Source organism: Xanthomonas sp. NCPPB 1132 (assembly GCF_056629235.1).
Genome location: NZ_CM152819.1, coordinates 696173 through 926858, shown reverse-complemented (window position 1 = coordinate 926858; position 230686 = coordinate 696173). Strand labels below are relative to the sequence as shown.

The following is a 230686-nucleotide window of genomic DNA, read 5'->3' as shown; positions in this document are numbered from 1 at the left end:
GCTCCTGCTTTTTGCCAATCCCCAATCCCGAATCCCGACTCCCGGCTTCTTCGAGCACGATGTCCGCAATCCGCTCGGCCGCATCCGGCTTGGCCAGCTGGCGCGCGGCCTCGGCCATCGCCAGGCGCTGCGCCGGCTGTGCCAGCAGGTCGCGCAGCACGCGCTGCAGGTGGCCGGCCAGGGCGTCATCCTGCTTCAGCAGCACGGCGGCGCCGCGCTCGACCAGGTACTCGGCATTGCGGGTCTGGTGGTCGTCGACGGCGGCGGCGAACGGCACCAGCACGCTGCCGATGCCGACCGCGCACAGTTCGGCCAGGGTCGAGGCGCCGGCGCGGCACACCACCAGGTCGGCCCAGGCGTAGGCGGCGGCCATGTCGCCGATGAAGGCTTCGACGCTGGCGGCGACGCCAGCGTCGGCGTAGGCGCGCGCGGCTTCCTCGCGCAGCGCTTCGCCGCACTGGTGGCGCACCTCCACGGCCACGCCGAGCGCGGCCAGCGCCTGCGGCAACGCCTGGTTGAGCGCGCGCGCGCCCTGGCTGCCGCCCAGTACCAGCAGCCGCGGCGCGCCGTGGCGCGCGGCCAGGCGCTGCGCCGGCGGCGCCAGTGCGGCGATCTCGGCGCGCACCGGATTGCCCACCGCTTCCTCGCGCGTGGCGAAGCTGCCCGGGAAGCCGGTCAGCACGCGCCGCGCGACCCGCGCCAGCACCTTGTTGGTCAGGCCCGGCGCGCGGTTCTGCTCGTGCACCAGCAGCGGCAACTTGAGCAGCCGCGCAGCCAGGCCGCCGGGGCCGGCCGCGAAGCCACCGAAACTGATCACCGCCCGCGGCGCCCGCCGGCGCAGCACGAAGCCGGCGGCGCGCACCGCGCGCATCACCCGCACCGGCGCGCCGAACAGGGCCAGCGCGCCCTTGCCGCGCAGCCCGCCGATCTCGATCGTGTCCAGCTCGATGCCGTGCTCCGGCACCAGCCGCGTTTCCATGCGCCCGGCCGCGCCCAGCCACACCACCGGCACGCCGCGCGCGCGCAGCACCTTGGCCACGGCCAGCGCGGGGAAGATGTGCCCGCCGGTGCCACCGGCGAGGATCATCACCGGACGATCGCCCTGCACCGCGCTCATCCGAGCCTCCCGAAGGTGGGTTCGACCCGCGGCTGCATGCGGCTGGTGCCACGCCCCGGGGTGCCCTGGATCGCCGCGGCGACCGCGCTGGCGCTGGCCTCGCGCGCGGCGTGCAGGTCCTCGGCGTTGTCCACGGTCTGCTTGACCGGCATTGCCGCGTCGCTGCGCACCAGCGCCACCTGGCGCTCGGCGCGATTGAGTTCGTAGGACACGCGCAGCAGCAGGCCCATCGCCGCGCAGGTCATCAGCACGCTGGAGCCGCCGGCGGAGATCAGCGGCAGGGTCAGGCCCTTGGTCGGCAGGATGCCGAGGTTCACGCCGACCGAGACGAAGCTCTGCAGGCTGATCCACAGGCCGATGCCGAAGGCGATGTAGCCGGAGAAGTGGCGCTTCATCTCCACGCAGCGCATGCCCAGCCAGAACGCGCGGCCGACCAGCAGCGCGTACAGCGAGATGATCAGGCACACGCCGACGAAGCCCAGTTCCTCGGCGATGACCGAGAAGATGAAGTCGGTGTGCGCTTCCGGCAGGTAGTTGAGCTTCTGCACCGAGCCACCGAGGCCGACCCCGAACAGTTCGCCGCGGCCCACCGCCATCAGCGCATTGGACAACTGGTAGCCGGAGCCGAGCTGGTCGGCCCACGGATCCAGGAACGAGGTGATGCGGCGCAGGCGGTACGGCTCGAGGATCGCGATGAAGGCGAACACCGGCAGGCCGATCACGATCGGCATCGACATGCGCGGCAGGTTCACCCCGCCCAGCACCAACATGCCGGCGGTGATCGCCAGCAGCAGCGTGGAGGAGCCGAAGTCCGGCTGCAGCAGCAGCAGGCCGACCAATGCCACCGCCACGCCCAGCGGCTTGAGCATCGCCGGCCACGTCGCGTTGACCTCGTCGCGGAAGCGCACCAGGTAGCTGGACAGCCACACGATGTACAGCACCTTCACCGCTTCCACGGTCTGGAAGCGCGAGATGCCCAGGTTGATCCAGCGCCGCGCGCCGTTGACCGTGCTGCCCAGGCCGGGCACGAACACCACCAGCAGCAGGCCGAAGCAGGCCAGCAGCAGCAACTGGTTGTACTGCTCGATGTTCTTCAGCTCGGTGCGCATCGCCCAGAACGCCAGGCCGATGCCGCCGGCCAGGAACAGCAGGTGGCGGCTCAGGTAGTAGAACGGGCTGGTGGTCAGCTCGATCGAGCTGGAGCCGACCATCACCACGCCCAGCGACGCCAGCGCCACTGCGGCGCCGAGCAGCCACGGGTCGTAGCGGCCACCGATGGCCTCCAGGCGGGTCGCTTGGCGGGCAGCGTCGTTCATCAGCGCACCTTCAACGTGGCCAGGCCGACCAGCACCAGCACCACCGAAATGATCCAGAAGCGCACGATCACCCGCGGCTCCGGCCAGCCCTTCAGCTCGAAGTGGTGGTGGATCGGCGCCATGCGGAACACGCGCTTGCCGGTGAGCTTGAACGAGGCGACCTGGATCATCACCGACAGGGTCTCGATGACGAACACGCCACCCATGATCACCAGCACCAGTTCCTGGCGCACGATCACCGCGATGGTGCCCAGCACCGCGCCCAGCGCCAACGCGCCGATGTCGCCCATGAACACCATCGCCGGATAGGTGTTGAACCACAGGAAGCCCAGGCCCGCGCCGGCGATCGCCGCACAGATGATGATCAGTTCGCCGGCGCCGGGGATGGTCGGGATCTTCAGGTAGGCGGAGAACACCGCGTTGCCCGACGCATAGGCGAACACGCCCAGCGCGCAGGCCACCAGCACGGTCGGCATGATCGCCAGGCCGTCCAGGCCGTCGGTCAGGTTGACGGCGTTGGAGAAGCCGACGATCCAGAAATAGGCGATGGCGACGAAGCTGATCCCGGCCAGCGGCAGCGCGATCGACTTGAACATCGGGATGTAGAAGGTGATCGCCGCCGGCACGTCGGCGGTGTAGTACAGGAACAGGCCGGCGGCCAGGCCGAAGATCGACTGCAGCAGGTACTTCCAGCGCGACTTCAGCCCGTTCGGGTCGCGGCGCACGATCTTGATCCAGTCGTCGTACCAGCCGATCACACCGAACGCCAGCATCACCGCCAGCACCAGCCACACGTAGCGGTTGCGCAGGTCGCCCCACAGCAGCACCGACAGCAGCACGGTGAGCAGGATCAGCGAACCGCCCATGGTCGGGGTGCCGGCCTTGGAGAAGTGGGTCTGCGGGCCGTCCTGGCGGATCGGCTGGCCGCCCTTGAACTGCGCCAGCTTGCGGATCACCGCCGGGCCCAGCCACAGCGACAGGAACAGCGAGGTCAGCGCCGCGAGAATGCCGCGGAAGGTCAGATAGCCGAACAGCCCGAACATGCTTTCGAGCTGCTGCAGCCAGCGGGCGAGTTCAAGCAACATGCGGCGCCTCCTGTGCCTGGTTCAGCAGCGCGCGGACCACGGTGTCCATGGCGCTGCCGCGCGAACCCTTGACGAGGAGCGTGGCCGGGGCCGGCTGGAGCGCGCCATGCGACGGCGCACCGGTGTTCTCATGCATGTGCTTGAATTCCTGCTCTTGATCCTGCTCTTGCCGATTCCCGGTTCCCGATTCCCGATTCCCGGCCACCGCCGCCAGGTCGCGCTGCAGCGCCTCGATCAGCGCCGCATGGCTGTCGAACACCCGGCCGTTCTCGCCGAAGGCCTGCGCGGCGTGGGCGCTGAGCGGGCCGAGCGCGTACAGCCGGGTCAGCCCGGCGTCGCGCGCGCGGCGCCCGCCGCTGGCGTGCAGGGCTGCGGCGTCGGCGCCGAGTTCGCGCATGTCGCCGAGCACCAGCCAGCGCTCGCCGCCGGCCGCGGCCAGCGCATCGATCGCCGCGGCCAGGGAACCGGGATTGGCGTTGTAGCTGTCGTCGATCAGCACCGCGCCGTCGGGCAGCGTGTGGGTGATCTGCCGGCCGGGGACCGGCTGCACCTGCGCCAGGCCGGCGGCGATGCGCGCCGGGGCCACGCCCAGCGCCAGCGCCAGCGCGGCGGCGGCCAGGGCGTTCTGCAAGTTGTGCCGGCCCGGCAGCGGCAGCGTCGCCTCGACGTCGCCGCGCGGCGTGTTCAGCACGAACCGGGTGAGGTCGGCGGTCATGCGCACCTGCGCCGCGCCGACGTCGGCGCCGTGCTGCAGGCCGAAGCGCAGCAGTTGCGGCCGCACGTCGGCCGTCGCCAGGCGCTGCTCGAACCACAGCCCGAAGGCGTCGTCGATATTGATGACCGCGGTGCCGTCGGCCGGCAGCGCGGTGTAGATCGCCCCCTTGGTCTGGGCGATGCCGAGCAGGCTGCCCAGGCGCTCCAGGTGCGCCGGGGCGATGTTGTTGACCAGCGACACCTGCGGCGGGGCGATGTCGGTGAGATAGGCGATGTCGCCCGGCTTGCCGGCGCCCATTTCGTAGATCGCGTAGTCGGCGTCGTCCGGCGCCTCGATCACCGCCAGCGGCAGGCCGATCTCGTTGTTGCGGTTGCCCGGGTTGGCGTAGACGCTGCCGCAGTCGATGCGGCAGGCATGCTGCAGGATCGCCAGCAGCAGCGCCTTGACGCTGGTCTTGCCGTTGCTGCCGGTGATTGCGGCCACGCGGGTGGCGCGGCCGCGCTGCATGCCGGCGGCGATCCGCGCCAGCGCCAGTTGGGTGTCGGCGACGACGATCTGCGGCAGTTCGATCTGCGGCTGCACACGCTCCACCAGCAGCGCGCTGGCGCCGCGCGCAGCGGCGTCGGCGACGAAGGCGTGACCGTCGAAACGCTCGCCGCGCAGCGCCACGTACAGGCTGCCGGCAGCCAGGCTGCGGGTGTCGTGGCTGATCGCGTCGATCGCCACATCGTCACCATGCAGTTCGGCGCCGACCCAGTGCGCGATCATCGACAACGGCAGGCGCTTCATCGGGCCGCCTCCGTCGCATGCGCGCGCAGGGCCTGCGCGGCGACCTCGGTATCGTCGAACGCATGGCGCACGCCGGCGACCTCCTGGTAGGGCTCGTGGCCCTTGCCGGCGATCAGCACGATGTCCTCGGCGCCGGCATCGGCGACCGCCATGGCGATGGCCTGCGCGCGGTCGCGCTGCACCTGCACCGCCTGCATGCCGTCGAAGCCGGCCAGGATGTCGGCGACGATGGCATCGCCGTCCTCGCCACGCGGATTGTCGTCGGTGACCACCACGCGCTCGGCCAGACGCTGCGCGATCGCCGCCATCTGCGGGCGCTTGCCGGTGTCGCGCTCGCCGCCGCAGCCGAACACGCAGGTGATGCGGCCCTGCGCGTGCGCGCGCAGGCTCTGCAGCGCCTGCTCCAGCGCGTCGGGCGTATGCGCGTAGTCGACCACCACCAGCGGCTGCGCACCATCGCCGCCGAGGCGGTTCATGCGCCCACGGATCGGCTGCAGTTGCGCCAGGGTGGCGGCGATGCGCACCGGCGCCACGTCCAGCGCATGCAGCGCGCCGGCCACGGCCAGCAGGTTGTCGACGTTGAAACGGCCCAGCAACGGCGACTGCAGCGGATGCCGCTCCTCGCCGATCGCCAGGGTGAAGCCGATGCCGCGCGCGTCCAGGCGCAGCGCCTCGGCGCGCACCTCGGCGCCGTCCTGGCCGCGCGAGCTGACCGCGATGCGGCGCAGCGCCGGATCCAGCGTGCCCAGCAGCTCGCGGCCGAACGCATCGTCCAGGTTGACCACCGCCGATTTCAGCCCCGGCGTGGCGAACAGGCGCGCCTTGGCGGCGCCGTAACTGGCCATGTCGCCGTGGTAGTCGAGATGGTCGCGGGTGAGATTGGTGAACACCGCCACGTCGAAATGCACCGCATCCACGCGGCCCTGGTCGAGCGCGTGCGAGCTGACTTCCATCGCCACCGCCTGCGCGCCAGCGTCGCGCAACTGCGCCAGCAGCGCGTGCAGCGGCAGCACCAGCGGCGTGGTGAAGCCGGTCGGCTGCACCTGCCCGTACAGGCCGGCGCCGAGCGTGCCGATGCTGCCGCTACGCGTGCCCAGCAGGTGCCAGGCCTGCGTCAGCAGTTGCACGGTGGAGGTCTTGCCGTTGGTGCCGGTGACCCCGGCCATGGTCATGGTCTGCGACGGATGGCCGTGGAACTGGTCGGCCATCGCGCCCATGCGCGCGCGCAGGCCAGGGACCGCGATCGCGTCGGCCGGCGCCGGCAGTTCGGCCGGAGCCGGCGGGTCGTACAGCACCGCGACCGCGCCGTTGGCACGCGCCTGCTCGACGAAGCCCAGGCCATGCGCGCCGAACCCGGCGATCGCCACGAAGGCATCGCCCGGGCGCACCGCGCGGCTGTCCATGACCAGCCCGGACACCTGCACGTCGTGCGCCAGCGCCACGCCCGGCAGCAGTTGCGACAGCGACATCGCGCGGGTCACTGGCGGGTCTCCTGCAGCGGCGCCGGCAACGCGGCCGGCGCCGGCGGCGCCACCGCGCGCGCGCTGGGCAGCGCGGCATCGACCTCGGCGGCGGCGTCGGGCACGGTGGCCGGATCCGGTTCCACCGGCGCCGCCGGCGGCGCATGGCCGCTCTTGCCGGCGGCCTGCGCGGCCAGCCACGACTGGATGTCGTCCGGCGGCACGTCCATCAGGCGCAGCGCGCCTTCCATCACGTTGTGGAACACTGGCGCCGAGACCAGGCCGCCGTAGTACTTGGCGCCCTGCGGGTCGTTGATGACGATGACCGTGGCGAAGCGCGGATTGCTCGCCGGCACCAGGCCCGCGAACAGCGCGTTGTAGTGGCCGCGCTCGTAGCCGCCGGGGCCGGCCTTGCGCGCGGTGCCGGTCTTGCCGGCCACGTGGTAGCCCAGGATCGCCGCGCCCTTGGCGCCGCCCTGGGTGACCACCGTCTCCATCATCGCCACCACTTCCTTGGAGATCGCCGGGTCCAGCACCTGCTTGCTGTCCTCGTGCTGGCCCTTGACGAAGGTCGGGGTCACCAGGCGCCCGCCGTTGCCCAGCGCACAGTAGGCGCGGGCGATCTGCAGCGGCGTCACCGACAGGCCGTAGCCGTAGGACATGGTGGTCTTGGACGAACCGCTCCAGCGCGCCGGCGACGGGAACACGCCGGCCGATTCGCCGGGGAAACCACTGTGCGGGGAACTGCCGTAGCCGTAGCTGTGGACCTGGTCGTAGAAGGTCTGGTCCGGCAGCTTGGCCGCGATCTTGGCCGCGCCGATGTTGGAGCTGCGGGTGATCACCCCGGTCACGGTCAGCACGCCGTTGTTGCGCGGCACGTCCTTGATGGTGAAGCGGCCCACGGACATGTAGCCGGGGTTGGTGTCGATCAGCGTGTCCTTGGTCACCACCCCGGCCTTGAGCGCGGTGGAGATGGTCAGCGGCTTCATCGTCGAGCCCGGCTCGACCAGATCGGTGACGGCGCGGTTGCGGCGCACGTCCGGGTTGACCCCGTTGACCGCGTTGGGGTTGTAGGTCGGCAGGTTGACCATGGCCAGGATCTCGCCGGTGGCCACGTCCATGATCACGATCGAGCCGCCGGCGGCCTTGTTCTCGACCAGCGCGTTGCGCAGTTCCTTGTAGGCCAGGAACTGGATGCGGCGGTCGATGCTCAGGGTCAGGTCCTTGCCCGGCTGCGCCGGCTTGACCAGGTCGATGCTCTCGACGATCGCGCCCTTGCGGTCGCGGATCACGCGCTTGGCGCCCGGCTTGCCGCGCAGCCAGGAATCGAACGCCAGCTCCAGCCCTTCCTGGCCGCGGTCGTCGATGTTGGTGAAGCCCAGCACGTGCGCCATCGCTTCGCCCTGCGGGTAGAAGCGGCGGAATTCGCGCTGCGAGAACACGCCGGGGATGCCCAGCGCGACCACCGCATGCGCCTTGTCCGGATTGATCCGGCGCTTGAGGTACATGAACTCCTTGTCCGCCTTCTGCGAGAGCTTGGCGGTCAATTCGTCGACCGGCAGCTCCAGCGCCTGCGCCAGCTGCGGGATGCGGTCGGGGCTGCGCAGCAGTTCCTGCGGATTGACCCAGATCGACTCCACCGGCGTGGACACCGCCAGCGGCTCGCCGTTGCGGTCGGTGATCATGCCGCGCGAGGTGGCGATCGGCAGTTCGCGCAGGTAGCGCGCCTCGCCCTGGCGCTGGTAGAAGTCGCTGTTGATCAACTGCACGTAGGCCGCGCGGCCGATCAGCGTCACCGAGCACAGGCCCAGCGCCGCGCCGACCAGCGCCAGGCGGCCGCGCAGGTTGAAGTTGCTGCGGGGACGGTTGCGGCCGCTCTTGTTCACGGGCGCACCACCACGATGTCGCCAGTCTCGGGGAACTTCATCCCCAGCCGCTCGCGCGCGACCTGGTCGACGCGATTGCTCTCGGCCCAGGTCGCCTGCTCCAGCTGCAGCCGGCCGAACTCGATGTTCAGCTCGTCGCGGTTGTGCTCCAGCCGCGACAGCTCCACGAACAACTGGCGATGGCGGTGGCGCATGTACACCACCCCGATCGCCGAGGCGATGGTGCAGGCGAGCAGCACGAGCAGCAGCAGCCGGCTCATGGCGCGCTCCTGTGGAGCGCGCCATGCGCCGGCGGGAATGGGGAAACGGGAATGGGGAATGGGGAAGAGCCGGCCGACTGCGCACGAAAACCTTCCGTGCCGGGAAGCGCGCTCTTGCTTTCGCCTTTACCGATTCCCGATTCTCGACTCCCGATTCCCAGCTTCTCAGCCACCCGCAACACCGCACTGCGCGCGCGCGGGTTGACCGCCAGTTCGTCGGCGTCGGCCTTGATCGCGCCGCCGTGCAGGCGCAGGGTTGGCACGAACGTCGTGGCCTCCGGCAGGCGGCGGTTGCTCGGCGGGGCCTTGGCGTGGCGCTGCATGAACTGCTTGACGATGCGGTCTTCCAGCGAGTGGAAGCTGATCACCGCCAGGCGGCCGCCGGGCTTGAGCCGGGCCAGCGCCGCGTCCAGGCCGGTTTCCAGATCGGCCAGCTCGCGGTTGATGTGGATGCGGATCGCCTGGAAGCTGCGCGTGGCCGGGTGGGTCTTGCTGTCGCCGCGCGGCATCACGCTGCCGATCAGGTCGGCCAGTTCGGCGGTGCGGGTCAGCGGCTGCTTCTCGCGGCGGGCGACGATGGCGCGGGCGATGCGCCGGCTCTGCCGCTCTTCGCCGTAGGTCCACAGCACATCGGCGATCTCGCGCTCCTCGGCGCGCGCCAGCCACTGCGCCGCGCTCTCGCCGGTGTCCGGGTCCATGCGCATGTCCAGCGGGCCGTCCTTGCCGAAGGAGAAGCCGCGCGCGGCCACGTCCAGCTGCGGCGAGGACACGCCCAGGTCGAACAGCACCCCGTCCAGCGCGGTGGCGGCGTCCCACTGGCCCAGCGCGGCGAAGCTGCCGCGATAGATGGACACGCGCGCGTCGGCGCCGAACGCATGTTCGGCTTCGGCGATCGCCTCGGGGTCCTTGTCCATCACCAGCAGCCGGCCTCCTGGGCCGAGTTTGTGCAGCACCCCGCGCGCGTGTCCGCCACGCCCGAACGTGCCATCCAGATAGATTCCGTTTTCGATCACCTGCAGCCCGTCCAGGACCTGCGCGAACAACACCGGCACATGCGCCGCCGATGGTTGCGACACCGGGAGGTGACCGGCCTGCGCCTGTCCGCGCATCCGGACACCCCGACTCACAACTTCAGATCGAGCAATCCATCGCCCAGATCCTCGTCAGACAACGTCTGCTGGATCAGTGCGCGATGAGCCTGCTCGCTCCACAGTTCGAACTTGTCGCCCATGCCCAACAGCACGGCGCGCTTTTCAATGCCCACCGCGGCGCGATGGCTCGGCGGAATGGTGATGCGGGCGTTGGCGTCCAGCTCCAGCGCGGCCGACGAACCCACCAGCTTCTGCTGCAGGACCCGCACCACGCGCTGGGTGTTGGGCTTGGCCATGACGTCGTCACGGACCCGCTCCCACTCCTTCTCCGCATACAGCCACAGGCAGCCAGCCTCGAACGGGTTGTAGGTCAGCACCAGCCGATTGCCGCTCACGCGCGCGACGAGGTCGCGGTACGCGGTGGGAACCGCCATACGCCCCTTGTCGTCCACAGTGATTGCGGTCTCGCCCTGAAACACGACGCCTGCACCTTTCCGAATCCGCCTGGGCGGTCATTGAACCACGAAAAACCACAAAAAACCCGGTTTCCCCTCAAGTGCCCACCTTAGCAGCGCGCAACGGGTTGTCAACAACTTTGCGAGCGGTAAATCGCTAGCGGGATCAATGGTTTGCAACGATCTTTAGAGACTTGTTCAAGGCTTATCCACAAGTTACTGTTTCGTCTCAAATTTTGAGATTGAACGGAAATTCAGGCCTGTGTAGGGGGCGTTAAGGCGGTCGTCACCGGCCGTCGACATGGCGCCTGGGCTCGCCTCGCGTTGCGCAAGCGCGCACACTGCCGGGCATGTGTCTGGTCGTTCTCGCGCACGCTGCGCACCCGCGATGGCGCTTGCTGCTGGTCGGCAACCGCGACGAATTCCACGCCCGCCCGACCGCGCCGCTGCAGCGCTGGCCGGCCCCGGCGCCGCGCCTGCTGGCCGGCCGCGACCTACGCTCCGGCGGCACCTGGGTGGGGCTGGACGCCGCCGGCCGCTGCGCCGTGGTCACCAACGTGCGCGACCCGCTGGCGTCGATGTCCGGCGCTTCGCGCGGCGCCCTGATCGCCGACTACCTGACCGGCGAACAGCCGGCCGCCGCCTTCGCCGACGCGCTGGCGGCGCGCGCCGACGCCTATCCGCCGTTCAACCTGCTGCTGGCCGATGCCACCGGCGCCGCCTACGTCGGCAATCACCCGCCCGGCCGCAGCGCCCTAGCGCCCGGCGTGCACGGCATGTCCAACGGCGCGCTGGACGCGCCCTGGCCGAAGACCCTGCGCCTGCGCGAGTCGGTAAGCGCCTGGATCGCCGCTGGCGACGACGACCTGGCGCCGCTGTGGCGGGCACTGGCCGACGAGACCCTGGCCGACCCGGCCGACCTGCCCGACACCGGCGTCGGCGCGGACCTGGAGCGGCGGCTGTCGCCGGCCTTCATCCGTGGCAGCGAGTACGGCACCCGCGCCAGTACCATCGTCGCGGTGGACGCCGCCGGGGACGGCTGGATCCACGAGCGCCGCTTCGGCCCGGACGGAATGTTTCTGGGGGAGACGCGACTGGAGAACCGGGACGTGGGAACGGACACCGGGAAGCAGTGACGCCTGCGCTCAGGCATCTATACCGGCGGCGGTGGCGTGGCGGAACAGCGCTGGCCCGTCGGGTGGCTGCAATCGGGACTGAAGCCCCTCCCACAACAGCCGGGCCGCCGCGGCGGCAACAGGCCCCCGATAACGCTGGCCTGAGAAAAAGTGGCGGAGCCGGCCGATAAGCCGGGTTCTGTCGTGGACAGTCATTCTTCTAGGCGCACCGTCACCGGTACGCTCAAGCAACCTACCCGGACCCGACGCGGGCCGCGCCATGAGGTCCCTATTTGGTCTTGCTCCAGGTGGGGTTTGCCGTGCCGGTCCGTTGCCGGACTCGCGGTGCGCTCTTACCGCACCATTTCACCCTTACCGGCCTGCTCGCGCAGACGTAGGCGGTATCTTTCTGTTGCACTAGTCCGTCGGCTCGCGCCGCCCAGGCGTTACCTGGCACCTTGCCCTATGGAGCCCGGACTTTCCTCGGCATCCCGCCGCACCGAAATGCGATGGGATGACGCGACTGTCTGGCCGGCTCCGCCATGCGCATTGTCGCATGCCTGTAGGAATAAATTCCCAATTGCGCGCAAATGCCCGGCGAAGCCGGACAACAAACGCACGCCTCAACCGCCATACAACGCCTTGCGCGACGCACCGGTCAGTTCGGCGGCAAGCTTGGCGGCGGTGGACGGCGGCAGGTGCTCGCTGAGCTTGGCGTAGACGCGGCGGCCTTCGGCCAGCTGCGCGTCGGCGTCGTCGCCGGCGCCCTGCACCATCAGCACGAACTCGCCCTTGCGCTGGTTGTCGTCGGCCTCGACCCGGGCGTGCAGGTCGGCCAGGGTGCCGTCGAGCACGGTCTCGAACAGTTTGGTCAGTTCACGCGCCAGCACCGCCGGGCGGGCGTCGCCGAAGGCGGCGCGGCAATCGGCCAGGGACTCGGCGATGCGGTGCGAGGCTTCGTAGAACACCAGGGTGCGTGGTTCGCTGGCCAACCGGACCAGGCGCTCGCGCCGCGCCGAGGCCTTGGCCGGCAGGAAGCCCTCGAAAGCGAAGCGGTCGCTGGGCAGGCCGGCCACGCTGAGCGCGGCGATCGCCGCACAGGCGCCCGGTACCGGGCTGACCCGCACCCCGGCCGCGCGCGCGGCGCGCACCAGGCGGTAGCCGGGGTCGCTGACCAGCGGGGTGCCGGCGTCGCTGACCAGGGCCAGCGACTGGCCCTCCAGCAGGCGCGCGACGATGCGCTGCGACAGCGCCTCCTCGTTGTGTTCGTGCAGCGCCAGCAGCGGCCGCTCGATGCCGAAGTGGGCCAGCAGCTGGCCGCTGCGGCGGGTGTCCTCGGCGCAGATCGCCGCCACCGAGCGCAGCGTCTCCTGGGCGCGCGGCGTCAGGTCGGCGAGGTTGCCGATCGGCGTGGCGACGACGTGCAGGGTTCCGGGTTGGGCGCTCATCTACGGGCTTTCCATGGTCAAGGGTAGAATCGTAGCGGTTTTCCCCGGCGCGCCCGGCGTGCCCAGCCGAATGGACCAGAAATGAACAAGCGATTCGCAAGGATTTCCGCCCTGTCGCTGCTGGCGCTGCTCATCGCCGGCTGCGCCACCACCAGCGTGACGCCGAGCGCCTCGCCGGCCCAATCGGCCGCGCTGGCGCTGCTGGACCAGGGCAAGCCGAAGGACGCGGCGCAGCAGCTCGAGGCGCAGGCCGCCGGTGCCACTGGCAGCGAACGCAACCAGTTGCTGGGCGACGCCGCCTTCGCCTGGTACGAGGCCGGCGACGCCGCCCGCGCGCGCAGCCTGCTGGCGCAGGTGCAGCCGCGGCAGTTGCCGCCACTGAGCAAGGTGCGGGTGGCATTGGTGGAGGCCGAACTGGCCCTGGCCGACCGCCAGCCGGCCAAGGCGCTGCAGGCGCTGGGCAGCGATCCGCGGGACGTGCCGCAGAACCTGCGTGCGCGCTGGCACCTGGCCCGTGCACAGGCCCTGGAAGGGACCGGCGACGCCACCGCGGCGCTGGACGAGCGCGCCCGCGCCGACAACGGCCTCAGCGGCCAGGCGCGCAGCGACAACCAGCGCGCCATCGTGCGCCAGTTGGCCACGCTCAACGACGCCACCCTGCAGGCGCGCGCCGCCGCGCTCCCGGCCGGCGATCCGCTGTACAACTTCGTCGGCCGCGCACTGCTGAGCCGCGGCCTGGCCCTGCCGCGCCCGTTCGACCGCGGCGAGCAGTGGGGCTTCGACACCAGCAAGCGGCCGCCGGCCGAGCGCGACGGCTACCGCCCGCCGGCCAAGCTGGCGGTGCTGCTGCCGTTGAGCGGCAGCCTGGCCACCGCGGCCGCGCCGGTCCGCGACGGCCTGCTCGCCGGCTATTACGGCGAGACCCGGCGGCGTCCTGCGATCGACTTCATCGACACCACCGGCACTCCGGCGGGGGCGCTGGCCGCCTACCAGAAGGCAGTCGACGGCGGCGCCGACTTCGTGGTCGGCCCGCTCGGCCGCGACGAGGTCACCGCGCTGTTCGCGCGCGACGCGCTGCCGGTGCCGGTGCTGGCGCTGAACCGCGGCACGCACGCCCCGCCCGGCGGCAGCACCGGCTTCTCGCTGGCTCCGGAAGACGACGGCATCGCCGCCGCCGAATACCTGCTGGCGCACGAGCGCGGCAACACGCTGGTGATCGGCAGCAACGACGACACCGGCCGCCGTGCGGTGGCCGCGTTCCGCGACCGCTTCAGCGAGCGCGGCGGCAAGGTCGCCGGCAGCATCAGCGTGGCCGAGACGCCCAGCGACATCGCCGCGCAACTGCGCAATGCCGGTGCCGCCGACTCGGTGCTGCTGGCGGTCAAGGGCAACACCGCCCGCGCGCTGGCGCCGCAGCTGGCGCTGGCCGGTTTCGCCGGCAAGACCCGGGTGGCGACCTCGCAGCTGGTGCTGGGCACCGGCAAGCCGGAAGACGACCTGGTGCTGGACGGCATCGTCTACCCGAGCGAACTCTGGAACGTGCGCGGCGTCGGCGGCCTGCCGGCGGCGACCAGCGTGGCCGACATGCTGCCGACCGCGCGTGGCCCGGCCGGGCGCCTGTTCGCGTTCGGCTACGACGCCTGGCAGATCACCGCGTACCTGGAAAAGCTGGCGACCGGCAAGGACAGCGGCCTGCGCGGCGCCACCGGCGTGCTGCACCTGGACGGCTTCGGCAACATCGTGCGCACCCCGGCATGGTCCACCTTCAGCGGCGGGCGCCCGACCCCGCTGCCCGATGGAAACTGAGCGGCGCCGACGCGGCAACGCGGTGGAAGCGGCGGCGCGCGCCGAACTGGAGCGCGCCGGCCTGCGGTTGATCGCCGCCAACGTCGCCTTCCGCGGCGGCGAGCTGGACCTGGTGATGCAGCAGGCGCAGAGCCTGGTGTTCGTCGAAGTGCGCTACCGGCGCAGCACCGCGTTCGGCGGCGGTGCGGCTTCGGTCGACCTGCGCAAGCGCCGCCGCCTGCTGCTGGCGGCGCAACTGTTCCTGGCCGCGCATCCGCAGTATGCCAATTGGCCGTGCCGCTTCGACGTGGTCGAGGCCGACGGCGATCCGCCGCGGCTGACCTGGCTGCGCGATGCGTTCCGCGCCGAGGATTGCTGAGGTGCCCAGCATCTTCACCCACGCCGCGGTGCCGCTGGCGCTGTGGGCCGCCGCCGATCGCGTGCGCATTTCCACGCGCCTGCTCGGCGCCGGCATCGTCGCGGGGATGCTGCCCGACGCCGACGTGCTCGGCTTCGCCCTGCACATCCCCTACGCCGACGCCTTCGGCCATCGCGGCGCCAGCCACTCGCTGCTGTTCGCCGCGGTGCTGGGCGCGCTCGGTGCGCTGCTGCACCGACCGTTGCGCGCCGGTGCGCTGCAGGCGGCCACGTGGCTGTTCGTCTGCACCGCCTCGCATCCGCTGCTCGATGCGATGACCTCCGGCGGCCTCGGCGTGGCCCTGGCCTGGCCTTGGAGCGAGCAACGCTGGTTCGCGCCATGGCGGCCGATCCGGGTCTCGCCGTTCGCCAACGGCTTCTTCAGCGCGCGCGGCATGGTCACGCTGTGGTCCGAACTACGCTGGGTGTGGCTGCCGCTGGTGCTGGCCGTGCTCACCTGGAAACTGCTGCAGCCGCCCTCGTCCTCCGCGTCTTCCTCTTCGCCGCCTTCGCCATGACCACACAGCTGCCCGCCGCGCTCACCGACACCCTCGCCACCCTGCTCGGCCCAGAGGGCTGGCGCACCGACGCCGACAGCCGACGCAGCTACGGCGAGGACGATTCGCGGCGCTGGGCACTGGCCGACGCGGTGGCGCTGCCGCAGACCCGCGAACAGGTGCAGGCGATCGTGCGCGCCTGCCGCGCGCACGGCGTGCCGCTGGTGGCGCGCGGCGCCGGCACCGGCACCGCCGGCGCCGCGGTGCCGTTCAGCGGCGGCGTGGTGCTGTCGTTCGCGCGCATGAACCGCATCGTGCAGCTGCGCCCGGCCGACCGTTGCGCGGTGGTCGAACCCGGCGTGCTCAACGGCGACCTGCAGCAGGCCTTGGCGCCGCACGGGCTGTTCTGGCCGCCGGATCCGTCCAGCGCGGAGATCTGCAGCGTCGGCGGCAACCTGTCGACCAATGCCGGCGGACCGCGCGCGGTGAAGTACGGCGCCACCCGCGACAACGTGCTCGGCCTGGTCGCGGTGACCGGCACGGGCGAACTGATCCGCTGCGGCGGCGCCTACACCAAGGACGCCACCGGCTACGACCTGACCCACCTGCTGGTCGGCAGCGAAGGCACCCTGGCGCTAATCGTGGAAGCGACGCTGAAGCTGTCGCCGCGGCCGCTGGCGCAGGCCGGACTGCGCGCGCTGTACCGCGACGCCGCCGGTGCCGCCGCCGCGGTGTCGCGGCTGATGGCGCAGCCGAGCACACCGACCATGCTCGAGTTCATGGACCGCAGCGCGATCGCGCTGCTGCGCCGCAACGGCAGCGATGTGCCCGAGGCCGGCGCGATGCTGCTGATCGAGGCCGACGGCGACCACGATACCCTGCCCTACGCGCTGCAGGCGCTGGGCGCCGCCGCCGAGGGCGACGGCCTGCTGGCGCTGGACATGGCCGCCGACGGCAGCGCGCGCGACCGCCTGTGGGCCGCACGCCGCGCGCTGTCGCCGGCGCTGCGCACGATCCGCCCGGGCAAGATCAACGAAGACGTAGTGGTGCCGGTGTCGCGCATCCCCGACCTGGTGGCAGGCGTGGAAGCGCTGGCCGCCGAGTTCGACCTGCCGATCGTGGCCTTCGGCCATGCCGGCAACGGCAACTTGCACGTCAACATCATGTACGCGCCCGACGACGCCGCCGAAACCGCGCGCGCGCAGGCGGCGCTGCCACGCCTGTTCGCACTAGTGCTGTCGCTGGAAGGCACGCTCTCGGGCGAACACGGCATTGGCGTGGCCAAGCGCGACTACATGGACCAGGCCTTCGACGCGGCCACGCTGGACGCGATGCGCGCGATCAAGCGCGCGCTGGATCCGGATGGGATCCTCAATCCGGGGAAGGTGTTGCCGGATCCTTGATCGGATCGGGATTCGGGATGACCAGCCTGGCGGCTGTTGAAAGCCGGGATTCGGGATTCGGGATTCGGGATTCGGGATTCGGGATTCGGGATTCGCAACAGCGTCTTTCGCGTGCTGACCCATTGCAACATCGCCATGCCGGCTTGCTGCCATACCGTCGTAGGAGCGGCTTCAGCCGCGACCGGCGTCACCGGCAAGGTCACGGTCGCGGCTGAAGCCGCTCCTACGACGCACCAGGCGATCGCGGCCCACGCGATGGCATCGCGCACAAAATGCGCGATCGCTGCCGACGACCGATGCGCCGCGTGGCGCGGTGGCGATGGGCGCTGTGCCGGACACCACTGCCATGCTTTCTGCCTTCAAGGCGCACATTCGGCAGGCGTGACGACGCGGACGTGATCGGCGCCTTCGGCGATTGTCGGCGCTTCGAACAGGTTGTCCACCGAGCAGATCGCCGCCTCCGGAACCTGTTCGTCCGCGGCACGCTGCAGGTTCCGCGCGAGCGCAACGTGCAACGCGACCCTGATCCAGACGATCTCGATCCTGGCACCGGCCGCTTTCGCGATGGCGACGATCGACGCCCGGTGTCGAGCACCCGGCAAGGCCGCGTCGAAATAGACGGTACAGGGCCGCACCGGTTGCCGCGCAATCCATGTGGTCTTTCCCGCGCCCTGCAGGCCGCAGACGATGATGACCGTCCAGGATCCGGCGGGTTCACACGGACCATCGAGGATCGTCGTCAGGGCATCGTGGCTTTGCCGCCACGCGGCCTGGTTGCGTTCCGGTGTCCACACGCGGCCACGCTCCGTTTGCAGGAAGCAATCCGGGTTGATCACGATGGGAGGGGAGCATACGGTCATCTGTTCTTCCGTTTATCGCGTTCCACCCGCTCCCAGGGCACGCGTTGCTGCCGTAGGAGCGGCTTCAGCCGCGACCGGGCGTTACCGGGAAGCCCAAGGTCGCGGCTGAAGCCGCTCCTACGGACGGACAGCGGGGAAGGCCGCTACGTCCCATCACGCCGACGGGCACTGCACGCCGATGAAGCGCAGCCCCACGCCCGGCTCGGTGGCGATGTAGCGCGGGGCCACCGCGCTGTCGCCGAGCTTCTGCCGCAGCTTGCCGACCAGGATGCGCAGGTAGTGGGTGTCGTCCTGGTGGGTGGGGCCCCACAGTTCGCGCAGCAGTTGCGGCTGCGTCACCACACGACCGCTGTGCCGGAGCAGCAGGGCGAGCAGCGCGTACTCCTTGCGACTGAGCGGCAGCGCTTCGCCGTCCAGGCGTACTTCGCGCAGACCCAGGTGGATGTGCAGGTGGCCGTCGTCGAACACCGGCTCGGCCTCGCCGGCCACCGGCTGCATGCGCAGCAGCACGCGGATGCGCGCCATCAGTTCCTGCACGCCGAACGGCTTGGTCACGTAGTCGTTGGCGCCGGCATCCAGCGCCTGCACCTTCTCGTCCTCGCCGGCACGCACGGTCAGCATGATCACCGGCACCGACGACCATTGCCGCAGTTCGCGCAGCACGCTGTGCCCGTCCTGGTCGGGCAGGCCGATGTCCAGCACCACCAGTTCGGCGCCGTGCGCGGCCAGTTGCGCCAGGCCGCCGGCGCCGGTGTCGGCCTGCAGCACGCGGTAGCCCTGCGCGCGCAGGCTGATGTCGAGGAACCGGCGGATCTGCGGCTCGTCGTCGATGACCAGCACGCGCGGCGGCGGAATCGGATCGGCGTGGGACTCAGTCGGCATCGGGGCGGGACGGCGGCGCGGCGGGTTCGATGAGCGGCAGGGTAATGCGGATCGTGGTGCCGCGGCCATCGGGACCCGGCAGCGCCTCGACGCTGCCGCCGTGCGCGCCGATCATGCCCTGGCAGATGGTCAGGCCCAGGCCGGTGCCGTGGCGGCCGCGGTCGCCGCGCTCGACGCTGTAGAACATGTCGAAGATGCGCGCGCGCTCGTCCTCGGGAATGCCCGGGCCGCGGTCGCTGATGTCGATGCGCAGGCGGCCCTCGACCATGCCGGCGGCCACGCGGATCGCCGCGTCCGCCGGGGAGAACTTGGCCGCGTTCTCCAGCACGTTGAAGATCGCCTGCTCGACCAGCGCCGGGTGCACCCACAGCGTCGGCAGCTCCGCAGCCAGGGCGATGTCCAGGCGCACCTGCGGCTGGTAGCGCTGCAGGCGCCGCGCGGCCGAGCCGATCAGTTCGTCCACGCCGATCCAGTCGCGGTTCAAGGTCAGCCCGGTGTGGCCGAGCCGGGTCATGTCCAGCAGGTTCTGGATGTAGCGGTCCAGGCGCTCGCCTTCCATCTGGATGGTGTCGAGCAGGCTGCGGCGGTCTTCCGCGTCCATCGCCTGGCCATAGCTGGACAGGCTGCTGGCCGCGCCGATCATCGCCGCCAGCGGCGAGCGCAGGTCGTGCGAGACCGAGGACAGCAGCGCCGAGCGCAGCCGCTCGGTCTCGCCGCTGACCCGTGCGCTTTCCAGGTCGGCGACCAGGCGCGTGCGCAGCGCGGCCTGGCCGATGTCCTCGACCATCGCCTCGGCCAGGCGCTGCTGCTCCAGGCCCGGGCGCTGCACGCCGGCGCCGAAGCGCAGGCCGACCACGCCGATGGTGCCGCGTTCGTGGCGCACCGGCAGGAACCACCAGCTCGCGCCGGCCAGGGTGTCGGTGAAGCGCCCGGTGGCCTGACCGTGGCGTTGCGCCCAATCGGCGGCGCTGCGGTCCACCGCGGCCATCGACGGCGCGTAGTCGTCGGCCTCGGCGTGCGCGCGCTCCAGTGGCTGCAGGCGCAGCCAGGCCTCGGCGTCGAGGGTGCCGGCGAGCGCGCGGCGGCCGGCCTCCAGCACCTGCCCCAGATCCGCAGCACTGGTGAGTTCGCGGCCCAGCCGCTGCAGTGCGGTGGTCTGCGCGTTGACCGCGCGCAGCGCCAGCACCTGCATGCGCAGGCGCGAGGCCAGGCGCCCGGCGACCAGGGCAGCGACCAGGAACAGCAGCACCGTGACCACGCCCTGGCGCGCGCCGATCTGGAAGGTGAAGCGCGGTTCGATGAAGAAGAAGTTGTAGCTGAAGAAACTCAGCAGCGCCGCCAGCACTGCCGCGGTCATCCGCGTCTTCGACGCGACCATCACCACCGCGACGATGAACACCATCGACAGGTCGTCGATGCCGACCCAACTTTCGGCGATCCAGGCGACCAACACCGCCAGCGCCGAGGCCACCGTGGCGAACAGCAGGTCGTCGCGCGACAGCCAGTGCGCCGGGCTGCGCCAGCGCCGCCGGGCCCGCGCGCGCGCCTCCGGCGAACTGATGATCACCAGTTCGTAGTGCGCGCCGCGTTGCAGCAGTTGCTGGGTCAGGGTGCGGTTGATCATGCGCGCCAGCGGGCGCTCGCGGGTGCGGCCCAGCACCAGGGTGGACACGCCGCTGCGCGCGGCATGGTCGAGCAAGGCGTCGGCGACGTTGGCGCCGTGCAGCAGTGCAGCCTCGCCGCCGAGCCGGCGCGCCAGCGCGAAGGCGCGGTCGATCTCCAGTTGCCAGTCGGCATCCGGCTGCGCCTGTGTCTGCACGGTGACCACGGTCCACGGCGCGCCGCGGCGCTCGGCCAGGCGCCGCGCCACCCGCACCAGGTAGTCGGACTGGCCGCGCCCGTCGATCGCCACCATCACCGTGCGCCGCAGGGCGACGCTGGTGCGGCCCTGCGCGGCCTGCACGTCGCGCAGATCGTTGTCGACGCGGTCGGCCGCGGTCTGCATCGCCAGCTCGCGCAGCGCGGCCAGGTTCGACGGCGAGAAGAACGCCTGCAGCGCCTGCCCGGCCTGCTCGGGCAGGTAGACCTTGCCCTGCTGCAGGCGCTCGATCAATTCGCGCGGCGGCAGGTCGACCAGCACGATGTCGCGCAGGCGGTCGAAGATCGCATCGGGCACGGTCTCGCTGACGCGCACGCCTGTGATGCGGTGGACCACGTCGTTGAGGCTTTCCAGGTGCTGGATATTGACCGTGCTGTAGACGTCGATGCCGGCGTCGAGCAGCTCCTGCACGTCCTGCCAGCGCCGCTCGTGGCGGCTGCCGGGCGCGTTGCGATGCGCCAGTTCGTCCACCAGCACCAGCGGCGGGCGCAGCGCCAGCAACGCATCCAGGTCCATCTCGTCCAGGGTCCGGCCGCGGTACTCCAGCCGCCGCCGCGGCTGCACGGTGAGGCCTTCCAGCAACGCCGCGGTCTCGGCGCGGCCGTGGGTCTCGACCACGCCGACCACCAGCTTGCTGCCCTGCTGCTGCAACTGCCGCGCGCGCGACAGCATCGCGTAGGTCTTGCCCACCCCCGGCGCCGCGCCGAGGAACACGGTCAGGCGCCCGCCGCGCTCGCGCTGCAGTTCGCCGATCAGGGCGTCGGCCTGTTGGGTGCGGGGGTCGGGCATTTGGTGCTGGGAATGGGGAATTGGGAATGGGGAATCGCAGAGCGCAAAGCCTACATGGCTGCGCGATTTACCGCTGTTGCTCCTGCTTTTGCCCATTCCCGATTCCCGTTTCCCCATTCCCGGCCGCGTCCAAGGCCAAATTCAGCGCCAGCACGTTCACCCGCGGCTCCCCCAGCATGCCGAACTGGCGCGGCTGGGTCTGCGCGGCGACCAGGGCGGCGACGGTCTGCGGCGGCAGGCCGCGCGCGGCGGCCACGCGCGCCACTTGGATGTGCGCCGCGTCCACGCTGATGTCCGGGTCCATGCCGCTGCCGGACTGGGTGACCAGATCGTCCGGCACCTGCGCCGGGTCGATGCCCTCGCGCGCGGCCACCGCCTGGCGGGTGTCATCCAGGCGCTTGCGCAGGTCGGGGTTGCTGCGCGCCTGGTTGCTGCCGGCGGCCGACATCGGGTCGTACTTGGCGCCGGACGGCCGCGGCTGGAAGTAGCCGGCAGCGGCGAACGGCTGCGCCACCAGCGCCGAGCCGACCACCCGGCCATCGTGGCTGCGCAGGCTGCCGTTGGCCTGCTCGGGGAACAGCGCGCCGGCCAGCACGGTGGCCAGCAACGAGTACAGCGCCGCGGACGCGAGCACCAGCAGCGGCAGCACCAGCACCGCGCGCCAGCGCATCGGTTCGCGGGGGGAAACGGAGGACACGGTCATGGAGGCAATTCCGAAAGAGCGTAAAGATCGGCGCCGGGGTCAGCCCAGCGCCACCAGCAGCAGGTCGATGGCCTTGATCCCGACGAACGGCAGCAGCACGCCGCCCACGCCGTAGATCAGCATGTTCCGGCGCAGCAGCGAAGTCGCCGAGGACGGGGTGAAGCGCACGCCGCGCAGCGCCAGCGGGATCAGCGCCGGGATCACCAGCGCGTTGAAGATCAACGCCGCCAGTACCGCGTTGCTCGGGCTGGACAGGCGCATCACGTTCAGCGCGGCCATCTGCGGGATCGAGGCGGCGAACAGCGCCGGCAGGATCGCGAAGTACTTGGACACGTCGTTGGCCAGCGAGAAGGTGGTCAGCGCGCCGCGGGTGATCAGCTGCTGCTTGCCCACTTCCACCACCGCCAGCAGCTTGGCCGGATCCGAATCCAGATCGACCATGTTGCCGGCCTCCTTGGCCGCCTGGGTGCCGGAGTTCATCGCCAGGCCGACGTCGGCCTGGGCCAGCGCCGGCGCGTCGTTGGTGCCGTCGCCGACCATCGCCACCAGGCGTCCGCCGGCCTGCTCCTGGCGGATGCGCGCCAGCTTGTCCTCGGGCGTGGCCTCGGCGATGTAGTCGTCGACGCCGGCCTCGGCGGCGATGGCCGCGGCGGTCAGCGGGTTGTCGCCAGTGATCATCACCGTCTTGACGCCCATCGCGCGCAGCCGCGCGAACTTCTCGCGCACGCCGTGCTTGACCACGTCCGACAGCTCGACCACGCCCAGCACGTGCCGGCCCTCGGCCACCACCAGCGGCGTGGCGCCGCTGCGCGCGACCTGCTCGACCCGGCTCTTCAGTTCCGCCGGCACCTGTCCGCCCAGCGCGGTGACGTGGCGAATCAACGCATCGGCGGCACCCTTGCGGATCGACCGCGGCGGCTGCATGCCGTTGGCCGGCAGATCGACGCCGGACATGCGGGTCTGCGCGGTGAAGGCGATGAACTCGGCGCCGGCCGGATCGGCCGGCGGCAGGCCCTGCTCGCGCGCCAGGCGCACGATCGACTTGCCTTCCGGGGTCGGGTCGGCCAGCGACGACAGCATCGCCGCCTCGCGCAGCTGCGCCACATCCACGCCGCTGACCGCGTGGAACGCGGTGGCCTGGCGATCGCCGTGGGTGATGGTGCCGGTCTTGTCCAGCAGCAGCACATCCACGTCGCCGGCCACTTCCACCGCCTTGCCGGACTTGGCCAGCACGTTGGCCGACAGCGCGCGGTTCATGCCGGCGATGCCGATCGCCGGCAGCAGGCCGCCGATGGTGGTCGGGATCAGGCACACCAGCAGCGCGATCAGCAGCAGCGGGTCCACCTTGACGCCGACGAAGGCGGCGATCGCCGGCAGCGAGGCGACCACGATCAGGAAGGTCAGCGTCATCGCCGCCAACAGCATGGTCAGTGCGATCTCGTTCGGCGTCTTCTGCCGGTTGGCGCCTTCCACCAGCGCGATCATGCGATCCAGGAAGCTGTGGCCCGGCTCGGCGGTGACCTTCACCAGGATCTCGTCGGACAGCACCTTGGTGCCGCCGATGACGCCGGAGCGGTCGGTGCCGGCCTCGCGCAGCACCGGTGCCGATTCGCCGGTGACCGCGGCCTCGTTGATGGTGGCCAGACCGTGCACGATCTCGCCGTCGGCCGGGATCAGTTCGCCGGCCGAGACCACCACCAGGTCGCCCGGGCGCAGTTCGGCGGCGGGCACGCTGGTCTCGCCGTCCAGGCGTACGCTGGCGACCCGGCGCGCCACCAGGTCCTTGCGTGCGCGCCGCAACGAGGCGGCCTGACCGCGGCCGCGCGCCTCGGCCACCGCCTCGGCGAAATTGCCGAACAGCACGGTGACCAGCAGGATCGCGGTCACCGCCCAGCCGAAGCCGGCCGGGCCCTGGCCGGCCACGGTGATCAGTGCCGACAGCAGCGTGCCGGCGAAGACCACGGCCATCACCGGGCTGCCCAGCAGGTGCCTTGGCGACAGCTTCAACACGCTGTCGCGCAGCGCCGCACGCAACGCGGCGGCGTCGAACAGCCCGGGCCGGCGTGCCGGTGCGGAGGCCACGGAAGAAGATTGGTGCGGGGTGCTCATCGTCGTCGTCTCAGTGCGCGGCCAGGGTCAGGTGATCGGCGATCGGTCCCAACACCAGGGCCGGCGTGAATTGCAGAACGGTCAGGATCACGATGACCGCGATCAGGGTCAGCGCGAAGGTCGGGGTTTCCACCTGCAGGCTGCCGCCGGTTTCCGGCGCCACCCGCTTGCGCGCCAGTTGCGCGGCCACGATCAGCGGCACGATCAGCGCCGGATAGCGGCCCAGCAGCAGCACCGCGGCACAGCTCAGGTTCCACCACGGAATACCGTCGCCCAGCCCCTCGAAACCGGAGCCGTTGTTGGCGAACGCCGAGGTGTACTCGTAGAACACCTGGCTGATGCCGTGGAAGCCGGGATTGGAGGTCGCCGACATCGAGGCCGGCAGCGCCAGGGTCACCGCGGTGAAGCCGAGCAGCACCAGCGGCTGCAACAGGATCAGCAGCGCCAGCAGGCGCACTTCCGGCGCCTCGATCTTGCGCCCGAACAACTCCGGGGTGCGCCCGGTCATCAGGCCGGCCAGGAACACGCTCAGCAGCAGATACACCAGGAACTGCTGCAGGCCGCAGCCGATGCCGCCCCAGATCGCGTTGATCAGCATGTTGACCATGGCTACGCCGCCGGTCAGCGGCGCCAGCGAATCGTGCATGGCGTTGACCGAGCCGTTGGAGGTCTGCGTGGTCAGCGACGACCACGCCGCCGAGCTGTCCACGCCCAGGCGCACTTCCTTGCCTTCCATCAGTGCGGCGCTGGCGGTGCTGGCGGTATTGCCTTCGGCCCACATCGACAGCGCGGTGGACGCCAGCGACATCACCAGCATGCTGCCGAACACCAGCGCGGTGAACTTGCGGCGCCCGGTGAACGGACCGACCATGAACGCCACCGCCACCGGGATCAGCACGATGCCCAGCATCTCCAGCAGGTTGGAGAACGGCGTTGGATTCTCCAGCGCCATCGCGCTGTTGGGGCCGTACCAGCCGCCGCCGTTGGTGCCGAGCTGCTTGATCGCCACCATCGCCGCGACCGGGCCGAGCGGGATCTTCTGTGTCTGCTGCCCGGCACTGGCGTCCAGCGGCGTGGCGACCGGACCGGCCGCCAGGGTCGAGGGCACGCCCTGCTGGGTCAGCAGCAGCGTCCACAGCAGGCACAGCGGCAGCAGGAAGCGCAGGGTCGGACGGATCACGTCGGCCCAGTAGTTGCCGAGATCGACGTCGTCCTCGCGCATCGCCTGATGCTGCAATCCCACGCTCGCCGCAGCAGGCAGCCGTCCCTGGCGCGACGCCATCGGCTCCGGATCGTCCGGCCCGGCCATCCGTGGCCGGGCGCTCACGGTCGCGGCCGATGCCGATAGGGCATCGGCCGAGCGTGCGACCGTTCGCCCACCGAACAGGCCGCGTAGCGTCGCCGCCACCAGCGCCAGGCCCATCATCGGAGTGATGAACTGCAGGCCGACCACGCCCACCGCCTGCGACAGGTACGACAGCTGCGCCTGTCCGGAGTAGTGCTGCTGATCGGTGTTGGTCAGGAACGAGATCATGGTGTGCAATGCCACGTCCCAGCGCATGTTCGGCACCGCATCGGGATTGAACGGCAGCCAGGCCTGGGTCACGAACAGCGCGAACACCAGCACGCCCAGCACCAGGTTGCTGGCCAGGAACGCACCGGCGTAGGCGCGCCAGTGCATGCCGCGCGCCGGGTCGGTGCCGAGCAGGCGGTACAGCGGGCGTTCGATCCAGCCGAACAGCGCGTCGCCGCGCATCGGCGCCCCGCGCATCACCTTGGCCAGGTACAGGCCCAGCGGCCATCCCAACAGCAGCGCGAGCGCATAGACAAGCAATGTATCGATCATGGAAGTGGCACTCGGCTCAGAAATCTTCGGGGCGCAGGATCACGTACAGCAGGTAACCGGCCGCGACGATCACCGCCACGCCGCAAACGAACGAAAGCCAACCGCTCATGGTCTCAACTCCGAAACAAGGGGACGGCCCGCCGCATGGCAGGCCGCAATCGCATGGGAAGGCCGACGCGCGCGATGCGCACGACGGCAGAAGGGAAGCGCAACACAGCGACGGACACCGGGTCGGACAGGCCTTCTGGCCCAGGCCGGCATTATCGAAGTCGCCGCCATAAACTCTCCGTGGCGAAGCCGCGCGGCCCGCATAAATTCTGCGTAAAACCGTGCGGCGCCGGCGATCGCGCCGCGTGCTGCGGGCGCCTCGACACGGCCGCGGCCGCGCGCCGTCCTCAGTAATGCAGGATCGCGTCGATCAACGCCGTTGCCTGGTGGTTGCGATGCCCACCGTCGTAGGCGGGGAAGTCGTACGCGTGCTCGTAGCGCAACTCGGAGCGGATCTCCAGATCCTGCGACACCCAGTGGGTCAGGCCGATGGTGTGGCTGGAGTAGCGCGTGGCGAAACCGGTGCGCTGGCCGTCGTGGTCGTTCACGAACTCGTTGCGGATCGCCAGCATGTCCGAGGCGCCGAGCTGGATGTTGACGTAGTTGACGATGGCATCGGCGCTGCTGCGTCCCAGCGGGAAGTCCGGCGCCTCGCCCAGCGCGTAACCGGGGCGCCCGGTCGGCGCATGCGACTGCGACGGATCGGTGGCCAGCGCCTGGTCGCGCACGTAGATGTGGTAGGCCTCGGTCAGCATGTGCACCTTCGGCGAGAAGCGGTGGCCCCAGGTCAGCACGAACTCCTGCAGGTTGTTGTAGGTCTGCGCGGCGTTGTTGTACGACTCCACGCACGGATACAGCATGTCGTCGTTGCTCTTGGATACCCAGCGCAGGCAGGCCTGCGCGCTCAGGCGGCTGGTCGCGTCCCAGATCGCCGAATCGTCGCCGCCGTGCACGCCGAGCTGCAGCGTCCACTGGTCGTTGAGCTTGGTGGTGGTGAGGATGCCCATGTTGGTATAGGCATCGACCGTGTACAGGATCGAATGGGTCAGCAGGTAGTTGTTCGGCGAGAACTGGGCCTCGATGTCCGGCAGCGACAGGTAGCGGCCGACCGTGACCAGCATGCCCTGCGCCACCGACGGCAGGTACACGTCCACGTGCGCGATCATCGGATCGTTGCCGTAGATCTTGCCGTTGAGCGCGCTGTTGGGCTGCGGGTGGTGCAGCAGCTGGTCGCTGGTGACGCCCTTCATCGTGGTGTAGTGGTAGTCGTAGCCGTACAGGTCGTCGAGGTGGAAGCCCCAGTCGACATGATCGGTCTGCACCGTGTCCGGCACGCGCTGCAGGCGGATCAGCGCCTGGTTGAATTCGCCGCGATTGGGCCGCGTGGAGTAGGACAGCGGATAGTTGCTGCGCGAGGACGTGCTGGCGTTGAGCGAGGGATTGATCCAGCCGTACAGCTCGATGCGGTTGCGCTGCATCCACTGCCCCACGCGCGTGCAGGCCAGCGCCTTCTCCACCGGATACTGCGCATTCTCGTTGGGCACCCCGACCGGGTAGTCGACCGCGCCAAGCTGCCATTCGGCCGACGGGAACGGCGGCGAGGAGAACGGCGCCGGCAGCCCGCGGCGCGCCGGCGTCGGCGCATCGGGATCGGCCGGCTGCGCATCCTCGCGATAGGCCGAGGCCAGGCGCGAGAAGAAACCATTGGCACAATCGGCACTGCGCGCCAGCGCTGGCGTAGCGACGTCCTGCGCCGCTGCCGGCAGCGCATCGGACACCGGCGCCGCCAGACCAGCGGCAGCGGCGGGGCCAGCGCACAGCGCAGCCAGGGACAGGAACAGGGGGTGGAGCTTCATGGACATCGGGTTCTCGGCTCACGAGGAGCCGTCCTTCTTCGGGTGGAGGGAAGCAACGACAGCGCGACGCGTCACGCGCAAGCGCTATCGCAGGCGATGCGCCTGGTGGCGTATCGCGGGAAAAGAGTTGGAATGCGGCGCCGCGGCGGCGGCGTCAGCGGATCAATGCGCGTGCAGCGAATGCGCGCGGCTGTGTGGAGGCGGATGCTGCAACGCGCTGCGGCAACCATGGTGGCGTCGCGCTGCACGCGGCGTGTCGCGTCGCCTGGTCCGGAGGCGCGAGTGTTGCGCCGTCGCCGGATGTGATACACCGCGTCCGTACACAACCGTTGCGGGCAGCGACACGCTCAAGATTGCAGCCATCGATTCCACGCAAACACCCCTGTCGTCAGCGCGGAAAGTATAGGAATCGCCGAATATCTTCGTTGCAAAGCGCGCGCCGGTTCGAATAAAAGCTGCGTAAATTCGTGTACTTGGCGTGGTGTGCGCGCTGTGTGGCGATACGTGGTATCGCACCCTCATCCGCCCCTGCGGGGCACCTTCTCCCGGCGGGAGAAGGGAGAAGCGAAGCCCCTCTCCCACCGGGAGAGGGGTTGGGGTGAGGGTCCGGCGCGCGAAGCGCCGCGCCGATCTGGCTATGCGAGGCTACGCCCGTACCCTCATCCGCCCCTGCGGGGCACTCCCCCCAAAAGGGGGCCATGGTCCCGGGGGGGAGAAGGGAGAGGCCGAAGCCCCTCTCCCGCCGGGAGAGGGGTTGGGGTGAGGGTAAGGTGCGCGAAGCGCCATGCGGACCCACCTATACTAGGCTTCGCCCGTACCCTCATCCGCCCCTGCGGGGCACCTTCTCCCAGTGGGAGAAGGAAGCCACCACCTCAGTGCAACGGCACACTCAAGAACGACGGCGTCGCCGCCGGCGAACTGAAGCTCACGGTGCCGCCGAAGCGGCTGGCCGAGGTGTAGCGCGGATCGGTGGTGTCCACCACCAGCACCAGGCGACGCCCAGCCGGGATCTCGGCCGCGGCCGCCTGCAGCGCCAGGTCGAGGGTCACCGGCGTACCCGGCGTCGCATTGCGCAGGGTGTACGGCACATGGCTCAGCAACTGCGCCAACCCCGCGCTGTCCATGCTGTAGAGATAGGCGAACAGCGACACGTTGGACTGGCTCGGGGTCACCGTCAGCCGCAACGACGGTGCGCCGGCCAGGCGCTTGTCGCTGGACAACACCGGACCGCTCCACACCGCGGCGCCCACCCGGCTGACCAGCGGAATCGAGGTGGTCACCGGCTGGCCGAGGCCCTGCAGCAGACCACTGACCATCACCACGCCGGAATCGGCCAGCGTCGGCACGTCGGTGGCGATGCGGTAGTTCCAGCCGCTGCTGTTGCCGCTGGTCAGCGACCCGGTCGGCAGCAACAGGCCGCTGGGGCCGGTCAGGCCGTAGCGAGTGGCGCCGGCCTGCACGCTGTTCCAGTCGGCATAGCTGAGCCAGGTGCCGCCGACGGTCGACAGCTGCACCGGCGCTTCGCGGTCAACGCCGTTGTCGCGGCCCTTCAGATAGCGGTCGAACCAGCGCGTGGCCTCGGTATACACCTGGTTCGGCAGGCCCAGCGCGCCCGGCAGTTCGGCGGTGGCGTGGTCGCCCTGGCTGAACATCAGGTGCTTGGGCACGCTCAACCGGTTGTACAGGTCGATGTACTGGTTCGGCGGGAACAGACCGTCGTTGAACGCATTGGCCATCAGCACCGCCGGGCCGTTGCGGTTGAGCGCCTGTACCTCGTTGATCACCCCGCGTTCGGCCGCCTTGGGCAGGAAGCCCTGCACCGCGCCGTCGTAGTCGCCCACCGCCACGTGTGCGGTGATCCGCGCCAGGTCCGGACCGGGCCGACCGGTGGCGACCCCGGCGGCGACCAGCAGACCCACGCCCTGCTGGCTGACCGTGCTGTTGGCGTACAGCGAGGCCTGCAGGTCGGCCCAGCCGCTGAGCGCGGCCACCGCCTTGATCCGCGGGTCGCGCGCGGCGGCGAGCAGGCTGGTGCCGGCGCCGTAGGAGATGCCCGACACGCCGATCGCCTTGGCATCGGCCGGGGTGTTGGCCAGCGCCCAGTCGATCACCGCGCTGACGTCCTCCACCGTCGGTGCGCCGGCGATGTCGATCAGCCCCTGCGAATCCCAGAAGCCGCGCGAGGTGTAGCTCACCACCACGTAGCCGTCGTTGGCCAGTTCGCTGGCGCGGCCCACGTACTCCAGGTTGGGCAGCGACCAGCTGGCCGGCATCACCACCAGCGGGAACGGCCCTGGCCCCTGCCCTTGCGGCACCAGGACGAGCGCGCCGAGCTTGGTGCCATCGAAACTGGAAATGCTCTGGTACTGCTTGGTGAAGCCGGCCGCAGCCGCGGCGGCGGAGAACACCAGCAACATCGCGCCAAGGGCGATGCGACGTGACACGGACATGCGCATGGACTGCCTCCCAAGCGGCGCCGGACCGGGATGGCCGGCTGCCGGAACGGTAATGCCAGAACGGTGACAAGCGCTCGACGTGGGGCCGGGCAGGCGGACCGTACCACCGGGTACGGGCGATATTCACGCCGCAGTGCGGCACGGTATGGAAGGACCTTGGCGGGCGGCCCAAACGGGCTGGCGCCGCGGCCCGTGGCCGGCGCGCGCCCAGGCCACGCGGCTCAGCTCAGAAAGTGCTGGTAGCCGCTGCGCGGCGGTTGCCATGGTTGGCCGTCGGCACCGCGCACCACGATGCCACGGCCGGCGACGATGCGCCCGATCGGCGTCGCCGTCACCCCGACCGCCTGCAGCGCCTGCGCGATCGCCGCGCGCTGCGCCGGGTCGGCGGTGAAGCACAGTTCGTAGTCGTCGCCGCCGCCCAGTTGCCAGGCGTGCACCTGCGCAGGGTCCGCGTCGGCCGGGGCGGCGACCGCCGGCAGCGCGGCCAGGTCCAGTTCGGCGCCGACGCCGCTGCGCGCACAAATGTGCTCCAGGTCGGCCAGCAGGCCGTCGGAGACGTCCACGCAGGCCCGCGCCAGGCCGCGCAGGCGCAAGCCGGCCTGCACCCGCGGCGTCGGCCGCAGCAGGCGCTGGCGCAGGCGTTCGTGCAGGGGATCGGCGGCCGGCGCGGTCACGTCCAGGCGGCCGGCCTGCCACAGCGCCAGCGCCGCGGCAGCCTCGCCCGGCTGGCCGGTCACCCAGACCTCGTCGCCCGGTTGTGCGGCATCGCGGCGCAGCGCCGCCGTCGCCGGCACGCTGCCGATCGCGGTGACCGACAAGGCCAGCGGCCCGCGCGTGGTGTCGCCGCCGGCCAGGCCGATGCCGTGCGCGTCGGCCAGGGCGAAGAAGCCCTCGGCGAACGCATCGACCCAGGCCATGTCGACCTGCGGCAACGACAGCGACAGCGTGCACCAGCGCGGCTGCGCGCCCATCGCCGCCAGGTCGGACAGATTCACCGCCAAGGTCTTCCAGCCGATGTCGGCGGCCGCGGTCTCGGCCGGAAAATGCACCCCGGCATTGAGCGTATCGGTGGTGATCGCCAGCAACTCCCCCACCGGCGGCAGCAGCAAGGCCGCATCGTCGCCGATGCCCAGCGGCAGGTCGTCACGCGCCCGGCTGCGCGCACGCAGGCGCTCGATCAGATCGAATTCGGGCATTGGGGGCCGGGATTTGGGATTGGGGATTGGGGATTGGCAACAGCGCGTTCGCGGACGGGAATGCCGCTCTTGCGAATCCCCAATCCCGAATGCCCAATCCCGCGCCGTCAGGCGCCTCCGCCCGACTCCACCGCGCGCCACTGCAGCGCGGCGCGGTCGAGGACGCCGTTGACGTAGGTGTGGCCGTGCTCGGAGCCGAAGCGTTTGGCGGTCTCGATCGCTTCGTTGATCACCACGCGGTACGGCACGTCCATGCGGTACAGCAGTTCGTAGGCGGCCAGGCGCAGCACCGCGCGTTCGATCGCGTCCACTTCCTCGACCGTGCGGTCCAGGTAGCCGACCAGTGCTTCGTCCAGTTCGGCGCGGTGCTTGAGCACGCCTTCGACCAGGTTCTCGAAGTACACCAGGTCGGCGATCTCGTGCGCCTGCTCGTGCGCGAACTGGGCGATCACGTGCTGGGCGTTGCCGCCGGAGATCTGCCAGGCGTAGATCGCCTGCAGCGCACGCCGGCGCGCGCGCGAACGCAGGACCGGATCGACGCCATCGCGGCGGGGGTGGTGCTTGTGGCCAGCGGGTTTGTTCACGGCAGCAGCTCCAGCAGGTTGACCATCTCCAGCGCGCCCAGCGCCGCTTCCTCGCCCTTGTTGCCGTGGCTGCCGCCGGCACGCGCCTCGGCATCCTCGACCTGCTCCACCGCGAGCACGCCGTTGAGCACCGGGATGCGGAAGTCCAGCGAGACCCGCAGCAGGCCCTCGGCGCAGCCGTCGGCGACGTGTTCGTAGTGGCGGGTATCGCCACGGATCACGCAGCCCAGCGCGATGATCGCGGCATGCTTGCCGGCCGCGGCCAGGCGCGCGGCGACCAGCGGCAGCTCCCAAGCGCCCGGCACGCGGATCACGTCCACCGCGTCCTCGGCGATGCCGTTGCCGGCCAGGCTCTGCCGCGCGCCGGCGACCAGCACGTCGGTGATGCGGGCGTTCCAGCGGCTGGCGATGATCGCGAAACGCGCCGACTCGGGAGTGCGGAGGTCGCCTTCGTAGTGGGACATGGCGGTGGCAGCTTGAGGGGGTGGGAGAGTTTAGCAGGCAGGGAGGCCGCGGCCCGGGCGAGGGAGAACAGTCGCTCGCCCAGCGCCGATCCGGCACCCGAATCAGGCTTTACCCAATCCCGAATCCCGATTCCCCAATCCCTGCCCCACCTCCACATGCTCCACCACCTCCAACCCGAACCCCGCCAGGCCGACCTGCCGGCGCGGGGTGCCGAGCACGCGCAGCTTGCCCAGGCCCAGGTCGGCCAGGATCTGGCTGCCGGCGCCGTTGCGCCGCCACTGGCCCACGTCCTTGCCGTGCGCCGCCTCGGGCTGTGCGCGCAGCCGCGCCAGCAGCGCCTCGCTGTCGCGCGGCGCCGACAGCACCACCATCACCCCGCGCTCGGCGGCGGCGATCGCGCGCAAGGCGTCGCTGGCGGCCACGCCGAAGTCGTCGCGGCGCCAGTGCAGCAGGTCGGCCAGCGGATTCTCCACCTGCACCCGCACCAGGGTCGGGGTGTCGGCGTCCGGGGTGCCGCGGACCAGGGCGAAATGCAGGTCGTGGGCGATGCGGTCGCGGTAGGTGACCAGGGTGAAGCCGCCGAACTCGGTGTCGATCGGCCGCTCGTCGATGCGCTCGACGGTGTGTTCGGTGGCCAGGCGGTAGGCGATCAGGTCGGCGATCGAGCCCATCTTCAGGCCGTGGGTGCGGGCGAACTCCTCCAGTTGCGGACGCCGGGCCATGCTGCCGTCGGGATTGAGCACCTCCACCAGCACGCCGGCCGGCTCCAGCCCCGCCAGCATCGGCAGATCGCTGGCGGCCTCGGTGTGGCCGGCGCGGGTCAGCACGCCGCCGGGCTGGGCGATCAGCGGGAAGATGTGGCCGGGCTGGCTGAGGTCGTGCGGCTTGGCATCGGGCTTGACCGCGGTGCGCACGGTGTGGGCGCGGTCGTAGGCGGAGATGCCGGTAGTCACGCCCTCGGCGGCCTCGATGCTGACGGTGAAGTTGGTATGGAACTGCGCAGTGTTGCGCTGGACCATCGGCGCCAGGCCCAGCTGCGCGCAGCGCTCGCGGGTCAGCGACAGGCACACCAGGCCGCGCGCGTGGGTGACCATGAAGTTGATGTCCGAGGGCTTGACCAGCTCGGCGGCCATGATCAGGTCGCCCTCGTTCTCGCGGTCCTCGTCGTCGACGATGACCACCATGCGGCCGGCGCGGAGTTCTTCCAGCAGTTCGGGGACGGAGGCGAAATTCAGGCTCGGGGTAACGGAAGGCGACATGCGGGAACTCGAGGAAAGACGGAGGATGCCGCGCGCGCCGCAGGCGGCGGCGCAGCGTGGCGAATAGGCGGAAGGCTGGACGCGGGCAGAATCAGTCCTGGCGGCCCTGCAGCAGGCGTTCGACGTAGCGCGCGACCAGGTCGATCTCAAGGTTCACCGCCGCACCGACCGCGGTCTGCGCGAACGCGGTGTGCGCCACGGTGTGCGGGATCAGCGCGACCTCGAAGCCTTCGGCGTCGACTTCATTGACGGTGAGGCTGACCCCGTCCACACAGATCGAGCCCTTCTTGGCGATGTAGCGCAGCAGCGCCGCCGGCGCGGCGAAACGCCAGCGCTGCGCGCGCGCATCGTCGTGGATCGACAGCACCTCACCGAGGCCGTCGACATGGCCGCTGACTAGGTGCCCGCCGAGGCGGTCGCTGGGGCGCATCGCCCGCTCCAGGTTCAGCGCCGCGCCCTCGGCCAGGCGGCCGAGCGTGGTCAGCGCCAGGGTTTCGGTGGAGGCGTCGGCCTGGAACGAGGCCGCGTCGAAGGCGATCACGGTCAGGCACACGCCGTTGACCGCGATGCTCTCGCCCAGGCGCACGTCGGCGAACGGCAGGCTGCCGGTGGCGAAGGTGAAGCGGATGTCGCCGCCCTGCGGCTGGCGTGCGGCGAGGTGGCCGACGCCTTCGATGATTCCGGTGAACATAGCTACGTTTCTCGCAATGGGGTGAGCGAAAAACGCCACAAGGCAAACAGGCACGCGCACAGCCGCAAGGCTGCGCGAAAGCCGTCTTCTTTCATCCGGACTATACCGTCGGCCCCGGCATCGCACCGGATCTGCTGACCTTCCCCGAGCCGGCGCGGCGCGCCTGCGCCGGGAAGCGCTCGCGGGCTCGTGCGCGAACGCACCTACCGCCGGTGGGGAATCGCACCCCGCCCTGAAGACGTTTGTGGTCGCCGGCGAACCGGCCTGGGCATTCTAGCAGGCGTGGTCAGGCGGGCCCGACCCGCACTGTCGATCGGGACAGGACACTGCATCGCGCGGCATGCCCGCCCCCAAGACAGCAATGTGAAATAATTGTTAAAATGTGCAAGGCGACAGCGACGTCGCCCGTGTCTGCCCTGCAACGGGGCACCGACACTGCCATTCATTCGGAGAGCACCACCCATGCGCAATACCCTGATCCTGGCTGCCCTGTTGGCCGCCGCACCCTTTGCTGTGTCGGCCGAGGCCCTGAGCTACACCTATGTCGAAACCGGCTACTCGCGCCTTGACCCGAAATCGGACGCCCTCGATGGCGCCTATGTGCGCGGCTCCGTCGCCATTGCGCCCCAGGTTTTCGTGTTCGGCGGCTACACCCGCGTTACCGACACCCGGTACTACTCGATCTTCGACGACGGTAGCCACGACTTGACCGAAAAGTACATCGCCAGCGATTCGGAGATCGGCATCGGCTACCACATGGAATTCACCGAAAAGCTGGACTTCGTCGCCGATGCGGCGTTCCAGCGCAGCCAGCTCGAACTCAAATCGAATTTCCTCGGCGACCGCTATACGACCAAGGACCATGCCAACATCGGACAGGTCACTGCCGGCGTTCGCGGCAAGCCGTCGGCACGCACCGAAGCCTGGATCAAGGGCGGCTACTTCGACGGCAACGCGATGAAAGAGGGCAAGTTCGTCGGTGTGCTTGGCGGCCAGGTCAACGTCACCCGGACTTGGGGTCTGGTGACCGAGTTCCGGTTCGTCGAGCAGAGCAACCAGGGCTGGCTGGGCGTTCGCGCAAGCTTCTGATCGCAAAACAGCTCCATCAAGAAAGGTCCCGAGCGGGACCTTTCTTTTTTGCGTTCGACTATTGGCAATGCAGCGCCGTCGATCGTATGGAACGGTAGGCCGCCGTGGCCGCCACCGTCCTTGTCAGGCATCCACGGCCGCAGGCCGCAGCAGCAGGCGCAGGTCCTCGCCGAGCTGGCGCACGTCCTGCAGGTGCAGCGGCACCCGCTGCGCCATGGTCTCGATGCCGAGCCCGGCTACCAGCGGGCGGGCAGTATCGCCCAGCAGCAGCGGCGCCATGTACACCAGCAACTCATCGACCAGGCCGGTGCGCAGCAACGCGCCGCTCAGCGTCGCCCCCGCTTCGACCTGGACCTCGTTGATGCCGCGTTCGCCAAGCAGGCGCAGCGCCGCATGCAGATCGCAGCGCCCGTCGTGCAGCGGCACGGCGGCGAATGTCGCGTGATCCAGCGTCGGCGGCACGCAGTCCGGTGCATGCAGGTACAGGGTCGGTGCGCTGCCGTCGCGGACCTTGGCCTGGGCCAGGCTGCGCAGTTGCGCGTCCAGCACCACGCGCAGCGGCGGCATCGCCTCGGTCGCCGCATCCAGGCGCACGGTCAGCGCCGGGTCGTCGGCCAGCACGGTGCCGGCGCCGGTGAGGATGGCGCCGGCGCGGGCGCGCCAATGCTGCACGTCCTGGCGCGCCGCCGCGCCGGTGATCCATTTCGATTCGCCGCTGGCCAGGGCGGTGCGTCCGTCCAGGCTGGCACCGAGCTTGATCCGCAACCACGGTCGGCCACGCTCCACCCGTGACAGGAAGCCACGGTTGAGCGCGCGCGCCTGCGCTTGCATCAACCCGGATTGCACCGCGATGCCGGCTTCGCGCAGCAGTGCGAAGCCGCCGCCGTTGACCTGCGGGAACGGGTCGGCCATCGCCGCCACCACCCGCGCCACCCCGGCTTCGATCAGCGCCAGCGCGCATGGCGGCGTGCGGCCGTAATGCGCGCATGGCTCCAGGGTCACGTAGGCGGTGGCGCCGCGGGCGCGTTCGCCGGCGGCGCGCAGCGCGAACACCTCCGCGTGCGGCCCGCCGGCGCGCTGGTGGAAGCCCTCGCCCACCACCGCGCCGTCGCGCACGATCACGCAACCGACCATCGGATTGGGCCGCGTGGTGTAGGCGCCGCGCTCGGCCAGGCGCAGGGCCTGCGCCATCCAGCGATGGTCGTCGGCGGAAAAGCCGGGCGCCTGCGGATCGCTCATGCGGCAGTGCCGCCAGCGTCGATGCGCATCACCACGATCTGCAGCGGCCCCAGCGGCAGGTCGGCGTGGCGCTGCCAGCCCAGGCGCTCGTAAAACGGCACCAGCACCGGCTCGCAATACAGGTACAGCCACTGCACGCCGAAGCCCGTCGCGGCCTGCACGCAGTGCGCCACCAGGGCGGCGCCGACGCCGGCGCCGCGCGCCTGCGGCCGCACGTACAGCGTGGCCAGCCACGGCGAGAACTGGCGGATGCGCGCATCGTCGTTCTGCAGCAGGCTCACCGAGCCCAGCCAGTCGTCACCCGCGAGCGCGATCCAGCTGGTGGGAATGCGTTTGTCGTCGCGGTGGCTGCGCAGGTCGGCCTCGGCCTCCACCACGTTCCATTCCGGCAACAGGGGACCGAAGGCCTGCAGATGTTCCTGCGCCAGCGCCGGAATGTACTGCGCGGCCTCGGCCAGACAGACGATGCGCATGCGCTCAGCGCTTGCCGGTCTTGTCGCCCGGCTTGGCCGCGCGCACCAGGTCCAGCAGCGGCAACTGCTCGCTGCCCACCGGCAATTCGCGCTCGAGCTTCTCGATCTCCTCGCGGAAATCGGCCACGTCCTGGAAGCTACGGTACACCGAGGCGAAGCGCACGTAGCCGACGTGGTCGAGCTTGCGCAGCTCGGCCATCACGTACTCGCCGACCCGGATCGAGGGCAGTTCGCGCTCGCCGGACATGCGCAACTGGTGCACCACCGCACGCACCGCCGCCTCGATCTGCTCCTCGGCCACCGGCCGCTTCTGCAGCGCGCGGTCGAAGCTGGTGCGCAGCTTGCGCGCATCGAACGCCTCGCGGCCGCCGTCGCTCTTGATTACCGTCGGCAGCTTGAGTTCGATGGTCTCCAGCGTGCTGAAGCGCTCGCCGCAGGCCTCGCACTCGCGACGCCGGCGGATCGTCGCGCCGTCCTCGGACACGCGCGAATCGATCACCCGGGTATCGGTGTGCTGGCAGAAGGGGCAGTGCATTCAGGGCGCCGGAAATGGGGAAACGGGAATGGGGAATGGGAACGTCAACAGCGCAAGCGTAGCGCGTCTGACCATTCCCGATTCTCCACTCTCCATTCCCGCCTCAGCCATATAGGTGCCGGGAGTGGGGAAACGGGAATGGGGAATGGGAACGCCAAAGGCGCCAGCTCGCGCTTTCAACCATTCCCGATTCTCCATTCCCCATTCCCGTTTTTCAGCCATACACCGGATACTTGCGGCACTGCGCGGTCACCGCGTCGCGCACGCGCGCCAGCACGGTGTCGTCGGCCGGGGCATCCAGCACGTCGGCGATCCAGTTGGCCAGGTCGACGCAGTCCTGCTCCAGGTAGCCGCGGGTGGTGATCGCCGGGGTGCCCAGGCGCAGACCCGAGGTCACGAACGGCGAGCGCGGGTCGTTGGGCACCGAGTTCTTGTTGACGGTGATGTGGGCCTTGCCCAGCGCCGCTTCCGCGTCCTTGCCGGAGACGTCGCGGCCGATCATGTCGACCAGCATCAGATGGTTCTCGGTGCCGCCGGAGACGATCTTGTAGCCGCGCGCGATCAGGGTCTTGGCCATGGCCTGCGCGTTCTTCACCACCTGCTGCTGGTAGGCGGTGAACTCCGGCTCCAGCGCTTCCTTGAACGCTACCGCCTTGGCCGCGATCACGTGCATCAGCGGGCCGCCCTGGATGCCGGGGAACACGATCGACTGCAGCTTCTTGGACAGGTCCTCGAGCTTGTCGCCGGCGCCGGCGGCACTGGCGACGATGATGCCGCCTCGCGGGCCGCGCAGGGTCTTGTGGGTGGTGGAGGTGACCACGTGCGCGTGCGGCAGCGGGGTCGGATAGACGCCCGCGGCGACCAGGCCGGCCACGTGCGCCATGTCCACGAAGAAGTACGCGCCGACCTTGTCGGCGATGGCGCGGAAGCGCGCCCAGTCGATGACCTGCGAGTACGCGGAGAAGCCCGCCACCACCATCTTCGGCTTGTGTTCCAGGGCCAGGCGCTCGACCTCGTCGTAGTCGATCAGGCCCTGGTCGTTGACGCCGTACTGCACGGCGTTGAACAGCTTGCCGGAGGCGTTGACCTTGGCGCCGTGGGTCAGGTGGCCGCCGTGCGCCAGCGACATGCCGAGGATGGTGTCGCCCGGCTGCAGCAGCGCGAAGTACACCGCCTGGTTGGCCTGCGAGCCGCTGTGCGGCTGCACGTTGGCATAGTCGGCGCCGAACAGTTGCTTGACCCGATCGATGGCCAGTTGCTCGGCGACGTCGACGAATTCGCAGCCGCCGTAGTAGCGCTTGCCCGGGTAGCCTTCGGCGTACTTGTTGGTCAGCTGGCTGCCCTGCGCTTCCATGACGCGCGGGCTGCAGTAGTTCTCGCTGGCGATCAGCTCGACATGGTCTTCCTGGCGGCCGGCTTCGGCGGCGATGGCGCGGGCCAGTTCGGGATCGTAGGTTTCGATGCGGGCGTCGCGCGGGAACATCGGGTCTCCGGGGGCATGGACAGAAGGCAGACCGCTAGTTTAAGCCCCGCGCAGCGCCCAGGGCGAACCAAAACGCAGACGGCCTCCCGAAGGAGGCCGTCCGGCGGTGCTGCAGCAGGGATTCAGCGGCCGCTGAGCACCAGGTCGGCGATGATGCCGCTGGCGATGGCGACCAGCAGCAGGTTGCCGGTGTCGTCGCGCACCCAGCGGTAGCCGTGGGGCGGGCGCCGGACCTGATAGCGGTCGTAGTCGTAGACCACGTAGTTGGGACCATAGTAGCGCTGGCCGCGCGCCCAACGCGGCGGGCCCGGACGGTAGTAGACGACGTCGGGACCGTTGCGATAACCGTCGCGGTAGCCGCGGTCGTAGGCGCGACGGGCATCGCGGCGGTCGCGCTCGCGGTCGCGCCAGTCGCGATCGCGGTCGGCGTCGCGGTAACCGCGGTCGTACCAGCCATGGTCGCGCGGACCCGGTCCCGGGGGCGGGGGCGGCGGTCCCGGAGGACCCGGCGGACCCCAGCCCGGTCCGGGGCCGCCCGGCCCCCAGGCGAACGCGGATGGCGCCATGAAACCCAGCGCCAGCGCGGACGAGAGGGCAATTGTGGCAAGGCCTTTCATGTTCATGGCAGCTCCGTCACGTGGTGTGGCGATTGCATTTAGACCCTTGCCGTCTGAACCGCCTCCTGCTGGAATCGGTTACGTATTCAGCTTTGCCGATCGGGCTAAGAAAGCGTTCATCCATCGGCACTTGCGGCCTGCGCGTGCAGGCGCAACAGCGCGGCCTGCGCTGTGTCATCGGCTGGCAAATAGACCACCAGGCGGTTGCCGTTGCGCGGCGCCGACCACCAGTTGACCTGCTGCAGGCGCAGCTCGCCTTCCTGCGGATGGCGGAAGCGCTTGAGCTGGTTCTCCACGCCGCGCACCTCGCGCCGCTGCCGCCACAGCGCATCGAACTCCGCCGAGGCGGCGCGGTAGCGCGCCAGCAAGGCCTCCCATTCCGGCTCGCCCAGGTGCTCGGCCATCGCCGCGCGCAACATCGCCACCATGTGCTGCAGCACGTCCTGGCGATCGAGCAGCGCGTCGCGCCAGCGCGGATTGGTGAAGGCCTGATAGACGCAGTTGCGATCGGCATCCGCCAGGTCGGCCAGGGTCACGCCCATCAGCCGCTCGAAGGCCGGGTTGGCGCCGAGGATGTCGAAGCGCGGGGTCTGCAGCATCGCCGGCCACGGCCCGAGCTGATCGAGCAGCATGCGCGCGGTGCCGGTCAGGCGCTGGCACGGCGGCGGCGCCAGGGCCGTGGTCTCGCCCACTCCCGCCAGCGCCAGCACGTGCGCGGTTTCCACCTCCGAGCACTGCAGGGCGCGGGCGATGGCGGTCAGCACGCGCGCCGAGGCGCGGACCGGGCGCCCCTGTTCCAGCCAGGTGTACCAGGTGACGCCGACATCGGCGAGCAAGGCCACCTCCTCGCGGCGCAGGCCCGGGGTGCGCCGCCTGCCGCCGCGCGGCAGCGCCAGCCGCGCCGGGTCCAGGCTCTCGCGGCGGGCACGCAGGAAGGCGCCCAGCGCGCGGGCGCGCTCGCTGGCCAGGGCCGGGCCGGACGCGGCCGCTGCGGCGGCCCGCTGCGGCGTGGGGGTGGAATGCGCGAGGTCCAGTTGCATCGTCTTCTCCGCGTCGTTGTCTGCCGGTACCGAACGATCCGGCGTCAGGTCGCGGCGCAGGCCGCGCCGCCGTGTCCCGCCCCGCCTGAGACGGCGCTCGGGACGGCCAGGGAGGCACTGTCAGTACCAGGATAAATGAGTCCTTGTACCAGTTTATCGACTGCCCATACTGCGCGCCATGACCACGCCCACCTCCCCCGCTTCCGCCATGTCCGCCACCGCCCCCACCCTGAGCCACCGCGGCCTGGGCATCCTGCTGATCGGGCAGATGCTGCCGCTGATCGACTTCTCCATCCTCAACGTGGCGCTCGGCTCGATCGCGCACACGCTGCATGCGTCTGCGACACAACTGGAACTGATCGTGGCCGTCTACGGCGTCGCCTTCGCGGTGGGCCTGGCGGCGGGCGGCCGGCTCGGCGACAACCTCGGCCGGCGCCGCGTGTTCGGCGCGGGCGTGCTGCTGTTCGGCCTGGCCTCGTTGCTGTGCGGCGTCGCCGGTTCGGTGGGAGCGCTGCTGGCCGGCCGCATCCTGCAGGGCCTGGGGGCGGCGCTGGCGGTGCCGCAGATCCTCGCCACCATCCACGTCAGCCTGCACGGCAAGGCGCACGCCCGGGCGCTGGCGCTGTACGGCTCGCTGGGCGGCATCGCCTTCGTCATCGGCCAGGTGCTGGGCGGATCGCTGGTCAGCGCCAACATCGGCGGCTCCGGCTGGCGCAGCGTGTTCCTGATCAACCTGCCGTTCTGCCTGCTGGCGCTGGCCTGCCTGCGCGCGGTGCCGGAGACCCGCGCGGCACGGCGGATGCTGCCCGACCTGGCCGGCGCCGGGCTGCTGGGGCTGTTCCTGGCCTGCCTGCTGCTGCCGTTGGCGCTGGGCCCTTCCCTGCACTGGCCGCCGGCGTGCCTGGCGGTGCTGGCCGCGTGCCTGCCGCTGCTGGCGGCGCTGGCCCGGGTCGAACTGTGGCAGGAACGCCGCGGACGCACGCCGCTGCTGCCGCCGGCCTTGTTGCGGCTGCCTAGCGTGCGCTTCGCGCTGCTGGTGGGCGGGGTGTTCTTCACCTGCTGGAGCGGCTTCATGTTCGTGCTGGCGCTGACCCTGCAGACCGGCGCCGGGCTGTCGCCGCTGCAGTCGGGCAATGCCTTCATCGTGCTGGGGGCGGCCTACTTCGCCTCGGCACTGGTCAGCGCCCGCGTGGCGACGCGCTGCGGCCCGCTGCCGACGCTATTGCTGGGCTGCGTGGTGCAGATGCTGGGCCTGCTGGCGCTGGGCTGGACGCTGCACGCGGTGTGGCCGCATCCGGGCGCGGGCAACCTGGCGCCGGCGACGGCGCTGATCGGCGCCGGCCAGGCATGGATCGTGGCCAGCTTCTACCGCATCGGCCTGTCGCAGGTGCCCACCGAGCATGCCGGCGCCGGCAGCGCCATGCTCTCCACCATCCTGCAGGCGGCCATGGGCCTGGGGCCGGCGGCACTGGGCGCGATCTACGCGCACGCCTACGGTGGCGGCAGCCTGGCCGCGATGCAGGCGGCGCTGCACAGCGAGTGGCTGGCGATGCTGCTGCTGGTGCTCTGCGCGCTGTTCTACCTGCGCCGGCAGCGCCGCGCCGGCGCATCGTCGACGGCATCGACCGCGGCACTGCCGCCGCTCGCCGACTAGCCTGCGCAGCACCGCCAGCGCGTGTACTGGCGCAACCACGGCAACGATTGCCGGCGGCCGTCCGGCTATAATCCGTCATCCCTTTCGACGCCCTCCGGCTGCCGGCCGGCGGGCGCCCTGCGCCTTTGGAGCTGCCATGTCGCAATACATCTACACCATGAACCGGGTCAGTAAGACCGTGCCGCCCAAGCGCCAGATCATCAAGGACATCTCGCTGTCCTTCTTCCCCGGCGCCAAGATCGGCCTGCTCGGCCTCAACGGCGCCGGCAAGTCCACCGTGCTGAAGATCATGGCCGGCGTGGACACCGATTTCGAAGGCGAGGCGCGTCCGCAGCCCGGCACCAAGGTCGGCTACCTGGCGCAGGAGCCGGAACTGGATCCGAACAAGACCGTGCGCGAGTCGGTCGAGGAAGGCGTGGGCGAAGTGCTGCAGGCGCAGGCCGCGCTGGAAGCGGTGTACGCCGCCTATGCCGAGGAAGGCGCCGATTTCGACGCGTTGGCCAAGGAACAGGAGCGCCTGGAGGCGATCCTGGCCGCCGGCGACGCGCACACCCTGGAAAACCAGCTCGACGTGGCCGCCGACGCGCTGCGGCTGCCGCCGTGGGACGCCAAGATCGCCAACCTGTCCGGCGGCGAGAAGCGCCGCGTGGCGCTGTGCCGGCTGCTGCTGCAGAAGCCGGACATGCTGCTGCTCGACGAACCGACCAACCACCTCGACGCCGAGTCGGTGGAGTGGCTGGAGCAGTTCCTGGCGCGCTACACCGGCACCGTGGTCGCGGTCACCCACGATCGCTACTTCCTCGACAACGCCGCCGAGTGGATCCTGGAACTGGACCGCGGCCGCGGCATTCCGTGGAAGGGCAACTACACCGAATGGCTGATGCAGAAGGACGAGCGCCTGAAGCAGGAAGAGAACCAGGAAAAGGCACGGCAGAAGGCCATCCAGAAGGAACTGGAGTGGGCCCGGCAGAACGCCAAGGGCGGCCGCTCCAAGGGCAAGGCACGTCTGGCGCGCCTGGACGAACTGCAGTCGGTCGACTACCAGAAGCGCAACGAGACCAACGAAATCTTCATTCCGCCGGGCGAGCGCCTGGGCAACTCGGTGATGGAGTTCAAGAACGTCTCCAAGAAGTTCGGCGACCGCCTGCTGATCGACAACCTGTCGATGATCATCCCGCCGGGCGCCATCGTCGGCATCATCGGCCCCAACGGTGCCGGCAAGTCGACCCTGTTCAAGATGATCACCGGGCAGGAGAAGCCGGATTCGGGCGAGATCGTGGTCGGCCCGACCGTGCAGCTGTCGTACGTGGACCAGAGCCGCGACAAGCTGGAAGGCAACCACAACGTGTTCCAGGAGATTTCCGGCGGCCTGGACATCCTCAACATCAACGGCGTGGATATCCAGTCGCGCGCCTACATCGGCCGCTTCAACTTCAAGGGCCAGGACCAGCAGAAGATGGTCGGCTCGCTGTCCGGCGGCGAGCGCGGCCGCCTGCACATGGCCAAGACACTGCTGCAGGGCGGCAACGTGCTGCTGCTCGACGAACCGTCCAACGACCTGGACATCGAGACCCTGCGCGCGCTGGAAGACGCGCTGCTGGAGTTCCCGGGCAACACCTTCGTGATCTCGCACGATCGCTGGTTCCTGGACCGCATCGCCACCCACATCATCGCCTTCGAGGGCGATTCGCACGTGGAGTTCTTCCAGGGCAACTACCGCGAGTACGAGGAAGACAAGAAGCGCCGCATGGGCGACGACGCCGGCCCCAAGCGCCTGCGCTTCAAGGCGCTGAAGTAAGCCGCAGCGCGTTTCTCGCAGCACCCGCCACGGCCCGCTTCGCGCGGGCCGTGTGCGTTTTGGGCATCGCCTGTGATCGGCGCTGTCGTAGGAGCGGCTTCAGCCGCGACCGGGTCGTGACCGGGAACGCCCGGTCGCGGCTGAAGCCGCTTGTGTCAAATAAGGGTCTATCGTTGCAGGTGAGAGCGGAGTGCGGCAGGCCGTTTAGCCGTAGTGCCAGCAAGCACGAGTAGGAGTCAGCGCCGCCGCACCCCGTGTCTCCTGCTTCATCAGCCCGAACAGTTGCCCGAGTCGCGAGCTCGAACTCCACAAGCATGGGCGTCGGCAGGAGTGCTCTCGTGCCTGAGTCTACTGCGGAGAACGTCTATGCGACGCTATATCGGGATCGATGTATCCAAGGCCGAACTGGTCATTCATGTCCTGCCGGACGAGCAGGCCTGGACCCAACCCAATACGCCACAGGGGCAACGCGCGCTGGCCCAACGCCTGGCGGAGCTGGGCTGCGAGCGGATCGTGCTGGAAGCCAGTGGCGGCTACGAACATGCCGTGCTGCAGGTGCTCCGAGAGGCAAACCTGCCGGCAGTGCGGATGGCCGCCGATCGTCCGCGCAAGCTCGCCCAGGCCTTGGGCCTGCATGCCAAGACCGATGCCCTGGACGCGCGCCTGCTGGCCATCGCCGCCCAGCACATCCCGACCATGCCCACGCCCGTGGCGCCCGAGCATCAGCAGTCTCTTCGCGAACTGCTGGACCTGCGTGCCACCCTGGTGAGCCAGCGTGATGCCCATCGGCGGCGCCTGGAGCACATCACCAGCGCCAAGGTGCAACACCGCTGCCGAGAGGTGATCGCCCTGCTGAACCAGCAGATCCAGACATTGACGCAGGAGATCGAGCAGCAGGGCAAGACCTGCTCGAGCCTACCCAAGGTGCCTGGGCTCGGCACGATCCTGCGCGCGGTTCTGGCCGCGCGGCTGCCAGAACTGGGCACGCTGCCGCCACGCAAGCTCGCTGCCATGGTCGGGCTGGCCCCGTTCAATCACGACAGCGGTTGCTGGAAAGGCCAGCGCCGCATCAAAGGCGGACGTGCCGACGTGCGGCGCGTGCTGTACATGGCCACCTGGGCCAGCATCCGCGCCAAATCCCCCTTGGCCAACACTTACGCGCGCCTGCGCGCAGGCGGCAAACCGGCCAAGGTCGCCATCGTCGCCTGCATGCACAAGTTCCTGCGCTGGCTCAATGCCATCGCGCGCGATCAGGCCCCGTACGCTCCTCCTGTCATCGCAGGTGCATGACAGTTGACTCCTACGAAAATCAACATCACAACGCCGATGCCGGCACTACAAGTCGTACGACAGCACGTCCTCGAAGCCGAACTTGTCGAAGTCGCGGATGCGCGAGGGATACAGCCGGCCGATCAGGTGGTCGTGTTCGTGCTGCACCACGCGCGCGTGGAAACCCTCGGCGTCGCGTTGCAGCGGGGTGCCGTCGGGCAGCACGCCGCGGTAGCGGATGTGCCGGTAGCGCGGAATCACCGCGCGCAGCCCGGGAATGGACAGGCAGCCTTCCCAGCCGTCCTCCAGGTCGTCGGACAGCGGCTCGATCTCCACGTTGGCCAGCGCGGTGCGCGGCACCGGCGGCGCATCCGGATAGCGCGCGCTGCGCTCGAAGCCGAATACCATCAACTGCAGGTCCACCGCGATCTGCGGCGCGGCCAGGCCGACGCCGCGCGCGGCATCCATGGTCTCGAACATGTCGGCCACCAGCGCGTGCAGTTGCGCGCTGTCGAAGTCGGTGACCGGCGGCGCCTGGCGCAGCAGACGCGGGTCGCCCATGCGGATGATGTCGCGAATCATGGCGGGCTCCTGTGCGGGGATGGCCGCGATTATCCGCCGTGGCGGCGGCGCGTGCAGCGGGGCGGCGATGTACCGTGCCCCGCAGCGGTGCGATATCTGCACTCCAGCAAAGCGCCGACGCAACGTCGCAGGAGCGGCTTCAGCCGCGACAAGCGTTATCGGAACGCCCGTCGCGGCTGAAGCCGCTCCTACGTACGCCGGGAGCAGCGTGCCTGGCGCGTCCTACTCCGGCACGTACGGCGAAGCCAGCACCTGCGGGCGGCGGCCGAGGCCGGCGCCGAGCCGATCGAGCACGAAGCGCACGTAGAGGTTGGTGCTGAACTGGGTGTAGTCGCGGGCGTTGTTCAGCAGCAGGCGGCCGCCCAGGAACAGTTGCGGGGCGATCTGCCACTCCGCCGCGCCGGCGATGTTGTAGGACATGCCGGTCTTGCTCTGCCCGGCGTAGACCGGCGCGACGTAGCGGTCGGTCAGGCCCAGCAGCGCGGCCAGCGAGGCGGCGTCGTAGGCGGCCTGCTGCATCTGCGCGCTGGTCGGGAAGTACGGGCTGTCGTCGCTGCGGAAGTGCTGCACGCCGACGCTGGCGTCCACGCTCCAGTTGACCGTGCGCCCGGCGGTGCGCCCGCTCCAGTGCACCGGGAAGCCCAGGTCCACGTAGTCCTGCGGGCTGAAGTAGCCGCCCTGGCCGTAGGTGTAGCCGCCCAGGTTCTTGTCGTACTGCATCGCGGTCAGGTTGAGCCCGGCGGTCAGCGACTGGTTTTCGGTGTCCAGCGCGTGCACGTACACGCCCAGGTCGACCTGGCGGTGGTCGTTGCTGGCGACGTTGCGGCCGACCAGGCGGTCGGCGCTGGCGCTGGCGTAGCCGCCGAGCAGGCCGTTGTCGAGGGTGGCCGACAGGCGCAGGCCGTTGCTGGTCACGCCACCCCAGCCGAGCCCGGTGCGGCCGTCGTCGACGCCGCCGAAGGATAGCAGGCTGTCGCTGACCGCGCGGCGGAACACCTCGCCCGAATAGGTGAGGTTGTCGCCGGCCTGGCCGCGATAGCCGACGCCGCCGACGATGCGGCGCTCGGGGAAGCCGACCGGGGTGCTGCCGAGATCGGCGCTGAAGCCGCCGTTCTTGTAGGTCACCGCCATGCCGACGCCGCGCGCGTCCTGGTCCATGCGTCGCGCGCCGTTGCCGTTGGCGGCCATGGTGTACAGCGCCTGGCTGAAGCCGGCCGGCGTCAGCGCCGCGGCAGTGGGGTTGGCGGCGAGGTTGCGGAAGCGGGCGATGTCGGCGGCGCTGAGGTCGGCGCTGCGCGAGGCATCGCCGAGGATGGCGCTGGCCAGCGTACCGATCGCGGTGTCGGCAGCGGTGTTGCCGAGCAGGAACGCCGACAGCGGTTCGGCGTAGAGCGCCTGCAGCGCCGCCGCCTCGCGCTGCGCGTTGGTCAGCGCCGGGTCGGTGTCGTTGAACAGCTTGTTGTACAGCCCGCTGTTGACCGCGTAGGTGCGCAGCGCGTTGCGGGTGGCGTTGCTGTTGCCCTCGGTGAGCAGCAGTTGATACAGGTCACTGCCGACCAGGCTGTCGATCGGCGTGCGGTCGGCGGCCAGGGCATCGCCCATCGCCGCGGCGGGACCGGCGCCGAAGCGGCTGGCGGTGGCGTAGTCGGTGCCGAGCGTGCCGGCGTCGAGCAGGGTCGGGGTGACGTCGACCTGCAGCTTGCCCTCGCCCACCGCGAATTCGCCATGCAGCGGCACTTCCAGATCGCGCAGCCGGCCCAGGCCGGCCTCGCCGTCGCGGGCGCGGTAGCTGGCGCCGGTGGCGAGGCTGTCGCTGTTCTCGGCCTGCACCTCGCGCAGTTCGTCGAGCACGCTGGAGCCGCCGGCGGCGGTGGCCGGTGCGGCCGGCTGGCGCAGCGACGCGCGCGGCGCGGCGGCCAGCAACCCGTCCTCGTCGGGCAGCGCGCGCGGCGCGGTGCGGGTGGTGGTGGCGCGCTGGCCCGGCACCGGCAACGCGGCCAGGGCCACGCCCGCGGCGCTGGCGCTGGCCGGCGGCGGCAGGTCGTCGCCGACGCTCATCGCCGGCGCGGACGTCGGCAGTGCGGACGCCGCGTAGGCCGGGGCCGGCACGCCGCCGCCGAGGCTGTCGGACACCACCGCGGCGCTGCGCGGCATGTGTCCGTTCATGCCGGCGAACGGATTGAGCGGGCGCCCGGCCGCGGCGTAGGACGCCGGGCCGTTGGCGGCCGGCAGGCCGTTGTCGTACTGGCCGGATTGGCGCGCCTGCGCCGCCAGCGCGGCACGGAAATAGCTCTCGGCCTTGCGGTTCTTGCCGGCGCTGCGGTACACGCGCCCGGCAGCGGCAAGCACCTGCGGCGAATCCGGCGCCTGCGCCAGCGCGCGCTGCAGGTAGTCCTCGGCGCTGTGCAGGTCGCGCAGCGCGGCGGCGGTGTTGGCCGCGGCGATCAGCGTGTCCAGGTCGTTGGGCGATTGCTGCAGTTGCTGCTGGTACAGCACCAGCGCCTGGCGCTGGTCGCCGGCGGCGGCGTACAGCCGCGCCAGCGCGGCCACCGCCTGCGGATCCTGGTTCTGCTGCGCCAGCAGCGGCGCCAGCGCGTCGTAGGCGGCTTCGAGGTTGCCGAGTTCGCGCAGCGCATCGACCTGGCGCAGCACGTAGCCACTGCGCAGCGCCTGGTAGCGGCGCTGCTGTTCGGCGCTCATCTCGCTGTCGCGCAACTGGCGCAGGGTGGCGGCCAGTTCGGCGTCCTGGTGCGCGCGCAGCAGCACGCCGGCGTACTGCAGGCGCGCCTCGGTGGAGGGGTTCTGCGCGACCAGGCGCTGCGCCAGGGTCAGCGCGCGCTGGTTGCTGCCGATGTCGGCGTAGGCGCCAGCCATCGCCGCCAGCAGCGCCGGCTGCTCCAGCGCCTCGCCCAGCGCGGCCTCGGTACGGCCGAGCAGCAACTGCGCTTCGCCGCCGCGGCCCTGCTTTTGCAGCAGGCGTGCCTGGGCCGCCTGCTGTTCCACCCAGGCGGTGTTGCGCAGCGCGCTCATCTCGGCGGTGCGCGCACTGGCCGGGATGCGCTCCAGGCTGGCGTAGGCGCTGGCCCAGTCGCCGCGTTCCTGCGCCAGCAGCGCATTGGCGTACAGCGCCTCGGGCATGTCGCCATGCACCGCGAGCAGGCCGTCCATGACGCTGCGCGCCTGGTCGGGACGCCCGGCCTGCTGGTACAGCCGCGCCAGGTCCAGCCGCACCCACGGGTCGCCCGGGTTGTCGACCATCGCCTTCTCCAGCTCGCTCTGCGCGGTGACGGTGTCGCCGGCCTCCAGCGCCTGCTGCGCGCGGGCGCGCTGCAGGTTGGCTTTCAATGCGGACTCGCCGCCGGCCTGCTGGCGCTGCGCCGGGCTGAGCCTGGCGAACAAGGCACTGGCCTCGTTGGCGCGGCCCTGGCGGCTGTACAGGGCGATCAGGCCCTGCAGCGCGCCGGCATCATCGGCGTGCAGGCGCAGCGCCTCGCGGTAGCTCTTTTCGGCGGCGGCGGCATCGCTGGCCGACTGCAGGTCGCCTAGCAGCGCGTAGCCGGCAGCTTCCTCGGGCTTGAGCTTGAGCGCCTGCTGGACCAGGCGCAGCGCGGCGTCGGTGTCGCCGCGGGTGCGCGCGGCCTGCGCCTGCTGCAATTGCAGCCAGTAGCGCGCGCTGTCCAGCGCGCTGCGCCACTTGCCGTTGGCGGCCGCGGCCGGGCGCAGCAGTTCCTGCGCTTCGCCGAAACGCTGCTGGCGCAGCCGCACCGAGCCCAGCCCGCCGAGCGCCTCGGCATCGCGCGGACGCGCGCGTAGTACCTGCGCGAAGCGCTGTTCGGCCAGGGCCAGGTTGCCGGCGTTGAGCGCCTTGAAGCCCTCGCCCAGTTGCTCGCCGGCCGGGTCGCCGCCGCCTTGCGCGCGGCGTTCCTGCAGTTCCGCGGCCTTCTTGGCGACCTCGGCATCGTTCGGATTGGCGGCCAGGAACGCCTGGTACAGCGGCGCATCGGCGAGGCCAGCGTTGAGCCACAGCAGGGCCTGGCGCCACGCGGCGCGGGCCGGGCCGGCGACATCGGCGCGCTTGCTCAGCGCGGCGAGCTGGGCGATGCCCTCGCGCCGCGACGGTTCGCGGTAGGTCTGCACCTGCGCCAGCGCCAGCGCCGCGGCGGTGTTGTCCGGCTGCGCGGCGGCCAGGCGGCGCAGGCCGTCGCGGGCGCCGTCCCAGCCTTGTGGGGTGCCGGCCAGCGCCTGGTAGTACTCCAGCGCCAGCGAGTCCGGCGGTCCCTTGCCGTCGAACAGCGCCTGGTAGGCGCGCACTGCGTCCACGTAACGGCCGGCGGCGGCGGCGCGGCGCGCGTTGCGCAGGTCGGCGTTGTCGCCGGTGCCGCCGATCGACATCGCCAGGCGCTGGGTCTGCGGCGCCTGCGGATGCGCCTTCTGCAGCTGCGCCAGGCGCTTGCGCGCATCGGTCTGGCGGCCCTGCGCCAGGTCGATCTGGGCCAGGCCCAGCAGCGCGTCGGGCTGGTTCGGATCGACCTGCAGCAACTTGCGCCAGGCGTCGGCGGCGAGATCGTCGCGGCCCTGGTCGTGCCAGTAGTTGCCCTGGCTGACCAGTTGCTGGGTGGCGCCGGCGTTCTGCGCCTGCGCGCTGCCGGCGAGCAGGCACAGGTCGATCATGCCGGCAAGGTACAGGGGCTTGAGGTTCATGCGGAGCATTGGGTTCTCCAGGCGGGCTGCAGCGCGCCGTCTGCGGAAAAGCGGTAGCGGTTGTCGAGCCAGGCGCGTCCGAACAGGATCAGCACCCGGTCGTAGTAGGGAAGCCGGGCCGCGGCGGTGTCGCCGGGCGCGGGAATGCGTTGCGCCTGGGCCTTGAGCAGCGCCGGTTCGCGCAGCGCGCTCAGATACGGCAACAGCGCCGCAGCGAAGCCGGGCGGCGCCTGGCCGTTGCCGACGCCCTGGCGGGTGTCGATCTTCTCGTCAAGGCGGCCCTGTGCGCGCAGTTGCTGCAGCGGGCCGGACAGGTCGTCGAGCAGCGCCTTGCGCAGCGGATCGGCGGCATCGAGCATGCCGGCCCACAGGTACACGCGGATCGCGTCGTAGCTGCCGATCGCGCCCTTGTCCGGATCGACGCCGAACGTGCGACCGTCCCAGGCGATCCAGTCCGGTGCGAACCCGACCGGCGCACTGTCGCGCAGCATCCGCGCGCTGCGCGTGGCCAGGCCGGCCCACGGCCCTTTCGGATCGACCGCGGCGAAGCGCCGCAGCAACTGCAGCGGCAGGTAGCTGGGGTTGAGCGTCCAGCGCTGCGGCTGGACGAAGCCCTTGGCCGCCGGCAACAGCATGCTGCCGAACCCGGGCAGCTCGGCCAGCTCGGTGCGCCGCACCAGCGCCAGCATCTGCAGACCGGCCTGGGTGTAGCCGGGCCGCTGCCACAGGCGCCCGGCCTCGAGCAGCACGTAGGCGATCCACAGGTCGGCGTCGCTGGCGCTGTTGCTGTCGAGCACGCGCCAGCTGCCGTCGCTGGCGCGGCCCCACAGCCAGGCCGGCAGCACCTGCTGCGGGCGGCCGCCGCACAGGTTGTGCCGGGTCCAGCCGAGCACGCGCTCGAACAGCACCTGGTCGTTGGCCACCAGCGCGAAGAACAGCGCGTAGGACTGGCCCTCGGAAGTGCTGCGCTGGTCGGCGTGCTGGAAATCGATCACCCTCCCGCTGGCATCGAGATGCTTGGCGACGAATGCGGTCCACTCGCGCCACGGCGCGCAGGCCGGCGCCACCGCCAGCGCGGCCCGCGCCGGCGGCAACAGCGTCGCCGCACCGGCGGCGAGAAGGCCGCCGAGCAGGCGCCGGCGTTGGCCGGTGTGTGCGTTCACTGCCCTTCCTGCAGCCGCGCCGCCGAATGTCTGCGCAGCACCACGCGCGCAGCCAGCGCCAGCAGCACGCTCAGCACCACCACCGCCAGGCCGAGCAGCAGCGGATGCTGCGAGAAGTACCAGCGCGCCCAGGTCGGCAGCGGCAGGTGGCCGACGTAGTAGGTCTGGTCGCCGGCCAGGCTGCGCACCTTGCCCTTCTGCAGCAGCACCACGCTGCCCTGGAAGTCCTTCAGCGTGGCCGGCTCCAGCCAGGCGTCGAAGAAGTCCTCGACGCTGGCCGGATCCTCGGCCAGCAGTGCGACCACGCTGCGCCCGGCCTTCAGCGGCGACTGGAAGCCCATCAGCACCACGTCGCCGGGCGCCGGCTTCACCGCGACCTCGGCGGTGGTCGGCAGATCGGTGCGACGCGCGTCGAACGAGAGGAACCCGGGCAGCTTGTCCAGCACCCAGTCGCTCATCGAGAAGCGCCGGCCGCTGGCGCCGTCGCCGATCGGCAGGGCCGCGCTCCAGCGCTGGAACAGAGGCTGCGAGCGCAGGCTGCCGAACACCAGCAGGTCGCTGTCGGCGTGCTGGTCGACCTCGGCGGCATGGATCAGGGTCACCCGCAGCGCCGGGTAGCCGGTGGACGCGCCGAGCCGGCCGAGCAGGGTCAGCAGGTTGGCCATGTCCTGGTCGCCGATCTCGTCCGGCACCACCACGGTGGACTCGGACAGGTCGGCCAGGCGCGTGAACGGGAATCCGGCATTGCCGAACGCGGCCAGGTTCGGCATCGCCATGTAGTGATGGAACGAGCGCAGGTCCACGCTGGAGTCGGCATCGATCGCGCCGGACACGTCGGGGAAGGTGTTCTTGCACGCCTGCGCCTGCGGGCGGTCGAAGAAGAAATGGAAACGCAGCTGACTGTTGGCCGAGAACGGCCCGGTCGGCAGCAGCAGTTGCTGCTCCACCGGCATCGCGCCCTTGGGCGAGAGTTCGTGCCACCAGCGCAGCGGCAGCGACTCGGCATAGGCGTGGCCGGTCAGCGGCAGCGTGGTGACGAAGGCGTCGTTGATGCTGACGTTGAGCGCGGACTTGTTCTGCGTCTCCGGCACCGTGTAGCGGTAGCGCAGGTTGACCGGGATGCCGTCGCGCTGCCACACAAACAGGTCCGGCGGCAGCTGCAGGCCGACCCGGATCAGGTCGGGGTGGTAGCCGCTGACGTTCAGTTGCGAGGTCTGCGCCACCAGGTCGCCGAAGCGCACCGGCCGATCGCTGGAGATCCAGTTCGGCGCGTCGTAGGGCTTGCGCGGCTGCGCCTGCTTGAGTTCGCCGATGCGCGCCACCGGACCATTGAACGGTGTGCCCAGGCTCAGCGCGGTGGCGGCCTGCTGCAGGTCGTTGTCGTCGCGGCCCAGCACCAGCAGCAGCTTGCCGGTGGCATCGCGCGGGTTGGCGATCATCGCCAGGGTCGGGCCGGCGATCTCGCTCAGGCCGGCCTGGGTCGCCGCCAGTTCCGCCGGCAGGGTCGCGGCGGTGGCGAACAGCACCGCGTTGCCGGTGGCCGGCACGTCGCCGATGGCCACGCCGAACGCGGCGCCGCGGTAGCCGGCCTGCGCGCCGAACCAGGAGGCGACGATGCCGGCGCTGCGCAGCGTGGCCAGGTCCGGGCGCTGCGGGAACACGAACGGCAGTTCCAGCCGGCGCGTGTCGCGCTTGTCGTAGAACGGCACCGGCAACAGCGCCAGGTCGTTGCGCAGCACCAGCGGCGTGGCGGTCAGCGACAGCCGCGTGGCCGGATCGATGTTGGCCCACAGGCTGGTGTGGTCCGGATCCTCGCAGTCGCGGGTGTAGTGGCCGATCAACTGCAGGTTGAGCCGGTTGTAGTCGCTGATCAGGCGCGGATCGATCCGCACGTCGCTCTGCTGCAGCCTGCCGGCGTTCTCGCGGCTGACCGGCAGGGTCGCCACGGTGACGCCGTTGACGCTGACCTTCAGGTGCGACAGGTCCGGCAGCAGCGCCGGCGAGTAGCTGTAGACCAGGTGCAGGTTCGCTGCCTGCACCACTTCGTCGGTGCGGGTGCTGAAGGCGATGCCGGCACTGCCCTGGATGCCGCGCAGGGTCATTTCGTAGTCCACGCCGAGCTGCTTGAGCGTGGCCGAGCGCTCGCGTTCGGCCGGAGACGGCTGCGGCGTGGCGGTCGCGGCGGCGGGAAGGGTCGGCTCCTGGGCCAGGGCGAGGCCGGAGAGGACCGTGAGACAGCACGCAGCCAGGGCGGGTAGACGCATCGACGGCAACCGGAGGGAAGTGAGAGAGAGGAAGGAACGCGACACGACGCAACGGCGACTCACGGCGCGGCCTCCTCGCCGGCGGTGCGGCCGCGCCAGCCGCTGCGCGCGCTGCTGGCGACGTGCTGGCCGAGGCGTTTGAAGCCGCGCATGCTGGCCGCGAACACGCGCCCCAGCGACACCCAGAAGCGGTCGCGGTCGTGGCGGCCCCACTGCGACACCCAGATGTCGGCGCGGGCGAAGGTGCAGGCCACCAGCCAGCGTTCCTGCTCGATCGACATCGGCCGGAACTGGATGCTGATTTCGCCGTCGCGGTCGTGGCGCACCATTGCCGGCAGGCGCTTGGAGCTGCCGCGCTGCGGCAGCGCGATCTCCACCGGCAGGTCCGGCTCCACCGGCACCGGCGCGAGCAGGCGCAGCGCCATGCCGCCGGTGGAGAAGTTGACCGTGCGGCAATCCAGTTCGCGGCCATCGGCCAGGTGCAGCGTGGCCGGGATGTCCAGCGGCACGCGGTGCGAGCGGCGCACCTGGCGCATCTCGCTGGCGGTGGCGATGGTGGCGCCGAGCAACAGCACGTTGTAGGCGGTCCAGGCCAGGTTGAACCAGATCGTCTGCGCCTCGCCGCCGGCCTGCACGCTGAGCAGGCGCATCACCCCGGCGGCCAGGCCGGCCAGGTTGAGCACCAGCAGGAACAGATACGGCTTGGCGATCTGTCCGTCGAAGTAACTGCGCGGCACCAGGCCACCCTTGGGGGTGACGTTGAACTTGCCGAGCTTGGGATTGAACAGCGCCACCAGCGTCGGGCGCAGGATGTACCAGGCCAGGGTGGTCTCGTAGACCTCGTTCCACAGCAGGTGGCGGAACTTGCCCTGGGTGCGCAGGTTGGTCAGGTTGGCCTGCAGGATGTGCGGCAGCGCGTAGGCCAGGATCATCAGCGCCGAGGCGTGGATCACGTGCGCGCCGAAGAACAGGAAGGCCAGCGGCGCGGTGAGGTAGACGATGCGCGGCAGCCCGTAGAAGAAGTGCAGCATGGCGTTGGCGTAGCACAGCCGCTGCGACAGACGCAGGCCCTTGCCCAGCAGCGGGTTGTCCAGCCGCGCGATCTGCGCCATGCCGCGCGCCCAGCGGATGCGCTGGGCGACGTGGCCGGACAGGCTCTCGGTGGCCAGGCCGGCGGCCTGCGGCACCGCGATGTAGGCGCTGCGGTAGCCGCGCCGGTGCAGCTTCAGCGCGGTATGCGCGTCCTCGGTGACGGTCTCCACCGCCACTCCGCCCACTTCCTCCAGCGGCTTGCGCTTGATCACCGTGCACGAGCCGCAGAAGAAGGTGGCGTCCCACTGGTCGTTGCCGTCCTGCAGCAGGCCGTAGAACAGCTCGCCCTCGTTGGGCACCTTGCCGTGGTTGCCGAGATTGCGCTCGAACGGATCGGCCGAGAAGAAGTAGTGCGGCATCTGCACCACCGCCAGCTTGGCGTCGCGCAGGAACCAGCCCATCGCCACCTGCAGGAACGAGCGCGTGGGGATGTGGTCGCAGTCGAAGATCGCCACGTACTCGCCGCTGGACTTCTTCAGCGCGGCGTTGATGTTGCCGGCCTTGGCGTGGAAGTTGTTGGTGCGGGTGACGTAGTGGATGCCGACCTGCGCGCAGAACGCGCGGAACTCCTCGCGGCGGCCGTCGTCGAGCAGGTAGATGTTGAGCTTGTCGGCCGGCCAGTCCATCACGCTGGCGGCGAGGATGGTCGAGCGCACCACCGACAGCGGTTCGTTGTAGGTGGGAATGAACAGATCGACGCTGGGCCATTGCTGCTGGTCGGCCGGCAGCGGCAGCGGCCGCCGATTGAGCGGCCACAGCACCTGGAAGTAACCCAGCGCCAGGATCACGAACGCGTACAGTTCGGCCAGCAGCAGGCCCAGGCCCAGGCTCAGGTCGATCGGGCTGCTCATGCCCACGGTCTGGGTCAGGCGCCACCAGATGTAGCGCGAGGACACCGCCAGCGACAGCGCCATCATCACCAGGATCGCCAGGCGGCTGCCACTGCGCCGCAGCAGCATGGCCGCGGCGAACACCACCAGCGAGAACAGCAGTTGCTGCGGCACATCCATCGGGATGGCGACGACGAAGACCAGCAACACGGCGCCCAGCAGCCATAGCGACCAATTGGCCAGGACATGCAGCGGGCGCGCGGCACGCGACGCGGAGGCAGCGCTCATCGGCGATTCCTAACAAGGGGAGGAGGTCGGCGCGCGGTCTTCCCCACCGCGCGGCGACGGCAAACAGGTGCGGCGCCCGCAGGCGCCGCGTGACATCAACGATTCAAGAAGCGCTTGAGCGGTCCGCCCGGCGCCGGCACGGTGGCCTCGCGGCCGACCTCGAGCAGGCGCTGGAACAGCTGCTGCAACGGCGTGCCGGTCGCGGCGGCCGTGCCGGCAGCCGGCGCAGCCGCGGCGGGCGCCATCGGCAACGGCGCGGCAGGCGCCGGTGCCGCCGGCCTGGGCTCGATCGCGGCGCGTACCACCGACAACACCGGCGCCGGCGCGGCGGGCACCGGAGCGGCAGGCGCCGCTGGCGGCGCGGCGGCCGGTTCGGCGGCGCTGAGCCGGTCGGCGGAGAAATCCTGGTACGCGGTGGCACCGCTGCTGCCGAGCTTGGCGAACAGGCTGGAGACGTCGTCGCCGGTTTCGGCACCCGTCTGCTTGGACTTCTTGGACATGACGCCCCTCATGACGATCTGAAAATAATCGGTCGCTACCGCCGCGCTCAGCCGGCCCTGGCCAGCACCAAACGCCGCAGGTCTTCGTTCCCGGACGACAACGCACGCACGCCCAGGCCGGCCGACATCCCCACCTGCACGAACCATGCCTGATACACCCCCTCCAGGAACCCGTCGGCACCGCTGGCCTGCCCGGCCAGGCCGATGTGCAGCGGCGAGCCGGCATGCAGCAACTCGACGCGGTCGGCGTGCTCCTCGAAGCGCGCGTAGCCCCATTCCAGCCGGTCCCAGACGCGGTTGGCCGCGTCCTCCAGTTCCTGCAGGGTGCTGCAGGCGCCGACCGGGTGCTCGACCGCGAAGCGGCGGCCGATGCGCGCCATCAGCAGGGCCAGGTCCTCGGCGCCCAGTTCGGCGGCGAATTCCTCGGCCAGCGCGCGCAGAAAACCGCGCCACTGCCGCGAACAGGCGTGGGTGCGGTAATGGGTCTGCAACGCGTGAACGCTCATCGAGGAAGTCTCTGGCCAGGGACGGAACGACAACGGCGTAGCGGCTGTAGCGCCTCGGACCGGCCACTGGCGGCCGTCACTATTGCGACACAGTTCTCACTTTGCAATGCAGTGTATCTCACTCTTTCTTCACAGCAAAGCCCTCGCAGACGGAAATGCGACCGTTGCCCGGCCGCCAGCGGTCGGCGCGCACGGGCCGGCCATTCCCGGCTCAGGGCTGCTCCTCGGCCGGCACCTGGAACACCTGCCGCAGGTAGGCCAGATAGGCGGGGTCGTCGCAAAGGGTCTTGCCGGGCGAGTCGCTGAGCTTGGCCACCGGCTGACCGTTGCAGCGGACCATCTTGATCACGATCTGCAGCGGCACCAGGCCCAGGTCGTTGGTCAGGTGCGTGCCGACGCCGAACGCCAGCATGCAGCGGTCGCGGAAATGCGCGTACAGCCGCATCACCTTGTCGATGTCCAGCCCGTCGCTGAACACCAGGTTCTTGCTGCGCGGATCCACCCGGTGCCGCTGCAGGTGCGCCAGGATCCGCTCGCCCCACTCGAACGGATCGCCGGAATCGTGGCGCATGCCGTCGAACAGCTTGCAGAAGTACAGATCGAAATCGCGCAGGAACGCATCCAGGCCGACCACGTCCGACAGCGCGATGCCGAGATCGCCGCGGTACTCGCGCGCCCACGATTCCAGCGCCGCCGCCTGCGAATCGCGCAGCCGCGGCCCCAGCGCCTGGAACGCCTGCAGGTACTCGTGCGCCATCGTGCCCAGCGGGGTCAGGCCATAGCGGCGGGCGAAGTACACGTTGCTGGTGCCGACGAACTGCTTGCCCAGGGTCTGCTGCAGCACCGGCAGCAATTCGCCGTGCCAGGCGCGCGAATAGCGGCGGCGGGTGCCGTAGTCGGCGATGGCGCAGTTGTCGTAGCCCGGAGTGTCGCGCAGCAACGCGATCTTGGCCTGCAGGCGGCGCAGGCCTTCGGCATGGTCGGCACCGCCGGCATTGCGGAACCACACCTCGTTGACGATCGCCAGCAGCGGCACCTCGAAGAGGATGGTGTGCAGCCACGGCCCGCGGATGCGCAGCTCGATCTCGCCGGGCACGCTGGTCGAGGCCTGCAACTGCAAGTACTTGCGATCCAGGTGGAACAGCGCCAGGAAATCGACGAAGTCCGGCTTGATGAAGCGCATCGCGCGCAGGTAGTCCAGCTCGTCCTCGCGGAAGCGCAGCGCACACAGCGCGTCGATCTCTTCGGAGATCTGCGGCAGGCATTGCGCCAGGTCGATGCCCGGGGTGCGGCACTTGAAGCGGTATTCCACCTGCGCGCCGGGATGCTGATGCAGCACCGCCTGCATCATGGTGAACTTGTAGAGGTCGGTGTCCAGCAGCGAGTCGATGATCATCCGCCGATTATGCGCTCAGTGCGTTGCATGCCCCGTCTTCGTGTTTTTCTGTGGGAGCGTCAGCCGCGACCGGGCGTTTCCTATAAGGTGCGGCCGCGGCTGAAGCCGCACAATTCAGCCATGGTGACAACAAGTGCAAGAGCAAAGCTTTCGCCTTGCGGCGAGTTACTTTTCTTTGCTCGCGCAAAGAAAAGTAACCAAAAGAAAGCGCGCCCTGCCTCGCGCCCTCCGCGCTAACGCGCTCCGGGTCCGCGTCCATCCCGGGGATCCGCGGAAGGGGCTTGGCTGCTTCGCAGCCAAGTCCGGGGCAGTCGCCTCACGGCGCCAGCCCGCCAGCCGGGGCGAAGCAGTGCTTCGCCTTTTCCGGCGAGCCCTGCCCTGCCGCGGACGGCGCACATCCATGTGCGCCGCCCTTCGGGTGTTTCCCCGCGCTGGCCGCCGCTTCGGAAGGGAACCCGGTAAGTCAAAAGCAAGGGCAAGAGCAACAGCCAAAGCCAAGCGACTGCGACTGCGACTGCGACTCCCAAATGGACTCGCGATGATCGGTGTCCGGACGGGATGTGGGAGGGACTCTCGCCGCCCTTTTGTGGGATCAGTCACGACGGCTTCCGAGGTCAGATCGTCCGCCTACTCCGTTCGTCGTGGTTGCATGACAGTTGACTCCTGCCAAGGGCGAAGCGCGCCCCTGATCCCTGACCCTCACCGCTTCAGCACCGCCTGCGCCGGCTTGTGCTGCACGGTGAAATCGCTGTCGCGGGCGCCGCCGGCGTCCGGATCGGTGTACCAGCACCACAGCGCGATGCCGGCGATGCGCGGCTGCGCGTCGAGCACCTCGCGCCACTCGCGCAGTACCTGCGCCTGCAACGCGGTGTCGACCTCGGCCGTGCGCTGCTCCGGGCTTTCCCACGGCGCCGCCAGGCTGCCGTGCGCCGAGCGCAGGCCCAGCTCGGCCACCCACACCGGGCGGCCGCTGCGCTCGCCCAGCGCCTGCACCCGCGCCGCCGCCGCGCGCATCTGCGCGCGCCGTTGTTCCGGCGCGGCGGCCAGCGCCGGATACAGGCTGGTGCCGACGAAATCGAAACGGTCCCAGTAGCCGAAGCGCTCGGCCTGCTCCAGGCCGTCGGCGACATAGCCGATCGGGCCGCGGTAGACCTGGCGCACGGCCGCCAGCAGCGCCGGCCACTGCGGCGCATCCTGCAACTGACGCAGTTCGGTGCCGACGATCAGCGCGCTGGCGCGTTCCTCGGCGGCGACCTGGGCCAGTTGCAGCAGCGCGCGCCGATAGGCCGCGAACCAGGCATCGCGATCGGCCGGCGCGGCCTCGCCGGCCCAGTGTCCGGGAATCCACAGATGCACCTTCAGTACCGGCTGCAGGCCGGCGGCGCGCATCTGCCGCAATCCGGCGCGGACCAGCGCCGGGCTGCTGTCGCTGCCCAGCACCGGGGCCGAAGACTGCGGCGACGCCTGCCAGACGAAGGCGACCAACAGCGCACGCGAAGCGCCGGCCTCGGCCAGTTGCCGCAGCGACTGCGGCGCGGCGCGGCTACCCCACGGCGCCTGCGGCGACACCTTGACGTTGGCGCCCATCCACGGCGGCGCCGGCGCCGCACTGCAGCCGCCGGCGCTCAGCGCCAACAGCAGTGCGGCCAGCAGTCTCACGGCAATCGGCGCCATACCCGGTAGATGCCCTGGTGGTAGACCAGACTGTAGCCCGGCAGGCCCTGCTGCCATAGCTGCGGGAAGCGCCGGTTGAGGCTGTCCAGCGCGCCGGCCTGGCTGGCCGGGTCGCTCACCACCACCTGCGCCGGCATCCGCCGCGGATCGACCAGCGCCTGCTTGAAGCGCGGGTCGAACGGCAGGATCAGTTGCCTGGCGTCGCCGCGGGCGACGATCACCGGATAGCTGGCGCGGTCGTCGAGCAGGGTCGGCAGCCGCGCCTCGGCCAGCCACGCGCCCAAACGCGCGGCGTCGGCATGCCGCGGCGGCGCGGGCGCCTGCAGCGCGGCGATCCAGTCGCGGGTGGTGGAGGTGGCGGTGCGGGCGATCACCCAGCCGCTGGACACCGCGCCGGCCAGCAACAGCGCCAGGCCCAGCCAGCGCGCGTTGCGGCGCAGGTCGCCCAGCACCAGCGCCGCCGGCACCAGCAGCAGGGCCAGGAAGTCCAGCGGCTGCGCGCTGAAGTGCGCCCAGGTGGCCAGCGTGCCGGCGCCGAGCACGGTGGCCGTGGCGGCGAGCACGCTGCGCCAGGTATCGCCGTCGCGGGTGTGGCGCAGCAGCAGCAACAGCGGTGCGCTGACGATGCCTGCCAGCAACAGCCACAGCGGCGGCCACCACGGTCGCGCCGCGGCCTGCTGCAGCCACGGCTGCAGCGCCGCCTGCGCCGAGATGCCGCGAAAAGCGGAGGTGGCGTCGCGCACGAACAGCAGCGGATCGCCGAAGAACATGTAGTTGAGGTACATCCACGCCCCCACCGCGAACAGGAACGGCAGGTAGCACACCAGGTAGAAGGCCAGCGGCGCCTGCCGCATCAGCCGCGGCGGCGCGATCAGGAACAGCCACGGCGCCAGCGCCAGGGCCAGGAAGCAGGCGCGTTCGTCGACGAAGAACAGCAGGCACAGGCTCGCGGCCAGGCGCAGGTAGGCGAAGGCTTCCGGATCGTCGCGGAAATGGCGCAGCGCGCGCGCGGCCACGTAGAACACCAGCAGGCCCAGGCCCTGGTTGTTGCCTGACAGCGTGGGCCACAGGAAGAACGGCTGGATCACCACACCCGCACTGAGCGCCCAGGCCCAGCCGCGGCCCAGCCCGGCGGCGATGTCGCGCCACAGCAGGGTCACCAGCGCCGCCCCGGCCAGCACGTCGACCAGGTACGGCAACAGCGGCGTGGACAGGCCCGGCAGGCCGCCGATCAGCACGCCCAGGTACAGCGAGGCCTGCGCGTACAGGAACCCCAGGTACTCGATGCGGAAGCCGGCCGCGTCGCGCAACAGCAGCAGCTTGGCGTACTGCGCCATCGCGTCGTCGCTCATGTAGCCGTGCGCGAGCAGCCGGTGGCACAGCAGCGCCAGCAGCGCCGCGGTGAACACGAACACCGCGGTGCCGCGCGCGCGCGGCGGCGCGTCAGTCGTCGAGCGCGGCGCGGCGCTCTTCGGCCATGTGCTTGCTGATGCCATGGGTGGTCTTTTCCCAGTAGAACGGGTTGCGGATGAGCTGCCACAGGCCCTTGTAGGCGGCGATGGACTGCAGCAGCCAGTACAGCGGCACGGTCAGCGCGTAGGGCGCCAGGCGGAAGTAGTCGCGCTTGAACGCCGCCACCAGGGTCATGTAGATCAGGAAGCCATTACCGAGCAGCAGGTTGAGCAGACTCAGGTAAAGCAGCGCCGGCGGGAAGAACGGGTCGAAGAATTTCGAGCCCACCGCCAGCCACAGCCCGTAGCTCAGCCACATCAGCGGCGCGGCCAGCGCGGTGAAGAAGGTGCCGCCGACGAACAGCTGGAAGCCCCAGAACCCGCGCACGCCGGTAGAGCGGTACAACTGCACCGGGTCGCGCATGTGCACCAGCCAGGTCTGCATGTAGCCCTTGAGCCAGCGCGAGCGCTGCCGGATCCAGTTGGGGATGCTGACGTTGGCTTCCTCGAACGTGGTCGAGTTGACCACGCTGACCCGGTAGCCCTGCTGGGTCAGGCGCACGCCCAGGTCGGCGTCCTCGGTGACGTTGTACGGGTCCCAGGCGTGGACCTTGCGCAGGATGTCCAGGCGGAAGTGGTTGGAGGTGCCGCCGAGCGGAATCGGGATGCGCAGGGTCTCCAGCGCCGGCAGGTAGAAGTCGAACCACAACGTGTATTCGAGCGTGAACATGCGCGTGAGCCAGTTCTCGTCGGCGTTGTAGTAGTTCAGCCGCGCCTGGATGCAGGCCACGTCGGCCGGCGACTTGCGGAACGCGGCGACCACGCGCTTGAGCTGGTCCGGCTCCGGCTTGTCCTCGGCGTCGTAGATGGTGAGCATCTGCCCGCGGGCGAAGCGCAGCGCGTAGTTGCAGGCCTTGGGCTTGGTCTTGGGCTGCGACGGCGGCACCCGGATAATCTCGAAGAACGCCTCCAGGCCCAGCGCCTTGGCCGCCTCGATGGTCTCGGTGTCGTCGGCCTCCAGCACCAGCTTCACGTCCAGCTTGGAGGTCGGGTAGTCGAGCCGGCGCAGCGCGTTGGCCAGGATCGGCAGCACGTCCGGTTCCTTGTACATCGGCACCAGCACCGTGTAGACCGGCAGGTCCTCGTCGCCGAGCGCGGCCACTTCCTCGTCGCTGACCTTGATGTCGATGCGGCGCCGCGCACCGCGCCAGGCCAGCACCAGCTTCAGCCCGAAGGTGGCCAGGAACGCCACCGCGATCAGCGTGTTGAGCGCGATCAGGGTGACCAGCGGCCACAGCGCCAGGGCCGCGGCCAGCACCACCGTGAGCGCCACCAGGAACACCGATTGCGCGCGGGTGATCACCTGCCGCGCCGAATGCTCGGGCGCATGTTCGGCCAGCAGGTTCAGCGCATCGTGGGTGAGCTGCGCGTCGGCGTGCTGCTGCAGGCTCCAGACGATGTCGAACTTGGAGGTGCCGACGAAGCGCACCTGCTCGCCGTAGGTGGCGCGCGCCCAGGCGAAGGTCTCCGGGCCGGGATCGGCCACCGCCAGCACCAGCTGGCCGTCCTCCTCGCGCCACGGCAGCACCAGGCGCTGCGCGTAGTCGGACAGCCGCTCCGGCTGGAACAGCGCCGGGTCGATCGGCTGCTTGAGCAGATTGACGAAGTGCAGCCCGAAATGCTCAGCCAGCACCGTGTAGAAGCGCAGTGGCGCAACCCCGCGCTGGGCCAGCACCACGTCGCCCAGCCGCGAGCGCCAGCGCGCCTGCAGCGACAGCGCGTTCTGCAGCTGCGGCGGGTCGATCACGCCCGCGGCGACCAGCGCCTCGCCGATCGGCGCCTGCAGGCCGCCCTCGGTCGGCAGCCGCCCGAGCCGGCCGGGGACGCTCGCCTCGGCGGCGACGCTCTCGTGTTCGCCGGACACGGCTAGAACCGCCACCAGGCGGCCACGAACGGACCGCCCGCGCCGCCGGTGTTGCGCCCGGCCACCGGCTGCTGGTAGCCGAGCTGCAACTGCGTGCCGCCGGGCAGCGTGTACAGCACCGAGGCCTGCAGCTTGCTGAAATCGAAGTTGTTGCCGCGGATCGGCGTGTTGTCGCCGGGCGCGTAGATCCGGTTCGGGCCCTTGCCGTTGCCCAGGCTCTGGATCACGTTGAACTCGCCGATCAGCATCCAGCGCGGCGCCAGCGTTACGCCGCTGGACACGTCCAGCCGCGCCTCGTCGGAGGCGTCGCCGCCGCGCAGCCGCACCGCCGTGCCCAGGTCGACATAGCCGTCGTGCTCGCCCAGGCGGTAGCCGCGGCCCACGCTGTAGCGCAACTCGGCGCCGTAGTCGCCCTGGCCCAGTGCCGGCCGCTCGCCGTCGCGCTGACGCGCATACGCGGGCACCAGCGCCAGCACCTGCAGCGCGCCCTGCCAGGGGCCATCGCGGCCGTCCGGGTCGAGCCGGTAGCGCAGGCCGATTTCCTGGTCGGACCAGCCGCTGCTGTGGCGGTCGCCGTAGCCGCTGTCGTTGCGGTAGCCGACCTTGCTGAAATAGAAGTTGCCGACCAGGGTCAGGTCCGCGCTCAGCCCGTATTCGCCATAGAGGTTGAGCTGGTCCTGGCGGCTGCGCCCGGCATCGGGGAAGTTGCCGGACTGGCCGTGGCTGTTGAACACCGCGCCGCCATCGGTGTGGCTGGCCTTGAGGATCACCAGCCCGTGGCCGGCCTCGTCGACCCAGGCGCTGGCCCAGCAGGGGCCGGCCGCCAGGGCGAGCAGCGCCAGCGTCAGCCGCGCGCGGCGCGCAGGCGTGGCGCGGCGGACGCCGGGCATGGGCACAGCAGACGCGCAGACACGCGCGTGGGTGCGCGGACGCACGCCGTCGAAATCATGCATGGTTGAGTTCCTGGTGGGGGTCCCCCGAACCGGAAAGCAGGCGCGGTCCAGAAGGAAATCGGCGGAACACGTCATTTGTTAAGTGACGCACTTCCCAATATAGCGAATTTATGCTGCCATGCCGCGCGCGCGGCGCGCGCCGATTTCGTTCAGCCTGGACGGCGCCAGCACAGCCGGGCGAAGGTGACCCAGGCGTGCAGCCAGATCACCGCCCACACCGCCGCCCGCACCGGCCACGCCCGGCTGGGCGCCTCGAACTTGCGGAAGTAGCGCCACAGCCCGCGGTGCTTGTGCCACTCGACGAACCACGGCCGCTTGCGGCTGGACACGCCGCGTACGTGCAACACGCGCAGGGTGTTCAGCACCGCCACGGTGGCGCCGGCCTGGCGGACCCGGCGGCACAGGTCCAGATCCTCGGCATGCAGCCGATAGCCGGCGTCCCAACCGCCGATGCGCACGAACAGCGCACGCGGCAGCAGCATCAGCGCGCCGGACAGCGCCGGCACCGGCTGCAGTGGCTGCGCCGGGTCGGCCGCCAGCGCCAGCCGCGAGCCGGCCAGCGGATGCCGCAGCATCGCCGCGAAGTCCGGATCGCGGCGGCGCACCGCGGCGTCGGCGCGGCCGTGTTCGTCGACCTGCTCCACGCCCAGCAGCGCCTCGCCGAGCGCGGCGGCCTGCGCGCGCAACTGCGCCAGGGTGTCGGGTTCGACCATCAGGTCGGGATTGACGAAGGCCAGCCACGGCGCGTCGCTGGCGGCGGCGCCCTGGTTGCAGGCGGTGGCGAAGCCGGGGTTGTCGGGATTGGCGATGAAGCGCACCCGCGCATCGTCCAGCGCATGCCGCTGCACCAGCGCCAGGGTGTCGTCGCGCGAGGCGTTGTCGACCACCCGGATCTGCGCCACCTCGGCCGCCGCGCGCAGGCGGTGCAGACAGGCGTCGATGGTGCTGCCGCTCTCGTAGGTCACCACCACCACGGCTATCTGCTGTTCGCTCATCGGCCGATTATCCCGCATGCGCCGCCCTCCACGCGCGCAGCAGGCATGGCGGCGGCGGCGATTGCCGCGCATACTCTGCGCCCCGTGCGCTGCGCGGCCGTTTGCGGCCCGCACGTGCGGGAAACGGAGCGATCCGTGTCCTTTCCTTCGCCCAGTGCAGATGCCGGTCAGCGTTGTTTCCTGTCCCAGGCTGCCGCCCCACCCCGCAGACCGCGCGCGCCACCTGAGCCCGCGCGCATGCCGAGATGCCGGCGGCGACCGCTTCTCCGCTCCCGATCGCGCGACCGGGCCCTGCCCCAGGCCTCTCCGCCCCTGGTCTAGACCAACTACCCGCAATGACGGTGCCGTCGCACATGCCGGGGCTGGCATGCGGCGGTGGGTCCGGCGCGCCGGGTCGCGCCTGCGCGGCGAGGCATGCGCATGAGCGCCCGCCACCAGATGCACGGCATGGGCATACAGACCGTGGCCGCCGACTGGCCGCCGCTGTCCGACGGCGAGGTGGAGGGGCTGCTGCAGCAATACGCCCTGCCCGGTCACCTGCGCGGACTGCGCTGGCATAGTCCGCGCCCGTTCTCGGCGGCGGCGGAGGTCGAGACCGGCGTCGGCACGCTGTTCGTCAAGCGCCACCACCGACGCGTGCGCGATCTGCATGCCTTGGGCGAGGAGCACGCCTTCATCGCCCATCTGCGCGCGCAGGGCGTGCCGGTGCCGGAGGTGCTGCGCGACCGCGACGGCGCCAGCGCCGTGCGGCGCGGCCACTGGACCTACGAGGTGATGCGCGCCGGCGCGGGCGAAGACCGCTATCGCGAGGCGATGTCGTGGACGCCCTTCGCCGACACCGCCCATGCCGCCGCCGCCGGCCACGCGCTGGCGACGCTGCACTGCGCCGCCGCCGGCTACGCCGCGCCGCCGCGCAGCAGCACCGTGCTGGTCGCCAACCTGCGGCTGTTCGCCCAGCCGCAGCCGCTGCAGGCGCTGCAACAGGACCTGGTACGGCGCCAGGCGCTGGCCGCATGGCTGGAGCAGCGCGACTGGCAGGGCGACCTGCGCGCGCATCTGCTGCCCTGGCACGCGCAGGCCTGGCCGCTGCTGCAGACGCCGCCGCCGGCGCTGTGGACCCATGGCGACTGGCACGCCTCCAACCTGCTGTGGCGCGGCCACGGCGCCGCCAGCACGGTCAGCGCGGTGTTCGATTTCGGCCTGGCCGACCGCACCTTCGCCCTGTTCGACCTGGCCACCGCGATCGAGCGCAACCTGATCCCGTGGCTGCAACTGGACGACGGCGGCACCGCCGTCGCCGACCTCGACCAGCTCGATGCGCTGCTGCACGGCTACGCCACGCTGCTGCCGCTGGACGCGGCGCACATGCGCCTGCTGGCCGCGCTGCTGCCACTGGTGCATGCCGATTTCGCGCTCAGCGAGATCGAGTACTTCGCCGGCATCACCGGCTCGCAGGCGCACGCCGACATCGCCTACCGCCGCTACCTGCTCGGCCACGCCGCCTGGTTCGGCGAGGGCGAAGGCCAGCGGCTGTTGCGACATCTGCAGCGGCGTGCCGCGGCCGCGCCATGAACCATCGCATCCACCCCGACACGTCCGCCGTCACGCCTGCCGCGCACGCACCGCGCGGCGCTGCCGCTTCCCACTTTCGTTTCGTTTGCCCGAGGTCGTTCCGCATGCTTCCCACCCGCCGTTTCCCCGCTATGCACGCCCTCGCGCTGGCGCTGGCCACCGCCCTGCCGCTGCCGGCCCTGGCCGCCGACGATGCGCCGGCATCCGCCAGCACGCAGACCCCGGTCGAACTGGACGCGGTCAACGTGCAGGGCCGGCAATCGCACAACCGCAGCAGCCTGAGCGGCTATGGCGATGCGCCGCTGCTGGACACGCCGATGGCGATCGCCACCATCGACCGCAGCCAGTTGTCCGACCGCCAGGTGCGCGTGCTCAGCGAGGTCCTGCGCGCCGACGCCGCGGTCGGCGACAGCTACGCGCCGATCGGCTACTACGAGAACTTCCTGGTGCGCGGCTATTCGCTGGATGCGGCCAACAGCTACCGCATCAACGGCCTGACCATCGCCGGCGAGCAGAACGTGGCGCTGGAGAACAAGGAGCAGGTGCAGGTGCTCAAGGGCCTGTCCGGGGTGCTCTCGGGCATCACCACCCCGGCCGGGGTGATCGACTACCAGACCAAGCGCCCGCAGCACGTGCGCAGCCTGGTGCTGAGCGGCGACGACGACGGCAGCCGCGGCGCGGCGGTGGACCTGGGCGACTGGTTCGGCAGCGAGCGCCAGGTCGGCCTGCGCGTCAACGCCGCGCACGAGACCCTGCGCAGCTATGTCGATCACGCCGATGGTCACCGCAACTTCCTGTCGCTGGCCGCGGACTGGAACATCAATCCGCAATCGACCCTGCAACTGGACGTGGAATACCAGGACCGCCAGCAGCGCTCGGTGCCGGGCTATCAGTTGCTCGGCGGCACGCAGTTGCCGAGCGGGGTGTCGGTGCATCGCCTGCTCGCCTACCAGCCGTGGTCCAGGCCGGTCGGCATCGAGGCGCTGAACGCGCAGGCACGCTACGAATACCGCTTCAGCGAGGCCTGGAATCTGCGTGTGGCCGCGTCACACAGCCGCGCGCTGATCGACGATTACTCCAGCTTCGCCTGGGGCTGCTACGGCGCGGCCAGCTGCGCCGGCGATGCGGTGCCCAACCACTTCAGCCGCGAAGGCGACTACGACATCTACGACTACCGCAGCCCCGCCGACAGCCGCCGCAACGACGAACTGCAGGCGATCGCCAGCGGCAGCGCCAGCACCGGCGTGCTGCAGCACCAGGTGCAGGTCGGCGTCGACTATCTGCATCGCACCATCGACCGCCACGGCTCGATCAACGAGATGATCGGCAGCGGCAACATCGACGCCGACCCGCCGCTGCTGGCGCCGGCCGACGCCACGCTCGGCCCCAAGCGCCGGCGCCTGGACAGCGAACAGACCGCGCTGCTGGCCAGCGACCGCATCGGCATCGGCGATGCCTGGCAACTGCTGCTGGGTGCGCGCCAGGTGCGCTACGACGAACGCGCCTGGGACCGCGACGGCATGCTGACCCGGCGCACGCGCCGCTCGGTGCTGCTGCCGCAGGCAGCGCTGCTGTTCAAGCTGCAGCCTTCGCTGTCGCTGTACGCCAGCTTCGCCAAGGGCCTGGCGCCGGGCGGCACCGCGCCGTGGTTCGCCAGCAACGCCGACAGCATCCTCGCGCCGACCAGCGCCTACCAGCGCGAGGCAGGCCTGAAGTACGAGCGCGACGGCCTGACCCTGGGCGCGGCGCTGTTCGACATGCGCCAGGCGGACCAGTACGCGCAGCCGCAGGCCGACGGCAGCTTCCTGTTCGTGCAGCAGGGCCGGTTGCACAACCGCGGCATCGAACTGTCGGCCGCCGGCACGCTGGGCGCCGGCCTGCATCTGCAGGCCAGCGTCGCCGGCATTCGCGCGCGCGCCGAGGACACCGGCACGCCGGGCGACGAAGGCCATCAGGCACTGAACGTGCCGCGCTTGCGCGCCAGCGCCCAGGCCAGCTGGGACGTGCCCGGCGTCAGCGGCCTGGCGCTGCTGGGCGGCGCGCAGTACAGCGGCGCCAAGTACGCCGACCGTAGCGGCCAGGTCGCCGTCGGCGGCTACAGCGTCTATAACCTCGGCGCCCGCTACGCCACGCGCCTGGGCGCGGTGCCGACCACGCTGCGACTGAGCGTGGACAACCTCACCGACAAGCGCTACTGGCGCGACGTCGGCGCCTACGAAGGCGACGATTATCTGTTCCTGGGTGCGCCGCGGACGGCGCGGCTGGCGGTGCAGTTCGAGTTTTGAGGAGCTGGGAATGGGGAATGGGGAATGGGGAATCGTAAAAGCGAGACATGGCGCGTCCGCGATGTAGGAGCGGCTTCAGCCGCGACGCGCTCTTGCTGACGGGGCGCGGCTGATTTCCACAGTGAGACAAGCGCTGCTCCTTCAACGAATATTGTTTTCTTCGCTCGCAAAAACGCCCGACCCTGTTCTCCGGACCACCATGACATCATCCACTGCTGCCTCTTTCGAACACCAGCCGCGCCGATGACCACTGTGGCAATCAATTGTCATGCAGCCGAAACGCGCGAAGTGGTGTGCGTTCCGACGGCGCAATGCGTCGGGACTAAAGTCCCTCCCACATTGCACCCGGCGGGCTCGCCGCAAGTCCCTGTGGGAGGGGCTTCAGCCGCGACGCGCGATTGCTGACGGGTCGCGGCTGAAGCCGCTCCTACAACACGCGCGCAATGCACTGCGTTCGCGAACAATACCTAATCCCTAATCCCTAATCCCGAATCCCCAATCCCTGCCTTCCCACCATGTCCCCCCTCGAACTGCTCGCCGTGCTGGTCAATGTCCTGGGTGTGTGGCTGACCGCGCGGCGGGTGCGCTGGTGCTGGCCGGTCAACGTGGTGGCGGTGCTGCTCTACGCGTGGCTGTTCTATCAGTGGAAGCTGTATTCGGACATGCTGCTGCAGGGCCTGTACGTCGTGCTGCAGGGCTACGGCTGGTGGCGCTGGAGCAAAGGACTGGGCGACGACGGCAAGGTCCAGGTCGGGCCGCTGCCGTGGGCCGAAGGCGTGCGTTCGGTATTGGCCGGCGCCGCCGGCGCGGCGCTGCTGGGCTGGTGGATGCACCGTCACACCGATGCGGCGCTGCCGTGGCTGGATGCGGCGCTGTCGGCCTTCAGCGTTGTCGCCAGCGTGTGGGCTGCGCGCAAGCGCATCGCCAACTGGGGCCTGTGGATCGTGCTGGACTGCGTCTACGTCGGCGTGTTCGTGTACAAAGGGTTGTATCCCACTGCCGCGCTATATGCAGGATTCGTGGTGCTGGCGGTGTACGGCCTGCGCCTGTGGCAGGCGGATCTGCGTCGCGCGCGTGCCATCACTTGAGTGCGCTCAGTGACTTTCTTGGTTTAGCGACACAGCGCGAGCGAACGCAAGACGGCCGGCACGCGGAAACCGCGCAAACACCGGACGCCACATCGTCCGTATGCCTGCCGTCAGCGTAGTCTTGTCAGCCACGTTTCACCAGGCCCAGAACGCCACATGAGCTTCCCCACTGCCACCACCGCCGGCTTCGCTCAACGCATCGCCGATGCGCTGCTGGCGCGCATCGCCGCCGGCGAATGGCGCGCCGACCAGCGGCTGCCGGTGGAGCGCGAACTGGCCGCGTTGTTCGGTTGCACCCGCATCACCTTGCGCGAGGCCCTGCAGCAACTGGAATCGGATGGGCACATCTACCGCGAGAACCGTCGCGGCTGGTTCGTCAGCGCGCCGCGGGTGCGTCACGATCCCAATAGCATCGCCGGCTTCATGCAGTACGTGGCCGCGCAGGGCGGCGTCCCGCGTACCGAACTGCTCGCCGCGCAGCGCCAGCCCGCCGGCCCGGCGCTCGCCCGTCATCTGCACCTGCACGATCCGGCAACCGACGTGTTCGTGCTGCGCCGCCGCCGCTGGATCGGGCGCCGCGCGGTGCTGCTGGAGACCAATGCGATCCTCGCCGCGTGGGCACCGCGCCTGCTCGACCACGACCTGGCCGGCTCGCTGAGCGCGGTGCTGACCCAGCGCCTGGGCTTGCGACAGGCGCGCAGCCGGCTGTCGATGTATCCGGCCACGCTCGATGCCGAGCAGGCCGCACTGCTGCAATCCACCGCGGGCACGCCGTGCTTCCGCCTGCAACGCGTCAGCTACGATCCCGACGGACGCGCGGTGGAGTTCGACATCGAATCCTGGCGCCACGACGTGCTGGAAGTGTCGGTGGATGTGTACGCGCCGGGGGAATAAGCCGATCTGCGGCGATGCCGACCAGGCACGGGAGGTTGTGGGAGTCAACTGTCATGCAGCCACGAAGCGTGAAGTGGTGTGTGCTTTCCGATGGCGCAATGCGTCGGGACTGAAGTCCCTCCCACAGTGCATCCGGAGGGCTCGCCGCAAGCGGCTGTGGGAGTCGCGGTCGCTCGGCTTTGGCTGTTGCTCTTGCCCTTGCTTTTGACTTACCGGGTTCCCTTCCGAAGCGGCGGCCATCGCGGGGAAAAACCCCGAAGGGGCGGCGCACATGGATGTGCGCCGTCCGCGGCAGGGGCAGGATGCCCCTTCCGCGGATCCCCGGGATGGACGCGGACCCGGAGCGCGTTAGCGCGGAGGGCGCGAGGTAGGGTGTGCTTTCTTTTGGTTACTTTTCTTTGCACAAGCAAAGAAAAGTGACTCGCCGCAAGGCGAAAGCTCTGCCCTTGCACTTGTTGTCACCATGGCTGAATTATGGGAGCGACCTCGACACCAGACGCACTAGGCATCGAACAGCGCGCGCTGCGGATCCGGCGGCGGCAACGTGTCGTACAGGCGCTGCAACTCCTCGCGGCAGGCGCGCAACGGATCGTGCATCAGGAAGCCGGCCAGGCGCGCGTGCCAGGCCGGCCAGCGCGTGGCCAGCGCATCCATGTCGCCGTCGGCGGCGCGACCTTCGCCGCTGCACGCGACATGCGCGGTCTCGCACAGCACGTTGCGCCAGCCGAGCCCGGCCATGCGCAGCGACAAATCGGTCAGCGCCGCATACCAGGAGCCGTAACTGCTGGCATCCAGGCCGCCGGCGCGCTGCCGCGCCACGCCACGCAGCACCACCGCATGGCACACCGCCGATGGCAGTTCCGGATGCAGCGGCGGCAGCGCCGCGCACGCCCGCGCCAGGCGTTCGGGATCCTCGGGCAGCGGGTTGATCTCGCCCAGCCGCGGCCACGCGCAGGCTTCGCCGGCGTTGCTCCACGGCGTGGCGCTGGCGATGGCCGCATCGCGCGCCAGGCAGGCGCTCAACTGCAGCAACCAGCCCGGCCCGGGCTGCGCATCGACGGCCAGCACCGCCACGTCGGCATCGCCGCAGGCGCGCAGCATCTCGTCCAGATGCGCCACCTCGCCGAGCATGCGCGGCCGCCGCGTGTAGTCGGCCTGCAGGCGCGTGTGCGCCAACCAGGCCTCGATCACCCGGATGCCGCGCGGGCCGGCCTGTGCATCGTCGGCCAGCCACACGCGGGTACCGGCCGGCGTGTTCGCTTCGAGCGCGCCCAGGCAGGCGTCCAGCGCGACGTCGTCGACGCCGACCGCCAAAAGCACTACAGGATACGAAGATAGCCGCATAAACTGTAGAAATTAATTTTTCGGTTAATTTTTCAGCCTTAAATACAATAAATCAAATAAAATTAATCAACCAATTGATTCACTCTCGCCACTTAGTCGGCGAGAGTGAATACAACAGACCACACAGACTGCAGCGCCAATTGCAACGGTCAAATTAAATGCCTTTATTGCAATCAACAACTGCGCTTGCAGCCCACTTTTGGCTTGGGGGGCTTGGCTGCCAATAATTGTAATTTTTCAATTTACATCCATCGTACCCCTCCGCGCGAGCCGCGGCCTCAGCACGCGTTACTGCCGTATCGATTGCGCGATCCTTATCAAGGATGAGATCGAAATTCGGATCAGTTGCCCCAGTAAAAGTAAAAACCACCACCAATGGAATGTAATCCCCAGGTTTTGTGCATGCCAAATTTGCCGAAGCGGCGTAATGATTACTACTTGGCCAGTAGTTATAATTTGACAAAGTGCAATTCCCATACCCCTGCTGCCAGGCTGCATTCTTAGCTGCGATTCCAGCCAACTCAACCGCCTTAGCTGGCGACCCTCCATAAACCGTGTCAGAAGTACCGTTGAAATTTCCTGGGATGGGTACGGCACCAAAAGCCGAAGAAGAAATAAAAACACCCAAAATTGCAAGCGATGAAAAATAACTACGAGAAATGCTCATAAAACCTCCTTATTTTTACCCCCCGCGCAAGTAACACTAGGGCATCGCCGAGAACACGTCAAACCAGAATCCAGTATCCGGAAAGAAGCAACTGCACAGGAAATCGTTACGTACACATGACTGAAACCACGAGAAAATTATGGACCCCCGTTCAGTCGACAACTGCGCAGACATTTCTTGCCTGTGAGTGCAAGAAGACATTTTTGCCAGAGTGCATCGCTAAAAATTTAGGCGAAGCTCGCTTTTCCCTAATCTCAGCATGATCCCCATCAACTCTGATACTACAGCGGCCGTTATGCACACTATGACCTGATACGTTGACTGTCCTCGACATGGAAATGGCATTGTGTAGTGCGCCACTTGCGGGCATCGACATGCGCCGCGCCATCTTCATAAGGCAAAGGCATCCTTTCAGAGTCCACTGTCAACGCTCGCCATCGCAAGATGGCGAGCGCATCACCTCTCTTATTTCTTGCCACGCGTCGGCAGTGGCTCCATTGCCTTGAACTTCTGCCCATACTCGTCGGTAAGATTGCGCGCTTCCTGTGGATTGCGCACGATCGTCGGAGTCAGCAGCACGATCACCTCGTTGCGCGTCTTGTCCTGGGTCTTCTGCCCGAACAGCGCGCCGACCACCGGCAGCTTGCTCAGGTAGGGCACACCGCTGCTGCCATCGGTGGTGCTGTCGTTGATCAGGCCGGCCAGCATGATGGTGTCGCCGCTCTGCACAGCCGCTTCGGTCTTGACCCGTCGGGTGTTGATATCAACGTTACAGGCGGAGCTGTTGACGACAGTGGTGGAAGAGGTACATGCGGTCGGCCGCGCGCCGGGCGTGCTGACCTCCTGCACGATGTCCAGAAACACCATGCCATCCTTGGTGACCCGCGGGCGCACCTTGAGGATCACACCGGTGTCGATGTACTGCACAGACGAGTAGCTGGTATCGGTGCCGATGCCGGTATTGATCGAGGTCGAATTGATCGGAATACGCGTGCCCACATTGAGTGTGGCTTCGGCGTTGTTGCGCACGAACACCGACGGGGTCTGCAACAGCTTGAGGTTGGTGACCTTGTCCAGTGCCGAGATCACCGCCGCGGCATTGGTCCCGAGGAAGGTCCAGCCCAGGCCGCTGCTGCCGGTGATCTTACCGGCGATATCGCCCCAGATCTTGCGGCCCTGTGCACTGGGCAAGCCCGCGCCCGCTCCGAGACCGGTGGAATTGGCAACGGTGGAATCGGCGGAGGCATTGACCGAATTCTCGAAGAACCAGTTAACGCCGTACTGCAGTTGGCCAGTCAAGCTGACCTCCGCCACCTGCGCCTCGATATGCACCTGCATCGGCATCACGTCGAGCTTCTCGACCACGTCGCGGATCGAGCGCCAGGCCTGCGGGGTGGAGCGTACCAGCAGGGTGTTGGTTTCCTCCACCGCCGACACGCCGACCTTGTCGCCCTGCACTTCCAGGGTCACGCTGCCGTTGCCGGACGTGCGCGGGGACAGCTGCAGGCTGCCACTCCCCAAGCCACCGCTGCTGCTGCCGGAAGAACTGCTGCTGCCCAGGCTGTCGCTGCTGCTGCCACTGCTGCCCAGGCTGCCGCCACCCAGGCTGCTGCTGTCGCTGCCATTGAAGCCGCCCAGGCCGCCGCCGTTCAACTGGCTCATCTGCGAGCCCGGCATCAGCGAGGCGTTGGAGTCGCCGCGGTTGTTGCCGCCGGCGCCGAACACTTCGGCCAGGCGGTCGGCCAGGTCCTTGGCCTTGATGTACTTGAGCTCGTAGGAGAACAGCCGCGCGCCGCCGCCGGCGCTGTCGATGCGGTCCAGCCACTCCTGGATCTGGTCCAGGTAGCGCGCCTGCGGGGTGATCACCAGCACCGCGTTGGCGTTCTCCAGCGGCATGAAGCGGAACATGCCGGCGCTGGGGGTCTTGCTGTTCTCGCCGAACACCTTCTCCAGGTCGGCCGCGACCTGTTCGGCCTTGCCCGACTGGATCGGGAACACGCCCACCGACATGCCCGACAGCCAGTCGACGTCGAAGATCTGCACCGTGCGCAGGTAGTTCTCCAGCTCGGCACGGGTGCCACCCAGGGTGATGACGTTGCGCGAACTGTCGATGCCGACGATGGCGTTCGGCCGCGCGTAGGGCTCCAGCACCTTCTTCATCTCGCTGGCGGAGATGTACTTCAGCGGCACCACGCGCACCTCGAAACCGCGCGCGTTGGCCGGCGAGGCGGTGCTCGGCGCCACCGTGCCGGCCAGGGCCTGGTCGGCGGGGACGATGTTGTAGCGGCCGCCGCTGTAGACCATGCGCGCATTGTTCCAGCCCAGCACCATCTCCAGCAGGTTCAGCGCCTGCGCCGGCGATACCGGCTTGGGCGTGGCCAGGGTCACCGTGCCCTGCACGCCCGGCGCGATCACGTAGTTCTGCCCGAGCATGTCGCCGAGGATGGCCTTGACCACCGCCTGCAGCGATTCGCCCTCGAAGTTGAAGGTGGCGCTGCCGCTGCTGGCGTTGCCCAGCGACGGCGCCGGCGCCGCGGCGGCCGCGGAATTGATCATGGTGCCGCTGCCGCGGCGGATCACCGGGGTGGCGCGCTCGGGCAAGGCGTTGGGATCGGCCGGGCCGCCCTCGCCGTCGGTCTGGGTGCTGCCGGCCGCGCCGACCTGGGGATTGATCGCGGCGCCACGGCGGACGTCCGGCGAAGGCGTGGTGGCGCAGCCGGCCACCAGGCCGATGGCGAGGAACAGGGAAAACAGACGCGGCGTCATGCGATCACTCTTCAAGGGTTCTGACCTGAGGGGTTGTTCTGGCGCTGTTGCTGCAATTGCCGGCGGCGCGCTTCGATCCGCTCGCGGATGGCCTGCAACTGCTCCGACGAGGGGGCCGGCGAGGACGGCGGCGGCGCGTTCGGGGTCGGCGCCTGGTTCGGCACCGGGTTGGACGCGGAGGGGGTTTGCGGTCGCGGCGCGTTGGCGTTGGACTGGCCATTGGTCGCGGACGCCGGCGGCGGCATCTGCCCCTGCGCAGCGGCGCGTCCGGCCTGGCCGAGCACGGTCGGCGGTTGCCCGCCCTTGCCGTCGAACACCTTCAATTCCAGGGTCTGGGTGCCGCCGGAACCGCTGACCGTGGCCTGCCGCGGCGACAGCGACAGCAGCCGCCAGCCCTGCACGGCGTCGCCGCCTTCCTTGAGGCGCAGCGATTCGCCCTGCTCGGTGGTCAGCGTCGCCATCTTGAAGCGGTCGGTGAGCAGCACGCCGGTCAGGCGCACGTTGGGCGCGGCGGCCTGGCCGTTGTCGGCGCTGAGGAAGAACGGATGCGGACGGCGATCCTCGGCAAATATCGGCCGCGCCGCGATCTCGCCGTACTGCGAGAAATCGCCCAGACGCTGCGTGGTGGCCGCGGGCAAGCCCGGCAGCCGCTGCAGCATCGACGGATCGTCGGGCAGCGGCGCCACGCGCTCGCCGAGCCCGCCCAGGCCCAGCGCCCAGACCAGCAGCCCCCACAGCGCCAGCGTGCCCAGCCACACGGTGCGCAGGCCCATCGCTTCAATTCGCATGACGGCCCTCCACCTGTTGTGGCAGGTCCGCCGGTGCGGCATTGGCGGCACCGGGCGCACCCGGCGGGTTGGTCGCGCCGGGCGTGCCCGGCGGCGGCGGTGGCGGCGGTGGCGGCATGGACGCCGGTTCGCTCGGCCCGGCACCGGCGGACCCGCCGGCGTTCATCACCGGCGTGGCGGCGGCGGGTGCCGTCGCGGCAGACGGGTCGGAAGCGGCGGACGCCGCCGGCGGCGCCGGCATCGCGTTCGGGCGCAGGTAGCCGGCCAGTTCGAAGGCCACGTCCAGGCCGTTGCCGCTCTCGCCCGGCGAGAGCTGGTAGCGCTGCGCCATCACGTTGAGGTTGTCGATGAACAGCGCCGGCGTGCCGCTCTCCAGCGCATGCAGTACGGCCGCCAGTTCCGGCGTGCCGCAGCGCAGGCGCACCTGCACCGCGACACGGGTGAAGCGGTCGCTGCGGTTGTCGGCGGCCAGCGGCGAGCGGTTGCTGATCGCGCAACTGCGGTTGCCGGGGCTGGCCGTGGCCACCGCGCTTTCCAGGCGCTGCACCAGGCCGGCCGAGGCCAGCTCGGCCGAGGTCTCGCGCAGGAAGCCCGGGCGCGTGGCCAGGTCGCGCTGCGCCTGCTGCAGCCGTTGCGCCACCTGCGGCGCCTGCTGCAACTGCATGCGCACGCGCAGTTCGCGCTGCTGCAGTTCCTGGATCTGCGCATCGACCTCGCGCATCGGCACGGTCCACCACGGATGCACCAGCACCAGGTAGCCCAGCGCCAGTGCCGCCAGCAGCAGGCCCAGCGCCAGCCAGCGGTCGCGCTTATCGACCTGCACCGGCATCGGCGGCCTCCTTGCGCTTGGTGCCGGCCAGCTCGGCGGTGAGGGTGAAGCGGTCGCGGTGGCTGCCCGGGTCGGCCTGCAGCACGCCGGTCAGCGACGGCGTGCGCCACAGCGGCGAACCTTCCAGGCGCCCGACCAGCGACGAGGCTTCGCTGCTGAGGCCGATCAACTGCAACTGGTTGCCCTCGATCGAGAACTTCTCCAGATAGGTGCCCTCCGGCAGGCGCTTGCTCAGTTCGTTCCAGACCTCCACCGAGGCCGGGCGCTCGGCGCGCAACTGGTCGAAGAACGCGGCGCCTTCGACCAGGTCGAGCAGTTGCTGGCGCTGCGCGGCCACGGCGCGTGCGCGCTGCGCGCCGCTGTCCACCTGCGTGCGCAGGTGCTCCAGCGCATCGCGGCGGTTGTCCAGCAACTGCCAGCCGGCCGCGCACAGCGCCAGCAGCGCGGTGGCGGCAAGGATCGCGTTCCAGCGCCGCATCGGGTCGGCGCGGCGATGGCGCTGTTCCTGCGGCAGCAGGTTCACTCCCAGCGGCGCGCCGTCGCTGCCGGCGACGTCGATGCCGGCAAGGGTCGGGCGCAGCGCACCGGCGCTGGCCTGCAGGTCGTCCAGCACGCGGCGCGGCGCCACCACCAGTTCGGCATCGAGCTGGGCGTCGTCGCGGCGGCCGTCGGCGCGCACGTCGTAGATGATCTGGTCGGCCTGGAACGGGGTCTGCCGGTCGATCTCGAACTTCACCACCTCGCGCAGGTGCTCGGCCGCCGCCGCCGGCAGCCGCAGCCGGCGTTGCAGCGCCGCCTCGGCCGGCAGCAGCCACACCCGCGGCAACGCCGCCAGGCGCGGCCCCAGCAGGGCCTCCAGTTCGGCGGGCAGCAACGGCCACGGCAGCGCCAGCGGCGCGCCCAGCTCGGACTCGACCTGCCGCGCCAGCATCAGCTGCTCGCCTTCGCGCCACAGCAGCAGCCGCGCCTGCGACCAGCCCAGTTGCAGTTGCCAGCGCGGCGGCAGCCACGCCATCAGCGAGCGCTGCCACCAGGCCAGCAGCCCGCCCGCACCGGGGGCGATGCGTACGCCAAGTTTGTCCATCGTGTCGCGCCACGCCGTCATCGCACCGTCGTTCCTTCTTCCCAACGCAACACAGTGTAGGCGGAGCCCGGCAGCGCCGACGAGCCTGGGCGCACCACCGCGCGCAACACGCCCTCGCGGCCATTGCCCAGCCGCGCCCGGCTTTCGATGCTGTAGGTGCCGCCACCGCCCATGCCGACCATGCCGAGCTGGGTCTGGTCGGTGCGTTCGCGTTGCGCCAGCACCTGCTGCGCGTCCAGGCCCAGCGCGGTCAGCACCGGCCCCGGCGCGAAGTCCGGCGTCGGCCGCGACACCCCGCCGTACAGGGTCAGGTTGGGCAGCAGCTTGGCGTACAGCTCCGGGTCCATGCCCAGCACCAATTGCAGTTCGGCCAGGCTTTCGAACGGTGCATCCTTGGCGCCGTAGGGCAGGCCGGCCGCGGCGTAGTCCGGATCCTCGGCGCCGTTGGGCTGGGTCAGGTTGTCCGGGTCGCGCCAGTCCACGATGGCCGCGGCGATGCGCTCGGCGCGCTGCGGATCCTCGCCGACCGCGCGCACCAGCGCCGCCAGCAGCGGCGCATCGGCCATGTTCAGATCGACCTTGCCGCTCTCGTCGGTGACCCGCAGGTCGACCGTGGCGCCCTCGTACTGCCAGCGATAGCGCCGGCCGTCGGCACGCCAGCCCGGCTGCGTGGGGGTACCGGCGAGCCGGGTCAGCGCGTACTCCAGGCCGGCGCGGGCGCGCTCCTGCGCCTCGGCGCCGTCGCCGAGCACCTTGCCCTGCAGGTTCTCGGTGCGCGCGGTCAGCGCGAAGGCGCCGATCAGCGCGGTCAGCAGCGCGATCAGCCACAGCACCAGCACCAGCGCGGCGCCGCGGTGGCGATGCGTCGCGCTCATTGCCGCATCTCCGCGCCGCCGGCCTGGCGCAGCGCCACCACCAGCGGCGGCCACGCCGTGCCGTCGCCGCTGCGCAGCTCGATCGACACCAGCAGCGGCAGCGTGTCGGTGCGCTCCCAGCGCTCCTGCCAGGGGCCGATGGTGCCGCGCTCCGGGTCCAGGCCGCGGTAGCGGAAGCGCACCTCGCGCAGGTCGCGCGCCAGCGGTTCGGGCGGACGCGGCGGGGTCTCGGCCAGTTGCTTGCCGGCCTGCACCTGCACCAGCGCGATCGCCAGTTGCCGATGGTCGCCCTCGCCGCTGACCCGCAGGTCGTGCAGGTAGGGGCCGCCGCGGCCGAGATACTCGGGCAGATCGGCCACGAACTGCATGCGCTGCGGTTCGCCGACGAAACGCACCGGCTGCAGCGTATGCGTGTCGATATCCAGCGGCAGCGACTGCGCGCCGCTCAGGCGCCGGCGCAGGAAGCCTTCGACCGCGCGCATGCGTTCGCTGCGTCCGGCGATCGCCTCGCCGCGGCCGCTGATCGCCATCGCCGAGCGCAGCGTGGCGAAGGCCAGGGTCAGGCCGCCGACCAGCAGCACCGTGGCCAGCAGCACTTCGATCAGGGTGAAGCCGCGCGCGCTGGCGCGCTGCGGCGGGCGCGTGGTCATTGCGGCACCCCGTTGCCTTGCGGGGCGACCAGGCGCAGGGTCTTCCACTGCAGCGCCTGCGCCGGCGCATCGCCCCAGCGCACCTGCAGGCTCAGTTGCAGCAGGGTCGGCGCGCCCGGCGTCACCGCCGCATCGGGCGGCCGCCGCGGGTCGGCGTAGGGCGCCACGTCCAGGGTCCAGCGGTAGCGGCCCTGGTCCAGGGTGCCCTGGCTGCGCCCGGGCTGCAGCGGCTGCTCCACGCCCTGCGCCGCCAGCAGCGACTGCGCGTACAGCGTGGCGCGGCTCACTTGGTCGGCGCGCTGCACCTGGCGCGCGGCGCCGGACAGCGAGCCGAGCAGCAGGGTCAGCGCCAGCGCCAGCAGCGCGAACGCCACGATCACCTCGATCAGCGTGTAGCCGCGCTGGCGGTTCATGAGCCCGCCTGCTCCGGCGCACGCCCCACCGTCACTTCGCCGGTCAGCCAGGTCACGTCGATGCGCCAGCGCGCCTGACGCGCCTGCAGCTCGATGCGTCCGCCGCTGGAGGCGCCGTCCTCGAAGAACTGGATCGCGCCCTCCCCTTCGCGGCGCTGCGCCTGGCGCGCGCCGGTGAAGCGGATCGTCAGCGACGGCGGGATCCCGCCGTGGCGGCCGTTGGGCGCCTGCCAGCGGTGCGCCTGCGGATCGATCAGGAACCGCTGCGGCTGGCCGCTGGCGATCGCCTGGGTGCGGGTGTAGCGCAGTTGCGAAGCGATCTCCTTGGCCGCCGAGCGCAGGCGCATGCCGTCGATGCCGCCGGTCAGCACCGAGGCCGCCAGCAGCGCGGCGATCGCGATCAGGCCCACCACCAGCAGCATCTCCAGCAGCGACACGCCGCGCATGCGCGCACGCGCGGCCGGCGCGCACGCCGGCGCGCCGAAGCGCAGCGCGCCGGCAGGGGCCCGGATCACGGCGCCGGATCACTCGTACTTGATGTCGGCGTCGTAACTGCTGCCGCCGGGCTGGCCGTCCTTGCCCAGGCTGATCAGGTCGAACGGACGGCCGTCGCCGGGCACCTTGTACTCGATCGGGTGACCCCAGGGGTCGTTCAGTTCGGCGGGCTTGGCATACGGGCCGAGCCAGCCGCTGACGCCGCCCGGCGCGGTGACCAGGTCGTCGAGCTTGGACGGCAGCTTGCCGGTATCGAGCTGGTAGTTGTCGACCTTGCCGGCCAGGGTCTGGATCTGCGACTTGGCCAGGTTGGCCTTGCCGCGGTCGGCGCCGCCGAGCACGCGGCTGCCGACCAGGGTCAGCACCGCGCCGATCAGCACGATGACGATGATGATTTCCAGCAGGCTCATGCCCGCCTGGCGTGCGGCGGACGGGGAACGGGTGAGGGAGCGGCGGAGAGTGCGCATTGCATGGATCCTTGCGGTGGAAGACCTATGTAGCCGAACACGGTGACGATGGCAGCCGGCGGCGGCCGGCGGTACAGCGGCGCGTCACGCACGCCGTCACACCTGCCGCCGGAGGATCCGTACCGCGCGCACGCACGGCCGCGGCCGGCGCGCAAGGCGCCGCTGGCAATGGGACAGGGGCGGCGGCGGAAGGTTCCCTGACGGACACGTGCGGCGTCACAGTCCGCGACGACCGCGTGTGGCTCAGCCGGGGCCGAGGGTTCGGCGCCCCATGCGCCATGGCGCACCGCGCGGACGTGTCAGGCAAGGCCGCTGCCGTCCATGGCGTCGCATTGCCGGCGCCGGACAGACCGGCCCGGCCATCCATGGCCGGGCGTTCGGCCATGCGCGAACCTGCGGCTCGCAAGCGCATGGCCTCCTTCGATTCGCTCGTCCGCTGCGCCAGATGACTGCGCAGCCGTCCATGGCGCGGCATCGCGAGCGCCGGAACCACCAGCCCAGCCATCCTTGGCCGGGCGTTCGGCGCCACATGCGCCATGGCGCATAAGCGTGGAACCTCACCCAATCGCATTGGTCAGGTCGTAGAGGGGGACGAGGACGGAAATGATCACCAGGCCGACCACCGAGGCCAGGACCAGGGTGATCGCCGGCACCATCGCCGCCAGCAGGCGGTCGATGGCCTGCGCGGTTTCCTGTTCGAAGGTGTCGGCGGTCTTCAGCAGCATGATGTCGAGCGCGCCCGATTCCTCGCCGACCTGGATCATCTGCAGCGCCAGGCGCGGGAAGCGCTTGCCCTTGGACAGCGATGCCGACAGCCCGTGGCCGTTCTTGACGTCGTCGGCGGCGGCGCCGACATCGGCGGTCAGCGCCAGGTTCGACAGCACGTTGCGGGAGATGCCCAGCGCCGCCAGCAGCGGCACGCCGTTGCGCAGCAGGGTGCCGAGGGTGCGGGTCAGGCGCGCGGTCTCCAGCCGGGCGATCAGCACGCCGACGAAGCGCTGGCGCAGCAGCCAGGCATCGAAGCTGGCGCGGAACGCCGGGTCGCGGCGCTTGCGGTCCACCGCCAGGATGGTCACCCCGGGCACCACCAGCAGCACGATCCACCAGTCGCGCACGAACAGGCCCACGCTCAGCACCGCCTGGGTGAACCACGGCAGGGCCACGTCCAGGCTCTCGTACATCTGCGCGAACTGCGGCACCACGTAGCCGAGCAGGAACAGCAGCGCGCAGCCGACCACGCTGACCAGGATCGCCGGGTAGATCAGCGCGTTGATCACGCGCCCGCGCAGTTCGCGGCTGCGCTCCAGGTATTCGGCCAGGCGTTGCAGGGTGTCGTGCAGGCTGCCGCCGGCCTCGCCGGCGCGCACCATGTTGATGTACAGGCGCGAGAACAGCCCGTGCTGGCGCTCCAGCGCGGTGGACAGCGGCGCGCCGCCGCGCACCGCGTCGCGGATGTCGCCGACGGTGCGCTTGGAACGCTCGTCCTCGGGCAGTTCGAGCAGGATCGACAGCGCGCGGTCCAGCGGCTGGCCGGCGCCGAGCAGGGTCGCCAGCTGCTGGGTGAACTGCACCAGCGCAGCGCCGTCGAACGGCTTGGGCCGGAACAGCCCGCGCAGCGAGGTGCCGCCGCCCTCGGCCGCCAGCCTGGCCTGCATCGGCATGTGCCCCTGCTCCTGCAGGCGCAGCGCGACTTCCGCCTCGCTGGCGGCTTCCATCTGCCCTTCCAGGATCTCGCCATGCGAGTCCAGGGCCTTGTAGCGGTACAGGGGCATCAGGGCTGGAGCTGGGACTGGAGAATGGGGAATCGGGAATGGGAACGCGCGTCGTGCGCGTTCCATGCGTTCCCGAGCGCGGACCGCCGGCGCACGGCGCAGCGACACGTCGTCACCACCAGAGCGCAGGTCGCGCGCATCAGGTTTCCTCCGTTACGCGCAACACTTCCTCGATCGTGGTCTGGCCGCTGAGTGCCTTGGCCAGGCCGTCCTCGTACATGGTGCGCATGCCGGCCTCGCGCGCCAGCTGCTCGATCTCGCCCATGCCGGCGTGGCGCATCACCGCGCGGCGCAGCACGTCATTCATCACCAGGAATTCCATGATGGTGGTGCGGCCCACGTAGCCGGTCGGCGCGATCGCCGAGGGCCGCGGGCGGTACAGGAAGATCTCGCCTTCCGGCTGCAGCCGGCGCAGTTCGAACTTCTCGATCTCCTCCGGGGAGGCCGCATAGCGCTCGGCATGGGTCGGCTCCAGCCGCCGCACCAGGCGCTGGGCGAGGATGCCGTTGATGGTGGAGGTCAGCAGGTAGTCCTCCACGCCCATGTCGAGCAGGCGGGTGATGCCGCCGGCAGCGTTATTGGTGTGCAGGGTCGACAGCACCAGGTGACCGGTCAGCGCGGACTGGATGGCGATGCGCGCCGTCTCCAGGTCGCGCATTTCGCCGATCATGATGATGTCCGGGTCCTGGCGCACGATGCTGCGCAGCGCATGCGAGAAATCCAGGCCGATCTGCGGCTTGGCCTGGATCTGGTTGATGCCCTCGATCTGGTATTCGACCGGGTCCTCGACGGTGATGATCTTGACGTCGGCGGTATTGAGCTGGCTCAGCGCGGTGTACAGCGTGGTGGTCTTGCCCGAGCCGGTGGGGCCGGTGACCAGCAGGATGCCGTGCGGCTGCTCCAGCACCTTGCGGAACTGCGGCAGGAACGCGTCGGTGAAGCCGAGCCGGTGGAAATCGAACACCACGGTCTCGCGGTCGAGCAGGCGCATCACCACGCTCTCGCCGTGCGCGGTGGGCACGGTGCTCACGCGCAGGTCCAGTTCCTTGCCCTGCACCCGCAGCATGATGCGGCCGTCCTGCGGCAGGCGGCGCTCGGCGATGTTGAGCTTGGCCATGATCTTGACGCGGCTGATCACCGCCGCGGTCAGGTTGGCCGGCGGGCTCTCGCCGTCGATCAGCACGCCGTCGACGCGGTAGCGCACCTTCAGCCGGCTCTCGAACGGTTCGATGTGGATGTCCGAGGCGCGCAGTTCCACCGCGCGCTGGATCACCAGGTTGACCAGGCGGATCACCGGCGCCTCGGAAGCCAGGTCGCGCAGGTGCTCGATGTCGTCGGCGGCGACGCTGTCGCCGTCGGCGGTTTCCACGATCGCGCCCATCGCGCTGCGGCCCTGGCCGAACCAGCGCTCGATCAGGTCGTCGATCTCCGAGCGCAGGCCGACCCGCGGCAGCACCTGCAGGCCGGTGGCCAGGCGTACCGCGTCGGCGGCATAGGCATCGTGCGGATCGGCCATCCACAGTTCCAGCACGCCGTCGCGTTCGCCCAGCGGACACACATGGAATTGCTTGAGGAAGCGCAGCGACAGCGGTTGCGCCTCGGGCAGGCTCTCCGGCGCGGTGGCCGGCAACTGCTTGGCGTCGAGCAGCGGCAGGCCCAGGACCTCGGCGCTGAGTTCGGCATGGTCGCGCTCGGAGACCAGGCCCAGGCGCGCCAGCAGCGCCAGCAGGCCGCCGCCGGACTCGCGCTGCAGTTGCCGCGCGCGCGCCAGGTCGCCGTCCTTGAGCCGGCCCTTGGCCAGCAACGCCGCGATGATGCGGGTTTCGGGCGTCTCCACGGCGACGGCAGTGTCCTTCACGAGCGCATTCACGCGATCCCTCCCAGATGACCGTGCGACTTTAGCAGTTCGGCATGACCCGACGCCGAATCCGGCGCGCGCCGGCGTCGCTGTCTACCGGCGGCCAGGACGTCGGCGCTGGCAGGACGCGCCGCCGTCATCGGCCTGACATTCCGGCAGGCGATGGTGGATGGTTACGCGCCGGCCACCGGAGCCGCGGCTGGGGCCTGTGCGCCTGCTGCAGACGCAGGAAACCCGGCCGGAGCCGGGTTTCCTGGGACACCATGGCGCCTCCCTGCGCCGCGTGCGCTTACTGGCGCGCGACCAGGCTGACGCCGCTGTAGGTGCTCTCGCCGACCAGCTTGATGTAGTAGGTGCCGGCCTGCGGCGCGGTGAAGCGCACCGTCTCGTTGTTGCCCGGACGGGTCGACTTGGCGTCGGCGTTGCCGGTGCCCGGCTCCTTGCCGAAGCTCACGTACATCGACACGTTGCCGCTGCCGCCGTAGGTGAGGAAGCTCAGCACCGCGCCGGCCTTGGCCTCGAAGCTGTACAGCGCCTCGTTGCCGGCGGCACCGGCCAGGCCCGCCACCGCCACCTTGTTGGTCAGCGCGGTCGCCGTCGGCGCGCACTGCTCGGTGGCCGGATCGCACGGCTCTTCCAGTGCCTTGTCCAGCGCGGCCTTGGCATCGACGATGCCGGTGCCGATCGGGGTGCTGGACGGGATCGACACCGGGAACGGACGCGCGGTCTGCTTGAGCAGGGTCTCCAGCGCAGCCGGGGTCAGCGGCGCCTTGCCCGCGGCGATCAGCGCGCTCTGCACCAGCGCCGCCACCGCGGCCACGTGCGGCGAGGCCATCGAGGTGCCGCCCATGCCCATGTAGGTGTAGTTGCCGGAGGTCGGCGTGGTCGCGCCGGTATAGCCGTTCTGCCAGACATAGCCGCCCGGGTTGCCGTCGACGCTGCCACCGCCGCCCGGACCGGACAGGTCCACCTTGGCGCCGTAGTTGGAGTAGTAGGTGATGCCGCCGGTGATGCGGGTGGCACCGACCGCGATCACGTTGTCGCAGCTGGCCGGGCTGAAGTTGGCGGCATTGGCGGTGTTGTTGCCGGCGGCCACCACCACCGTGGTGCCGCGCGACACCGCGCCGTTGATCGCGTCCTGGGTGACGCTGTCGCAGGCGCCGCCGCCGCCCAGGCTCATGTTGATGACCTCGGCCGGGTTCTGGTTGGCCGGCACGCCGGACACGGTGCCGCCCGAGGCCCAGATGATGGCGTCGGCGATGTCGGAGGTGTAGCCGCCGCACTTGCCGAGCACGCGCACCGGCAACACGGTGGCGTTGGGCGCCACGCCGGCCATGCCGACGCCGTTGTTGGTCGCCTCGGCGACGGTGCCGGCGACGTGGCTGCCGTGCCAGGAACTGTCGTCGGCAACGGAGCCGGCGTAGCACTCGTTGTCGTTCTCCACCCAGTCGCCGTAGTCCAGCGCGCCCGGCACGCGGTCGTCGGTCGCACGCCGCGAGGTCGCCGCGTCGGAAATGAAGTCGTACCCCTGCAGCAGGTTCACCGCCACGTCCGGGTGGTTCGGCAGGATGCCGGTGTCGAGCACCGCCACCACCACGCCGTCGCCCTTGGACACGTCCCACGCGGCCGGCGCGTTGATGCCGCCGTTGGCGTTGCTGTAGTGCCACTGGTACTGCGCGTACAGCGGGTCGTTGGGCACGAACTGCGGCTGCACCTGCGCCTTGGCCCGCAGCACCTCGACCGGGCGCAGCTTGGCGTCGACCTGCGCGTACTTCACCGCCGGGTCGGCGGCGATCTCGGCCACCACCTTGTCCAGGTCGGCCTTGCTCAGCTTGCCGGTCAGGCGGATCAGGTCCGCGCCGATGCCCAGGGTGCGCACGTATTCGGCGCGCACGCTGGCCGCGGCCGCGCGCGAGATGCCGTTGCCGCCACCGAGGCTGGCGCGGCCCACCGCCGACTGCACCGCCGACAGCTTGGCACTGCGGTCGCTGGCCGCGGCGCTGCCGGCGTTGTAGCGCACCAGGATGCGGTTGGAGGTCACCGCATCGGCCGGCGCGGAGGTGCCCGGTTCCTTGACCGGCAGCGGTGCCGAAGCGCCCGCCGCGATCGCGCTCGAGGCTCCCAGCGACATCGCCAGCATGGCGGCGGCGATGGCATTGATACGAAGGTTTTGCTTGTCGATCACGTTGACGTCCTCTTCAAAGTTTCGTGGATCAGGCGACAGTTGCGGCCGTAAAACTCCCTTTTCCGAATCCGTTGGCCGGCCCAGCCAAGGTCCTGTGGTCTGCCCCCTCAGGCCATTGCGTGGCGGACGGCGGCAGCTGCCGCCGTCCGCGATGGATCACCAGCCGAAACCGGCACCGATGCCGATCGAGCTGTCGTCGCTGCTGAAGGCACCGCCGATGGTCACCGTGGCGCGGTCGCTGAAGGCGCGCTGGTAGCCCACCGACAGTGCCGACTCGCCGTTCTGGAAGCCGATGCCGGCACCGACCCGGTTCTGGGTGCGGATGCCGGCGGCGCTGGTGGCCATGTTGAGCATGGCCGCGCTCATCGCGCCCTGGCGGTCGATGCGGCGGTCCTGGTCGCGCAACCGCGCATCGACGTCGCCGCGCAGCACCTCGAAGCTGTCGGCCATGGTGCCGAAGCGCGCATCGGTGTACGACTTGGCCGTAGCCACACCGTTGTCGAGCTGGCTCTTGTTGACCGCATCGGTGGCCTGGGTGCCGGCGGCGACGTTGGCGAGCTGGCGCTCGTTGCCGGCGCTGCCGATCGAGACCGTCTGCGCGCGATCGGCCACCGACCCCTGCCCCAGTGCGACCGCGCCCTGCGCGGTGGCGCTGGCGCCCTGGCCGAGGGCGGTGCCCGAGGCCGCGCTGACGCTGGCGCCCTCGCCCATCGCCACCGCGTTGGTCGCCACCGCCGCGATGTGGCTGTTGGCGCCCACCGCGGTGCTGCCGTCGGCATTGACCTTGGCGTTGCTGCCAATTGCAGTGTCGTTGGCGCCATGCGCGTAGGCGCTGCCGCCGATCGCGGTGCCGGTGACGTCGTTGGCACGCGCGGCGGTCCCCACCGCGGTGGCGCTGGAGGCCACCGCCGTGCTTTCGCCGACCTGGGCGGTGCCGATGCTGCCGGACACCGACGCGGTCGTGGTCGCCGCCGCGGTCTCGGTTACAGTCGCCGGCGCCGCCTCGGTGGCCTGCGCGGCCACCGCACTGGTGCCGACCATCCGCGCGCTGCGTGCCGCCGTGGCGCTGCCACCGGTGCGCGCATCCAGTTCGCTGACCTTGCCGTCCAGCGCCGCCAGCGCCGCGCCGACGTTGTTGTAGCTGGCGCCCTGGATCACGTAGGTCGGCGCCACGAACAGGCCCTGCGCGCCGAGTCCGGCGCCGCCGCCCAGGAACGTGGCCATGTTGCTCAGCGACTGGTACAGCTGGCCGCCGTTGATCGCGTCGGTGCTGCCGGCGGCGACGCTGCCCGCGGTCAGGTTGACGATGCGCCGGGTGGCCGGGCCGCCGCGGCCGTTGCCGCTGCCCAGCGACACGGTGTCGGCCTCGTACACCCGCGAGCCGGCGCCGAGCGCGACCGCGTTGTCCGCGGAGACGCCGGCATTGGCGCCGAGCGCGACGCCGTTGCTGCCGCTGTTGCGGACGAAGCTGTTGTAACCCATCGCCACGCCGTTCTCGCCGATCGCGTTGGTCTGCAGGCCAATCGCGGTGCTGCGCGCACCGGTCGCCGAGCTGCCGGCACCGTTGGCGGTGGCACCGGCGCCAGCAGCGACGCTGCCCACGCCCAGCGCGGAACTGCGCAGGCCGCTGGCGGTGGCGCCGGCACCGGCCGCGGTGCTGTCCACGCCGCTGGCGCTGGCCACCGCGGTGCCGGAACTCTGGAAGCGTGCGCTGGTGTCGCCGGCCGCGGTGGCCACCGCGTCCAGCTGCGCCTTGTTCACCGCATCGGTGGCGTTGACCGCCGCGCCCACGTTGGTGATGCGGCGCGTGGCCGGCGCAGTGACGCCATTGCCCCCACCCACCGACACCACGTTGGCTTCGCTGGTGCGTGCGCCCGAGCCCAGGGCGACGCTGCCGGCGCCGCTGGCCGAGGCGTTGATGCCCAGCGCCGTGGCATTGGTGCCGCCATAGGCGAAGGCGTTCTGGCCGATCGCGGTGCCGCCCTGCGCGGTGGCCCAGGCGAACTGGCCGACCGAGGTGGTCTGCGCCGCGGTGGCCCAGGCCGAGGCGCCGAGCGCGGTCGCGTCCTCGCCGGTGGCGCGGGCGCTGTAACCCAGCGCCGCGGCATAGGCGCCGGAGGCGGTGCTGCCCCAGCCCAGCGCCGAGGCGTAGTTGCCCGCCGCCGCCGCGCCGTAGCCGAACGCGCTGGTGCGGGTGCCGCTGGCGGCGCTGAAGGCACCGACCGCGGTGCTGTAGTCGCTGCCGGCGGTGGCCTTGTAGCCATCGGCGGTGGCCTGCAGGCCGCTGGCGATGGCGCCGGCGCCACTGGCACTGCTGAACGTGCCGCTGGCCTGCGCACCCGCGCCCAGCGCGGTGGCGCCGGCGGCGCTGGCGGTGGTGGTGCCGTCGAGCAGCACATTGCCGGACGCGTCGGTGTAGTACAGCGAGCCGCCGATCGCGGTGCTGGATTCGCCGGTGGCGGTGGCGTTGTAGCCGGACGCGGTGGCGTAGCGGGCACCGGCCAGCGCGCCGCTGCCGAACGCCGAGGCGCCGGTGCCGTAGGCGTTGCTGGCCTCGCCGGCGGCGGTGGCGTAGTTGCCTTCCACGTAGCTGCCGACATCGTCGGCCGGGTCGCTGCCGCCGCTGGCCTTGAACTGCTTGCCGGTGGCATCGGCGGACTGCTTCACCTCGTTCAGTTGCGCGACGTTGACCGCGTCGGTGGCCTCGGTACCGGCGGCGACGCTGGTGATCTGCCGCTCCTTGCCGGCGCCGCCCACCGAGACGGTGTTGTCGCGCGCCGCCTCGGAGTTCGCACCCAGGGCCACGCTGTTGACGCCGGACGCGTAGGCGCCGTAGCCGAACGCACTGGCGCTGTCGGCGCTGGCGTAGCTGAGGCTGCCGAGCGCGCTGCTGAAGTCGGCGGTGGCACCGGCGCCGGCACCGAACGCGGCGCTGTTGGCACCCGAGGCCTCGGCCGGGATCAGGCCGAAGAACGAGGTGCCGCCGACCGCCACGCTCTCCTCGCCAGAGGCCACGCTGTACTCGCCCAATGCCACGCTGCTGCTGCCGGAGGCGGTGGAGGACACGCCGACCGCGGTGCCGTAGCTGCCCGAGGCGAGTGCGCCATAGCCCAGCGCCGAGGACAGATAGCCCGTGGCCTCGCTGTAGCCGCCCAGGGCGGTGGCGCCGATGCCCGAGGCGGCGCTGCGGAAGCCGGTGGCCGTGGCCTGGTTGTCCGAGGCCACCGCCTCGTTGCCGGTGGCGGTGGAATAGGTGCCGCTGGCCTGCGCGCCGGCGCCGCTGGCGGTGGCGCCGATCTCGCTGGCCTGGGCGTTGCTGCCGATGGCGATGCTGTTCTCGCCCGACGCCTGGCTGGCGTTGCCCAGCGCGACCGCATCGACACCGCTGGAGACGGCGTTGAAGCCGATCGCGGTCGCCCCGGCGGCCACCGCATTGGCGCCGCCACCGAGCGCAGTGGCGCCGTCGGCGGTGGCGTTGGCGGCCTCGCCGGCGGCCAGCGCGTTGTCGCCGTCGACCAGGGCGCCGGCATCGCTGTCGGCGCTGCCGCTGGCCTGGAAGTACTTGCTGGTCGCTGCCGCGGCCTGCTTCACCGCATCCAGTTGGGCGACGTTGACCGCATCGGTGGCCTCGGTGCCGGCGGCGACGTTGGTGATCTGCCGCTCCTGCCCGGCACTGCCCACCGACACGCTGTAGGCGCGGTCGGCGACCGCCCCGGCGCCCAGCGCCACCGCATTGGACGCCGTCGTCTCGCTGCCGGCGCCGATGCTGATCGCGCTTTCCGCATCGGCCACGGTGTTGGTGCCGATGGCGATGGTGTTGACCTGGTTGCCCAGCGCCTGGAAGCCCAGCGCCACGCTGTAGTTGCCGTAGCCGAACGCGCCGCGGCCGACCGCGGTGGCGCTCAGGCCCGGCGCCCAGCTGTTGAAGCCGATCGAGGTGGCGCCGCTGCCGCTGGCCCACGCCCCGGTGCCGAACGCCGAGGCGTTGGCGCCAGTGGCCCAGGCCGAGGTGCCGAACGCCGAGGCGCCATCGGCCGTGGCCCAGGCGTAGGCGCCGACCGCGCTGGCGTCCTCGCCGCTGGCCCAGGCGTTGTCGCCCTGCGCCAGGCTGTAGTTGCCGGTCGCCCGCGCCTTGTAGCCGCCGGCGGTGCTGTGGTCGCCGGTGGCCTGCGCACCGTAGCCGGTGGCGGTGGCGACGCTGCCGGTGGCCTGCGCGCCCGCGCCGAGCGCGGTGGCGTTCTCGCCGGCATTGGCGCCGACCAGCACCGGCTTGCCGTCGGCATCGACGATCGGCTGGTTGTACTGGTCGTAGGCCTGGCCGCGGCCGCCGATGGCGGTGCCGCCGGTGCCGCCGGCCGTGCTGCCGTTGCCCAGCGCCACCGCGTCATCGCCCATCGCCGCCGCGCCGCTGCCGAACGCCGCCGCACCGCTGCCGTAGGCATTGGCCGCATCGCCGGCGGCAAGCGCGCCGGCGCCGTCGGCATAGGCGCCGACCGTACCGTCGCCGCCATGCGCAAAGAACTTGGAGGTGCCTTCGGCAGTAGCGCGCACCGCATCCAGTTGCGCGAGGTTGACCGCATCGGTGGACTGCGTGCCCGCGGCGACATTGACGATCTGCCGCTCGCTGCCGGCATCGCCGACCGAGACCGTGTTGGCCCGACGCGCCACCGCGTTCGCGCCCAGTGCCACGCTGTCGGCGGCCAGCGCGGTGCTGTAGAAGCCCACCGCGGTGCTGTTGGCGCCGCTGGCCCAGGACTGCGCGCCCAGCGCGCTGGCGTAGTCGCCCGGCGCGTAGGCGAAGTAGCCCAGCGCGGTGCTCTGCAGGCCAGAGGCCTCGGTCATGCTGCCGTTGGCGGTGGAGTCGTCGCCCGAGGCGATCGCGCCGGCGCCGAACGCGGCCGCGTTGGCGCCGCTGGCCTGGGTCTGCACGAACAGGCCCAGGCCCGGGATCAGGTCGGCCGGACCGCCGACCGCCACGCTGCTGGTGCCGGTGGCCGCACTCTGCGTGCCGACCGCCGTGGCGTAGTCGCCGGTGGCGTTGGCCACCGCACCGAACGCCGACGCCTGCGCGCCGCCGGCATAGGCGCCCACGCCCACCGCCGAGGCGGCGAAACCGCTGGCATCGGCGCTGGCGCCCAGCGCGGTACCGCCGACCCCGGCGCTGGTGGCGCCGGTGTCCACCGCCACCCCGCTCTTGGTGATCAGCGGATCGCCGTTGGCGTCCACCGCCACCCCGCCGACCGCCACCGCCGCCGGCCCGGTGGCCTGCGCGTTGGTGCCGAAGGCGGCGCTGTTCTGCCCCGCCGCGACCGCGCCGCTGCCCACCGCGGTCGCCCCGCTGTTGAGCGCATCGGCGCCGGCGCCGAGCGCGGTGCTGCCGTTGCCGATGGCATTGGCGGCCTCGCCGGCGGCGAGCGCGTCGTCGCCTTCGACGTAGGCGCCGGCATCGCTGTTGCCGGCGCTGGCCTGCAGGTACTTGCCGGCCTCCTGCAGCTGCGCCACGTTGACCGCGTCGGTGGCTTCGGTGCCCGCGGCGACGCTGGTGATCTGCCGGGTCAGGCCGTTGCCCACGTCGCCGACCGAGACGCTGTTGTCGCGGTCCGCGTAGGAATACGCGCCAAGCGCGACCGCGCTGGACGCCGAGCGATCCTGCGCATCCGCGACCCAACTGCTGACCCGCGCGCCGTAGCCGATCGCGGTCGCGTCGGCGCCATTGGCCGCGCTGTTGGCACCGAGCGCGGTGCTGCTGTCGTGGAACGTGGAGGTCACCGCGTCGGCACCGAGCGCCACGCTGTTGGCGTTCCACGCGGTGGCCGCCTGGCCGATCGCCACCCCACCCTCGCCCGCGGACAGCGCATGCGCGCCGAGCGAGACGGTGTGCGGCGCGAACGAACCGGCGCTATGGCCGATCGCCACCGAGTCGGCGGTGCCGTTCTCCAGGTTCGGGAACACATTGGCGTTGTAGCCCATCGCGATCGCGTAATCGCCCTGGCTCTCCGCGCCTGCCCCCAGCGCCACGCTGCCGACGCCGGTGGCCGCGGTGATGCCGACGCTGTTGCCGGCACTCGCCGCGGCGGTGCTGACCCCGCCGATTGCCACGCTGTCGGTCCCGCTGGCCAGCGAGTTCATGCCCATCGCCACGGTGCTGGTCGCGGTCGCCCGCGCGCCGATGCCGGCCGCGGTGGCGTAATCGCCGGCGGCGCGGGCGCCGTAGCCCACCGCCGTGCCCAGGTCGCCGGCCACTTCGGACAGGCCGCCGACCGCGGTGGCGCCATCCTTGAAGGTCTGCGCGTGATACCCCAGCGCGGTGCTCTGCACGCCGCTGGCCGAGGTGCCGGTGCCGACCGCGGTGGACAGCGGATCCAGCGCCTGCGCGCCGCCGCCGACCGCGGTCGCGGCCACGCCGAGCGCCTGAGTGGTCTGTTCGCGGCTGCCGACGATGAAGCCGTTCTCGTCGTACTCGTACACCGTCGCGGTGCTGCCGATCGCCGTGGCCGAGGTGCCGGCTGCGGTGGCATCGGTGCCGACCGCGCTGGCGTGGTCGCCGCTGGCGACTGCGCCACTGCCCAGCGCCGCGGCGCCGAGGCCGGCGGCGGTGCTGGTGGAACCGACGGCGGTGGTGTAGTCGCCATCGGCCAGCGCGTCGGCGCCGGCGGCGGTGGCCTGCTGGCCCTGCGCCAGCGCAGTGCCGTCGCCGCTGCCGGCGAACAGCCGCGCGGTGCCGTCGGCCACCTGCTTGACCGCGTCGAGCTGGTCCAGGTTCACCGCATCGGTGCCCTCGGTGCCGGCGGCGACGTTGGCGATCTGCCGCTCCTTGCCGGCGCTGCCGACCGAGACGGTGTCGGCGCGATCGGCGACCGATCCCTGACCAAGCGCGACGCTGCCGCTGGCCGCGGCCTTGGCGCCGTAGCCCAGCGCGGTGGAATCGTCGGCCTGCGCCCAGGACGCGGCGCCGAACGCGGCGCTGGACGCGCCGTCGGCCGAACTCAGCCAGCCGACCGAGGTCGAGAAATCCCCATTGGCCCAGGCGCCGGCGCCGAACGCGCTGCCGCCTTCGCCCTGCGCCTCGGTGGTGAACAGGCCGAGCACGCTGCCGCCGACGGCGGTGCTGGACACGCCGCTGGCGAGGCTGGAAAAGCCCACCGCCACGGCGTCGCCGCCGCTGGCGTTGGCGCCGTAGCCGAACGCGGAGGCGAAGTCGCCGCCGGCCTGGCTGAAGCCGCCGGTGGCGGTCGCCGCCAGCCCGGTGGCGGCGGCGGAGAAGCCGGTGGCGGTGCTCTGCGTGCCGTCGGCGCGCGCGGCAGTGCCCAGCGCGGTGGAGAACGCGCCATTGGCCTGCGCACCGGCGCCGAACGCGCTGGCGCCCTGCGCGGCCGCGGTGGTGGTGCCTTCCAGCAGCACCTCGCCGTTGTCGTCGACGATCGACAGCGCACCGCCGACCGCGGTCGCCGAGGCGCCGACGGCGGTGGCATTGCTGCCGACCGCAGTGGCGTTGCCGCCCAGCGTGGTGGCGCCGCTGCCGAGCGCGCTGGCGCCGTTGCCGATGGCGTTGGCGCCTTCGCCGGCGGCCACCGCATTGGCACCCTCGACATAGGCGCCGGCATCGCTGGCGTCGCTGCCGCTGGACTGGAAGTACTTGGCGGTGGTGTCGGCGGTCTGCCTGACCGCGTCCAGCTGCGCCACGTTGACCGCATCGGTGGCCTCGGTGCCGGCGGCCACGTTGGTGATCTGGCGTTCGCCGCCGGCCTTGCCGACCGACACGCTGTCGTCGCGGTCGGCCACCGCGTCGGCGCCCAGCGCCACGCTGTTGCGGCCCTGCGCCACCGCGCTGTTGCCCAGCGCGGTGCTGTTGAAGCCGCTGGCGCTGGAGAAACCGCCGACCGCAGTGGCGTACTCGCCCGTCGCATCGGCGGCCACGCCGACCGCGGCGCTGGCGGCGCCGGAGGCGATGCTCTCGGCGCCGAGCGCGGTCGCGCCATCGCCGCTGGCGGTGCTGTAGTAGCCGAGCGCGCTGGCTTCCACGCCGCTGGCGTCGCTGAGGGTGCCGCTGGCCACGCTGCCGTCGCCGCTGGCGTTGCTGGCCGCGCCGGTCGCGGTGCTCTGCGCGCCGCTGGCGTTGCTCTCGGCGCCGACCGCGGTGGCGTAGTCGCCGCTGGCGTTGGCGTTGTCGCCGATCTGCACGGCCTGCGCCTGGGCGTTGCCGGGAAGGGCGCCGGCGCCCAGCGCCAGGGCGATCGCGCCGGCCAGGGCCAGGCCGTGTGCGCGTGCGGCACGGCGATCGCGGACGACCGCGCCGCGGGCATCGCCGCTGGCCAGTTCCGATGCCACCACCCACATCCCCAACGCGTTGTTCCAGACCTTGCGATAAATCCGATTCATCGACGACTGCTCCTCAATTCGGCTGGTTTTTGGTCAAAAAGCCACCCTCGCCCGGCGTTCCGGCCGGCCGACCCCCTGTCGGTTTTTTAGGTGCCGCACGTCCCAACCGGGACGCGAGAGGCTCACGCCTGTCGCTGCTCGGAGCTGTAGATGAACCGAGGTGGAATGCGGAACTGACTCGAGTGTTAACCCGGCCTTTCAAGTACGTCAAGTTTTTGACTTGCTGCGACACACGCCGTGACACAGACCGCGAATTCAGGGTTATTTCGTTAATTTTTCGATAAATATCAATGAAAACAACCCACTCGCGCCAACTTTTCGGCACGGACCTTGCCAGCCTTGACATGCCGCGTTTGGAGCGATTTCGTTTTTCGTCAAGGACTTGACGCAAACGTGTGGTAAATGCGCCAGGAGCCGCACAATCGAGGTGCGCGATCGCGCCAGACGGACGCGAATGGCGCCGATTGCGCGAAACAGATGCCCGTGGTCACGCGGCGGCGCGACCCGGGTGGCGGATGGCGGAATGGAGGCGGCCGCAGTGCGGGCATGCAGCCCGGAGCGCCAGGTGGGCGCACACCACCGGCTTGTTCACCGCGACGGTGGCGCAGGCACACGAGCGCGACCGCCATGACGGCAGCGCGCGCGGGACGAAACCCTGCAGTTTTCGTAGGAGTCAACTGTCATGCACCTGCGATGACAGGAGGAGCGTACGGGGCCTGATCGCGCGCGATGGCATTGAGCCAGCGCAGGAACTTGTGCATGCAGGCGACGATGGCGACCTTGGCCGGTTTGCCGCCTGCGCGCAGGCGCGCGTAAGTGTTGGCCAAGGGGGATTTGGCGCGGATGCTGGCCCAGGTGGCCATGTACAGCACGCGCCGCACGTCGGCACGTCCGCCTTTGATGCGGCGCTGGCCTTTCCAGCAGCCGCTGTCGTGATTGAACGGGGCCAGCCCGACCAGGGCAGCGAGCTTGCGTGGCGGCAGCGTGCCCAGCTCTGGCAGCCGCGCGGCCAGAACCGCGCGCAGGATCGTGCCGAGCCCAGGCACCTTGGGTAGGCTCGAGCAGGTCTTGCCCTGCTGCTCGATCTCCTGCGTCAACGTCTGGATCTGCTGGTTCAGCAGGGCGATCACCTCTCGGCAGCGGTGTTGCACCTTGGCGCTGGTGATGTGCTCCAGGCGCCGCCGATGGGCATCACGCTGGCTCACCAGGGTGGCACGCAGGTCCAGCAGTTCGCGAAGAGACTGCTGGTGCTCGGGCGCCACGGGCGTGGGCATGGTCGGGATGTGCTGGGCGGCGATGGCCAGCAGGCGCGCGTCCAGGGCATCGGTCTTGGCATGCAGGCCCAAGGCCTGGGCGAGCTTGCGCGGACGATCGGCGGCCATCCGCACTGCCGGCAGGTTTGCCTCTCGGAGCACCTGCAGCACGGCATGTTCGTAGCCGCCACTGGCTTCCAGCACGATCCGCTCGCAGCCCAGCTCCGCCAGGCGTTGGGCCAGCGCGCGTTGCCCCTGTGGCGTATTGGGTTGGGTCCAGGCCTGCTCGTCCGGCAGGACATGAATGACCAGTTCGGCCTTGGATACATCGATCCCGACATGGCGCCGCATAGACGTTCTCCGCAGTAGACTCAGGGACGAGAGCGCTCCTGCCGATGCCCATGCTTGTGGAGTTCGAGCTCGTCACTCGGGCAACTGTTCGGGCTTGTCAGGCAGGAGAACCGGAGTGCGGCGGCGCTGACTCCTACTCGTGCTTGCTGGCACTGCGGCTAAACGGCCTGCCGCACTCCGCTCTCACCTGCAACGATAGACCCTTATTTGACACAAGCGGCTTCAGCCGCGACCGCGCACGGCCAGATCATCCCGACTGCGGGACTTGCAGGGGGATTCCATTCGATACACGGGAAACATCGACGGTATCGGCCTGTCGGACTGCCGACCCAGCCGACCCAGCCGGCCCGGACACGGTCCTGCGTCGGGACTGAAGTCCCTCCCACATGGGACGCAGCGACGCGCGACCCAGCGCGTCGGCGCTCGATCGGACTGGTGGCGACGCGCCGTCGCCGTCGCGCAGGCGCGTCGCCATCGGCGAGCGCGCCTGGGCAACGCCGGATTCAGCCCACCCACACCCGCGCGTTGCGGAACATACGCAGCCACGGCGATGCGTCCGGCCACTCGGCCGGATGCCAGCTGAGGTTGAGCGAGCGTAGGGTGCGTTCCGGATGCGGCATCAGGATCGTCACCCGGCCGTCGTCGCTGGTCAGGCCGGTGATGCCGTCGGGCGAGCCGTTCGGGTTCAGCGGGTACTGCGTGGCGACGGCGCCATGGCCGTCGACGAAGCGCAGCGCCACCCGCGCGGCGGCCTGGTCCACGGCGGTGTCGAACTCGGCGCGGCCTTCGCCGTGCGCCACCGCCACCGGAATCCGCGAGCCGGCCATGCCGCGCAGGAAGATCGACGGCGACTCCACCACCTCCAGCAGGCTGGTGCGCGCCTCGAACTGCTCGCTGCGGTTGCGCAGGAAGCGCGGCCAGTGCTCGGCACCGGGAATGATGTCCTTGAGCTGGCTGAGCATCTGGCAGCCGTTGCACACGCCCAGGGCGAAGGTATCCGGACGCGCGAAGAACGCGGCGAAGGCATCGCGCAGCGCCGGCCGCTCCAGGATCGAGGTGGCCCAGCCGCGGCCGGCACCGAGCACGTCGCCGTAGCTGAAGCCGCCGCAGGCAGCCAGGCCCACGAAGTCGGCCAGGTCGACCCGGCCGGCGATGAGGTCGCTCATGTGCACGTCGAAGGCGCGGAACCCGGCGCGCTCGAACGCATTGGCCATCTCGATCTGGCCGTTGACGCCCTGCTCGCGCAGGATCGCCACCTTCGGCCGCTGGCCGCTGGCGACGAACGGCGCAGCGATGTCCTCGGCCGGGTCGAAGGCCAGCTTCGGCTTCAGCCCGGGCGCGGCAAAATCGCACGCCAGCGCGCGCTCCTCGGCGGCGCTGTCGGGGTTGTCGCGCAGCGTCTGCATGGCGTGGGTGACCGACCACCAGGCATCGAACAGCTCGTCCCAACGCCATTCGGCCAGGGTCTTGCCGCCCAGGGCCACGCGCACCGCCGCGGCGGTGCTGGGGCGGGCGATGCGCTGCGCGCACTCGGTCAGCGCATGGCGCTCGACCAGATCGGCGAACGCGGCGCGGTCTTCCTTGGCGACCTGCACCACCGCACCCAGTTCCTCGTTGAACAGGCTGCGGAACGGATCGTCGCCCCAGGCATCGAGGGTGATGTCCAGGCCCTGCCGCGAGGCGAACGCCATCTCGCACAGCGCGGCGAACGCGCCGCCATCGCTGCGGTCGTGATACGCCAGCAGCATGCCGGCCTCGCGCGCATCGCGGATCAGCTCGAAGAACGCACGCAGCCGCTGCGGATCGTCCAAATCCGGCACCGCGCCGCCGAACGCCGGCAGCGCACCGTCGCCATGCACCTGCGCCAGCACCGAACCGCCCAGGCGCTGCTTGCCGCCGCCCAGCCCGATCAGCCACAACTCGCTCTCGGCCTCGCGCGCCAGCAACGGCGTCAACTGCGCCCGCGCATCGGCGACGGGCGCGAAGGCGGAGACGATGAGGGAGACGGGCGAGACGCTTTTGTGCGTGGCGCTCGCGCCGGGAGTGGGGAGTGGGAATTCGGGATTCGCAGAAGCGCTCTCCCCAATCCCCAATCCCGAATCCCGAATCCCGGCCACACCCCACTGCGCCTGCATCGACAGCGAGTCCTTGCCCACCGGGATGCTCAGGTCCAGCTGCGGGCACAGTTCCATGCCCACCGCCTTGACCGCGGCGTACAGGCGCGCGTCCTCGCCGTCGTGGTTGGCCGCGGCCATCCAGTTCGCCGACAGCTTGACCTGGTCCAGCGCCTGCACCGGCGCCGCGCACAGGTTGGTGATCGCTTCGCCCACCGCCATGCGCGCGGCCGCGGCGGCGTCGAGCAGGGCCAGCGGGGTGCGCTCGCCGATCGCCATCGCTTCGCCGGCGTGGGTGTCGAAGCCGGCCAGGGTGATCGCGCAATCGGCCAGCGGCAGTTGCCAGGGACCGATCATCTGCTCGCGCGCGGTCAGGCCGCCGACGCTGCGGTCGCCGATGGTGACCAGGAAGCTCTTCGCCGCCACGGTCGGATGGGCCAGCACGCGCAGCCCGGCCTCGCGCAGGTCCAGCGCGTCGGTGTCCAGCTCCGGCCAGCGCGGCGCCGGCGGCTGCCGGGTGTCGCGGTGCATCTTCGGCGGCTTGCCGAAGAGCACGTCCATGGGCAGATCGATCGGATGCTGGGACTGGGGAGTGGGGAATGGGGAATGGGCAACAGCGGAGTCGGCCGGCTTTTCACCATTCCCGATTCCCGATTCTCCATTCCCACCGCCGAGGACACCGTAGCCCACAACGAGCCGCTCCTCGGCGGTCGCCACGCCCACCGCGGCAAACGGGCAGCGCTCGCGTTCGCAGATCGCGGCGAATTCGGCCAGGCGCGCCTGCGGCACGCCAAGCACGTAGCGCTCCTGCGATTCGTTGCACCACAGTTGCATCGGCGACAGCGAGGGGTCGTCGCTGGGCACGCGGTCCAGGTCGATGAGGCCGCCCACGCTGGAATCGTGCAGCAGTTCGGGAATGGCGTTGGACAGGCCGCCGGCGCCGACGTCGTGGAACCAGCGGATCGGGTTGTCCGCGCCCAGCGCCACGCAGCGGTCGATGACCTCCTGCACGCGCCGCTCCATCTCCGGGTTGTCGCGCTGCACGCTGGCGAAATCCAGGTCCTCGGCGCTGTCGCCGGAAGCCACCGAACTGGCCGCGCCGCCGCCCAGGCCGATCAGCATCGCCGGGCCGCCGAGCACGATCACCGCATCACCGGGCTGCAGCGGGATCTTCTCCACCTGCACGCGGTCGATCGCGCCCAGGCCGCCGGCCAGCATGATCGGCTTGTCGTAGGCGCGGGTCAGGTCCTGCGTCTCCGGCAGCTCGAAGCTGCGGAAATAGCCGAGCAGGTTCGGCCGGCCGAATTCGTTGTTGAACGCGGCGCCGCCGAGCGGGCCGTCCAGCATGATTTCCAGCGCCGGCGCCATGCGCGGGTTGAGCGGACGCGCGCCCTCCCACGGCTGCGGCAGGCTGGGGATGCGCAGGTGCGAGACGCTGAAGCCGGTCAGGCCAGCCTTGGGCTTGCCGCCGCGGCCGGTGGCGCCCTCGTCGCGGATCTCGCCGCCGGCACCGGTGGACGCGCCCGGGAACGGCGCGATCGCGGTCGGGTGGTTGTGGGTCTCGACCTTGATGCAGAACGCCGACGGCGTCACCGCCTCGCTGCGGTACTCGCCGCTGGCCGGATCCGGGCGATAGCGCGCGGCCGGATGGCCTTCCACCACCGCCGCGTTGTCGCTGTACGCGCTGAGCGTGTGCTGCGGGGTCTGCTGGTGGGTGTGCTTGATCATCCGGAACAGCGAGCGGTCCTGCTCCTTGCCGTCGATGGTCCAGCTGGCGTTGAAGATCTTGTGCCGGCAGTGCTCGGAATTGGCCTGCGCGAACATCATCAGTTCCACGTCGGCCGGATCGCGGCCGAGCTCGCCGAAGCGCTGGCGCAGGTAGTCGATCTCGTCCTGGGCCAGGGCCAGGCCCAGACGCGCGTTGGCCGCTTCCAACTGGTCCAGCGGGATGCGCTCGACCTCGCCGCGCGCCGGCGCCTGGAACAGCGCCTGCGCCTGCGCGGCATCGTCCAGCAGCGACTGCGTCATCGGATCGTGCAGCAGCTTGGCCAGCGCGGCCTGGTCGGCCGCTGCCTGCGGCCAGCCGGCCAGGTCCAGGCGGGTACCGCGCTCGACCCGGCGGATCGCCAAGCCGGCACCGCGGACCAGTTCGGTGGCCTTGCTCGACCACGGCGAGCGCGTGCCCAGCCGCGGCACCACGTAGCGCGAGCAGCTACCCGCGTCGACCGGCGCCGGTGCGTCCTGGGCCTGCAGGATGCGCCGCGCCGCGACCAGGTCGAGCGACCCGGCGTTCTCGCCGTCGATGAAGTAGACGTGCCAGGCACCAGCGATGCGCACGCCGGGAACGAGGGACTGCAGGCGGGTTTCGAGCCGAGCGCGACGGAACGGCGAAAGGGCGGAAGCGCCCTCGAGGACGATCATGTCCGGGGAACCGTGTGAGGAAACGGGCTGGCTATTGTAGCGGAGAGCTGGGAATGGGGATTCGGGAATGGGGAATCGGCACAGCCGGCCGCCGAGCGGGGTCGGCGCACGCGGACGCGCTAGCGGTGGTTGGGCGCCAGCGGGCGCGACGCTCCAGCGGCAAAACACGGGGCGGCAACAGCGGTGGCGCAGAGGCCGCACCGCCGACCAAGGGGGAGATACGGGGGGTCAAGGGTCAGCGGTCGTGGCCGCGGGAACGAGCGACGTCGCGCCCATTCCCGATTCCCGTTTCCCCATTCCCGGCCGCTCAGCGGCTTCCGCCAGCCTTGGTCGCTTCCGCCGCGCGCTTGTCCAGCGCTTCGCGCATCTTGGCCGGGGGCAGGTAGCCGCCGATCTGGGTGCCGTCCGGGGCGAAGATCGCTGGGGTGCCGTTCACGCCCAGGCGCTGGCCCAGGTTGTACTGCATGGTCACCGGGTTCTTGCAGTTGGCCGCGCTCGGCACCTTGCCGCTGGCCTTGGCGTCGGTCAGCGCCTTCTTCTTGTCGGCCGCGCACCACACCGCGACCATGTCCTTGTAGTCCTGGCTGCCCAGGCCCATGCGCGGGTACGCCAGGTACTCCACGGCGATGCCCTGCTTGTTGAGCTCGCCGATCTCGCTGTGCAGCTTGCGGCAGTAGCCGCATTCGATGTCGGTGAACACGCTGATGGTGTACTTGGGATTGGCCGGGGCGAACACGATGCGATCGGCACGCGGCGCCGATTCCAGCAGCTTGCGGCGGTAGCTCAGCAGGCCCTCGCTGGAGGCGAACTGCTTTTCCTGGATGTCGAACGGCTGCGCCTGGAACAGGTAGCGGCCGTCGTCGGAGACGTACAGCACCTGGCCGCCCACCACCACTTCGCGGAAACCGGGGAACGGCGCGGCGCCGATGTAGTCGGGCTTGAAATTGGGATCAAGCTGCAGCAGCGCCGACCGCACGCGCTGCTCGCCCGGTGCGCCGCTGACGGCGGGTGCGGCCTTGGACGACGCGGCGGCGCCGGCCGGCGGCGTGGTGGACTGTGCGCAGGCGGAGAGCGAAGCCGCGCCCAGCAGCGCGCAAAGAGCAAAACGGAGCATTGGCGATCCATGAGGGCTGCGAATGGCCGGATTGTCGCACACCCCCCAGCACGGTCCATGTAGACAGGCTGAGCGGCGTCGCGCAACGCGGCCACCTTCATGAACGCTCCAAATCACCCGCAGGAGCGGCGTCGGCCGCGACGGCATTCCCCGAAAACACCATCGCGGCTGAAGCCGCTCCTGGACGATCGCGCGCAGCCCACGTGGCGGATTGCAGGGACCTTCAACCGCGCGGATGATGCTTGCGGTGCAGGCTCTGCAGGTGTTCGCGCGCGACCAGGGTGTAGATCTGGGTGGTGGACAGCGAACTGTGGCCGAGCAGCATCTGCAGCGCGCGCAGGTCCGCGCCGCGGTTGAGCAGATGCGTGGCGAAGCTGTGGCGCAGGCCGTGCGGGCTGATCCGCGCCGGGTCGATCCCGGCCACCGCCGCATAGCGCTTCACCAACACCCAGAACTGCTGGCGGGTCAGCGGGCGGCGCGCGGCGTCGATGAACAGCGGCACCACGCCATCGCTGGCCGGCACCGCCTGCCCAGCCGCCAGGGCCGGCCGCGCGCTGTCCAGGTAGCGCTGCAGCCAGTGCTGCGATTCCTCGCCCAGCGGCACCAGCCGCTCCTTGCTGCCCTTGCCGGTGACCCGCAACACGCCCTGGCGCAGATTCACCGCGTTGGCCGGCAGGTTCACCAGTTCGCTGACGCGCAGCCCGGCGGCGTACATCAGCTCGAGCATGGCGCGGTCACGCAGGCCGGCCGGCGCGGTCGCGTCCGGCGCCGCCAGCAGCGCATCGATCTGGCTCTCGGCCAGCGCCTTGGGCAGCGAACGCGGCAGCCGAGGCGGCTCCAGCAGCGCAGTCGGATCGTCGCCGCGCTCGCCGCGGCGCACGCGAAGGGCGAAGAACGCGCGCAACGACGACAGCCAGCGCGCATTGCTGCGCGGCGAGTAGCCCAGTTCGGTGCGCCAGGCCAGGTAGTCGAACAGCGCCTGCCGATCGGCCCCGGCCAGGCCACCGCCCGCACCGTCGCGCCAGCGCGCGAATCCCTCCAGGTCGCGGCGATAGCTGTCCAGGCTCTGCCGCGCCAATCCCTGCTCGGCCCAGGCCGCATCCAGAAACTGCTGGATCGCCAGCGCATCGGCCTCGCGCAGCGGCGCGAGCCGTTGCGTCTGCTGGCGGCGTTCGGCGGGAGAATGCAGGGAGGGCATTGGGGGGATTGGGGATTGGGGATTGGGGATTGGGGGGATTGGGGGGATTGGGGGGATTGGGGGGATTGGGGGGATTGGGGAATCGGGAATCGGGAATCGGGAATCGGGAATCGGGAATCGGGAAAGCCTAGCGGCTTCGCCGGGGGGCGCAAGGTCGATGTGGGCGGGACGCGCGCAGGGCTGCGCATGCGCGAGCCGCACGACACGCGGTCCACCGCAAAGCGCGCGACTGGCTCTAAGCTGTGCCGATGAGCGCCTCGCCTCCCGATCCCGCCCCCCGCCCGCGCGCGCTGCTGCTGTGGCGGCTGCTGGCGCTGTTCTACGACGCCTGGCCGGTGCTGGCGCTGTGGTTCGTGGTCTCGGCGCTGTTCACCCTCGGCTACACGCTGGAAGGCCATGCGCCGCGTGAGAACATCGCTCCGTTCAGCGCCCTGCAGTGGCTGCTGTGGGTGTGCTGCTGGGTGGTGGCCGGCCTGTACGCGACGCTGAGCTGGCGCCGCGGCGGCCAGACCCTGGGCATGCGTCCGTGGCGCCTGCGCCTGCACGGTGCCGATGGCACCACGCCGCGCTGGGGTGCGCTGTGGCGGCGTTATCTGGTCGGTACCGTGTCGTTATTGCTGGGTGGGTTGGGGTTCTGGTGGGCACTTGTCGATCGCGAACGGTTGACGTGGCATGACAGGGCCAGCGGTACCCGCCTGAGCCGCCAGCCCAAAGCCAGGCCCTGACCGCAGCACATGGGCGCGCGGCGGCGCGCCAACCACTCCTGCCACGTAGAGAGCACTGCGGCGCGGCATGACAGGGCCAGCGGTACCCGCCTGAGCCGCCAACCCAAGACCAAGCCCTGACCGCAGCACATGGGCGCGCGGCGGCGCGCCAACCACTCCTGCCACGTCGGGAGCACTGCGGCGCGGCACGACCGCGCCAGCGGTACCCGTCTGAGCCGCCAACTCAAGACCAAGCCCTGACCGCAGCACATGCGCGCGCGGCGGCGCGCCAACCACTCCTGCCACGTCGGGAGCACTGCGGCGCGGCATGACAGGGCCAGCGGTACCCGCTTGAGCCGCCAGCCCAAGGCCAAGCCCTGACCGCAGCACATGGGCGCGCGGCGGCGCGCCAACCGTTCCTGCCCCATCGGGAGCACTGCGGCGCGGCACGATTGCGCCAGCGCACCTTTCTGACCCGATTGCCAAAACCAAAGCCATCGGGAACCTATTGCGGGAAAACGGGAGCAGCATGGCTAATGAGCTTGCCCGTATTTTTTCTGCACCCTTGCTGACGTGCGGTTGCAAGAACTGCATCGACGACGCGACCGCTGTTCTCTTTGGCTTTTTGCTTGGAGCCGCCGGCTGATCCAGAGTATAAGCGTGCACCCATACCGCTGAGCCCAAGCATCATGATCGAGTATCGCTGGACGGCAATCGTTACATTGCTTGCATTGCTGGTCTATTTTTTCATGGGCCTCCAGGTAGGGCGCGCGCGTAGCAAGTCAGGCATCGACCCACCTGTCATGACAGGTGACCCCATGCTCGAACGCGCCATTCGGATTCATTCCAACACACTGGAATGGCTTCCCATATTTCTGACAAGCCTTTGGCTGTTCGCGATTTACTGGAACCAGACGATCGCGACCATCATCGGAGCGATCTGGATCGCCGCAAGGATTTCTTACTCTATCGGCTACATGGCCGATCCAGCCAAGCGCATCCCGGGATTCATTACCCAGGCGTTAGCGTCGGGTGTTTTGCTACTGGGCTCGCTTGGCAAGATAGTTTTTGATCTGGCCACCGGCAGTTGATTGGCTTCCTCGACGTTCCGATGAGTCGCCTTCCCGATCAACCGTCCCATACGAGACAGCCCCGGCTGTCTCCCTAGCCGTTGCTGCAGCCCTGCCCGGAAATGGCTATCGGCGGGCAGATTGCGCCCGTCCGGCGGCGGCCGAAGATCGCTGCCGCATAGAACAGGCAAGCCACCTGCCAGTGGCGCTTGGACGACGCACCGCCTAGCTGCTGCGTTTGCGGAACAGCAACCAGGACACGGCCAGCATCACCAGCGGCGGCAAGGCGTAGGCGATGCGATAGTCAAACTTCAGGGCGCCGGCCATGCGTCCGAAGAACAACTGCAGCAGCCAGAACACAAGGGCGAACAGGATGCCCAGGAACAGGCGCTTGCCCATGCCGCCGCTGCGCAGCGCGCCGAACGCGAACGGGATCGCGGCGAAGCACAGCGCCAGCACGTTCAGCGGGTAGAACCAGCGGCTCCAGTACTGGTCCTCGTAGTCGCGCGCGTCCAGGCCGTTGCGGCGGCGGTATTCGATGCTGGTGTGCAGGTCGCGCGCCGACAGGTTGCGCGGTTTGGCCAGGCCCGATGCCAGCGCCGCCGCATCCAGTTGCGATTGCCACGGCAGGCTATCGAACTTCTCGCGCTGCACCGAGCGCTCGGCGAAGGTGTCGCGGTAGGCCTGCTTGAGGGTCCAGCCGCTGTGCCGGTGCTCGGCGATGGCGGCGTGGGTCAGCGAGGCCAGCCGACCGCTGTCGTCCAACGTGTACAGACGCACGTCGCGCAGCTCCAGCCAGGTGCCGCCGCCGTCCTCCAGGTGCTCTTCGCCGGCCTGCGCATTGAGGAAGGTGTTGCCCTCGCGCGCCCACAGCCCGGAGTAGCGGGCCATGCTCATGTCGCCGTTGTACTTGGCGTTGGCCTTGATCGCGTCGGCCTGGTTCTGCGCCCACGGCGCCAGGGTCTCGCCGTTGACCACCATGACCACGGTCAGCACCGCCATGGTCGAGGCTGCGGCCAGGCTCAGCCGGCGCCGCGACAGGCCCAGCGCGCGCAGCGCGGTCAGCTCGGAGGTGGCGGCGAGCTGGCCCAGGCCCATCAGCACGCCGATCACCGCGCCGGTCGGAAACAGGGTGTAGGCGCGGCGCGGCACCGTGTAGGCCACGAACGCGGCGGCATGGCCCAGGCTGTAGCTGCCGGTGCCGATCGTCTTGAACTCGTTGGACAGGGCCATGATCACGTCCAGGCCCAGCAGCACCGCCCAGGTCAGCAGCACCGTGCCGAGCACGGCGCGGCCCACGTACACATCATGCAGGTTCGGACGCAGCCTCATGCCGGCTGCCTCCGCGGCCGCGACAGCCGGCCATCGCGCAGGTACATCCACACCGACAGCGCCAGCAGCGGCAGCGTCAGCCACCACAGGCCGAGCGCGCGCGGCAGCTTCTCGGTGCTCAGCCACTGGGTGCCGAGGAACATCAGGTTGGTGCCGACCAGGTAGGCCAGGAACGCCAGCATGATCCGGCCGTAGCGCTGCTGCCGCGGCGAACTGCGCGACAGCGGCAGGGTCAATAGGGCGAAGGCCAGCGCCAGCAGCGGCGGCGCCAGGCGCGCATGCAACTGCGCATTGGCCTGCGGGCGCGGATCGCCGATCAGCTTGGCGGTGGGCAGCAGTTCCGGATCGTCGTCCTTGCGCGCGGCGTTGCGGTCGGGCAGCGCCACGTCGTTGCTGACGAAACGCATCATCCGGTAGTCCAGCCCGTCGCCGGCCAGCGGGCCCTCGACCCGGTAGCCGTCCTCCAGGCGCAGGTAGCGGTCGGCCTTGCCCTCGAAGAACATGGCGCCGCGCTGCGCGGTGACCACGTCGAGGCGACCGTCCTTCTGCCGCTGCATGAACACCTTGCTGAGCTTGGTGCCGTCCCCGGACAGGGTGCTGATGTAGACGATGCCGCCATCGGACAGCGGGGTGAAGCGCCCCGCCTCCAACCCGGCCATGAGCAGGCTGTGGTTGGCCTCGTCGATCAGCCGGTCGGAGGTGCGGTCGGCCCAGGGGCCCAGCCATAGCGAGCACATCCCGACCAGGGTCACCACCGGGATCACCAACATCCGGATCGGCCGCAGTAGGCGCCGCGGGCCCACGCCGATGGCGGTGATCACCGCCATTTCCGAGTCGCGGTACAGCCGCGCCAGCGCCAGCAGCAGGCCCAGCATCAGCGCCAGCGGCAGGATCAGCGGCAGGTACACCACGAACTGCAGGCCCAGCTGGGAAAACAACAACTTGGCCGGGATGCGGCCATCAGCGATGTTGCCCAGAATATCCACCAGCACACCACCGACGCTGACCACCAGCAGCACGATCAGGGTGGCCGAGAAGCTCTGGACGAAATCGCGCAGCAGGTATCGATCGAGCTTCGGCATGGGGGTGGGTTGATTTAAACTCTCGGATTCGTTCGCGGCGGACCCAGCCTATCCGACTGGGGGTAAAGAGTCCGCGATTGTACGGATTTGCCAACGGAATCTGATCAATGGCCCTGGAATTCACCCTGAACCACGACGCCCCGGCCACCGCGGCGTTCGATTGCATCGTCGTCGGCGTGTTCGCCGACAAGCGCCTGTCCCCGGCCGCCCAGGCCCTGGACGCGGCCAGCGGCGGACGCCTGACCGCCCTGGCCGAGCGCGGCGACGTCAGCGGCAAGACCGGCGCCACCGCCCTGCTCCACGACCTGCCGGGCGTGAGCGCGCCGCGGGTGCTGGCCGTGGGCCTGGGCGACGCCGCCAAGTTCGGCGTGCCGCAATACCTGAAGGCGGTCGGCGACGCCGCGCGCGCGCTCAAGAGCGGGCCGGTGGCCAGCGCCTTGCTGACCCTGAGCGAACTGGAGGTCAAGGGCCGCGACCGCGCCTGGGCGATCCGCCAGGCGGTGATCGCCAGCGACCACGCCTGCTACCGCTACACCGCCACCCTCGGCAAGAAGAAGCCCGACGACAGCGGCCTCGCCCGGCTGGCCGTGCACGGCGACGACGCCACCGCGCTGGCCCAGGGCCAGGCGATCGCCGCCGGCGTGAAATTCGCTCGCGAACTGGGCAACCTGCCGCCGAACCTGTGCACCCCGGCCTACCTGGCCGAGACCGCCGCCGCCTTCGCCCAGGGCGTGGACAGCGCCGAGGCCGAGATCCTCGACGAGACGCAGATGCAGGAACTGGGCATGGGCTCGCTGCTGGCGGTGGCGCGCGGCTCGGCCAACCGCCCGCGGCTGCTGGTGCTGAAGTGGCACGGTGGCGGCGACGCCCAGCCCTACGTGCTGGTCGGCAAGGGCATCACCTTCGACACCGGCGGCGTCAACCTGAAGACCCAGGGCGGCATCGAGGAGATGAAGTACGACATGTGCGGTGGCGCCAACGTCATCGGCACCTTCGTCGCCGCCGCGACTGCGCGCCTGCCGCTGAACCTGGTGGTGGTGGTGCCGGCGGTGGAGAACGCGATCGACGGCAACGCCTACCGCCCGTCGGACGTGATCACCAGCATGTCCGGCAAGACCATCGAGGTCGGCAACACCGACGCCGAGGGCCGCCTGATCCTGTGCGATGCACTGACCTACGCCGAACGCTTCAAGCCGGCGGCGCTGATCGACGTGGCCACCCTCACCGGCGCCTGCATGGTCGCCCTCGGCCACCAGACCGCCGGCCTGATGAGCAAGCACGACGACCTGGCCGCCGAACTGCTGGCCGCCGGCGAGCACGTGTTCGACCGCGCCTGGCGCCTGCCGCTGTGGGACGAGTACCAGGGCCTGCTGGATTCCAGCTTCGCCGACGTCTACAACATCGGCGGCCGCTGGGCCGGCGCGATCACCGCCGGCTGCTTCCTGTCGCGCTTCACCGAAGGCCAGCGCTGGGCGCACCTGGACATCGCCGGCGTGGCCAGCGACGAAGGCAAGCGCGGCATGGCCACCGGCCGCCCGGTGGGCTTGCTGTCGCAGTGGTTGCTTGACCGCGTTGCGGCCGGGAATTGAGAACCGGGAATCGGGAATCGTGAAAAGCGCCTTGTCTGACCCAACCGGAGGCGGCGCACGCGCCGCCACCCGCTGTTCCCATTCCCTATTCCCCATTCCCCACTCCCAGCCCTGATGCGCGCCGACTTCTACCTGATCGCCAAGCCGCGGTTCCTCAACGAACCGCTGCGGCTGGTGTGCGAGCTGGCGCGCAAGGCCAACGACGCCAACCTGTGGACGCTGGTGCTGGCGCGCGACATGGCCCAGGCCGAGGAGCTGGACGAGTTGCTGTGGGCGTTCGATGCCGACGCCTACATCCCGCATCAGATCGCCGACGCCGATGCCGACGAGGAAGAGGCGCAGGTGCTGATCGTCCCGCCCGGCGTCGACGCGCCGCAGCGGCCGCTGGTGATCAACCTGCGCGACGCGCCCTACCTGGGCGCCTGCGACCGCGTCCTGGAAGTCGTGCCGGCCGACCCGTCCGCGCGCGACCCGCTGCGCGAGCGCTGGAAGCAGTACAAGGCCCAGGGCTACGCGGTCAACAAGCACGATATGTGATGAGGCGGAGAATCGGGAATGGAGAATCGGGAATCGTTTCTCCAAGCGCCGCATTGAGGCGGCCCCTGCTCTGCGCTCCATCGATTCCCCATTCCCGATTCCCGATTCCCAGCCCATGACCACCCTCGCCTCCAGCTACGATCCCACCTCCTTCGAATCGCGCCTGTACGCGCAATGGGAAGCGTCCGGTTACTTCGTGCCGTCCGGGAAAGGCACGCCGTACACCGTGCTGCTGCCGCCGCCGAACGTGACCGGCACGCTGCACATGGGCCACGCCTTCCAGCAGACGCTGATGGATGCGCTGGTGCGCTACCACCGCATGCGCGGCTTCGACACGCTGTGGCAGGTCGGCAGCGACCACGCCGGCATCGCCACCGAGATGGTGGTGTCGCGCAACCTGACCCTGGAGGGCAAGGGCGAGACCCGCGATTCGCTGGGCCGCGACGGCTTCATCGCCAAGGTCTGGGAGTGGAAGCAGCATTCCGGCGACACCATCGAGCGGCAGATGCGCCGCCTCGGCACCTCGGCCGACTGGTCGCGCAGCACCTTCACCATGGATCCGCAGCCGTCGGCGGCGGTGATCGAGGCCTTCGTGCGCTGGCACGAACAGGGCCTGATCTACCGCGGCCAGCGCCTGGTCAACTGGGATCCGGTGCTGAAGACCGCGATCTCCGACCTGGAAGTGGAGAACGTCGAGGAAGACGGCTTCCTGTGGTCGATCGCCTACAAACTGGACGACGGCGCCAGCTACGAACACGTCGAGCACGACGCCGACGGCAACGAGACCCTGCGCGAGACCCGCGACTATCTGGTGGTCGCCACCACCCGCCCGGAGACCCTGCTCGGCGATACCGCGGTGATGGTGCACCCGGAGGATGCGCGCTACGCGCACCTGATCGGCAAGACCGTGACGCTGCCGCTGACCGGCCGCCGCGTGCCGGTGATCGGCGACGACTACGTCGACCGCGCGTTCGGCACCGGCGTGGTCAAGGTGACCCCGGCGCACGACTTCAACGATTACCAGGTCGGCGTGCGGCATGGGTTGCCGATGATCAACATCTTCACGCCTGACGCAAAGATCAGTGCCAAACCGATCGCGTCGCGCATGGCGGACTTCTATTCGATGGGTCAAGGCCCTGTCGATTCGAGCGGCGGCTATACACAGCTCTTCGGTGAAGAGGCCAACTATCGGCATTTTCCGAACCCCAATGAGATCTCGCCTCCTGCAAGATTTCATGGCCTGGACCGCTTCGATGCACGCAAGGCGGTGCTGGCCGACCTCGAAGACCTCGGCATCCTGGTCGAGACCAAACCGCACAAGCTGCAGGTGCCGCGCGGCGATCGCACCGGCCAGGTGATCGAGCCGTATCTCACCGACCAGTGGTTCGTGAAGATGGACGCGCTGGCCAAGCGTGGCCTGGAGCTGGTCGAGTCCGGGCAGATCCAGTTCGTGCCGCCGAACTGGATCAATACCTACCGGCACTGGATGGAGAACATCCAGGACTGGTGCATCAGCCGCCAGCTGTGGTGGGGTCATCGCATTCCGGCCTGGTTCGACGATGCCGGCAACTGCTATGTCGGCCGCGACGAGGCCGACGCGCGCGCCAGGGCCGGCCTCGGCTCCGACGTCGCCCTGCACCAGGACAGCGACGTGTTGGAAACCTGGTTCTCCTCGCAGCTGTGGCCGTTCTCGACCATGGGCTGGCCAGAGCCGCAGGCGATGGCCGAGCGCGGCTTCGACCGCTACCTGCCGTCGAGCGTGCTGGTCACCGGCTTCGACATCATCTTCTTCTGGGTGGCGCGCATGATCATGGCCACCGACAGCTTCACCGGAAAGGTGCCGTTCCGCGACGTCTACATCACCGGCCTGATCCGCGACGCGCAAGGCCAGAAGATGTCCAAGTCCAAGGGCAACGTGCTCGATCCGCTGGACATCATCGACGGCATCGACATCGAGGCCCTGGTCGCCAAGCGCACCACCGGGCTGATGAAGCCGCAGGATGCCCCCAAGATCGAGAAGGCCACCCGCAAGGAATTCCCGAACGGCATCGCCGCCCATGGCGCCGACGCGCTGCGCTTCACCATCGCGGCCCTGGCAAGCCACGGTCGCGACATCAAGTTCGACCTGGGCCGCGCCGAGGGCTACAAAAATTTCTGCAACAAGCTGTGGAATGCCAGCCGGTTTGTGCTCATGAACACGCGCCAGGAAGATGTGGACGCGGCGACCATCACGAACGCGTCGCCACGCGCCCAGGTGGCGAACCACGCGGACACCGCTTCGAATGCCGGTCCAGCCTCGCTTGCACCGGTCACCGATGCCGAGAAGTGGATCCTGCTGCGCCTGCAGGCGGTGACCGCCGAGGCGCAGGCGCAGTTCGCCGCGTACCGCTTCGACCTGCTGGCGCAGTGCCTGTACGAATTCGCCTGGAACGAGTTCTGCGACTGGTTCCTGGAACTGGCCAAGCCGGCGCTGAGCGGCGACGACGCGGCCGCCGCCGGCAGCACCCGCCACACCCTGCTGCACGTGCTGGAAACCCTGCTGCGCCTGCTGCACCCGCTGACCCCTTTCCTTACCGAGGAGCTGTGGCAGCAGGTGGCGCCGCGCCTGGGCATCGCCGCGCCGACCATCTCGCTGCAGCCATACCCGGAGGCCGCGGCGATGGACGTGACCGCCTACGCCGGCGCAGCGGCCGACGTCGAATGGCTGAAGGCGATGGTGTCGGCGCTGCGCCGCGTGCGCAGCGAACTGCAGGTGGCGCCGTCGCGGCAGGTGCCGCTGCTGCTGCAGGGTGGCCAGGCGCAGGATCGCGCGCGAATCGAACGTTTCGCCGCGCAGCTGCGCTTCCTGCTCAAGCTGGAGTCCATCCAGTGGCTGGACGACGGCGCGCCGTCGCCGGCCGCGGCCACCGCGATCGTCGGCGAACTGACGCTGCTGGTGCCGCTGGAAGGCCTGGTCGACCTGGATGCCGAACGCCTGCGCCTGGACAAGGAGATCGCCCGCGTCGCCGCGGAGAAGGACAAGAGCGAGGCCAAGCTGGGCAAGTTCACCGACAAGGTGCCGCCCGCGGTGATCGAGCAGGAACGCCAGCGCCTGGCCGACTGGAGTGCGCAACTCGACGGCCTGCGCGCGCAGCGCGCCAAGCTGTAACGCAACACAGGTTGTAGGAGCGGCTTCAGCCGCGACCTCTGTCCCTAACGGGTCGCGGCTGAAGCCGCTTGTGTCAAATAAGGGTCTATCGTTGCAGGTGAGAGCGGAGTGCGGCAGGCCGTTTAGCCGCAGTGCCAGCAAGCACGAGTAGGAGTCAGCGCCGCCGCACTCCGGTTCTCCTGCCTGATAAGCCCGAACAGTTGCCCGAGTGACGAGCTCGAACTCCACAAGCATGGGCATCGGCAGGAGCGCTCTCGTCCATAAGTCTACTGCGGAGAACGTCTATGCGACGCCATGTCGGGATCGATGTATCCAAGGCCGAACTGGTCATTCATGTCCTGCCGGACGAGCAGACCTGGACCCAACCCAATACGCCACAGGGGCAGCGTGCGCTGGCCCAGCGCCTGGCCGAGCTGGGCTGCGAGCGGATCGTGCTGGAAGCCAGTGGCGGCTACGAACATGCCGTGCTGCAAGTGTTGCGGCAGGCCGACCTGCCCGTGGTGCGGATGCCCGCCGATCGTCCGCGCAAGCTCGCCCAGGCCTTGGGCCTGCATGCCAAGACCGATGCCCTGGACGCGCGCCTGCTGGCCATCGCCGCCCAGCACATCCCGACCATGCCCACGCCCGTGGCGCCCGAGCACCAGCAGTCTCTTCGCGAACTGCTGGACCTGCGTGCCACCCTGGTGGACCAGCGTGATGCCCATCGGCGGCGCCTGGAGCACATCACCAGCGCCAAGGTGCAACACCGCTGCCGAGAGGTGATCGCCCTGCTGAACCAGCAGATCCAGACGTTGACGCAGGAGATCGAGCAGCAGGGCAAGACCTGCTCGAGCCTACCCAAGGTGACTGGGCTCGGGACGATCCTGCGCGCGGTTCTGGCCGCGCGGCTGCCAGAGCTGGGCACGCTGCCGCCACGCAAGCTCGCTGCCCTGGTCGGGCTGGCCCCGTTCAATCACGACAGCGGTTGCTGGAAAGGCCAGCGCCGCATCAAAGGCGGACGTGCCGACGTGCGGCGCGTGCTGTACATGGCCACCTGGGCCAGCATCCGCGCCAAATCCCCCTTGGCCAACACCTACGCACGTCTGCGCGCAGCGGGCAAGCCGGCCAAGGTCGCCATCGTCGCCTGCATGCACAAGTTCCTGCGCTGGCTTAACGCCATCGCGCGCGATCAGGCCCCGTACGCTCCTCCTGTCATCGCAGGTGCATGACAGTTGACTCCTACAACACAAGCACCGGCGACGCGGCGCCATGCCACGTCCGGGCATTGGCAGCGATGCGGACGGCCTTGGACCATCCCAACGTCATCTCGGCTTGGCAGCGCGACTGACGCCCCATCACTACACCACCACACCGCCGCCCGGCCCTCCAGGCGGCGGCGCGGCGATCCCTCAGAGCTTGCCGGCGCCAGCCTTGGCCTTGACGTCGGCCGCCACCTTGTTCGCCGGCAGCAGCGAATAGGTGTACGGCGGTGTCCAGCCGATGCTGTTGTTCCACGAGCAGGTCAGCGCCTTGCCGTTGAGCAGCGAGCCGAAATCGCGGTAGACGCTGCCGCCGTAGTCGGCCGCGATCTTGTCGCAGCTGCTCACGCCGCTGATGTCGAAGACGTTGTTCTCGGAGAAGATCTTCGACTCCTTGCCGACGCCGTGCGCGTAGGAGAACGGATACACCGCGTTGCTGGTGCTACCCACGTGGTAGTTGTTGTACAGGTGCACCTGGCCGAAGCGCACCCGCGGCGCGCGCGCGGAGATGTTCTCGAACAGGGTGTTGTGGATGGTCACCTTGAGCTTGCCGCTGTCGGTGCTGGAGGCGCTGTCGCTGGAGCCGATCAGGTTGTTCTTCTCGTGCGACTTGAACGCCGAGTAGGACACGGTGACGTAGTTGGCGCCCTTCTTGATGTCCAGCGCGCCGTCGTGGTGCTGCTTGGGCCGGCCGTTGGCGGTGCCGTTCTGGTCGTCGGTGCGGCGGCCGTCGGTGAAGGTCACATGGTCCACCCACACGTTGCTGGCGCCCTCGATGGTCATGCCGTCGTATTCGGAATTCCAGTTGCCGGCGCTGCCGTCGTCCGGATCCCACACCGGTTGCGGATCCCACGGATTCTCGATGGTGATGTTGCGCACGATCACGTCGTTGGCCTTGACGTAGAAATAGCCCTCGCGGATCTCGGCGTTGCTGCCGACACCGATCAGCGTGGTCTTGGTCGGAACGTCCAGGCGCGCGCGGCTCTTCATGTCGGCGGTGGTGCTGTACGGCGTGCCCTCGCTGATGTCGATGATGCCGTTGACCTTGATGATGCGGCCATTACTGCCGGCGCTGGCCTTCAGCGCGGCCTTCAGCTGCGCCGCCGTGCTGACGCTGTAGATGTCGGCCGCGGCGGCCTTGGATCCGCCCTTGGTGCCGCCGTTCTGCGTGGCCCAGCCGGTGGTGGCGACCTCCAGGCTGGCGTCGGCATGGGCGGCGCCGGCGATACCGGCCAGGCACAGGGCCAGGCCGAACGTGCGCAGCGGCGAGCGCGGCGATGAAGCGATGCGGGACTGCGTGGTCATCCTGGAAACCTCGTGAGCATGCGTGGTTTGGACGCAGGCGCGCGCGCTCCGCCACGGCGGAATGCACGGCGACGCCTGCGCGGTCGCTGTCCCCTCGGACAACTGCGGGTCATGCCTTCGTGGGAGGCAGGCGCCGAAGAGGGGCGCACTGTAGGCAGCGCGCGGCGGCTGTAAAGCGCCGCTGTAGACACCCACGATCCAGCAGCAGGATGTGTGAGATGCGTCGCACAAATCGGTCGCGCGCGGCAACGCGCCGTGGCGCCCACGCTGCGGGACAACAACGCTGTCCCACCGACAGCAGGGCGACATTGCAAAGCAGCCTGCAACCGCGCCAGGACTGCGCAAAAAGGCGCGTGACGGACGCGAGCCAGACGGGCGTGATCGCTACCGGACAGCGCACTTGTCGCGGGAACGCTGCCGGCGCGGCGGCGGAGCCCACTTCGGCAGACATGTGCCGCACCGGGTGCGCAGTTCGGCATCCCCGCAGCGGCAAGGCAAACGCGGCACGCAAGCAGGCCGCGGCGCGCGGCAATACGGCGGCGCGCGAACGCGCCTCAGGACATGCCGTCGAAGAACAGTTCGATCGCCATCACCAGCGCGTCCTCGCGGCCGTTCGCGGCCGGGTAGTAGCGCGGGCGCCGGCCGATCTCGTTGAAGCCTTCGCTGTGGTACAGGGCGATCGCATTGGGATTGGACGGCCGCACTTCCAGGAACACCCGGCGCGCGCCGAGATCGACGCCGTACTTGATCAGCGCGCGCAGCAGCAGCCGGCCGTAGCCGCGCGATTGCCGCTCCGGCGCCACGCAGACGTTGAGGATATGGGCCTCGTCGGCGGCAACGCTGATCACCCCGTAGCCGACGATCGTGCCCTCCTCCACCAGCACCCAGCCCGGGTAGCCGGCCTGCAGGCAGTCGCGGAAGATGCCGCGGGTCCAGGGGAACGGATAGGCGCGGCGCTCGATCTCCATCACCGCGTCCAGGTCGGCCTCGCGCAGGGCGCGCAGCGTGGCCGGCGGCGCCGACGCCGAGCCGAGCGCGCTCATCGCGGCGCCCGCTTGCGCAGCGCGCGCAGCTGCGGCCACAGCGCGCGCTTGGCCGCGGCATTGCCGCGCAGTTCGTCCAGCGGCCAGGTCGCCATCAGCGCCTGCGTGGCCGGATCGTTGGGATTGAGGCCGGAAGCGCGCAGCAAGGCGATCTGCAGGCGGTCGGGCAGGCGCAGGCCGACCCGGCGCGCCCCGGCCGCAGGCGCCGCACGCGGCGCGTCCGGCTGCACCGCCGGTGCCGGAGGCGCGGATGCCCGCCGCCGCTCCGGTGCGTCGCCGGCCGGCATGTCGGCGGCATGGCCGCCACGCGGCGGCGCCGATGCCGATGGCGCGCGCTGCACCGGCGGCGCCGGCTCGGTCGCCGGCGACGGGACGGGCTCGGGCTCGACCACGGCCGCGGCATCCACGTACACGGTGTGGCCGAGCGCCTGCAGCCAGCCGACCTGCTCAGCCGACCACAACGGCGCATGCATGGACGCCTGCTCGCTCATGCCGCGTCCGGCACCTTGCGCCAGCGCCGCCACAGCCACAGGCACGGCCCTGACAGCGCGTACAGCACGCCGATCGCCAGCAGCGCCCGCGCCAGGTCGATGACCAGCACCGCCAGCACGATCGGCGCCAGCACCAGCATCAGGAACGGCACCCGGTCGGTGCGCGGGCCCTTCTCGCCACTGCCCTTGAAGCTCCAGAAGCGGATGCGGCTGACCATCAGCAGCGCCGCGGTCACGGTCAGGCCCAGCGCCACGTAGCGCAGTTGTTCGCCGTCCCAGCCCAGCGAGCCGTCGGCGAAGGACCACACGAAGGCCATCATCAGCCCGGCCGCGGCCGGACTGGCCAGGCCCACGAACCAGCGCTTGTCGACCGTGCCGACCTGGGTGTTGAAGCGGGCCAGGCGCAGCGCGGCGCAGGCCGCGTACAGGAACGCCGCCGACCAGCCGACCCGGCCGAGCATGCCGCCGTCGAACTTCAGCGCCGACAGCGACCAGTGGTACATCACCAGCGCCGGCGCCATGCCGAAGCTGACCAGGTCGGCCAGCGAGTCGTACTGCACGCCGAATTCGCTGCTGGTGCCGGTCAGCCGCGCCACCCGCCCGTCCAGCCCGTCCATCACCGCGGCCACGAACACCGCCACGCTGGCGTGCACGAACTGGCCGTTGGCGGCGGCGATGATGGCGTAGAAACCGGAGAACAGGCCGGCGGTGGTGAACAGGTTCGGCAGCAGGTAGATGGTGCGCGAACGGGGGGGCGGTCGGGATGGGTCCATCCCGCCAGTCTAATCGACTTGCCAGGCCCGTCGGCGGGTGCTGCAATCGGCGCTCCCGCCGCGCCCTGGAGACCGAGATGCGCGCCCTGCCCCGGTTTTGCTGCCTGTGCCTGCTCGCCGTCAGCGGCATGCTCGGCGCCACCACCCTGTACCAATGGAAGGACGCCCAGGGCGTCACCCACTATGCCGAGACCCCGCCGACCGGCGGCAAGTACCAGGTGCGCAAGGTCGACACCCGCGGCGACGCCCCGGCCGAGACGCCCGCGGCGGCCCCGGCCGAGAACGGCCAGTGCCTGACCGCGCGCAAGAACCTGGACATCCTCAACAAGCCCGGCAAGATCACCACCGACAGCGATGGCGACGGCAAGCCGGACGGGGAGCTGGACGAATCCCAGCGCGCCTCGCAGAAGGCCCTGGCCGAGGCCGCGATCAAGGCCTACTGCAGCCCGGCGGCCGCGCCCGCCAAGTAAGCCGGCCGCGCCCCGAACGCGCGCGGCCAGCCGCGGGCGATGCCCGCAGCGCCGGCAATGACTGGCAAAATGGGCGACCCGCCGTCTGCGAAGCCCCTCGATGCGCCTTTCCCAGTTCCACCTGCACACCACCAAGGAAACCCCGGCCGACGCCGAATTGGTCAGCCACCAGCTGATGCTGCGCGCGGGCATGATCCGCAAGCTCGCCTCCGGCCTGTACACCTGGTCGCCGCTGGGCCTGCGCGTGCTGCGCAAGGTGGAAGCGGTGGTGCGCGAGGAAATGAACCGCGCCGGCGCGGTGGAAGTGCTGTTCCCGACCATCCAGCCGCGCGAACTGTGGGACGCCACCGGGCGCTGGAGCAAGTTCGGCGGGCTGATGCTGCGCATGCAGGACCGCAAGGAACAGGACTACTGCTACAGCCCGACCGCCGAAGAGGCCGCCGCCGATTTCGCGCGGCAGGAGCTGAGCAGCTACAAGCAGTTGCCGGTCAACTTCTACCAGATCCAGACCAAGTTCCGCGACGAGATCCGTCCGCGCTTCGGGGTGATGCGCGCGCGCGAATTCCTGATGAAGGACGCCTACTCGTTCCACATCAGCGACGAGGACCTGGCGCGCGAATACGAGAACATGAAGGCGGCCTACACCCGCATCTTCACCCGCCTGGGCCTGGAGTTCCGTGCGGTGCAGGCCGATTCCGGCGACATCGGCGGCGACGCCTCGCAGGAGTTCCACGTGCTGGCCGCCTCCGGCGAGGATTCGCTGGCGTTCTCCACCGGTTCGGACTACGCGGCCAACGTCGAGGCCGCGATCGCCGCGGCCCCGGCCCCGCGCGCCGCAGCGAGCGAGGAACTGCGCAAGGTCGCCACGCCCACCCAGAAGACCTGCGAGGCGGTGGCCGAGCTGCTCGGCATCCCGCTGCAGCGCACGGTCAAGTCGGTGGCGGTGATGGCCGGCGAGACCTTCGTGCTGGCGCTGGTGCGCGGCGACCACACGGTCAACGAGATCAAGCTGGGCAAGGTCGCCGGCCTGGCCGGCTATCGCATGGCCAACGAGGCCGAGATCCTTGCGCATCTGGGCAGCGAGCCGGGCTTCCTGGGTCCGCTGGGTCCGCGCCAGCCGATCCGCGTGGTCGCCGACCGCGACGTGGCGGCGCTGGCCGACTTCGTGGTCGGTGCCAACGAACGCGGCTTCCACCTGGCCGGGGTCAACTGGGGCCGCGACCTGCCGGAACCGGACGCCGTCGCCGACCTGCGCAACGTGGTCGAGGGCGAGCGCGCCCACGACGGCGGCGAGATCCGCCTGGCCCGCGGCATCGAGGTCGGCCATGTATTCCAGCTCGGCCGCCAGTATGCGCAGGCGCTGGACGCCACCGTGGTGGACGAGAACGGCAAGACGGTGACGCTGGCGATGGGCTGCTACGGCATCGGCATTTCCCGCATCGTCGCCGCGGCGATCGAGCAGAACCACGACGATGCCGGCATCCGCTGGCCGCAGCCGATGGCGCCGTGGACGGTGGCGGTGTGCGTGATCAATCCCAAGCGCGATGCGGCGGTGGACGCCGCCGGCGAGGCGCTGCTGGCGGAGCTGCAGCAGGCCGGGCTGGATGCGGTGCTGGACGACCGCGGCCTGCGCCCCGGCGCGATGTTCGCCGATATCGAACTGATCGGCGTTCCGCACCGGGTGGTGGTCTCGGAGCGGGGATTGGCCGCCGGCACCTTCGAATATCGCGCGCGCAGCGGCGGCGATGCCGAGCATCTGGATCGAAGCGCCTTGCTGGCACGCCTGCAGGCGTGACGAAAGGGCCGGGAGGATATCCCGGCCCTTTTTCTTTACGCCGCCGTCACGCCATATGGGCGAAACCGGAGCGGCACGTTCGCAATTGAATACGCCGGACATGGATCCATAAGGACATATTCCAGCGGCATTGCGACTGGAAATACTCGCAGCGAATAAGCCGGATATTTGTCAATCCGATAAAGCATCATTATGATCCTGCGCTGGCCAGGGAATGGCGGAAGCCACCACCCATTTTCCGGAGTAAAGATGACCATCGATCTCAGTGGCCTGTCGGCCAAGCAGTTGGGCGCCCTCATCAAGACCGCCAAGAAGCAGCAGTCCATCGTCGCCAAGCGCACCCCCATCGCCAAGGTCCGCACCCAGCTGGCACGCCTGGCCAAGAGCCACGGCTACAGCATCGAGGAAGTCTTCGGCGGCGCTCCCGCCGCGCGCGGCCGCAAGGCCGGCAAGCCGGGTCCGAAGCCGGGCCGCAAACTGGGCAAGGTTCCGCCGAAATACCGCAATCCCGCCAATGCCGCCGAAACCTGGACCGGCCGCGGCAAGCAGCCGCGCTGGCTGGCCGACCTGGTCGCCAAGGGCAAGAAGGTCGAGGATTTCCTGATCGCCGGCGGCGCTGCCAAATCCGCCGCCCCGGCCAAGAAAACCGCCAAGAAGGCCACCAAGCGCGTCGCCAAGAAGGCCAGCAAGAGCGCCGCACCGAAGGCCTGATGCGCCGCGACGACCGTAACGAAAAACGCCGGCACAACATGCCGGCGTTTTTCTTTTCAGCATTCAAAGATTCTTGCGCGCCGGTACCAACAGATTGCCGAACAACAGGCCGGCGACCAGCGCCATCACGATATTGGTCACCGTCAATAGCGCCGATTGCCCGCCGATCACGTCCTGCTGCTGGACCATCGTCAGCAGCCCGCGCAGGCTGGCGCTGCCGGGCACCAGCATGATGATGCCCGGCAGCCGGACCAGCGCGCCCGGCCGCTGCACGATGCGCCCGAACAGATTACCGGCCGCGGTCAGCACCATCGCCGACAGGAAGATGCCGACCGGGCTGCCCCAGGCGTCGCCGGCGAAGCGCGCGATCGCATAACCAGCCACCGAGGCGGCCATCACGAATGGGTAATCGCGGCCGCTGGCCTTGAACAGCAGCGCGAACGCGTAGGCGGCCACCAGCAGCGACGCCCACTCCACCCAGCCGTGCTGCGGACGCGACGCCTGCACCATCGGCTCCAGGCCGAGCAGTTGCGCCAGCGTCACCGCGATCACCGCGCCGACGGTCAGCTTGAGGATGGTGGTCACCGCGCCGGCGAAGCGCGCCGTGCCCGAGACCCAGTGCTGGCTGGTCAGTTCGTTGACCGCATTGGTCAGCGCCATACCCGGCAGCAACACCACCAGCGAGGCGATGATCACCGTATTGAGATTCAGCGGCGCCACGAAACTGGCCACCAGGGTCGCGACGAAACCGGCCAGCAGCGCCGCCAGCGCATCGTTGGCCTCCTTGGTCGCCGGGCGCTTGTCGGTGAGCTGGGTGAGCACGCCGATCAGCAGGCCGATGGCGCTGGCGGTGGCGATGTCCAGCCACGGCAGGCGCCACAGCCCGGCCACGCCGGCCGCGGCCAGGCCGAAGCCGAGCACCTGCATCGCCATCCAGCGCCGTCCCGGCGGCTGGTCCAGCTGGCGCAGCGCGGTGTGGCCCTGGGCCACGCTCATGCGCCCGCTGGCCACGTCGTCGGCGATGCGGTCGGCGACGCTGAGCTTGTGCAGGTCGTTGTCGCCGGGCGCCAGCCGCACCACGCGGGTGATGTCGCTGGACCCGATCGCCTTGGTCGGGTCGCTGAAACTGAGGATCAGCCCGGTCGGGTTGGACCAGGGCTCGCAGTCCAGGTCCAGTTGCTGCGACAGCGCCACCACCGCCGCCTCCAGCCGCTGCGCGGTGGTGCCGTAGGTGTGCAGTCGCCCGGCGATATCGGAGACGAAGGCGATGCGCTGCGCGTAGGTCGCGTTGGCGGAAGGACTGACGGTGGGAGCGGCGGGCATGTCGGCTAGTATGGCGCGAACGCCGCGCCCGGCCACCCCGCCGCGGTCACCACATCTGCAACACGGGCGAAACAGGTATGCTCGCGCACCGGACGCCCCCATGATCGAACCGCAACCGCCCAAACTCAGCCAGGACGACCGAGACCCCTCGCGGGTGCGGCTGACCGGCAGTTGGACCCTGGCCACCGCCCTGGCCTCGTCGGAAGTGCTGCGCGGCATGCCGGCCGGCACCACCGGCATCGACGCCAGCGGCATCGGCCAGCTGGATTCGGCCGGGGTGCTGCAGCTGATGCGCTACGCCACGCGCAACGGCATCGCCCACGAGGCGCTGGATTTCCGCCAGGATCACCGCGCGCTGGTCTCGACCATCGAGGACGTGGCCGACGACCGCCCCAAGCGCAAGCGCGACTACGGCTTCGCCGCGGCGCTGGAACGCCTGGGCTACGCGGTGCACCGCAACGGCAAGGAAATCGTCGCCCTAATCGGTTTCCTCGGCGAGACCCTGGTCAAGCTGCTGCGGCTGCTGCATGCGCCGCGCCGGTTCCGCCTGACCGCCACCGTGCACCACATGGAGCAGGTCGGCCTGGACGCGGTGCCGCTGGTGGCGCTGCTGTCGTATCTGGTGGGCGCGGTGATCGCCTTCCTCGGCTCCACGATCCTGCGCGATTTCGGTGCCGAGATCTACGTGGTGGAGCTGGTCAGCATCGCCTTCCTGCGCGAGTTCGCGGTGCTGCTGACCGCGATCGTGCTGGCCGGACGCACCGCCAGCGCCTTCACCGCGCAGATCGGCGCGATGAAGGCGCGCGAGGAGGTCGATGCGATCCAGACCCTGGGCCTGGACCCGATGGACCTGCTGGTGATCCCGCGGCTGGTGGCGCTGCTGCTGATGCTGCCGCTGCTGACCTTCGTGGCGATGATCGCCGGCCTGGCCGGCGGCGTCACCGTCGGCGCCTTCGACCTGGGCATCCCGCCGCAGATGTACCTGGCGCGCATGCACGACACCATCCAGATCCGGCACATGCTGGTGGGCCTGTCCAAGGCGCCGATCTTCGCCATCGTGATCGGCCTGATCGGCTGCCTGGAGGGACTGCGCGTGGAAGGCACCGCCCAGTCCGTCGGCGAGCGCACCACCTCCAGCGTGGTGCAGACGATCTCGCTGGTGATCATCATCGACGCGATCGCCGCGCTGTGGTTCATGAACATGGGGTGGTGAGTTGAAGCCGGGAATCGGGAATCGAGAATCGGGAATGGGGAACGCCGGCTGCGTCAGCGACGTCGGCCAGGAGTGCATGCCTTGACCATTCCCGATTCCCCACTCCCGATTCCCGACCAGGAACTGGCCATCTCCGTCCGCGGCCTGGTCAATCGCTTCGGCAGCCAGACCGTGCACGAGGACCTGGACCTGGACGTGCGCCGTGGCGAGATCCTCGGCGTGGTCGGCGGCTCGGGGACCGGCAAGTCGGTGCTGATGCGCACCATCCTCGGCCTGCGCGACCCCGATGGCGGCAAGATCCAGGTGCTCGGCGTGGATACCGACTCCGGCCGCCGCGCCGATCGCCTGCATGTGGAGCGCAATACCGGCGTGCTGTTCCAGGACGGCGCACTGTTTTCCTCGCTGACCGTCGGCGAGAACGTGCAGGTGCCGCTGAAGGAGCATTTCGGCGAACTGCCCGACAGCTGGCATTACGAGCTGGCGCTGCTGAAGGTGAAGCTGGCCGGCCTGCCTGCCGATGCATTGAACAAGCTGCCCTCGCAGCTGTCCGGCGGCATGCGCAAGCGCGCCGGGCTGGCGCGCGCGCTGGCGCTGGATCCACCCCTGTTGTTTCTGGACGAACCCACCGCCGGCCTGGACCCGATCGGCGCGGCCGCCTTCGACCGGCTGATCCGCACCCTGCAGGAAGCGCTGGGCCTGACCGTGTTCCTCATCACCCACGATCTGGACACCTTGTACGCTATCTGCGACCGCGTGGCGGTGCTGGCCGACCGCAAGGTCATCGCCAACGCGCCGCTGGCAGAGATCGAGCAAGTGGACCATCCGTGGATCCAAGAGTATTTCCACGGCCCGCGCGCCCGCGCCGCGCGCGATGCCAAGACCGCCTGGACCGAGACCCCCTGAGCCCATGGAAACCAAAGCCAATTACGTGCTGATCGGCGCCTTCACCATCGTGGTGGGGATCGCGCTGCTGCTGTTCGGACTCTGGGCCGCCAAGTATTCCTCCGACCGCACCTGGCAGGAGTACCGCGTGGTGTTCCGCGAGGCGGTGACCGGCCTGTCGGTCGGCAGCCCGGTGCAGTACAACGGCATCGCGGTGGGCTCGATCACCGAGCTGACCCTGGCGCCGAACGATCCGCGCCAGGTGGTGGCGCGGATCCGGGTCAACTCGACCACGCCGATCAAGAGCGACACCCGCGCCAAGCTGGGCATCACCAGCCTGACTGGCCCGTCGATCATCCAGCTCTCCGGCGGCACCCCGGAAGCGCCGGCGCTGACCTCGATCGACAACAGCGACGCGCCGATCATCCAGACCACGCCCTCGGCGCTGCAGAACATCACCGACACCGCCAACCGCATCGTCGAGCGCCTGGACGAGGTGCTCAGCGACCGCAACGTCGCCAGCATCACCGCCACCCTGCACAACCTGGAAACCATCAGCGGCGGCCTGGCCGACCGCGACCAGGGCATGCAGTCGCTGATCGTCAGCGCGCGCGATGCGGCGCGCAACCTGGACACCACGCTCAAGACCACCAACGGCACCATCCAGCGCCTGGACCAGAACCTGGTGCAGCAGTTGCCGCCGATCCTGGACAAGCTGGAGGACACGCTGAGCAAGCTGGATTCGGCCGCCGGCAATGCCGACAAGATCCTTGGCGAGAACCGCTCGGCGATCAACAGCTTCGCCAACGACGGCCTCGGCCAGCTCGGCCCGACCCTGACCGAACTGCGCGGTCTGATCCGCGACCTGCGCCGGGTCAGCGACCGCCTGGACAACAACCCCGCGCGCTACCTGCTCGGCCGCGACGCCCCGAAGGAGTTCAAACCCAAATGAAGCCGATGCGCGCCTTCCTCCTGCTCGCGGTGCCGGCCCTGCTGCTGGCCGGCTGTTCGCTGCCCGGCGGCAGCAAGGAGCCAGTGACGATCTACGCGCCGGACGTGCGGGTGACCGCCGACCCGGCCTGGCCGCAGGTGAGCTGGCAACTGGCGCTGACCAAGCCCAGCGCTGCGCGCGTGGTCGACAGTTCGCGCATCGCCGTACGGCCGACGCCGGACGAACTGCAGGTGTACGGCGGCGTCAGCTGGGCACAGCCGGCCACAGACATGCTCGAGGACATGCTGCTGCGCGCGTTCGAGGACTCCGGGCGGATTCCGGGCGTGGCCCGGCTCGGCACCGGGATCCGCGCCGACTACAAGCTGCTGCTGGACCTGCGCCGCTTCGAAGCGGATTACGCAGGGCGCACGGTGCCGTCGGCCACCATCGAACTCAATGCCAAGCTGCTGTACAGCGCCGACCAGCGCGTGGTCGCCTCGCGCACCTTCCTGGTGACCCAGCCCGCCGCCGGCACCGCCGAATCGCAGGTGGTCGACGCCTTCGGCCAGGCCATGTCGCAACTCGGCCACGACGTGGTCGGCTGGACCCTGCAGCAGGGCCAGGCCGACGCGTCGACCGCACTGGCGCCCAGCGTGCCGCCGCCGGCGAGCACGAAGCCGCCACGGCGCTGATGGCTCCCCCTCTCCCACCGGGAGAGGGGTCGGGGGTGAGGGTGCGACCGCCAGGGAGCCATCTCCTCCAGACGCCTCCCTGGCAACTCGTACCCTCATCCGCCCCTTCGGGGCACCTTCTCCCGAAGGGAGAAGGGATCAAGGCTTCGCTCCCCTCTCCCACCGGGAGAGGGGTCGGGGGTGAGGGTGCGGCGGCTCGGGGGAGCATCTCCCCCAGACACCGCCCTAGCAACCCGACCCTCATCCGCCCCTTCGGGGCACCTTCTCCCGGAGGGAGAAGGGATCAAGCGCAATGCGGCGGAACGTCAGATTGATCCGTTCGCCGACCGGCTTGGCAGTGCGCGGCAGGGCATGTCGGTACAGGCGCTGGGTGTCGCCCGCCATCAGCAGCAAGCCGCCGGAGGTCAGCTCCAGCGCCTGGCGAAGTGCCGGCTGCTGACGATGGCGCAGCACGAAGCGACGCGTGGCGCCCAGGCTCAACGAGGCGATCACCGGCGCCGGGCCGAGTTCGCGCTCGTCGTCGCTGTGCCAGCCCATGGCGTCGCGGCCGTCGCGGTAGCGGTTGGCGAGCACGCTGTTGAATTCCACCCCAGTCTCGGCCGCCAGCCGCGCACGCAGCGGCAGCAGCGCCTCTGGCCACGGATGCGGCGCGAAGCGGGTGCCGGAATAGCGGTAGCTGGCGTCGGCGTCGCCGATCCAGCAACTCAGCCGCGGCGAATCGACCAGCTTGCCGAACAGGCGGATGCGGTGCACCTCCCATGGCACTTCCTGCAGCAACTGCGCGCACAGCGCCGCGGCCGCGGCCGGGTCCAGCCACTCGGGATACCAGCGCAGATCGGCGCCGGGCAGGTCCAGTTCCATCGCGCCACGCTAGCATGCCGGAGGCCACCATACGCCAGCGTGCGGAATTTGCCCCGTCACGCACAAAGCCTGAAAATGCCCACAGCCAGATCGAGCCAACGGGAGCGGACCAGATGACGGAAGTGGAGGGCGGCGCCAGCGCGCCGGAGCCAGTGGAACGCGACGTCATGGAATACGACGTGGTCACCGTCGGCGCAGGTCCGGCCGGGCTGGCGTTCGCGATCCGGCTCAAGCAGCTCAACCCGGACATTTCGGTCTGCGTGATCGAAAAGGCCAGCACGGTCGGTGCGCAGATCCTGTCCGGCGCGGTGATCGAGCCGGCGCCGCTCGACGCGCTGCTGCCCGGCTGGCGCGACGCCCCGCCGCCGATCTGCGTGCCCGCCGGCGAAGACGAGTTCTGGCACCTGAGCAAGGATGGCGGGCGCAAGTTCCCGATCGTGCCGCCGGGCATGCGCAACCACGGCAACTTCATCGTCAGCCTCGGCGCGCTGTGCGCGTGGCTGGCGCCGCAGGCCGAGGCGCTGGGCGTGGAAATCTATCCGGGCTTCGCCGCCGCCGAAACCCTGCATGCCGACGACGGCACCGTGCTCGGCGTGCGCATCGGCGACATGGGCGTGGCCAAGGACGGTTCGCACAAGCCCGGCTACACCCCCGGCATCGATATCCGCGCCAAGGTCACGGTGCTGGCCGAAGGCGCGCGCGGGCACCTGACCAAGCGCCTGGTCAAGCGCTTCGCGCTGGACGCCGACAGCGACCCGCAGGCCTATTCGATCGGCATCAAGGAACTGTGGCAGTTGCCGGAAGGCCGCGTGGTGCCCGGCAAGATCGTGCACACCCTGGGCTGGCCGGCCGACAACGCCACCTATGCCGGCAGCTTCCTGTACCACCTGGAGAACAACCAGGTGGCACTGGGCTACGTCAGCGGCCTGGATTACCACGATCCCGAGTACCGGCCGTGGGAAGCCTTCCAGCAATGGAAGAACCACCCGATGATGAAGTCGCTGTTGGAAGGCGGCACCATCCTGTCGGCCGGCGCCCGCGCCATCGCCAGCGGCGGCTGGCAGTCGTTGCCGAAGGTGGAGATGCCCGGCGCGCTGCTGATCGGCGACACCGCCGGCCTGCTCAACGTGCCCAAGATCAAGGGCACCCACCAGGCGCTGCGCAGCGGCATGCTCGCCGCCGAGCACCTGGCCGCCGGCGCGGCGCTGAACCCGGCCGGATTCGATGCCAAACTGCGCGGCTCGGAGGTCATGGCCGAGCTGCGCCAGGTGCGCAACATCAAGCCCGGCTTCAAGAAGGGCATGTGGTTCGGCCTGCTCAACGGGGCCTGGGAGACCCTGGTCAAGGGCGCCTCGCCGTGGACGCTGAAGGTGACCGCCGACTGGTCGTCGCTGGACCGGCTGGGCGAACACGAGCAGCCCAAGCGCGACTACGTGCAGCGCGACCTGGCGCCGCGCGACCGCCTGCAGGCCGTGTATTTCGCCGCCACCGAACACGACGAGGACCAGCCCGTGCACCTGCAGGTGCTGGACCCGCAGATCTGCGTGACCCGCTGCACCGAGGAATACGGCAACCCTTGCACCCGCTTCTGCCCCGCCGCGGTGTACGAGATCGTCGACGACGCGGCCGGCAAGCGCCTGCAGATCAACGCCGCCAACTGCGTGCACTGCAAGACCTGCGACATCAAGGACCCCTACGAAATCATCAACTGGGTCACCCCCGAAGGCGGCTCCGGGCCGAACTACCAGAACCTGTGAGCCGCACGCTGCCGACACGATGCTCCCGCTGCGCCGCAGCCGCGTTCTTCGCTACGTGACGTCGCGATGAGGGCCACCTGGCGCAGGGCCGAACGTGCCGCGCGTGCGGCTTTCGAGCGCCACGGCGGCGGCTGGCGCGGCCTGCTTGCCGTTGCGCAGCGCAGCTGGAAAGTGCTGCGGGCGCTGGGCCTCGCCGGTTTCGTGCGGCGCTTGCGCAATGCCACGCACGCGCAAACCTCGCTACCGCCGCCGTCGGATGCCGTGTTCCCCGCACCGACGCCGATCGAGCGCGTGCACCTGCGCGTGGGCGTGATGGCCCACGTTTTTTATCCCGACCTGCTGGGTGAATTGGCCGAGGCGCTGACCGCCATGCCGGTGCCGTACGTGCTGCTGGTGTCGGTCATGGACGATGCCGCGCAGGCTGCTGCCCAACAGCGCCTGTCGTCGTTGCCCCACCTGCAGTCACTGCACGTGCGCACGGTCGCCAACCGAGGCCGCGACCTGGCGCCGTTGCTCGTGACGTTCCGCGAGGAGGTCCTGGCGCTGGACGTGGTGGCGCACTGGCATACCAAGAAATCGCTGTACACCGGCAGCGAACGCAGCGACTGGCGTCGCTACCTGACCGATGCCCTGTTCGGCTCGCCGCAGCGTATCGGCTGGATTCTGGGCATGTTCGCGGCCGAACCGCGGCTTGGCATCGTGTATCCGGAGAGCTTCGGCGGCGTGCCGCTGTGGGCGCATACGTGGCTGAGCAATCTGCAGGCCTGTCGCGAACTGGGCCAGCGTCTGGGCGTCGGCATCGATGCGACGGCCTACATCGATTTCCCGGCCGGCTCGATGTTCTGGGCACGCGTGGAGGCATTGCGGCCGATCTATGCGCTGGGACTGAACCTGCACGATTTCCCGGAAGAGCGCAGCCAGATCGATGGGACGCTGCAACATGCCTTGGAGCGGATGTTCGTGGCAGTGGCGCGCCAGCACGGGCTGCTGGCAGGCATTCTGCCAGCGGACGGAACGCTGGCACTGAGCACGGAAGGAGACCGCAACTGGATGCAGGCCTTCCGGATGCCGTTGGCCACACGTGTGGCGCTCTCGGCGATCGGTGCGAACGTGATATCGCTGGACGTATTCGACACCCTGGTGACACGCCCCTTCCTGACCCCGGCCGGTATGCGTGCCTATCTCGCTCATCTGGCGGCCAAAACGCTGGGTGTCGCCGAATTCGCCATGCTGCGCGAGCGTGCCGAAGCGCGCGCGCGCGCAGCAGCCGGGCGCGATGTCGACCTGGACGCGATCTATGCCGCGATGGCGCACCTAGCGGAAGCGAAAGACCTTCCCCTGCACGCGCTGCAGGCCCTGGAGCTGGATACCGAAGCACGCCTGTTGCGGCCGCGCCGGGCGCTGGTCGCCGCTGCCGCCGCGCTAGCTGCCAACGGCCGGCGCCTGGTCGCCGTGTCGGACATGTACCTGGACAGTGCCGACCTACAAAAGGTGCTGCCATCGGCGGTCCGCGAACTGCCGAAAGCCTGGTACGTGTCTTGCGAAACCGGCTGGCGCAAAGATGACGACCAGGCCTGGGAACAGCTGCCGGCGCGCGAAGACGTGGCGGCGAGGCACTGGCTGCACGTCGGCGACAACGAACAGGCGGATATCCAACGTCCACAGATGCACGGCTATCTCACGCCGGTGCATGTGCTGCGGCCATCGGCCTTGCTCGACGTGGTCCCGGCGTTGCGCCCGTTGCGGCCCGCCGCAGGTGCACATAGCCCCTGGCAGGATCAGTTGTGGCTCGGCTTGCTCAGTCGCCACTTGGCGGATTTGGCCGATACCCGGCCGGAGCAGTTCGGCCACCGTCTGCGGCTGGCGTCGCCGACCTCGCTCGGCTATCTGGTGTTCGGTCCATTGCTCGCCGATTACCTGCTGTGGCTGTCGCGTGTGGCGCTGTCGCGTGGCATCGGCCAGATCCTGTTCCTGAGCCGAGAAGGCTATCTGCTGCAAAAGGCGTTTGCGCAGCTGCAGGCGGCATGTCCGCCGCTTGCTGCGCTGGACGGCCGCTATCTGCTGGCTTCGCGCCGCGGCACCGGCGTGCCGATGCTGCGTGAGGCCCACGACCTGGAGACACTGCTGGGCAGCACCTACACCGGCAGCCTGAAGGATCTGCTGCAGGCACGGCTCGGCACCGCGGCGACACGGGCGATCGCAGCTCAACTTGGCGCTGCAGACATGCGCGGCATGGTGATGCTGCCAGAGATGCGCACAGCTTTGCTGCAAAAACTGGCGCCTGCGATGCCCGCGCTGCTCGACGTCGCCGCCGTCGAACGCGAAGCCTATCTGCGCTACTGGCGCGCCACGGTCGAAGACGCACCGGCCATGGTTGCGGACCTGGGCTACGCGGGGACCATCCAGGCACAACTGGGCAGATTGACCGGAACCACGCTGGGAGGCGGCTATTTCGCGGTGAACGACGGCATCGTGCAGGTCCAAGCGAATGGCTGGGCCGAAGCCCGCTACTTCGATGGCCGCTGCACGGATGCGGAAACGTCGGCGATCCTGCAAAACGACTTGATGCTGGAAACCTTCCTGACCGCACCGGATGGCCAGTTCTCGCATTTCGCGTTGCACGACGATGGCGAGGTCGAACCCATCTTCGCCGACGACGAACTGGATCCCACGCACTCCGCCGCGGTCGCCGCAGTCCAGCAAGGTGCGCTCGATTTCATGGCTGACCTTTGCGCCGTCGGCGGCAGCGAGACCTGGCAATTCGTGTTCGATCCCGCATTGATCCAGGCGCCATTGCGCTGCCTGGGCGAAGGCCGCTGGCAGGCCGGCGACTGGGCGCGAGGCCTGGCGGTCAGCGATGCGTTCACTGGGCGCGGCCGGGTCGCCGTGTCCAGCTGAGCGGCGTCCGCGCTCGCGGCAGCATCAGGTTCTGCGGAAAGGAACTCCGGTCTTGGCAATCAGTTCCGCGTCTTCCACGCCATCGGCCGCCTCGACCAGTACCAGGCCATCCGCGCCCACGTCGAACACCGCCAGGTCGGTGATGATGCGGTCGACCACACCCACGCCGGTCAGCGGCAGGTCGCACTCGTGCAGGATCTTGTGGCTGCCGTCCTTGGCCACGTGCTCCATCAGCACCACCACGCGCTTGACCCCGGCGACCAGGTCCATCGCCCCGCCCATGCCCTTGACCATCTTGCCGGGCACCATCCAGTTGGCCAGGTCGCCGCGCGCGCTGACCTGCATCGCGCCGAGGATCGCCAGGTCGATATGGCCGCCGCGGATCATCGCGAAGGAGTCGTGGCTGCCGAAATAGCTGGCGCCGGCGCGGGCGGTGACGGTCTGCTTGCCGGCGTTGATCAGGTCGGCGTCGACCTCGTCCTCGCTCGGGAACGGGCCGATGCCGAGCAGGCCGTTCTCCGACTGCAGCCACACGTCCACGCCCTCGGGGATGTGGTTGGCGACCAGGGTCGGCAGGCCGATGCCCAGGTTCACGTAGGCGCCGTCGGTGAGTTCGCGGGCGGCGCGCTGCGCCATTTCGTCGCGGGTCCAGGCCATGTCAGGCGTCCTTCTGGCGCAGGGTGCGCTGTTCGATGCGTTTCTCGGGATGCGGGTTGTGCACGATGCGGTCGACGTAGATGCCAGGCAGATGCACCTGGTCCGGATCGATGCTGCCGGTGTCGACGATCTGCTCGACCTCGGCGATGCAGACCTTGCCGGCCATCGCGCAGGCCGGGTTGAAGTTGCGCGCGGTCTTGCGGAACACCAGGTTGCCGGCCGCATCGGCCTTCCACGCCTTGACCAGGGCCACGTCGGCCTGCAGCGCGGTCTCCAGCACGTAGTGCTTGCCGTCGAACTCGCGCGTCTCCTTGCCCTCGGCGACGACGGTGCCGTAGCCGGTGGCGGTGAAGAACGCGGGAATGCCGGCGCCGCCGGCGCGCAGGCGCTCGGCCAGGGTGCCCTGCGGATTGAACTCCAGCTCCAGCTCGCCGGCCAGGTACTGGCGCTCGAATTCCTTGTTCTCGCCGACGTAGGACGAGATCATCTTGCGGATCTGCCGGGTCGCCAGCAGCTGGCCGAGGCCGAACCCATCAACGCCGGCATTGTTGGAGATCACGGTCAGGCCGGTCACCGCACTGTCGCGCAGGGCGGCGATCAAGGCCTCGGGGATGCCGCACAGGCCGAATCCGCCGACCGCCAGGGTCTGGCCATCGCCCACCACGTCGGCCAGCGCCGTGGCCGCGTCGGGGAAAAGCTTGCCGCGCCGTCCGGTCGCCCGGGTAGAGGTGTCGCCCATTCGCCAGCTCCGCATCGGAAGTAGACAAGTAGTTTAGCCGGTCGCCGCGCGCGGCCTGCTGCGCACTGCCGCAATGACCGATTAAGGGCCGGAACGTTACACTCCATGTTCCCCCATGCAAGGTCCCTCCCCTATGTCGCTTCCCGCATTCAAGGCCTACGACATCCGCGGTCGCGTTCCCGACGAATTGAACGAGGATCTGGCCCGCCGCATCGGCGTGGCATTGGCGGGGCAATTGGACAGCGGGCCGGTCGTCGTGGGCCACGACGTCCGCCTGGCCAGCCAGGGGCTGCAGGACGCGCTGTCGGCCGGCCTGCGCGCCAGCGGCCGCGAGGTGATCGACATCGGCCTGTGCGGCACCGAGGAGGTCTATTTCCAGACCGACCACCTCAAGGCCGCCGGCGGGGTGATGGTCACCGCCAGCCACAACCCGATGGACTACAACGGCATGAAGCTGGTGCGCGAGCAGGCGCGCCCGATCAGCTCCGATACCGGCCTGTTCGCGATTCGCGACACCGTGGCCGCCGATACCGCGCCCGCCGCCGCCCCGACCGCGGCCGAGCACCACCGCCCGGACAAGTCCGCCTATATCGCGCACCTGCTGAGCTACATCGACATCGGCTCGCTCAAGCCGCTGAAGCTGGTGGTCAACGCCGGCAACGGCGGCGCCGGCGCCATCGTCGACCTGCTGGCGCCGCACCTGCCGTTCGAGTTCGTGCGCGTGTTCCACGAACCGGACGGCCACTTCCCCAACGGCATCCCGAATCCGCTGCTGCCGGAGAACCGCGCGGCCACCGCCCAGGCGGTCAAGGAACACGGCGCCGACTTCGGCATCGCCTGGGACGGCGATTTCGACCGCTGCTTCTTCTTCGACGAAAACGGCCGCTTCATCGAAGGCTATTACCTGGTCGGCCTGCTGGCGCAGGCGATCCTGGCCAAGCAGCCGGGCGGCAAGGTCGTGCACGACCCGCGCCTGACCTGGAACACCATCGAGCAGGTCGAGGAAGCCGGCGGCATTCCGGTGCTGTGCAAGAGCGGACATGCCTTCATCAAGGAGAAGATGCGCAGCGAAAACGCGGTGTACGGCGGCGAGATGAGCGCGCACCACTATTTCCGCGAATTCGCCTACGCCGACTCCGGCATGATCCCGTGGCTGCTGATCGCCGAGCTGGTGTCGCAGTCCGGCCGCTCGCTCGCCGACCTGGTCGAGGCGCGCATGCGCAAGTTCCCGTGCAGCGGCGAGATCAACTTCAAGGTCGCCGACGCCAAGGCCGCGGTGGCGCGGGTGATGGAACACTTCGCCTCGCACGCGCCGACGCTGGACTACACCGACGGTGTCAGCGCCGAATTCGCCGACTGGCGTTTCAACCTGCGCAGTTCCAACACCGAACCGCTGCTGCGCCTGAACGTGGAAACCCGCGGCGATGCGGCGCTGCTGGAGCAGCGCACCCAGGAGATCTCCGAGCTGCTGCGCGGCTGATCCCACCACCCTCCCCTAGACGCACTATGGAGTTCCCCCGCCCATGAGCGACGTCCTTCCCATCATCCTGTCCGGCGGTTCCGGCACGCGGCTGTGGCCGCTGTCGCGCGAGTCGTATCCGAAACAGTTCCTGCCGCTGGTCGGCGAGCAGAGCATGCTGCAGGCCACCTGGCAGCGCGCGGCACCCGTGGCCGCGCACGCGCCGATCGTGGTCGCCAACGAGGAGCACCGCTTCGTCGCGGCCGAGCAGTTGCAGCAGATCGGCGTGAAGCCGCATGCGATCCTGCTCGAACCCAAGGGCCGCAACACCGCACCGGCGATCGCCGTGGCGGCGCTGGAGGCCTCGCGCGATGGCGCCGACCCGCTGTTGCTGGTCCTGCCCTCCGACCACGTAATTGGCGACGAAGCCGCCTTTCAGGCCGCGGTGCGCGTGGCCGCCGTCGCGGCCGAACAAGGCAAGCTGGTGACGTTCGGCATCAAGCCGACCGCACCGGAAACCGGCTACGGCTACATCAAGGCCGCTGCCGGCGACGGCGCGCACGCGGTCGAGCGCTTCGTCGAAAAGCCCGACCTGGCGACCGCGAAAAGCTACCTGGCCTCTGGCGAGTACTACTGGAACAGCGGCATGTTCCTGTTCCGCGCCTCGCGCTACCTGGAGGAACTGCGCAAGTTCCAGCCCGCCATCGCCGATGCCTGCACCAAGGCCTGGCAATCGGCCAAGCGCGATGCCGACTTCACCCGCCTGGACAAGGAGGCGTTTGCCGCCAGTCCTTCCGACTCCATCGACTACGCGGTGATGGAAAAGACCGCCGACGCGGTGGTGGTGCCGCTGGACGCGAAGTGGAGCGACGTCGGCTCCTGGTCGGCGCTGCTGGACGTGTCGCCGCAGGACGCCAACGGCAACGCCCACCACGGCGACGTGATCGAGATCGATTGCCGCAACACCTACGCCTACGGCTCGCGCCTGATCGCGATGGTCGGCCTGCAGGACGTGGTGGTGGTGGAGACCGACGACGCGGTACTGGTCGGCCATCGCGAACGCATCCAGGAAGTGAAGGACATCGTCGGCAGGATCAAGGCCGATGGGCGTTCCGAAGCCACCTGGCACCGCAAGGTGTACCGCCCGTGGGGCGCCTACGATTCGATCGACAACGGCCAGCGGTTCCAGGTCAAGCGCATCACGGTCAAGCCCGGCGCCACGCTGAGCCTGCAGATGCATCACCACCGCGCCGAGCACTGGATCGTGGTCAGCGGCACCGCCGAGGTCACCCGTGGCGACGAGGTGCTGCTGCTCACCGAGAACCAGAGCACCTACATCCCGCTCGGCGTGACGCATCGCCTGAAGAACCCGGGCAAATTGCCGCTGGAGCTGATCGAAGTGCAGTCGGGCAGCTACCTGGGCGAAGACGACATCGTGCGCTTCGAGGACACCTACGGTCGCACCTGAGTTCGGCGCACGCCGCAAACGCAAAGAGCCGGGCAGTGCCCGGCTCTTTGTTTTTCGGCTGCGTCGTTTAACGTGTGCGGCGGTCAGGCGGCCGGCGCTGCCGCGGCGAGTTCGCCGATGACCTGGCGCAGACCATCGCGCCACTGTGGCAGTTCCAGCGCGAAATCGCGCTGCAGGCGCGACACGTCCAAGCGCGAATACGCCGGGCGCTTGGCCGGCGTCGGATATTCGGCCGTGGCGATCGGCAGCACGCGCGGCGCGCGCGCCAGCAGGCCCGCCACGAGCGCTTCTTCGAAGATCGCCTCGGCGAAGCCATGCCAGGTGGTCTCGCCGGCAGCGGTCAGGTGCCAGGTGCCCGATTGCGCGACATCGCGCCGTTGCAGGATTTGCGCGGTGACGTCGGCGATCAACGCTGCCGGCGTCGGCGTGCCAACCTGGTCGGCGACCACACGCAGCTCGTCGCGCTCGGCGCCGACGCGCAGCATGGTGCGCAGGAAGTTGCTGCCATGGGCGGCATAGACCCACGCGGTACGGAAGATCAGGTGCTGCGCGCCGGAGGCGCGGATCGCCGCTTCGCCGGCGAGTTTGGTCGCGCCATAGACGCCCAGCGGCGCGGTCGGCGCGTCCTCTGGATACGGACGGCTGCCCTGGCCATCGAACACGTAGTCGGTGGAGTAATGCACCATCGGCACGCCATGCGCCGCACACCAGCCAGCGATCGCGGCCGGCGCCTCGGCATTGGCGCGCAACGCGGCGTCCCGCTCCTGCTCGGCGCGATCCACCGCGGTATAGGCCGCTGCATTGACCACCGCCGTCGGCTGCAATCGATCCAGCAAGGCGCCCAGCGTCTGCGGCTGGTCGAAGTCGGCGGTCTCGCAGGCGCTGCCGTCGGGCAGACTGCCGCTGCGCGTGGTCGCCAGCAACGGACCGCGCGTGCCCAGCGCACGCAGCAGTTCCTGGCCGACCTGGCCGTTGGCGCCGAACACCAAGGTGGTCACGGCGCGTACACCGGCAGACGTTCGGCCGCGATATCGGCCAGGAACGGGGCCGCCGCATCCTTGGCCGACAGCACCGGCTGGCTGATCGGCCAGTCCACGCCGATCGCGGCGTCGTCCCAGCGCACGCCGGCGTCGGCTTCCTTCACGTACACGTCGGTGCACAGATAGCTGAACACCGCACGCTCGGACAGCACTGCGAATCCATGCGCGAAGCCCTCCGGAATCCAGAACTGTTTCTTGTTCTCCGCGCTCAACACTACTGCCGCCCAGCGACCGAAGTGCGGCGAGCCACGGCGGATGTCCACGGCGACGTCGTAGACCTCGCCTTCCAGCACACTGACCAGCTTGCCCTGCGGACGCGGCCACTGGTAATGCAGACCGCGCAGCACGCCCTTGGCCGAGGTCGAGACATTGCTCTGCACGAACTTGGTCGGCAGCCCATGCTGGCCGAAACGCTCGGCATTCCAGGTCTCGAAGAAATAGCCGCGTTCGTCGCCGAACACCGCCGGCTCGATCACTACGCAGCCGGGCAGATTGGTTTCAATCACTTTCACGGAACGACTCCTCGTACAGCCAGTTCATGCAGGTATTTGCCGTAGTCATTCTTCAACAGCGGCGCGGCGAGTTTTTCCAGCTGTGCAGCATCGATCCAACCTTGGCCGAACGCGATCTCTTCCGGACAACATACCTGCAAGCCCTGCCGCGACTGGATGGTCTCGATGAAGTTGGATGCCTCGTGCAGCGACTGGTGCGTACCCGTGTCCAGCCAGGCATAGCCGCGGCCCAGAGGTTCAAGGTGCAGTTCGCCCGCATCCAGATAACGGCGATTGAGATCGGTGATTTCCAGTTCCCCGCGCGGCGAGGGCTTCAACGCGGCTGCGTGCTCGCTGGCCTGGCCGTCGTAGAAGTACAGGCCGGTGACCGCATAGTTGGAGCGCGGCTTGGCCGGCTTCTCCTCGATGTCGATGACCTTGCCGGACTGGTCGAACTCGGCCACGCCATAGCGCTCAGGGTCGTTGACCCAATAGCCGAATACGGTGGCGCCTTGCTGCCGCGCATCGGCGCGGCGCAGTGTCTCGGTCAGGCCATGGCCGTGGAAGATGTTGTCGCCCAATACCAGACAGCTCGGCTTGCCGTCGATGAAATCGCGACCGATCAAGTAGGCCTGCGCCAGTCCATCCGGGCTCGGCTGCACTGCGTATTCCAGGTGCATGCCCCACTGCGAGCCGTCGCCCAGCAGCGCACGGAACAAAGCCTGTTCGTGCGGGGTGTTGATGATCAGCACCTCGCGGATGCCGGCCAGCATCAGCACGCTGAGCGGATAGTAGATCATCGGCTTGTCGTACACCGGCAGCAGCTGCTTGCTGACGCCCTTGGTGATCGGATACAGCCGGGTGCCGGAGCCGCCGGCCAGGATGATGCCTTTGCGTTGGGTCATGAGGTGCTTCCTAGAAAGTCCGCACACCGATGTGCGGGCTCTTGCGAGGGACTCGCGTTATGCCGCCGTGCCGATGCGCTCCAGCCGATAGCTGCCGTCGAGCACGCCCTGTACCCAGGCCTGGTTGGCCAGATACCAGTCCACGGTGATGGCGATGCCCTGCTCGAAGCTGTACTTCGGCTCCCAGCCCAGTTCGTTCTTCAGCTTGGACGCATCGATCGCATAGCGCCGGTCGTGGCCCGGACGGTCGGCGACATGAGTGATCTGGCTGGCGCGCGGCTGGCCATCGGCGCGCGGACGGCGCGCATCGAGCAGCGCGCAGATCGCCTGCACCACTTCGATGTTCTGCTTCTCGGAGTTGCCGCCGACATTGTAGGTCTCGCCGACCTTGCCCTTGGCCAACACGGTGCGGATCGCCTCGCAGTGGTCGCCGACGAACAGCCAGTCGCGCACCTGCTTGCCGTCGCCGTAGACCGGCAGCGGTTCGCCGGCCAGCGCCTTGGCGATCACCAGCGGAATGAGTTTCTCCGGGAAGTGGTAAGGGCCGTAGTTGTTGGAGCAATTGGTGGTCAGTACCGGCAGGCCGTAGGTGTGGTGGAACGCGCGTACCAGATGGTCGGAGGCGGCCTTTGAGGCCGAGTACGGCGAATTGGGCGCGTACGGCGTGGTCTCGCTGAACTTGCCGGTCTCGCCGAGCGTGCCATACACCTCGTCGGTGGAAACATGCAGGAAGCGGAATGCGGCGCGCGGTCCTTCCGGCAGCGCCTTCCAGTGGTCGCGCACCGCTTCCAGCAGGCCCAGGGTGCCGACCACGTTGGTCTGGATGAAGGCGCCGGGGCCGTCGATCGAGCGGTCCACATGGCTCTCGGCGGCGAAGTTCAGCACCGCGTCGGGCTGGTGCTCGCGCAGCAACTGCGCCACCAGCGCGCGGTCGCCGATATCGCCTTGCACGAAGACGTGGTCGGGGTTGCCCTCCAGCGTCGCCAACGTGTTCAGATTGCCGGCGTAGGTCAGGGCATCCAGATTGATCACGCGAATGCCGCGCGACACCGCTTCCAGCACGAAATTGCCACCAATGAACCCGGCACCGCCGGTTACAAGCCAAGTAGCCACTATGACGTCTCCTGATCGGGCGCCGCAGGGCGCTCCGCTGTTCAAACCGCACAGGATATACGCTTTGCCAGAGAGGGTCGCCCCTGCCTGCCCCGGTTCATGCAGAGCAGCGGAGTCCGGCAGCCACCATACGCCCTCGCATGGTCCATCGCCGCCGGTTAGAATCCACCGACTGCCCCGCGCCAGCCGTCGCGGCCGGGCCTTCCCGCACTGCTGAAGGATCTCGTACAAGATGAAAATCCTCGTCGCCTACAAGCGCGTGGTGGACTACAACGTCCGCATCCAGGTCAAGCCGGACGGCTCCGGCGTCGTGACCGAGGGCGTCAAGCTTTCCCCCAATCCGTTCGACGAAATCGCCCTGGAAGAGGCGCTGCGCCTGCGCGACGCCGGCATCGCCAGCGAAGTCGTGGTGGTCACCCTGGCTCCGGCCGACGCCGCCGCGCACCTGCGCAACGGCCTGGCGATGGGTGCCAACCGCGCCATCCACGTGGTCACCGATACCGCGATCCAGCCGCTGACCGCGGCCCGCGCGCTGCTCAAGCTGGTCGAGCAGGAACAGCCGGACCTGGTCATCCTGGGCAAGCAGGCGATCGACGACGACGCCAACCAGACCGGACAGATGCTGGCCACGCTGTGGGGTCGCCCGCAAGCCACCTTCGCCGGCAAGCTGGTGGTCGCCGACGGCAAGGCCACGGTGACCCGCGAGGTCGACGCCGGCCTGGAAACGCTGGAAGTGGACCTGCCAGCGGTGGTCACCACCGACCTGCGCCTGAACGAGCCGCGCTTCATCAAGCTGCCGGACATCATGAAGGCCAAGAGCAAGCCGTTGCAGACCCTGGCCTTCGCCGACCTGGGCGTGGAGTCCAACGACAGCCTGACCACCACCCATTACGCGCCGCCGCCCAAGCGCAGCCGCGGCGTGATGGTCAAGGATGCCACCGAGCTGGTGGCCGCACTCAAGCAGAAGGGGTTGCTGTAATGGCCAAGATCCTCGTCGTCGCCGAACACCTGAACGGCCAGCTCAACGCGGCCACCGCCAAGACCGTCAGCGCCGCGCAGGCGCTGTCGCCGGAAACCATCGACATCGTGGTGCTGGCCGCCGATCCGGCCGCCGTCGCCGCGCAGGCTGCGCAGATCGCCGGCGTCGGCCGCGTGCTCACCGTCGCCGATCCGGCCAACGAACACGCCATCGCGCAGGTGCTGGGGCCGCAGATCGCGCAACTGGCGCCGGGCTACAGCCACGTGTTCGGCCCGTCCACCACCTTCGGCAAGGACCTGATGCCGGTGGTGGCCGCCCTGCTCGGCGTCAACCAGATCTCCGACCTGATGGCGGTGGACGGCGACTACGCGTTCAAGCGCCCGATCTACGCCGGCAACGCCATCATCAGCGTGCAGGCCCCGGCCGACCAGATCGTGGTCGCCACCGTGCGCAGCGCCTCGTGGCCGGAAGCAGCGCAAGGCGGCAACGCGGCGGTGGAAGCGGCCAGCGTGGACGCGACGCTGCCCAACCACACCCGCTTCGTCGGCCTGGCCGCGGGCAAGTCCGACCGTCCCGACCTGCAGAGCGCCAAGCGCGTGGTCTCCGGCGGCCGCGGCATCGGTTCGGCGGAGAACTTCCAGATCGTCTACCAGCTCGCCGACAAACTGGGCGCCGCAGTCGGCGCCTCGCGCGCGGCAGTCGACGCCGGCTACGTACCCAACGAACTGCAGGTCGGCCAGACCGGCAAGATCATCGCGCCGGAGCTGTACGTGGCGGTCGGCATCTCCGGCGCCATCCAGCACCTGACCGGCATCAAGGACGCCGGCACCATCGTCGCGATCAACAAGGACGCCGAGTCGCCGATCTTCGAGATCGCCGACATCGGCCTGGTTGGTGACCTGTTCACGGTGCTGCCGGAACTGGAAAAGGCGCTGGGCTGAGTCGCGCGGAGACCAAGGGATGATGATGCCGCACGGCGCCGACGGCGTGCCCGCGCCGCGCCACCGTGCGGATCATCTGGCGCTATTCGTCGTGCTGCTGTGCGGCGGCTACCTGGCCGCCCTGTGGTGGATCGACCGCGGCAACGGCACGTTCGCCCGGCTGGGCACGATCTGGCCGTTGCTGGCAGTGGCGGTGCTGCCGGTCTCGGCCAGCTACCTGTTCCGCTTCTGGCGCTGGCGCTGGCTGCTGCAACGGCAAGGCCACGCCGTGCCGTTCTGGCTGGGCTGGGCCGCGTACCTGGCCGGTTTCGCCTTGACCGCCACGCCCGGCAAGGCCGGGGAATTGCTGCGTATCCGCTATTTCGCCCGCATGGGCGTACCGGCGGGACGGACGCTGGCGGTGTTCGTGTTCGAGCGCGCCTCCGACCTACTGGTGATCCTGGCGCTGTCGCTGCTGGCCGCACCGGTCTTCCCCACCCTGGGCACGCTCGCCGCGGTGGTGCTGGGCTTCGTCGCCCTGCTGTTCGGCGCCGCCGCCTGGCCGGCCCTGCTGGCCTGGCTGGCCTGGCTGGACGGGGTGGGCCGGCGCTTGCCCGGGCGCTGGCTGCGGAGCGCCGCGCACTTTGCGGTGTTCGCCGCTACGGAACTGCGCGCCTGCCTCGGAACGGCACAGATGCTGCGCAGCCTGATCGCGGGCTTGGGCGCCTGGGGCCTGACCTCGGCGGTCTTCGTCGGGCTGTGCAGCGGCCTTGGCCTGGACCTGGACCCGCTGGTCGCGTTCGGCATCTACCCGCTGGCGATGCTGATCGGCGCGCTGTCCTTCGTCCCGGGTGGGGTCGGCACGACCGAACTGGCGATCGTGCTGATGCTTGACCGGCTGGGCGTCGCCACCGCCGATGCGATCGCGGTCGCGGTGGCCGCGCGGCTGGTGACGCTCTGGTACGCGGTCGCCGTGGGCGCCCTGGCGATGGGCGCCACCGAATTCCTACAACGACGCCAGGCCGCCTGAACCGCTGGTTATAATGCGGCCCCGCGATGGATCCTCAGGCCGCAGCATGTCTTCCCCCCCCCGTTCTCCCGCCGACCGCCCGGCTGTCTCAGGGCGCGCGCTCTGCGTGGATCTGGACGGCACGCTGCTGAATTCGGACATCCTCTACGAGTCCCTGCTGGCCCTGCTGGCGCGCAACCCGCTGTACGTGTTCCTGCTGCCGCTGTGGCTGCTGCGCGGCAAGGCCGCGCTGAAGCGAGAACTGGCCGCTCGGGTCACCCTCCCGGCCGAGACCCTGCCCTACAACGAGCACATCCTGGAGCTGCTGCGCACCACGCCGCAACGCCCGCGCGTGCTGTGCACCGCCTCCGACCAGTTGCTGGTCGCGCCGATCGCCGCGCACCTGGGCCTGTTCGAAGAGGTCATCGCCAGCGACGGCCAGCGCAACCTGTCCGGCCGCAACAAGGCCGACGTGCTGGTGCAGCGGTTCGGCGAAGGCAATTTCGACTATGCCGGCAATGGCCGCGTGGACCTGCACGTGTGGGACAAGGCCGGCGGCGCCTGGGTGGTCAACAACGGCAATGGCTTGCGCGCGGCCGCCGCGCAGCGCACCACCGTGCACGGGCACTGGCCGGCGCCGCCGCGCGCCCGCGCCTGGCTCAAGGCGCTGCGCCTGCACCAGTGGCTGAAGAACCTGCTGGTGTTCGTGCCGCTGCTCACCGCGCACCGCTTCCTGGAGGGCGAATCGGTGCTGCAGTCGGTGATCGCCATGGTGGCGTTTGGGCTGTGCGCCTCCGGCGTCTACGTGCTCAACGACCTGCTCGACCTCACACCCGATCGCCAGCATCCGCGCAAGCGCAAGCGGCCGTTCGCCGCCGGGCGGCTGCCGCTGCTGCAGGGCCTGTTCGCCGCTCCCGCGCTGACCGTGGCCGGACTGGCGCTGTCGCTGGCCTGCAACCTGCACTTCACCCTGGTGTTGCTGGCCTACTACGTGATGACGCTGGCGTACTCGCTGCGGCTCAAGCGCATCGTGATGATCGACGTGGTGCTGCTGGCGGCGCTGTACACCGTGCGCATCATCGGCGGCGCGGTGGCCATCGACCTGGAACTGTCGTTCTGGCTGTTGGCGTTCTCGATGTTCATCTTCCTCTCGCTGGCGCTGCTCAAGCGCTACACCGAACTGCACGCGATGCTGGGCAGCGGCAAGACCAAGGCCAGCGGGCGCGCCTATTCGGTGGAAGACCTGGTGCTGCTGCAGTCGATGGGCGCGGCGGCCGGCTACATCGCGGTGCTGGTGATGGCGCTGTACATCAACAGCCCGGCGAGCATGTCGTTGTATCGCCACCCGCAAATACTCTGGCTGATCTGCCCGGTGCTGCTGTACTGGGTCAGCCGGGTCTGGATCGTGGCGCACCGCGGCGACATGCACGACGACCCCATCGTGTTCGCCGCCACCGACCGGGTCAGCCAGGTGGTCGTGGTGTTGTGCGGACTCTGCGCGCTGAGCGCCATCTGATGGCCGATGCCGGGCAGTCCTGGGGACGCTATCCGCACGCGACGCAGACGCTGCTGCCGATCGCCGACCGGGCGGCGGCCCTGCCGGCCTTCGCCGGCCACGCGCTACCACGCGGCAACGGCCGCAGCTATGGCGACAGCTGCCTCGACCCGGACGGCAGCTTGCTGTGCACGCGCGGCCTGGACCGGTTCATCGCATTCGACCCGGCGACCGGCCTGCTGCGCTGCGAAGCCGGGGTCACCCTGGCCGAGATCATCGACCTGGCGTTGCCGCAGGGCTGGTTCCTGCCGGTCACCCCGGGCACGCGCTACGTGACCGTGGCCGGCGCGATCGCCAACGACGTGCACGGCAAGAATCACCACCGTACCGGCAGCTTCGGCCACCATGTGCGCGCCTTCGAGTTGCTGCGCAGCGACGGTACGCGCCGTGTGTGCACGCCCGACGACGATGCCGAAGGCTGGTTCGCGGCCACCGTCGGCGGCCTTGGCTTGACCGGCCTGATCACTTGGGCGCAGATCCAGTTGCGGCGTGTCGCGAGCGCCGCGCTGGAAACGGAGAACATCCGATTCGGTTCGCTCGACGAGTTTTTCGCCTTATCGGCGGCCTCTGCCGACAGCCACGAATACAGCGTCGCCTGGATCGACTGCCTGGCCAGCGGGCGCGCGCGCGGCCGGGGCCACTTCACCCGCGCCGACCATTGTCCGGGCCTGCCGGAAGAACGGCCCAAGCCCCCGGGCGCAGGCCTGCCGATGCCGCTGACGCCGCCGTTCTCGCTGGTCAACCAGCTGTCGCTGCGGCCGTTCAACGCGCTGTACTTCTGGCGCCAGCCTGCGCCACGCAAGCGCTTCGTCAGCCACTTGCTGCCGTTCTTCTATCCGCTGGACGGCATCCGCAACTGGAACCGCATGTACGGCCCGGCCGGTTTCCTGCAGTACCAGTGCGTGCTGCCGCCGGCCGCGTCGCGCGACGGCATCGACGCGTTGCTGGCGGAAATCGCCCGCAGCGGCAGCGGCTCGTTCCTGGCGGTGCTGAAGGAATTCGGCGCCGCACGCTCGCTCGGCATGCTGTCGTTTCCCCGCCCGGGCACCACCCTGGCGCTGGATTTCCCAAATAGCGGCCCGGAAGTGTTCCGGCTGCTGGAGCGGCTCGACCGCATCGTCGACGCGGCCGGCGGCGCTCTGTACCCTGCCAAGGACGCGCGCATGAGCGCGGCGTCGTTCCAGCGCGCCTACGGCCGCTGGCGGGAATTCAGCGATTACCTCGATCCACGCTTTTCTTCCGGCTTCTGGCGCCGGGTCACGGAGTAGACATGCAACGCGTCCTCATCATCGGTGCCACCTCGGCCATCGCCGAAGCCACTGCCCGACGCTACGCCGCACGCGGCGCGGCGATCCACCTGCTCGGCCGCCAGGCCGCGCGCCTGGAGGCGATCGCGGCAGACCTGTCCGTGCGCGGCGCCAAGAGCAGCATCGGCGTGCTCGACGTCAACGACGGCGCCCGCCACGGCGAAGCGTTCGATGCGGCGTGGTCGGCCCTCGGCGGCGTGGATGTGGTCCTGATCGCGCATGGCACCCTGCCGGACCAAGTCGCGTGCAACGCTTCGGTCGAACTGTCGTTGCACGAATTCGCCACCAACGGCACCTCCACGATCGCGCTGTGCGCGACGCTGGCGCCGCGCCTGGCGGCCGGCGCGACGCTGGCGGTGATCTCGTCGGTCGCCGGCGACCGCGGCCGCGCCAGCAACTACCTCTACGGCAGCGCCAAGGCGGCGGTCAGCGCCTATCTCAGCGGCCTCGGCCAGCGCCTGCGTCCGGCCGGGATCAACGTGCTCACGGTCAAGCCCGGCTTCGTCGACACGCCGATGACCGCCGCCTTCAAGAAGGGCGCGCTGTGGGCCAAGCCCGACCAGATCGCCAAGGGCATCGTGCGCGCCGTCGACGGCCGCCGCGCCGTCGCCTACCTGCCGGGTTTCTGGTGGGCGATCATGTTCATCATCAAGTCCATCCCCGAATTCGTTTTCCGCAGGATCAAGCTCTGACATGACCGACAAACACGCCAAGATCGTCATCACCGGGGCCGCCGGGCTGGTCGGACAGAACCTGATCGTCGAACTCGAACAGCAGGGTTACACCCAACTGGTGGCGATCGACAAACACGCGCACAACCTGCAGATCCTGCGCGAGCTGCATCCGGCGGTGCGTGTGGTGCATGCCGATCTGGCCGAGCCCGGCGACTGGGCGCGCGAGTTCGAAGGCGCCGCCTGCGTCGCCCAACTGCACGCGCAGATCACCGGCAAGACCACCGAGCTGTTCACCCGCAACAACCTGGTGGCCACCTCGCACGTGCTCGACGCCTGCCACGCGGCCAACGTGCCGTACCTGGTCCACATCAGTTCCTCGGTAGTGAACTCGGTAGCCAAGGACGACTACACCAATACCAAACGCGCGCAGGAAGAGATGGTGGTGGCCAGCGGCCTGCGCCACTGCGTGCTGCGCCCGACCCTGATGTTCGGCTGGTTCGACCCCAAGCACCTGGGCTGGCTGTCGCGCTTCATGGCCAAGACTCCGGTGTTCCCGATCCCCGGCGACGGCAAGTTCATGCGCCAGCCGCTGTATGAACGCGATTTCTGCCGCTGCATCGCCAAATGCATCGAACGCGAACCCGACGGCGAGGTCTACGACATCGTCGGCGACACCCGCGTGGACTACGTCGACATCATCAAGACCATCAAGCGCGTCAAGAAGCTGCATACCCTGATCGTCCATATTCCGATCGGATTCTTTGCCTTCCTGCTGCGGGTGTATTCGCTCTTCAGCTCCAAGCCGCCGTTCACTGCCGACCAGCTCAAGGCGCTCAGCGCTGGCGACGACTTCAAGGGGGTCGATACCGAAGCTGTGTTCGGCGTGCGGCAGACGCCGTTCGAAGATGCGATCCGTGAGAGTTACACCGATCCTCGGTATAGCCGTATCGTGCTGCAGCGCTGAAGCCAGACGGTGAGAAGCGAATTTTTTCTCATCGCCCGGCCAAATCCGCATACCACGATAGAGACAAATCTAAGGACCAAAACACTTATGCCTCACAAGGACGGCATAGCCACAACCGCATGTAAGTTCTTCGGAACTTCATTTACTGGAGCCCGCCTTCTCCCGCACCATGGATTGGCATCGCAGTTTTAGCTTACCTCGTAACTGGCGGCGTTGATTGCGCGCAGACGGTTGCAATGGTCGCATTTCGACTTGATTACGACGCTTGCGGTATCGATTCTGATCTCTGTCAGTCGCGCCCCTGAAAATTATCGATCCACTAGGCCCTGGCCAAGTTAATTTTTCTATCCCATCTTTCTGAGATGGTTACTGATCGGGCTTATACCCTTAGCACGCTCAGCGCAGCACTGGCACCGGCCGTACTGGCCGAATTGCCCCAATTCATCGCACAGCGTCCTACGGGCACCTCGTGATGGAGTGGAATGCTGAACTGACACGCTGCAGTTAAGCACCAACGGACTACAAGTTCCCTATCTACTTTTGCCGGAACCGTAATCAACCAGGGGGAGTTGACCCGTCGCCATCGGCATGCAAGCGAATTAGTTCCGAAGCTTGCTGGACTGATCACCACAATGCTTACCAAAATAGGAAGTCGATAGACACATGAAGTCAAGAAATTCTGATATTGAAGGATCTGTTTGACAGCGAAAGGCAAAGTGCGAAATGCATGAACCCATTCATTCTGCTTATCGACCGATTGAATAAGACCTTATACTTCGGCTTTTTTTTGAATACGGACCCGTTGCAACACTTGGCAAGCTCGATTAGCCCATCTCTCAAGCTATCAAGTTCAATCCAGAGGTCTAGCGCAGGTCAGCATCACCAAGAAGGGGGCGCGTGTGCAGCTGGCAAGCCAAGCGCACCTACGAGCCATATTCATGATGGGCACAGAACGCAGATACGTCCCCGATGGGTAGGAAGTGTCGACGCCATGATCGTCAATTTCCGGAAGCGCAGTGTCGGACGCGCAGCGTACAAAGTGACTTCGATTGGCTGTATATTTCATCCTCTGTGCATGGAAGCCAACTGTTCTGACCACACCAGGTGCCCTCCGGTCAAACAAATACGCTTCGCACGATGCTTGGACGCGACCAAGTAGCCCTTGCCAGCGCGCTCGCTCTTTTTTCGAAGAAAAGCCCATGTTCCGCCTGTTTCGCAAATGGCATGCCATTGCTGTCCTGAGCATTTCGCTGCTTGCATGTCAATTGCACGCGGAAGTCCAGGCGCACGCGTTCTACCTTCGGCTCGCAGACGACGCGACCGGCGCGTTCGGCTGGGCAGGCCTCGGCATCGATCGGGGCGCCCTGATCACTAAGCTGATCACCCATACACTGCCGATGGCATTGGCGATTCTGGCCGGCCATCTGTGGCTGATCCTCGCTGTTTGGCTGCTGCCACGAACATGGGCGGTGCCGGCGAAAGCGCTTTACGCCGTTCTGGCGCTCGGCACGGCATCCGGATGTGTAGTTGCGGGCTACATTTCATCTCCCGCCATCGGCGGAGTTGTCGCCTATACCGCTGCCGCGCTGCCGCTGATTGTGTTGCCGCTCCGGCCGCGGGGAAGGGCATCCATCAGCGAGTTCAGCGCACTGCACCGCCTCTTCTTTCCCTCGTTCCTGCTCGCCTTGCTGATCTTTGGATCCAGGCTCTATCTGTTTGCGTGGGACGGGCAGGACTGGCAGACAGTTGCCCATCGATGGCGGAACCTGCCGATTGACTCCTGGCTACCGCTCGCCTTCGCCGAGATGGTTACGCTGGACGCCTGGACGTGCCAATGATCGGCGACTGGTTGAGCAGCGATCGGCCGCCGCTGCAGTCGGGCCTGTATCTGCTGCTCTTTCATTCCTGGCTACCGCACGTAAGCGTGATCTATCAGGGCTTGTCGACGTGGGCGCAAGCGCTGATCGTCGTGCCGCTGCTCGTTCTGACTGGCAATCTTCGGCGTTTGCAACAAGCTGCAATCTTATTTGCGCTCGCGCCCTCACCCCTAGTGCTGCTCAGCGGCCTGTTCGTATGGCCAAAGCTCTTCACAGCGACATTTTGCGCCATTTTCCGCATCGGCCTGTTCGGGCCGGGCAGCATCGCCAGGCCTGCGCGCTGGTCGATGGCCGGACTTGCGGCAGCCTTGGCCATGCTGTCGCATGGCGGCGCGCTTTTCGCCCTGGTGGGATCGACGGCCGCTTTCCTGCTATTGAAGCGCGGGCAAGCATTGCCGGTGCTGGTCAGGACCGGCGCCCTTGCGGTGGCCGCCTATCTGCTTTGGGTCGCCTACCAGCGCCTCATCGATCCGCCAGGCGACAGGCTGTTGAAACGGCATTTCGCCGGGCATGCTCCGCTCACCAAGGACTCTTTAGGTCCACGTTCTGCGTGCGGCCTATACCGATCTCGGCCTCGGGCAATGGCTCGCCGGGCGCACCTCCAATCTGAGCAGCCTGATGCGCGGCAGCTTCACCTTTTTGGGCGACGCAGTGGCATTGTTATGGAATCGCAGCCCGGCTGCGATCACCGCCATCGTCGAGAACAGCTTTTTCTACGGCGCTTATTCGATGTGGTTCGCATCACCGCTGTGGTTGCTGCCCTGCGTTGTCTACGGGTTCGCCAAACGCCGCGATCTGAGCCGGGTGCGGCTTCCCTCCGACATGGCGCTCGCAGCCGCGCCGTCGCTCCTGTTCTGGATCCTGGTGATATACGAGCCTGGGTAGACCTTGATTCATCAGGGCGCCTACTTCGGCTTCCTGATGACCATGTTGTTGCTCATGCTGGCTCAGTGCTTTCCGCCGGCGCTATATATCGTCGTGTCGCTCAACGTCGCGGTTGCTGTAGCTGTTTACGCCTTCGACAGCCGCTTTGCTGCCGCGATCTCCGCGATTCATGTCTACGCCACGCTGACATTGGCGGGCAGGTTGCTCGCCGCCTGCATTCTAGCTTCTCCGGAAGCACGACAGAGGAGAACCAATGGTGTTGATTCCTTCATTGCAGCGCTCGGCGCTGCGCCTAGGGCAGGCAACGCTCGCGGTCGCGCTGCTGTGGTGCAGTGCGGGCACGGCCGCAGCGGTGGCGATACCGGCCATAGATGGGGGGTGCCGTGCCGCTTCATCAGCAAGCCTGCGTCCGAATGAACGCGTGGCCACATCGGCCATCACCTATTGTGAACAAGGCGACGCCACACGCACGACGCTAACGGTTACCGTCAAGAGAAAATCCCTTCAGCGACTGCAATTGTTCACCGCCGGCTACATCAAGGGCGGTTCGGTGCGGCTTCTCGCGCAGCAAAGCGGCCAAGCGCCAATCGCGCTTCTGCCAGAGAAGGGCGACGACGAACAATGGCAGCCCCTCTATTTTTCCGTGCCTTCCGGCTGGGGACCTGGCGACATCACTTTCACCCTGACAGATGACGAGACAGGCGGGTTCGGCTGGGGTGGACTTGGCCTGGGGAAGCGGCGCCATCTTGCCGGCAATGCCGGCGCCTATGCCATCGTCGCCCTGCATGCGATTGCGATCGCTGGCCTGCTGTTTCTACCGGGCGCGTTATGGCGATCGTGTATTGGCTCATTGCCTCTCAGCCTGCTGCCGATTCCAGGCATCGTCCTGCTTGCGTTGAACGGTCTGGCTTTGTGGATACTGCCGGCATCGGCCGCGCAATGGCTTCGCGCCGGCTTGGCTGGCGTCTATCTGCTCTTTGCCATAGCACTTTTGTACCGCCATCGGATCTGGCATCACGGCTCAGGAACGCCTAGGCCAGGAGATCGCATTTTCGTTACCGCGATTGCGTTGACCTTGCTCCAAGCAATCAGCATCGGCCTCAATCCCCAGAGTGTCGCGCAGGAATACGGCGGCGATGTAGAGCTTCCCGGCAGAATGGTCGCCTCTCCCCCGGATCATATGATTCCTTACAGCACCGCCGTCTATCTTTTTCATCGCTACGATGGCGATGAAAAGAGATTAGAGTACTTTGGCGACTGGTCCATCGGCTCGCGCGGCCCGCTGGTGCCGCTTGGCATCAATACATTGCTGCAGCTTTTCAGTGCCACCCCGGGCGCCCCCCCTCCTTCGCGCGGTTGCAATGGCCCGGCGTCGACTCGGGCGTGGATCTGGCTAGGCTGCTCGGATGGATGCTCAATGCGCTCCCCATCCTCGGGGCCCTACGCCTGTTGGATGCACTGAAGGTATGCGTCACGCGCCGGTACCGCGCCGCGCTCTGGCTGGCACTGGCACCATTGCTGACCATCAATGTGGTGTTCTTATGGCCAAAGCTGCTGGCAGCCTACTTCGTGATGCTGGTCGTCGGCGACATCTTGGATCGCCGCTATTCCCGTGCGGGGCTGTTTGCCGCACTCGCCTGGTTGAGCCACCCAGTGGGCGCGTTAATGGTGCCCGCCATCGGCTTGCTGCTGGTGGTCCAACAGCGTGGCCCCTGGTTTCTGCGCAACAGCGCGCTGGCCAGCAGTCGCTTCCTAGGGACTTTGCTGCTGATCATGCTGCCCTGGCTTTACTATAAGTGGCAGCTGGGTCACGGCGATGCTTTTGCGGCATACGTATTCGCCGATGGCCGCGGCATCGAACCGGCGCGTGGAGTTGACAGCTGGCTGGCGGCGAGAGCTTCCAATCTCTGGATGACATTGATTCCCACCGCGTTCTTCTTTTCCGATGCCATGCGCGACTGGCTATTCGGCCCTGTGCAGGATTCCTTGCGATGGACAATTCAGTATGCGAAATCGCTACCCGGGCAACTCGGCTTCGGCGCCTTTGGTTTCGCCTACGTGGCACTGCTACGCCGTTCTCCGTCTGCGCCATTGCGCGACCTGCGCAACTGCATCATCGGTGCCGGGCTGGCCATCATGGTGATCTACTGGGGATACAGCAATGATGGCCTAGGCAGGAACTGCCTGGAAGTGCTGACCCCATTCGTGATCGTCTACGCATGCGCGACATGGCAGGTACCCAAGGCCGCCTTCGCCACCATGATGTCGATCGTCGCCCTCGAGTCCATGTGGGTCGCCCTGTCCGGCTTCTTGCTGAATCCGGCATTCCAGCCGGCTGCCGTGGCATGGGACGGCTGGATCCTGTTCGCGCTGAGCGCAACAGCACCTCTGGTCCTGGCCTTGCTTGCCTGGCGTACCCCGCGCGACGCGGCTGCCCTACGGGCTGACCCCAACCACCCCGCCACCGCATCACCCACGGCAACGACACGCTAAACTTGTCCTCTACCTGCCGCGCCACCCGATTGCCGGCGCCGGCGACACTTTACTAAAGCCAATGACATGACCTCAAAGAAGCACTATGCGATCGTCGGCGCCGGCCCCATGGGCCTGATGGCAGCCGTTCGGCTCCTCGACGCCGGCCACAGCGTGGATATCTACGAACGCGACGATCGCATCGGCGGCATGTCCGCCACCTTCGACTTCGATGGCCTGCCCATCGAGCGCTACTACCACTTCATCTGCAAGACCGACCATCCCCTGTTTGCGCTCCTGGCCCGTTATGGTCTCTCCGACAAGCTGCATTGGACCGATACCAAGATGGGCTACTTCTACAATGGAAAGCTCTACAAGTGGGGAACGCCGTTCGCTTTGCTGGGCTTCCCGCATCTTGGCCCGATCAGCAAGTTCCGCTATGCCTTGCACGTCATGTATACCAAAGGCATCAAGGACTGGACGGCGCTGGACAAAGTCAATGCGACCACGTGGATCCGCAAATGGATCGGCGACAAGGCGTACGACGTCATGTGGAAGGACGCATTCCGGCTGAAGTTCTTCGAGTACAAGGACAATCTTTCCGCCAGTTGGATCGGCACGCGCATCAAGCGTATCGCGTTGTCGCGGCGCAGCCTCATGCACGAGAGCCTTGGCTACCTGGATGGCGGCTCGATGACCCTGCTGGACAAGATGGCCGCAGACATCACCGCCCGCGGCGGCCGCATTCTGCTGTCGCAGGGCATCGATGAAGTCGTCAGCGAAAACGGCAGCGTCAGCGGCGTTCGCGTCGGCGGCCAGTTCCTGGCCTACGATGGCGTGGTCTCTACGGCGCCCATCCAATACGTGCCGGCGATGGTGCCTGGCCTGCCGCCCGATTTCAGCGCCCAGATACGCGCAATCGAGAATATTCCGGTCGCCTGCGTCATCCTGAAACTGAAGCAGCCGGTCAGCGAAAACTTCTGGATGAACATCAGCGACCCGAGCATCGCAATTCCAGGCGTGATCGAGTACAGCAACCTCAACCCCACCACACCGCCAGGGCAGAAGATCCTGTACGCCCCGTTCTACATGCCCAAGACCCATCCGAAATGGAGCATGAGCAACGCAGCGCTGATCGAAGAGGTGCTTGGCTATCTGCCGAAGCTGAATCCGTCATTTCAACGAGACTGGATTTTGGCTACACACTGCCATCGCTATGAATTCGCCCAGACGATTTGCCCTCCTGGTTTCCAGGATATGTTGCCCGCCATGCGCACCCCGGTTTCCGGCTTCTTCATGGCCGATACCGCCTACTACTACCCGGAAGACCGTTCGATCTCCGAAAGTCTGCAGACTGCAGATCGTCTCGCAGAGGAAGTGCTACGCGGATGATCAGCCGACAGTTCCTCCTGTTCATCATAGCTGGCGGAATCGCAGCAGCGGCCAACTTTGGCTCGCGCATTGCGCTGAGCAATGTCATGCCATACGTCCCAGCAATCATCGTGGCCTACGTCATCGGTATGATCAGCGCTTTTCTGCTCAACAGACGCTTTGTGTTCGATCAAGCAAGCAACGCCTTGCATCACCAAGCCGCCTGGTTCGTGGCGATCAATCTATTGGCTGTCTTGCAGACATTGGCTGTCAGCCTTTTATTGGCGCACTGGCTATTTCCCGCGATCGGCATGCGTTTCCATGCCGAAACCGTCGCCCACTTGGTGGGTGTGGCAGTACCCGTTTTCACAAGCTACGCCGGGCATAAGGCGCTGACATTCCGGGAGCGGCGCCCATGAACGCATTGCCTCAAGATCAGCGGTTTCAACTACCCGAGATCCCACAGCCCGGTCGCGGCCGTCCCTGGCCGCCGGCTCTGCTTGTTGCCGTGGCCGCTGCGATCATTCGACTGATCTACGTGCAACGCTTCGGCGTCGCAATGCCTTTTTGGGACCAGTGGGATGCTGAAGGCCTGCATCTATTGAAGCCGTGGATCGAAGGCTCGCTACGGATAGGTGATCTACTCGCCCCACATAACGAACATCGTATCCTACCGACTCGATTAGTGACCTTGGGGGTATATGCACTGACCGGCACATGGAACAATCTCTATGAAGCTCGGGCCAGTGCACTTGTCTATGCATTGATCCCCGCAGGCCTCACTTGGATCGCACTGCGCGACGGGAATAACGACCGCCAACGATGGCCACTGATCGGACTGGCACTGCTCTTTGCGGCGCTGCCTTTCGGCTGGGAGAATTTCCTGATTGGTTTCCAGAGTCAGTTCTATTTCCTGATCGTGCTCGGTATCACAACGGTCGCCATCGCCGCGAGCCGGCACGACAACCTGATCGCCTGCGGATTGGTCGTACTGCTGTCGGCGGTTTCTTGCGCCACCATGGCTTCGGGACTTCTCACGCCGATTGCAGCAGCCGCTGTCTATCTATTGGCGTGCGTGTTGCTCCCAGGCCGCCGTTGGCCAGCATTGCTCACCTGTGCGGCGCTAGTCCCGCTCGCCGTCCTTGCATTTCTGAAGACACCGGTCATCCTCCCGCATCAAGCGATGCGTCCCCACGACCTGCTGCACTTCGCAGACGCACTCAACCACATCCTGGGCTGGCCAATCATCGGTTATCACTGGGCTGTCTTCTACCTGTGGCTGCCCTGTCCAATCATGTTTGCCCGACTGGCTTGGCGGAAGCAAATGACCCGTACCGACTTGATCATGGCAGGCCTGGCGGGCTGGAGCGCAATCCAAGCCCTGGCGATCGCCATGGGGCGCGGGCAGGACCTGATCGAACTGACACCACGCTATAGCGAGCTGTTGTTGCCAGGCTTATTTGCCAATGCCTGGTTCGCGCTGCACATGTGGAAAGCCGATATTGGGAATCCTCGAATCCGCTGGGCGGCGCGCATGGCTACCACGGCATTTGCGGGCGTATTGCTCGGCGGTCTGGTAATCCGCACTCCGCTCGACTGGATGCAATTGGTGAGCAGATCTGACGCACTTGCCCTGCAACAGCACAACACCCTGAAGTACCTACGTACGGGCGACCCAGAAACGTTGAACGTACCCCATTTCGAGATACCCTACCCCCGAGGAGATCTTCTGCGCCAGATGCTCGACGACCCAACATTGCGAAAAATCTTGCCTACCGAGGAAGACTGAGGCAAGCTCGCAATCATAAGCACAATCACGTTTCTGTTCCAAGCCTTTCGAGGAATATGCCACTCGGCCCGTTTTGCAAAACTTGCAGCTGAGTCATCGGAGGCAAGATGGATCGTACCGCATGGTTGCGTCAAGGCATCACTGAAGATTATCTGGGACTGGAGATTGGGCCGCTTAATCGGCCCATCGTCGGCAGGCCGGGAGCGCAGATCCGCTATGCCGACCACCTGGGGCGGGAAGCTCTCATTCAAAAGTACGCGGCCCATTCGGGCGTGGATCCAGCGAGCATTCCAGAGATCGATTACATCATCGGCCCAGGTGGACTACTCGCTGCTGTGGGTGAAGACCGGTTTCGCTATCTAATCGCATCACATGTCATTGAGCATGTCCCGAATCCAATCAAATGGCTGACTGACATTCATACGCTACTGGAGGATGAAGGATGGCTGGCGCTGGCAATACCGGATCGAGGTCGTTGCTTCGACGCTCTGCGGAGGGAAACTACAGCTGGCGAATGGGTGGAGGCAGCGTTATTGGAACATTCTCGTCCTTCGCCAGGCCGCATCTTCGATGCGCTCGCCAACGAAGTGAAGCTAGACGATCAAATCAGCTGGAATCATCAGCCGAGGCTTGAGGAACTCAAACTCAGCCGCAAGCCTGACCACGCACTGTCGATTGCCCGGCATGTTCTGGCCAGCGGCGAGTACTTTGACGTCCATTGCTGGACTTTCACACCGGAATCCTTTTGCAATTTAATGCGCACCGTCGTGGCTGCCGGCATGCTGGAACTCCATCTGCTCGAATTGCGCGGAACGGAGGAAAATGAATTCCTAGTCCGGCTCGGCCGCGCTGACCATATGGATAGGACATCGCGGATGGCCAGCTATCCTGCAGCAGGCGAGCGTTACCGCTCGCTGCCTGAAGGATTCGACGCCAACCTCTACTATCACCTCAACCCTGATGTACGCGCAGCCGGAGTGGATCCCAACGATCACTATGTTGAATACGGACGTAGCGAGCAACGGCGATGGCGCTAATTGCAATCAGTTGATGACAGTGATTTCGACATTCAGGTTGCACTCGGTGGCTGGTTCTCCGCTATTGACGATGGAAAGAACGTACTTGCCAGGCGCCACCCCTTCCAACGAAAGCGCGACGTTGTAGCCGGACATGGCCAATCCGGGCGCGCCGAGCGCCGCCACTACATCCTGCCGCTCACCCCCTGCACGAAGCGGATACTGATAGGACTGCCCTTGTCCTTTGAATATCAGCTCAGCCTTCTGGGGAACTTGTTTTTGTGCGTCGCCCATCCAACCAGCGAACAACGAGCTCGGACCGGCTTTGAGTGCCGCGTTTGCGGCAGGGGCACCGTCCACTGAATCCAATGCACAATTACCACCGGCTGCAATTGGCTGTACAGGGATTTGGTATGCCGCCGACTTGACGGCATTGGTGCTCGGATCTCCCGCGACAGGAGCTTCATGCCGCTTGCACGCAACCAGCGAAGTCAGCATCAGGGGGATAATTAAGGTAATCGGTCGCACGTCAGGGCTCCAAGGTGATCGACGTGATGCAAGACGAGGCTAACTGCACGACGCGCGGTGGATAAGCTAGCGTGAATGGCGTCGATTCGGTTGTCAAATTGAGGTTGTAGTAAGGATCCTGCTGCAATGCCTTGCCCCAGCGCGCCTTCATGAAGCTCTCCTCGCGCTTGAAGCGGGCAATCTTCTCCGGCGTGGTCTCGTAGCCGCGCGAAGCCGATTCGTGATGATAAAGCTCGGCGAACGGGGTCCACAGGTTGCGATAACCCGCCTCGCGCACGCGCAGGCAGAAGTCCACGTCGTTGAAGGCCACTTCTAGTTGTTCGTCCAGGCCACCGACCTGCTCGAACACCGAACGACGCACGATCGCGCAGGCCGCGGTCACTGCGCTCAGAGTCTGCACCAAGCCAGCGCGATGTTTGTCACCCGGCCAACCACGCGCCATGCCCACGTAGCAATGCCCCGCCACGCCACCGATGCCGAGGATCACGCCAGCGTGCTGAATCGTATTGTTCGGGTAATACAGCATCGCGCCCACCACCCCGATCTCGGGACGTAGGGCATGCCCAACCATCTCGTCCAGCCAATCGCGACTGATGACTTCAATATCGTTGTTGAGCAGGCCCAGTACCGTTCCACGCGCAACGCGCGCGCCGGCATTATTGATCGCGGAGTAGTTAAACGGGTGCGGATAGGGCAACACGCGTACGCGTGGATCCTCCTGGACCTTTGCGAAATACTCCCTGGACGCCTCCTCTTGGGAATCGTTGTCGATGACCACGATCTCGTAGTTGGGGTAGTCGGTGCGCTCCAGGATCGAATCGATGCACTGCTTGAGCAGGTCGATGCGGTCGCGGGTGGGAATCAGCAGGCTGACCAGCGGCGCCGGTTCCGGCAGCGGATACGAAATCCGGAAATAGCCGCTATAGCTCGCCATCTCCAGCACCTTTCCGCCATTGCCGGTTCGGTCCAGATGCGCCTGTACAGCGCGCAGCGCGGCAAGATGCGCATACGATTTCTCGCCCGGCGCCATCGCCGTGGAACCACTGATCATGCGCCAGTGGTAGAGCACCAACGGTAGATGGCCAATCGCATCGTGAGGCAGCCTCTCGGTGACCCGCAACGTCAGATCCCAGTCCTGGGCGCCCTCGAAGCCCTCGAGAAAACCGCCAACGGCATGCACGGCGTCGGCGCGATAGACGGTCAGGTGACAGACGCAATTCTGCGAAAGAAACAGGTCTGGATTCCAGTCCGACTTGAAGTAGGGATCCGAACGCTTGCCTTCCACGTCGATCTTGTCTTCGTCGGTGAACAGCATCTGCCAATGTGGATTGTTCTCGAACGCGTGGACGCTCTTGAGCAGGGCCAGAGGATGCAATTCGTCGTCGTGGTCGAGCAGTGCCACGAACTCGCCCCTGGCCATCTGCAAGGCCGTGTTCGACGCCGCGGAAATATGCCCGTTCTGCTCACGTCGCTGGAAACGCACGCGATCGTCGAGTTCGGCATACTCGGCCAACACTTGCATGACCGCCGGATCGGTAGAGGCATCATCGGCGATGCACAATTCCCAATTCGGATACACCTGCTCGCGCACGCTCTCGATGCAGCGCCGCAACCAGCGCTCGGGGGTGTTGTACGTCGGCACGATGACCGATACTAGCGGCCTGCGCGCCAGCGAGGCGAGCTCCGCATCCGCGGCCTCCTTCCATGCAGCGTCGCGGCAATCGTAGAACTCCTGCCATACCTCATAATCAGAGAAAGACCCAGAACACATTCGGGTCGAATACTCGTGATAGAGGCGATCGGCCATCCTGCGGACGCCCTTGGTCAACAGATCGATCGCCGTTCGTAAAACTAGCTGCACCTTGGCCATGCCACCTTCGCGGCGGGCCAGCGAAGCGCCAAACAGGCGCTGCATGGCTTCGCCGCGTTCGATGCGTCGCAAGTGCAGTTGGGAATGACTGAAATCCATCGGCGCTACCGACGGATCGAAGCGGAGGCCAGTGGTCGACTCCACCAGGCGGACCACGATCTCGAACCGGCACGTTTCGCCGCTGGGCAGGCTCAAGGGAAGATCGATACGCTCGGCCTCGCCGCCCTGCCTGACGCGATACGTCGGATACAGCACCGGCGCAAACATGCGTCCGCGGTAGACCGACAGCTCGCCGGTGAACAGATACCACCCTCCAGCCAGATCTCCCCCCTGCCAACGCAACTCCATCTGGGGGTCGCTGCCAGAGGCGCGCCATAACGCATCATGCGCTGCGGCGGCCGGTAGTGTCGGAGGCAGCGGCGCAATCTGCTGCACTGGAGTGATGCTAAGCGCAATCGTTTCGGACATCTAACTCTCGGGAAAAGCCCCCCGGGTCACCGGGGGCGCGTACTCTACAGGATAAACGGGATATGAATCCCGCACCAGCGTTGGCGCATGGCGATCTGGATCTAGCGAGAACGCGGGCGCGTTCAGCGACAGACATGGACTGTAGGCAGGGTCGTCACCGAGTACCTGCTGCCAACGCGCCTGCATCGTGGCGACCTCGCTGGCAAATCGCGCCTGCTTGACCGGATCGTCCTCGATGCCCCGGCTGGCGGATTCATGATGGTAGGCCTGGGCATGCGGCGTCCACGCATTCTCATAGCCATGCGCACACAGCCGCAAGCAGAAATCGACATCGTTGAAGGCCACTGCGATCGATTCATCCAGGCCACCCACGGCGACATACGCCGCCCGCGTCACCGCCAGACATGCCGCCGTGACCGCCGAATAACGCTGCGTCAGTAGCGCGCGTCCGTATTCGCCGGCAAAATCGTGCGGCGCATGGGCGAAGGCATGCGCCGCGACGCCACCGATGCCCAGCACGACACCGGCATGCTGCAACGAGCCATCCGGATAGAACAGCTTCGCGCCGATCGCCCCTGCCCCAGGGCGCGACGCCAACCTCACCAGCTCCTGCAGCCACCCTGCATCGGTGATTTCGATATCGTTGTTGAGCAAGACCACGATCTCGGCAGTGCAATGCGCCACGGCATGGTTGTTGATCGCGGAATAGTTGAACGGGTGGTCGTAGCGTAGTATCCGAACCCGCGGATCCTGGCCGATCGCCGCGAAATAGGCATGCGAGCGCGCCTCAACGGAGCCGTTGTCCACCACCGTGATCCGGTAGCGCGAATACTCGGTCCTGGCGAGCAGGGTGGAAATGCATTGCTCCAGCAGATCGATACGATCTCGCGTCGGGATGATGATTTCGACATCCGGCTCGGCGTCCAATGCGTACTGCACACGCAAACACTGCCGGCCCACTACGTGGATCCGCGCGCCCTGGGCATGCAGTGCCGGACCGAGTACTCGCGCGCGCGCCAGCGCATCCGTCTCGCTGCGCGCAAACGGCGCGCAGACCGGACCGGCGTCGCCGCGCACGTGACGCAATACGTGCGGCAAGTGCAGCGGTAGCGCGGCGCGCTCGTGAATCAGCGCGCACAGCAGCGAGAACCACGGCGCACCCGGGTCGAGAGCATCGAGCAGGCCATCCACAAGTGCATCTCTGCGCACGAACGCGCTGCGCCCCAGATAGTCCTGTTCGTACCAACGCAGGCGATCCCAGACCGGCTTGAACAGCGGCGAGAATCGCCGCCCCTCCTCATCCAGCCTGTCTTCATCGCTGTAGACCAAGGTCGCGGCGGGAAGCGAGATCAACTTGGCTAGGGCATCGGCAGTCATCGGATGAATGCGATCGTCCGCCGCCAACACCGCGACGTAGGCCCCTTGGGCTGCATGCAGGCGCGTCCCCAGCGATGCCGAGGCATCCACCACCCGCAGCGCTGGCATCGCACGGATCACGGACCGCTCGCCCAGTTGCTGGGCATCGGCCACGACCTCGACCGCCTGCCAGGCCAGGCAACCAAGCGCATCGAGGCATGCCGAGAAATCCACTCCCGGCCGATCGTGGAGGATCAGCGAAAGAACGGGAACCTGGGTACGCCTGTGGTCTAGCGTCGACGCCACCAGCTCGGCCAGCCGTCGATCCTCGCGCAGTGCCCAGGTCGCATAGCCGGCATCGCGCGCCGTCGCATCCTCGCGCTCGGTGGAGAGCAGCGCCTGCAGCGATGCGGCAGCGCCCAGCTCGCGCCATTTCGCCTGCGCGTCATCGACGAATTCCAGCGCCTCGAGTGGCGCATCGCGCAGCCGTCCGCCGACGCCGCTGCGCAACAGCAACCAGAAGGCCTCGCGTTCGCTCAAGCGGTAGGACTCGAGCGGCCCCAGTTCGAACCTCGCGTATGCGTCTGTCGGATCGAACCTCAGCGCCTGCACTGCCGCCGGGAACTGCACCACGACATCCAAGCTGCCGCGGCCCGCGACCAGCGCGAGATCGATACGGGTATCTTCGGCGATCCCGTTGCCATAGTCCGGATAGAGACAGGGGCTGGCCAGGCGTCCATCCAGTTCGCGCAAGACGCCACGCAGCCTGTACCAGCCGGCAGCAAGGGGCAGCGCCGGCAGGGTCAGCGCGAACTGCGGATCTGCACCGACAGATTCCCAGGTCGCGACCTCACCGAAGGCGATGCAAGCAAGATCGGCCAACGGTGTCGCATCCCAACGCATTCGCGTAGGTGGTCGCTGGCTTGCATCCGGCAGAGTCACCGCAACTTCCACCATCTGCGCCCTTGCAACTGCCCAAGCATGGCCATCTGCTGGCTCTGGGCCGCGGCGAGCGCATCGACCTTGGCTTCCAGTGCGCACAGCGCATCCACCTTGGCTTCCAGCGCGCGCAGCGTATCGCCTCGCTCGATCCGCCCCAGCGCATCGTTGAGCCGGTCGGTCAACTCGCCCTGCTGCGCGCTCCAGTGCCGGATCGAATCGACCAGGCGGTCGTCGGTGGCAACGAGCCGGTCGTGCAAGGCGCCCTGGCCCTCGCCCAACTGCTGGACGACGGCCTGGATCCGCTGCAAGGCCGGCGTCGTCTGCGCCAGCCCGTCCGCAAGCGCGACGTGCAGCGCCTCGATGGAGGCATACATATTGACGCCGTGCTGACCTGCCAGATTGAGCGAGTGCTGCAGCGACGCGAACCCCTCGGCGATCTCCGCGTGCTGGTGCCCGACCGTAGCAGCGGGGGCTGTTGCACACGGAACGGTTGCATCGAGCATGCCCTCGATCGCTTCGCGCTGATCCTTGCCGGTGACCTGACGCTGGAACGCCAATTCGCGCTCGAGCCAGAGATCGAAATCGCCAACTGCCGAAGGGACGAACAGCCCTGCCACGACAGCCAGCAGCAGTGTCCGCAAACTGACTGGCTCGCCTTCCGCCATAGGCGCCACGACGCTTCCGCCATAGGTGAACAACAGCGAACGAAACAGCAACCAGCCGAGCGGCGGGCGCTCGACGATCCACTCGCGATCGAAGTAGACGATACGGCCATCGGCGGTGCACAACAGATTCGATGGCGTTGCATCGAGGTAGTCGTCGGGCAAGACGCTCTCGACGCTGTCCAGCGCGACGGCATGCCCTTCCCCGTGCAGCACCTGCTCCAGCGCGCGCAGGTAGCGCCGCATTTCCGCGACCAGCTCTGCCTGGGTCCAGCCAGGCTGGCTCAGTAACGCACGAATGCCGTCGACCAGCAAAGGACCCTGAAAATAGTCGGTCTCGCTCTGCACCTGCAGACGAATCTCACCCTCTGCCAATGGTGCGGCGGACAACCTGCGCGCATGCACCCGCACCGCTTGGCCAGGCCCGGCCACGAACAGCGTTTCGCGCGCATAGGCACCCAGCCGCTGCGTGCTGTAGTGATAGGCCAGCGCCGATTGCTCGGCCATCGCCGAGTCGTCGGCCACGGCTTCCACCAGGAACGAATTGGCCAGATCCAGCGCCAAGCCGTTGGCCGCAACCACCGGCCAAGCACGCTGCAGATTGAATGTGGTCGGCGTGAGCTGGGGATCGCGGCGAACCGCTTGCGCCGCCAGCGCGCCGGCATTGAACAGGGCGGGGTCGGCCGAGATGCCGCTTTCGGTCAGGATCGTGGCCGGCATCTTGTAATCGGGCAATGGCGCCGAGAAACGACTGCGCGCGTAGCCAGCGCGCCGAAGCAGCGCGTCGAGCTCGTTGCGCCCGTAGGTGCGCGCACCGCGCGATTGATAGCGGTCCTCCAAACCGACCATCGGCTGCCCCAGATGGTCTTCCGGCACGCCGGCCAGGTACTTCAGGCCCAGCTGATTCTCAATAGCCAGAATCAGGCGGCCTCCAGGCGCCAGCAGTTGCTTTGCGGCCTGCAGCATGTGCAGCGCGGGATTCTGCGCATCGGAGAACAGGCTTGCGTACTCCAACACGCCGATCAGGGTCACCACGTCGAAGCGCTGGGCGACGGAAAAATCCTGAAAGCGCTCGGCCACCACAACGACATTGCGCAACTCGCGCGTGCGCTCCCGGGCGATGCTTGCGCGCCGCAACGAGCCCTCCAGCGCCAGCACGTCCGCTCCGCTCTCGCCGAGATAACGCGTGACCGCGCCGCATCCGGCGCCGATTTCGAGAACCTTCGCACCCGGCTGAAGATACTGCGCGAACGGTCGCAACAGGTTCGCCCGCTCCATGGACAGGTGATAACGGCTCGGCCAATCGACGCACGCGGCCGCCAACTCGGAAGAAAACACACTGACATCGGCAGCGGCGCGCAATGTCGCCAGCAGCCCATCTTCGGAGTTGTCGCCATCGCTGTAGCCGATGCTGCCGTAGCCCTCGCGGCGCCATACAGCGATGTCCGCGGGCATGACATAACCAGCGGCTGCCAATGAATCAATCATGCAATGCGTCCTCTGGAATCATTGTCGGCGTGATGATCAAACAGCCTGGCGAGGACTTGCGACTTCCAGACGCATGTCCAGCCCGCCCATACCGAAGAAATCGGCGTTGATCACCTTGAAATGGATGCTGTCGTAGCGCCTGTCATGGGGCACCACATCCTCTTCGCCGCGGCTGGCCACACCGACAGACAGAAAATAGTCGCCATCGGCCAGATCGCAGCGGAACGCGGCCACGACATCCACCACGCTGCCGGCAGCGCCTCCGGCGGTGAATGCGGGCAGTGGCTTGTATTCGGTATTGGTACCATAAACGACGACGCCCTCGGCCGTCTTCAAGGTGAAGCCGATAATCGGCCTGATCACCTCACGCTCGAATACCATTCTGACTACGAGGCGCAATTCCTGACCGGACTCAAGAATCGGCGGATAAAGCGTTTGCGCCGACCGCAATTCGAAGTCGGTAATGCGTGCGGCACCGTCGCCCCAACGGAATTCATGTGGATTGTAGTTGGGGCGCGACTCGTAACCACTGCCCTCGCCGGAGAACGGCACGCTCTCTTCGAATGGCGCGTCTGCAACCCGCTCGGCTCGCTCGGCTGCGTCGGGCGCGGCAGCATCGCTATCGCTGCTGCCGAACAACAAGTTGTAGTAGGCATTGACCACGTCCTTGGGCTTGCCTTGGCGCAGGACGCGGCCGCTATCGAGCAACTGCGCGAACTCGCAATGCTGCACGATCTGATCGGCCGAATGGCTGACCAGCAGGATCGAAGCGCCATCGTCCTTGAGCTGCTTCAGTCGCGCGAAGCACTTGGCCTGGAACTTTGCGTCACCGACCGACAAGGCCTCGTCGACGATCAGCAACTGCGGATGCACCTGCGCCTGCACCGCGAACGCCAACCGCACGACCATACCGCTGGAATAGCTGCGGATCGGCTGGTCGATGAACGCACCGATGTCGGCGAACGCGAGGATGCGATCGAGGCTTGCATCCACTTCTTCCTTGCTCAACCCGAGGATGGCCGCATTGAGATAGACGTTCTCGCGGCCGGTGAACTCGGGATTAAAGCCACTCCCCAGTTCCAGCAATGCCGCCACCCGCCCCTTCACCTGGATACTGCCCTCGGTCGGGCTCAGCGTGCCGGCGATCATCTGCAGGAAGGTCGATTTTCCCGAGCCGTTACGACCGATGAGACCGACCGTCTGGCCACGGCGCACCTGCAGGTCCGCGCCGCGTAATGCCCAGAATTCCCGGTAGTAGCGCCGCGAGCCGCCCACCAAGCCCTGCAACAAGCGGTGCGAAGGCCGGTCGTAGATGTGGTAGCACTTGCCGACGCCCCGCGCGTCGACCACCAGGTCGGTGTCGCTGGACATCGGACTGTCCGATTGCGCTACGGTCAAGAGCTCAGAGGACATCGGCGAATCCTCTGCGCGTCTTCTGGAAGACGAAGTAGCCGAAATAGGCGAACGCCAACGCGCCGAGCGTGTACATCCCCAAACCCGCCCAATCCGGCGCGCGCCCCCAGAACGCGACATCGCGCGCCTCGTCGATGATGAACGTCAAGGGATTGAGGTGGAAAACGAACTGGTACTGCGGCGGCAATGTGCTCACCGGAACGATAGCGGAAGACAAAAATAGCGTCGCCGTGGCAATCACCCCGGTCATCTGCCCGATGTCGCGCAGGAAGACGCTCAGCGAGGACAGCAGCCATCCCAGGCCGAGCAATCCGACAGCCAGCGGCAGAAACACGATCGGCAGGAAGATCAGCGTCGGATGCATTTCATGCCGCACGACCAGATTCAGCACGACAAACACCAGCGAATTGGTGCAGGCGTGGAACAGCGCCGACAGCACCATCGTCCAGGGCAGGACATCGAGCGGAAACACGATCCGCTTGACCAGGTTCGAATTGCCGATGACCAAGGTGGGCGCACGCGTCAGGCACTCGGCGAACAGACCATGCACGATCAAGCCTAGGAACAGCAGCATAGCGAAGTCGGCAATATTGCCGCTGGTCCCTGGCCAACGCGATTTCAGCACGTAGCCGAATGCCAGGGTATAGATGATCAGCATCATGAAGGGACTGATCAGCGACCACAGCAGGCCGAAGCTGGCGCCGCGATAGCGCCCGAGCACGTCGCGCCGGGTCATCTCCATCGTCAAGCTGGGATGGCGCAGCCAGGCATGGAACGGACCGGTCGGCGAAATGCGATTCGCCCGTTGCAACACATCGTGCATGTCAGCTCCGCAGCGCGCGATCTAGGTCGGCTTGCAAATCCCCCAACTCCTCCACCCCCACACTCAGCCGCACCAGCGCATCGCTGATGCCGAGCTGGTCGCGGCGCGCGACAGGCACCGAAGCATGGGTCATGACCGCAGGATGGTTGACCAGGCTCTCCACCCCGCCCAGGGATTCGGCCAGGGTGAACAGGCGGGTGCGCTCGCAGAAGCGCTTGGCCGCCTCGAAGCCGCCCTTGAGCACGATCGAGACGATGCCGCCATAGCCGGCCATCTGCCGGCTGGCCAGGGCATGCTGCGGATGCGAGGCCAGGCCCGGGTAGATCACCTTCTCCACCGCCGGGTGCGTTTCCAGCCATTGCGCCAGCGCCAGGGCGTTGTCGCAGTGCGCGCGCATGCGCAGCGGCAGGGTCTTCAGGCCGCGCAGCGCCAGGAAGCTGTCGAACGGGCCCTGCACACCGCCCACCGAGTTCTGCAAGAAGGCCAGTTGTTCGGCCAATTCGGCGTTGTCGCCGACCACGGCCATGCCGCCGACCATGTCCGAATGGCCGTTGAGGTACTTGGTCGCCGAATGCACCACGATGTCCGCGCCCAGCGCCAGCGGCCGCTGCAGCAGCGGCGAAGCGAAGGTGTTGTCGACCACCACCAGCAGGCCGTGCTTGCGCGCGATCGCGGCGATCGCCGCGATATCGACGATCTTCAGCATCGGATTGGTCGGGGTCTCGATCCACACCATCTTCGTGGTCGGGCGGATCGCGGCCTCGAACGCGGCCGGATCGGTCAGGTCGACGAAGCCGAATTCCAGCGCGGCGGTGCGCTTGCGCACGCGCTCGAACAGGCGGTAGCTGCCGCCGTACAGGTCGTCCATGGCGATCACGTGGCTGCCGCTGTCCAACAGCTCGATCACCGTGGCGGTGGCGGCCATGCCGGAGGCGAAGGCGAAGCCGCGGCTGCCGCCTTCCAGGGCCGCCACGCAGCGCTCGTAGGCGAAGCGGGTCGGGTTGTGGGTACGCGAGTACTCGAAGCCCTGGTGCTCGCCGGGGCTGGACTGGGCGTAGGTGGAGGTCGCGTAGATCGGCGGCATCACCGCGCCGGTGGTCGGGTCCGGGTGCTGTCCGCCATGGATGGCCAGGGTCGCCAGCGCCAGCGCGGGGCTGTCGCCATGGGGGTTCGACGTGTTGTCCGTCATGAAGGGTTACCGGAAAAGGGGCGTGATTCTAGCAGCGCGGTCTGAACGGCCCCATGCAGCGGGGCCGCGCCGACCGCAGGGATTACTGCACCCGGCGGCGCAGGTAGTTGAGCAGGTCGATCCGGGTGATCAGGCCCAGGAAGGCGCCCTCGTTCATCACGATGGCGACCTGGCCGCGGTCGAACACCGGCAGCAGGGCCTCGATCGGCGATTTGACGTCGAGCCGGTCGAGCTTGCTGACCATGGCCGTGGCCACGGGGTCGCGGAACCGCGCTTCGTCGCCATATACATGCAACAAGACGTCGCTTTCGTCGACGATACCCACCAGTTGATCGCCTTCCATCACCGGCAGCTGCGAAACGTCGTACAGCTTCATGCGCTGGTAGGCGGTGGTCAGCAGGTCCTTGGGGCCGACCACCACGGTGTCGCGCTGGCTGTACGGGCGCAGGATCAGGTCGCGCAGGTCGCCGTGCTGCGGGCGCTCCAGGAAGCCGTTGTCCAGCATCCAGTAGTCGTTGTACATCTTCGACAGGTACTTGTTGCCGGTGTCGCAGACGAACACCAGCACGCGCTTGGGTTCGGTCTGCGCGCGGCAGTACTTCAGCGCCGCCGCCAGCAGGGTGCCGGTGGAGGAGCCGCCGAGGATGCCCTCCTTGGCCAGCAGTTCGCGCGCGGTGTGGAAGCTCTCGGCATCGCTGATCGAATAGGCCTTCTTGACCCGGCTGAAATCGGAGATCGCCGGCAGGAAGTCCTCGCCGATGCCCTCCACCAGCCAGCTGCCGGACTTCTCGCTGACCGTGCCCTGCTCGATGTACTCGGTCAGGATCGAGCCGACTGGGTCGGCCAGCACCAGTTCGGTGTGCGGCGAGGCGGCGGCAAAGGCGCGCGACAGGCCGGTCATGGTGCCGGAGCTGCCGCAGCCGAACACGATCGCGTCCAGCCGGCCGTCCATCTGCCGCAGGATCTCCGGGCCGGTGCCGAACTCGTGCGCGGCCGGGTTGTCGGGGTTGCCGAACTGGTTGATGAAGTAGGCCCCCGGAGTCTCGGCGGCGATGCGCGCGGCCAGGTCCTGGTAGTACTCGGGGTGGCCCTTGGCCACGTCGGAGCGGGTCAGCACCACCTCGGCGCCCATCGCCTTGAGGTTGAAGATCTTCTCCCGGCTCATCTTGTCCGGGACCACCAGGATCAGCTTGTAGCCCTTCTGCTGGGCGACCAGGGCCAGGCCGATGCCGGTGTTGCCGGCGGTGCCCTCGACCAGCACCGCACCGGGCTTGAGGTCGCCGCGGCGCTCGGCCGCCTCGATCATCGACAGGCCGATACGGTCCTTGATCGAACCGCCGGGATTGGCGCTTTCCAGCTTCAGGTACAGCTCGCACACGCCGGTGTCGAGCTTGCTGGCCTTGACGATGGGGGTGTCGCCGATCAGGTCGAGTACGGAGGAGTGAATGGCCATCGGGTCCGAATGCGTCGCGCCGCGGCAGCGGCTGGACCGGGCATTATCCGCGCTCGGGGAGGGAAAGTCAGAGAATGCGCGTGGCGCAGACGAAAAAAGCCGCGATCGCGGCCTTCGGCAGGGGGATGACGCGGACGGTGGCAAGCCGACGAGGAGGCCAGCCACCGCCCGCGACAAGGGGAAATGATACGGTCAGTGCGGCTTCTGCTCGTAAAGGCGCAGCAGCTTTTCCTTGGCCGCGAGCTTTTCGCGCTTCATCTGCGCCAGGGTGACATCGTCGATCGGCAGCACGCCGAGCTCGGCGTCCATGCACTTCTTGTCCAAGGTCTTGTGGCGCTGGTAGAGCTGCTTGAACTCCGGATCGGACTTGATCAACGCGTCGATTTCGGTCTGCGGTTGCCCTTCGAACATAGGAATAGCCTCCTTCAGCTGGAAACAAGAACGCCCCGGCCGCTGCGGCACGGGGCGTTGCCTGGGAGCGGAAGCGCGCGAGCCGCCGGCTGCACCGCCACAACGCCTGGAACCGCGGTTCCTGCGACGTCGGATTGTGGTGCGCGCCACTGCGTCATCGGCTCGGACTCCTCCGTTGGCACCAGGCGGCGGGAGTGCCGCCTGGACTACCGACCCTACGCTTCCCTACCGTCGCGGACAAGAGAAGCAGGCCCGCTTTGCCGCATTCAGTTGCTCGGCGCTCAGGCCCAGGGAAAAACCCCGTTAAACGCTCGGGCAAAGGGCACGACGCACTTAGGGCGCGATCACAACTTCGGCCGAACGGGCCTTGGTCGACGCCCCCTTCTTGCCCACCGCCTGCATCCGGTTGGCGGGCACGCCGCCGCTGACCAGCGCCGCGCGCAAGGCATCGGCGCGCTTCTGGGCCACGCCGGCGTCGGTGTCGTAGGCCTCGATCCGCACCTTGCCCTTGCTGATCTGCAGGTATTGCGACAGGGCCTTGGCCTGGTTCGTGGCATCGCCCGACAGCGCCGCCTTGCCGGCGCCGAAGGCCGCGCCGGAGAAGGTGAAGACCTCCCCGCGGGTCTCGAAGCGCGAGGCCGGCAGCTTGGTGCCGGCGACCAGTTCGGCCTCCTCGCGCGCCAGCTTGGCCGCCTTCTGCTGCGCGGCGCTGAGCTTGGCGGTCTGCTGTCCGGCCACGCTGGCCAGGGCCGCATCGGCATCCGCCCGCGCCGCCTGCTCGGCCTCGGCGGCCTGGCGCAGGTTCTCGGCCTCCTCGGCCTGGATCTGCGCCTGCACGCGCAGGCGCTCGGCTTCCTGACGAGCCCGCGCGGCCTCGCGGCGGCTGGCCTCGATCAGCAGGTCGCTGCGGGTCTTCTCCAACTGGTCGACCTGGCGCCGGGCGATTTCGGCGCGGGCCATGGTCTCGGCGATCTCGACCCGGCGCTCGGCCAGGTAGCGCGCCTCGTCGCGCTCCTTGCGCTTGGCGTTGGCAAAATTGGCCACCGCCTGCTGCGCCTGCAGGCGTTCGTAGGCGGCAACATCGGCGTTCAGCGGATCAGCCTGCAGCGCCACCAAGCGCTGGTTGAGCACGGCCAGTTCCGGGTCGTCGGCGGCCATCGCACCCAGCGGCGCCAGCAGCAACGCCAGCAGGGCCAGGCGGCGCATTCCGTGCAGAGCGCGGCTCATGGACGGCCCTCCCCGGTGCCCAGGGTCTGTTGCAGCTGGGCCACCTCGGCCTGGCGCTGCTTCAGTTGCGCATTGGCCACCGCCTCCTCGCTGCGCGCGCGCGCCAGGTCGGCATCGGCGGCCACGCGCAGCGCCAGCTGCGGCGCGGTCTTGCGCTGGCGGCGGTCGAGCTCGGCCTGCTGCGCCTGCTCCAGGCCCTGGCGGGCGCTGGCCAGCAGGTCCGGCGCATACTGGTCGGCATCGGCCTGGATCGCACGCTGCACCGCCTGCTGCGCGGCCAGCAACTCCGGCGAGGCCACCTGGGCGAACGCGGCCGGCGCGGCGAACAACGCCAATGCGCAGGCCATCACATACTGCTGACAACGGAAGTGTGCGAAGCTAGTTTTCATCTAGGGGGGCCGTGGACGGAGACGTCGATCACGGCCATTGTCGGAAGCCTGTGGCGCGCTTGCAACGGGCGATTGCGGATTGTTGGGGAACCATTGCGCATGGATATCGGCTATTTCCTGAAGCTGATGACCGAAAAGAACGCCTCGGACATGTTCCTGACCACAGGAGCACCGGTCTATATCAAGATCGAAGGCAAGCTGTACCCGCTCGGCGCCACCGGCCTGCCGCCGGGCATGGTCAAGAAAATCGCCTATTCGCTGATGGACGAGGGCCAGGTGCCGCAGTTCGAGCGGGAGCTGGAATTGAACATGGCCATCGCCCTGCAGGACGCCGGGCGCTTCCGCGTCAACGTGTTCAAGCAGCGCGGCGAGGTCGGCATGGTGATCCGCGCGATCCGCAGCAAGATCCCCAGCATCGAGGAACTGCACCTGCCGCAGGTGCTCAAGGACGTGATCATGACCCCGCGCGGGCTGGTCCTGGTGGTCGGCTCGACTGGCTCGGGCAAGTCCACCTCGCTGGCGTCGATGATCGACTACCGCAACAGCACCACCACCGGGCACATCCTCACCATCGAGGACCCGATCGAATACCTGCACAAGCACAAGATGTCCATCGTCAACCAGCGCGAGGTGGGCCTGGACACCCACGCCTTCCACAACGCGCTGAAGAACGCGATGCGCGAGGCGCCGGACGTGATCCTGATCGGCGAGATCCTGGACGCGGAGACCATGGAGGCGGCCATCGCCTTCGCCGAGACCGGGCACCTGTGCCTGGCCACCCTGCACTCCAACAACGCCGACCAGACCATCGAGCGCATCCTCAACTTCTTCCCCGAGAGCGCGCACAAGAACGTGTTGATGAACCTGTCGCTGAACCTGCGCGCGGTGATCTCGCAGCGTCTGGTCAAGGACAACACCGGTCGCCGCCGGCCGGCCTCGGAAGTCCTGCTGAACACGCCGATGATCCGCGACCTGCTGCGGCGCGGGCAGGTCCACGAGATCAAGCAGGCGATGGAGGAGTCGCTGGAGGACGGCATGGAGACCTTCGACCAGTGCCTGTTCCGCATGGTCAAGCAGGGCCAGATCGAGCAGGAGGAAGCGCTGCGCGCGGCCGACTCGCGCGACGGCCTGGCCCTGAAGTTCCGCCTGTCCGAAGGCGGCAGCGGCGAACACGACCCCTACGCCGACTATGACAGCGGCCCCAGCGCCGCGCCGCGCATCACCCACGGCTTCGTCTGAGCGCATCGCCGCAAGCACTGCGGCGCCTATGCAGGAATAGCTGCGTAAGAGCGGCTTCAGCCGCGACCGGGGCATTGGCAGACGCCTGGTCGCGCCGGTCCCGCAGCGATGGCGGCAACGGCGGACCGGAGGATCCAGCGGCGGTCGCCGCGGGTCGCCCTTGCCGAGGCAAACGCCACGTCCAAGCAACTGCGCGTCGGGACTGAAGTCCCTCCCACAGTGCACCCAGCGAGTTAGCCGCAAGCGTCTGTGGGAGCGACTTCGTAGGGGCGGCTTCAGCCGCGACCGGGCATTGGTAGACGCCTGGTCGCGCCGGTTCCGCAGCATCGGCGGCAACAGCGGACCGGGGGTCCAGCGGCGGTCGCCGCGGGGCGACAGGCATGGCGGCAGCTTCGGCCGATCGCGCATACCGGCAGACCGGTCGCGGCTGAAGCCGCTCCTACGACACAGCGAAATTCACTGTGCGTCCGGCTGGTGTTCCGGGCGTGCCGCGTCGAAGGCCGGCAATGCCAGGCAGGCGCGCTCGATCCGCTCCAGGGTCGGATAGGCCTGCAGGTCCACGCCGAAACGGCGCGCGTTGTACAGCTGCGGCACCAGGCAGCAATCGGCCAGGCCCGGCTGCTCGCCGTGGCAGAAACTGCCGGTGTCCGGCGACTCGGCCAGCAACTGCTCCAGCGCGTCGAAGCCGACCTGCATCCAGTGCCGCATCCACTCCTCGCGCTCGGGCTGCGGCACGTTCCAGGCGCTCTCGAAGAACTGCGCCACGCGCAGGTTGTTGAGCGGGTGGATGTCGCAGGCGATCAGTTGCGCCAGGCCGCGCACGCGGGCGCGGTCGATCGGCGCGTCCGGCAGCAGCGGCGGCTCCGGCCAGCGCTCGTCCAGGTACTCCAGGATCGCCAGCGATTGGCGGATCGGCTGGCCGTCGTGGCACAGGGTCGGCACCAGTTCCTGCGGGTTCAGCCGCGCATACTTCGGCGAGTGCTGCTGCCCGCCGTCGCGCACCAGGTGCACCGGCAGCGACTGGTAGGCCAGCCCCTTCAGCTCCAGCCCGATGCGCACCCGATACGCGGCGCTGGAGCGCCAGTAGGTGTAGAGCTGCAGTGCCTCGTCCATGCCCGCCTCCGTCTGCGCAATCGACAACGATACCGGTGGACACCTGGGCTGCGACGCCGCCGGTCGCCCCGGCACCGCCGCCGGCCGGGTCAGGGCAGCGGCGCCTGCTCGATACGCTGCTCGATCGCGCCGAAGATGCTCACTCCGTCACGGTCCAGCATCTCGATCCGCACCACGTCGCCGAAGGACATGTACGGCGTGCTCGGCTTGCCGTCGCGCAGGGTTTCCACGGTGCGCTGTTCGGCGAAGCAGGAGGCGCCGCGCGTGGTGTCCTGGTTGGCGATGGTGCCCGAACCGACCACCGCGCCGGCCGCCAGCGGGCGGGTCTTGGCCGCGTGCGCGACCAACTGCGCGAAATCGAACTGCATGTCCTCGCCGGCTTCCGGCGCGCCGAACCAGGTGCCGTTGATGTGGGTCAGCAGCGGCAGGTGCACCTTGTTGTCGCGCCAGGCCTCGCCCAGTTCGTCGGGAGTGACGAACACCGGCGACAGCGCCGAACGCGGCTTGGACTGCACGAAGCCGAAGCCCTTGGCCAGTTCCGGCGGAATCAGGTTACGCAGCGACACGTCGTTGACCAGACCGATCAACTGGATGTGCGCGGCAGCCTGTGCGGGCGTGACCGCCATCGGCACGTCGTCGGTGACCACCACGATCTCGGCCTCCAGGTCGATGCCGTAGTCCTCGCTGACCACCTTGACCGCATCGCGCGGGCCGTAGAAGCCGGCGCTGACCGCCTGGTACATCAGCGGGTCGGTGTAGAAGCTCTCCGGCACCTCGGCGCCGCGCGCGCGGCGCACGCGCTCCACGTGCGGCAGGTAGGCGCTGCCATCGAGGAACTCGTAGGCGCGCGGCAGCGGCGCGGCCAGCGCCGCCATGTCCAGGTCGAACTGGCCGTCGGCGCTGCCGTCGTTGAGCGACTCGGACAGGGCATTCAGGCGCGGGGCGAGGTTGCTCCAGTCCTCCAGCGCGCGCTGCAGGGTCGGCGCGATGCCGGTGGCGCGCACCGCGCGGGTCAGATCGCGGGACACGACGATCAGGGTGCCGTCGCGACCGCCTTCCTTCAGGGAACCTAGCTTCATGTCCGTCCAGTGCTGGGGGCTGAGCGGCGATTGTACGGCCAGACGGCGGCTTGGTTTCAACTGAAACGGACCCGCATTTTGTGCAGCGCGCCAATTCAGGTACACTGCCCGGGTCTGCATGCGGCCGTCCGTTTCCCTCAGGGATCGCCGGCGAGGCCAGGATCGCAACGATCCGACTCGCCCGCCCCGCCCGACGCCTTTCGTGGTGCCGACGAACCCCAGCCTCGCGCTGCGGGTTGATCCACCCTCTCGCAGCGCGGTTCACGGGAACGCTCCGAGCCTCACCTACTTGCGCCTGCGCGCCGGGTCAGTCCCGGCGTCGGCGCGTTATCCGGAGCATTCTCATGTCGTTCGAATCCCTGGGCCTTGCGCCCTTCCTGCTGCGCGCGCTGGCCGAGCAGGGCTACGAAACCCCCACCCCGATCCAGGCGCAGGCCATTCCCGTCGCCCTGGAAGGCCATGACCTGATGGCCGGCGCGCAGACCGGCACCGGCAAGACCGCCGCGTTCGGCCTGCCGCTGCTGCAGCACCTGGGCACCTCGCCGCAGACCGTGGGCGCCGGCCCGCGCAAGCCGCGCGCCCTGGTGCTGACCCCGACCCGCGAACTGGCCACCCAGGTCCACGACAGCCTGCGCGGCTACAGCAAGTACCTGCGCATCCCCAGCGCCACCATCTACGGCGGCGTGGGCATGGGCAACCAGCTCGACGCGCTGCGCCGTGGCGTGGACCTGCTGATCGCCTGCCCGGGCCGCCTGCTCGACCACCTCGAGCGCCGCAGCGTGGACCTGTCCGGCATCGAGATCCTGGTGCTGGACGAGGCCGACCGCATGCTCGACATGGGCTTCCTGCCGTCGATCAAGCGCATCCTCGCCAAGCTGCCGCGGCAGAACCGCCAGACCCTGCTGTTCTCGGCCACCTTCGAGGAAGGCATCAAGCAGCTGGCCCGCGAGTTCATGCGCGACCCGCAGGAAATCCAGGCGACCCCGAGCAACACCGTGGCCGACACCATCGCCCACCGCGTGCATCCGGTGGACGGCGCGCGCAAGCGCGAACTGCTGCTGCACCTGCTGGCCGCCGACTCGCGCAAGCAGACCCTGGTGTTCGCCCGCACCAAGCACGGTGCCGACAAGCTGACCACGTTCCTGGACAAGTCCGGGATCAAGGCCGCGGCGATCCATGGCAACAAGAGCCAGGGCCAGCGCCTGCGCGCGCTCGGCGACTTCAAGGCCGGCCGCATCACCGTGCTGGTGGCCACCGACATCGCCGCGCGCGGCATCGACATCGACCAGTTGCCCAAGGTCATCAACTACGACCTGCCGATGGTCGCCGAGGACTACGTGCACCGCATCGGCCGCACCGGCCGCAACGGCGCGCAGGGCGAGGCGGTGTCGCTGGTGGCGCAGGACGAGGCCAAGCTGCTGCGCGCGATCGCGCGCCTGCTCAAGCGCGACATGGACATCCGCGACGTGCCCGGTTTCGAGCCGGTCACGCCGATCCGCTGGGGCAACAACAACCCGCCGGACGAGCGCCCGGGCGGCCAGCGTCCGCCGCGCCGCGGCAGCCACGCCCGCCGCGGCCACGGCGATGCGCCGGCGCACGCGCATGCCGGCAGCAAGAAGCCCGGCGGCAACCACGCCGACGGCGCGCGCCGCCAAGGCCAGGGTCGCCGCCACGGCAACGGCGGCAACCGTCCCGCCGCGCCGCGCTGAGCCATCCGCGGCCGCGCGCTCCGCACGCACCCAGGCCGCCCTTCGGGGCGGCCTTTTTTGTCCGCTGCACCCGGACGTCGCGTGCCTGTCGCCGGCCCTGCGGCACGCCACGTCGTCCGTTTCGCGCGTCCCGCACCGCGCCATGCCGCTCCACCCCTGACCGTACAATGCCGCCCATGGATATCTTCAAAGTCTTCACCCTCGAAGCAGCGCACCGCCTGCCCAACGTGCCGCCCGGCCACAAGTGCGCGCGCCTGCACGGCCACTCGTTCCGCATCGAATTGCACGTCAGCGGCGAACCCGGCGCCGAGAGCGGCTGGGTCATGGATTTCGGCGACATCAAGGCGGCGTTCCGTCCGCTCTACGACCAGCTCGACCACCACTACCTCAACGATATCGACGGGCTGGACAACCCCACCAGCGAACGCCTGGCGGTGTGGATCTGGGAGCGGCTCAAGCCGGCGCTGCCGCTGCTGAGCGAGGTGGTGGTGCACGAGACCTGCACCTCTGGGTGCCGGTATCGCGGGCCGGCTTGAAGAAGGCCGGGAATGGGGAATGGGGATTCGGGAATCGTAAGAGCGGCACTGCGACGACCGAGGGCATCCAGTGCCTGCCCGCCCTGTCCTCGGCGCGCGCAGTTGGCGCCTAACAGGGGTGCGGAGGCGTCCGGCGAGGGCTGGCGGAATTTGGCCAAACCATTGATCAGAAAGACAGTTTGAACGAATCCTGAGCGGCTTCAGAAAATTTTGTTGCATCGCAGCAGAATGGGCGTATGTTGCACTGCAACAGCAGTCGGCATTCCAACGGAGTTGCATGATGTCCGCTCAATTCAACGACCAGTTCAGCAGCTACACCCAGCAGTTCGCCGCTGCCGCGGCGCGTGCCAACCGACTGGCGCTGGAGAGCGCCGAGAGCGTGTTCGGCGTGCAGTTGAAGACCTTCGAGAAGAACGTGTCGGCCACCACCGGCTTCCTCGGCGAACTGACCGAGGCGCGCGACCTGGGCACCGTGCAGGCGCTGTGGCCGAAGGGCCTGCAGATCGCCCGCGACAACTTCGAGCGGCTGGCCACGGCCAACCAGGAAGTGTTCGGCCTGGGCCTGAAGACCTCCGAGGCCATCGGCCAGCTCGCCAAGCACCAGTTCGAGGCGGCGACCGAACAGGCCGCGCCCAAGGCCAAGCCCGCCGCGAAGTAGCACCCGATTCGACGTCGCTGCGGTCCGCCGCCCGACGCACCCTCGGTCTGCATGGGTCCCTCCCCCCGTGCAACCCCAAGGCCCGGTAGATCCCTCCCTCTACCGGGCCTTTTTTTGTGGGTGGGATTTGGGAGTGGGGATTCGGGATTGGTTGATCCCGTGCGCTGTGGCGCTTCTGTCTTTCTTGCAGGAAGAGCGTCGGCACCGATGCTTGGTTGGTGAGGCGTCGGAACTGAAGCCCCTCCCACACAACCCGCCCGGCAGTCGATCAGTCCGGCGACATGCCCGCCCACGGCTGCAACTGCGCCGCCAACTGCTCGGCCTGCGGTTGCGGCCGGTACGGCAACCGCCCCCAACACGGCATCGGCAGGCGCGTGCGCAGCATCGCCATGTTGTCGTCGATGCGCTCCATCGCCGGATCGATCTCGTTGCCGATCCAGCCGATGCACTGAAGGCCGTCGGCGGCGATCGCCGCGGCGCTGAGCCGGGCGTGGTTGAGGCAGCCCAGGCGCAGGCCAACCACCAGCACCACCGGCAGCCGCAGCGCGCGCGCCAGATCGGCCTGGTCCAGCGTCGCCGACAGCGGCGCCGCCCAGCCGCCGACGCCTTCCACCACCACCACGTCGGCCTGCGCGCGCAGGCGGTCGAACGCGGCCGCGATCGGCGCCAGCTCCAGCTGCACGCCGGCATCGGCGGCGGCCAGTTCCGGCGCCAGCGGCAACGGCAGCGCGTACGGATTGAGATCGTCGTAGTGCGGGCGCGGCGCGCTCGCATCCTGCAGCGCCAGCGCGTCCTCGTTGCGCCAGCCGTCGGCCTCGAGCGTGCAGCCGCTGGCCACCGGCTTCATCCCCACCGCGCGCTGGCCGCGCGCGCGCAGGGCGTGCAGCAGCGCGGTGCTGGCGATGGTCTTGCCGATGCCGGTATCGGTGCCGGTGACGTAGAAGGCGGAAACAGCCATGCAAGCGAAACCCTGTCGGTTGGCCGGCGGGACGCGCGGCGGCGCGCAGGATAGCCGGGCGCGCCGCGCGCGTCAGCCGCCGCGGTGCCGGCGGACGCAGCGCGCTGCTAGACTCGCGCGATGTTCGCCTCGTCCTCGCTCACCGGCAGCAAGCCGGAACAGTACGCCCAGTTGCTCGACCAGGCCCGCGCCCTGGTCGCCGGGGAGCCCGACCGCATCGCCAATGCCGCCAACCTGGCCGCGCTGGTGTACCACGCGCTGCCGCGGCTGAACTGGGTCGGTTTCTACTTCTACGACGGCAAGGAACTGGTGGTCGGGCCGTTCCAGGGCCTGCCGGCCTGCGTGCGCATTCCGCTGCACAAGGGCGTGTGCGGTGCGGCCGCCAGCAGCGGCCAGACCCAGCGCATCGACGACGTGGAGGCCTTCCCCGGGCACATCGCCTGCGATGCGGCCTCGCGTTCGGAACTGGTGGTGCCGCTGCTGCGCGACAGCGCGCTGGTGGGCGTGTTCGATCTGGACAGCCCCGACCTGGCCCGCTTCGACGCCGACGATCAGCGCGGCCTGGAAGCGATCGCCCAGGTCTTCGTCGACAGCCTGCGATGAGCACCACCAAGCTGCGCAACATCGGCCCCAAGAGCGCGGCGTGGCTGCGCCAGGTCGGCGTGCGCACGCAGCAGGACCTGGAGGCGGCCGGCGCGGTCGGCGCCTTCGTCAAGGTCAAGCGCGCCGGCTTCAAACCCAGCCTCAACCTGCTGTATTCGCTGGAAGGCGCGCTCAGCGGCTGCCACTGGCAGGAACTGTCCGAGGCGCGGCGCGCGCAGTTGCTGGGCGAGCTGGAAGCCGCGACGGCGGCGCTGCCGGCGCAGCGCGGCCTGCCGGTCGCCGGGCCGGTGGCGACCACCCATTTCGACCGCGACGACGCGCGCGGCGACGATGACGCCGACGGCGCCTACGCGCAGGACCCGCACGACACCCCGGTGGGCGACCATCACGGCGACGACGACGGCCACGGCGCACACGCAGACTGAGCCGCGCGGGCAGCGGCGATCGCGTACAATCGCGCCGCTTCAAGGTGACCCGCCGGCTCCGGCCAGCGGGTTGAAACGGGAAGCCGGTGCGTCTTGCGACAAGGCCGGCGCTGCCCCCGCAACGGTAAGCGATCCGCGCTGACGACCTGCGCCACTGTGCCCCGGGCATGGGAAGGCGTCGCAGCCGGGAGGTCCACCTCCCTGATCGCCAGCCCGGAGACCGGCCTTGCAGTTCACTGGTTGCGATGCGGAGGGCGTCGCGGCGTGCCGCGCCGTGTCCGGCGCCGTCCGCTTGCACCTTCCGTTCGCGACTCCCTTGCCGTCACAGCGCGCAGCCGCGCGCCGGAGTTGCCACCCATGTCGTCCCGCCTGCTTTCGGTCGCGATCGCGTCCGCCCTGTCCCTGCCCGCGCTGGCCCACGCCGCCGATGCCGCCACCGACCTCGACCAGGTCCTGGTCACCGCCACCCGCACCCAGATCTCGGTGGAGGACAGCGTGGTGCCGGCGCAGGTCATCGACCGCGCCGAGATCGAGCGCAGCCAGGCCACGTCGCTGGCGCAGCTGCTGCAGGGCCGCGCCGGCATCGGCGTCTCCAACCAGGGCGGCCTGGGCAAGCTGACCACGCTGAACCTGCGCGGCAGCGAATCGGACCACGTGCTGGTGCTGGTGGACGGCGTGCGCATCGGCTCGGCCAGCGCCGGCCTGGCCGCGTTCCAGGACCTGCCGCTGAGCCAGATCGAGCGCATCGAGATCGTGCGCGGCCCGCGCTCGAGCCTGTACGGCTCCGACGCGATCGGCGGCGTCATCCAGATCTTCACCCGCCGCGGTGGCCAGGGCTTCCAGCAGAACCTGAGCCTGGGCGGCGGCAGCCATGGCCTGCGCGAGGCCGGCGCCGGCTTCAGTAACCGCGGCGAGCGCGGCTGGCTGGCCGTGCAGGGCGGCTACCAGAAGACCGACGGCATCAATGCCTGCAATGGCTCGGCCACGCTGTTCGCCGGCTGCTTCGTCGACCAACCCGACCGCGACGGCTACCGCAACGTCTCGCTGAGCGCGCGCGGCGGCTACGCCCTCACTGACACGCTGCGCATCGAGGGCCAGGCGCTGAACATCGACAGCCGCAACGAATACGACGGCGATCCGCTGTTCGCCGGCAACGAGGCCGACAACACCCAGCAGGTGTTCAGCGGCAAGCTCGACTGGACGCCCTCCGATCGCCTGCACCTGGCCGCGCAACTGGGCCGCAACGTCGACGACGCCGACAGCTACTACCGTGCGCCGGGCGCGCGCACCCGCAGCTTCATCAGCACCTTCGACAGCCGCCGCGACACCGCCGCGCTGCAGGGCGACATCAGCCTGGCCGAAGGCCATCTGCTCAGCGTCGGCAGCGACTGGCAGCGCGAGCACGTCACCAGCACCACCGCCTTCGACGTCGACAGCCGTGACAACACCGGCGTGTTCGCCGAGTACCAGGGCCGCTTCGGCGCGCAGCAGGTGCAGGCCAGCGTGCGCAGCGACGACAACGAACAGTTCGGCGAGCACACCACCGGCAGCCTCGGCTGGGGCCTGGCACTGGCGCATGGCCTCAAGCTCACCGCCAGCGTCGGCACCGGCTTCAAGGCGCCGACCTTCAACGACCTGTACTACCCGTTCGCCGGCAATCCGGCGTTGAAGCCGGAACGTTCCAAGAGCGGCAACCTCGGCATTGCGCAGTATGCCGACAGCTGGAACTGGACCTTCAACGCCTATGAGACCCGGGTCAAGGACCTGATCTCCTACGACGCGATCAGCTTCCTGCCGGTGAACGTGGACGAAGCGCGCATCCGCGGCGCCGAACTGACCGGCTATGCGCTGCTGGCCGGCTGGGAACTGTCGGCGCAGCTGAGCCACACCGATCCGCGCAACCGCAGCGACGGCGACAACCGCGACAACTGGCTGGCGCGCCGCGCGCAGAACACCGCACGCCTGGACGTGGACCGCGGCATCGGCCCGGTCAAGCTCGGCGTCACCGTGTTCGGCAGCGGCCACCGCTTCGACGACGCGGCCAACCGCGTGCGCCTGGCCGGCTACGGCACCGTCGACCTGCGCGCGGAATACGCGTTCACCCCGGACTGGACGCTGCAGGCCAAGGCCAGCAACGTGTTCGATCGCGACTACCAGACGGTGAACTGGTACAACCAGCCGGGCCGCGAATACGCGCTGACCCTGCGCTACGCGCCGGCGGCGCGCTGACGCCATGCGTCGCGCTGTGCCGGAAGGCGTGGCGCGACGCGACAGCTCGGACATCACACGCGTCTTTTCGTGGGAGCGGCTTCAGGGCACCTCTAAAAACCCCACCTTTGGCATCATTGGTCTGGAGAACACGCCGAGGACGCCACGATGATCAGCCTGTTTGCCGGCCACGAACGCGAAGCCAAGCGGCAGCAGATCGGCGATCCTCTGGCTCTGCTGTCACGGCATATCGACTTTGCCGGGATTGCTCACGCCGTAGACGCGAAGCTGTCCTTGGGTACCGGCAAGCGCGGCGGCCGTCCGGCTTGGCCGACGCAGATGATGATCAAGCTGCTGCTGTTGCAGCAGTTGTACAACCTCTCCGACGATGCGCTGGAGTATCAGGTGCTGGATCGGCGCAGCTTCCAGCAATTCCTTGGACTGGAACACAGCGGCAAGGTGCCCGACGCCAAGACGATCTGGGTGTGGCGCGAACGGCTCAAGACCAAGGATCTGATGGGCGACATCAGCACGGCGATCGGTGAGCAATTGCAACGTGCTGGGTTCATTGCCCGCGGCGGTCAGATCATCGACGCCAGCATCGTCAGCGCTCCGATCCAGCGCAACACGCGCGAGGAGAACGCGCAGATCAAGCAGGGCGATGACGTCGGCCAGGACTGGAGTGATGCCAAGCGTGCGCAGAAAGACGTGCAGGCACGCTGGACCAGGAAGCATGGGGTGACGTTCTACGGCTACAAGCTGCACGCCAGCACGGACCGCCGCTGGGGTTTCATCCGCCGCTACGACGTGAGCGCGGCCAACGTGCACGACAGCCGCCACTTCGAGCAGGTGCTGGACCCGGACAACACCGGCCGCACGGTATGGGCCGATAGCGGGTATGCCGATGCAGCGCGAGAAGCAGACCTGAAAAAGCGTGGTTACCGCCCCGCGATCCAACATCAAGGGCAGGCACGCAAGCCCTTGAGCGAGGCAGCAAAGCGCCGGAACCGTCGCATTGCCAAGGATCGGGTGTTCGGCGAGCACCCGTTTGCGCGCTTGGCCCAACAAGGCGGCAAGTTCGTACGCTGCATCGGCTTGGCGCGGGCAAAGGTGGTGATCGGGCTGAAGGTCGCCAGCCATAACGTGATGCGGCTGGCACGGCTACAGGAGCGGGCCATGGTGCCGGCGTGATCGGCTGAGGTGGCCGAGCGGCCACCTCAGCCTCCCAACCACCACGATCAGGCGCCGCTCTGGTGCCGTTGCGACAGATGCTGCCCCTGGCTCCAGGTCGTGGCAGGTTGTTCGAGGTGCCCTTCAGCCGCGATGGGCTTTCCCGATAAAGCCCGTCGCGGCTGAAGCCGCTCCTACGACACAACCGGGATCTTCGCGTGGCACCGCGGCGCTGCGCGACCATCGCTCAGCGCAACTGCAGCAGCTCGCGCAGATCGTCCATCAGCAGCACCACGTCGGCGGTGGCCAGATCCAGGTCGCGCGGATAGCCGTAGCGCACCAGCGCCACCGGCATACCGGCGGCGTGCCCGGCCTGCAGGTCGGTCCCCGAATCGCCGACCATCAGGCAGCGCGCCGGCGGCTGTGCGAACTGCTGCGCCAGGTGCAGCAACGGCGCCGGGCTGGGCTTGCGCTCGGGCAGGCTGTCGCCGCCCAACACCGCGGAAAACAGCTCCGCCACGCCCAGATGCTGCAGCAGCGGCGGCACCATCGCCGACGGCTTGTTGGTGCACAGCGCCAGCGTCACGCCATCGGCATGCAGTTGCGCCAAGGCCTCGGCCGCACCTGGATACAGCCGCGGACTGCGCAACAGGCACTCGGCGTAGTGGCGCATGAAGGTCGGCATCACCGCATCGATCGGCGTGGTATCCCCGGCATGCCGCCAGGCGGCCTCGACCAGCTTGCGTACGCCCTCGCCGATCCAGCCGAGCACGGTCGGCTCCGGCACCCGCGGCAGGCCGAAGTCGACCAGGGTGCGGTTCAGCGCCTCGGCGATGTCGGCGCCGCTGTCGACAAGGGTGCCGTCGAGGTCGAACACCACCACTGCATAGGGAAATGTCATGTCGTTCCTGCGCGCCAGAGCCGGCGCGTATTGTAGGCAACTCGCTCAGTCGCGATCCCAGTAGGGCACGTCGCCGAAGCGCGCGACCAGGAAATCCAGGAACACGCGCACGATCGCCGGCTGCTGCCGGCGCGAGGCGTACACGCCGAAGATGTCCATGGTGTCGAGTTCGTGGTCGGGCAGCACGCGCTGCAGTTCGCCGCTGCGCAGCAGCGCTGCGGCCTGATAGGTCGGCAGCATCGCGATGCCGGCGCCGGCGCGCACCGCCTCCATCAACACGGTGGCTTCGTTGGCGGTGAAGTTGCCGCTCACCGGCACCGACACGCGCTCGCCGCGATGGCGCAGCGGCCACGCGTGCTTGCCCACGTAGTGATGGCCCAGGCAATTGTGCGCGGCCAGGTCGGCGGCGGTCTGCGGGACACCGTGCCGCTGCAGATACGCTGGCGCCGCGCACAGCACCGAGCGACACACGCTCAGCCGCCGCGCGATCAACCCCGGATCCACGCGATGGGAGATGCGCACGGCCAGGTCGATGCGCTCCTCGACCAGGTTGACCGTGCGATCGGCCAACAGCATGTCCACACGTGCCTGCGGATGACGGGCGATGAACTCGGCCGCGGCCGCGGCCAGATGCGCCTGGCCGAACGAAGCCGACGTGGTCACCCGCAGTTGCCCGTGCGGCTCCGGGTCGTCGCTCGCCAGTTCCTCGCGCAGTGCCGCCCCCATGTCCAGCATCGGCCGGAAGCGCGCCAGTGCGGTTTCGCCGGCGCCGGTCAGGGTGACCCGCCGCGTGGTCCGGTGGAGCAGGCGCACGCCCAGCCAACGCTCCAGCTCCGCCAGGTGGCGCGACACCATGGCCCGCGACAGGTCCAACGCCTCGGCTGCCGCGGTCAGGCTCCCACGCTCGGCGACCTCGACGAATACCGCAATCGCGGTCAGACGATCCATTTGCTCGTTCCATGCAACAAATAGTCGACTTATACGCCGTTTATCGCCCCAATCGCCACCGCTAGGCTGTGCGCATCCCATCCACTGACTGGAGCATCTCGATGAACATCGCCCTGATCGGCGCGACCGGCAAGATCGGCCGCCACATCGCCCGCGAAGCGATGCGCCGCGGGCACGCGGTCACCGCCCTGGTCCGCCGCACGCAGCCGCTGCCGCCGGAGCTGGACGGCGCCAAGGTCGTGCTCGCTACGCTGGACGACCACGCCGCGCTCGCCGCATCCGTGCGCGGCCACGATGTGCTGGCCAGTGCCTACGGCCCCAGTGCCGCTGCGGCCGACACGATCCCGGCCGCGGCCCAGACCCTGGTCGAGGTCGCCCGCAGCGCCGGTGTGCGCCGCCTGCTGGTGGTCGGCGGCGCCGGCAGCCTGGAAGTGGCACCAGGCGTGCAACTGGTGGATACCCCGAACTTCCCCGACGCCTACAAGCCCTACGCGCTGGCGCATCGCGCCTCCCTGCAGCACCTGCGCGCCGCCGATGACCTGGACTGGACCTTCTTTGCCCCGGCCGCCGAGATCGGCCCCGGCGCCGCGCGCGGTGGTGCGCGGACGCAGGCCACCGCGCTGCTCACCGATGCGCAGGGCCATAGCGCGATCAGCTACGCCGACTACGCCAGCGTGTTCGTCGACGAGATCGAACGCCCGCAGTACCTGCGCCAGGTCGCCACTGCCGCCTACTGAGCCATGCGCCGGCACAGCGCGGCGGGCTGACCGCTCGGCCGCTCGTCCGTTGTCGCCAGCGGCCGCTGTCGCAGCCAGATTCGCGCGTTCGACGAAGACAGCGCGAAGCAAGGAGGCGAGCGCGCTGGTCGCCAACGGACGGCCGGCGCAGTCAGCGAAACAACTGCCCCTGCGCCTGCCCAGGCGCGCGTTCGTGAAAGCCGGACAGGCCCACGCCGACCAGGCGGTAGCGGGTGGACGCCGGCAGGTCCACGCGCGCGCGCAGCGCCAGGGCGATGTCGATCAAGGTCTGCAGCGACTCCGGCGGCTGCTCGGGGGTGAAGCTGCGGGTGAGGATGCGGAACTGCGCGGTCTTCAGCTTCAGCACCACCGTGCGCGCGATGCGTTCGGTGCGGCGGGTGGCGTTCCAGGTCTTCTCCGCCAGTTGCCGGATCGTCGGCTCCAGCGCATCCAGCGCCAGGTCTTCGGCGAAGGTGTCCTCGGAGGAGATCGACTGCACCGGCTGGTCCGATTCCACCGGGCGTTCGTCGATGCCGCGCGCGCGCTGGTACAGGCGCAGGCCGAAGCTACCGAAGCGCGCCTCCAGCTCCGCTTCGCTGCGCGCGCGCAGATCGCCCACGGTGGCGATGCCCAGTTCCGCCAGCTTGGCCTCCATCACCTTGCCCACGCCGGGCACCTTGTTCACCGGCAACGGGGTCAGGAAGGCTTCCACGCGATGCGGGCGGATCACGAACTGGCCGTCGGGCTTGCGCCAGTCCGAGGCGATCTTGGCCAGGAACTTGTTCGGCGCGATCCCGGCCGAGGCGGTCAGTTCGGTTTCGGCGCGGATCTGCGCGCGGATGGTCTGGGCGATCTCGGTGGCGGTGCGCAATTCGCCCTTCGGCGCGGTGACGTCCAGGTAGGCCTCGTCCAGCGACAGCGGCTCGATCAGGTCGGTATGACGCTGGAAGATCTCGCGCACCTGCCGCGACACCGCCTTGTAGCGGGCGAAATCCGGCGGCACGAAGATCGCATCCGGGCACAGCCGCTCGGCGCGCAGCGCCGGCATCGCCGAGCGCACGCCGAACACGCGCGCCTCGTAGGAGGCGGCGCACACCACCGAGCGCATGCCGCGCCAGGCTACCACCACCGGCTTGCCGCGCAGCGCCGGATCGTCACGCTGCTCCACGGACGCGTAGAACGCATCCATGTCGACGTGAATGATCTTGCGCATCGACCCCATACCCTACGCCTGCGAACGGTGTGCGCATGATAAGCCCGGCACTGCGCACGGACTGAGAATGCGCGCCTTGATCCGGCGCAGTGCGCGCGCCACCGCCCCTGCCGACACTACGCGTGCGTACGGATAAAACGTTTGATTGAACGCGCAAGGCTCATGCACTCTTGCGCGCCTCGACTGTCTGGCCTGGGAATGTTCCGTTCATGAGTCGTCTGTCTTCCTATTCGCGCGAGCAATTGCTCGCCAGCGCACGCGGCGAGTTGTTCGGCGCCGACGCCGGGCGCCTGCCCAACGATCCGATGCTGATGTTCGACCGCATCGTCGCCATCGACGAGACCGGCGGCGCGCACGGCAAGGGCGTGATCCGCGCCGAGCTGGATATCCGCCCGGACCTGTGGTTCTTCGGCTGCCATTTCATCGGCGATCCGGTGATGCCCGGCTGCCTCGGCCTGGATGCGATGTGGCAGCTGACCGGCTTCTTCCTGACCTGGCTGGGCGCGCCGGGCAGCGGCCGCGCGCTGGGCGTGGGCGAAGTGAAGTTCACCGGGCAGGTGCTGCCGAGCGCCAAGCAGGTGGTGTACGAGATCGACATCAGCCGGGTAATCAACCGCAAGCTGGTGATGGCGGTGGCCGACGGCCGCATGTCGGTGGACGGGCGCGAGATCTATACCGCCAAGGACATGCGCGTGGGCCTGTTCACGTCGACGGAGGCGTTCTGATGCGGCGCGTGGTCATTACCGGAATGGGCATCACCTCGTGCCTGGGCAACGATCTGGACAGCGTGGCGCGCGCCTTGCGCGAAGGTCAGTCCGGCATCCGCCACAACCCGCAGGCGGTGGACGCCGGCCTGCGCAGCCAGGTCGGCGGCGATGTGCAACTGGATCTGGACGCGGCGATCGACCGCAAGCTCAAGCGCTTCATGGGCGATGCCTCGGCCTACGCCTACCTGGCGCTGCGCGATGCGCTGGCCGACGCCGGCCTGGACGAGGCGGCGATCAGCGACCCGCGCATCGGCCTGATCGCCGGCTCCGGCGGCGGCTCCAGCCACTGGCAGGTGGAAGCGGCGGACCTGCTGCGCAACCGCGGCGTGCGCAAGGTCGGCCCGTACATGGTGCCGCGCACGATGTGTTCGGCGGTCTCGGCCAGCCTGGCCACCGCGTTCAAGATCAAGGGCGTGAGCTACTCGCTGTCGGCGGCCTGTGCGACCTCGGCGCACTGCATCGGCGCGGCGGCAGACCTGATCCGCCACGGCCAGCAGGACGTGATGTTCGCCGGCGGCGGCGAAGAGCTGGACTGGACCATGAGCCTGATGTTCGACGCCATGGGCGCGCTGTCCACCGGCTTCAACGACACGCCGGCAGTGGCGTCGCGGCCCTACGACGCCGCGCGCGATGGCTTCGTCATCGCCGGCGGCGGCGGCATGCTGGTGCTGGAGGACTACGAGCACGCGGTGGCGCGCGGCGCGCGCATCCATGCCGAACTGGTCGGCTACGGCGTGACCTCCGACGGCGCCGACATGGTGGCACCGTCGGGCGAAGGCGCGGTGCGCTGCATGCACATGGCGCTGCAGGGCGTGGACGCGCCGATCGACTATCTCAACACCCATGGCACCTCGACGCCGCTGGGCGATGTCACCGAACTGGACGCGGTGCGCGCGGTGTTCGGCGATGCGGTGCCGCCGCTGTCCTCGACCAAGGCGCTGTCCGGGCATTCGCTGGGCGCGGCCAGCGTGCACGAGGCGATCTACTGCCTGCTGATGCTGCGCGACGGCTTCATCGCCGGCTCGGCCAATATCGACACGCTGGATCCGCGCGCCGAGGGCTTCCCGATCGTGCGCGAAAGCCGCGACGCGGACTTGCGCACGGTGATGTCCAACAGCTTCGGCTTCGGCGGCACCAACGCCGCGCTGGTGTTCGCCAAGGCCTGACCGTGCCCGGGCCGCGCGGCGCCTGCGAGGGCGCCGCGCCGCGGCTCAGCGCTCCAGTTGCTTCACGTCGTGGCGCCCGGAGGCATCGTCCTTGTGCGCTTCCGGCTTGGCCGGTGGCGCTGAAGGCGGAGGTGGTGGCGGCGGAGGCGAGGTCGGCTTCGGCGAATGCCGCTCGACCCACTGGATCGTCGCCGGCGATGGTGGCCACTTCGGCGATGCCGAGGGCGCAGACGCAGGCGGCGGCACCGGCTGCAGTCCCATCGATTCGCGCTGGCGACGGTCGTCTTCCTGCCGTTGCAGTTCCTTCGACAATTCCTTGTTGTAGCGGGGATTGAGCGCATCCGGCGGCGGGATCTGATGCATCCGCTCGCCCGGAGGCGTCCATTGCGGCGCGCCGCTCACGGCCTCGGAGGCAGACGCCGCCGGTGGCGGCGCCCGCCATTGCGGCGCCAACTGGCGCTGCAACGGAGCCGGAATCTGCGCCGGGCCGGCCGCGGCCGCTGCGCTTTCCAGCGGTCGATAGCGCGCGCGTTCACGCGCCCACGGCTGACCGCGATAGTGCGTGTCCCAATAGCGATCCAGCGCAAAGCCGACGGTGGGCACGCCGGGTACGATGCCCTGTTCCTGTGCGCTGAAATCGATCGCGCCGGCCGGCAACCAGCCGCGTTTTTCGCGCCAGCTGACATCGCACCAGGCCCAGTCGCGGGTGCAGCCATGCACCCGTAGCGCGTCGTCGGTGACCGGCGTGGCCACACGCGGATACTCCGGCGCCGGGCCGGCACGCAGGCTGGCGCCGATGCGCACCGTGCCACTGCCGTCCTGCGCCAGCGCCGGCGCGGCCATGCTCAACAGCAACGGCGTCCACCACCCTGCTCGCTTCATGCGGTCCTCCTTGTGTAGTGCGGCGGTTTTCTGCGCCGCTATCACGGCGGCGAAGATCGCTGTGCCGCTGTTCCTCGTTCTAGCACGGAGGAGCAGGGATTGGGGATTGGGGATTGGGGATTGGGGATTGGGGATTGGGGATTGGGGATTGGGGATTGGGGATTGGGGATTGGGGATTGGGGATTGGGGATGGCAGTGTGCTGGGCGGAGCCAAAGCATTGGCAAGCGATTTTCTGCGGGAGCGGCTCTTGTCCCTTTTGTGGGATCGGCCGCGACGGGCGTTACCGGTAATGCTCCGTCGCGGCTGAAGCCGCTCCTACAACAAAGCCAGAAGCGCTGGAAATGCCATGCACTCGCGAAAAATCACAAATCCCCAATCCCCAATCCCCAATCCCGGCTTATCCCGCCATACCGCTGTGCCGCAGCAGCGCTTCCAACTCCGGCGCACGACCGCGGAAGGCGGTGAAGTTCTCCAGCGCCGGGCGGCTGCCGCCGCGCGAGAGGATCTCGCGCAGAAAGCGCGCGCCGGTGTTCGCCAACTGATCCGGCGCTTCCTCGAATGCGGCATACGCGTCGGCGCTGAGCACCTCGGCCCATTTGTAGCTGTAGTAGCCAGCCGCATAGCCGCCGGCGAAGATGTGGTTGAACTGGTGCGGGAAGCGGTTCCACGCCGGCGGCCGGTTCACCGCCACGGCGTCGCGCACGCGCTCGAGCAACTGCAGCACGCTGTCGGACTGCGCATCGAAGCTGTGGTGCAGCTGCATGTCGAACAGCGCGAACTCGAGCTGGCGCACGGTGAACATGCCGCTCTGGTAGTTCTTCGCCGCCAGCATCTTGTCGAACAGCGCGCGCGGCAGCGGCTCGCCGCTGTCCACGTGCGCCGTCATCGCCTGCAGGCGCGGCCATTCCCAGCAGAAGTTCTCCATGAACTGGCTGGGCAGTTCCACCGCGTCCCATTCCACGCCGTTGATGCCGGCCACGCCCAGTTCGCCGACCTGGGTCAGCAACTGGTGCAGGCCATGGCCCATCTCGTGGAACAGGGTGGTGACCTCGTTGTGGGTGAAGGTGGCCGGCTTGCCGTCGCTGCCGCGGCCGAAGTTGCACACCAGGTACACCAGCGGGGTCTGCACGCCGTCGGCGCGTTCGCGGCGGTTGCGGCAGTCGTCCATCCAGGCTCCGCCGCGCTTGCCTTCGCGTGCGTAGAGATCCAGGTAGAACTGCCCGACCAGGCGCCCCTGCGCATCACTGAGGCGGAAGAAGCGCACGTCCGGATGCCACACCGGCGCGCTGTCGGCCTCCACGCGCAAGCCGTACAGGTCGTGGATCAGGCCGAACAGGCCGTCCAGCACCTTGGGCTCGGTGAAGTAGCGCTTCACCTCCTGCTCGGAGAAGCTGTAGCGCGCCTGCTTCAGTTTTTCGCTGACGTAGGCCAGATCCCAGGCTTCCAGCGTATCCAGGCCCAGGTGCTCACGTGCGAATTCCTCCAGCTCGGCGCGATCGCGCTGCGCGTAGGGCTTGGCGCGTGCGGCCAGGTCGTGCAGGAACGCCAGCACCTGTGCCGGATCCTGCGCCATCTTCGTCGCCAGCGAATACTCGGCGTAGCTGGCGAAGCCGAGCAGGGCCGCCAGTTCGTGACGCAGGGCGAGGATGCGGCCGATCGCCGCGCTGTTGTCCAGCGCCGCATCGCCGAACTCCGAGGCGCGAATCGCGTTGGCGCGGTACAGCGTCTCGCGCAGGGCGCGGTCCTCGGCGTACATCTGCACCGGCAGGTAGCAGGGCATCTGCAGGGTCAGCTTCCAGCCCGTCTGGCCGTCGCGTTCGGCCGCCGCACGCGCGGCGGCGATGCTGTCCTCGGGCAAGCCGGCCAGGCGCGCCGGGTCGTCGATCAGCAGCGACCACGCGTCGGTGGCGTCGAGCACGTTCTGCGAGAACTTGGCCGACAGCGCCGACAGCTCTTCCTGGATCGCGGCGAAGCGCTGCTTGTCGGCCTCGCCCAGTTCGGCGCCGCCCAGGCGGAAATCGCGCAGCGCGTTGTCCAGCACCTTGCGCTGCGCCGGCGTCAACGTGGCCGCCTCCGGCGATTGCGCCAGCGTGCGGTACTGGGCGAACAGCGCCAGGTTCTGCCCCAGCGCGCTGGAGAAGCGCGTCACCTTGGGCAGGTTGGCGTTGTAGGCCTCGCGCAGCGCCGGCGTGTTGACCACCGCCTGCAGGTGGCCCACCTGGCCCCAGGCCCGCCACAGGCGCTCGGTGGCATCGTCCAGCGGCGCCACGAAGCTGTCCCAGCGCACCGGCGCCACCGTCTCGGCGGCGGCCACGGCGGCCTCGGCCTGCGCCAGCAGCGTGTCGATCGCCGGGCCGATGTGCTCGGGCTGGATCGCATCGAAGCGCGGCAGGCCGGAAAAATCGAGCAGGGGATTGGTCATCGCGGAACTCTCGGTAGCGGAGGAAGGACCGGCGCGGCCGGCCATGAACGACAGATGGCGGTCAGTCCAGCGCAGCACAAGGCAGCGGCGGCAGGCCGGCACCGGCCACCGCCGCGGCCAGCTGCGCATCGGCCTGCTCCACGTCGATGCCCTGCTCGGCGTACCACTGCGGCCGGTAGTAGCTGTGCACGTAGCGCTCGCCGCTGTCGCACAGGATGGTGACAATGGCGCCGCTGCGGCCCTGCTCGCGCATGTGCGTGGCCGCCTGCAGCACGCCGACGAAGTTGGTGCCGGTGGAGCCGCCCACGCGCCGGCCCAGGCGCGCGCTGACGTAGCGCATCGCCGCCAGGCTCAGCGCGTCGGGCACCTTGACCATTGCATCGACACAACTGGGGATGAAGCTCGGCTCCACCCGCGGCCGGCCGATGCCTTCGATGCGCGAGCCGCCGGTGCTTTCCAGGCCGGCGTAGTCGCGCCCGGCCAGCGCCTCGCGGTAGCCGTCGAAGAACAGCGACACTTCCGGATCCGCGCACAGGATGCGGGTGGGATGGCGCCGGTAGCGCACGTAGCGGCCGAGCGTGGCCGCGGTGCCGCCGGTACCGGGGCTGCACACGATCCACGCCGGGATCGGATGCGGCTCCTCCTGCATCTGCCGGAAGATCGACTCGGCGATATTGTTGTTGGCGCGCCAGTCGGTGGCGCGCTCGGCGTACAGAAACTGGTCCATGAAGTGGCCGCCGGTCTCGCGCGCCAGTTGCACCGAATCGGCGTGCAGGTCGCAGGCGCGCCCGACCAAGTGGCAGCGTCCGCCCTGGAACTCGATCGTGGCGATCTTCTCCGGCGAGGTGGTGGCCGGGATCACCGCGATGAACGGCAGCCCCAGCAGGCGCGCGAAATACGCCTCGGACACCGCGGTGGAGCCGCTGGAGGCCTCGATCACCGGGCGCCCCTCGCGCAGCCAGCCGTTGGCCAGCGCGTACAGGAACAGCGAGCGCGCCAGGCGGTGCTTGAGGCTGCCGGTGGGATGGCTGGACTCGTCCTTGAAGTACAGGTCGATGCTGGGGAAACCGGGCAGGTCCAGCGGGATCAGGTGGGTGTCGGCCGAGCGGTTGAAGTCGGCTTCGATCTTCTGGATGGCGGCGGCCACCCAAGCGCGATGGGTCATGGCGATGCGGGAGCGGAGAAACCGCGCCCACGATACACGCCCGGCCGCGCGCCAGGGCCATGCGCGGCAGCGGCCGCCACGGCGGCGTTCACCCGGCGCGGCGGGCGCTCAGCCGGCGACCACGCTGAAGCCGGCATCGGCGATCGCCTGCTCCAGCGTGGCCACGTCGATGCGCGCCGGGTCGTAGTCGATGCCGACGCGCCCGCCTTCCAGCACCACCGTGCTGGCGGTCACGCCCGGACAGGCGTCCAGCACGCGCTGCAACCGTGCGCTGCAGCCGCCGCAGCTCATGCCGTGGACGAGGAGATCGAGATGGTGCATGTCAGGCTCCAGGGTCGAGAAATCGCATCCGCGCTCATTGCGGACGCCAGCGATTCAGCAGCAAGGCATTGCCCAGCACCGACACCGAACTCAGTGCCATCGCCGCGCCGGCGATCACCGGGTTGAGCAGGCCGAACGCGGCCAGCGGGATACCCAGGCCGTTGAAGACGAAGGCGAAGAACAGGTTCTGGCGGATCTTGCGCACCGTCGCCGCGGACAGGTCGATGGCGGCGGCGACGCCGGCCAGGTCGCCGTGCATCAGCACCACGTCGGCCGCCTCGATGGCGATGTCCGAGCCGCTGCCGATGGCGAAGCTGACGTCGGCCGCGGCCAGCGCCGGGGCATCGTTGATGCCGTCGCCGACCATGCCCACGTGTGCGCCCGGCACGGCCTGCAGCCGGCGCACGTGCTCGGCCTTGTCCTGCGGCAGCACCTCGGCCTGCACCTGCTTGATGCCGAGCCGCACGGCCACCGCCTGCGCCGCGTGGCGGTTGTCGCCGCTGAGCATGGTCACCGCGACGCCGCGCGCCTGCAGCAACGCCACCGCCTCGGCGGCATCCTCGCGCAGCGGATCGGCGATGGCGATGTAGCCGCTCATCGCGCCATCCACCGCCACTCCGACCACGCTGTGGCCCTGCGCCTGTGCCGCCTCGGCCTGGCGGCGCAGCGCCGGGTCGGCCGGCGCGGCGACCAGGCCGTCGAGCCACGCCAGCGCGCCCAGCGCCACCTCGCGCCCGTCGACGCGGCCGCGCACGCCCTGCCCCGGCAGCGTCTGCACCGCCTCGGCCAATGGCGCCGGCACGGCCGCGCGCACCCCCAGGTCGGCGGCGCGCTGCACGATGGCGCGCGCCAGCGGGTGCGCCGAACCGGTCTCCAGCGCCGCGGCCAGGCGCAACAGCGGTGCGGTCTCGGCCGCGTCGGCGACCAGCACCGCCGTCACCTGCGGCTGGCCCAGAGTCAGGGTGCCGGTCTTGTCGACCACCAGCGCGGTCAGCGCACGGGCGCGTTCCAGCACCTCGGCGTCGCGGATCAGGATGCCGGCGCGCGCGCCGACACCGGTGCCGACCATGATCGCGGTCGGCGTGGCCAGCCCCAGCGCGCACGGGCAGGCGATCACCAGCACCGCCACCGCGTGCACCAGCGCCTCGGCGAAGCTGCCGCCCAGCGCCCAGGTCGCGCCCAGGGTGACCGCGGCGATGGCCAGCACCGCCGGCACGAACACCGCGGCGATACGGTCGACCAGGCGCTGGATCGGCGCACGCGAGCCTTGCGCGGCATCGACCATGCGCACGATCTGCGCCAGCAGGGTGTCCGCGCCGACGCCGGTGGCGCGCGCGCGCAGCAGGCCGAGCTGATTGACCGTCGCGGCGTGCAGACGGCTGCCCGGCGCCTTGGCCACCGGCATGGCCTCGCCGGAGAGCATGGCCTCGTCCACGCTGGAATGACCCTCGAGCACCTCGCCGTCCACCGGCACGCGCTCGCCGGCGGCGACCACGAACACGTCGCCGACCGCCAGTTCCGCCGCGTCCACCTCCACGATGGCGCCGTCGCGCTCGACCCGCGCGGTGGTCGGCGCCAGGTCGAGCAGCGCGCGCACCGCCGCGGTGGTGCGGCGCTTGGCGCGGGCCTCGAGCAGGCGCCCGAGCAGCACCAGGGTGATGACGCTGGTGCTGGCCTCGAAGTACACGTGCTGGCCATGCAGGCCGGCCACGGTGACCACGGCGCTGTAAAGATAGGCCATGCCGGTGCCCAGCGCGACCAGCACGTCCATGTTGGCGCTGCCGTTGCGCAGTGCGCGGTAGCCGGCGCGGTAGAAACGCGCGCCGATCCAGCACTGCACCGGCGTCGCCAGCAACAGCTGCAGCCAGCGCGGCAGCGGTTCGACGTGCGCGCCGCGCAGGGCGTCGCCATCCAGCATGCCGAGCATCTGCCCCCAGAACGGCAGCGTCAGCAGCACCGCCGCGGCGAACAGGCCCAGCTCGCGTCGCCAGGCGCGCCGTTCGCTGCGCTCGCGCTCGGCCAGCTGCGCCGGGTCCATGGCCTCGACGACGCGCGCGCCGAACCCGGCGCGGGCGATCCGCGCGACCAGGTCCGCGGGCGCGACCGCACCAGGCACGATCTCCACCCGCGCCTTGGCCGAGGCCAGGTTGGCGTGGCCGGCAAGCACGCCCGCGGTCTTCGCCAGCACCGCATCGATGGACGCGACGCAGGACGCGCAGTGCAGGCCGCTGAGCTCCAGGGTCACGGTCTGGGTCGGCACGCGGTAGCCGGCGTGCTGGATGCGCTGCAGCAGCGTCGGCAGATCCACCTGCTGCGGATCGTAGTCCACCTGCACGCGCGCGCCGGCGTAGCTGGCCTGGGCCGCTACGCCGGGCAGACGCGTGAGCGCTTTTTCCACGCCCGCCGCGCAGGCGGCGCAGGTCATGCGCTGCACCGGCAGCGTCAGCGACGCGGTGGCCCGGTCCGCGCTCATCGCGACGGCTCGCCGGCGGCATCGCCGCGGATGTCGCCCAGGATCGGGCAGGCGTCCGGCGCGCCGTGGCCGGGGCAATCCTCGACCAGGGCCGCCAGGGTGTCGCGCATCTCGGTCAGTTCGGCGATGCGCCGGTCCAGCGCCTGCAGGCGCGCGCTGGCGCGCTGCTTGATGCCCTCCACGCCATGCACGCGATCATCCTGCAGCGCCAGCAACTCGCCGATCTCCTCCAGCGAAAAGCCCAGTTCCTTGGCGCGGCGGATGAAACGCACCCGCTGCACTGCCGTGGCGTCGTACTCGCGGTAGCCGGAGGCGCGGCGCGGGGCGGGAGGCAGCAGGCCCTGGCGTTCGTAGTAACGCACGGTGTCGATGGCGACGTCGGCCTGGCGGGCGAGCGCGCCGATGGTGAAGCGGGCGGTGGCGGGGTCGGATCGCATGCGCACACCCTACTCCCTGGACTCGGGTCCAGAGTCAAGCCTTGCCGCATGGCGGTCGCTTGCCGCGCACGCCGGCTTCGGTATCCTCTTCCGTTCCCGACGCCACGCTGCCGCCTGTGCCGACTTCCGCCGTCCTGCTGCGCCTGCTGCTGTGCCTGAGCCTGCTGCTCAACGGCACCGCGGCCGCCATGGCGATGCCCGGCATGCCGGCGCACGGCAGCGCGACGCACGAAGCGGCTGCCATCGTCGCCAGCGCGGCGCCGGCGCATGCGGCGATGCCCTGCCACGACGCACCGCCACCGCCGCCGACCGACCACGGCGCGCACTGCCACGACCATGCCGGCAAGCACGGCGGCTGCGGCGGCATGGCCGGCTGCCAATGCCCGCACGCGCAACCGCTGCCGGCCTTGCTGGCGATGCCGCTGGCGCTGCCACGCTTGCCCCGCACCCTGGTGGCCGCCGCTCCCCAGGCCGCGCACGGCGCGCCCGGCCTGCCGCGGCTGGAGCGCCCTCCCAGCGCCTGAGCGCGCGCGGCCGCCTGCTGGGCGGTCTCCCGGCGGCAGCGCACAGGCGCTGCCGCGTCCGTGCCTGCAGCGCTCCGTCGGTGCTGTGCGGCGCATCGCATCCGCTTACGGACATCGCACATGAACCCATCTTCTTCCGGCCTGCCGGCGCTGCCGTCGCGGCGCCGCTTCGTCACCGGGCTGGCACTGGGCGCCGCCGCCGGCCTCACCGGGCTGCCGCTGCGCCACGCCCAGGCCAGCGCACTGGCGCGCAACGGCGCCGCGCCCTACGTGCTGCACGGCACCGATCTGGACCTGAGCATCGGCAGCACACAGGTCAACTTCACCGGGCGCACGCGCCCCGCCATCGCGGTCAACGGCAGCGTGCCGGCGCCGCTGCTGCGCTGGCGCGAAGGCGACACCGTGACCATCCGCGTGGCCAACCGCCTGCCCGGCCACACCCAGACCTCGGTGCACTGGCACGGCCTGCTGCTGCCGGCCAACATGGACGGCGTGCCGGGCATGAGCTTCGACGGCATCTACCCGGGCGAGACCTACCAATACCGCTTCGCCCTGCGCCAGTCCGGCACCTACTGGTACCACAGCCATTCGCTGCACCAGGAGCAGGCCGGGCTGTACGGCGCCATCGTCATCGACCCGCGCGAGCCGCCGCCGTACCGCTACGACCGCGAACACGTGCTGCTGCTGTCGGACTGGACCGATCTGGATCCGGCGGCGCTGTTCCGGCGACTGAAGAAGATGCCGTCCTACGACAACCTGTACCAGCGCACCGTCGGCGATTTCCTGCGCGACGCGCGCGAGGACGGGCTGCGCGCCACCCTCGCCGACCGCGGCATGTGGGGGCGCATGCGCATGACGCCGAGCGACCTGTCCGACGTCAACGGCAACACCTACACCTACCTGCTCAACGGCATGACCCCGGCCGGCAACTGGACCGGGTTGTTCCGCCCCGGCGAGAAGGTGCTGCTGCGCTTCATCAACGCCTCCAGCATGAGTTACTTCGACGTGCGCATCCCCGGGCTGAAGATGACCGTGGTCGCCGCCGACGGCCAATACGTGCATCCGGTGAGCGTGGACGAGTTCCGCATCGCCGCGGCCGAGACCTTTGATGTGCTGGTCGAACCCAGCGGCCAGGACGCCTACACGGTGTTCGCCCAGGACATGGGCCGCACCGGCCACGCGCGCGGCACCCTGGCCGTGCGCGAAGGCCTGCAGGCGCCGGTGCCGGCGAACGATCCGCGTCCGTTGCTGCGCATGCAGGACATGGGCCATGCGATGGCCGGACACGCCGGCATGGACCACGGAGCCGGCACAGGCATGCAGGGCATGGAAGGCGGCTGCGGCGCGAACATGCACATGGCCGGCATGCCGGGCATGGACCACGCCGCGCACGCGGCTGCCAGCGCTGCCGCCGCGCCTGCGCATCCAGCCAGCGAACGCGGCAATCCATTGGTGGACATGCAGTCCTCCGCCACTGCGCCGCGGCTGGACGACCCCGGCATCGGCCTGCGCGACAACGGCCGCCGCGTGCTGACCTACGCCGACCTGCACAGCCTGTTCGAGGACCCGGACGGACGCGAGCCGGGGCGCGAGATCCAGTTGCACCTGACCGGCAACATGGAGAAGTTCGCCTGGTCGTTCGACGGCATTCCCTTCGCCAGCGCCGAGCCGCTGCGGCTGAACTACGGCGAGCGCCTGCGCATCGTGCTGGTCAACGACACGATGATGCAGCACCCGATCCACCTGCACGGCATGTGGAGCGACGTCGAGGACGCCGCCGGCCGCTTCCAGGTGCGCAAGCACACCGTGGACATGCCGCCGGGCACGCGCCGCAGCTACCGCGTGCGCGCCGATGCGCTGGGCCGCTGGGCCTACCACTGCCACCTGCTGTACCACATGGACGGCGGCATGATGCGCGAAGTGCGGGTGGACGCATGAGCCGCTTCCGTCTCGCTCCACTCGCCCAGGCGACCGGCATGGCGCTGCTGTTGGCGCACGCCGTGGCGCAGGCACAGCATGTCCACGCGGCCGACAGCGACGCCGATCGCCCTGCCGCGCCCTGCGCCTGCCCGGCGTCCGCTGCCAGCATGCCCATCGCGGACGCGACAGCAGCGCAGCCCGGCACGGCGATGCAGGGCGCCATGGACCACGCAGCCATGGGCCATGCCGCGCACGCGCCAGTCATGGACGGCGCGTCTGCCACGCAGACCACGGCAGAGCACGCCGACGCCATGTCGCACGAGCATATGGAGCACGCCACGATGGACCACGCGGCGGCGCCGGCGTCGCAGGTCGAGCATGCGCACTCCGCACACGACGGCATGCATCACGACCGCATGGACCATGCGACGCCGTCGGCGCCCGAACCGACAGCGACAGCGACAGCGACAGCGACAGCGTGCCACTGTCCCGCGAGCGCCGACACGTCGCTGCCGCGCGAGCCGATCCCGCCGATCACCGCCGCCGACCTGGCGGCGGCGTTCCCGGTGCTGCGCGACCACGGCATGGCGCACGGCGCGGCGCGCACCGGCTACCTGCTGGTCGATCGCCTGGAGGGCTGGGACAACGCCCGCGGCAGCGGCCAGGCCTGGGAAGCGCGCGGCTGGTACGGCGGCGACATCGACCGGCTGTGGCTGCGCAGCGACGGCGAACGCGAGGGCGGCCGCACCACGGCGTCCTCGCTGGAACTGGCCTACGGGCGCGCGATCTCGCCGTGGTGGGACGTGCTGATCGGCGGCAGGCAGGCGTTCGCGCCGGGCAGCGCGCGGACCTCGACCGCGTTCGGCGTGCAGGGCATGGCGCCGTACAAGTTCGAGGTCTCGGCGATGCTGTATGTCGGCGCAGGCGGCCATGCCAGCCTGCACCTGGAAGGCGAATACGACGTGCTGCTGACCAACCGACTGATCCTGCAGCCACGGCTGGAGGCGGAACTGGCCGCGCGCGACGATCCGGCGCACCGCACCGGCAGCGGCCTGGCCACCGTGGAGGGCGGACTGCGCCTGCGTTACGAGATCACGCGGCGGTTCGCGCCATATGTCGGCGTGGACCACGTCCGCCACTTCGGCGACACCGCCGAGCTGCGCCGCGCCGACGGCGAAGCGGTACGCGAGACGCGCTGGGTCGCCGGCCTGCGGTTCTGGTTCTGACGGTTCTGCTGTTGAGCTACGGGTGCGCGCTCCGGCGGCAAGGACGCGCCCCCGCAGCGAAACGCGACGTCGCCGCCAGAGCGATGCGCGTCTCGCGCCAAGTTCACGCAAACGGCCGTGCGTCCGTAGGAGTCAACTGTCATGCACCTGCGATGACAGGAGGAGCGTACGGGGCCTGATCGCGCGCGATGGCATTGAGCCAGCGCAGGAACTTGTGCATGCAGGCGACGATGGCGACCTTGGCCGGCTTGCCCGCTGCGCGCAGACGTGCGTAGGTGTTGGCCAAGGGGGATTTGGCGCGGATGCTGGCCCAGGTGGCCATGTACAGCACGCGCCGCACGTCGGCACGTCCGCCTTTGATGCGGCGCTGGCCTTTCCAGCAGCCGCTGTCGTGATTGAACGGGGCCAGCCCGACCAGGGCAGCGAGCTTGCGTGGCGGCAGCGTGCCCAGCTCTGGCAGCCGCGCGGCCAGAACCGCGCGCAGGATCGTGCCGAGCCCAGGCACCTTGGGTAGGCTCGAGCAGGTCTTGCCCTGCTGCTCGATCTCCTGCGTCAACGTCTGGATCTGCTGGTTCAGCAGGGCGATCACCTCTCGGCAGCGGTGTTGCACCTTGGCGCTGGTGATGTGCTCCAGGCGCCGCCGATGGGCATCACGCTGGCTCACCAGGGTGGCACGCAGGTCCAGCAGTTCGCGAAGAGACTGCTGGTGCTCGGGCGCCACGGGCGTGGGCATGGTCGGGATGTGCTGGGCGGCGATGGCCAGCAGGCGCGCGTCCAGGGCATCGGTCTTGGCATGCAGGCCCAAGGCCTGGGCAAGCTTGCGCGGACGATCGGCGGCCATCCGCACTGCCGGCAGGTTTGCCTCTCGGAGCACCTGCAGCACGGCATGTTCGTAGCCGCCACTGGCTTCCAGCACGATCCGCTCGCAGCCCAGCTCGGCAAGGCGTTGGGCCAGCGCACGCTGCCCCTGTGGCGTATTGGGTTGGGTCCAGGCCTGCTCGTCCGGCAGGACATGAATGACCAGTTCGGCCTTGGATACATCGATCCCGACATGGCGCCGCATAGACGTTCTCCGCAGTAGACTCAGGGACGAGAGCGCTCCTGCCGATGCCCATGCTTGTGGAGTTCGAGCTCGTCACTCGGGCAACTGTTCGGGCTTGTCAGGCAGGAGAACCGGAGTGCGGCGGCGCTGACTCCTACTCGTGCTTGCTGGCACTGCGGCTAAACGGCCTGCCGCACTCCGCTCTCACCTGCAACGATAGACCCTTATTTGACACAAGCGGCTTCAGCCGCGACGGGCATTCCCGGGACTGCCCGTCGCGGCTGAAGCCGCTCCTACGAGATGCGGAACCGGGCCGCGGCACAGCGCATCAGGCACCGACGGCGACGAACGCTGGACGCGCCTCTTCGCCGTTCATGCGTGCAGCGCCGCCTGCAATGCCTCCACGTCGTGCCGTGGCGGACGCAGCGCGCCCAGCGTGCGGACCAGCTCGCGATAGCTGCGCGCGAGTTGCCCGAACAGGCTGGCGTCGCTGTCGCGGGTTTCGGCGACTTCGGCGTAGGCGCCACGGCCGAGGTCGATGAAGTAGTCCACGCTGACCCGACGCCGTGCCGCCACGCCGGGGAACAGCCCGGCGATCAGCAGGCAGCCGTCGCCGACCTCACGCAAGGCGTCGGCACGTGCACGCCCCACCTGCTCCTGCGCATGCAGCCACGCCAGCGCCTGGATGCGCGCCAGCAACTGCGCGTCGCGCTGGTAGCGCAGCAGCACGAACACCAGATAGTGCTCGCGCGATTCGTCCAGCGGCCGGCCCAGGCGCTGCCCGGCCTCGTGCACCAGCGCCTGCCACAGCTCGGCCGGCGCCCCCTGTCTGAAAGACTCGTACATGCGTCCTCCTGCGTGGTGGGAACCCTCGCAGGAAGCTTATGCATAACCCGCGCCACACTGCTGGCAATGTCCACGCACAAGTGCCAGCGTTCGCGGCGTGATCAGCGGCGTCATGCGGCGCTCGCAGCTGCGCGCCATGTGGCACCTCGCGCAGCGCTCGATGCCCGGATCGTTCAGGACCTGCGGCGCTTGCGGACGTCGCCGGTCGCCGGCGCAGCGCCCTGCGCCAGAATGCCGGCGAGGATCAGGTCGATCCCGGCGACGAAATCCAGACGGTCGTCGTGCGTGCGCAGCGCGGTAGCCATGCTGCGCACGAACGGATAGGCGTCCGGATCGAGCCGCGACCACATGCCCGCCATCGCGTCCAGGGCCTCGCTGCGGACAAGCCCCTGGGTCAGCGCCAACTGCGTGTTGGCCGCGTTCTGCCCGCTCACGCCGAGCATGTAGTTGAGCAACGCGGACACCGCCGCCCACTGCGCGGTGTCGGCCACACCAAGCGCGCGCAACGGCTGGCCCAGGCCTTCGATGATGCGCACGATCGGCAACTGTCCCGGCGCCTGCCACAGCGCCGACCCGATCCAGGGATGCGCATCGATCGCGTCGAACATGGCCAGGGCCAGCGCGCGGATGGCGGCCTGCGGCGTGGCGGCTGCCGGTGGCGGCGGCAGGCTGCGCGCGATGACGGCATCGCAGGCCGCGGTCAGCAGATCGCGCTTGTCGGCGATATGGCCGTACAGGGCGCCCGGTCCGGTGGCGAGCCGTTCGGACAGCGCGCGGAAGGTCAGGCCGGCGTCGCCGTCGCGATCGAGCAGGGCGATCGCCGCGTCGACGATCTGCTCGCGCGACAACGCGGCATCGCGTCGGGACGGGCTGGGGCGTGGCTTGGCCATGGCCGATCTTGACACGGATGGAACGTCATTCCAAGATGATGGAACGACGTTCCATCACCGCGTACAGCGCGCATCGCTGCACGCACTGCTCCCTCGAGGTCCCGGATGCACACTCCCATCGCGATCATCGGCGCCGGACTGGGCGGGCTCGCGCTCGCCCGCGTGCTGCACCTACACGGCATCGCCGCAACGCTCTACGAAGCCGAGGCATCGGCCGAGGCGCGCCCGCAGGGCGGCCTGCTCGACATCCACGAATACAACGGACAACTGGCGCTCAAGGACGCCGGGCTCTACGCGCAGTTCCGCGCGCTGGTGTTGCCCGGCGCGGATGCGAAACGCGTGGTCGACGCGCACGGGACGCTGCTGGTGGAGCGACCGGACATCGCCGCCGGCAGTCGGCCGGAGGTGGATCGCGGGCAGTTGCGTCGCCTGCTGCTCGATGCGCTTCCCGCCGGCGCGGTGCGCTGGAGCCACAAGCTCGCCGGGGTGTCGCCGCTCGGCGAGGGGCGGCATCGGCTGCACTTCGGCAATGGCGCCACGGTCACCACCGACCTGCTGGTCGGTGCGGACGGCGCCTGGTCGAAGGTGCGGCCCTTGCTGTCCGCTGCGGTGCCCGCCTACAGCGGCACCACCTTCGTCGAGACCTGCCTGCTGCACGCCGACACCCGGTATCCGGCCAGCGCGCACCTGGTCGGCGGCGGCACGCTGATGGCGGTCGCACCGGGCAAGGGCGTGCTCGTGCACCGCCATGCCGACGGCATGTTGCAGGCCTATGTGGCGCTGGTCAGGCCGGAGGCGTGGTTCGACGGCATCGACGCTGCCGTGCCGGCGAGCGCGATGGCGCGCATCGCCGCGGAGTTCGCCGGCTGGGCGCCGGCGCTGACCGCGTTGATCACCGCCAGCGACACCCCACCGGTGCTGCGTCCGATCCATGCCTTGCCGGTCGAGCATCGCTGGGAGCGCGTCCCCGGCGTCACCCTGCTCGGCGATGCGGCGCACCTGATGTCGCCGTTCGCCGGCGAAGGCGCCAATCTCGCGCTCTACGATGGGGCCGAGCTGGGCAAGGCCATCGCCGCGCATCCAGGCGCGATCGACGCCGCGCTGGCCATGTATGAAGCCGCGCTGTTCGCGCGCAGCGCGCCGTTCGCCCACGAATCGCAGCGCAACCTCGCCCTGTTCTTCGACGACACCGCGCCGCAGAGCCTGGTCGATTTCTTCAACGGCATCGCCGCCTAGCGCTCAGCGGCAGCCCGCGCGGCGCCGCGGCGGAATCGCCGCCACGGCGCTTTCCCTGCGCATTGCCGGCATGCCGAACGCGACTGAGCGCGCTTACTCCACCGTCACCGACTTGGCCAGGTTGCGCGGCTTGTCCACGTCGGTGCCGCGCGCCAGTGCGGTGTGGTAGGCGAGCAACTGCACCGGCACGGTGTGCAGCACCGGGCTGAGCACGCCGGCGTGGCGCGGCGTGCGGATCACGTGCACGCCTTCGGATTCGTTGAAGTTGCTGTCCTGGTCGGCGAACACGAACAGCTCGCCGCCGCGCGCGCGCACTTCCTGCATGTTCGACTTCACCTTCTCCAGCAGGGTGTCGTTGGGCGCGATCACCACCACCGGCATGTTGGCGTCGACCAGCGCCAGCGGGCCGTGCTTGAGTTCGCCGGCCGGGTAGCCCTCGGCGTGGATGTAGGTGATTTCCTTGAGCTTGAGCGCGCCCTCCAGGGCAATCGGGTAGTGCAGGCCACGGCCCAGGAACAGCGCATTGTGCTTGTCGGCGAAGCGCTCGGCCCACACCGCGATCTGCGGTTCCAGGTTGAGCACGTGCTGCACGCTGCCGGGCAGGTAGCGCAGTTGCTCCAGGTACTCGGCCTCCTGCTCGGCGCTCAGCCGCCCGCGGCGCTTGGCCAGCACGCAGGTGAGCTGGAACAGCGCCGCCAGCTGGGTGGTGAAGGCCTTGGTCGAGGCCACGCCGACCTCGGCGCCGGCGCGGGTGTAGAGCACCATCGCGCTGGCGCGCGGGATCGCGCTCTCGGGCACGTTGCAGATCGACAGGGTCTTGGCATGGCCCAGTGACTTGGCGTACTTGAGCGCCTCCATCGTGTCCAGGGTTTCGCCGGACTGGGAGATGGTCACGATCAACTGCCGCGGGTTGGCGCAGGCATCGCGGTAGCGGTACTCGCTGGCGATCTCCACGCTGCACGGCAGCCCGGCGATGCCTTCGATCCAGTAGCGCGCGGTCAGGCCGGCGTAGTAGCTGGTGCCGCAGGCCAGGATCTGCACGGCGTCCACGTCGGCCAGCAGCGCCTCGGCCTTGCTGCCGAACAGCGCGGTGTCGAAGCCGCCGGCGTCGAACAGCGCCTCCAGGGTGTCGGCCAGCGCGCGCGGCTGCTCGTGGATCTCCTTCTGCATGAAGTGGCGGTATGTCCCCAGTTCCAGCGAAGCCAGCGACACGTCGGAGACGTGCGGCTCGCGCTGCACCGGCTGGTCCTGCGCGTCGTACACCTGCACGCCGTCGCGGCGCAGTTCGGCGGTATCGCCTTCTTCCAGGAAGATCACCCGGCGCGTGGCCTGGATCACCGCCGAGACGTCGGAGGCGATGAAGTTCTCGCCCTCGCCCAGGCCGATCAGCAGCGGGCAGCCCATGCGCGCGCACACCAGCAGGTCCGGGCGCGACTTGCTGACCGCGGCCACGGCATAGGCGCCGGTCAGTTCCTTCACCGCCGCCTGCAGCGCGCCGAGCAGGTCGCGGCCCTGGGCGATGTAGTGGTGGATCAGGTGGGCGATGACCTCGGTATCGGTCTGCGATTCGAACACGTAGCCGAGCGCGGTCAGGCGCTCGCGCTGCTGTTCGTGGTTCTCGATGATGCCGTTGTGGACCAGGGCCAGGTCGCCGTGGCTGACGTGCGGGTGCGCATTGGCCTCGGTGACGCCGCCGTGCGTGGCCCAGCGGGTGTGGCCGATGCCCAGCGGCGCGTGTAGTCCCTCGGCCTGCGCGGCGCTTTCGGTCTCGGCCACGCGGCCGGTGCGGCGCACGCGGCGCACCTGTCCGTCGGCGATGGCGGCGATGCCGGCCGAGTCGTAGCCGCGGTATTCCAGGCGTTTCAGGCCTTCGATCAGGACCGGAACCACATCGCGATCCGCGATCGCACCGACGATACCGCACATAGCCGCGCCCTTCCCGAAAAGTCCGCCATTCTAGCCAAGTCCGCTGAATGTCTCGCCGCTGTCCGCTACCAGACACAGAGCGAGTCAGCCATTCCCGAGTATGCCGCGTTGGGTATGGCAGGCTGCCGGCGTTGCGTGGCGCAGCGCCTGACTGACCGTCAGGTCAAGCCGCGCGGACGGTGTCCGCGAACGTGTCCGCGGACACCCGGACACCTGTCCGCGCCGGCCACACCCATACAATTCAATGGCTTGCAGTTGGCACGCATCGTGCGATGGAGTCCCCATCCTCACCGCTGCGATCGTCCGATGATCCGTGACACCTCCGCCCAGGACCAGGTTCTCGCCCGCCCCCGCTCCGCCGCCTGGCGCCGCTGGCTGTGGCCCGGGGCGATCGCCGCGCTGGTGCTGCTGGGCATCGCCTTCGCCGCGCGCGGCTGGATCGCCGGCAGCCGCTCGTTCGATGCGCAGCGCGTGCGCATCGCCACGGTGACCCGCGGCGACCTGGTCCGCGACATCTCCGCCGACGGCCGCTTGATCGCCGCCAACAGCCCCACCCTGTACGCCATCTCCGGCGGCACGGTGACCCTGAAGGTGGTCGCCGGCGACGTGGTCAAGCAGGGCCAGGAGCTGGCCGAGATCGACAGCCCGGAACTGCGCAGCAAGCTGGCGCAGGAAGAGGCCACCCTGGCCGGCCTGGAAGCAGAGGCCGGCCGCGCCGACCTGGACGCGAGCCTGGCCCGCGCCAACGCCAGCAAGCTGATCGACCAGGCGCAGATCGAGCGGCAGGCCGCCAGCCGCGACCTGGAGCGCTACCAGCGCGGCTACGCAGGCGGCGCGGTGCCGCAGGTGGAACTGGCCAAGGCCCAGGACACGCTGAAGAAGGCCGACATCGCGATGAGCCATGCGCAGAAGGATTCCGGCCTGCAGGCGCAGGGCGCGGCGCTGGACGCGCGCAACAAGCGCCTGCTCGCCGAGCGCCAGCGCGCGGTGGTGGCCGAGGTGCAGCGCCAGGTCGACCTGTTGACCCTGCGCTCGCCGTTCGACGGTCAGGTCGGCCAGGTGCAGGTGTCGCAGCACACCAACGTCGCCGCCAACGCGCCGGTGCTGAGCGTGGTCGATCTGTCCAAGTTCGAACTGGAGATCAAGGTGCCGGAGAGCTTCGCCCGCGACCTGGCGATCGGCATGCCGGCGCAATTGACCAGCGGTGCCGGCGAGCCGTTCGCCGGGGCGATTTCGGCGGTGTCGCCGGAAGTGGTCAACGGCGAGGTCAACGCGCGCATCCGCTTCACCGACAAGCAGCCGCCGGGCCTGCGCCAGAGCCAGCGCATGAGTGCGCGGGTGCTGCTGGATACCCGCAAGAACGTGCTCAAGCTCGAGCGCGGCCCGTTCGTCGAACAGTCCGGCGGCCGCTATGCCTACGTCATGGACGGCGACTCGGCGGTGCGTCGCCCGGTCGAACTGGGCGTCACCAGCCTGGGCGAGGTCGAAGTGCGCTCGGGCCTGCAGCCGGGCGACCGGGTGGTCGTCTCCGGCAGCGATCTGTTCGGCGACGCACCGCAGGTCACGGTGCATTAGAAGCCGGGATTGGGGAATCGGGATTGGGGATTCGCAAGCCTCTCTCGTTTTCCTTTCCTGGCCACTGATTCCGAATCCCGACATCTCCAATCCCCAATCCCCGCTCCACCACCACAGGAACTCATGCCATGCTCGAAATGCGCGCCGTCTCCAAGGTCTTCCGCACCGAACAGGTCGAGACGCATGCGTTGCGCTCGCTGGACCTGCATGTCCGCGAGGGCGAGTTCGTCGCCGTCACCGGGCCGTCGGGTTCGGGCAAGACCACCTTCCTCAACATCGCCGGCCTGCTGGAGACCTTCACCAGCGGCCAGTACCTGCTCGACGGCCAGGACGTCAGCAACCTCAACGACGATGCGCGCTCGCGCATGCGCAACCAGAAGATCGGCTTCATCTTCCAGGGCTTCAACCTGATCCCCGATCTCAACCTGTTCGACAACGTCGACGTGCCGCTGCGCTACCGCGGCATGGGCGCAGCCGAGCGCAAGCAGCGCATCGAGGAGGCACTGAGCCGGGTCGGGCTGGGCTCGCGCATGAAGCACTATCCGTCCGAACTGTCGGGCGGCCAGCAGCAGCGCGCGGCGATCGCCCGCGCCCTGGCCGGCAGCCCGCGCCTGCTGCTGGCCGACGAACCGACCGGCAACCTCGACTCGCAGATGGCGCGCGGGGTGATGGAACTGCTGGAAGAGATCAACGCGCAGGGCTCGACCATCGTCATGGTCACCCACGACCCGGAACTGGCCGCGCGCGCGCAGCGCAACGTGCACATCGTCGACGGCCAGGCCACCGACCTGCAGCGCGACCCGGTGCTGGTGCACGGCGGCAGCGACGCCGCGGCCACGCGCTGACCGGCACGGCGACGACGCGGAGACCGGCATGCTCGGCTACTACGTCCAGCAAGCGTGGCGCAGCCTGCGCCGCAGCCCGGTGCTCACCGCGCTGATGGTGCTGTCCATCGCCGTGGGCATCGGCGCGGCGATGACCACGCTGACGGTGATGCGGTTGCTGTCCGGCGACCCCTTGCCAGGACGCAGCCAGCAGATCTTCTTCGCGCAACTGGATCCGCGTCCCAGCAACGGCGCCAACCAGAAGCCGTACGACAAGCTCGACTACCCCTCGGCCATGGACCTGTGGAAGCGCGGGCGCGCCGATCGCCAGGCCATGGTCGCCGAGAGCGAGATCAAGCTGCGTGCGCCGGACAGCGCCGCACCGCCCTTCATGACCCAGTTGCTGATGACCCAGGCCGATTTCTTCCCGATGTTCCAGGTGCCGTTCGCCTACGGCAGCGGCTGGCGCGCGCGCGAGGACGAGGACCGGGCGCGGGTGGCGGTGATCTCGTCCGACCTCAACGCCAAGCTGTTCGGCGGACGCAACAGCGTCGGCCGCACGCTGCTGGTGCGCGGCACCGCGGTGCGCATCGTCGGCGTGCTGGCGCCGTGGCGGCCGTCGCCGTTGTTCTACACCTTGGCCGGCGGCAGCTTCGCCCATGGCGATACCGGCAGTTTCTACGGACGGCCGCAGGACGTGTTCATGCCGCTGTCCAGCAGCCTGGAGGTCAACGACGGCCATATCCAGCCGTGGACCTGCTTCGGCAAGCCGGACGCCAACATGGACCTGCGCAGCGCGCCGTGCGTGTGGCTGCAGTTGTGGGTGCAACTGGATACGCCGACCAAGGTCGCCGACTACCGCCGGCTGCTGGCCGACTACGCGGCGCAGCAGCATGCCGCCGGCCGCATCGGCCGCGCCGATACCGCGCGCCTGCTGTCGCTGCCGCAATGGCTGGACCACAACCGCGTGGTGCCCGGCGACGTGCGCCTGCAGAGCTGGCTGGCGCTGGCGTTCCTGGGCCTGTGCCTGTTCAACAGCGTCGGCCTGCTGCTGGCCAAGTTCCTGCGCCGCGGCGGCGAGATCGGCGTGCGCCGCGCGCTGGGCGCCTCGCGTCGCGCGATCTTCGCGCAGTGCCTGACCGAGGCCAGCGTGATCGGCCTGGTCGGCGGCATCGGCGGTTGGCTGCTGACCCTGATCGGCCTGTGGAGCGTGCGCCAGCAGCCCACCGCCTACGCCGACCTGGCGCACCTGGACCTGACCACGTTCGCCGGCACCTTCGCCCTGGCGATCGCCTGCAGCCTCGCGGCTGGCCTGTTCCCCGCCCTACGCGCCAGCCGTATCGCGCCAGCCATGCAACTCAAGAGTCTGTAACCGGGGCCCGCGACCATGCAGATCACGCCCATCCTCAGCGCACTGTCCCGCCACCGCATCGCCGCGACGCTGATCGCGCTGGAAGTGGCGCTGGCCTGTGCGGTGTTGTGCAACGCCTTCTTCCTGATCGGCAACCGCCTGGACCTGGTGCATCTGCGCAGCGGCATCGACGAATCCGCGCTGGGCCTGGTGTCGCTGTCCGGCTGCGACGGCTGCAACGCTGCCGATGTCAACGCGCGCGCGCTGGATGCGGTGCGGCGCACGCCCGGCGTGCGCGCGGCCGGCGCCATCAACACCGTGCCGTTCGCGCCGCCGGTGTTCAACAACGGGCTGTGCCTGGACCAGGACTGCACCCAGGTCGGCGGCGTGCCGCACTTCTACATGCTCAGCCCCGGCGCCGTCGCCGCGCTGGCGCTGAAGCCGGACAGCGGCCGCGCGTTCGCCGACGCGGACTACCAGCCGCTCGTCAACGGCGTCCCGACCGCGGCCGGCGTGTGGATCACGCGGGCGCTGGCCGCGCACCTGTGGCCGGGCCAGGATCCGCTGGGCAAGGAATTCTGGGCCGGCGGCCATTTCCGCGTGATCGGCACGCTGGCGCACCTGGCGCGTCCCGACCCCGGCCGCAGCGAGGATGGCGTGATCGGCAGCGACTGGTCGGTGGTGATCCCGGTGCGCGAGGCGGAGCAGTCCGGCACCTACGTGCTGCGCGCCGATCCGCGCGACCTGCCGCGGGTGTTTGCGCAGGCGCGCGCAGCGGTGGCGCGGGCGGTGCCCGAGGCGGTGCTGGACAACGCCAACAGCCAACCGCTGGACGCGCTGCGCCAGACCTATTTCCAGAGCGACCGCGCGATGACCGGGCTGCTGGTCGCGATCATCGTCGCGATGCTGCTGGTGACCGCGCTGGGCATCGTCGGCCTGGCCAGCTTCTGGGTGCAGCAGCGCACCAAGCAGATCGGCATCCGCCGCGCGCTCGGCGCGACCCGCCGCGACATCCTGCGCTACTTCCAGACCGAGAACCTGCTGCTGGTCGGCGCCGGCGTGGCGCTGGGCATGCTGCTGGCCTACGGCGGCAACGTGCTGCTGATGCAGGTGTTCGAACTGGAACGGCTGCCGGCCAGCTACCTGCCGGTCGGCGCGCTGCTGCTGTGCGCGCTGGGCCAGCTCGCCGTGCTCGGTCCGGCCCTGCGCGCCGCCGCCGTCGCCCCCGCCACCGCCACCCGCAGCGCCTGACCCGGAGCCCGCATGTTCGCCTACTACCTCCGCCTGGCGCTGCGCAGCTTCGGCCGCAACCGCATCCTCACCGCGCTGATGGTGCTGGCCGTGGCGCTGGGCATCGGGGCGTCGATGACCATGCTGACCGTGCTGCATACGCTCTCCGGCGACCCGCTGCCCGGGCGCAGCGCCACGCTGTTCCATCCGCAACTGGATCCGCGTCCGCGCAACCTGCCCAGCGCCGACCCCGAGCCGCCGGACGAACTGACCTGGCAGGATGCGACCGCGCTGTATCGGGCGCAGGCGGCGCCGGCGCAGACCATGACCAGCGCGAACTGGCTGCCGGTGCGCCAGACCGTGCCCGACAGCCCCCTGCGCATGCTCACCACGCGCGCCGCCACGGCCGACCTGTTCGGCATGTTCGGCATGCGCTTCCTCTACGGCAGCGGCTGGAGCCGGCGCGACGACAGCCAGCGCGCGCCGGTGGTGGTGCTGAGCCGCAAGCTCAACGACGCGCTGTTCGGTGGCGCGGACAGCGTCGGCAAGACCCTGACCATCGCCACCCGCCCGTTCCGGGTGATCGGGGTGATCGACGCCTGGAACGCGCAGCCGCGCTTCTACGATCTCAACTCCGGCGCGTACACGCCGCCGGAGGAACTGTACATGCCGTTCGAGACCTGGCTGGACCTGCCGCAGGACTACGGCTACGGGCCGATGCAGTGCTGGGGCAAGGATGGCGAAGCCGGCCTGCACGACCCCAAGGCCGCGCAATGCACCTGGGTGCAGTACTGGGTGCGGCTGGACACGCCCGAGCAGGAGCGGCGCTACCGCGCGGCGCTGGATGCCTACAGCGCGCAGCAGCGCCAGCTCGGCCGCTTCGAACGCGCCCCCAACACCCGCCTGCGCAGCCTGGTCGACTGGCTGGACTACAAGCGGGTGGTGCCGGCCACGGTGCGCATGCAGACCTGGATCGCCTTCGGCGTGCTGCTGGTGTGCCTGCTCAATGCGGTCGGCCTGCTGGTCGCCAAGTTCATGCGCAAGGCCGGCGAGATCGGCGTGCGCCGCGCACTCGGCGCCAGCCGCCGCGCGGTGTTCGCGCAATGCCTGGCCGAATCGGCACTGATCGGCTGCCTGGGCGGCCTGCTCGGCATCCCGCTGACCTGGATCGGCCTGTGGCTGGTGCGCCAGCAACCGGTGGCCTACGCGCAGCAGGCACATGCCGATCCCGCGATCCTGGGCATCGCCCTGGCCGTGGCCACGCTGTCGGCGCTGGCCGCCGGCCTGTGGCCGGCCTGGCGCGCCTCGCGCATCGCCCCCGCCCTGCAGGTGAAATCGCTATGACCTCGTTCCCTCCCGTGCGTCCCATCCTGTCCGCCCTGGGCAGCCATCGCGCCGCGGTGGTGCTGATGGCGCTGCAGATCGCCCTGACCCTGGCGGTGCTGTGCAACCTGGTGTTCATCATCGCCCGCACCTACCAGCGCGTGCAGACCCCGACCGGGGTGATGGAACAGGATATCGGCCTGATCCAGAGCATCAGCGTGGTCGGCGAGCCGGGCAGCATCAGCAGCGTCGGCCGCAGCCTGGACCTGCTGCAGGCGGTGCCCGGTGTGGAAGCGGCGGCGTTCGGCACGCCGCCGCTGTGGGGTCCGACGCAGGCGCAACTGTTCCTGCAGCCGCAGGCCACGCAGCCGGTCGCCCGTGCCCGTCTGTTCCTCGGCAGCCAGGGCCTGAACCGCACGCTGGGCATCCGCATCGTCGCCGGCCGCGACCTGCGCGATGCGGAGCTGACCGGCGCCTCGGACCTGTTCGGCGCGCCGCCGGAGATCGAGCGGCGCCTGCCGGCGCTGATCACGCCCTCGCTGGCCGCCAAACTGTTCCCCGGCGCATCGCCGCTGGGGCGCACGCTCTACACCAGCACCTTCAACCAGCCGGTGCGCCTGGACATCGTCGGGGTGATGGCGCCGGTGCGCGGCGAGATCACCGGGCACGACGACGACGCCGATGCGCTGCTGACCGAGATCCGCATCGGCAGCGAAGGCTGGGGCGGCGGCTACGTGATCCGCAGCAAGCCAGGACAACTGGCGCAGGCGCTGCCGCGCGCGGCCGCGGCGATGCAGCGCGCCAACCCGACCTACGTGCAGCAGCGCGTGAGCACCATGCAGGAACTGCGGAGCGAGTACTTCAAGAGCGACAGCGCGGTGGCGCGGATGCTGCTGGCGATCATCCTGATCCTGCTCACGGTCACCGCGCTGGGCATCGGCGGGCTGGCCAGTTTCTGGGTGCAGCAACGCACCCGGCAGATCGGCATCCGCCGCGCGCTCGGCGCCACCCGCGGCGACATCCTGCGCTACTTCCAGACCGAGAATCTGCTGATCGTCGGCGCCGGCGCGCTGCTCGGCGCGGTGCTCGCTTACGTCATGAACCAGTGGCTGATGCAGCGCTTCGAACTGGAGCGGCTGTCTTCGCCGACCGTGCTCACCGGCATCGTCGCGGTGTGGCTGCTCGGCCAGCTCGCCGTCCTCGGCCCGGCCCTGCGCGCCGCCGCCGTCCCACCCGCCACCGCCACCCGCAGCGCCTGACCCCGGAGCTCCCATGTTCGGCTACTACGTCCGCCTCGCCTTGCGCAGCTTCCGCCGCAACACCGTCCTCACCGCGCTGATGGTGCTGGCCATCGCCTTGGGCATCGGCGCCAGCATGACCACGCTGACCGTGTTCTACGTGCTCTCCGGCGACCCGATTCCGCAGAAGAGCGATCGCCTGTTCTACGTGCAGGTGGATGCGCAACCCAAGGCCGGTTTCCAGCCGGGCGAGGAACCGGATTCGCAGAACACGCGCTTCGATGCCGAGGCGCTGCTGCGCGAGAAGCGCGCCAAGCGCCAGGCGCTGATGACCGGCGGCAGCGTGGCGATCGAACCGACCAAGAGCGGCCTGAAGCCGTTCAAGTCGGAAGTGCGCTTCACGTCGGCGGACTTCTTTCCGATGTTCGACACGCCGTTCCAGTACGGCCACGGCTGGACCGGCACCGAAGACGAGCGCCACGACCGCGTGGTGGTCATCAGCCGGAAGCTCAACGAGAAGCTGTTCGACGGCGCCGACAGCGTCGGCCGCGAACTGCGCATGGACCAGAACACCTTCCGCATCGTCGGCGTGCTCGACACCTGGGAGGTCAAGCCGCGCTTCTACGACGTCACCAACACCTATGGGTCGGACGAACAGGCCTATCTGCCGTTCTCGGTGGCGATGGATCTGAAGATGGACCGCAACGGCAGCATGAACTGCTTCGGCGACAGCAACGGCGACCAGACCGCGCTCAATGCGCCGTGCGCCTGGGTGCAGTACTGGGTGGAACTGGAGAACCCGGCGCAGGCTGCCGACTACAAGGCCTACCTGGAGAACTATTCGGCCCAGCAGCGCGCCGCCGGCCGCTTCCAGCGCCCCAACAACGTGCGCCTGCGCAACGTCATGCAGTGGCTGGACCACAACGAAGTGGTGCCCGGCGACGTGCGCCTGCAGCTGTGGCTGGCGATGGGCTTCCTGCTGGTGTGCCTGCTCAACACCGTCGGCCTGCTGCTGGCCAAGTTCCTGCGCCGCAGCGGCGAGATCGGCGTGCGCCGCGCGCTCGGCGCCTCGCGCGGGGCGATCTTCGCGCAATGCCTGGTGGAGGCCGGCGCCATCGGCCTGGCCGGCGGCGTGGCCGGACTGGGACTGGCCACGCTCGGCCTGTGGGCGGTACGCCAGCAGCCGGCCAGCTACGCGAAGCTGGCGCATCTGGATCCGAGCATGCTGGCGCTGACCTTCGCGATGGCGGTGGGCGCCAGCCTGCTCGCCGGCCTGTTGCCGTCGTGGCGCGCCATCCAGGTCGCGCCCGCCCTGCAGCTCAAGTCCTGATCCTGCGCGCCCTGCGCCTTCCACGCATTCTCACAAGGTCATCGCCATGGATATCCGCCCCATCCTGTCCACCTTGCGCCGCCACAAGACCGCCGCCGCGCTGATCGTGCTGGAGATCGCCCTGGCCTGCGCGATCGTCTGCAACGCGCTGTTCCTGATCGGCAACCGCATCGAGACCCTGCACCGGCCCAGCGGCATCGCCGAGTCGGAACTGGTGACGATCTCGCTGGGCGGCATCGGCCAGCAGGTCAACGCCGCCGCGCGCACCCGCGAGGACCTGGCCGCGTTGCGCGCGGTGCCCGGCGTGCGCAACGCCACGGTGCTCAACCAGGTGCCGTTCGTGCACTACTCCTGGAACACCAGCCTGTCGCTGAGCGCGGACCAGGAGCGGCCCACCCTCAATGCCGCACAGTACATGGCCGAGGAAGGCACGCTGAAGACCCTGGGCCTGAAGCTGGTGGCCGGGCGCGATTTCGCCCCCGACGAGTACATGGATCTGGACGCCGCGCAGACCGACAAGCGGATCCAGGAGAAGGGCACCGCCATCATCCTCAACCGCGCCACCGCGGAGAAGATGTTCCCGGGGCAGAACGCGCTGGGCAAGACCGTCTATACCGGGCCGGTGGGCGCCCGCGTGGTCGGCATCGTCGAGACCCTGGCGCGGCCCACCGCCGCCAGCGGCCTGGCCGAGATCGACTACGCGATGCTGCTGCCGTTCCGGCTGAACTACACCGACGGGCTGTACGTGCTGCGGGTCACCGACCCGGCGCGGCGCCAGGAAGTGCTGAACGCGGCCACCGCGGCGCTGATGAAGGTCGACAGCAGCCGTCTGGTACTCAAGCAGCAGACCTACAGCGAGATCCGCGACGCCTACTTCCAGGGCGACCGCGCGATGGTGTGGTTGCTCGGCGCGGTCTGCGTCGCGTTGCTGATCGTCACCGCGCTGGGCATCGTCGGCCTGGCCAGCTTCTGGGTGCAGCAGCGCACCAAGCAGATCGGCATCCGCCGTGCGCTCGGCGCCACCCGCGGGCAGATCCTGCGCTACTTCCAGACCGAGAACTTCCTGCTGGCCAGCACCGGCATCGTGCTCGGCATGCTGCTGGCCTACGCCATCAACCAGTGGCTGATGGGCAAGTACGAGCTGCCGCGGCTGCCGCTGGCCTACCTGCCGATCGGCGCGGTGGCGCTGTGGCTGCTCGGCCAGCTGGCGGTGTTCGCGCCGGCCCGCCGCGCCGCCGACGTGCCGCCGGCCGTGGCCACCCGCAGCACCTGACCCATCCCCTTGGCCGGCTCCGGCCGGCCTTTTTTCTTCAGGACGTCCGATGTTCGGCTACTACTGCAAACTGGCGCTGCACAGCTTCGGTCGCAACCGCCTGCTGACCGCACTGATGGTGCTGGCGATCGCGGTCGGCATCGGCGCGTCGATGACCACGCTGACCGTGTTCCACGTGCTGGCGGCCGATCCCATTCCCGGCAAGAGCGCGCAGCTGTTCAACGTCGAACTCAACGTCGCGCCGGACGACCGTTACGATCCGAACGACACCGACCCGCAGCAACTGACCCGCCGCGATGCCGAGGCGCTGCTGCGCGACAGGCGCGGCGACCGCCAGGCGATGATGTCGGCCGGCGGCGTGACGGTGGTGCCGGCGCAGCCGCAGCTGACCCCGTTCGGCGCCGAAGCGCGCTACACCAGCGCCGACTTCTTTCCGATGTTCGCGGTGCCGATGCGCTACGGCCACGCCTGGACCGCGGACGACGATGCCCGGCGCGCGCGTGTCGCGGTGATTTCGCGGCGGCTCAATACCCAACTGTTCGGCGACGCCAACAGTGTCGGCCGCCAGCTCCAGATTGGCGATACCGTGCTGCGGGTGGTCGGGGTGATCGACGCCTGGGACATGAACCCGCGCTTCTACGACCTGACCAACACCGAGTATGGCGACAGCGAGGACGTGTTCGTGCCGTTCTCCACTGCGCGCGACCTGGACCTGGACGTCAGCGGTTCGATGTCCTGCTGGGGCGACCATGCCGGCAACAGGACCAGCGCGAACGCCCCCTGCGCCTGGATCCAGTACTGGGTGGAACTGGACAGCCCCGCCAAGCACGCCGCCTACCTGGACGCGTTGCAGGCCTATGCGCAGCAGCAGCGCGACGCCGGCCGCTTCCGCCATCCGCCGGACATCCGCCTCAGCGACGTGATGAGCTGGCTGGACCGCAACCACGCCGTGCCCTCCGACGTGCGCCTGCAGGTGGGGCTGGCGCTGGCGTTCCTGGGCATCTGCATGCTCAACACCGCCGGGCTGATGCTGGCCAAGTTCCTGCGCCACAGCGGCGAGATCGGCGTGCGCCGCGCGCTCGGCGCCTCACGGCGGACGATCTTTGCCCAGCACCTGATCGAAGCGGCGGCGATCGGCCTGGCCGGCGGCGCCGGCGGCCTGCTGCTGGCCTGGATCGGCACCTGGCTGGTGCGGCAGCAGCCGGCCGACTACGCCGCGCTGGCGCACCTGGACGGCCGCATGTTGCTGCTCGCCCTGGCGCTGAGTCTGGGCAGCAGCCTGCTCGCCGGCGCGCTGCCGGCCTGGCAGGCGATGCGCGTGTCCACCGCCCTGCAGCTCAAGTCGCAATGACGCGCCGCGCGCGCCCTCTCCGCCAGGAATTCCCACCGTGTCCCTCCATCCCATCCTCTCCAGTCTGCGCAAGCACCGCGTGGCCGCCAGCCTGATCGTGCTGGAGATCGCCTTCAGTTGCGCCGTCGTCTGCAACGCGCTGTTCCTGATCAATCAGCGGCTCGAACGCATGCAGCGGCCCAGCGGCGCCGCCGAGCAGGAACTGGTGCAACTGCGCAGCCGCAGCGTGGTCGGCGACGGCAACAGCGCCGCGCAGACCCGCGCCGACCTGGACGCGCTGCGACGCATTCCGGGTGTGCGCGAGGCCAGCATCATCAACCAGGCGCTGTTCGGCGACTCGCTCGGCTACAGCGGGGTATCGCTGCGCCCGGACCAGGAGCGCAGCACCCTGCATGCGGTGCAGTACTTCGGCGACGCGCGGCTGCTCGATACCCTGGGGTTGCATCTGGTCGCAGGGCGCCGCTTCGCGGACGACGAGTTCATCGACGACGCGCAACTGCGCGATCCGGTGGCCAAGCGCATCCCGCCCTCGGTCATCCTCAGCCAATCGCTGGCGCAACGTCTGTTCCCTGGCCAGAACGCCGTGGGCCGCACCATCTACGTCTACGGCGAACACCGGGTCGTCGGCGTGGTGCAACGCCTGGTGCAACCCCGCGAAGGCGGGAACGTCGGCCACTACGAGGACACGATGCTGTTCCCGGTGAACGTTCCCTACGATCGCGGCACCTACCTGCTGCGCGTGCGCGACCCGGCGCAGCGCGAGGCGGTGTTGCGGCAAGCCAAGGCGACGCTGTCGCAACACGGTCCACGGCGGATGGTGAAAGGCGGCAAGACCCTGCAACAAGCACGCGCGGACTACTACCGCGACGACCAGGCGATGGCCTGGCTCCTGGTCGGCGTGTGCGTCCTGCTTCTGTTGGTCACCGCGCTGGGCATCGTCGGCCTGACCAGCTTCTGGGTGCAGCAGCGCACCAAGCAGATCGGCATTCGCCGCGCGCTCGGCGCCACCTGCACGCAGATCCTGCGGCATTTCCAGTTGGAGAACTTCCTGCTCGCCAGCGCCGGCATCGTCCTCGGCATGCTGCTGGCCTATGCCGCCAACCTGTATCTGATGAGCGCCTACGAACTGCCACGGCTGCCGTTGTGGTACCTGCCGGTCGGCGCGCTGGCGCTGTGGCTGCTCGGCCAGCTCGCGGTGCTGCTGCCTGCGCGCCGCGCCGCCGCGGTGCCGCCGGCGGTGGCCACGCGCAGTGTCTGAGCGAACGCGTCAAGTGTCCAAACGAGGAGAGGCAGGATGCTGAACCATTATCTGCTGCTGGCCTGGCGCAGCCTGCGGCGCACGCCGATCGCCACCGCGCTGATGGTGCTGGCGATCGGCCTGGGCATCGGCGCGAGCATGACCATGCTGACGGTGCTGCACGTGATGTCGCGCGACCCGCTGCCGGACAGGAGCGGTACGCTCTACACCCCGCATCTGGATCCGTTGCCGAGCAGCTACCCGGACAACCAGGAGTGGGGCGATCCGGCCGACAACCTCACCTGGCCCGACGCCATGGCGCTGCTGCGGGCCGCACCCGCCACACCGCAGGCGGCGATGGCCGGCGGGCAGGTCTTGCTGTGGCAACCGCGCGCGGCGCAAGCGCCGCTCGACCTGAGCGGCCGCTACACCAGCGCCGGGTTCTTCGCCCTGTTCGGCATCCCCCTGCAGCGCGGCCACGGCTGGAGCACGGCGGACGACCAGCGCCACGCCCGCGTCATCGTGCTGAGCCGCACCCTGGCCGACACCCTGTTCGGCGCGCGCGATCCGGTCGGCCAGCGGGTGGCGCTCGGGGAAAAGCGCATCGGCTTCGAGGTGATCGGCGTGACCGGCGATTGGGATCCGCAACCGCTGTTCTACGCCGACCCGGGCAGCAAGGGCAGTTTCGGCCAGCGCGACGATTTCTTCCTGCCGCTGTCGACCGCGATGGAACTGGCACTGGACGTCAACAGCAACATCAGCAGCTGGAACAGCTTCAACGGCGACGACGCGGCGCGACGCAGGGATCCGTCGACCAGCTGGCTGCAGTTCTGGGTGCGCCTGGACACGCCGCAGCAGGTCGCCGCCTACCAGCGCCTGCTCTACGACTACGCCGTGACACAGCACGCCAGCGGCCGCTTCCAGCGGCCGCCGGAGCGGGCGCGGCTGTATGCGTTGATGGACTGGCTGCGCCACCTGCGGATGGTGCCCGACGATGTGCGCCTGCAGACGCTGCTGGCGCTGGGTTTCCTGTGGATCTGCCTGGTCAACGTGATCGCCTTGCTGCTGGCGAAATTCCTGCGCCGCGGCGGCGAGATCGGCGTGCGACGCGCGCTCGGTGCCCGCCGCGGCCACGTGTTCCTGCAATTCGGCAGCGAAGCCGCGCTGATCGGGCTGCTCGGTGGCGCAGTGGGCATCGCGATCGCCGAACTGGGTCTGTGGAGCGTGCGCCAGCGCCCGGACGACTACGCCAGGCTGGCGCGGATGGACCTGCAGATGCTGCTCGCCACCGTGGCACTGGCGGTGATCGCCGCACTGCTGGCGGGCCTGCTGCCCGCCTGGCGGGCCAGCCGGATCGACCCCGCCCTGCAGATCAAGGACCTGACATGAATCTGCCGATCCGCCCCATCCTCTCCAGCCTGCAGCATCACCGCCTGACCGCCGCGCTGCTGGCGCTGCAGGTCGCGCTGACCTGCGCCTTCGTCGCCAACGCCGTGTTCCTGATCGGTGGGCGCATCGAACGTCTGCGGGTCTCCAGCGGCTTGCCCGAGGAAGAACTGGCGCTGATCTCGGTGCGCGGCGTCCAGAGCGACGGCAATGCACTGGCCCAGCAACAATCCGATCTGCGGGCGTTGCGCAGCATTCCAGGTGTCACCGCAGCCGCCGCGATCGGCTTCAGCCTGCCGCTGTCCGGCGGCGCCAACGACTATGGCGGTTGCCCCGACCAACAGACGCTGGACCGCGCGATGGCGCAGCAGTCGATGGACGATACAGGGTGCATCCAGGCCACGTATTACTCCGGCTCGCAAGGTTTCGTGCAGGCCATGGGCGCGCACCTGATCGCCGGCCGCGACTTCCGTGCCGACGAATATTCCACCGCCACACCGAGCGCGGTGATCGTCACCCGCGCGCTGGCGCGGCAACTGTGGCCAGGTCAACCTGCGGTCGGCAAAACGCTGTATGGCGGAGCCCACGGCGCCGTCGTCGTCGGCGTCGTCGAAGACCTGCTGCGCACGACGCTGCGCGGCGCAGCGGTCGACCATCTGGCCGCGCTGTCGCCGCAGCTGCCCGCGGGCAGCCAAGTGCAGTACCTGTTGCGCAGCGCGCCGCAGGACCGCGGACGGATCCTGGCCGCGGCGGCCGACGCGCTGGCACAGGCAGGACCGCTGCGACTGATTCCGGCCGAAGGGCGCCGCAGCTACGCCCAACTGCGGCAGCGCTACTTCCAGCGCGATGCCACCATGATCGGCTTGCTGCTCGCGGCGACCACGGGCCTGTTGTTCGTGACCGCCCTGGGCATCGGCGGGCTGGCCAGTTTCTGGGTGCAGCAACGCACGCGCCAGATCGGCATCCGCCGCGCCATCGGCGCGACCCGTGGCGACATCCTGCGCCATTTCCAGACCGAAAACCTGCTGATCGTGAGCGCTGGCAGCGCCGCGGGCATGGTGCTGGCATTGCTGCTCAATCAAGCGCTGTTGCAGCACTACGACCTGCCACGCCTGCCGCTGGGCTACCTGCCGACCGTCGCTGCGGCGCTCCTGCTGCTCGGCCAGCTGGCGATCCTGGCGCCCGCGCGCCGCGCCGCCGCGGTGCCGCCGGCGGTGGCCACGCGCAGTGTCTGAGGTGCCGATGCACGCAGGCACGACAATCTCCACGCAGACTGCGATGATGCCGCCTGGTCCGTTTTTCTTCGCCGGCGCCCCGTTCCGCGCCCAAGGTGCACGATGCCCTGCCTGCTGATCATCGACGACAACCCCGCGGTCGCCACCGCGCTGGAAGTGCTGTTCTCCCTGCACGACATCGACACCGTCTACGCCGACAGCCCGCAGGCGGGCCTGCAGCGCCTGGGCGAGGGCGACATCGACCTGGTCCTGCAGGACATGAACTTCACCGCCGACACCACTTCCGGCGAGGAAGGCGTAGCCCTGTTCGAGGCGATCCGCACGCGCCATCCGGACCTGCCGGTGATCCTGCTGACCGCCTGGACCCAGCTCAGCAGCGCGGTGGAACTGGTCAAGGCCGGCGCCGCCGACTACCTGGCCAAGCCCTGGGACGACCGCAAGCTGCTGACCACGGTCAACAACCTGCTGGAGCTGTCGGAGACACGACGCGAACTGGAACGCCGCCGCGACGGCGAGCGCCGCCATCGCCAGCAACTGGCGCAGCGCTACGACCTGTGCGGTGCGGTGTTCGCCGACCCCGCCAGCGAGCGCGCCATCGCCCTGGCCTGCCAGGTCGCGCGCTCGGAACTGCCGGTGCTGATCACCGGCCCCAACGGCAGCGGCAAGGAGAAGATCGCGCAGATCATCCAGGCCAACTCCTCGGTGCGGCGCGGCCCGTTCGTGGCGCTGAACTGCGGCGCGATCCCGGCCGAACTGATCGAGGCCGAACTGTTCGGCGCCGAGGCCGGTGCCTACACCGGCGCCAACAAGGTGCGCGAAGGCAAGTTCGAGGCCGCCGACGGCGGCACCCTGTTCCTCGACGAGATCGGCAACCTGTCGCTGGCCGGGCAGATGAAGCTGCTGCGCGTACTGGAGACCGGCCGGTTCGAGCGGCTGGGCTCCAACCGCGAGCGCCAGGTCAAGGTGCGGGTGATCAGCGCCACCAACGCCGACCTCATCGGCATGATCCGCGACGGCAGTTTCCGTGAGGACCTGTACTACCGGCTCAACGCGGTGGAACTGTCGCTGCCGGCGCTGGCCGAGCGCCCCGGCGACGTCGTGCCGCTGGCCGAGCATTTCCTGTCCGGCGACAAGCCGCTGTCGGCCGGCGCCTGCCAGGCGCTGCAGCGCCACGCCTGGCCCGGCAACGTGCGCGAACTGCGCAACGTGGTGCAGCGCGCCGAACTGCTGGCAGGCGGCGCGCAGATCGAGGCCGCCGACCTCAACCTGCCCAAGCCCGCCGCGCCACGTACGGCCGCCGCTGCCGAACCCGATCGCGAGCGCATCGTGGCCGAACTGAGCCGTGCGCACGGCGTCATCGCCCAGGCCGCCGCCGAACTGGGCATGAGCCGGCAGGCGCTGTACCGGCGCATGGACCGCTACGGCATCCCGCGCGAATGAAACTGCGCCGCTCCTTCACCGTCATGCTGTTCCTGCGCCTGCTGCCGGTGCTGGCGCTGGCCGCCGCCCTGCCGTGGCTGCTGGCCTACTGGATGGACCGCGGCTGGGAAGTGGTGACCGCCTCGGCGCTGGCTTTGCTGCTGCTGATGTGGTGGACCCTGCGCCGCGCCACCGCGCCGATGCGCTCGCTGTTCCGCGCCCTGGCCGGCACCGTCAGCAGCTACCGCGACGGCGAATACAACTTCGGCGTGCACTGGCGCGGTGACGACGAACTGGGCGAGATGGTCGCCGCGCACGCGCAACTGGGCGAGATCCTGCGCGAGCAGCGCCAGGGCCTGGCGCAGCGCGAACTGATGCTCGACACCATGGTGCAGAACACCCCGGTGGCGATGCTGCTCATCGCCAAGGGCGGCGATGGCCTGCGCCGCGTGGTGTTCTCCAACCTGGCCGCGCGCAAGCTGCTGCACAGCGGCTGGAAGCTGGAAGGCCAGCGCCTGGACGACCTGCTGCTGGGCGTGCCGGGGCCGTTGCGCGAGGCGATCTCGCGCGGCGGCGACAGCCTGTTCGCCATCGAGGGCGGCGACGAGGATCCGGACGAGGAGCAGATCTACCACCTGTCGCAGCGGCGCTTCCATCTCAACGGCCGCCCGCACGAACTGCTGCTGATCCGCCTGCTCACCGCCGAACTGCGCCGCCAGGAAGTGCACACCTGGAAGAAGGTGATCCGGGTCATCAGCCACGAACTCAACAACTCGCTGGCGCCGATCGCCTCGCTGGCGCACTCCGGCGCCGAGCTGGTGCGGCGGCAGAAGGTGGAGCGGCTGGAAGAGGTGTTCGGCACCATCGAGGAGCGCGCGCGGCACCTGGAAGGCTTCATCCGCGGCTATGCGCGCTTCGCCAAGCTGCCGCAGCCGCAACTGCAGACCGTGCACTGGGCGCAGTTTCTAGCAGGGCTGCAGCAGCACATCCCGTTCGCGCTGGAACTGGAGTCGCCGGATCTGCACAGCCGGGTCGATCCGGCGCAACTGCAGCAGGCGTTGCTCAACCTGGTCAAGAACGCCCACGAATCCCTGCCGGAAGGGCAGACGCCGGTCGACGGCGTGCGTGTGCGCGTGTCCACCCGCCCGGACTGGCTGCGCCTGGAAGTGCTGGATCGCGGCAGCGGCATGAACGAGGCGGTGCTGCACAACGCGCTGATGCCGTTCTATTCGACCAAGCGCAACGGCACCGGCCTGGGCCTGGCCCTGACCCGCGAGATCGTCGAAGCCCACGGCGGCCGCCTGTCGCTGCACAACCGCGACGAAGGCGGGCTGTGCGTGACCGTGCAGTTGCCGCAGGGCGAGCGCGCCTGATTTTTTGGGGCCGGGATTGGGGACCCGGCTCCCTGGGAATGCAGCGGTCGCGGCGAGCTGAGAAGCGGCGAGCCGGCCGCGAGGCTCAGTGCGACGGCAGCGGACAGCGCATCGCCACCCGCAAGTGCATCGGGAAGCCGAGCACGGCTTCCTGTTGCCAGGTCGCGCGCAGTTGCGGCCCCCACTGCGCAGGCGGCAGTTCGGCGAAGCCTTCGCTGGCGTAGAACGGCGCATTCCACGGCACATCGCGCAAGGTGGTCAGCAGCATGCACCGCAAGCCCGCCTCCATCGCGGCCGCGCGCGCATGCCGCAGCAGCGCACGGCCATGGCCGCGGCGCCCGAAACGCGGATCGACATCCATCTGTTGCACATGGAAGCCGTCGTCCAGCCGCCCGCCGAGCAGATAGCCGACGCACTGGCCGTCCTCGTCCAGCGCCACCCACAACTGCTCGCGCGCCAGTCCAGCATGCAACGACTCCGCGTCCAGCGCGTGCGCTGCGAACACGGCCTGCGCCGCGTGGCCCTGCAGCAGGGCGCCGGCACGCCGCTCGATCTCCTGCAACCGCGCCAGTTCCTGCGCGCGCGCCAGACGAATGCGACCGGCCATGCCTCAGTCGCGCTTGCCCGGGCGTTTCCAGCCTTCGATGGTTTCCTGGCGCACCCGCGCCACGCTCAGTTTGCCGGCTGGTGCACTGCGGGTAATCACCGAGCCGGCACCGATAGTGGCGTCGTCGCCGATCTCCAGCGGCGCCACCAGCGCGCTGTTGGAGCCGACGAACACGCCATCGCCGATCGATGTCTGCGACTTGTTGACGCCGTCGTAGTTGCAGGTGATGACGCCGGCACCGATGTTGACGCCGCTGCCGATGGTGGCATCGCCCAGGTAGGTCAGATGATTGGCCTTGCTGCCGACGCCGAGCACCGCCTTCTTGGTCTCGACGAAGTTGCCGATGTGCACGCCGTCGGCCAGCACCGTGCCCGGGCGCAGCCGCGCGAACGGGCCGATCTGCACCGCGCCCTCGGTGACCACGCCTTCCAGGTCGCAATGCGCGCGCACCTCGGTGCCCGGCCCCAGCACCACGTCCTTCAGCCGCACGAACGGGCCGATGCTGACGCCGTCGCCCAGTTCCACCTCGCCTTCCAGGATCACGTTGGCGTCGATGCGCACATCGTGGCCGGCGCGCACGCGGCCGCGCTGGTCCAGGCGGTTCGGATCGATCAGTTGCACACCCTGTTCGCACAGCGCACGCGCCGCACGCAGTTGCCAGGCGCGTTCCAGTTGCGCCAGTTGCCACGGATCGTTGGCGCCCTCGGCCTCGAGCGGGTCGGCCACCAGCACCATCTCGGCCGGGGTGAACTCGGCGGCGGCGGCGGCGAACACGTCGGTCAGGTAGTACTCGCCCTGCGCGTTGTCGTTGCGCAACTGCGCCAGCCAGCGCTTCAGCGCGGTCGACTCGGCGGTGACGATGCCGGTGTTGATGGTGCGGATGCGCCGCTGCTCGTCGTCGGCGTCCTTCTGCTCGACGATCGCCGCGACCTTGCCGGCGGCATCGCGCACGATGCGGCCGTAGCCGGTGGGATCTTCCGGTTCGGCGACCAGCACGGCGACGCGACCGGGCGCATGCAGCAGGCGGGTCAGGGTCTCGGCGCGGATCAGCGGCACGTCGCCGTACAGCACCAGCACCGTGGCCGCGTCGGGCACGGCCGCCATCGCCTGCTGTACCGCGTGGCCGGTGCCGAGTTGCTGCGCCTGCTCGGCCCATAGCAGGTCCGGCTGGTCGGCGAAGGCCGCCAGCACCGCCTCGCCGCCGTGGCCATGGACGATGTGGATCGCATCGGGCTGCAGGTGGCGCGCGGTCTCGATCACATGCGCCAGCATCGGCCGGCCGGCGATCGGCTGCAGCACCTTGGGCTTAACCGACTTCATCCGCTTGCCCGCACCGGCGGCGAGGATCACGACGTGCAGGGGCAGGCTCATGGGGCGGTTCCGGTGCGGGTGGACGACGAATTCTAGAGGCTGCCGGCCACATCTGCCGTCACGATCGCGCCACACGCGGCAGGCTGTACATCGGCGCCGCAGGCGCTAGCATGCGCGATCGTCTTCTCCTGCGGATGTTCATGGGTCTCCTGCGCCAGGGCAGCCAGTTCCTGCTGATCGGCCTGCTGCAATTGCTGGTCGACTGGAGCGTGTTCGTCGCCGCCACCGCGGCCGGCATGCCCACCGTCCCGGGCAACGTGCTGGGCCGCGTCTGCGGCGCCCTGCTCGGGTTCTGGCTCAATGGCCGCATCACCTTCGCCAACGGCGACGACGCGCGGCTGGGCTGGCGGCGCTTCGGCCGCTTCATGGCCATGTGGCTGGTGCTCACCGCGCTCAGCACCTGGCTCGTGGCGCTGTGCGCGCACGGGCTGGGCCTGCGCCTGGCCTGGCTGGCCAAGCCGCTGGTCGAAGGCATGCTGGCGGTGGTGTCGTTCTTCCTGGGCCGGCAGTTGGTGTATCGCTAGCGTTGGGAAGCACGGTCTGGCGGGCCGGCGATGCATGCCACCGGCATGCGCGCCGCGGCGACGGCTGTCGGGTGGGAACCCGCTCCCATGGAAGACGCCCCAGATGCACCGAACTGCTCATGGGAACAATCTCCGATCGCCTCTCATCGAGCCTCCGCGACGAACGCGTTGCGCCGTAGGAGCGGCTTCAGCCGCGACCGGGCGTTACCGGAAGAGCTTGTCGCGGCTGAAGCCGCTCCTACGAGTGCGCCTGCTACTGCATGCCGCGAACAGCGGAGCCCGGACAGCGATCGGCTTTGACAGCCGTCGGGGCTGAAGCCCCTCCCACAAGACCCGCGGGATGCAGCGAGCCCCTGTAGGAGCGACTTCAGTCGCGACGAGCACAGCGTAAACGGCCTGTATGGATCGGGCTGCAGAGCGCCCGAACGGCTCGAGTGCCGCTTAGGGCGCCGCCAGCGCGCCGCTGGCGCTGGCGGCTGACGACTCAGCGGCAGAAATCGCCCAGGCTGCGCACCAGTGCGGTGCGGTGCAACTGGTCCAGCTGCCAGCGCAGCGCATAGGCTTCGGCCGCACGCGCGGTCGTGGCCGGGCAATCCGGCGCCTGGCGCACCGCGGCGCTGGCCTGCAACGCATCCAGCATCTCGCCCTGCAACTGGTCCAGGCGCGCGCGCAGCGCGGTCAGGTCGGGGCGCGGGCTGTCGGGCGCGCGGCCGCGCAGGTGCCAGCGCGACAGCAGCTCGTATTGCACCAGCTTGTTGGATTCGATCTGCATGCCGAAGAAGCGCGCGGCATCGTCGGCATCCACGCCATGGGCCGGCGCCTGCTCGCGCACGCTGGCCAGCACCGCGGCCTCGCGCGTGGCGTCCAGCACCGGCTTGCCGCTGTCCCACTTGCTCAGCGCGACCTGGTCGCCGATCGCATTGCGCTCGACGATGCGATCCAGCAGCGGCTCCAGTGGGGTGGCGCTGCGCGCGGGCCAGGCGCAGCCCATCAACATGGCGCCGGCCAGCACGGCGGTCAGGGCGTGCGCACAGGGACGAGAAACGGAAGCGGACAGGCTCATCTCGGTTCTCCGGTAACCGTCTGCGCGTGGGGGGATGGAGCGCAGATCGGGCGGCCATCTTGCCGCAGTCCACCGACCGCACGATGACCACACCCGCGTCTTGTCACATGGCGACACCGTCGAGTCAGCGACCAGCAAGCCAGCGCCGTGCGCAACGTCGCATTCCGCGCTGGCAACGTCGCAGTGCGCCCGCGACCACCGCGCGCCGGAGCAGCCCACCCACCCGCCGCCTTTCCCAGACACGACAACGCCGGCAGAAGCCGGCGTTGTCATCGCGCATGCAGCCGCTGGGCTGCATAGCGGGAAACCTCAGTGCTTGAGGTTCTTGCGCAGGCGCTCCAGCGCCTGCAACTGCGCGGTGACTTCAGCCAGCTTGGCCTGCGCTTCGGCCACGTCCATGCCTTCGCCGCGGTTGGCGAGCAGGCGCTCGGCTTCTTCCTTGGCCTTGCGCACCGACGCCTCGTCGATGTCCTGCGCACGGATCGCGGTGTCGGCCAGGATCGTCACCACCTGCGGCTGCACCTCGAGGATGCCGCCGGAAATGGCGAAATCCAGCTGCTCGCCGCTCGCGGTGGTCACCACCACCTTGCCGGGCTTGAGCCGGGTGATCAACGGCGCGTGCTTGGGCGCGATGCCCAGCTCGCCCAGTTCGCCGGTCGCGACCACCAGGGTGGCGTCGCCGTGGTAGATCTCATGCTCGGCGCTGACGATGTCGCAACGGATGGTGCTCATGGTGCCTCACTGGGTGAGGCGGGAATCGGGAATCGGGAATCGGGAATGGGGAGAAGCAGATTGCCTTCTCTCAACCAGTACGCGATGCATCAGATTCCAGTTGTCCCGCCTTGACGATTCTCTATTCCCGATTCCCCATTTCCGGATGCCGGCCGCCTGCGGCCGGCGTCCAGATCAGGCCTTCTCGGCCATCTTCTTGGCCTTCTCGACCGCTTCCTCGATGCCGCCGACCATGTAGAAAGCCTGCTCCGGCAGGTGGTCGTATTCGCCGTCGACGATGGCCTTGAAGCCGCGGATGGTGTCCTTCAGCGACACGTACTTGCCCGGAGAGCCGGTGAACACTTCGGCCACGTGGAACGGCTGGCTGAAGAAGCGCTCGATCTTGCGCGCGCGCGACACGGCCTGCTTGTCCTCTTCGGACAGTTCGTCCATGCCCAGGATCGCGATGATGTCCTTCAGCTCCTTGTACTTCTGCAAGGTGGACTGCACGCGGCGGGCGGTGTCGTAGTGCTCGTGGCCGATCACGTTCGGGTCCAGCTGACGGCTGGTCGAGTCGAGCGGATCCACCGCCGGGTAGATACCCAGCGAGGCGATGTTACGCGACAGCACGACGGTGGCGTCGAGGTGGGCGAAGGTGGTCGCCGGCGACGGGTCGGTCAGGTCGTCCGCGGGCACGTACACGGCCTGGATCGAGGTGATCGAGCCGGTCTTGGTCGAGGTGATGCGCTCCTGCAGCACGCCCATTTCCTCGGCCAGGGTCGGCTGGTAGCCCACCGCCGACGGCATGCGGCCCAGCAGCGCCGACACTTCGGTACCGGCCAGGGTGTAGCGGTAGATGTTGTCGACGAAGAACAGCACGTCGCGGCCCTTGCCGTTGGCGTCCTTCTCGTCGCGGAAGTACTCGGCCATGGTCAGGCCGGTCAGCGCCACGCGCAGACGGTTGCCCGGCGGCTCGTTCATCTGGCCGTACACCATCGCCACCTTGGACTTGCTCAGGTCGTCCTGGACGATGACGTTGGCGTCGCTCATCTCGTGATAGAAGTCGTTGCCCTCGCGGGTCCGCTCGCCCACGCCGGCGAACACCGACAGGCCCGAGTGCTCGGTCGCGATGTTGTTGATCAGTTCCAGCATGTTGACGGTCTTGCCGACGCCGGCGCCGCCGAACAGGCCGACCTTGCCGCCCTTGGCGAACGGGCACATCAGGTCGATGACCTTGATGCCGGTTTCCAGCAGTTCGGTGCTGGAGGACTGGTCGGCGTAGTCGGGCGCCTCGCGGTGGATTTCCCACTGCACGTCGGACTGGACCGGGCCGCGCTCGTCGATCGGCTCGCCGAGCACGTTCATGATGCGGCCCAGGGTGGCGGTGCCGACCGGCACGGCGATCGCCTTGCCGGTGTTGGTGGCGACCAGGTGGCGCTTGAGGCCGTCGGTGGAGCCGAGCGCGATGGTGCGCACGACGCCGTCGCCCAGCTGCTGCTGCACTTCCAGCGTGATGGCGGTGCCTTCGACCTTCAGTGCGTCGTAAATCTTCGGCACATCGGCACGCGCGAATTCGACGTCGACGACCGCGCCGATGATCTGAACGATCTTGCCCTGACTCATTTGGATAACTCCACTAATGTCTATGCGAATCTGGTGTCGGGAATGGGGAACGGGGAATCGGGAATGGGAAGATCGAGCGCTGCTGCTTCGACCATTCCCGTTTCTCCATTCCCCATTCCCGGCTACACAGCGGCTGCGCCGCCGACGATTTCGGAAATTTCCTGGGTGATCGCGGCCTGACGCGCCTTGTTGTAGACCAACTGCAAGGTGCTGATCAGCTTGCTCGCGTTGTCGCTGGCCGCCTTCATCGCGACCATGCGCGCCGCATGCTCGGACGCCACGTTCTCCAGCACCGCCTGGTACACAA

The 230686-nt window shown here is 69.1% G+C and carries 184 protein-coding genes, 1 other RNA gene, 1 pseudogene and 2 riboswitches (2 of these 188 cut by a window edge); of the genes and pseudogenes, 76 read left to right on the top strand and 110 right to left on the bottom strand.

The window, feature by feature from the left end; translation table 11 throughout:
- The 9 genes in view from murG to AC1G9L_RS03995 are tightly spaced (at most 14 nt apart) and all read right to left on the bottom strand, a layout consistent with a single transcriptional unit that may run on beyond the window.
- A protein-coding gene (gene murG / locus AC1G9L_RS04035; protein WP_481070325.1) for an undecaprenyldiphospho-muramoylpentapeptide beta-N-acetylglucosaminyltransferase crosses the window boundary here: on the bottom strand, nt 1–1117 show its 5' portion. The gene continues 122 nt to the left of window position 1, outside the view; 1117 of the gene's 1239 nt are visible here — the first part of the coding sequence; the start codon lies at nt 1115–1117; the stop codon falls past the left edge of the window.
- Nucleotides 1114–2433, bottom strand: coding sequence for a putative lipid II flippase FtsW (gene ftsW, locus AC1G9L_RS04030; protein ID WP_019800573.1), 1320 nt, complete (start codon nt 2431–2433; stop codon nt 1114–1116). Before ftsW ends, murG begins: the two co-directional genes overlap by 4 nt.
- Nucleotides 2433–3518 (bottom strand): phospho-N-acetylmuramoyl-pentapeptide-transferase, encoded by a 1086-nt coding sequence (gene mraY / locus AC1G9L_RS04025; RefSeq protein ID WP_010344435.1) that lies wholly within the window; start codon nt 3516–3518, stop codon nt 2433–2435. The genes ftsW and mraY overlap by 1 nt, the downstream gene beginning before the upstream one ends.
- Nucleotides 3508–5022 (bottom strand): UDP-N-acetylmuramoyl-tripeptide--D-alanyl-D-alanine ligase, encoded by a 1515-nt coding sequence (locus tag AC1G9L_RS04020; protein WP_481070324.1) that lies wholly within the window; start codon nt 5020–5022, stop codon nt 3508–3510. The genes mraY and AC1G9L_RS04020 overlap by 11 nt, the downstream gene beginning before the upstream one ends.
- The gene (locus tag AC1G9L_RS04015; RefSeq protein WP_481071005.1) at nt 5019–6491 is read right to left on the bottom strand and encodes a UDP-N-acetylmuramoyl-L-alanyl-D-glutamate--2,6-diaminopimelate ligase; all 1473 of its coding nucleotides are present in this window, start codon (nt 6489–6491) and stop codon (nt 5019–5021) included. The genes AC1G9L_RS04020 and AC1G9L_RS04015 overlap by 4 nt, the downstream gene beginning before the upstream one ends.
- A gap of 8 nt (nt 6492–6499) precedes the next feature.
- A complete protein-coding gene (locus AC1G9L_RS04010; RefSeq protein WP_371183231.1) occupies nt 6500–8368 on the bottom strand; it encodes a peptidoglycan D,D-transpeptidase FtsI family protein in 1869 nt (622 codons plus the stop codon).
- Nucleotides 8365–8628 (bottom strand): cell division protein FtsL, encoded by a 264-nt coding sequence (ftsL, locus tag AC1G9L_RS04005; RefSeq protein WP_010344441.1) that lies wholly within the window; start codon nt 8626–8628, stop codon nt 8365–8367. Before ftsL ends, AC1G9L_RS04010 begins: the two co-directional genes overlap by 4 nt.
- The gene (gene rsmH / locus AC1G9L_RS04000; RefSeq protein WP_019800214.1) at nt 8625–9737 is read right to left on the bottom strand and encodes a 16S rRNA (cytosine(1402)-N(4))-methyltransferase RsmH; all 1113 of its coding nucleotides are present in this window, start codon (nt 9735–9737) and stop codon (nt 8625–8627) included. Before rsmH ends, ftsL begins: the two co-directional genes overlap by 4 nt.
- A 14-nt stretch (nt 9738–9751) precedes the next feature.
- Complete coding sequence (locus tag AC1G9L_RS03995) at nt 9752–10153, bottom strand: division/cell wall cluster transcriptional repressor MraZ (RefSeq protein WP_010344444.1); 402 nt, start codon at nt 10151–10153, stop codon at nt 9752–9754.
- 371 nt (nt 10154–10524) lie between these two features.
- Between AC1G9L_RS03995 and AC1G9L_RS03990 the strand changes: the two genes are divergently transcribed.
- The gene (locus tag AC1G9L_RS03990) at nt 10525–11310 is read left to right on the top strand and encodes an NRDE family protein (protein WP_481070323.1); all 786 of its coding nucleotides are present in this window, start codon (nt 10525–10527) and stop codon (nt 11308–11310) included.
- A 151-nt stretch (nt 11311–11461) separates the two neighbouring features.
- Here the strand turns inward: AC1G9L_RS03990 and rnpB are convergent.
- Both rnpB and rsmI read right to left on the bottom strand, forming a co-directional pair.
- Nucleotides 11462–11828: RNase P RNA component class A (rnpB, locus tag AC1G9L_RS03985), an RNA gene on the bottom strand.
- A gap of 84 nt (nt 11829–11912) precedes the next feature.
- Nucleotides 11913–12737 carry a 16S rRNA (cytidine(1402)-2'-O)-methyltransferase gene (gene rsmI / locus AC1G9L_RS03980; protein ID WP_267096031.1) on the bottom strand — a complete coding sequence of 275 codons (825 nt, stop codon included), beginning with the start codon at nt 12735–12737 and terminating at the stop codon, nt 11913–11915.
- A gap of 81 nt (nt 12738–12818) precedes the next feature.
- Between rsmI and AC1G9L_RS03975 the strand changes: the two genes are divergently transcribed.
- From AC1G9L_RS03975 to AC1G9L_RS03960, 4 genes are read left to right on the top strand one after another with little or no spacing between them, the layout of a single operon-like run.
- The gene (locus AC1G9L_RS03975; RefSeq protein WP_481070322.1) at nt 12819–14543 is read left to right on the top strand and encodes a penicillin-binding protein activator; all 1725 of its coding nucleotides are present in this window, start codon (nt 12819–12821) and stop codon (nt 14541–14543) included.
- A complete protein-coding gene (locus AC1G9L_RS03970; protein WP_029562323.1) occupies nt 14533–14901 on the top strand; it encodes a YraN family protein in 369 nt (122 codons plus the stop codon). The genes AC1G9L_RS03975 and AC1G9L_RS03970 overlap by 11 nt, the downstream gene beginning before the upstream one ends.
- 1 nt (nt 14902) lies before the next feature.
- Entirely contained in the window at nt 14903–15457 is a 555-nt protein-coding gene (locus AC1G9L_RS03965; protein WP_019800120.1) for a metal-dependent hydrolase, read from the top strand.
- Nucleotides 15454–16839, top strand: coding sequence for an FAD-binding oxidoreductase (locus AC1G9L_RS03960; RefSeq protein WP_481070321.1), 1386 nt, complete (start codon nt 15454–15456; stop codon nt 16837–16839). The genes AC1G9L_RS03965 and AC1G9L_RS03960 overlap by 4 nt, the downstream gene beginning before the upstream one ends.
- A gap of 359 nt (nt 16840–17198) precedes the next feature.
- Here the strand turns inward: AC1G9L_RS03960 and AC1G9L_RS03955 are convergent, their stop codons facing one another.
- The 14 genes from AC1G9L_RS03955 to AC1G9L_RS03890 all read right to left on the bottom strand — a co-directional run bounded on the left by AC1G9L_RS03955 (nt 17199) and on the right by AC1G9L_RS03890 (nt 34462).
- Nucleotides 17199–17699, bottom strand: a complete 501-nt coding sequence (locus tag AC1G9L_RS03955) for an AAA family ATPase (protein WP_481070320.1) — start codon at nt 17697–17699, stop codon at nt 17199–17201.
- A gap of 153 nt (nt 17700–17852) precedes the next feature.
- Nucleotides 17853–18581 (bottom strand): response regulator, encoded by a 729-nt coding sequence (locus tag AC1G9L_RS03950; RefSeq protein ID WP_019800249.1) that lies wholly within the window; start codon nt 18579–18581, stop codon nt 17853–17855.
- Entirely contained in the window at nt 18571–21249 is a 2679-nt protein-coding gene (locus AC1G9L_RS03945) for an ATP-binding protein (RefSeq protein ID WP_481070319.1), read from the bottom strand. The genes AC1G9L_RS03950 and AC1G9L_RS03945 overlap by 11 nt, the downstream gene beginning before the upstream one ends.
- 67 nt (nt 21250–21316) lie before the next feature.
- Entirely contained in the window at nt 21317–21952 is a 636-nt protein-coding gene (kdpC, locus tag AC1G9L_RS03940) for a potassium-transporting ATPase subunit KdpC (RefSeq protein WP_481070318.1), read from the bottom strand.
- A 39-nt stretch (nt 21953–21991) separates the two neighbouring features.
- Nucleotides 21992–24061 (bottom strand): potassium-transporting ATPase subunit KdpB, encoded by a 2070-nt coding sequence (kdpB, locus tag AC1G9L_RS03935; RefSeq protein ID WP_481070317.1) that lies wholly within the window; start codon nt 24059–24061, stop codon nt 21992–21994.
- A 10-nt stretch (nt 24062–24071) separates the two neighbouring features.
- Nucleotides 24072–25907 (bottom strand): potassium-transporting ATPase subunit KdpA, encoded by a 1836-nt coding sequence (gene kdpA / locus AC1G9L_RS03930; RefSeq protein ID WP_019801518.1) that lies wholly within the window; start codon nt 25905–25907, stop codon nt 24072–24074.
- Nucleotides 25908–25923: 16 nt separating this feature from the next.
- Complete coding sequence (locus AC1G9L_RS03925; RefSeq protein ID WP_010341961.1) at nt 25924–26016, bottom strand: potassium-transporting ATPase subunit F; 93 nt, start codon at nt 26014–26016, stop codon at nt 25924–25926.
- Between the two features lie 286 nt (nt 26017–26302).
- Nucleotides 26303–27817, bottom strand: coding sequence for an outer membrane beta-barrel protein (locus tag AC1G9L_RS03920; RefSeq protein WP_481070316.1), 1515 nt, complete (start codon nt 27815–27817; stop codon nt 26303–26305).
- 866 nt (nt 27818–28683) lie between these two features.
- Entirely contained in the window at nt 28684–30267 is a 1584-nt protein-coding gene (locus AC1G9L_RS03915; protein ID WP_019801020.1) for a CocE/NonD family hydrolase, read from the bottom strand.
- A gap of 221 nt (nt 30268–30488) precedes the next feature.
- Nucleotides 30489–31463 carry a thiamine-phosphate kinase gene (thiL, locus tag AC1G9L_RS03910; protein WP_481070315.1) on the bottom strand — a complete coding sequence of 325 codons (975 nt, stop codon included), beginning with the start codon at nt 31461–31463 and terminating at the stop codon, nt 30489–30491.
- 107 nt (nt 31464–31570) lie between these two features.
- Entirely contained in the window at nt 31571–32047 is a 477-nt protein-coding gene (nusB, locus tag AC1G9L_RS03905; RefSeq protein ID WP_019801150.1) for a transcription antitermination factor NusB, read from the bottom strand.
- Complete coding sequence (gene ribH, locus AC1G9L_RS03900; protein WP_010340901.1) at nt 32044–32511, bottom strand: 6,7-dimethyl-8-ribityllumazine synthase; 468 nt, start codon at nt 32509–32511, stop codon at nt 32044–32046. Before ribH ends, nusB begins: the two co-directional genes overlap by 4 nt.
- A 102-nt stretch (nt 32512–32613) precedes the next feature.
- Complete coding sequence (ribB, locus tag AC1G9L_RS03895; RefSeq protein WP_481071004.1) at nt 32614–33747, bottom strand: 3,4-dihydroxy-2-butanone-4-phosphate synthase; 1134 nt, start codon at nt 33745–33747, stop codon at nt 32614–32616.
- A gap of 115 nt (nt 33748–33862) precedes the next feature.
- The gene (locus tag AC1G9L_RS03890) at nt 33863–34462 is read right to left on the bottom strand and encodes a riboflavin synthase (protein ID WP_019800598.1); all 600 of its coding nucleotides are present in this window, start codon (nt 34460–34462) and stop codon (nt 33863–33865) included.
- A gap of 79 nt (nt 34463–34541) precedes the next feature.
- Nucleotides 34542–34706, bottom strand: a riboswitch (FMN riboswitch).
- 218 nt (nt 34707–34924) lie between these two features.
- Here AC1G9L_RS03890 and AC1G9L_RS03885 point away from each other — a divergent pair.
- Nucleotides 34925–35551: a hypothetical protein gene (locus AC1G9L_RS03885; RefSeq protein WP_019800599.1), complete on the top strand. Its 627-nt coding sequence runs from the start codon at nt 34925–34927 to the stop codon at nt 35549–35551.
- A 123-nt stretch (nt 35552–35674) separates the two neighbouring features.
- Here AC1G9L_RS03885 and ribD read toward each other — a convergent pair whose 3' ends face one another.
- From ribD to AC1G9L_RS03855, 6 genes are all read right to left on the bottom strand, one after another.
- Nucleotides 35675–36790, bottom strand: a complete 1116-nt coding sequence (gene ribD, locus AC1G9L_RS03880) for a bifunctional diaminohydroxyphosphoribosylaminopyrimidine deaminase/5-amino-6-(5-phosphoribosylamino)uracil reductase RibD (protein WP_481070314.1) — start codon at nt 36788–36790, stop codon at nt 35675–35677.
- Nucleotides 36787–37263 (bottom strand): GNAT family N-acetyltransferase, encoded by a 477-nt coding sequence (locus AC1G9L_RS03875; protein WP_019800627.1) that lies wholly within the window; start codon nt 37261–37263, stop codon nt 36787–36789. The genes ribD and AC1G9L_RS03875 overlap by 4 nt, the downstream gene beginning before the upstream one ends.
- A 4-nt stretch (nt 37264–37267) precedes the next feature.
- On the bottom strand, nt 37268–37798 hold the full coding sequence (nrdR, locus tag AC1G9L_RS03870) for a transcriptional regulator NrdR (RefSeq protein ID WP_010340907.1): 531 nt from the start codon (nt 37796–37798) through the stop codon (nt 37268–37270).
- Nucleotides 37799–38012: 214 nt separating this feature from the next.
- The gene (gene glyA / locus AC1G9L_RS03865) at nt 38013–39281 is read right to left on the bottom strand and encodes a serine hydroxymethyltransferase (RefSeq protein WP_019800626.1); all 1269 of its coding nucleotides are present in this window, start codon (nt 39279–39281) and stop codon (nt 38013–38015) included.
- A 122-nt stretch (nt 39282–39403) separates the two neighbouring features.
- The gene (locus AC1G9L_RS03860) at nt 39404–39904 is read right to left on the bottom strand and encodes an RcnB family protein (protein ID WP_481070313.1); all 501 of its coding nucleotides are present in this window, start codon (nt 39902–39904) and stop codon (nt 39404–39406) included.
- A 110-nt stretch (nt 39905–40014) separates the two neighbouring features.
- Nucleotides 40015–40938 (bottom strand): helix-turn-helix transcriptional regulator, encoded by a 924-nt coding sequence (locus tag AC1G9L_RS03855; protein ID WP_481070312.1) that lies wholly within the window; start codon nt 40936–40938, stop codon nt 40015–40017.
- 208 nt (nt 40939–41146) lie between these two features.
- Between AC1G9L_RS03855 and AC1G9L_RS03850 the strand changes: the two genes are divergently transcribed.
- From AC1G9L_RS03850 to AC1G9L_RS03840, 3 genes are all read left to right on the top strand, one after another.
- Nucleotides 41147–42592 (top strand): MFS transporter, encoded by a 1446-nt coding sequence (locus AC1G9L_RS03850; protein ID WP_481070311.1) that lies wholly within the window; start codon nt 41147–41149, stop codon nt 42590–42592.
- Nucleotides 42593–42728: 136 nt separating this feature from the next.
- Nucleotides 42729–44390: an energy-dependent translational throttle protein EttA gene (gene ettA, locus AC1G9L_RS03845; protein ID WP_019802060.1), complete on the top strand. Its 1662-nt coding sequence runs from the start codon at nt 42729–42731 to the stop codon at nt 44388–44390.
- A 366-nt stretch (nt 44391–44756) separates the two neighbouring features.
- The gene (locus tag AC1G9L_RS03840; protein ID WP_481070310.1) at nt 44757–45680 is read left to right on the top strand and encodes an IS110 family transposase; all 924 of its coding nucleotides are present in this window, start codon (nt 44757–44759) and stop codon (nt 45678–45680) included.
- A gap of 45 nt (nt 45681–45725) precedes the next feature.
- Here AC1G9L_RS03840 and AC1G9L_RS03835 read toward each other — a convergent pair whose 3' ends face one another.
- The 13 genes from AC1G9L_RS03835 to AC1G9L_RS03775 all read right to left on the bottom strand — a co-directional run bounded on the left by AC1G9L_RS03835 (nt 45726) and on the right by AC1G9L_RS03775 (nt 65978).
- On the bottom strand, nt 45726–46241 hold the full coding sequence (locus tag AC1G9L_RS03835; RefSeq protein WP_010341952.1) for a peptide deformylase: 516 nt from the start codon (nt 46239–46241) through the stop codon (nt 45726–45728).
- Nucleotides 46242–46463: 222 nt separating this feature from the next.
- Nucleotides 46464–50951 (bottom strand): cellulose synthase subunit BcsC-related outer membrane protein, encoded by a 4488-nt coding sequence (locus AC1G9L_RS03830; RefSeq protein ID WP_481070309.1) that lies wholly within the window; start codon nt 50949–50951, stop codon nt 46464–46466.
- Nucleotides 50939–52105, bottom strand: a complete 1167-nt coding sequence (gene bcsZ, locus AC1G9L_RS03825) for a cellulose synthase complex periplasmic endoglucanase BcsZ (protein ID WP_481070308.1) — start codon at nt 52103–52105, stop codon at nt 50939–50941. Before bcsZ ends, AC1G9L_RS03830 begins: the two co-directional genes overlap by 13 nt.
- On the bottom strand, nt 52102–54369 hold the full coding sequence (bcsB, locus tag AC1G9L_RS03820; protein ID WP_481070307.1) for a cellulose biosynthesis cyclic di-GMP-binding regulatory protein BcsB: 2268 nt from the start codon (nt 54367–54369) through the stop codon (nt 52102–52104). The genes bcsZ and bcsB overlap by 4 nt, the downstream gene beginning before the upstream one ends.
- Before the next feature lie 59 nt (nt 54370–54428).
- Complete coding sequence (bcsA, locus tag AC1G9L_RS03815; RefSeq protein WP_010343617.1) at nt 54429–56579, bottom strand: UDP-forming cellulose synthase catalytic subunit; 2151 nt, start codon at nt 56577–56579, stop codon at nt 54429–54431.
- Between the two features lie 95 nt (nt 56580–56674).
- On the bottom strand, nt 56675–57079 hold the full coding sequence (locus AC1G9L_RS03810; RefSeq protein ID WP_481070306.1) for a hypothetical protein: 405 nt from the start codon (nt 57077–57079) through the stop codon (nt 56675–56677).
- Nucleotides 57080–57126: 47 nt separating this feature from the next.
- A complete protein-coding gene (bcsD, locus tag AC1G9L_RS03805; protein WP_481070305.1) occupies nt 57127–57585 on the bottom strand; it encodes a cellulose biosynthesis protein BcsD in 459 nt (152 codons plus the stop codon).
- Nucleotides 57586–57796: 211 nt separating this feature from the next.
- On the bottom strand, nt 57797–58981 hold the full coding sequence (gene pncB, locus AC1G9L_RS03800) for a nicotinate phosphoribosyltransferase (RefSeq protein WP_019801445.1): 1185 nt from the start codon (nt 58979–58981) through the stop codon (nt 57797–57799).
- A gap of 699 nt (nt 58982–59680) precedes the next feature.
- A complete protein-coding gene (locus AC1G9L_RS03795) occupies nt 59681–60655 on the bottom strand; it encodes a glycoside hydrolase family 113 (RefSeq protein ID WP_481070304.1) in 975 nt (324 codons plus the stop codon).
- A complete protein-coding gene (locus AC1G9L_RS03790; RefSeq protein ID WP_481070303.1) occupies nt 60637–62151 on the bottom strand; it encodes a hypothetical protein in 1515 nt (504 codons plus the stop codon). The genes AC1G9L_RS03795 and AC1G9L_RS03790 overlap by 19 nt, the downstream gene beginning before the upstream one ends.
- The gene (locus tag AC1G9L_RS03785) at nt 62099–64030 is read right to left on the bottom strand and encodes a glycosyltransferase family 2 protein (RefSeq protein WP_481070302.1); all 1932 of its coding nucleotides are present in this window, start codon (nt 64028–64030) and stop codon (nt 62099–62101) included. Before AC1G9L_RS03785 ends, AC1G9L_RS03790 begins: the two co-directional genes overlap by 53 nt.
- 2 nt (nt 64031–64032) lie before the next feature.
- Nucleotides 64033–64983 (bottom strand): hypothetical protein, encoded by a 951-nt coding sequence (locus tag AC1G9L_RS03780; RefSeq protein WP_481070301.1) that lies wholly within the window; start codon nt 64981–64983, stop codon nt 64033–64035.
- Nucleotides 64984–65132: 149 nt separating this feature from the next.
- Entirely contained in the window at nt 65133–65978 is an 846-nt protein-coding gene (locus tag AC1G9L_RS03775) for a glycosyltransferase family 2 protein (protein ID WP_481070300.1), read from the bottom strand.
- 420 nt (nt 65979–66398) lie between these two features.
- On the opposite strand from AC1G9L_RS03775, the gene AC1G9L_RS03770 reads away from it, so the two are divergent.
- The 4 genes from AC1G9L_RS03770 to AC1G9L_RS03755 all read left to right on the top strand — a co-directional run bounded on the left by AC1G9L_RS03770 (nt 66399) and on the right by AC1G9L_RS03755 (nt 71817).
- Nucleotides 66399–67550, top strand: a complete 1152-nt coding sequence (locus AC1G9L_RS03770) for a phosphotransferase enzyme family protein (protein ID WP_481070299.1) — start codon at nt 66399–66401, stop codon at nt 67548–67550.
- A gap of 104 nt (nt 67551–67654) precedes the next feature.
- On the top strand, nt 67655–69835 hold the full coding sequence (locus tag AC1G9L_RS03765; RefSeq protein ID WP_481070298.1) for a TonB-dependent siderophore receptor: 2181 nt from the start codon (nt 67655–67657) through the stop codon (nt 69833–69835).
- 515 nt (nt 69836–70350) lie between these two features.
- The gene (pnuC, locus tag AC1G9L_RS03760) at nt 70351–70923 is read left to right on the top strand and encodes a nicotinamide riboside transporter PnuC (RefSeq protein ID WP_019801964.1); all 573 of its coding nucleotides are present in this window, start codon (nt 70351–70353) and stop codon (nt 70921–70923) included.
- 156 nt (nt 70924–71079) lie between these two features.
- Nucleotides 71080–71817: a UTRA domain-containing protein gene (locus AC1G9L_RS03755; protein ID WP_019801965.1), complete on the top strand. Its 738-nt coding sequence runs from the start codon at nt 71080–71082 to the stop codon at nt 71815–71817.
- A 501-nt stretch (nt 71818–72318) separates the two neighbouring features.
- On the opposite strand, the gene AC1G9L_RS03750 is transcribed toward AC1G9L_RS03755, so the two are convergent.
- From AC1G9L_RS03750 to xerD, 19 genes and pseudogenes are all read right to left on the bottom strand, one after another.
- Nucleotides 72319–73161 (bottom strand): glycosyltransferase family 2 protein, encoded by an 843-nt coding sequence (locus tag AC1G9L_RS03750; protein ID WP_481070297.1) that lies wholly within the window; start codon nt 73159–73161, stop codon nt 72319–72321.
- A gap of 154 nt (nt 73162–73315) precedes the next feature.
- On the bottom strand, nt 73316–73828 hold the full coding sequence (locus AC1G9L_RS03745) for a hypothetical protein (protein ID WP_481070296.1): 513 nt from the start codon (nt 73826–73828) through the stop codon (nt 73316–73318).
- Between the two features lie 465 nt (nt 73829–74293).
- Complete coding sequence (gene gspD, locus AC1G9L_RS03740; RefSeq protein ID WP_019800995.1) at nt 74294–76594, bottom strand: type II secretion system secretin GspD; 2301 nt, start codon at nt 76592–76594, stop codon at nt 74294–74296.
- A gap of 11 nt (nt 76595–76605) precedes the next feature.
- On the bottom strand, nt 76606–77382 hold the full coding sequence (gene xpsN / locus AC1G9L_RS03735; protein WP_481070295.1) for a type II secretion system protein XpsN: 777 nt from the start codon (nt 77380–77382) through the stop codon (nt 76606–76608).
- Nucleotides 77383–77566: 184 nt separating this feature from the next.
- Nucleotides 77567–78211, bottom strand: a pseudogene (gene gspM / locus AC1G9L_RS03730) (type II secretion system protein GspM); the annotation flags it as partial.
- Nucleotides 78192–79316 (bottom strand): PilN domain-containing protein, encoded by a 1125-nt coding sequence (locus AC1G9L_RS03725; protein ID WP_481070294.1) that lies wholly within the window; start codon nt 79314–79316, stop codon nt 78192–78194. The gene AC1G9L_RS03725 and the pseudogene gspM, both read right to left, overlap by 20 nt.
- Nucleotides 79313–80170 carry a type II secretion system minor pseudopilin gene (locus AC1G9L_RS03720; RefSeq protein ID WP_010343596.1) on the bottom strand — a complete coding sequence of 286 codons (858 nt, stop codon included), beginning with the start codon at nt 80168–80170 and terminating at the stop codon, nt 79313–79315. The genes AC1G9L_RS03725 and AC1G9L_RS03720 overlap by 4 nt, the downstream gene beginning before the upstream one ends.
- A complete protein-coding gene (locus AC1G9L_RS03715; RefSeq protein ID WP_481070293.1) occupies nt 80167–80820 on the bottom strand; it encodes a type II secretion system protein J in 654 nt (217 codons plus the stop codon). Before AC1G9L_RS03715 ends, AC1G9L_RS03720 begins: the two co-directional genes overlap by 4 nt.
- Nucleotides 80817–81233, bottom strand: a complete 417-nt coding sequence (gene xpsI / locus AC1G9L_RS03710; RefSeq protein WP_481070292.1) for a type II secretion system protein XpsI — start codon at nt 81231–81233, stop codon at nt 80817–80819. The genes AC1G9L_RS03715 and xpsI overlap by 4 nt, the downstream gene beginning before the upstream one ends.
- Complete coding sequence (gene xpsH / locus AC1G9L_RS03705) at nt 81230–81679, bottom strand: type II secretion system protein XpsH (RefSeq protein WP_481071002.1); 450 nt, start codon at nt 81677–81679, stop codon at nt 81230–81232. The genes xpsI and xpsH overlap by 4 nt, the downstream gene beginning before the upstream one ends.
- A gap of 78 nt (nt 81680–81757) precedes the next feature.
- Nucleotides 81758–82195 carry a type II secretion system major pseudopilin GspG gene (gene gspG, locus AC1G9L_RS03700; protein ID WP_029562177.1) on the bottom strand — a complete coding sequence of 146 codons (438 nt, stop codon included), beginning with the start codon at nt 82193–82195 and terminating at the stop codon, nt 81758–81760.
- Nucleotides 82196–82752: 557 nt separating this feature from the next.
- On the bottom strand, nt 82753–83967 hold the full coding sequence (gene xpsF / locus AC1G9L_RS03695; protein ID WP_019799989.1) for a type II secretion system protein XpsF: 1215 nt from the start codon (nt 83965–83967) through the stop codon (nt 82753–82755).
- A 139-nt stretch (nt 83968–84106) separates the two neighbouring features.
- A complete protein-coding gene (gspE, locus tag AC1G9L_RS03690; protein WP_010343590.1) occupies nt 84107–85837 on the bottom strand; it encodes a type II secretion system ATPase GspE in 1731 nt (576 codons plus the stop codon).
- Nucleotides 85838–86114: 277 nt separating this feature from the next.
- The gene (locus tag AC1G9L_RS03685; protein ID WP_019799990.1) at nt 86115–88010 is read right to left on the bottom strand and encodes a S8 family serine peptidase; all 1896 of its coding nucleotides are present in this window, start codon (nt 88008–88010) and stop codon (nt 86115–86117) included.
- 156 nt (nt 88011–88166) lie between these two features.
- Nucleotides 88167–96389 (bottom strand): ESPR-type extended signal peptide-containing protein, encoded by an 8223-nt coding sequence (locus tag AC1G9L_RS03680; protein WP_481070291.1) that lies wholly within the window; start codon nt 96387–96389, stop codon nt 88167–88169.
- 680 nt (nt 96390–97069) lie between these two features.
- Nucleotides 97070–97993 (bottom strand): IS110 family RNA-guided transposase, encoded by a 924-nt coding sequence (locus tag AC1G9L_RS03675; RefSeq protein ID WP_481069107.1) that lies wholly within the window; start codon nt 97991–97993, stop codon nt 97070–97072.
- Nucleotides 97994–98496: 503 nt separating this feature from the next.
- On the bottom strand, nt 98497–102528 hold the full coding sequence (gene purL / locus AC1G9L_RS03670; RefSeq protein WP_481070290.1) for a phosphoribosylformylglycinamidine synthase: 4032 nt from the start codon (nt 102526–102528) through the stop codon (nt 98497–98499).
- A 307-nt stretch (nt 102529–102835) separates the two neighbouring features.
- Entirely contained in the window at nt 102836–103642 is an 807-nt protein-coding gene (locus tag AC1G9L_RS03665) for a thioredoxin fold domain-containing protein (protein ID WP_019801147.1), read from the bottom strand.
- A gap of 223 nt (nt 103643–103865) precedes the next feature.
- Nucleotides 103866–104840, bottom strand: coding sequence for a site-specific tyrosine recombinase XerD (gene xerD, locus AC1G9L_RS03660; RefSeq protein WP_041500492.1), 975 nt, complete (start codon nt 104838–104840; stop codon nt 103866–103868).
- Nucleotides 104841–105088: 248 nt separating this feature from the next.
- Between xerD and AC1G9L_RS03655 the strand changes: the two genes are divergently transcribed.
- Together AC1G9L_RS03655 and AC1G9L_RS03650 are read left to right on the top strand one after the other, a co-directional pair.
- Nucleotides 105089–105565, top strand: coding sequence for an RDD family protein (locus AC1G9L_RS03655; protein WP_019801979.1), 477 nt, complete (start codon nt 105089–105091; stop codon nt 105563–105565).
- A gap of 668 nt (nt 105566–106233) precedes the next feature.
- Nucleotides 106234–106635 (top strand): MAPEG family protein, encoded by a 402-nt coding sequence (locus tag AC1G9L_RS03650; protein ID WP_481070289.1) that lies wholly within the window; start codon nt 106234–106236, stop codon nt 106633–106635.
- Between the two features lie 204 nt (nt 106636–106839).
- On the opposite strand, the gene lptG is transcribed toward AC1G9L_RS03650, so the two are convergent.
- Together lptG and lptF are read right to left on the bottom strand one after the other, a co-directional pair.
- Complete coding sequence (lptG, locus tag AC1G9L_RS03645) at nt 106840–107946, bottom strand: LPS export ABC transporter permease LptG (protein WP_019801017.1); 1107 nt, start codon at nt 107944–107946, stop codon at nt 106840–106842.
- Nucleotides 107943–109028, bottom strand: a complete 1086-nt coding sequence (lptF, locus tag AC1G9L_RS03640) for an LPS export ABC transporter permease LptF (protein ID WP_019801018.1) — start codon at nt 109026–109028, stop codon at nt 107943–107945. The genes lptG and lptF overlap by 4 nt, the downstream gene beginning before the upstream one ends.
- A 107-nt stretch (nt 109029–109135) precedes the next feature.
- On the opposite strand from lptF, the gene AC1G9L_RS03635 reads away from it, so the two are divergent.
- The 4 genes from AC1G9L_RS03635 (at nt 109136) to AC1G9L_RS03620 (ending at nt 115510) form a co-directional block, all read left to right on the top strand.
- The gene (locus tag AC1G9L_RS03635) at nt 109136–110617 is read left to right on the top strand and encodes a leucyl aminopeptidase (protein WP_481070288.1); all 1482 of its coding nucleotides are present in this window, start codon (nt 109136–109138) and stop codon (nt 110615–110617) included.
- Between the two features lie 111 nt (nt 110618–110728).
- Nucleotides 110729–111154, top strand: coding sequence for a DNA polymerase III subunit chi (locus AC1G9L_RS03630; RefSeq protein ID WP_029562175.1), 426 nt, complete (start codon nt 110729–110731; stop codon nt 111152–111154).
- Between the two features lie 115 nt (nt 111155–111269).
- Nucleotides 111270–114302: a valine--tRNA ligase gene (locus AC1G9L_RS03625; RefSeq protein ID WP_019800171.1), complete on the top strand. Its 3033-nt coding sequence runs from the start codon at nt 111270–111272 to the stop codon at nt 114300–114302.
- A 284-nt stretch (nt 114303–114586) separates the two neighbouring features.
- The gene (locus AC1G9L_RS03620) at nt 114587–115510 is read left to right on the top strand and encodes an IS110 family RNA-guided transposase (protein ID WP_481070287.1); all 924 of its coding nucleotides are present in this window, start codon (nt 114587–114589) and stop codon (nt 115508–115510) included.
- A gap of 180 nt (nt 115511–115690) precedes the next feature.
- Here the strand turns inward: AC1G9L_RS03620 and AC1G9L_RS03615 are convergent, their stop codons facing one another.
- The 4 genes from AC1G9L_RS03615 to pssA form a co-directional block, all read right to left on the bottom strand.
- The gene (locus AC1G9L_RS03615) at nt 115691–116845 is read right to left on the bottom strand and encodes a pectate lyase family protein (RefSeq protein ID WP_019799866.1); all 1155 of its coding nucleotides are present in this window, start codon (nt 116843–116845) and stop codon (nt 115691–115693) included.
- A 554-nt stretch (nt 116846–117399) separates the two neighbouring features.
- Nucleotides 117400–117888 carry a ribosomal protein S18-alanine N-acetyltransferase gene (gene rimI / locus AC1G9L_RS03610; protein WP_010343574.1) on the bottom strand — a complete coding sequence of 163 codons (489 nt, stop codon included), beginning with the start codon at nt 117886–117888 and terminating at the stop codon, nt 117400–117402.
- On the bottom strand, nt 117885–118361 hold the full coding sequence (locus AC1G9L_RS03605) for an alanine acetyltransferase (protein ID WP_481071000.1): 477 nt from the start codon (nt 118359–118361) through the stop codon (nt 117885–117887). Before AC1G9L_RS03605 ends, rimI begins: the two co-directional genes overlap by 4 nt.
- A 14-nt stretch (nt 118362–118375) precedes the next feature.
- Complete coding sequence (pssA, locus tag AC1G9L_RS03600) at nt 118376–119152, bottom strand: CDP-diacylglycerol--serine O-phosphatidyltransferase (protein ID WP_010340188.1); 777 nt, start codon at nt 119150–119152, stop codon at nt 118376–118378.
- A gap of 77 nt (nt 119153–119229) precedes the next feature.
- On the opposite strand from pssA, the gene AC1G9L_RS03595 reads away from it, so the two are divergent.
- The 3 genes from AC1G9L_RS03595 to AC1G9L_RS03585 all read left to right on the top strand — a co-directional run bounded on the left by AC1G9L_RS03595 (nt 119230) and on the right by AC1G9L_RS03585 (nt 122128).
- Entirely contained in the window at nt 119230–119622 is a 393-nt protein-coding gene (locus AC1G9L_RS03595) for a DUF4124 domain-containing protein (protein ID WP_019801725.1), read from the top strand.
- Between the two features lie 100 nt (nt 119623–119722).
- Nucleotides 119723–121417, top strand: coding sequence for a proline--tRNA ligase (locus AC1G9L_RS03590; protein ID WP_019799488.1), 1695 nt, complete (start codon nt 119723–119725; stop codon nt 121415–121417).
- Nucleotides 121418–121666: 249 nt separating this feature from the next.
- Complete coding sequence (locus tag AC1G9L_RS03585) at nt 121667–122128, top strand: H-NS histone family protein (RefSeq protein ID WP_010340192.1); 462 nt, start codon at nt 121667–121669, stop codon at nt 122126–122128.
- A gap of 63 nt (nt 122129–122191) precedes the next feature.
- On the opposite strand, the gene AC1G9L_RS03580 is transcribed toward AC1G9L_RS03585, so the two are convergent.
- Complete coding sequence (locus AC1G9L_RS03580; RefSeq protein ID WP_010340193.1) at nt 122192–123451, bottom strand: threonine/serine exporter family protein; 1260 nt, start codon at nt 123449–123451, stop codon at nt 122192–122194.
- Between the two features lie 100 nt (nt 123452–123551).
- On the opposite strand from AC1G9L_RS03580, the gene AC1G9L_RS03575 reads away from it, so the two are divergent.
- From AC1G9L_RS03575 to AC1G9L_RS03560, 4 genes are all read left to right on the top strand, one after another.
- A complete protein-coding gene (locus AC1G9L_RS03575; RefSeq protein ID WP_019799489.1) occupies nt 123552–124664 on the top strand; it encodes an MlaE family lipid ABC transporter permease subunit in 1113 nt (370 codons plus the stop codon).
- Nucleotides 124665–124745: 81 nt separating this feature from the next.
- Entirely contained in the window at nt 124746–125567 is an 822-nt protein-coding gene (locus tag AC1G9L_RS03570) for an ATP-binding cassette domain-containing protein (RefSeq protein ID WP_019799490.1), read from the top strand.
- Between the two features lie 4 nt (nt 125568–125571).
- Nucleotides 125572–126498 (top strand): MlaD family protein, encoded by a 927-nt coding sequence (locus AC1G9L_RS03565; protein WP_010340196.1) that lies wholly within the window; start codon nt 125572–125574, stop codon nt 126496–126498.
- The gene (locus AC1G9L_RS03560; RefSeq protein ID WP_019799491.1) at nt 126495–127169 is read left to right on the top strand and encodes an ABC-type transport auxiliary lipoprotein family protein; all 675 of its coding nucleotides are present in this window, start codon (nt 126495–126497) and stop codon (nt 127167–127169) included. Before AC1G9L_RS03565 ends, AC1G9L_RS03560 begins: the two co-directional genes overlap by 4 nt.
- A 240-nt stretch (nt 127170–127409) precedes the next feature.
- On the opposite strand, the gene AC1G9L_RS03555 is transcribed toward AC1G9L_RS03560, so the two are convergent.
- Nucleotides 127410–128030, bottom strand: a complete 621-nt coding sequence (locus AC1G9L_RS03555) for an alpha-ketoglutarate-dependent dioxygenase AlkB (protein ID WP_019799268.1) — start codon at nt 128028–128030, stop codon at nt 127410–127412.
- A gap of 113 nt (nt 128031–128143) precedes the next feature.
- Here AC1G9L_RS03555 and AC1G9L_RS03550 point away from each other — a divergent pair, with 113 nt between their 5' ends.
- Both AC1G9L_RS03550 and AC1G9L_RS03545 read left to right on the top strand, forming a co-directional pair.
- The gene (locus AC1G9L_RS03550; RefSeq protein WP_019799267.1) at nt 128144–129787 is read left to right on the top strand and encodes a 4Fe-4S dicluster domain-containing protein; all 1644 of its coding nucleotides are present in this window, start codon (nt 128144–128146) and stop codon (nt 129785–129787) included.
- A gap of 66 nt (nt 129788–129853) precedes the next feature.
- Nucleotides 129854–132685, top strand: a complete 2832-nt coding sequence (locus AC1G9L_RS03545) for a rhamnan synthesis F family protein (RefSeq protein WP_019799266.1) — start codon at nt 129854–129856, stop codon at nt 132683–132685.
- Nucleotides 132686–132709: 24 nt separating this feature from the next.
- Here the strand turns inward: AC1G9L_RS03545 and AC1G9L_RS03540 are convergent, their stop codons facing one another.
- Together AC1G9L_RS03540 and AC1G9L_RS03535 are read right to left on the bottom strand one after the other, a co-directional pair.
- On the bottom strand, nt 132710–133342 hold the full coding sequence (locus tag AC1G9L_RS03540; protein WP_019799265.1) for a 3-oxoacid CoA-transferase subunit B: 633 nt from the start codon (nt 133340–133342) through the stop codon (nt 132710–132712).
- A gap of 1 nt (nt 133343) precedes the next feature.
- Nucleotides 133344–134081: a CoA transferase subunit A gene (locus AC1G9L_RS03535; protein WP_019799264.1), complete on the bottom strand. Its 738-nt coding sequence runs from the start codon at nt 134079–134081 to the stop codon at nt 133344–133346.
- 133 nt (nt 134082–134214) lie between these two features.
- Between AC1G9L_RS03535 and AC1G9L_RS03530 the strand changes: the two genes are divergently transcribed.
- Together AC1G9L_RS03530 and AC1G9L_RS03525 are read left to right on the top strand one after the other, a co-directional pair.
- Nucleotides 134215–135561 (top strand): phosphomannomutase, encoded by a 1347-nt coding sequence (locus AC1G9L_RS03530; protein WP_019799263.1) that lies wholly within the window; start codon nt 134215–134217, stop codon nt 135559–135561.
- Nucleotides 135562–135604: 43 nt separating this feature from the next.
- Nucleotides 135605–137008: a mannose-1-phosphate guanylyltransferase/mannose-6-phosphate isomerase gene (locus tag AC1G9L_RS03525; RefSeq protein ID WP_019799262.1), complete on the top strand. Its 1404-nt coding sequence runs from the start codon at nt 135605–135607 to the stop codon at nt 137006–137008.
- 83 nt (nt 137009–137091) lie between these two features.
- Here the strand turns inward: AC1G9L_RS03525 and rfbD are convergent, their stop codons facing one another.
- The 4 genes from rfbD to rfbB are packed head-to-tail and all read right to left on the bottom strand — an operon-like array spanning nt 137092 to nt 140557.
- Nucleotides 137092–138006, bottom strand: coding sequence for a dTDP-4-dehydrorhamnose reductase (gene rfbD / locus AC1G9L_RS03520; RefSeq protein WP_019799261.1), 915 nt, complete (start codon nt 138004–138006; stop codon nt 137092–137094).
- On the bottom strand, nt 138003–138560 hold the full coding sequence (gene rfbC, locus AC1G9L_RS03515) for a dTDP-4-dehydrorhamnose 3,5-epimerase (RefSeq protein ID WP_481070286.1): 558 nt from the start codon (nt 138558–138560) through the stop codon (nt 138003–138005). Before rfbC ends, rfbD begins: the two co-directional genes overlap by 4 nt.
- Complete coding sequence (rfbA, locus tag AC1G9L_RS03510) at nt 138557–139444, bottom strand: glucose-1-phosphate thymidylyltransferase RfbA (protein ID WP_019799259.1); 888 nt, start codon at nt 139442–139444, stop codon at nt 138557–138559. The genes rfbC and rfbA overlap by 4 nt, the downstream gene beginning before the upstream one ends.
- Nucleotides 139445–139501: 57 nt before the next feature.
- On the bottom strand, nt 139502–140557 hold the full coding sequence (gene rfbB, locus AC1G9L_RS03505; protein ID WP_481070285.1) for a dTDP-glucose 4,6-dehydratase: 1056 nt from the start codon (nt 140555–140557) through the stop codon (nt 139502–139504).
- A gap of 232 nt (nt 140558–140789) precedes the next feature.
- Here rfbB and AC1G9L_RS03500 point away from each other — a divergent pair, with 232 nt between their 5' ends.
- The 16 genes from AC1G9L_RS03500 to AC1G9L_RS03425 all read left to right on the top strand — a co-directional run bounded on the left by AC1G9L_RS03500 (nt 140790) and on the right by AC1G9L_RS03425 (nt 157396).
- Nucleotides 140790–141536 (top strand): electron transfer flavoprotein subunit beta, encoded by a 747-nt coding sequence (locus tag AC1G9L_RS03500; protein ID WP_019799257.1) that lies wholly within the window; start codon nt 140790–140792, stop codon nt 141534–141536.
- Entirely contained in the window at nt 141536–142477 is a 942-nt protein-coding gene (locus AC1G9L_RS03495; protein ID WP_019799256.1) for an FAD-binding protein, read from the top strand. Before AC1G9L_RS03500 ends, AC1G9L_RS03495 begins: the two co-directional genes overlap by 1 nt.
- 22 nt (nt 142478–142499) lie before the next feature.
- Nucleotides 142500–143486: a lysylphosphatidylglycerol synthase transmembrane domain-containing protein gene (locus tag AC1G9L_RS03490; protein ID WP_481070998.1), complete on the top strand. Its 987-nt coding sequence runs from the start codon at nt 142500–142502 to the stop codon at nt 143484–143486.
- A gap of 106 nt (nt 143487–143592) precedes the next feature.
- The gene (locus AC1G9L_RS03485) at nt 143593–144981 is read left to right on the top strand and encodes a UbiA family prenyltransferase (protein ID WP_019799254.1); all 1389 of its coding nucleotides are present in this window, start codon (nt 143593–143595) and stop codon (nt 144979–144981) included.
- Nucleotides 144981–146288 carry an FAD-binding protein gene (locus tag AC1G9L_RS03480; RefSeq protein WP_019799253.1) on the top strand — a complete coding sequence of 436 codons (1308 nt, stop codon included), beginning with the start codon at nt 144981–144983 and terminating at the stop codon, nt 146286–146288. The genes AC1G9L_RS03485 and AC1G9L_RS03480 overlap by 1 nt, the downstream gene beginning before the upstream one ends.
- A 2-nt stretch (nt 146289–146290) precedes the next feature.
- Nucleotides 146291–147019 (top strand): SDR family oxidoreductase, encoded by a 729-nt coding sequence (locus AC1G9L_RS03475; protein WP_481070284.1) that lies wholly within the window; start codon nt 146291–146293, stop codon nt 147017–147019.
- Nucleotide 147020: 1 nt separating this feature from the next.
- Entirely contained in the window at nt 147021–147965 is a 945-nt protein-coding gene (locus tag AC1G9L_RS03470; RefSeq protein WP_019799010.1) for an NAD-dependent epimerase/dehydratase family protein, read from the top strand.
- A gap of 1199 nt (nt 147966–149164) precedes the next feature.
- Nucleotides 149165–149803, top strand: a complete 639-nt coding sequence (locus AC1G9L_RS03465; protein WP_019799011.1) for a hypothetical protein — start codon at nt 149165–149167, stop codon at nt 149801–149803.
- Nucleotides 149804–150460: 657 nt separating this feature from the next.
- On the top strand, nt 150461–150727 hold the full coding sequence (locus AC1G9L_RS03460) for a hypothetical protein (RefSeq protein WP_019799012.1): 267 nt from the start codon (nt 150461–150463) through the stop codon (nt 150725–150727).
- A 36-nt stretch (nt 150728–150763) separates the two neighbouring features.
- Nucleotides 150764–151144, top strand: a complete 381-nt coding sequence (locus AC1G9L_RS03455; protein ID WP_481070283.1) for a hypothetical protein — start codon at nt 150764–150766, stop codon at nt 151142–151144.
- A gap of 4 nt (nt 151145–151148) precedes the next feature.
- On the top strand, nt 151149–152189 hold the full coding sequence (locus AC1G9L_RS03450; protein WP_481070282.1) for a hypothetical protein: 1041 nt from the start codon (nt 151149–151151) through the stop codon (nt 152187–152189).
- On the top strand, nt 152138–153220 hold the full coding sequence (locus tag AC1G9L_RS03445) for a hypothetical protein (RefSeq protein ID WP_481070281.1): 1083 nt from the start codon (nt 152138–152140) through the stop codon (nt 153218–153220). Before AC1G9L_RS03450 ends, AC1G9L_RS03445 begins: the two co-directional genes overlap by 52 nt.
- A 66-nt stretch (nt 153221–153286) precedes the next feature.
- The gene (locus tag AC1G9L_RS03440; RefSeq protein ID WP_019799015.1) at nt 153287–154591 is read left to right on the top strand and encodes an FAD-dependent oxidoreductase; all 1305 of its coding nucleotides are present in this window, start codon (nt 153287–153289) and stop codon (nt 154589–154591) included.
- Entirely contained in the window at nt 154588–154989 is a 402-nt protein-coding gene (locus AC1G9L_RS03435) for a GtrA family protein (protein ID WP_019799016.1), read from the top strand. The genes AC1G9L_RS03440 and AC1G9L_RS03435 overlap by 4 nt, the downstream gene beginning before the upstream one ends.
- Nucleotides 154986–156359, top strand: coding sequence for a hypothetical protein (locus AC1G9L_RS03430; RefSeq protein WP_481070280.1), 1374 nt, complete (start codon nt 154986–154988; stop codon nt 156357–156359). The genes AC1G9L_RS03435 and AC1G9L_RS03430 overlap by 4 nt, the downstream gene beginning before the upstream one ends.
- Nucleotides 156360–156466: 107 nt before the next feature.
- Nucleotides 156467–157396 (top strand): methyltransferase domain-containing protein, encoded by a 930-nt coding sequence (locus AC1G9L_RS03425; RefSeq protein WP_481070279.1) that lies wholly within the window; start codon nt 156467–156469, stop codon nt 157394–157396.
- A 6-nt stretch (nt 157397–157402) separates the two neighbouring features.
- Here the strand turns inward: AC1G9L_RS03425 and AC1G9L_RS03420 are convergent, their stop codons facing one another.
- From AC1G9L_RS03420 to AC1G9L_RS03370, 11 genes are all read right to left on the bottom strand, one after another.
- A complete protein-coding gene (locus tag AC1G9L_RS03420) occupies nt 157403–157903 on the bottom strand; it encodes a hypothetical protein (protein ID WP_481070278.1) in 501 nt (166 codons plus the stop codon).
- A gap of 1 nt (nt 157904) precedes the next feature.
- On the bottom strand, nt 157905–160241 hold the full coding sequence (locus AC1G9L_RS03415; RefSeq protein ID WP_481070277.1) for a glycosyltransferase family 2 protein: 2337 nt from the start codon (nt 160239–160241) through the stop codon (nt 157905–157907).
- Complete coding sequence (locus AC1G9L_RS03410; RefSeq protein ID WP_019799020.1) at nt 160242–162479, bottom strand: glycosyltransferase; 2238 nt, start codon at nt 162477–162479, stop codon at nt 160242–160244.
- Between the two features lie 56 nt (nt 162480–162535).
- The gene (locus tag AC1G9L_RS03405) at nt 162536–164689 is read right to left on the bottom strand and encodes a class I SAM-dependent methyltransferase (RefSeq protein ID WP_481070276.1); all 2154 of its coding nucleotides are present in this window, start codon (nt 164687–164689) and stop codon (nt 162536–162538) included.
- Nucleotides 164690–164725: 36 nt separating this feature from the next.
- Nucleotides 164726–166060 (bottom strand): Wzt carbohydrate-binding domain-containing protein, encoded by a 1335-nt coding sequence (locus tag AC1G9L_RS03400; RefSeq protein ID WP_019799021.1) that lies wholly within the window; start codon nt 166058–166060, stop codon nt 164726–164728.
- A gap of 31 nt (nt 166061–166091) precedes the next feature.
- Nucleotides 166092–166925: an ABC transporter permease gene (locus tag AC1G9L_RS03395; RefSeq protein WP_019799022.1), complete on the bottom strand. Its 834-nt coding sequence runs from the start codon at nt 166923–166925 to the stop codon at nt 166092–166094.
- Between the two features lies 1 nt (nt 166926).
- Complete coding sequence (locus AC1G9L_RS03390; RefSeq protein ID WP_019799023.1) at nt 166927–168114, bottom strand: cystathionine gamma-synthase; 1188 nt, start codon at nt 168112–168114, stop codon at nt 166927–166929.
- A gap of 82 nt (nt 168115–168196) precedes the next feature.
- The gene (locus AC1G9L_RS03385; protein WP_010340227.1) at nt 168197–169567 is read right to left on the bottom strand and encodes a pyridoxal-phosphate dependent enzyme; all 1371 of its coding nucleotides are present in this window, start codon (nt 169565–169567) and stop codon (nt 168197–168199) included.
- 192 nt (nt 169568–169759) lie between these two features.
- Nucleotides 169760–169978, bottom strand: coding sequence for an HP1242/YdcH family protein (locus AC1G9L_RS03380; RefSeq protein ID WP_010340228.1), 219 nt, complete (start codon nt 169976–169978; stop codon nt 169760–169762).
- A gap of 333 nt (nt 169979–170311) precedes the next feature.
- Nucleotides 170312–171184 carry an OmpA family protein gene (locus AC1G9L_RS03375; RefSeq protein WP_371183539.1) on the bottom strand — a complete coding sequence of 291 codons (873 nt, stop codon included), beginning with the start codon at nt 171182–171184 and terminating at the stop codon, nt 170312–170314.
- Between the two features lie 17 nt (nt 171185–171201).
- Entirely contained in the window at nt 171202–171594 is a 393-nt protein-coding gene (locus AC1G9L_RS03370; protein WP_010340230.1) for a DUF4398 domain-containing protein, read from the bottom strand.
- Nucleotides 171595–171693: 99 nt separating this feature from the next.
- On the opposite strand from AC1G9L_RS03370, the gene AC1G9L_RS03365 reads away from it, so the two are divergent.
- Nucleotides 171694–172833, top strand: a complete 1140-nt coding sequence (locus AC1G9L_RS03365; protein ID WP_010340231.1) for a PilT/PilU family type 4a pilus ATPase — start codon at nt 171694–171696, stop codon at nt 172831–172833.
- Nucleotides 172834–173289: 456 nt separating this feature from the next.
- Here the strand turns inward: AC1G9L_RS03365 and maiA are convergent, their stop codons facing one another.
- Both maiA and AC1G9L_RS03355 read right to left on the bottom strand, forming a co-directional pair.
- Nucleotides 173290–173946 (bottom strand): maleylacetoacetate isomerase, encoded by a 657-nt coding sequence (gene maiA / locus AC1G9L_RS03360; RefSeq protein ID WP_019799923.1) that lies wholly within the window; start codon nt 173944–173946, stop codon nt 173290–173292.
- Between the two features lie 89 nt (nt 173947–174035).
- On the bottom strand, nt 174036–175025 hold the full coding sequence (locus tag AC1G9L_RS03355) for a fumarylacetoacetate hydrolase family protein (RefSeq protein WP_019799922.1): 990 nt from the start codon (nt 175023–175025) through the stop codon (nt 174036–174038).
- 344 nt (nt 175026–175369) lie between these two features.
- Here AC1G9L_RS03355 and AC1G9L_RS03350 point away from each other — a divergent pair, with 344 nt between their 5' ends.
- From AC1G9L_RS03350 to AC1G9L_RS03340, 3 genes are all read left to right on the top strand, one after another.
- Nucleotides 175370–176734, top strand: coding sequence for a DEAD/DEAH box helicase (locus AC1G9L_RS03350; protein WP_481070275.1), 1365 nt, complete (start codon nt 175370–175372; stop codon nt 176732–176734).
- 176 nt (nt 176735–176910) lie between these two features.
- Entirely contained in the window at nt 176911–177270 is a 360-nt protein-coding gene (gene queD, locus AC1G9L_RS03345) for a 6-carboxytetrahydropterin synthase QueD (RefSeq protein ID WP_019800209.1), read from the top strand.
- Between the two features lie 280 nt (nt 177271–177550).
- Nucleotides 177551–177928, top strand: a complete 378-nt coding sequence (locus AC1G9L_RS03340) for a phasin family protein (protein ID WP_010343827.1) — start codon at nt 177551–177553, stop codon at nt 177926–177928.
- Between the two features lie 268 nt (nt 177929–178196).
- Here AC1G9L_RS03340 and bioD read toward each other — a convergent pair whose 3' ends face one another.
- Nucleotides 178197–178886, bottom strand: a complete 690-nt coding sequence (gene bioD, locus AC1G9L_RS03335; RefSeq protein WP_481070274.1) for a dethiobiotin synthase — start codon at nt 178884–178886, stop codon at nt 178197–178199.
- A 120-nt stretch (nt 178887–179006) separates the two neighbouring features.
- Between bioD and AC1G9L_RS03330 the strand changes: the two genes are divergently transcribed.
- The 4 genes from AC1G9L_RS03330 (at nt 179007) to AC1G9L_RS03315 (ending at nt 183313) form a co-directional block, all read left to right on the top strand.
- Complete coding sequence (locus AC1G9L_RS03330; protein ID WP_017912553.1) at nt 179007–179489, top strand: GAF domain-containing protein; 483 nt, start codon at nt 179007–179009, stop codon at nt 179487–179489.
- On the top strand, nt 179486–179914 hold the full coding sequence (locus AC1G9L_RS03325; RefSeq protein ID WP_481070273.1) for a TfoX/Sxy family protein: 429 nt from the start codon (nt 179486–179488) through the stop codon (nt 179912–179914). The genes AC1G9L_RS03330 and AC1G9L_RS03325 overlap by 4 nt, the downstream gene beginning before the upstream one ends.
- Nucleotides 179915–179939: 25 nt before the next feature.
- Nucleotides 179940–180157, top strand: a riboswitch (cobalamin riboswitch).
- A gap of 114 nt (nt 180158–180271) precedes the next feature.
- The gene (gene btuB, locus AC1G9L_RS03320) at nt 180272–182143 is read left to right on the top strand and encodes a TonB-dependent vitamin B12 receptor (RefSeq protein WP_019801500.1); all 1872 of its coding nucleotides are present in this window, start codon (nt 180272–180274) and stop codon (nt 182141–182143) included.
- A gap of 147 nt (nt 182144–182290) precedes the next feature.
- On the top strand, nt 182291–183313 hold the full coding sequence (locus tag AC1G9L_RS03315; protein ID WP_019798968.1) for an IS5 family transposase: 1023 nt from the start codon (nt 182291–182293) through the stop codon (nt 183311–183313).
- Between the two features lie 226 nt (nt 183314–183539).
- Here the strand turns inward: AC1G9L_RS03315 and gph are convergent, their stop codons facing one another.
- Together gph and AC1G9L_RS03305 are read right to left on the bottom strand one after the other, a co-directional pair.
- Nucleotides 183540–184193: a phosphoglycolate phosphatase gene (gph, locus tag AC1G9L_RS03310; protein ID WP_481070272.1), complete on the bottom strand. Its 654-nt coding sequence runs from the start codon at nt 184191–184193 to the stop codon at nt 183540–183542.
- A gap of 45 nt (nt 184194–184238) precedes the next feature.
- The gene (locus tag AC1G9L_RS03305) at nt 184239–185141 is read right to left on the bottom strand and encodes a LysR substrate-binding domain-containing protein (RefSeq protein WP_019801636.1); all 903 of its coding nucleotides are present in this window, start codon (nt 185139–185141) and stop codon (nt 184239–184241) included.
- Nucleotides 185142–185242: 101 nt separating this feature from the next.
- Here AC1G9L_RS03305 and AC1G9L_RS03300 point away from each other — a divergent pair, with 101 nt between their 5' ends.
- Entirely contained in the window at nt 185243–185878 is a 636-nt protein-coding gene (locus tag AC1G9L_RS03300) for an NAD(P)-dependent oxidoreductase (RefSeq protein WP_481070271.1), read from the top strand.
- A gap of 151 nt (nt 185879–186029) precedes the next feature.
- Here the strand turns inward: AC1G9L_RS03300 and dinB are convergent, their stop codons facing one another.
- Complete coding sequence (gene dinB / locus AC1G9L_RS03295) at nt 186030–187100, bottom strand: DNA polymerase IV (protein WP_481070270.1); 1071 nt, start codon at nt 187098–187100, stop codon at nt 186030–186032.
- A 200-nt stretch (nt 187101–187300) separates the two neighbouring features.
- On the opposite strand from dinB, the gene fabA reads away from it, so the two are divergent.
- On the top strand, nt 187301–187816 hold the full coding sequence (gene fabA / locus AC1G9L_RS03290; RefSeq protein ID WP_481070269.1) for a 3-hydroxyacyl-[acyl-carrier-protein] dehydratase FabA: 516 nt from the start codon (nt 187301–187303) through the stop codon (nt 187814–187816).
- Nucleotides 187816–189024, top strand: coding sequence for a beta-ketoacyl-ACP synthase I (gene fabB / locus AC1G9L_RS03285; RefSeq protein ID WP_481070268.1), 1209 nt, complete (start codon nt 187816–187818; stop codon nt 189022–189024). Before fabA ends, fabB begins: the two co-directional genes overlap by 1 nt.
- A gap of 45 nt (nt 189025–189069) precedes the next feature.
- On the opposite strand, the gene AC1G9L_RS03280 is transcribed toward fabB, so the two are convergent.
- The 6 genes from AC1G9L_RS03280 to AC1G9L_RS03255 form a co-directional block, all read right to left on the bottom strand.
- Complete coding sequence (locus AC1G9L_RS03280) at nt 189070–189906, bottom strand: SH3 domain-containing protein (protein ID WP_481070267.1); 837 nt, start codon at nt 189904–189906, stop codon at nt 189070–189072.
- 398 nt (nt 189907–190304) lie between these two features.
- Nucleotides 190305–192329 (bottom strand): M3 family metallopeptidase, encoded by a 2025-nt coding sequence (locus tag AC1G9L_RS03275; RefSeq protein ID WP_019801919.1) that lies wholly within the window; start codon nt 192327–192329, stop codon nt 190305–190307.
- Between the two features lie 61 nt (nt 192330–192390).
- Nucleotides 192391–193494, bottom strand: coding sequence for a PLP-dependent cysteine synthase family protein (locus AC1G9L_RS03270; RefSeq protein WP_481070266.1), 1104 nt, complete (start codon nt 193492–193494; stop codon nt 192391–192393).
- A 108-nt stretch (nt 193495–193602) separates the two neighbouring features.
- On the bottom strand, nt 193603–193815 hold the full coding sequence (locus AC1G9L_RS03265; RefSeq protein WP_481070265.1) for a heavy-metal-associated domain-containing protein: 213 nt from the start codon (nt 193813–193815) through the stop codon (nt 193603–193605).
- Nucleotides 193816–193849: 34 nt separating this feature from the next.
- On the bottom strand, nt 193850–196288 hold the full coding sequence (locus AC1G9L_RS03260; RefSeq protein WP_481070264.1) for a heavy metal translocating P-type ATPase: 2439 nt from the start codon (nt 196286–196288) through the stop codon (nt 193850–193852).
- On the bottom strand, nt 196285–196725 hold the full coding sequence (locus AC1G9L_RS03255; RefSeq protein ID WP_481070263.1) for a heavy metal-responsive transcriptional regulator: 441 nt from the start codon (nt 196723–196725) through the stop codon (nt 196285–196287). The genes AC1G9L_RS03260 and AC1G9L_RS03255 overlap by 4 nt, the downstream gene beginning before the upstream one ends.
- Before the next feature lie 116 nt (nt 196726–196841).
- Between AC1G9L_RS03255 and AC1G9L_RS03250 the strand changes: the two genes are divergently transcribed.
- The 3 genes from AC1G9L_RS03250 (at nt 196842) to AC1G9L_RS03240 (ending at nt 200395) form a co-directional block, all read left to right on the top strand.
- Nucleotides 196842–197249 (top strand): CopL family metal-binding regulatory protein, encoded by a 408-nt coding sequence (locus AC1G9L_RS03250; RefSeq protein ID WP_481070262.1) that lies wholly within the window; start codon nt 196842–196844, stop codon nt 197247–197249.
- A 120-nt stretch (nt 197250–197369) separates the two neighbouring features.
- Nucleotides 197370–199187 (top strand): copper resistance system multicopper oxidase, encoded by a 1818-nt coding sequence (locus tag AC1G9L_RS03245; RefSeq protein ID WP_481070261.1) that lies wholly within the window; start codon nt 197370–197372, stop codon nt 199185–199187.
- The gene (locus tag AC1G9L_RS03240) at nt 199184–200395 is read left to right on the top strand and encodes a copper resistance protein B (RefSeq protein WP_481070260.1); all 1212 of its coding nucleotides are present in this window, start codon (nt 199184–199186) and stop codon (nt 200393–200395) included. Before AC1G9L_RS03245 ends, AC1G9L_RS03240 begins: the two co-directional genes overlap by 4 nt.
- Nucleotides 200396–200534: 139 nt before the next feature.
- Here the strand turns inward: AC1G9L_RS03240 and AC1G9L_RS03235 are convergent, their stop codons facing one another.
- The 3 genes from AC1G9L_RS03235 to AC1G9L_RS03225 all read right to left on the bottom strand — a co-directional run bounded on the left by AC1G9L_RS03235 (nt 200535) and on the right by AC1G9L_RS03225 (nt 203173).
- Entirely contained in the window at nt 200535–201458 is a 924-nt protein-coding gene (locus tag AC1G9L_RS03235; RefSeq protein WP_481070259.1) for an IS110 family transposase, read from the bottom strand.
- A 351-nt stretch (nt 201459–201809) separates the two neighbouring features.
- Complete coding sequence (locus tag AC1G9L_RS03230; RefSeq protein ID WP_010343809.1) at nt 201810–202283, bottom strand: hypothetical protein; 474 nt, start codon at nt 202281–202283, stop codon at nt 201810–201812.
- Nucleotides 202284–202456: 173 nt separating this feature from the next.
- The gene (locus AC1G9L_RS03225) at nt 202457–203173 is read right to left on the bottom strand and encodes a TetR/AcrR family transcriptional regulator (RefSeq protein ID WP_481070258.1); all 717 of its coding nucleotides are present in this window, start codon (nt 203171–203173) and stop codon (nt 202457–202459) included.
- Nucleotides 203174–203278: 105 nt separating this feature from the next.
- Between AC1G9L_RS03225 and AC1G9L_RS03220 the strand changes: the two genes are divergently transcribed.
- Nucleotides 203279–204409: an FAD-dependent monooxygenase gene (locus AC1G9L_RS03220; RefSeq protein WP_019800636.1), complete on the top strand. Its 1131-nt coding sequence runs from the start codon at nt 203279–203281 to the stop codon at nt 204407–204409.
- A gap of 93 nt (nt 204410–204502) precedes the next feature.
- Here AC1G9L_RS03220 and glmS read toward each other — a convergent pair whose 3' ends face one another.
- Nucleotides 204503–206335 (bottom strand): glutamine--fructose-6-phosphate transaminase (isomerizing), encoded by a 1833-nt coding sequence (gene glmS / locus AC1G9L_RS03215; RefSeq protein ID WP_019800635.1) that lies wholly within the window; start codon nt 206333–206335, stop codon nt 204503–204505.
- A 306-nt stretch (nt 206336–206641) separates the two neighbouring features.
- Between glmS and AC1G9L_RS03210 the strand changes: the two genes are divergently transcribed.
- The 14 genes from AC1G9L_RS03210 to AC1G9L_RS03145 all read left to right on the top strand — a co-directional run bounded on the left by AC1G9L_RS03210 (nt 206642) and on the right by AC1G9L_RS03145 (nt 224480).
- Nucleotides 206642–207910 carry an efflux RND transporter periplasmic adaptor subunit gene (locus AC1G9L_RS03210; RefSeq protein ID WP_019800634.1) on the top strand — a complete coding sequence of 423 codons (1269 nt, stop codon included), beginning with the start codon at nt 206642–206644 and terminating at the stop codon, nt 207908–207910.
- Between the two features lie 128 nt (nt 207911–208038).
- Nucleotides 208039–208755 carry an ABC transporter ATP-binding protein gene (locus AC1G9L_RS03205; protein WP_019800633.1) on the top strand — a complete coding sequence of 239 codons (717 nt, stop codon included), beginning with the start codon at nt 208039–208041 and terminating at the stop codon, nt 208753–208755.
- 28 nt (nt 208756–208783) lie between these two features.
- A complete protein-coding gene (locus tag AC1G9L_RS03200; protein ID WP_019800632.1) occupies nt 208784–210106 on the top strand; it encodes an ABC transporter permease in 1323 nt (440 codons plus the stop codon).
- Between the two features lie 15 nt (nt 210107–210121).
- Entirely contained in the window at nt 210122–211336 is a 1215-nt protein-coding gene (locus tag AC1G9L_RS03195) for an ABC transporter permease (protein ID WP_481070257.1), read from the top strand.
- 12 nt (nt 211337–211348) lie between these two features.
- Nucleotides 211349–212659 carry an ABC transporter permease gene (locus AC1G9L_RS03190; protein WP_019800055.1) on the top strand — a complete coding sequence of 437 codons (1311 nt, stop codon included), beginning with the start codon at nt 211349–211351 and terminating at the stop codon, nt 212657–212659.
- Entirely contained in the window at nt 212656–213897 is a 1242-nt protein-coding gene (locus AC1G9L_RS03185; RefSeq protein ID WP_019800054.1) for an FtsX-like permease family protein, read from the top strand. Before AC1G9L_RS03190 ends, AC1G9L_RS03185 begins: the two co-directional genes overlap by 4 nt.
- Nucleotides 213898–213910: 13 nt before the next feature.
- Nucleotides 213911–215206: an ABC transporter permease gene (locus AC1G9L_RS03180; protein WP_019800053.1), complete on the top strand. Its 1296-nt coding sequence runs from the start codon at nt 213911–213913 to the stop codon at nt 215204–215206.
- Between the two features lie 46 nt (nt 215207–215252).
- Nucleotides 215253–216479 carry an FtsX-like permease family protein gene (locus AC1G9L_RS03175; protein WP_019800052.1) on the top strand — a complete coding sequence of 409 codons (1227 nt, stop codon included), beginning with the start codon at nt 215253–215255 and terminating at the stop codon, nt 216477–216479.
- A 49-nt stretch (nt 216480–216528) separates the two neighbouring features.
- Nucleotides 216529–217830: an ABC transporter permease gene (locus AC1G9L_RS03170; RefSeq protein WP_019800051.1), complete on the top strand. Its 1302-nt coding sequence runs from the start codon at nt 216529–216531 to the stop codon at nt 217828–217830.
- 37 nt (nt 217831–217867) lie between these two features.
- Nucleotides 217868–219088, top strand: a complete 1221-nt coding sequence (locus tag AC1G9L_RS03165; protein ID WP_019800050.1) for an FtsX-like permease family protein — start codon at nt 217868–217870, stop codon at nt 219086–219088.
- 36 nt (nt 219089–219124) lie between these two features.
- Entirely contained in the window at nt 219125–220456 is a 1332-nt protein-coding gene (locus tag AC1G9L_RS03160) for an ABC transporter permease (protein WP_481070256.1), read from the top strand.
- Nucleotides 220453–221688 carry an ABC transporter permease gene (locus AC1G9L_RS03155; protein ID WP_481070255.1) on the top strand — a complete coding sequence of 412 codons (1236 nt, stop codon included), beginning with the start codon at nt 220453–220455 and terminating at the stop codon, nt 221686–221688. Before AC1G9L_RS03160 ends, AC1G9L_RS03155 begins: the two co-directional genes overlap by 4 nt.
- Nucleotides 221689–221790: 102 nt before the next feature.
- A complete protein-coding gene (locus tag AC1G9L_RS03150) occupies nt 221791–223128 on the top strand; it encodes a sigma 54-interacting transcriptional regulator (protein ID WP_019800001.1) in 1338 nt (445 codons plus the stop codon).
- The gene (locus AC1G9L_RS03145) at nt 223125–224480 is read left to right on the top strand and encodes an ATP-binding protein (RefSeq protein WP_019800000.1); all 1356 of its coding nucleotides are present in this window, start codon (nt 223125–223127) and stop codon (nt 224478–224480) included. Before AC1G9L_RS03150 ends, AC1G9L_RS03145 begins: the two co-directional genes overlap by 4 nt.
- Nucleotides 224481–224565: 85 nt before the next feature.
- Here the strand turns inward: AC1G9L_RS03145 and AC1G9L_RS03140 are convergent, their stop codons facing one another.
- Both AC1G9L_RS03140 and glmU read right to left on the bottom strand, forming a co-directional pair.
- Nucleotides 224566–225087 (bottom strand): GNAT family N-acetyltransferase, encoded by a 522-nt coding sequence (locus tag AC1G9L_RS03140; RefSeq protein WP_019799999.1) that lies wholly within the window; start codon nt 225085–225087, stop codon nt 224566–224568.
- A 3-nt stretch (nt 225088–225090) separates the two neighbouring features.
- Nucleotides 225091–226458 (bottom strand): bifunctional UDP-N-acetylglucosamine diphosphorylase/glucosamine-1-phosphate N-acetyltransferase GlmU, encoded by a 1368-nt coding sequence (gene glmU / locus AC1G9L_RS03135; protein ID WP_019799998.1) that lies wholly within the window; start codon nt 226456–226458, stop codon nt 225091–225093.
- Between the two features lie 140 nt (nt 226459–226598).
- On the opposite strand from glmU, the gene AC1G9L_RS03130 reads away from it, so the two are divergent.
- Complete coding sequence (locus AC1G9L_RS03130) at nt 226599–226982, top strand: GtrA family protein (RefSeq protein ID WP_209247675.1); 384 nt, start codon at nt 226599–226601, stop codon at nt 226980–226982.
- Nucleotides 226983–227466: 484 nt separating this feature from the next.
- Here the strand turns inward: AC1G9L_RS03130 and AC1G9L_RS03125 are convergent, their stop codons facing one another.
- From AC1G9L_RS03125 to atpG, 4 genes are all read right to left on the bottom strand, one after another.
- The gene (locus AC1G9L_RS03125; RefSeq protein ID WP_481070254.1) at nt 227467–228045 is read right to left on the bottom strand and encodes a chorismate mutase; all 579 of its coding nucleotides are present in this window, start codon (nt 228043–228045) and stop codon (nt 227467–227469) included.
- 309 nt (nt 228046–228354) lie between these two features.
- Nucleotides 228355–228777: a F0F1 ATP synthase subunit epsilon gene (locus AC1G9L_RS03120; RefSeq protein ID WP_017910296.1), complete on the bottom strand. Its 423-nt coding sequence runs from the start codon at nt 228775–228777 to the stop codon at nt 228355–228357.
- Between the two features lie 174 nt (nt 228778–228951).
- On the bottom strand, nt 228952–230379 hold the full coding sequence (atpD, locus tag AC1G9L_RS03115; RefSeq protein WP_010340676.1) for a F0F1 ATP synthase subunit beta: 1428 nt from the start codon (nt 230377–230379) through the stop codon (nt 228952–228954).
- A 122-nt stretch (nt 230380–230501) separates the two neighbouring features.
- Nucleotides 230502–230686: the 3' portion of a F0F1 ATP synthase subunit gamma gene (atpG, locus tag AC1G9L_RS03110; protein ID WP_019800261.1), read on the bottom strand. It continues 679 nt past the right edge of the window; only the last 185 of its 864 coding nucleotides appear in the window; the start codon falls outside the window, past its right edge; it ends in the stop codon at nt 230502–230504.

Excerpts from the sequence above, each read along its gene's own strand:
- AC1G9L_RS03625 (WP_019800171.1), top strand. The coding sequence starts at position 111,270 with ATGACCACCCTCGCCTCCAGCTACGATCCCACCTCCTTCGAATCGCGC.
- rsmH (WP_019800214.1), bottom strand. The coding sequence starts at position 9,737 with ATGCGCGGACAGGCGCAGGCCGGTCACCTCCCGGTGTCGCAACCATCG.
- AC1G9L_RS03265 (WP_481070265.1), bottom strand. The coding sequence starts at position 193,815 with ATGCACCATCTCGATCTCCTCGTCCACGGCATGAGCTGCGGCGGCTGC.
- AC1G9L_RS03840 (WP_481070310.1), top strand. The coding sequence starts at position 44,757 with ATGCGACGCTATATCGGGATCGATGTATCCAAGGCCGAACTGGTCATT.
- ribH (WP_010340901.1), bottom strand. The coding sequence starts at position 32,511 with ATGTCCCACTACGAAGGCGACCTCCGCACTCCCGAGTCGGCGCGTTTC.
- xpsH (WP_481071002.1), bottom strand. The coding sequence starts at position 81,679 with ATGCGCGGCGTGTCGCTGCTGGAGATGCTGCTGGTGGTGGGCCTGATC.
- lptG (WP_019801017.1), bottom strand. The coding sequence starts at position 107,946 with ATGAGGCTGCGTCCGAACCTGCATGATGTGTACGTGGGCCGCGCCGTG.
- ribD (WP_481070314.1), bottom strand. The coding sequence starts at position 36,790 with ATGAGCGATCCGCAGGCGCCCGGCTTTTCCGCCGACGACCATCGCTGG.
- AC1G9L_RS03540 (WP_019799265.1), bottom strand. The coding sequence starts at position 133,342 with ATGGCCTGGACCCGCGACGAAATGGCGCAGCGCGCCGCCCGCGAACTC.
- AC1G9L_RS03855 (WP_481070312.1), bottom strand. The coding sequence starts at position 40,938 with ATGCAACTGGACCTCGCGCATTCCACCCCCACGCCGCAGCGGGCCGCC.
- rimI (WP_010343574.1), bottom strand. The coding sequence starts at position 117,888 with ATGAGCGCGCTCGGCTCGGCGTCGGCGCCGCCGGCCACGCTGCGCGCC.
- AC1G9L_RS03315 (WP_019798968.1), top strand. The coding sequence starts at position 182,291 with ATGATCAGCCTGTTTGCCGGCCACGAACGCGAAGCCAAGCGGCAGCAG.
- AC1G9L_RS03395 (WP_019799022.1), bottom strand. The coding sequence starts at position 166,925 with ATGCACGATGTGTTGCAACGGGCGAATCGCATTTCGCCGACCGGTCCG.
- AC1G9L_RS04015 (WP_481071005.1), bottom strand. The coding sequence starts at position 6,491 with ATGTCGCTGTCGCAACTGCTGCCGGGCGTGGCGCTGGCGCACGACGTG.
- AC1G9L_RS03280 (WP_481070267.1), bottom strand. The coding sequence starts at position 189,906 with ATGAAGCGAGCAGGGTGGTGGACGCCGTTGCTGTTGAGCATGGCCGCG.
- AC1G9L_RS03125 (WP_481070254.1), bottom strand. The coding sequence starts at position 228,045 with ATGAGCCTGTCCGCTTCCGTTTCTCGTCCCTGTGCGCACGCCCTGACC.
- AC1G9L_RS03850 (WP_481070311.1), top strand. The coding sequence starts at position 41,147 with ATGTCCGCCACCGCCCCCACCCTGAGCCACCGCGGCCTGGGCATCCTG.
- bcsA (WP_010343617.1), bottom strand. The coding sequence starts at position 56,579 with ATGAGCGCTGCCTCCGCGTCGCGTGCCGCGCGCCCGCTGCATGTCCTG.
- AC1G9L_RS03830 (WP_481070309.1), bottom strand. The coding sequence starts at position 50,951 with ATGCTCCGCATGAACCTCAAGCCCCTGTACCTTGCCGGCATGATCGAC.
- pnuC (WP_019801964.1), top strand. The coding sequence starts at position 70,351 with ATGTCCCCCCTCGAACTGCTCGCCGTGCTGGTCAATGTCCTGGGTGTG.
- AC1G9L_RS03430 (WP_481070280.1), top strand. The coding sequence starts at position 154,986 with ATGAACGCATTGCCTCAAGATCAGCGGTTTCAACTACCCGAGATCCCA.
- AC1G9L_RS03235 (WP_481070259.1), bottom strand. The coding sequence starts at position 201,458 with ATGCGGCGCCATGTCGGGATCGATGTATCCAAGGCCGAACTGGTCATT.
- AC1G9L_RS03655 (WP_019801979.1), top strand. The coding sequence starts at position 105,089 with ATGAGCGCCTCGCCTCCCGATCCCGCCCCCCGCCCGCGCGCGCTGCTG.
- kdpA (WP_019801518.1), bottom strand. The coding sequence starts at position 25,907 with ATGATCGATACATTGCTTGTCTATGCGCTCGCGCTGCTGTTGGGATGG.
- AC1G9L_RS03590 (WP_019799488.1), top strand. The coding sequence starts at position 119,723 with ATGCGCCTTTCCCAGTTCCACCTGCACACCACCAAGGAAACCCCGGCC.
- AC1G9L_RS03305 (WP_019801636.1), bottom strand. The coding sequence starts at position 185,141 with ATGGATCGTCTGACCGCGATTGCGGTATTCGTCGAGGTCGCCGAGCGT.
- AC1G9L_RS03380 (WP_010340228.1), bottom strand. The coding sequence starts at position 169,978 with ATGTTCGAAGGGCAACCGCAGACCGAAATCGACGCGTTGATCAAGTCC.
- AC1G9L_RS03435 (WP_019799016.1), top strand. The coding sequence starts at position 154,588 with ATGATCAGCCGACAGTTCCTCCTGTTCATCATAGCTGGCGGAATCGCA.
- AC1G9L_RS03950 (WP_019800249.1), bottom strand. The coding sequence starts at position 18,581 with ATGCCGACTGAGTCCCACGCCGATCCGATTCCGCCGCCGCGCGTGCTG.
- AC1G9L_RS03680 (WP_481070291.1), bottom strand. The coding sequence starts at position 96,389 with ATGAATCGGATTTATCGCAAGGTCTGGAACAACGCGTTGGGGATGTGG.
- rfbA (WP_019799259.1), bottom strand. The coding sequence starts at position 139,444 with ATGACCCAACGCAAAGGCATCATCCTGGCCGGCGGCTCCGGCACCCGG.
- AC1G9L_RS03605 (WP_481071000.1), bottom strand. The coding sequence starts at position 118,361 with ATGCATGCGCCGTTGTGGTCGGCTGAGCAGGTCGGCTGGCTGCAGGCG.
- AC1G9L_RS03365 (WP_010340231.1), top strand. The coding sequence starts at position 171,694 with ATGGATATCGGCTATTTCCTGAAGCTGATGACCGAAAAGAACGCCTCG.
- AC1G9L_RS03915 (WP_019801020.1), bottom strand. The coding sequence starts at position 30,267 with ATGCGCATGTCCGTGTCACGTCGCATCGCCCTTGGCGCGATGTTGCTG.
- AC1G9L_RS03635 (WP_481070288.1), top strand. The coding sequence starts at position 109,136 with ATGGCCCTGGAATTCACCCTGAACCACGACGCCCCGGCCACCGCGGCG.
- ftsL (WP_010344441.1), bottom strand. The coding sequence starts at position 8,628 with ATGAGCCGGCTGCTGCTGCTCGTGCTGCTCGCCTGCACCATCGCCTCG.
- AC1G9L_RS03445 (WP_481070281.1), top strand. The coding sequence starts at position 152,138 with ATGCTCAATGCGCTCCCCATCCTCGGGGCCCTACGCCTGTTGGATGCA.
- purL (WP_481070290.1), bottom strand. The coding sequence starts at position 102,528 with ATGATCGTCCTCGAGGGCGCTTCCGCCCTTTCGCCGTTCCGTCGCGCT.
- bioD (WP_481070274.1), bottom strand. The coding sequence starts at position 178,886 with ATGGCTGTTTCCGCCTTCTACGTCACCGGCACCGATACCGGCATCGGC.
- AC1G9L_RS03490 (WP_481070998.1), top strand. The coding sequence starts at position 142,500 with ATGATGCCGCACGGCGCCGACGGCGTGCCCGCGCCGCGCCACCGTGCG.
- AC1G9L_RS03220 (WP_019800636.1), top strand. The coding sequence starts at position 203,279 with ATGCACACTCCCATCGCGATCATCGGCGCCGGACTGGGCGGGCTCGCG.
- AC1G9L_RS03355 (WP_019799922.1), bottom strand. The coding sequence starts at position 175,025 with ATGAAGCTAGGTTCCCTGAAGGAAGGCGGTCGCGACGGCACCCTGATC.
- AC1G9L_RS03150 (WP_019800001.1), top strand. The coding sequence starts at position 221,791 with ATGCCCTGCCTGCTGATCATCGACGACAACCCCGCGGTCGCCACCGCG.
- AC1G9L_RS03415 (WP_481070277.1), bottom strand. The coding sequence starts at position 160,241 with ATGTCCGAAACGATTGCGCTTAGCATCACTCCAGTGCAGCAGATTGCG.
- AC1G9L_RS03555 (WP_019799268.1), bottom strand. The coding sequence starts at position 128,030 with ATGGAACTGGACCTGCCCGGCGCCGATCTGCGCTGGTATCCCGAGTGG.
- AC1G9L_RS03200 (WP_019800632.1), top strand. The coding sequence starts at position 208,784 with ATGCTCGGCTACTACGTCCAGCAAGCGTGGCGCAGCCTGCGCCGCAGC.
- AC1G9L_RS03460 (WP_019799012.1), top strand. The coding sequence starts at position 150,461 with ATGCGCGGCAGCTTCACCTTTTTGGGCGACGCAGTGGCATTGTTATGG.
- AC1G9L_RS03480 (WP_019799253.1), top strand. The coding sequence starts at position 144,981 with ATGGCCGATGCCGGGCAGTCCTGGGGACGCTATCCGCACGCGACGCAG.
- AC1G9L_RS03745 (WP_481070296.1), bottom strand. The coding sequence starts at position 73,828 with ATGAGCATTTCTCGTAGTTATTTTTCATCGCTTGCAATTTTGGGTGTT.
- AC1G9L_RS03385 (WP_010340227.1), bottom strand. The coding sequence starts at position 169,567 with ATGGCCATTCACTCCTCCGTACTCGACCTGATCGGCGACACCCCCATC.
- AC1G9L_RS03140 (WP_019799999.1), bottom strand. The coding sequence starts at position 225,087 with ATGGCCGGTCGCATTCGTCTGGCGCGCGCGCAGGAACTGGCGCGGTTG.
- AC1G9L_RS03560 (WP_019799491.1), top strand. The coding sequence starts at position 126,495 with ATGAAGCCGATGCGCGCCTTCCTCCTGCTCGCGGTGCCGGCCCTGCTG.
- AC1G9L_RS03620 (WP_481070287.1), top strand. The coding sequence starts at position 114,587 with ATGCGACGCCATGTCGGGATCGATGTATCCAAGGCCGAACTGGTCATT.
- AC1G9L_RS03300 (WP_481070271.1), top strand. The coding sequence starts at position 185,243 with ATGAACATCGCCCTGATCGGCGCGACCGGCAAGATCGGCCGCCACATC.
- AC1G9L_RS03330 (WP_017912553.1), top strand. The coding sequence starts at position 179,007 with ATGTTCGCCTCGTCCTCGCTCACCGGCAGCAAGCCGGAACAGTACGCC.
- AC1G9L_RS03750 (WP_481070297.1), bottom strand. The coding sequence starts at position 73,161 with ATGCGGCTATCTTCGTATCCTGTAGTGCTTTTGGCGGTCGGCGTCGAC.
- AC1G9L_RS03495 (WP_019799256.1), top strand. The coding sequence starts at position 141,536 with ATGGCCAAGATCCTCGTCGTCGCCGAACACCTGAACGGCCAGCTCAAC.
- AC1G9L_RS03875 (WP_019800627.1), bottom strand. The coding sequence starts at position 37,263 with ATGCGCATCGTCTGTCTGGCCGAGGCCGCGCAGTACATTCCGGCGCTG.
- AC1G9L_RS03270 (WP_481070266.1), bottom strand. The coding sequence starts at position 193,494 with ATGACCCATCGCGCTTGGGTGGCCGCCGCCATCCAGAAGATCGAAGCC.
- AC1G9L_RS03720 (WP_010343596.1), bottom strand. The coding sequence starts at position 80,170 with ATGAGCGCGACGCATCGCCACCGCGGCGCCGCGCTGGTGCTGGTGCTG.
- AC1G9L_RS03775 (WP_481070300.1), bottom strand. The coding sequence starts at position 65,978 with ATGAGCGAACAGCAGATAGCCGTGGTGGTGGTGACCTACGAGAGCGGC.
- AC1G9L_RS03455 (WP_481070283.1), top strand. The coding sequence starts at position 150,764 with ATGACCATGTTGTTGCTCATGCTGGCTCAGTGCTTTCCGCCGGCGCTA.
- AC1G9L_RS03835 (WP_010341952.1), bottom strand. The coding sequence starts at position 46,241 with ATGATTCGCGACATCATCCGCATGGGCGACCCGCGTCTGCTGCGCCAG.
- AC1G9L_RS03550 (WP_019799267.1), top strand. The coding sequence starts at position 128,144 with ATGACGGAAGTGGAGGGCGGCGCCAGCGCGCCGGAGCCAGTGGAACGC.
- glyA (WP_019800626.1), bottom strand. The coding sequence starts at position 39,281 with ATGTTCCCGCGCGACGCCCGCATCGAAACCTACGATCCCGAACTGGCC.
- AC1G9L_RS03340 (WP_010343827.1), top strand. The coding sequence starts at position 177,551 with ATGTCCGCTCAATTCAACGACCAGTTCAGCAGCTACACCCAGCAGTTC.
- xpsI (WP_481070292.1), bottom strand. The coding sequence starts at position 81,233 with ATGAACCGCCAGCGCGGCTACACGCTGATCGAGGTGATCGTGGCGTTC.
- AC1G9L_RS03755 (WP_019801965.1), top strand. The coding sequence starts at position 71,080 with ATGAGCTTCCCCACTGCCACCACCGCCGGCTTCGCTCAACGCATCGCC.
- AC1G9L_RS03990 (WP_481070323.1), top strand. The coding sequence starts at position 10,525 with ATGTGTCTGGTCGTTCTCGCGCACGCTGCGCACCCGCGATGGCGCTTG.
- atpD (WP_010340676.1), bottom strand. The coding sequence starts at position 230,379 with ATGAGTCAGGGCAAGATCGTTCAGATCATCGGCGCGGTCGTCGACGTC.
- AC1G9L_RS03260 (WP_481070264.1), bottom strand. The coding sequence starts at position 196,288 with ATGAGCGCGGACCGGGCCACCGCGTCGCTGACGCTGCCGGTGCAGCGC.
- AC1G9L_RS03470 (WP_019799010.1), top strand. The coding sequence starts at position 147,021 with ATGACCGACAAACACGCCAAGATCGTCATCACCGGGGCCGCCGGGCTG.
- AC1G9L_RS03170 (WP_019800051.1), top strand. The coding sequence starts at position 216,529 with ATGTTCGGCTACTACTGCAAACTGGCGCTGCACAGCTTCGGTCGCAAC.
- AC1G9L_RS03225 (WP_481070258.1), bottom strand. The coding sequence starts at position 203,173 with ATGGCCAAGCCACGCCCCAGCCCGTCCCGACGCGATGCCGCGTTGTCG.
- AC1G9L_RS03675 (WP_481069107.1), bottom strand. The coding sequence starts at position 97,993 with ATGCGGCGCCATGTCGGGATCGATGTATCCAAGGCCGAACTGGTCATT.
- xerD (WP_041500492.1), bottom strand. The coding sequence starts at position 104,840 with ATGCCCTCCCTGCATTCTCCCGCCGAACGCCGCCAGCAGACGCAACGG.
- AC1G9L_RS03665 (WP_019801147.1), bottom strand. The coding sequence starts at position 103,642 with ATGCTCCGTTTTGCTCTTTGCGCGCTGCTGGGCGCGGCTTCGCTCTCC.
- AC1G9L_RS03400 (WP_019799021.1), bottom strand. The coding sequence starts at position 166,060 with ATGTCCAGCGACACCGACCTGGTGGTCGACGCGCGGGGCGTCGGCAAG.
- AC1G9L_RS03795 (WP_481070304.1), bottom strand. The coding sequence starts at position 60,655 with ATGGCGCCGATTGCCGTGAGACTGCTGGCCGCACTGCTGTTGGCGCTG.
- AC1G9L_RS03190 (WP_019800055.1), top strand. The coding sequence starts at position 211,349 with ATGTTCGCCTACTACCTCCGCCTGGCGCTGCGCAGCTTCGGCCGCAAC.
- pncB (WP_019801445.1), bottom strand. The coding sequence starts at position 58,981 with ATGATCATCGACTCGCTGCTGGACACCGACCTCTACAAGTTCACCATG.
- bcsB (WP_481070307.1), bottom strand. The coding sequence starts at position 54,369 with ATGCGTCTACCCGCCCTGGCTGCGTGCTGTCTCACGGTCCTCTCCGGC.
- AC1G9L_RS03545 (WP_019799266.1), top strand. The coding sequence starts at position 129,854 with ATGAGGGCCACCTGGCGCAGGGCCGAACGTGCCGCGCGTGCGGCTTTC.
- xpsN (WP_481070295.1), bottom strand. The coding sequence starts at position 77,382 with ATGCGAATTGAAGCGATGGGCCTGCGCACCGTGTGGCTGGGCACGCTG.
- AC1G9L_RS03120 (WP_017910296.1), bottom strand. The coding sequence starts at position 228,777 with ATGAGCACCATCCGTTGCGACATCGTCAGCGCCGAGCATGAGATCTAC.
- AC1G9L_RS03595 (WP_019801725.1), top strand. The coding sequence starts at position 119,230 with ATGCGCGCCCTGCCCCGGTTTTGCTGCCTGTGCCTGCTCGCCGTCAGC.
- AC1G9L_RS03535 (WP_019799264.1), bottom strand. The coding sequence starts at position 134,081 with ATGGGCGACACCTCTACCCGGGCGACCGGACGGCGCGGCAAGCTTTTC.
- AC1G9L_RS03205 (WP_019800633.1), top strand. The coding sequence starts at position 208,039 with ATGCTCGAAATGCGCGCCGTCTCCAAGGTCTTCCGCACCGAACAGGTC.
- AC1G9L_RS03765 (WP_481070298.1), top strand. The coding sequence starts at position 67,655 with ATGCTTCCCACCCGCCGTTTCCCCGCTATGCACGCCCTCGCGCTGGCG.
- mraY (WP_010344435.1), bottom strand. The coding sequence starts at position 3,518 with ATGTTGCTTGAACTCGCCCGCTGGCTGCAGCAGCTCGAAAGCATGTTC.
- glmU (WP_019799998.1), bottom strand. The coding sequence starts at position 226,458 with ATGAGCCTGCCCCTGCACGTCGTGATCCTCGCCGCCGGTGCGGGCAAG.
- AC1G9L_RS03185 (WP_019800054.1), top strand. The coding sequence starts at position 212,656 with ATGACCTCGTTCCCTCCCGTGCGTCCCATCCTGTCCGCCCTGGGCAGC.
- AC1G9L_RS03585 (WP_010340192.1), top strand. The coding sequence starts at position 121,667 with ATGACCATCGATCTCAGTGGCCTGTCGGCCAAGCAGTTGGGCGCCCTC.
- AC1G9L_RS03210 (WP_019800634.1), top strand. The coding sequence starts at position 206,642 with ATGATCCGTGACACCTCCGCCCAGGACCAGGTTCTCGCCCGCCCCCGC.
- AC1G9L_RS03860 (WP_481070313.1), bottom strand. The coding sequence starts at position 39,904 with ATGAACATGAAAGGCCTTGCCACAATTGCCCTCTCGTCCGCGCTGGCG.
- AC1G9L_RS03375 (WP_371183539.1), bottom strand. The coding sequence starts at position 171,184 with ATGCGCCGCCTGGCCCTGCTGGCGTTGCTGCTGGCGCCGCTGGGTGCG.
- AC1G9L_RS03615 (WP_019799866.1), bottom strand. The coding sequence starts at position 116,845 with ATGACCACGCAGTCCCGCATCGCTTCATCGCCGCGCTCGCCGCTGCGC.
- lptF (WP_019801018.1), bottom strand. The coding sequence starts at position 109,028 with ATGCCGAAGCTCGATCGATACCTGCTGCGCGATTTCGTCCAGAGCTTC.
- AC1G9L_RS03370 (WP_010340230.1), bottom strand. The coding sequence starts at position 171,594 with ATGAAAACTAGCTTCGCACACTTCCGTTGTCAGCAGTATGTGATGGCC.
- glmS (WP_019800635.1), bottom strand. The coding sequence starts at position 206,335 with ATGTGCGGTATCGTCGGTGCGATCGCGGATCGCGATGTGGTTCCGGTC.
- AC1G9L_RS03780 (WP_481070301.1), bottom strand. The coding sequence starts at position 64,983 with ATGCATGATTTCGACGGCGTGCGTCCGCGCACCCACGCGCGTGTCTGC.
- AC1G9L_RS03565 (WP_010340196.1), top strand. The coding sequence starts at position 125,572 with ATGGAAACCAAAGCCAATTACGTGCTGATCGGCGCCTTCACCATCGTG.
- AC1G9L_RS03180 (WP_019800053.1), top strand. The coding sequence starts at position 213,911 with ATGTTCGGCTACTACGTCCGCCTCGCCTTGCGCAGCTTCCGCCGCAAC.
- AC1G9L_RS03245 (WP_481070261.1), top strand. The coding sequence starts at position 197,370 with ATGAACCCATCTTCTTCCGGCCTGCCGGCGCTGCCGTCGCGGCGCCGC.
- AC1G9L_RS03790 (WP_481070303.1), bottom strand. The coding sequence starts at position 62,151 with ATGGCATCAGCAAGCACATGGCCGAAGAGCGCCGCGCCGCGCTCGACG.
- fabA (WP_481070269.1), top strand. The coding sequence starts at position 187,301 with ATGAGTCGTCTGTCTTCCTATTCGCGCGAGCAATTGCTCGCCAGCGCA.
- AC1G9L_RS03715 (WP_481070293.1), bottom strand. The coding sequence starts at position 80,820 with ATGACCACGCGCCCGCCGCAGCGCGCCAGCGCGCGCGGCTTCACCCTG.
- AC1G9L_RS03465 (WP_019799011.1), top strand. The coding sequence starts at position 149,165 with ATGTTCCGCCTGTTTCGCAAATGGCATGCCATTGCTGTCCTGAGCATT.
- AC1G9L_RS03130 (WP_209247675.1), top strand. The coding sequence starts at position 226,599 with ATGGGTCTCCTGCGCCAGGGCAGCCAGTTCCTGCTGATCGGCCTGCTG.
- rsmI (WP_267096031.1), bottom strand. The coding sequence starts at position 12,737 with ATGAGCGCCCAACCCGGAACCCTGCACGTCGTCGCCACGCCGATCGGC.
- btuB (WP_019801500.1), top strand. The coding sequence starts at position 180,272 with ATGTCGTCCCGCCTGCTTTCGGTCGCGATCGCGTCCGCCCTGTCCCTG.
- AC1G9L_RS03725 (WP_481070294.1), bottom strand. The coding sequence starts at position 79,316 with ATGACGGCGTGGCGCGACACGATGGACAAACTTGGCGTACGCATCGCC.
- AC1G9L_RS03195 (WP_481070257.1), top strand. The coding sequence starts at position 210,122 with ATGCAGATCACGCCCATCCTCAGCGCACTGTCCCGCCACCGCATCGCC.
- AC1G9L_RS03425 (WP_481070279.1), top strand. The coding sequence starts at position 156,467 with ATGGATCGTACCGCATGGTTGCGTCAAGGCATCACTGAAGATTATCTG.
- queD (WP_019800209.1), top strand. The coding sequence starts at position 176,911 with ATGGATATCTTCAAAGTCTTCACCCTCGAAGCAGCGCACCGCCTGCCC.
- AC1G9L_RS03945 (WP_481070319.1), bottom strand. The coding sequence starts at position 21,249 with ATGCCCGACCCCCGCACCCAACAGGCCGACGCCCTGATCGGCGAACTG.
- AC1G9L_RS03525 (WP_019799262.1), top strand. The coding sequence starts at position 135,605 with ATGAGCGACGTCCTTCCCATCATCCTGTCCGGCGGTTCCGGCACGCGG.
- AC1G9L_RS03275 (WP_019801919.1), bottom strand. The coding sequence starts at position 192,329 with ATGACCAATCCCCTGCTCGATTTTTCCGGCCTGCCGCGCTTCGATGCG.
- AC1G9L_RS03955 (WP_481070320.1), bottom strand. The coding sequence starts at position 17,699 with ATGACCGTATGCTCCCCTCCCATCGTGATCAACCCGGATTGCTTCCTG.
- AC1G9L_RS03145 (WP_019800000.1), top strand. The coding sequence starts at position 223,125 with ATGAAACTGCGCCGCTCCTTCACCGTCATGCTGTTCCTGCGCCTGCTG.
- ftsW (WP_019800573.1), bottom strand. The coding sequence starts at position 2,433 with ATGAACGACGCTGCCCGCCAAGCGACCCGCCTGGAGGCCATCGGTGGC.
- AC1G9L_RS03970 (WP_029562323.1), top strand. The coding sequence starts at position 14,533 with ATGGAAACTGAGCGGCGCCGACGCGGCAACGCGGTGGAAGCGGCGGCG.
- AC1G9L_RS03405 (WP_481070276.1), bottom strand. The coding sequence starts at position 164,689 with ATGATTGATTCATTGGCAGCCGCTGGTTATGTCATGCCCGCGGACATC.
- AC1G9L_RS03580 (WP_010340193.1), bottom strand. The coding sequence starts at position 123,451 with ATGCCCGCCGCTCCCACCGTCAGTCCTTCCGCCAACGCGACCTACGCG.
- xpsF (WP_019799989.1), bottom strand. The coding sequence starts at position 83,967 with ATGCCCCTGTACCGCTACAAGGCCCTGGACTCGCATGGCGAGATCCTG.
- gspG (WP_029562177.1), bottom strand. The coding sequence starts at position 82,195 with ATGCGCACTCTCCGCCGCTCCCTCACCCGTTCCCCGTCCGCCGCACGC.
- AC1G9L_RS03160 (WP_481070256.1), top strand. The coding sequence starts at position 219,125 with ATGCTGAACCATTATCTGCTGCTGGCCTGGCGCAGCCTGCGGCGCACG.
- maiA (WP_019799923.1), bottom strand. The coding sequence starts at position 173,946 with ATGGACGAGGCACTGCAGCTCTACACCTACTGGCGCTCCAGCGCCGCG.
- AC1G9L_RS03175 (WP_019800052.1), top strand. The coding sequence starts at position 215,253 with ATGGATATCCGCCCCATCCTGTCCACCTTGCGCCGCCACAAGACCGCC.
- AC1G9L_RS03885 (WP_019800599.1), top strand. The coding sequence starts at position 34,925 with ATGCGCAATACCCTGATCCTGGCTGCCCTGTTGGCCGCCGCACCCTTT.
- bcsD (WP_481070305.1), bottom strand. The coding sequence starts at position 57,585 with ATGAGCGTTCACGCGTTGCAGACCCATTACCGCACCCACGCCTGTTCG.
- AC1G9L_RS03530 (WP_019799263.1), top strand. The coding sequence starts at position 134,215 with ATGTCGCTTCCCGCATTCAAGGCCTACGACATCCGCGGTCGCGTTCCC.
- AC1G9L_RS03920 (WP_481070316.1), bottom strand. The coding sequence starts at position 27,817 with ATGTCCATGAAGCTCCACCCCCTGTTCCTGTCCCTGGCTGCGCTGTGC.
- kdpC (WP_481070318.1), bottom strand. The coding sequence starts at position 21,952 with ATGACCGTGTCCTCCGTTTCCCCCCGCGAACCGATGCGCTGGCGCGCG.
- dinB (WP_481070270.1), bottom strand. The coding sequence starts at position 187,100 with ATGGGGTCGATGCGCAAGATCATTCACGTCGACATGGATGCGTTCTAC.
- AC1G9L_RS03255 (WP_481070263.1), bottom strand. The coding sequence starts at position 196,725 with ATGCGATCCGACCCCGCCACCGCCCGCTTCACCATCGGCGCGCTCGCC.
- AC1G9L_RS03240 (WP_481070260.1), top strand. The coding sequence starts at position 199,184 with ATGAGCCGCTTCCGTCTCGCTCCACTCGCCCAGGCGACCGGCATGGCG.
- gph (WP_481070272.1), bottom strand. The coding sequence starts at position 184,193 with ATGACATTTCCCTATGCAGTGGTGGTGTTCGACCTCGACGGCACCCTT.
- fabB (WP_481070268.1), top strand. The coding sequence starts at position 187,816 with ATGCGGCGCGTGGTCATTACCGGAATGGGCATCACCTCGTGCCTGGGC.
- AC1G9L_RS03995 (WP_010344444.1), bottom strand. The coding sequence starts at position 10,153 with ATGGCGGTTCCCACCGCGTACCGCGACCTCGTCGCGCGCGTGAGCGGC.
- AC1G9L_RS03810 (WP_481070306.1), bottom strand. The coding sequence starts at position 57,079 with ATGTCCAAGAAGTCCAAGCAGACGGGTGCCGAAACCGGCGACGACGTC.
- AC1G9L_RS03325 (WP_481070273.1), top strand. The coding sequence starts at position 179,486 with ATGAGCACCACCAAGCTGCGCAACATCGGCCCCAAGAGCGCGGCGTGG.
- AC1G9L_RS03155 (WP_481070255.1), top strand. The coding sequence starts at position 220,453 with ATGAATCTGCCGATCCGCCCCATCCTCTCCAGCCTGCAGCATCACCGC.
- AC1G9L_RS03575 (WP_019799489.1), top strand. The coding sequence starts at position 123,552 with ATGATCGAACCGCAACCGCCCAAACTCAGCCAGGACGACCGAGACCCC.
- AC1G9L_RS04020 (WP_481070324.1), bottom strand. The coding sequence starts at position 5,022 with ATGAAGCGCCTGCCGTTGTCGATGATCGCGCACTGGGTCGGCGCCGAA.
- ettA (WP_019802060.1), top strand. The coding sequence starts at position 42,729 with ATGTCGCAATACATCTACACCATGAACCGGGTCAGTAAGACCGTGCCG.
- AC1G9L_RS03960 (WP_481070321.1), top strand. The coding sequence starts at position 15,454 with ATGACCACACAGCTGCCCGCCGCGCTCACCGACACCCTCGCCACCCTG.
- AC1G9L_RS03650 (WP_481070289.1), top strand. The coding sequence starts at position 106,234 with ATGATCGAGTATCGCTGGACGGCAATCGTTACATTGCTTGCATTGCTG.
- AC1G9L_RS03350 (WP_481070275.1), top strand. The coding sequence starts at position 175,370 with ATGTCGTTCGAATCCCTGGGCCTTGCGCCCTTCCTGCTGCGCGCGCTG.
- gspD (WP_019800995.1), bottom strand. The coding sequence starts at position 76,594 with ATGACGCCGCGTCTGTTTTCCCTGTTCCTCGCCATCGGCCTGGTGGCC.
- AC1G9L_RS03440 (WP_019799015.1), top strand. The coding sequence starts at position 153,287 with ATGACCTCAAAGAAGCACTATGCGATCGTCGGCGCCGGCCCCATGGGC.
- kdpB (WP_481070317.1), bottom strand. The coding sequence starts at position 24,061 with ATGAGCACCCCGCACCAATCTTCTTCCGTGGCCTCCGCACCGGCACGC.
- AC1G9L_RS03475 (WP_481070284.1), top strand. The coding sequence starts at position 146,291 with ATGCAACGCGTCCTCATCATCGGTGCCACCTCGGCCATCGCCGAAGCC.
- AC1G9L_RS03230 (WP_010343809.1), bottom strand. The coding sequence starts at position 202,283 with ATGTACGAGTCTTTCAGACAGGGGGCGCCGGCCGAGCTGTGGCAGGCG.
- AC1G9L_RS03975 (WP_481070322.1), top strand. The coding sequence starts at position 12,819 with ATGAACAAGCGATTCGCAAGGATTTCCGCCCTGTCGCTGCTGGCGCTG.
- AC1G9L_RS03500 (WP_019799257.1), top strand. The coding sequence starts at position 140,790 with ATGAAAATCCTCGTCGCCTACAAGCGCGTGGTGGACTACAACGTCCGC.
- AC1G9L_RS03770 (WP_481070299.1), top strand. The coding sequence starts at position 66,399 with ATGAGCGCCCGCCACCAGATGCACGGCATGGGCATACAGACCGTGGCC.
- AC1G9L_RS03925 (WP_010341961.1), bottom strand. The coding sequence starts at position 26,016 with ATGAGCGGTTGGCTTTCGTTCGTTTGCGGCGTGGCGGTGATCGTCGCG.
- pssA (WP_010340188.1), bottom strand. The coding sequence starts at position 119,152 with ATGGACCCATCCCGACCGCCCCCCCGTTCGCGCACCATCTACCTGCTG.
- nrdR (WP_010340907.1), bottom strand. The coding sequence starts at position 37,798 with ATGCACTGCCCCTTCTGCCAGCACACCGATACCCGGGTGATCGATTCG.
- AC1G9L_RS03390 (WP_019799023.1), bottom strand. The coding sequence starts at position 168,114 with ATGACGGACAACACGTCGAACCCCCATGGCGACAGCCCCGCGCTGGCG.
- AC1G9L_RS03890 (WP_019800598.1), bottom strand. The coding sequence starts at position 34,462 with ATGTTCACCGGAATCATCGAAGGCGTCGGCCACCTCGCCGCACGCCAG.
- thiL (WP_481070315.1), bottom strand. The coding sequence starts at position 31,463 with ATGCCCGAATTCGATCTGATCGAGCGCCTGCGTGCGCGCAGCCGGGCG.